Source organism: Roseateles sp. P4_D2, from assembly GCF_056401875.1.
Genome location: NZ_JBFUIM010000014.1, coordinates 110,597 through 331,860, shown reverse-complemented (window position 1 = coordinate 331,860; position 221,264 = coordinate 110,597). Strand labels below are relative to the sequence as shown.

The 221,264-nt window shown below is 67.6% G+C and carries 205 protein-coding genes, 1 tRNA gene, 3 pseudogenes and 1 riboswitch (2 of these 210 running past the window's edge); of the genes and pseudogenes, 107 read left to right on the top strand and 102 right to left on the bottom strand.

Annotated elements, in window-relative coordinates:
• From AC1DW0_RS24165 to AC1DW0_RS24105, 13 genes are all read left to right on the top strand, one after another.
• On the top strand, positions 1-252 hold the 3' end of the coding sequence (locus AC1DW0_RS24165) for an SDR family NAD(P)-dependent oxidoreductase (RefSeq protein ID WP_477948480.1). It extends 480 nt beyond the left edge of the window; 252 of the gene's 732 nt are visible here — the last part of the coding sequence; its start codon lies beyond the left edge, outside the window; the stop codon is at positions 250-252.
• Positions 252-734, top strand: coding sequence for a MarR family winged helix-turn-helix transcriptional regulator (locus AC1DW0_RS24160; protein ID WP_457322693.1), 483 nt, complete (start codon positions 252-254; stop codon positions 732-734). Before AC1DW0_RS24165 ends, AC1DW0_RS24160 begins: the two co-directional genes overlap by 1 nt.
• Complete coding sequence (locus AC1DW0_RS24155; protein ID WP_477948478.1) at positions 731-1,570, top strand: enoyl-CoA hydratase family protein; 840 nt, start codon at positions 731-733, stop codon at positions 1,568-1,570. Before AC1DW0_RS24160 ends, AC1DW0_RS24155 begins: the two co-directional genes overlap by 4 nt.
• Position 1,571: 1 nt before the next feature.
• Positions 1,572-2,711 carry an acyl-CoA dehydrogenase family protein gene (locus AC1DW0_RS24150; RefSeq protein ID WP_477948476.1) on the top strand — a complete coding sequence of 380 codons (1,140 nt, stop codon included), beginning with the start codon at positions 1,572-1,574 and terminating at the stop codon, positions 2,709-2,711.
• Positions 2,712-2,718: 7 nt separating this feature from the next.
• Positions 2,719-4,317, top strand: coding sequence for an AMP-binding protein (locus tag AC1DW0_RS24145; RefSeq protein WP_477948474.1), 1,599 nt, complete (start codon positions 2,719-2,721; stop codon positions 4,315-4,317).
• 23 nt (positions 4,318-4,340) lie between these two features.
• Positions 4,341-5,507 carry an ABC transporter substrate-binding protein gene (locus tag AC1DW0_RS24140; RefSeq protein ID WP_477948472.1) on the top strand — a complete coding sequence of 389 codons (1,167 nt, stop codon included), beginning with the start codon at positions 4,341-4,343 and terminating at the stop codon, positions 5,505-5,507.
• 631 nt (positions 5,508-6,138) lie between these two features.
• Positions 6,139-7,059: a branched-chain amino acid ABC transporter permease gene (locus AC1DW0_RS24135; protein WP_477948470.1), complete on the top strand. Its 921-nt coding sequence runs from the start codon at positions 6,139-6,141 to the stop codon at positions 7,057-7,059.
• A complete protein-coding gene (locus AC1DW0_RS24130) occupies positions 7,052-8,002 on the top strand; it encodes a branched-chain amino acid ABC transporter permease (RefSeq protein ID WP_477948468.1) in 951 nt (316 codons plus the stop codon). Before AC1DW0_RS24135 ends, AC1DW0_RS24130 begins: the two co-directional genes overlap by 8 nt.
• Complete coding sequence (locus tag AC1DW0_RS24125; RefSeq protein ID WP_056193533.1) at positions 7,962-8,747, top strand: ABC transporter ATP-binding protein; 786 nt, start codon at positions 7,962-7,964, stop codon at positions 8,745-8,747. The genes AC1DW0_RS24130 and AC1DW0_RS24125 overlap by 41 nt, the downstream gene beginning before the upstream one ends.
• Complete coding sequence (locus tag AC1DW0_RS24120; protein ID WP_477948466.1) at positions 8,744-9,454, top strand: ABC transporter ATP-binding protein; 711 nt, start codon at positions 8,744-8,746, stop codon at positions 9,452-9,454. Before AC1DW0_RS24125 ends, AC1DW0_RS24120 begins: the two co-directional genes overlap by 4 nt.
• Positions 9,455-9,559: 105 nt before the next feature.
• Entirely contained in the window at positions 9,560-9,994 is a 435-nt protein-coding gene (locus AC1DW0_RS24115; protein ID WP_477948464.1) for an acyl-CoA thioesterase, read from the top strand.
• A complete protein-coding gene (locus tag AC1DW0_RS24110; RefSeq protein ID WP_477948462.1) occupies positions 9,991-10,416 on the top strand; it encodes a RidA family protein in 426 nt (141 codons plus the stop codon). The genes AC1DW0_RS24115 and AC1DW0_RS24110 overlap by 4 nt, the downstream gene beginning before the upstream one ends.
• A gap of 57 nt (positions 10,417-10,473) precedes the next feature.
• On the top strand, positions 10,474-11,661 hold the full coding sequence (locus AC1DW0_RS24105) for a DUF4172 domain-containing protein (protein ID WP_477948460.1): 1,188 nt from the start codon (positions 10,474-10,476) through the stop codon (positions 11,659-11,661).
• Positions 11,662-12,286: 625 nt separating this feature from the next.
• Here the strand turns inward: AC1DW0_RS24105 and AC1DW0_RS24100 are convergent.
• Genes AC1DW0_RS24100 through AC1DW0_RS24080 form a run of 5 tightly spaced genes read right to left on the bottom strand, consistent with a single transcriptional unit; the run spans position 12,287 to position 17,477 of the window.
• Positions 12,287-13,093, bottom strand: coding sequence for a DeoR/GlpR family DNA-binding transcription regulator (locus AC1DW0_RS24100; RefSeq protein WP_477948458.1), 807 nt, complete (start codon positions 13,091-13,093; stop codon positions 12,287-12,289).
• A 44-nt stretch (positions 13,094-13,137) separates the two neighbouring features.
• Positions 13,138-14,103 carry an N-acetylglucosamine kinase gene (locus AC1DW0_RS24095; protein ID WP_477948456.1) on the bottom strand — a complete coding sequence of 322 codons (966 nt, stop codon included), beginning with the start codon at positions 14,101-14,103 and terminating at the stop codon, positions 13,138-13,140.
• On the bottom strand, positions 14,100-15,278 hold the full coding sequence (locus AC1DW0_RS24090) for an SIS domain-containing protein (protein ID WP_477948454.1): 1,179 nt from the start codon (positions 15,276-15,278) through the stop codon (positions 14,100-14,102). Before AC1DW0_RS24090 ends, AC1DW0_RS24095 begins: the two co-directional genes overlap by 4 nt.
• A gap of 4 nt (positions 15,279-15,282) precedes the next feature.
• Complete coding sequence (locus AC1DW0_RS24085) at positions 15,283-16,566, bottom strand: D-tagatose-bisphosphate aldolase, class II, non-catalytic subunit (protein ID WP_477948452.1); 1,284 nt, start codon at positions 16,564-16,566, stop codon at positions 15,283-15,285.
• Positions 16,563-17,477 (bottom strand): EamA family transporter, encoded by a 915-nt coding sequence (locus AC1DW0_RS24080; protein WP_477948450.1) that lies wholly within the window; start codon positions 17,475-17,477, stop codon positions 16,563-16,565. The genes AC1DW0_RS24085 and AC1DW0_RS24080 overlap by 4 nt, the downstream gene beginning before the upstream one ends.
• 385 nt (positions 17,478-17,862) lie before the next feature.
• On the opposite strand from AC1DW0_RS24080, the gene AC1DW0_RS24075 reads away from it, so the two are divergent.
• The 7 genes from AC1DW0_RS24075 to AC1DW0_RS24045 all read left to right on the top strand — a co-directional run bounded on the left by AC1DW0_RS24075 (position 17,863) and on the right by AC1DW0_RS24045 (position 30,196).
• Positions 17,863-20,694, top strand: a complete 2,832-nt coding sequence (locus tag AC1DW0_RS24075) for a TonB-dependent receptor (RefSeq protein ID WP_477948448.1) — start codon at positions 17,863-17,865, stop codon at positions 20,692-20,694.
• Positions 20,694-21,788 carry an amidohydrolase family protein gene (locus AC1DW0_RS24070; protein WP_477948446.1) on the top strand — a complete coding sequence of 365 codons (1,095 nt, stop codon included), beginning with the start codon at positions 20,694-20,696 and terminating at the stop codon, positions 21,786-21,788. Before AC1DW0_RS24075 ends, AC1DW0_RS24070 begins: the two co-directional genes overlap by 1 nt.
• Positions 21,785-24,469 (top strand): alpha-galactosidase, encoded by a 2,685-nt coding sequence (locus AC1DW0_RS24065; protein ID WP_477948444.1) that lies wholly within the window; start codon positions 21,785-21,787, stop codon positions 24,467-24,469. Before AC1DW0_RS24070 ends, AC1DW0_RS24065 begins: the two co-directional genes overlap by 4 nt.
• Positions 24,466-26,370 (top strand): NPCBM/NEW2 domain-containing protein, encoded by a 1,905-nt coding sequence (locus AC1DW0_RS24060; protein WP_477948442.1) that lies wholly within the window; start codon positions 24,466-24,468, stop codon positions 26,368-26,370. The genes AC1DW0_RS24065 and AC1DW0_RS24060 overlap by 4 nt, the downstream gene beginning before the upstream one ends.
• 123 nt (positions 26,371-26,493) lie before the next feature.
• Positions 26,494-28,425 (top strand): DUF4832 domain-containing protein, encoded by a 1,932-nt coding sequence (locus tag AC1DW0_RS24055; RefSeq protein WP_477948440.1) that lies wholly within the window; start codon positions 26,494-26,496, stop codon positions 28,423-28,425.
• 23 nt (positions 28,426-28,448) lie between these two features.
• Positions 28,449-29,321, top strand: a complete 873-nt coding sequence (locus AC1DW0_RS24050; RefSeq protein ID WP_477948438.1) for a spherulation-specific family 4 protein — start codon at positions 28,449-28,451, stop codon at positions 29,319-29,321.
• A 14-nt stretch (positions 29,322-29,335) separates the two neighbouring features.
• Positions 29,336-30,196, top strand: a complete 861-nt coding sequence (locus tag AC1DW0_RS24045; protein WP_477948436.1) for a spherulation-specific family 4 protein — start codon at positions 29,336-29,338, stop codon at positions 30,194-30,196.
• 40 nt (positions 30,197-30,236) lie between these two features.
• Here the strand turns inward: AC1DW0_RS24045 and fusA are convergent, their stop codons facing one another.
• Both fusA and AC1DW0_RS24035 read right to left on the bottom strand, forming a co-directional pair.
• Positions 30,237-32,252, bottom strand: coding sequence for an elongation factor G (gene fusA / locus AC1DW0_RS24040; RefSeq protein WP_477948434.1), 2,016 nt, complete (start codon positions 32,250-32,252; stop codon positions 30,237-30,239).
• An 854-nt stretch (positions 32,253-33,106) separates the two neighbouring features.
• Positions 33,107-34,003, bottom strand: coding sequence for an AraC family transcriptional regulator (locus AC1DW0_RS24035; RefSeq protein ID WP_457323251.1), 897 nt, complete (start codon positions 34,001-34,003; stop codon positions 33,107-33,109).
• A gap of 143 nt (positions 34,004-34,146) precedes the next feature.
• Between AC1DW0_RS24035 and AC1DW0_RS24030 the strand changes: the two genes are divergently transcribed.
• Positions 34,147-34,572: an ester cyclase gene (locus tag AC1DW0_RS24030; RefSeq protein ID WP_477948433.1), complete on the top strand. Its 426-nt coding sequence runs from the start codon at positions 34,147-34,149 to the stop codon at positions 34,570-34,572.
• Positions 34,573-34,895: 323 nt separating this feature from the next.
• On the opposite strand, the gene AC1DW0_RS24025 is transcribed toward AC1DW0_RS24030, so the two are convergent.
• On the bottom strand, positions 34,896-35,345 hold the full coding sequence (locus AC1DW0_RS24025) for a hypothetical protein (protein WP_477948431.1): 450 nt from the start codon (positions 35,343-35,345) through the stop codon (positions 34,896-34,898).
• A gap of 80 nt (positions 35,346-35,425) precedes the next feature.
• Here AC1DW0_RS24025 and AC1DW0_RS24020 point away from each other — a divergent pair, with 80 nt between their 5' ends.
• Positions 35,426-36,421, top strand: a complete 996-nt coding sequence (locus tag AC1DW0_RS24020; protein WP_477856109.1) for a hypothetical protein — start codon at positions 35,426-35,428, stop codon at positions 36,419-36,421.
• Positions 36,422-36,909: 488 nt separating this feature from the next.
• On the opposite strand, the gene AC1DW0_RS24015 is transcribed toward AC1DW0_RS24020, so the two are convergent.
• The 9 genes from AC1DW0_RS24015 to AC1DW0_RS23975 all read right to left on the bottom strand — a co-directional run bounded on the left by AC1DW0_RS24015 (position 36,910) and on the right by AC1DW0_RS23975 (position 51,636).
• The gene (locus tag AC1DW0_RS24015) at positions 36,910-38,454 is read right to left on the bottom strand and encodes a tryptophan halogenase family protein (RefSeq protein WP_477948429.1); all 1,545 of its coding nucleotides are present in this window, start codon (positions 38,452-38,454) and stop codon (positions 36,910-36,912) included.
• Positions 38,451-39,458, bottom strand: a complete 1,008-nt coding sequence (locus tag AC1DW0_RS24010) for a cupin-like domain-containing protein (protein ID WP_477948427.1) — start codon at positions 39,456-39,458, stop codon at positions 38,451-38,453. Before AC1DW0_RS24010 ends, AC1DW0_RS24015 begins: the two co-directional genes overlap by 4 nt.
• 2 nt (positions 39,459-39,460) lie before the next feature.
• Positions 39,461-40,180, bottom strand: a complete 720-nt coding sequence (locus AC1DW0_RS24005; RefSeq protein ID WP_477948425.1) for a SapC family protein — start codon at positions 40,178-40,180, stop codon at positions 39,461-39,463.
• Positions 40,177-41,709: a tryptophan halogenase family protein gene (locus AC1DW0_RS24000; RefSeq protein ID WP_477948423.1), complete on the bottom strand. Its 1,533-nt coding sequence runs from the start codon at positions 41,707-41,709 to the stop codon at positions 40,177-40,179. Before AC1DW0_RS24000 ends, AC1DW0_RS24005 begins: the two co-directional genes overlap by 4 nt.
• A gap of 171 nt (positions 41,710-41,880) precedes the next feature.
• Positions 41,881-44,907 carry a TonB-dependent receptor gene (locus tag AC1DW0_RS23995; protein WP_477948421.1) on the bottom strand — a complete coding sequence of 1,009 codons (3,027 nt, stop codon included), beginning with the start codon at positions 44,905-44,907 and terminating at the stop codon, positions 41,881-41,883.
• A 561-nt stretch (positions 44,908-45,468) separates the two neighbouring features.
• Positions 45,469-46,515: a LacI family DNA-binding transcriptional regulator gene (locus AC1DW0_RS23990; RefSeq protein WP_457321304.1), complete on the bottom strand. Its 1,047-nt coding sequence runs from the start codon at positions 46,513-46,515 to the stop codon at positions 45,469-45,471.
• A 90-nt stretch (positions 46,516-46,605) separates the two neighbouring features.
• Positions 46,606-48,021, bottom strand: coding sequence for a carbohydrate-binding protein (locus AC1DW0_RS23985; protein WP_477948419.1), 1,416 nt, complete (start codon positions 48,019-48,021; stop codon positions 46,606-46,608).
• A gap of 196 nt (positions 48,022-48,217) precedes the next feature.
• On the bottom strand, positions 48,218-49,792 hold the full coding sequence (locus AC1DW0_RS23980) for a chitinase (protein WP_477948417.1): 1,575 nt from the start codon (positions 49,790-49,792) through the stop codon (positions 48,218-48,220).
• A gap of 77 nt (positions 49,793-49,869) precedes the next feature.
• Entirely contained in the window at positions 49,870-51,636 is a 1,767-nt protein-coding gene (locus tag AC1DW0_RS23975; RefSeq protein WP_457321299.1) for a glycosyl hydrolase family 18 protein, read from the bottom strand.
• 314 nt (positions 51,637-51,950) lie between these two features.
• Between AC1DW0_RS23975 and AC1DW0_RS23970 the strand changes: the two genes are divergently transcribed.
• The 9 genes from AC1DW0_RS23970 (at position 51,951) to AC1DW0_RS23930 (ending at position 61,500) form a co-directional block, all read left to right on the top strand.
• On the top strand, positions 51,951-53,219 hold the full coding sequence (locus AC1DW0_RS23970) for an ABC transporter substrate-binding protein (protein ID WP_477948415.1): 1,269 nt from the start codon (positions 51,951-51,953) through the stop codon (positions 53,217-53,219).
• Positions 53,220-53,918: 699 nt separating this feature from the next.
• A complete protein-coding gene (locus AC1DW0_RS23965) occupies positions 53,919-54,809 on the top strand; it encodes a carbohydrate ABC transporter permease (RefSeq protein WP_477948414.1) in 891 nt (296 codons plus the stop codon).
• A complete protein-coding gene (locus AC1DW0_RS23960) occupies positions 54,806-55,624 on the top strand; it encodes a carbohydrate ABC transporter permease (protein WP_457321293.1) in 819 nt (272 codons plus the stop codon). Before AC1DW0_RS23965 ends, AC1DW0_RS23960 begins: the two co-directional genes overlap by 4 nt.
• Positions 55,625-55,633: 9 nt before the next feature.
• The gene (locus tag AC1DW0_RS23955) at positions 55,634-56,977 is read left to right on the top strand and encodes a GH1 family beta-glucosidase (RefSeq protein ID WP_477948411.1); all 1,344 of its coding nucleotides are present in this window, start codon (positions 55,634-55,636) and stop codon (positions 56,975-56,977) included.
• 121 nt (positions 56,978-57,098) lie between these two features.
• Complete coding sequence (locus AC1DW0_RS23950) at positions 57,099-58,004, top strand: glycoside hydrolase family 16 protein (RefSeq protein WP_457351787.1); 906 nt, start codon at positions 57,099-57,101, stop codon at positions 58,002-58,004.
• A 2-nt stretch (positions 58,005-58,006) separates the two neighbouring features.
• Positions 58,007-58,561 carry a hypothetical protein gene (locus AC1DW0_RS23945; protein ID WP_477948408.1) on the top strand — a complete coding sequence of 185 codons (555 nt, stop codon included), beginning with the start codon at positions 58,007-58,009 and terminating at the stop codon, positions 58,559-58,561.
• A 143-nt stretch (positions 58,562-58,704) separates the two neighbouring features.
• Entirely contained in the window at positions 58,705-59,463 is a 759-nt protein-coding gene (locus tag AC1DW0_RS23940) for a substrate-binding periplasmic protein (protein ID WP_457351784.1), read from the top strand.
• 61 nt (positions 59,464-59,524) lie between these two features.
• Complete coding sequence (locus tag AC1DW0_RS23935) at positions 59,525-61,048, top strand: hypothetical protein (RefSeq protein WP_477948406.1); 1,524 nt, start codon at positions 59,525-59,527, stop codon at positions 61,046-61,048.
• A gap of 119 nt (positions 61,049-61,167) precedes the next feature.
• Positions 61,168-61,500, top strand: coding sequence for a hypothetical protein (locus AC1DW0_RS23930; protein WP_457324472.1), 333 nt, complete (start codon positions 61,168-61,170; stop codon positions 61,498-61,500).
• A gap of 48 nt (positions 61,501-61,548) precedes the next feature.
• Here AC1DW0_RS23930 and AC1DW0_RS23925 read toward each other — a convergent pair whose 3' ends face one another.
• A complete protein-coding gene (locus AC1DW0_RS23925) occupies positions 61,549-62,616 on the bottom strand; it encodes an ABC transporter ATP-binding protein (protein WP_457324473.1) in 1,068 nt (355 codons plus the stop codon).
• Entirely contained in the window at positions 62,613-63,857 is a 1,245-nt protein-coding gene (locus tag AC1DW0_RS23920) for an ABC transporter substrate-binding protein (protein WP_477948403.1), read from the bottom strand. Before AC1DW0_RS23920 ends, AC1DW0_RS23925 begins: the two co-directional genes overlap by 4 nt.
• 78 nt (positions 63,858-63,935) lie before the next feature.
• Between AC1DW0_RS23920 and AC1DW0_RS23915 the strand changes: the two genes are divergently transcribed.
• Both AC1DW0_RS23915 and AC1DW0_RS23910 read left to right on the top strand, forming a co-directional pair.
• Positions 63,936-64,595, top strand: coding sequence for a response regulator transcription factor (locus tag AC1DW0_RS23915; RefSeq protein ID WP_056193638.1), 660 nt, complete (start codon positions 63,936-63,938; stop codon positions 64,593-64,595).
• Positions 64,592-65,974, top strand: coding sequence for a sensor histidine kinase (locus AC1DW0_RS23910; protein ID WP_457390383.1), 1,383 nt, complete (start codon positions 64,592-64,594; stop codon positions 65,972-65,974). Before AC1DW0_RS23915 ends, AC1DW0_RS23910 begins: the two co-directional genes overlap by 4 nt.
• Here the strand turns inward: AC1DW0_RS23910 and pdxR are convergent.
• The gene (gene pdxR / locus AC1DW0_RS23905) at positions 65,971-67,395 is read right to left on the bottom strand and encodes a MocR-like pyridoxine biosynthesis transcription factor PdxR (protein WP_477948400.1); all 1,425 of its coding nucleotides are present in this window, start codon (positions 67,393-67,395) and stop codon (positions 65,971-65,973) included. The genes AC1DW0_RS23910 and pdxR overlap by 4 nt on opposite strands.
• A 96-nt stretch (positions 67,396-67,491) precedes the next feature.
• Here pdxR and AC1DW0_RS23900 point away from each other — a divergent pair, with 96 nt between their 5' ends.
• A complete protein-coding gene (locus tag AC1DW0_RS23900) occupies positions 67,492-67,935 on the top strand; it encodes a carboxymuconolactone decarboxylase family protein (protein ID WP_056193646.1) in 444 nt (147 codons plus the stop codon).
• A 9-nt stretch (positions 67,936-67,944) separates the two neighbouring features.
• On the opposite strand, the gene AC1DW0_RS23895 is transcribed toward AC1DW0_RS23900, so the two are convergent.
• Complete coding sequence (locus AC1DW0_RS23895) at positions 67,945-68,859, bottom strand: LysR family transcriptional regulator (protein ID WP_477948398.1); 915 nt, start codon at positions 68,857-68,859, stop codon at positions 67,945-67,947.
• Positions 68,860-68,977: 118 nt separating this feature from the next.
• On the opposite strand from AC1DW0_RS23895, the gene AC1DW0_RS23890 reads away from it, so the two are divergent.
• The 5 genes from AC1DW0_RS23890 (at position 68,978) to AC1DW0_RS23870 (ending at position 75,519) form a co-directional block, all read left to right on the top strand.
• Complete coding sequence (locus AC1DW0_RS23890; RefSeq protein WP_457323358.1) at positions 68,978-69,712, top strand: SDR family oxidoreductase; 735 nt, start codon at positions 68,978-68,980, stop codon at positions 69,710-69,712.
• 62 nt (positions 69,713-69,774) lie between these two features.
• The gene (locus tag AC1DW0_RS23885) at positions 69,775-71,772 is read left to right on the top strand and encodes a molybdopterin-containing oxidoreductase family protein (RefSeq protein ID WP_477948395.1); all 1,998 of its coding nucleotides are present in this window, start codon (positions 69,775-69,777) and stop codon (positions 71,770-71,772) included.
• A gap of 132 nt (positions 71,773-71,904) precedes the next feature.
• Positions 71,905-73,893 (top strand): M30 family zinc metallopeptidase, encoded by a 1,989-nt coding sequence (locus AC1DW0_RS23880; RefSeq protein WP_477948393.1) that lies wholly within the window; start codon positions 71,905-71,907, stop codon positions 73,891-73,893.
• Positions 73,894-73,955: 62 nt separating this feature from the next.
• Complete coding sequence (locus AC1DW0_RS23875; protein WP_477948391.1) at positions 73,956-75,020, top strand: aminopeptidase; 1,065 nt, start codon at positions 73,956-73,958, stop codon at positions 75,018-75,020.
• Positions 74,986-75,519, top strand: a complete 534-nt coding sequence (locus tag AC1DW0_RS23870; protein WP_457323362.1) for a GNAT family N-acetyltransferase — start codon at positions 74,986-74,988, stop codon at positions 75,517-75,519. Before AC1DW0_RS23875 ends, AC1DW0_RS23870 begins: the two co-directional genes overlap by 35 nt.
• A gap of 119 nt (positions 75,520-75,638) precedes the next feature.
• Here the strand turns inward: AC1DW0_RS23870 and AC1DW0_RS23865 are convergent, their stop codons facing one another.
• A complete protein-coding gene (locus AC1DW0_RS23865; protein WP_477948389.1) occupies positions 75,639-76,415 on the bottom strand; it encodes a tetratricopeptide repeat protein in 777 nt (258 codons plus the stop codon).
• Positions 76,416-76,547: 132 nt separating this feature from the next.
• Here AC1DW0_RS23865 and AC1DW0_RS23860 point away from each other — a divergent pair, with 132 nt between their 5' ends.
• Entirely contained in the window at positions 76,548-76,877 is a 330-nt protein-coding gene (locus tag AC1DW0_RS23860; protein ID WP_477948388.1) for a polyhydroxyalkanoic acid system family protein, read from the top strand.
• Positions 76,878-76,906: 29 nt separating this feature from the next.
• On the opposite strand, the gene AC1DW0_RS23855 is transcribed toward AC1DW0_RS23860, so the two are convergent.
• Positions 76,907-77,158 carry an acyl-CoA-binding protein gene (locus AC1DW0_RS23855; protein ID WP_477948386.1) on the bottom strand — a complete coding sequence of 84 codons (252 nt, stop codon included), beginning with the start codon at positions 77,156-77,158 and terminating at the stop codon, positions 76,907-76,909.
• A 118-nt stretch (positions 77,159-77,276) separates the two neighbouring features.
• On the opposite strand from AC1DW0_RS23855, the gene AC1DW0_RS23850 reads away from it, so the two are divergent.
• Positions 77,277-78,695: a wax ester/triacylglycerol synthase family O-acyltransferase gene (locus AC1DW0_RS23850; protein ID WP_477948384.1), complete on the top strand. Its 1,419-nt coding sequence runs from the start codon at positions 77,277-77,279 to the stop codon at positions 78,693-78,695.
• A 171-nt stretch (positions 78,696-78,866) separates the two neighbouring features.
• Here the strand turns inward: AC1DW0_RS23850 and AC1DW0_RS23845 are convergent, their stop codons facing one another.
• From AC1DW0_RS23845 to AC1DW0_RS23825, 5 genes are all read right to left on the bottom strand, one after another.
• Entirely contained in the window at positions 78,867-79,226 is a 360-nt protein-coding gene (locus tag AC1DW0_RS23845) for a hypothetical protein (protein ID WP_457325885.1), read from the bottom strand.
• Positions 79,227-79,335: 109 nt separating this feature from the next.
• A complete protein-coding gene (locus tag AC1DW0_RS23840) occupies positions 79,336-79,677 on the bottom strand; it encodes a hypothetical protein (RefSeq protein ID WP_056193679.1) in 342 nt (113 codons plus the stop codon).
• 128 nt (positions 79,678-79,805) lie between these two features.
• A complete protein-coding gene (locus AC1DW0_RS23835; RefSeq protein WP_056193682.1) occupies positions 79,806-80,147 on the bottom strand; it encodes a hypothetical protein in 342 nt (113 codons plus the stop codon).
• Between the two features lie 127 nt (positions 80,148-80,274).
• Positions 80,275-81,048, bottom strand: coding sequence for a tetratricopeptide repeat protein (locus AC1DW0_RS23830; RefSeq protein WP_056193980.1), 774 nt, complete (start codon positions 81,046-81,048; stop codon positions 80,275-80,277).
• 14 nt (positions 81,049-81,062) lie between these two features.
• Positions 81,063-81,728 (bottom strand): TetR/AcrR family transcriptional regulator, encoded by a 666-nt coding sequence (locus AC1DW0_RS23825; RefSeq protein WP_056193685.1) that lies wholly within the window; start codon positions 81,726-81,728, stop codon positions 81,063-81,065.
• 143 nt (positions 81,729-81,871) lie between these two features.
• On the opposite strand from AC1DW0_RS23825, the gene AC1DW0_RS23820 reads away from it, so the two are divergent.
• From AC1DW0_RS23820 to hisD, 5 genes are read left to right on the top strand one after another with little or no spacing between them, the layout of a single operon-like run.
• Positions 81,872-82,792 carry an ABC transporter ATP-binding protein gene (locus AC1DW0_RS23820; protein ID WP_056193688.1) on the top strand — a complete coding sequence of 307 codons (921 nt, stop codon included), beginning with the start codon at positions 81,872-81,874 and terminating at the stop codon, positions 82,790-82,792.
• The gene (locus tag AC1DW0_RS23815; RefSeq protein ID WP_477948381.1) at positions 82,789-83,544 is read left to right on the top strand and encodes an ABC transporter permease; all 756 of its coding nucleotides are present in this window, start codon (positions 82,789-82,791) and stop codon (positions 83,542-83,544) included. The genes AC1DW0_RS23820 and AC1DW0_RS23815 overlap by 4 nt, the downstream gene beginning before the upstream one ends.
• A 39-nt stretch (positions 83,545-83,583) precedes the next feature.
• The gene (locus tag AC1DW0_RS23810) at positions 83,584-83,826 is read left to right on the top strand and encodes a BolA family protein (RefSeq protein ID WP_056193694.1); all 243 of its coding nucleotides are present in this window, start codon (positions 83,584-83,586) and stop codon (positions 83,824-83,826) included.
• Positions 83,823-84,479, top strand: coding sequence for an ATP phosphoribosyltransferase (gene hisG / locus AC1DW0_RS23805; protein ID WP_457390369.1), 657 nt, complete (start codon positions 83,823-83,825; stop codon positions 84,477-84,479). The genes AC1DW0_RS23810 and hisG overlap by 4 nt, the downstream gene beginning before the upstream one ends.
• On the top strand, positions 84,476-85,783 hold the full coding sequence (gene hisD / locus AC1DW0_RS23800) for a histidinol dehydrogenase (protein WP_056193701.1): 1,308 nt from the start codon (positions 84,476-84,478) through the stop codon (positions 85,781-85,783). Before hisG ends, hisD begins: the two co-directional genes overlap by 4 nt.
• Before the next feature lie 14 nt (positions 85,784-85,797).
• On the opposite strand, the gene AC1DW0_RS23795 is transcribed toward hisD, so the two are convergent.
• A complete protein-coding gene (locus AC1DW0_RS23795) occupies positions 85,798-87,111 on the bottom strand; it encodes a GNAT family N-acetyltransferase (RefSeq protein WP_477948379.1) in 1,314 nt (437 codons plus the stop codon).
• A 109-nt stretch (positions 87,112-87,220) separates the two neighbouring features.
• On the opposite strand from AC1DW0_RS23795, the gene AC1DW0_RS23790 reads away from it, so the two are divergent.
• From AC1DW0_RS23790 to hisA, 7 genes are read left to right on the top strand one after another with little or no spacing between them, the layout of a single operon-like run.
• The gene (locus AC1DW0_RS23790) at positions 87,221-87,439 is read left to right on the top strand and encodes a hypothetical protein (protein WP_056193705.1); all 219 of its coding nucleotides are present in this window, start codon (positions 87,221-87,223) and stop codon (positions 87,437-87,439) included.
• The gene (locus AC1DW0_RS23785) at positions 87,439-87,867 is read left to right on the top strand and encodes a PIN domain-containing protein (protein ID WP_457351738.1); all 429 of its coding nucleotides are present in this window, start codon (positions 87,439-87,441) and stop codon (positions 87,865-87,867) included. Before AC1DW0_RS23790 ends, AC1DW0_RS23785 begins: the two co-directional genes overlap by 1 nt.
• On the top strand, positions 87,864-88,940 hold the full coding sequence (gene hisC / locus AC1DW0_RS23780) for a histidinol-phosphate transaminase (RefSeq protein WP_477948376.1): 1,077 nt from the start codon (positions 87,864-87,866) through the stop codon (positions 88,938-88,940). Before AC1DW0_RS23785 ends, hisC begins: the two co-directional genes overlap by 4 nt.
• On the top strand, positions 88,928-89,542 hold the full coding sequence (gene hisB, locus AC1DW0_RS23775; RefSeq protein ID WP_056193714.1) for an imidazoleglycerol-phosphate dehydratase HisB: 615 nt from the start codon (positions 88,928-88,930) through the stop codon (positions 89,540-89,542). The genes hisC and hisB overlap by 13 nt, the downstream gene beginning before the upstream one ends.
• Before the next feature lie 8 nt (positions 89,543-89,550).
• Entirely contained in the window at positions 89,551-90,141 is a 591-nt protein-coding gene (locus AC1DW0_RS23770; protein WP_477948374.1) for a hypothetical protein, read from the top strand.
• Positions 90,138-90,785 (top strand): imidazole glycerol phosphate synthase subunit HisH, encoded by a 648-nt coding sequence (hisH, locus tag AC1DW0_RS23765; RefSeq protein WP_056193720.1) that lies wholly within the window; start codon positions 90,138-90,140, stop codon positions 90,783-90,785. The genes AC1DW0_RS23770 and hisH overlap by 4 nt, the downstream gene beginning before the upstream one ends.
• Before the next feature lie 60 nt (positions 90,786-90,845).
• The gene (hisA, locus tag AC1DW0_RS23760) at positions 90,846-91,595 is read left to right on the top strand and encodes a 1-(5-phosphoribosyl)-5-[(5-phosphoribosylamino)methylideneamino]imidazole-4-carboxamide isomerase (protein WP_056193723.1); all 750 of its coding nucleotides are present in this window, start codon (positions 90,846-90,848) and stop codon (positions 91,593-91,595) included.
• 7 nt (positions 91,596-91,602) lie between these two features.
• On the opposite strand, the gene AC1DW0_RS23755 is transcribed toward hisA, so the two are convergent.
• Positions 91,603-92,208 carry a CHRD domain-containing protein gene (locus AC1DW0_RS23755; protein WP_477948371.1) on the bottom strand — a complete coding sequence of 202 codons (606 nt, stop codon included), beginning with the start codon at positions 92,206-92,208 and terminating at the stop codon, positions 91,603-91,605.
• A 120-nt stretch (positions 92,209-92,328) separates the two neighbouring features.
• On the opposite strand from AC1DW0_RS23755, the gene hisF reads away from it, so the two are divergent.
• The 8 genes from hisF (at position 92,329) to AC1DW0_RS23715 (ending at position 102,430) form a co-directional block, all read left to right on the top strand.
• A complete protein-coding gene (hisF, locus tag AC1DW0_RS23750) occupies positions 92,329-93,090 on the top strand; it encodes an imidazole glycerol phosphate synthase subunit HisF (RefSeq protein ID WP_477948369.1) in 762 nt (253 codons plus the stop codon).
• 114 nt (positions 93,091-93,204) lie between these two features.
• Positions 93,205-95,718 (top strand): DUF4062 domain-containing protein, encoded by a 2,514-nt coding sequence (locus AC1DW0_RS23745; protein ID WP_477948367.1) that lies wholly within the window; start codon positions 93,205-93,207, stop codon positions 95,716-95,718.
• A complete protein-coding gene (locus tag AC1DW0_RS23740; RefSeq protein ID WP_477948365.1) occupies positions 95,715-96,752 on the top strand; it encodes an AAA family ATPase in 1,038 nt (345 codons plus the stop codon). The genes AC1DW0_RS23745 and AC1DW0_RS23740 overlap by 4 nt, the downstream gene beginning before the upstream one ends.
• Positions 96,753-96,897: 145 nt before the next feature.
• On the top strand, positions 96,898-99,783 hold the full coding sequence (locus AC1DW0_RS23735) for an SUMF1/EgtB/PvdO family nonheme iron enzyme (protein WP_477948363.1): 2,886 nt from the start codon (positions 96,898-96,900) through the stop codon (positions 99,781-99,783).
• Positions 99,784-100,072: 289 nt separating this feature from the next.
• Positions 100,073-100,978 carry a formylglycine-generating enzyme family protein gene (locus AC1DW0_RS23730; protein ID WP_477948361.1) on the top strand — a complete coding sequence of 302 codons (906 nt, stop codon included), beginning with the start codon at positions 100,073-100,075 and terminating at the stop codon, positions 100,976-100,978.
• Positions 100,971-101,519: a 16S rRNA (guanine(966)-N(2))-methyltransferase RsmD gene (rsmD, locus tag AC1DW0_RS23725; RefSeq protein WP_477948359.1), complete on the top strand. Its 549-nt coding sequence runs from the start codon at positions 100,971-100,973 to the stop codon at positions 101,517-101,519. The genes AC1DW0_RS23730 and rsmD overlap by 8 nt, the downstream gene beginning before the upstream one ends.
• The gene (gene coaD / locus AC1DW0_RS23720) at positions 101,516-102,019 is read left to right on the top strand and encodes a pantetheine-phosphate adenylyltransferase (protein WP_477856007.1); all 504 of its coding nucleotides are present in this window, start codon (positions 101,516-101,518) and stop codon (positions 102,017-102,019) included. The genes rsmD and coaD overlap by 4 nt, the downstream gene beginning before the upstream one ends.
• A gap of 123 nt (positions 102,020-102,142) precedes the next feature.
• Positions 102,143-102,430, top strand: a complete 288-nt coding sequence (locus AC1DW0_RS23715; protein ID WP_056193738.1) for a YfhL family 4Fe-4S dicluster ferredoxin — start codon at positions 102,143-102,145, stop codon at positions 102,428-102,430.
• Here the strand turns inward: AC1DW0_RS23715 and AC1DW0_RS23710 are convergent.
• The 14 genes from AC1DW0_RS23710 to pth all read right to left on the bottom strand — a co-directional run bounded on the left by AC1DW0_RS23710 (position 102,390) and on the right by pth (position 115,366).
• Positions 102,390-103,397, bottom strand: coding sequence for a S1/P1 nuclease (locus AC1DW0_RS23710; RefSeq protein WP_477948357.1), 1,008 nt, complete (start codon positions 103,395-103,397; stop codon positions 102,390-102,392). The two genes, AC1DW0_RS23715 and AC1DW0_RS23710, sit on opposite strands and share 41 nt — an antisense overlap.
• Positions 103,398-103,408: 11 nt before the next feature.
• Positions 103,409-104,851: a cobyric acid synthase gene (locus AC1DW0_RS23705; RefSeq protein WP_477856009.1), complete on the bottom strand. Its 1,443-nt coding sequence runs from the start codon at positions 104,849-104,851 to the stop codon at positions 103,409-103,411.
• Between the two features lie 73 nt (positions 104,852-104,924).
• Entirely contained in the window at positions 104,925-105,899 is a 975-nt protein-coding gene (locus tag AC1DW0_RS23700) for a pyridoxal phosphate-dependent aminotransferase (RefSeq protein ID WP_477948355.1), read from the bottom strand.
• Positions 105,896-106,807 carry an adenosylcobinamide-phosphate synthase CbiB gene (cbiB, locus tag AC1DW0_RS23695; protein WP_477948353.1) on the bottom strand — a complete coding sequence of 304 codons (912 nt, stop codon included), beginning with the start codon at positions 106,805-106,807 and terminating at the stop codon, positions 105,896-105,898. Before cbiB ends, AC1DW0_RS23700 begins: the two co-directional genes overlap by 4 nt.
• Positions 106,804-107,142: a DUF1636 family protein gene (locus AC1DW0_RS23690; RefSeq protein WP_477948351.1), complete on the bottom strand. Its 339-nt coding sequence runs from the start codon at positions 107,140-107,142 to the stop codon at positions 106,804-106,806. The genes cbiB and AC1DW0_RS23690 overlap by 4 nt, the downstream gene beginning before the upstream one ends.
• Positions 107,139-107,708 (bottom strand): cob(I)yrinic acid a,c-diamide adenosyltransferase, encoded by a 570-nt coding sequence (cobO, locus tag AC1DW0_RS23685; protein WP_056193756.1) that lies wholly within the window; start codon positions 107,706-107,708, stop codon positions 107,139-107,141. Before cobO ends, AC1DW0_RS23690 begins: the two co-directional genes overlap by 4 nt.
• A 3-nt stretch (positions 107,709-107,711) precedes the next feature.
• Positions 107,712-109,001, bottom strand: a complete 1,290-nt coding sequence (locus tag AC1DW0_RS23680; protein ID WP_477948348.1) for a cobyrinate a,c-diamide synthase — start codon at positions 108,999-109,001, stop codon at positions 107,712-107,714.
• A complete protein-coding gene (locus tag AC1DW0_RS23675; protein ID WP_056193763.1) occupies positions 108,998-109,756 on the bottom strand; it encodes an ABC transporter ATP-binding protein in 759 nt (252 codons plus the stop codon). The genes AC1DW0_RS23680 and AC1DW0_RS23675 overlap by 4 nt, the downstream gene beginning before the upstream one ends.
• Positions 109,753-110,733, bottom strand: a complete 981-nt coding sequence (locus AC1DW0_RS23670; protein WP_477948346.1) for a FecCD family ABC transporter permease — start codon at positions 110,731-110,733, stop codon at positions 109,753-109,755. Before AC1DW0_RS23670 ends, AC1DW0_RS23675 begins: the two co-directional genes overlap by 4 nt.
• Positions 110,733-111,587, bottom strand: coding sequence for an ABC transporter substrate-binding protein (locus AC1DW0_RS23665; RefSeq protein WP_056193767.1), 855 nt, complete (start codon positions 111,585-111,587; stop codon positions 110,733-110,735). Before AC1DW0_RS23665 ends, AC1DW0_RS23670 begins: the two co-directional genes overlap by 1 nt.
• The gene (gene cobU / locus AC1DW0_RS23660; protein WP_477948343.1) at positions 111,580-112,128 is read right to left on the bottom strand and encodes a bifunctional adenosylcobinamide kinase/adenosylcobinamide-phosphate guanylyltransferase; all 549 of its coding nucleotides are present in this window, start codon (positions 112,126-112,128) and stop codon (positions 111,580-111,582) included. Before cobU ends, AC1DW0_RS23665 begins: the two co-directional genes overlap by 8 nt.
• A gap of 10 nt (positions 112,129-112,138) precedes the next feature.
• On the bottom strand, positions 112,139-114,016 hold the full coding sequence (locus tag AC1DW0_RS23655; protein WP_477948341.1) for a TonB-dependent receptor domain-containing protein: 1,878 nt from the start codon (positions 114,014-114,016) through the stop codon (positions 112,139-112,141).
• 77 nt (positions 114,017-114,093) lie between these two features.
• Positions 114,094-114,331, bottom strand: a riboswitch (cobalamin riboswitch).
• Complete coding sequence (locus AC1DW0_RS23650) at positions 114,327-114,737, bottom strand: hypothetical protein (protein WP_457390352.1); 411 nt, start codon at positions 114,735-114,737, stop codon at positions 114,327-114,329. Its footprint overlaps the riboswitch before it by 5 nt.
• Positions 114,734-115,366 (bottom strand): aminoacyl-tRNA hydrolase, encoded by a 633-nt coding sequence (gene pth, locus AC1DW0_RS23645; RefSeq protein WP_056193984.1) that lies wholly within the window; start codon positions 115,364-115,366, stop codon positions 114,734-114,736. The genes AC1DW0_RS23650 and pth overlap by 4 nt, the downstream gene beginning before the upstream one ends.
• Before the next feature lie 82 nt (positions 115,367-115,448).
• Between pth and AC1DW0_RS23640 the strand changes: the two genes are divergently transcribed.
• The 4 genes from AC1DW0_RS23640 (at position 115,449) to AC1DW0_RS23625 (ending at position 124,690) form a co-directional block, all read left to right on the top strand.
• Positions 115,449-116,909, top strand: a complete 1,461-nt coding sequence (locus AC1DW0_RS23640; RefSeq protein WP_477948338.1) for an MdtA/MuxA family multidrug efflux RND transporter periplasmic adaptor subunit — start codon at positions 115,449-115,451, stop codon at positions 116,907-116,909.
• A gap of 162 nt (positions 116,910-117,071) precedes the next feature.
• Entirely contained in the window at positions 117,072-120,191 is a 3,120-nt protein-coding gene (locus tag AC1DW0_RS23635; protein WP_457443727.1) for an MdtB/MuxB family multidrug efflux RND transporter permease subunit, read from the top strand.
• Positions 120,188-123,295 carry a multidrug efflux RND transporter permease subunit gene (locus AC1DW0_RS23630; protein WP_477948336.1) on the top strand — a complete coding sequence of 1,036 codons (3,108 nt, stop codon included), beginning with the start codon at positions 120,188-120,190 and terminating at the stop codon, positions 123,293-123,295. The genes AC1DW0_RS23635 and AC1DW0_RS23630 overlap by 4 nt, the downstream gene beginning before the upstream one ends.
• Before the next feature lie 3 nt (positions 123,296-123,298).
• Positions 123,299-124,690 carry an efflux transporter outer membrane subunit gene (locus tag AC1DW0_RS23625; protein WP_477948334.1) on the top strand — a complete coding sequence of 464 codons (1,392 nt, stop codon included), beginning with the start codon at positions 123,299-123,301 and terminating at the stop codon, positions 124,688-124,690.
• A 51-nt stretch (positions 124,691-124,741) separates the two neighbouring features.
• On the opposite strand, the gene AC1DW0_RS23620 is transcribed toward AC1DW0_RS23625, so the two are convergent.
• The 6 genes from AC1DW0_RS23620 to AC1DW0_RS23595 form a co-directional block, all read right to left on the bottom strand.
• Positions 124,742-125,362 carry a 50S ribosomal protein L25/general stress protein Ctc gene (locus AC1DW0_RS23620; protein WP_056193788.1) on the bottom strand — a complete coding sequence of 207 codons (621 nt, stop codon included), beginning with the start codon at positions 125,360-125,362 and terminating at the stop codon, positions 124,742-124,744.
• Between the two features lie 81 nt (positions 125,363-125,443).
• A complete protein-coding gene (locus tag AC1DW0_RS23615; RefSeq protein ID WP_056193791.1) occupies positions 125,444-126,406 on the bottom strand; it encodes a ribose-phosphate pyrophosphokinase in 963 nt (320 codons plus the stop codon).
• Between the two features lie 64 nt (positions 126,407-126,470).
• Positions 126,471-126,547: transfer RNA gene (locus AC1DW0_RS23610), tRNA-Gln, on the bottom strand.
• Positions 126,548-126,588: 41 nt separating this feature from the next.
• On the bottom strand, positions 126,589-127,482 hold the full coding sequence (gene ispE, locus AC1DW0_RS23605; protein ID WP_477948332.1) for a 4-(cytidine 5'-diphospho)-2-C-methyl-D-erythritol kinase: 894 nt from the start codon (positions 127,480-127,482) through the stop codon (positions 126,589-126,591).
• A complete protein-coding gene (locus AC1DW0_RS23600) occupies positions 127,479-127,991 on the bottom strand; it encodes an outer membrane lipoprotein LolB (RefSeq protein WP_477948330.1) in 513 nt (170 codons plus the stop codon). Before AC1DW0_RS23600 ends, ispE begins: the two co-directional genes overlap by 4 nt.
• A complete protein-coding gene (locus AC1DW0_RS23595) occupies positions 127,988-129,733 on the bottom strand; it encodes a tetratricopeptide repeat protein (RefSeq protein ID WP_477948328.1) in 1,746 nt (581 codons plus the stop codon). The genes AC1DW0_RS23600 and AC1DW0_RS23595 overlap by 4 nt, the downstream gene beginning before the upstream one ends.
• A 42-nt stretch (positions 129,734-129,775) precedes the next feature.
• On the opposite strand from AC1DW0_RS23595, the gene mutM reads away from it, so the two are divergent.
• The 4 genes and pseudogenes from mutM to AC1DW0_RS23575 all read left to right on the top strand — a co-directional run.
• Positions 129,776-130,675, top strand: coding sequence for a bifunctional DNA-formamidopyrimidine glycosylase/DNA-(apurinic or apyrimidinic site) lyase (gene mutM, locus AC1DW0_RS23590; protein WP_477948326.1), 900 nt, complete (start codon positions 129,776-129,778; stop codon positions 130,673-130,675).
• Complete coding sequence (gene mutY, locus AC1DW0_RS23585; RefSeq protein ID WP_477948324.1) at positions 130,672-131,694, top strand: A/G-specific adenine glycosylase; 1,023 nt, start codon at positions 130,672-130,674, stop codon at positions 131,692-131,694. Before mutM ends, mutY begins: the two co-directional genes overlap by 4 nt.
• 3 nt (positions 131,695-131,697) lie before the next feature.
• Complete coding sequence (locus AC1DW0_RS23580) at positions 131,698-132,000, top strand: hypothetical protein (protein ID WP_477948322.1); 303 nt, start codon at positions 131,698-131,700, stop codon at positions 131,998-132,000.
• A gap of 105 nt (positions 132,001-132,105) precedes the next feature.
• Positions 132,106-133,470, top strand: a pseudogene (locus AC1DW0_RS23575) (methyl-accepting chemotaxis protein); the annotation flags it as partial.
• A gap of 350 nt (positions 133,471-133,820) precedes the next feature.
• Here AC1DW0_RS23575 and AC1DW0_RS23570 read toward each other — a convergent pair.
• From AC1DW0_RS23570 to AC1DW0_RS23545, 6 genes are all read right to left on the bottom strand, one after another.
• Positions 133,821-134,948 carry an FAD-dependent oxidoreductase gene (locus tag AC1DW0_RS23570; protein ID WP_477948320.1) on the bottom strand — a complete coding sequence of 376 codons (1,128 nt, stop codon included), beginning with the start codon at positions 134,946-134,948 and terminating at the stop codon, positions 133,821-133,823.
• 2 nt (positions 134,949-134,950) lie between these two features.
• Complete coding sequence (locus AC1DW0_RS23565; RefSeq protein ID WP_477948318.1) at positions 134,951-136,672, bottom strand: M56 family metallopeptidase; 1,722 nt, start codon at positions 136,670-136,672, stop codon at positions 134,951-134,953.
• Positions 136,669-137,058 (bottom strand): BlaI/MecI/CopY family transcriptional regulator, encoded by a 390-nt coding sequence (locus AC1DW0_RS23560; RefSeq protein ID WP_457351673.1) that lies wholly within the window; start codon positions 137,056-137,058, stop codon positions 136,669-136,671. Before AC1DW0_RS23560 ends, AC1DW0_RS23565 begins: the two co-directional genes overlap by 4 nt.
• Before the next feature lie 77 nt (positions 137,059-137,135).
• A complete protein-coding gene (rapZ, locus tag AC1DW0_RS23555) occupies positions 137,136-138,050 on the bottom strand; it encodes an RNase adapter RapZ (protein WP_457351671.1) in 915 nt (304 codons plus the stop codon).
• Positions 138,047-139,741, bottom strand: coding sequence for a DNA repair protein RecN (recN, locus tag AC1DW0_RS23550; protein WP_477948316.1), 1,695 nt, complete (start codon positions 139,739-139,741; stop codon positions 138,047-138,049). The genes rapZ and recN overlap by 4 nt, the downstream gene beginning before the upstream one ends.
• Positions 139,742-139,897: 156 nt before the next feature.
• Complete coding sequence (locus AC1DW0_RS23545) at positions 139,898-140,764, bottom strand: NAD kinase (RefSeq protein ID WP_457390852.1); 867 nt, start codon at positions 140,762-140,764, stop codon at positions 139,898-139,900.
• A gap of 67 nt (positions 140,765-140,831) precedes the next feature.
• Here AC1DW0_RS23545 and hrcA point away from each other — a divergent pair, with 67 nt between their 5' ends.
• The 7 genes from hrcA (at position 140,832) to AC1DW0_RS23510 (ending at position 149,822) form a co-directional block, all read left to right on the top strand.
• A complete protein-coding gene (hrcA, locus tag AC1DW0_RS23540; protein ID WP_457390850.1) occupies positions 140,832-141,839 on the top strand; it encodes a heat-inducible transcriptional repressor HrcA in 1,008 nt (335 codons plus the stop codon).
• 453 nt (positions 141,840-142,292) lie between these two features.
• The gene (locus AC1DW0_RS23535) at positions 142,293-143,444 is read left to right on the top strand and encodes a PDDEXK nuclease domain-containing protein (RefSeq protein WP_457390848.1); all 1,152 of its coding nucleotides are present in this window, start codon (positions 142,293-142,295) and stop codon (positions 143,442-143,444) included.
• A 134-nt stretch (positions 143,445-143,578) separates the two neighbouring features.
• Positions 143,579-143,764: a hypothetical protein gene (locus AC1DW0_RS23530; protein ID WP_457390847.1), complete on the top strand. Its 186-nt coding sequence runs from the start codon at positions 143,579-143,581 to the stop codon at positions 143,762-143,764.
• A complete protein-coding gene (locus AC1DW0_RS23525; RefSeq protein WP_457390846.1) occupies positions 143,754-144,197 on the top strand; it encodes a DUF6978 family protein in 444 nt (147 codons plus the stop codon). The genes AC1DW0_RS23530 and AC1DW0_RS23525 overlap by 11 nt, the downstream gene beginning before the upstream one ends.
• On the top strand, positions 144,194-144,955 hold the full coding sequence (locus tag AC1DW0_RS23520; protein ID WP_457390845.1) for a DUF1829 domain-containing protein: 762 nt from the start codon (positions 144,194-144,196) through the stop codon (positions 144,953-144,955). The genes AC1DW0_RS23525 and AC1DW0_RS23520 overlap by 4 nt, the downstream gene beginning before the upstream one ends.
• Positions 144,956-144,961: 6 nt before the next feature.
• Positions 144,962-147,502 (top strand): TOTE conflict system archaeo-eukaryotic primase domain-containing protein, encoded by a 2,541-nt coding sequence (locus tag AC1DW0_RS23515; protein ID WP_457390843.1) that lies wholly within the window; start codon positions 144,962-144,964, stop codon positions 147,500-147,502.
• A gap of 766 nt (positions 147,503-148,268) precedes the next feature.
• Positions 148,269-149,822: a Fic family protein gene (locus AC1DW0_RS23510; protein ID WP_457390841.1), complete on the top strand. Its 1,554-nt coding sequence runs from the start codon at positions 148,269-148,271 to the stop codon at positions 149,820-149,822.
• 232 nt (positions 149,823-150,054) lie between these two features.
• Here the strand turns inward: AC1DW0_RS23510 and AC1DW0_RS23505 are convergent, their stop codons facing one another.
• The 6 genes and pseudogenes from AC1DW0_RS23505 to AC1DW0_RS23480 all read right to left on the bottom strand — a co-directional run bounded on the left by AC1DW0_RS23505 (position 150,055) and on the right by AC1DW0_RS23480 (position 152,505).
• Positions 150,055-150,657, bottom strand: coding sequence for a hypothetical protein (locus tag AC1DW0_RS23505; RefSeq protein ID WP_457390839.1), 603 nt, complete (start codon positions 150,655-150,657; stop codon positions 150,055-150,057).
• Positions 150,647-150,835, bottom strand: coding sequence for a hypothetical protein (locus AC1DW0_RS23500; protein ID WP_457390837.1), 189 nt, complete (start codon positions 150,833-150,835; stop codon positions 150,647-150,649). Before AC1DW0_RS23500 ends, AC1DW0_RS23505 begins: the two co-directional genes overlap by 11 nt.
• Positions 150,832-151,050, bottom strand: coding sequence for a hypothetical protein (locus tag AC1DW0_RS23495; RefSeq protein ID WP_457390836.1), 219 nt, complete (start codon positions 151,048-151,050; stop codon positions 150,832-150,834). The genes AC1DW0_RS23500 and AC1DW0_RS23495 overlap by 4 nt, the downstream gene beginning before the upstream one ends.
• 113 nt (positions 151,051-151,163) lie before the next feature.
• Positions 151,164-151,304: pseudogene (locus AC1DW0_RS23490) on the bottom strand (preprotein translocase); the annotation flags it as partial.
• Between the two features lie 103 nt (positions 151,305-151,407).
• Positions 151,408-151,839, bottom strand: coding sequence for an ExbD/TolR family protein (locus AC1DW0_RS23485; RefSeq protein WP_457390834.1), 432 nt, complete (start codon positions 151,837-151,839; stop codon positions 151,408-151,410).
• A 117-nt stretch (positions 151,840-151,956) separates the two neighbouring features.
• Positions 151,957-152,505, bottom strand: a complete 549-nt coding sequence (locus AC1DW0_RS23480) for a DUF1439 domain-containing protein (RefSeq protein WP_477948311.1) — start codon at positions 152,503-152,505, stop codon at positions 151,957-151,959.
• Between the two features lie 120 nt (positions 152,506-152,625).
• On the opposite strand from AC1DW0_RS23480, the gene AC1DW0_RS23475 reads away from it, so the two are divergent.
• From AC1DW0_RS23475 to AC1DW0_RS23445, 7 genes are all read left to right on the top strand, one after another.
• The gene (locus AC1DW0_RS23475) at positions 152,626-153,822 is read left to right on the top strand and encodes a PepSY-associated TM helix domain-containing protein (RefSeq protein WP_477948309.1); all 1,197 of its coding nucleotides are present in this window, start codon (positions 152,626-152,628) and stop codon (positions 153,820-153,822) included.
• Complete coding sequence (locus tag AC1DW0_RS23470) at positions 153,819-155,903, top strand: TonB-dependent siderophore receptor (protein ID WP_477948308.1); 2,085 nt, start codon at positions 153,819-153,821, stop codon at positions 155,901-155,903. Before AC1DW0_RS23475 ends, AC1DW0_RS23470 begins: the two co-directional genes overlap by 4 nt.
• A 91-nt stretch (positions 155,904-155,994) precedes the next feature.
• Complete coding sequence (locus tag AC1DW0_RS23465) at positions 155,995-157,104, top strand: sigma-54 interaction domain-containing protein (protein ID WP_082532471.1); 1,110 nt, start codon at positions 155,995-155,997, stop codon at positions 157,102-157,104.
• An 82-nt stretch (positions 157,105-157,186) separates the two neighbouring features.
• A complete protein-coding gene (locus AC1DW0_RS23460) occupies positions 157,187-157,969 on the top strand; it encodes a MotA/TolQ/ExbB proton channel family protein (protein ID WP_477948305.1) in 783 nt (260 codons plus the stop codon).
• A gap of 10 nt (positions 157,970-157,979) precedes the next feature.
• The gene (locus AC1DW0_RS23455; RefSeq protein ID WP_056193856.1) at positions 157,980-158,402 is read left to right on the top strand and encodes an ExbD/TolR family protein; all 423 of its coding nucleotides are present in this window, start codon (positions 157,980-157,982) and stop codon (positions 158,400-158,402) included.
• On the top strand, positions 158,399-158,854 hold the full coding sequence (locus AC1DW0_RS23450) for an ExbD/TolR family protein (protein ID WP_477948303.1): 456 nt from the start codon (positions 158,399-158,401) through the stop codon (positions 158,852-158,854). The genes AC1DW0_RS23455 and AC1DW0_RS23450 overlap by 4 nt, the downstream gene beginning before the upstream one ends.
• A 9-nt stretch (positions 158,855-158,863) precedes the next feature.
• Positions 158,864-159,628, top strand: a complete 765-nt coding sequence (locus AC1DW0_RS23445) for an energy transducer TonB (protein WP_477948301.1) — start codon at positions 158,864-158,866, stop codon at positions 159,626-159,628.
• 66 nt (positions 159,629-159,694) lie between these two features.
• Here AC1DW0_RS23445 and AC1DW0_RS23440 read toward each other — a convergent pair whose 3' ends face one another.
• Complete coding sequence (locus AC1DW0_RS23440) at positions 159,695-160,006, bottom strand: hypothetical protein (protein WP_457390822.1); 312 nt, start codon at positions 160,004-160,006, stop codon at positions 159,695-159,697.
• A 216-nt stretch (positions 160,007-160,222) separates the two neighbouring features.
• Positions 160,223-160,408 (bottom strand): DUF3606 domain-containing protein, encoded by a 186-nt coding sequence (locus AC1DW0_RS23435; protein ID WP_457390820.1) that lies wholly within the window; start codon positions 160,406-160,408, stop codon positions 160,223-160,225.
• 210 nt (positions 160,409-160,618) lie between these two features.
• On the opposite strand from AC1DW0_RS23435, the gene AC1DW0_RS23430 reads away from it, so the two are divergent.
• Positions 160,619-160,834, top strand: a complete 216-nt coding sequence (locus AC1DW0_RS23430) for a hypothetical protein (RefSeq protein WP_157281209.1) — start codon at positions 160,619-160,621, stop codon at positions 160,832-160,834.
• Between the two features lie 9 nt (positions 160,835-160,843).
• Here AC1DW0_RS23430 and AC1DW0_RS23425 read toward each other — a convergent pair whose 3' ends face one another.
• Positions 160,844-161,101, bottom strand: a complete 258-nt coding sequence (locus AC1DW0_RS23425) for a hypothetical protein (protein WP_457390818.1) — start codon at positions 161,099-161,101, stop codon at positions 160,844-160,846.
• Positions 161,098-161,280, bottom strand: a complete 183-nt coding sequence (locus tag AC1DW0_RS23420; RefSeq protein WP_056193870.1) for a hypothetical protein — start codon at positions 161,278-161,280, stop codon at positions 161,098-161,100. Before AC1DW0_RS23420 ends, AC1DW0_RS23425 begins: the two co-directional genes overlap by 4 nt.
• A gap of 186 nt (positions 161,281-161,466) precedes the next feature.
• Here AC1DW0_RS23420 and AC1DW0_RS23415 point away from each other — a divergent pair, with 186 nt between their 5' ends.
• On the top strand, positions 161,467-163,668 hold the full coding sequence (locus AC1DW0_RS23415) for a putative bifunctional diguanylate cyclase/phosphodiesterase (RefSeq protein ID WP_477948503.1): 2,202 nt from the start codon (positions 161,467-161,469) through the stop codon (positions 163,666-163,668).
• 21 nt (positions 163,669-163,689) lie between these two features.
• Here the strand turns inward: AC1DW0_RS23415 and AC1DW0_RS23410 are convergent, their stop codons facing one another.
• The 3 genes from AC1DW0_RS23410 to AC1DW0_RS23400 are packed head-to-tail and all read right to left on the bottom strand — an operon-like array spanning position 163,690 to position 166,473.
• Complete coding sequence (locus AC1DW0_RS23410; protein ID WP_477948298.1) at positions 163,690-164,520, bottom strand: arginase family protein; 831 nt, start codon at positions 164,518-164,520, stop codon at positions 163,690-163,692.
• Positions 164,511-165,749 (bottom strand): hypothetical protein, encoded by a 1,239-nt coding sequence (locus tag AC1DW0_RS23405; RefSeq protein ID WP_477948296.1) that lies wholly within the window; start codon positions 165,747-165,749, stop codon positions 164,511-164,513. Before AC1DW0_RS23405 ends, AC1DW0_RS23410 begins: the two co-directional genes overlap by 10 nt.
• 31 nt (positions 165,750-165,780) lie before the next feature.
• On the bottom strand, positions 165,781-166,473 hold the full coding sequence (locus tag AC1DW0_RS23400; RefSeq protein ID WP_477948294.1) for a methyltransferase: 693 nt from the start codon (positions 166,471-166,473) through the stop codon (positions 165,781-165,783).
• A 197-nt stretch (positions 166,474-166,670) separates the two neighbouring features.
• Here AC1DW0_RS23400 and AC1DW0_RS23395 point away from each other — a divergent pair, with 197 nt between their 5' ends.
• From AC1DW0_RS23395 to AC1DW0_RS23380, 4 genes are read left to right on the top strand one after another with little or no spacing between them, the layout of a single operon-like run.
• The gene (locus tag AC1DW0_RS23395) at positions 166,671-167,711 is read left to right on the top strand and encodes an ABC transporter substrate-binding protein (protein ID WP_477948292.1); all 1,041 of its coding nucleotides are present in this window, start codon (positions 166,671-166,673) and stop codon (positions 167,709-167,711) included.
• Entirely contained in the window at positions 167,708-169,180 is a 1,473-nt protein-coding gene (locus AC1DW0_RS23390; protein WP_477948290.1) for a sensor histidine kinase, read from the top strand. The genes AC1DW0_RS23395 and AC1DW0_RS23390 overlap by 4 nt, the downstream gene beginning before the upstream one ends.
• A complete protein-coding gene (locus AC1DW0_RS23385) occupies positions 169,146-169,601 on the top strand; it encodes a response regulator (RefSeq protein ID WP_056193887.1) in 456 nt (151 codons plus the stop codon). The genes AC1DW0_RS23390 and AC1DW0_RS23385 overlap by 35 nt, the downstream gene beginning before the upstream one ends.
• Positions 169,598-171,178 carry a hybrid sensor histidine kinase/response regulator gene (locus AC1DW0_RS23380; protein WP_056193889.1) on the top strand — a complete coding sequence of 527 codons (1,581 nt, stop codon included), beginning with the start codon at positions 169,598-169,600 and terminating at the stop codon, positions 171,176-171,178. The genes AC1DW0_RS23385 and AC1DW0_RS23380 overlap by 4 nt, the downstream gene beginning before the upstream one ends.
• 141 nt (positions 171,179-171,319) lie before the next feature.
• Here the strand turns inward: AC1DW0_RS23380 and AC1DW0_RS23375 are convergent, their stop codons facing one another.
• Positions 171,320-172,093, bottom strand: coding sequence for a hypothetical protein (locus AC1DW0_RS23375; RefSeq protein ID WP_477948288.1), 774 nt, complete (start codon positions 172,091-172,093; stop codon positions 171,320-171,322).
• 63 nt (positions 172,094-172,156) lie between these two features.
• Between AC1DW0_RS23375 and AC1DW0_RS23370 the strand changes: the two genes are divergently transcribed.
• Positions 172,157-172,930: a hypothetical protein gene (locus AC1DW0_RS23370; RefSeq protein ID WP_477948287.1), complete on the top strand. Its 774-nt coding sequence runs from the start codon at positions 172,157-172,159 to the stop codon at positions 172,928-172,930.
• On the opposite strand, the gene AC1DW0_RS23365 is transcribed toward AC1DW0_RS23370, so the two are convergent.
• The 13 genes from AC1DW0_RS23365 to AC1DW0_RS23305 all read right to left on the bottom strand — a co-directional run bounded on the left by AC1DW0_RS23365 (position 172,894) and on the right by AC1DW0_RS23305 (position 183,891).
• Positions 172,894-173,901 (bottom strand): glycoside hydrolase family 88 protein, encoded by a 1,008-nt coding sequence (locus tag AC1DW0_RS23365; RefSeq protein WP_477948285.1) that lies wholly within the window; start codon positions 173,899-173,901, stop codon positions 172,894-172,896. The genes AC1DW0_RS23370 and AC1DW0_RS23365 overlap by 37 nt on opposite strands.
• Positions 173,902-173,924: 23 nt before the next feature.
• Positions 173,925-175,250 (bottom strand): chromate efflux transporter, encoded by a 1,326-nt coding sequence (gene chrA, locus AC1DW0_RS23360; RefSeq protein ID WP_477948501.1) that lies wholly within the window; start codon positions 175,248-175,250, stop codon positions 173,925-173,927.
• A gap of 46 nt (positions 175,251-175,296) precedes the next feature.
• A complete protein-coding gene (locus tag AC1DW0_RS23355; protein WP_457323778.1) occupies positions 175,297-175,926 on the bottom strand; it encodes a tetratricopeptide repeat protein in 630 nt (209 codons plus the stop codon).
• Positions 175,923-176,288 (bottom strand): cytochrome c-type biogenesis protein, encoded by a 366-nt coding sequence (locus AC1DW0_RS23350; RefSeq protein WP_457323779.1) that lies wholly within the window; start codon positions 176,286-176,288, stop codon positions 175,923-175,925. The genes AC1DW0_RS23355 and AC1DW0_RS23350 overlap by 4 nt, the downstream gene beginning before the upstream one ends.
• Positions 176,281-176,805, bottom strand: a complete 525-nt coding sequence (locus AC1DW0_RS23345) for a DsbE family thiol:disulfide interchange protein (RefSeq protein ID WP_457323780.1) — start codon at positions 176,803-176,805, stop codon at positions 176,281-176,283. The genes AC1DW0_RS23350 and AC1DW0_RS23345 overlap by 8 nt, the downstream gene beginning before the upstream one ends.
• Positions 176,802-178,727 carry a heme lyase CcmF/NrfE family subunit gene (locus tag AC1DW0_RS23340; protein WP_457323781.1) on the bottom strand — a complete coding sequence of 642 codons (1,926 nt, stop codon included), beginning with the start codon at positions 178,725-178,727 and terminating at the stop codon, positions 176,802-176,804. Before AC1DW0_RS23340 ends, AC1DW0_RS23345 begins: the two co-directional genes overlap by 4 nt.
• Positions 178,724-179,146 (bottom strand): cytochrome c maturation protein CcmE, encoded by a 423-nt coding sequence (ccmE, locus tag AC1DW0_RS23335; protein WP_457323782.1) that lies wholly within the window; start codon positions 179,144-179,146, stop codon positions 178,724-178,726. The genes AC1DW0_RS23340 and ccmE overlap by 4 nt, the downstream gene beginning before the upstream one ends.
• A gap of 91 nt (positions 179,147-179,237) precedes the next feature.
• Positions 179,238-179,990, bottom strand: coding sequence for a heme ABC transporter permease CcmC (gene ccmC / locus AC1DW0_RS23330; protein WP_477948282.1), 753 nt, complete (start codon positions 179,988-179,990; stop codon positions 179,238-179,240).
• Positions 179,991-180,653 (bottom strand): heme exporter protein CcmB, encoded by a 663-nt coding sequence (gene ccmB, locus AC1DW0_RS23325; protein ID WP_477948281.1) that lies wholly within the window; start codon positions 180,651-180,653, stop codon positions 179,991-179,993.
• On the bottom strand, positions 180,653-181,273 hold the full coding sequence (gene ccmA / locus AC1DW0_RS23320; protein WP_457323785.1) for a heme ABC exporter ATP-binding protein CcmA: 621 nt from the start codon (positions 181,271-181,273) through the stop codon (positions 180,653-180,655). The genes ccmB and ccmA overlap by 1 nt, the downstream gene beginning before the upstream one ends.
• Positions 181,274-181,383: 110 nt before the next feature.
• On the bottom strand, positions 181,384-182,088 hold the full coding sequence (locus AC1DW0_RS23315) for a hypothetical protein (RefSeq protein WP_477948279.1): 705 nt from the start codon (positions 182,086-182,088) through the stop codon (positions 181,384-181,386).
• A 140-nt stretch (positions 182,089-182,228) separates the two neighbouring features.
• Positions 182,229-183,380, bottom strand: coding sequence for a serine hydrolase domain-containing protein (locus AC1DW0_RS23310; protein ID WP_477857246.1), 1,152 nt, complete (start codon positions 183,378-183,380; stop codon positions 182,229-182,231).
• 31 nt (positions 183,381-183,411) lie between these two features.
• Positions 183,412-183,891 (bottom strand): VOC family protein, encoded by a 480-nt coding sequence (locus tag AC1DW0_RS23305; protein ID WP_457323344.1) that lies wholly within the window; start codon positions 183,889-183,891, stop codon positions 183,412-183,414.
• An 84-nt stretch (positions 183,892-183,975) separates the two neighbouring features.
• Here AC1DW0_RS23305 and AC1DW0_RS23300 point away from each other — a divergent pair, with 84 nt between their 5' ends.
• A complete protein-coding gene (locus AC1DW0_RS23300; RefSeq protein WP_477948277.1) occupies positions 183,976-185,019 on the top strand; it encodes a DUF3500 domain-containing protein in 1,044 nt (347 codons plus the stop codon).
• Here the strand turns inward: AC1DW0_RS23300 and AC1DW0_RS23295 are convergent.
• From AC1DW0_RS23295 to AC1DW0_RS23280, 4 genes are all read right to left on the bottom strand, one after another.
• Positions 185,006-186,007 (bottom strand): NADP-dependent oxidoreductase, encoded by a 1,002-nt coding sequence (locus AC1DW0_RS23295; RefSeq protein ID WP_457323346.1) that lies wholly within the window; start codon positions 186,005-186,007, stop codon positions 185,006-185,008. The genes AC1DW0_RS23300 and AC1DW0_RS23295 overlap by 14 nt on opposite strands.
• Complete coding sequence (locus AC1DW0_RS23290) at positions 186,004-186,840, bottom strand: oxidoreductase (protein WP_477857135.1); 837 nt, start codon at positions 186,838-186,840, stop codon at positions 186,004-186,006. The genes AC1DW0_RS23295 and AC1DW0_RS23290 overlap by 4 nt, the downstream gene beginning before the upstream one ends.
• A 141-nt stretch (positions 186,841-186,981) precedes the next feature.
• Positions 186,982-187,587 (bottom strand): TetR/AcrR family transcriptional regulator, encoded by a 606-nt coding sequence (locus AC1DW0_RS23285; RefSeq protein WP_477948274.1) that lies wholly within the window; start codon positions 187,585-187,587, stop codon positions 186,982-186,984.
• Positions 187,588-187,631: 44 nt separating this feature from the next.
• Positions 187,632-188,711, bottom strand: coding sequence for a DUF6081 family protein (locus tag AC1DW0_RS23280; RefSeq protein WP_477948272.1), 1,080 nt, complete (start codon positions 188,709-188,711; stop codon positions 187,632-187,634).
• Between the two features lie 437 nt (positions 188,712-189,148).
• Here AC1DW0_RS23280 and AC1DW0_RS23275 point away from each other — a divergent pair, with 437 nt between their 5' ends.
• The 6 genes and pseudogenes from AC1DW0_RS23275 to AC1DW0_RS23250 all read left to right on the top strand — a co-directional run.
• Entirely contained in the window at positions 189,149-189,622 is a 474-nt protein-coding gene (locus AC1DW0_RS23275; RefSeq protein ID WP_056193954.1) for a rhodanese-like domain-containing protein, read from the top strand.
• Positions 189,622-190,545, top strand: coding sequence for a serine O-acetyltransferase EpsC (gene epsC, locus AC1DW0_RS23270; RefSeq protein WP_457390786.1), 924 nt, complete (start codon positions 189,622-189,624; stop codon positions 190,543-190,545). Before AC1DW0_RS23275 ends, epsC begins: the two co-directional genes overlap by 1 nt.
• Positions 190,546-190,586: 41 nt before the next feature.
• Positions 190,587-191,510, top strand: a complete 924-nt coding sequence (locus AC1DW0_RS23265) for a family 2A encapsulin nanocompartment shell protein (protein WP_056193959.1) — start codon at positions 190,587-190,589, stop codon at positions 191,508-191,510.
• Positions 191,485-193,284 carry a family 2A encapsulin nanocompartment cargo protein cysteine desulfurase gene (locus tag AC1DW0_RS23260; protein WP_457390784.1) on the top strand — a complete coding sequence of 600 codons (1,800 nt, stop codon included), beginning with the start codon at positions 191,485-191,487 and terminating at the stop codon, positions 193,282-193,284. The genes AC1DW0_RS23265 and AC1DW0_RS23260 overlap by 26 nt, the downstream gene beginning before the upstream one ends.
• Positions 193,285-194,157, top strand: a complete 873-nt coding sequence (locus AC1DW0_RS23255; RefSeq protein ID WP_477948269.1) for a TauD/TfdA dioxygenase family protein — start codon at positions 193,285-193,287, stop codon at positions 194,155-194,157. It abuts the gene before it with no gap.
• A gap of 4 nt (positions 194,158-194,161) precedes the next feature.
• Positions 194,162-194,377, top strand: a pseudogene (locus AC1DW0_RS23250) (ABC transporter permease); the annotation flags it as partial.
• A 5-nt stretch (positions 194,378-194,382) separates the two neighbouring features.
• Here the strand turns inward: AC1DW0_RS23250 and AC1DW0_RS23245 are convergent.
• Positions 194,383-195,165 carry a PEP-CTERM sorting domain-containing protein gene (locus tag AC1DW0_RS23245; protein WP_457325798.1) on the bottom strand — a complete coding sequence of 261 codons (783 nt, stop codon included), beginning with the start codon at positions 195,163-195,165 and terminating at the stop codon, positions 194,383-194,385.
• Positions 195,166-195,332: 167 nt separating this feature from the next.
• Between AC1DW0_RS23245 and AC1DW0_RS23240 the strand changes: the two genes are divergently transcribed.
• On the top strand, positions 195,333-195,596 hold the full coding sequence (locus tag AC1DW0_RS23240; protein ID WP_477948267.1) for a hypothetical protein: 264 nt from the start codon (positions 195,333-195,335) through the stop codon (positions 195,594-195,596).
• Between the two features lie 84 nt (positions 195,597-195,680).
• Here the strand turns inward: AC1DW0_RS23240 and AC1DW0_RS23235 are convergent, their stop codons facing one another.
• On the bottom strand, positions 195,681-198,269 hold the full coding sequence (locus tag AC1DW0_RS23235) for a cellulase family glycosylhydrolase (RefSeq protein WP_477948265.1): 2,589 nt from the start codon (positions 198,267-198,269) through the stop codon (positions 195,681-195,683).
• Positions 198,270-198,464: 195 nt separating this feature from the next.
• Here AC1DW0_RS23235 and AC1DW0_RS23230 point away from each other — a divergent pair, with 195 nt between their 5' ends.
• Positions 198,465-198,950: an AAC(3)-I family aminoglycoside N-acetyltransferase gene (locus tag AC1DW0_RS23230; protein ID WP_477948499.1), complete on the top strand. Its 486-nt coding sequence runs from the start codon at positions 198,465-198,467 to the stop codon at positions 198,948-198,950.
• 14 nt (positions 198,951-198,964) lie between these two features.
• On the opposite strand, the gene AC1DW0_RS23225 is transcribed toward AC1DW0_RS23230, so the two are convergent.
• A complete protein-coding gene (locus AC1DW0_RS23225) occupies positions 198,965-199,219 on the bottom strand; it encodes a hypothetical protein (RefSeq protein WP_056193108.1) in 255 nt (84 codons plus the stop codon).
• Positions 199,220-199,437: 218 nt separating this feature from the next.
• Between AC1DW0_RS23225 and AC1DW0_RS23220 the strand changes: the two genes are divergently transcribed.
• Positions 199,438-199,866 (top strand): VOC family protein, encoded by a 429-nt coding sequence (locus AC1DW0_RS23220; protein ID WP_457351586.1) that lies wholly within the window; start codon positions 199,438-199,440, stop codon positions 199,864-199,866.
• On the opposite strand, the gene AC1DW0_RS23215 is transcribed toward AC1DW0_RS23220, so the two are convergent.
• Positions 199,863-200,201: a thioredoxin family protein gene (locus AC1DW0_RS23215; RefSeq protein ID WP_056193102.1), complete on the bottom strand. Its 339-nt coding sequence runs from the start codon at positions 200,199-200,201 to the stop codon at positions 199,863-199,865. The two genes, AC1DW0_RS23220 and AC1DW0_RS23215, sit on opposite strands and share 4 nt — an antisense overlap.
• Positions 200,202-200,251: 50 nt before the next feature.
• Positions 200,252-205,066 carry an NAD-glutamate dehydrogenase gene (locus AC1DW0_RS23210; RefSeq protein WP_477948263.1) on the bottom strand — a complete coding sequence of 1,605 codons (4,815 nt, stop codon included), beginning with the start codon at positions 205,064-205,066 and terminating at the stop codon, positions 200,252-200,254.
• Between the two features lie 170 nt (positions 205,067-205,236).
• On the opposite strand from AC1DW0_RS23210, the gene AC1DW0_RS23205 reads away from it, so the two are divergent.
• Both AC1DW0_RS23205 and AC1DW0_RS23200 read left to right on the top strand, forming a co-directional pair.
• Positions 205,237-205,875, top strand: a complete 639-nt coding sequence (locus AC1DW0_RS23205) for a zinc metalloprotease (protein ID WP_056193099.1) — start codon at positions 205,237-205,239, stop codon at positions 205,873-205,875.
• A 76-nt stretch (positions 205,876-205,951) separates the two neighbouring features.
• Positions 205,952-206,308 carry a DUF2200 domain-containing protein gene (locus AC1DW0_RS23200; protein WP_477948261.1) on the top strand — a complete coding sequence of 119 codons (357 nt, stop codon included), beginning with the start codon at positions 205,952-205,954 and terminating at the stop codon, positions 206,306-206,308.
• Between the two features lie 362 nt (positions 206,309-206,670).
• Here AC1DW0_RS23200 and AC1DW0_RS23195 read toward each other — a convergent pair whose 3' ends face one another.
• Complete coding sequence (locus tag AC1DW0_RS23195; RefSeq protein WP_457390770.1) at positions 206,671-207,351, bottom strand: hypothetical protein; 681 nt, start codon at positions 207,349-207,351, stop codon at positions 206,671-206,673.
• Positions 207,352-207,512: 161 nt separating this feature from the next.
• On the opposite strand from AC1DW0_RS23195, the gene AC1DW0_RS23190 reads away from it, so the two are divergent.
• Positions 207,513-208,313: a substrate-binding periplasmic protein gene (locus AC1DW0_RS23190; protein ID WP_477948259.1), complete on the top strand. Its 801-nt coding sequence runs from the start codon at positions 207,513-207,515 to the stop codon at positions 208,311-208,313.
• Between the two features lie 53 nt (positions 208,314-208,366).
• Here the strand turns inward: AC1DW0_RS23190 and AC1DW0_RS23185 are convergent, their stop codons facing one another.
• The 8 genes from AC1DW0_RS23185 to AC1DW0_RS23150 all read right to left on the bottom strand — a co-directional run bounded on the left by AC1DW0_RS23185 (position 208,367) and on the right by AC1DW0_RS23150 (position 218,056).
• A complete protein-coding gene (locus AC1DW0_RS23185) occupies positions 208,367-209,044 on the bottom strand; it encodes a lectin (RefSeq protein WP_477948257.1) in 678 nt (225 codons plus the stop codon).
• Positions 209,044-209,499, bottom strand: a complete 456-nt coding sequence (locus AC1DW0_RS23180) for a c-type cytochrome (protein WP_457351572.1) — start codon at positions 209,497-209,499, stop codon at positions 209,044-209,046. Before AC1DW0_RS23180 ends, AC1DW0_RS23185 begins: the two co-directional genes overlap by 1 nt.
• A gap of 27 nt (positions 209,500-209,526) precedes the next feature.
• Positions 209,527-210,096: a peroxiredoxin gene (locus AC1DW0_RS23175; RefSeq protein WP_477948255.1), complete on the bottom strand. Its 570-nt coding sequence runs from the start codon at positions 210,094-210,096 to the stop codon at positions 209,527-209,529.
• Positions 210,093-210,479 carry a hypothetical protein gene (locus AC1DW0_RS23170; RefSeq protein WP_477948253.1) on the bottom strand — a complete coding sequence of 129 codons (387 nt, stop codon included), beginning with the start codon at positions 210,477-210,479 and terminating at the stop codon, positions 210,093-210,095. Before AC1DW0_RS23170 ends, AC1DW0_RS23175 begins: the two co-directional genes overlap by 4 nt.
• Positions 210,476-210,859: a hypothetical protein gene (locus tag AC1DW0_RS23165; RefSeq protein WP_477948251.1), complete on the bottom strand. Its 384-nt coding sequence runs from the start codon at positions 210,857-210,859 to the stop codon at positions 210,476-210,478. The genes AC1DW0_RS23170 and AC1DW0_RS23165 overlap by 4 nt, the downstream gene beginning before the upstream one ends.
• Positions 210,860-211,383: 524 nt before the next feature.
• Positions 211,384-212,820, bottom strand: coding sequence for a DUF1501 domain-containing protein (locus tag AC1DW0_RS23160; RefSeq protein WP_056193078.1), 1,437 nt, complete (start codon positions 212,818-212,820; stop codon positions 211,384-211,386).
• 12 nt (positions 212,821-212,832) lie between these two features.
• Entirely contained in the window at positions 212,833-215,304 is a 2,472-nt protein-coding gene (locus tag AC1DW0_RS23155; RefSeq protein ID WP_477948249.1) for a DUF1549 and DUF1553 domain-containing protein, read from the bottom strand.
• A 151-nt stretch (positions 215,305-215,455) separates the two neighbouring features.
• Positions 215,456-218,056, bottom strand: coding sequence for a TonB-dependent receptor (locus tag AC1DW0_RS23150; protein WP_477948247.1), 2,601 nt, complete (start codon positions 218,054-218,056; stop codon positions 215,456-215,458).
• A gap of 335 nt (positions 218,057-218,391) precedes the next feature.
• Between AC1DW0_RS23150 and AC1DW0_RS23145 the strand changes: the two genes are divergently transcribed.
• Positions 218,392-218,883 carry a rhodanese-like domain-containing protein gene (locus AC1DW0_RS23145; RefSeq protein WP_056193147.1) on the top strand — a complete coding sequence of 164 codons (492 nt, stop codon included), beginning with the start codon at positions 218,392-218,394 and terminating at the stop codon, positions 218,881-218,883.
• The gene (locus tag AC1DW0_RS23140) at positions 218,858-219,532 is read left to right on the top strand and encodes a cytochrome b/b6 domain-containing protein (protein ID WP_477948245.1); all 675 of its coding nucleotides are present in this window, start codon (positions 218,858-218,860) and stop codon (positions 219,530-219,532) included. Before AC1DW0_RS23145 ends, AC1DW0_RS23140 begins: the two co-directional genes overlap by 26 nt.
• Here the strand turns inward: AC1DW0_RS23140 and AC1DW0_RS23135 are convergent.
• Positions 219,529-220,077, bottom strand: a complete 549-nt coding sequence (locus AC1DW0_RS23135; RefSeq protein ID WP_457322631.1) for a Rossmann-fold NAD(P)-binding domain-containing protein — start codon at positions 220,075-220,077, stop codon at positions 219,529-219,531. The genes AC1DW0_RS23140 and AC1DW0_RS23135 overlap by 4 nt on opposite strands.
• 188 nt (positions 220,078-220,265) lie before the next feature.
• On the opposite strand from AC1DW0_RS23135, the gene AC1DW0_RS23130 reads away from it, so the two are divergent.
• Both AC1DW0_RS23130 and ggt read left to right on the top strand, forming a co-directional pair.
• On the top strand, positions 220,266-221,009 hold the full coding sequence (locus AC1DW0_RS23130) for a Crp/Fnr family transcriptional regulator (protein WP_056193065.1): 744 nt from the start codon (positions 220,266-220,268) through the stop codon (positions 221,007-221,009).
• A 129-nt stretch (positions 221,010-221,138) separates the two neighbouring features.
• On the top strand, positions 221,139-221,264 hold the 5' end (the start) of the coding sequence (ggt, locus tag AC1DW0_RS23125; RefSeq protein WP_477948497.1) for a gamma-glutamyltransferase. Its footprint extends 1,566 nt past the window's final position; the window shows 126 of its 1,692 coding nt (coding positions 1-126); its start codon is at positions 221,139-221,141; its stop codon lies off the right edge, out of view.

Here is a 221,264-nt window from a genome sequence, read left to right as displayed (position 1 = left end):
GCGGCCAAGGGCGTGACGGTCAACGCGGTGTGCCCGGGCTACACCGAGACCGACATCGTCGCGAATGCCGTCGACACCATCGTCGCCAAGACCGGCCGCACGGCCGAGCAAGCGCGCACAGAGCTGGCCAAGGTGAACCCGCAGGGCCGCCTGATCCAGCCCGAGGAAGTGGCGGACACCGTGGCATGGATCGTCGGCAACGGCGCCATCAACGGCCAGGCCATTGCCGTCTGCGGCGGGGAGACGATGTGATGTCGGCCACCGAGTCCGATCTCGAAACGCGTCTTTCGGAAGACGACCACCAGGCCCTCAGGCTGTGGCTGCGCCTGCTGTCCTGCACGACCCGCGTAGAGGACCAGATTCGCCAGCGCCTTCGCGCCGATTTCGGCACCACGCTGCCGCGCTTCGACCTGCTCGCCCAGCTCGAGCGCCACCCCGACGGCCTGACGATGCGCGAGCTTTCAAAGCGCCTGATGGTGACCGGCGGCAACGTGACCGGCATCACCGACCAGCTCGAAGCCGAAGGTCTGGTGCTGCGCGAGACCCGCGCCGACGACCGCCGCAGCTTCATCGTCAAGCTCACGCCGCAGGGCCGCCGCCAGTTCAAGCGCATGGCCGCCACGCACGAGGGCTGGATCGTCGAGCTGTTTGCCGGCTGGACGCCTGCGCAGAAGACCCAGGTCCACGAGCTGCTCGCGCAACTGAAAACCCATTTGGCCAAGGATGCCGCATGACCCCCTATCTGACTTCCGGCAACAGCCAGAGCCTCGCCGGCTACAGCCCCGAGCACTTCGTCTGGCAGCAGCAGGGCGCCGTCGGCGTCATCACGCTGAACCGGCCGGAGCGCAAGAACCCGCTGACCTTCGAGTCCTACGCCGAGCTGCGCGATCTGTTCCGCCGGCTCAGCTATGTCGACGACGTGAAAGCCATCGTCATCCAGGGCGCCGGTGGCAACTTCTGCTCCGGCGGCGACGTGCACGAGATCATCGGCCCGTTGACCGGCATGAGCATGCCCGACCTGCTGGCCTTCACGCGCATGACGGGCGATCTGGTGAAGGCCATGCGCGCCTGCCCGCAACCCATCGTCACGGCCATTGACGGCGTCTGCGCCGGTGCCGGCGCCATCATGGCGATGGCGTCCGACCTGCGCGTCGGCACCGCACGCAGCAAGACGGCCTTCCTGTTCACCCGTGTGGGCCTGGCCGGCTGCGACATGGGTGCCTGCGCCATGCTGCCGCGCATCGTCGGCCAGGGGCGGGCGTCGGATTTGCTCTACAGCGGACGCAGCCTGGGTGGCGAAGAGGCGCTGTCCTGGGGTTTCCTGAACCGCTTGATCGCGCCCGAGCAACTGTTGAATGAAGCGACGACCTGGGCTGGCGAGATTGCCGCCGGCCCGAGCTTCGGCCACGCCATGACCAAGCGCATGCTGCATCAAGAGTGGTCCATGGGCGTGGACGAAGCCATCGAGTCCGAGGCGCAGGCCCAGGCCATCTGCATGATGACCCAGGACTTCCACCGCGCATTTGAAGCGTTTGTTGCGAAGCAGAAGCCCGTGTTCCAGGGAGACTGAGATGGACCATCTCGACTGGCCCTTCTTCGACGCCAAGCACCGCGAGCTGGCGGCCGCGCTGGATGCGTGGTGCGGCGAGCATCTGCAGCATGTCGACCATGACGGCGACATCGACGCGCAATGCCGCACCCTGGTCGCCCAGCTCGGCCAGGCGGGTTGGCTGAATCATGCCGTGGCTGGCGAAGGCCAGGCCATCGACACCCGCGCCATCTGTCTGATCCGCGAGACGCTGGCCAAGCATGACGGCCTGGCCGACTTCGCCTTCGCGATGCAAGGCCTGGGCTCGGGCGCCATCTCGCTGCAGGGCACGCCGGCTCAACGTGAAAGGTATCTGCCGCGGGTTGCTCGTGGGGAGGCGTTGTCGGCATTCGCGCTGTCCGAGCCCGAAGCTGGGTCCGACGTCGCCGCCATGCAATGCAGCGCCACCGAGGACGGTGACAGCTATGTGCTGAACGGCGAGAAGACCTGGATCTCCAACGGCGGCATCGCCGACTTTTACGTGCTGTTCGCGCGCACCGGCGAAGCGCCCGGTTCGCGTGGCCTCTCGGCCTTCATCGTCGATGCCGACCTGCCGGGATTCGACATTGCCGAGCGCATCGACGTCATCGCGCCTCACCCGCTCGCGCGGCTGCGCTTTACGAATTGCCGTGTGGCCAAGAGCCAGATGCTCGGCGTGCCGGGCGAGGGCTTCAAGCTGGCCATGCGCACGCTGGACGTCTTCCGCACCTCCGTCGCCGCCGCTGCGCTGGGCTTTGCCCGCCGCGCGCTGCAGGAAGGTTTGAAGCAGGCCAAGGAACGCCCAATGTTTGGTGCCCGCCTGGCCGACCTGCCGCTGACCCAGGCCAAGCTCGCCGACATGGCCTGCACCGTGGACTCGTCCGCGCTGATGGTCTACCGCGCCGCCTGGCAGCGCGACCAGGGCAAGACCATCACCAAGGAAGCCGCGATGGCCAAGCTGATGGCCACCGAGGGCGCGCAGCAGGTCATCGACGCTGCGGTGCAGCTCTTCGGCGGCCGCGGCGTGCGCCGGGGCGAGATCGTCGAATCCCTTTACCGGGAAATCCGTGCGCTGCGCATCTACGAGGGCGCCAGCGAAGTGCAGCAACTGATCATCGGTCGCGAACTGCTCAAGCAAGCCTGAGGACGTCATGCACCCATCGGCCCATCTGGATACCTTCGCAAGAGACCACCTCCCGCCGCAGGACCAGTGGCCGGAGCTGGTGTTCGAACTGCCCGAGCTGCAGTTCGGCCCCAGGCTGAATGCGGCGACCGAGCTGCTGGACCGCTGGGTCGAGCAAGGGCAAGGCGACCGGCCCTGCGTACAAGGCGCTGGCGTCCGCTGGACCTATGCCGAGCTGCAGGCCGAGGCCAACCGCATCGCCAACGTGCTGGTCAACGAACTCGGCGTCGTGCCCGGCAACCGCGTGCTGCTGCGCGGTGCCAACACGCCGCAGCTTGCAGCCTGCTGGTTCGCGGTCATCAAGGCCGGCGCGATTGCCGTTGCGACGATGCCGCTGCTGCGTGCGATCGAACTCGGCAAGGTCATTGCCAAGGCCGAGGTCACGCATGCGTTATGCGATGCGGCACTGGCAGATGAGCTGGCGGCAGCGCAGTTGCAGAACCCGCTGCTGCGCGGCATCTGCCATTACCGCAGCTGCGAGCCAGGCGGCCTGGAAGCGCGCGCCGCGCGCCAGCCGGCCTGGTTCACGAATGTCGACACCGCCAGCGACGACTGCGCGCTGATCGCATTCACATCTGGCACGACGGGCCAGCCCAAGGGCACGATGCACTTCCATCGCGACGTCATCGCGATCTGTCGGTGCTGGCCGGTGCATTGCCTGCGCGCCCAGGCCAACGACGTCTTCATCGGCAGCCCGCCGCTGGCCTTCACCTTTGGCCTGGGCGGCCTGCTGCTGTTCCCGATGAGCGTGGGGGCATCTGCGGTGCTGCTGGAGAAGCCCGCGCCCGAGCTGCTGCTCGCGGCGATTGCCGAGCACCGCGCCACAGTCTGCTTCACTGCGCCGACTTCCTACCGCGCGATGGCGCCGGTGGTGGCGCAGCACGACCTCTCGTCCCTGCGCAAATGCGTCAGCGCGGGCGAGGCCTTGCCCGCCGCGACGCGCGCGCTGTGGAAGCAGGCAACGGGCATCGAGCTGCTCGACGGCATCGGCGCGACGGAGCTGCTGCACATCTTCATCTCCCATACCGAAGAGACGGCCAAGCCCGGCGCCACCGGCAAGCCCGTGCCCGGCTACCAGGCCTGCATCCTCGACGATGGTGGCCAGCCCCTGCCGGCGGGCAAGGTCGGCCATCTCGCCGTCAAGGGCCCGACGGGCTGCCGCTATCTCGCCGACGAGCGCCAGCATCAGTATGTGCAGGACGGCTGGAACCTCACCGGTGATTCCTACCTGATCGACGACGAGGGCTACTACGTCTACCAGGCGCGCACTGACGACATGATCATCTCGGGCGGCTACAACATCGCCGGCCCCGAGGTCGAGGCCGCGCTGCTGAGCCACCCCGCCGTGGCCGAATGCGGCGTCATCGGCGTGCCGGACGAAGAGCGTGGCCAGTTGGTGAAGGCCTTTGTCGTGCTGCGCGCGGGCCATGCCGGTGACGTGAAAGCGCTGCAGGAGCATGTGAAGGCCACCATCGCGCCCTACAAATACCCGCGCGCCATCGAGTTCCGCACCAGCCTGCCGCGCACCGAGACGGGCAAACTGCAGCGCTTCAAGCTCAAAGCCTGACCCCTTCCATGGAGACCCTGCGCATGAAGAAGACTTTTGCCGCCATCACCCTCGGCCTTGCCTTGCTCCCCACGGCCCAGGCCGCCGACAAGCTCAAGGTCGGCTTCCTGAGCACATTGTCCGGCCCCGGTGCTGGCCTGGGCGTAGACATCCGCGATGGCTTCGCGCTCGGCCTCAAGCACAGCGGCGGCAAGTTCGGCGGCCTGCCCGTGGAGATGATCACAGCCGATGACCAGCAGAACCCAGAGGTCGCCAAGCAGGGCGCCGAGCGCCTGATCAAGCGCGACAAGGTCGACCTGATGACCGGCATCGTCTTCTCCAACGTGATGCTGGCCGTCGGCCCGTCGGTGTTCGACGCCAAGATCCCCTACATCAGCGCCAACGCCGGTCCGTCGCAGTACGCCGGTGAGCAGTGCAACCCCTACTTCTTCAACGTCGCCTGGCAGAACGACAACCTGCACGAGGCCGTGGGCAAGACGGTGACGGAGAAGGGCTTCAAGAAGCTCGTGCTGCTGGCGCCCAATTACCCGGCCGGCAAGGACGCGATGACGGGCTTCAAGCGCTACTACAAGGGCGCCGTCGTCGAGGAGATCTACACCAAGCTCGGCCAGTTGGACTACGCAGCAGAACTGGCGCAGGCGCGCGCCGCCAAGCCGGATGCGATGTACATCTTCCTGCCCGGCGGCATGGGCATCAACTTCATCAAGCAGTTCGTCGGTGCGGGCCTGTCCAAGGACGTGACGTTGTTCGGGCCTGGGTTCTCGGCCGACGAGGACGTCATCAAGGCGGTGGGTGAGCCGATGCTGGGCATGTTCAACAGCTCGCATTGGGCGCATGACATGGACAACGTGGCGAACAAGAAGTTCGTTGCCGATTTCCTGAAGGACTACGGAAGGCTGCCGTCGCTGTATGCGAGCCAGGGGTATGACGCGGCGTTGTTGATGAATGCGGCGGTGAGGGATGTGAAGGGAAAGGTGGAGGACAAGCCTGCTTTGTTGAAGGCGATCAAGGCGGCGAAGTTCGAGTCGGTGCGTGGGGCGTTCAAGTTCAATCGGAATCAGTACCCGATTCAGGATTACTACTTGCGGGTGATCACGAAGGATGGGCAGGGAAGGGTGACGAACCGGACGTTGGGGAAGATCTTCACGCAGCATGAGGATGCGTATGCGGCCTCTTGCAAGATGAGCTGAGGGCTGTTTTGTCGCAGCATGGGTTGACGTACAGGCCCAGCCGGGATTTCGTCCCGGCGGCCGACCTACTTTTTGCGCCGCCAAAAAGTAGGCAAAAAGCTCTCCCCTGCAAAACCGCCCGGCGGAGCCGGGTCTCCTGCGATGCTCGAAGCCCGGGGCCGCGCCCAACTCACTTCGCTACGCTCCGTTCAAACAAAGGGGCGCGAAGTCAGTCGTCGAAGCTCGCTGCGCTCGCGCCCCGGGCTTCTGCGCTTCTCGGCGGTTTAGAAGGGGAGGCTCCCGAAACAACCGGGCAGCCGACAGCCAAGCCCGAAGGCCGTTCGCAACGAGGCATTTCTATTTCCCCCTCTGAGCCCGCCGAGAAGCGCAGGGCCTTGAGGCCGCGAGCGAAGCTCGCTTCAAGCTCTGACTCCGCGCAACTGTTTGAGCAGAGCGTAGCGGCGCGAGTTTTGCGCGGGGGCCTCAAGGACCGAGCATCGCAGGGCACCCCGCTGCGAAGCAAAGGGGCGGGCGGTTCGGGGGCGCTTTCTTTGCCTACTTTCTTGTGCGCACAAGAAAGTAGGTCGCCCGCGGGGGCGAACTCCCCGCTGGGCAGTGGCGCAAAGCCCCAGCTTGGGAAAGCACCCAACTGATGGACTGGATCCTCATCACCGAGCAACTCCTCAACGGCCTCCAATTCGGCCTGATGCTCTTCCTGCTCGCCGCAGGATTGACCCTCGTGTTCGGCATCATGGACATGATCAATCTGGCCCATGGCTCGCTCTACATGGTCGGCGCCTACCTGACCGCGGCGGTCGCAGGCGCAACCGGCTCCTTCCTGCTGGCCGTTCTCGCCGCACTCGTAGGCACCGCCATCCTCGGCATGGCCCTCGAAGTCACACTTCTGCGACGCCTCTACGCCCGCGACCACCTCAGCCAAGTCCTCGCCACCTTCGCGCTGATCCTCATGCTCAACGAGGCGGTGCGCATCCTCTGGGGCGACCAGCCGCTGATGCTGAACACGCCCGCTGCGTTGTCAGGTCCTGTCGAACTGCTGCCCGGCCTGTTCTACCCGGCCTACCGCCTGCTCATCATCGGTGTCGGCCTCGCTGTCGCTCTGCTGATGTGGCTGCTCGTCACCCGCACCCGCGCCGGCATGTGGGTGCGCGCCGGTGCGTCCAACCGCCAGATGGCCACCGCCATGGGCATCGACATCCGCAAGCTGTTCACCGCCGTGTTCGGCCTCGGCGCGGCGCTGTGTGCGCTGGCCGGTGCGCTGCTCGGCCCGCTGCTCGCCGTGCAGGTTGGCATGGGCGAGAGCATCCTCATCCTGGCCTTTGTCGTCATCGTCGTCGGCGGTATCGGCTCGGTACGCGGCGCGCTCGTCGGCTCGCTGCTGGTCGGCCTCGTCGACACCGCCAGCCGCACGCTGCTGCCGGCCGCGCTGCGCCAGCTCGCCTCGCCCGAGGTCGCGTCCAACCTCGGCCCGGCGCTGGCATCCATCCTCATCTATGTGCTGATGGCTGCCATCCTGTTCTGGAAGCCTCGCGGCCTCTTCCCATCCCATGGCTGAAGCTCGCGCACTCCACCACCGTGGCCTTGGCCGTTGGATCTGGCTGCTGTTGGCCCTGCTCGCAGCACTGCCGCCGCTGCTGCAGGCCATGGGACTGGAGTTCTACACGGTCGTCGCGACGCGCATCCTCATCTTCGCCATCGCCGCGTCCAGCCTCAACCTCATCCTCGGCTTTGGTGGCCTGGTGAGCTTCGGCCACGCGGCCTACATCGGCCTGGGCGCCTACACGGTCGGCGTGCTGATGGATGCGGGCATTACCTCAGCCTGGGTCGCATGGCCGGCCGCGATGGTGGTCAGTGCGATCGCGGCGGCGGTGATTGGCGCCATCAGCCTGCGCACCCGCGGCGTCTACTTCATCATGATCACGCTGGCCTTTGCGCAGATGTTCTATTACCTCGCCGTGTCGCTGAAGGCCTATGGCGGCGACGACGGCCTGCCGCTGGCGCAGCGCTCGGCCTTTGGCTTCGGCCTGGACCTGAAGGACGACGCCAACTTCTATTGGGTGGCGCTCGCACTCTTCGCCATCGTCATGGCCGGCCTGCAGCGCGTCGTGAACTCGCCCTTCGGCTGGCTGCTGCAAGGCGCGCGCGAGAACGAGGTGCGTGTGGCCGCCGCGGGTGGGCGGGTGTTCGCACTGCGCTGGCAGGCCTTCGTGCTCGCGGGCGCCATCGCGGGCCTGGCCGGCGCCATGCTGGCTAATCTCAACGGCTTGGTGTCGCCGCATCTGATGCACTGGTCGCAGTCCGGCCAGCTGATGGTCATGGTCATCATCGGTGGTGCGGGCGCGCTGTGGGGCGGGCCACTGGGCGCGCTGGCGCTGCTGCTGCTGGAAGAGCTGCTGTCGGGCTACACGCTGCATTGGCAGCTCGGCCTGGGCGCGTTGCTGCTGCTCGTCGTGCTGTATGCGCCGCGTGGCCTTGCAGGGGTTTGGCGCCGTGCTTGAAGTCAAACAACTCGTGAAGCGCTTCGGCGCGCTGGCGGCGACCGATGGCGCGAGCTTCGAGGTGCGGGCGGGCGAACTGCATGCACTGATCGGCCCCAACGGTGCCGGCAAGACGACGCTGATCCACCAGATCTCCGGCGCCCTCGCGCCCGACGCGGGCCAGATCGTCTTCGATGGTCGGGACGTCACGCGGCAAGGCATGGCCCGTCGCGTACAAGCCGGCCTGGTGCGCAGCTTCCAGATCACCAGTCTGTTTAAGCCCTGCTCGGTGCGCGACAACCTCGTGCTCGCCGTGCTGGCGCGGCGCGAGGGCGCGCCGTCGTGGTGGCGCACCGCGCGCGCCGACGCGGCCGCGCATGCAGAAGCCGACGCGCTGCTGGCACGGGTGGGGCTGACGGCTCAGGCCGGCCGCACCGCCGGCGAGCTTGCGCATGGCGAGCAACGCCAGCTTGAAGTCGGCCTTGCGCTGGCTGCCAAGCCGCGCCTGCTGCTGCTGGACGAGCCGCTGGCTGGCATGGGTCCGGACGAGTCCACCCGTATGGTCGAGCTGCTGCAGGCACTCAAGCGCGAAGGCCTGACGCTGCTGCTGGTCGAACACGACATGGACGCCGTCTTCCGCCTCGCTGACCGCATCTCGACGCTGGTGGCCGGGCGCGTCATCGCCAGCGGCACGCCGGCCGAGATTCGCGAGCATGCCGAGGTGAAGCGCGCCTACCTTGGCGACGAGCTGGAGGCGGCCGTATGACGGCCTTGCTCGAGATCAAGGACCTGCAAGCCGGCTACGGTGCCAGCCAGGTGCTGTTTGGCCTGGACCTGACCATGCAAGCCGGCGAGGTGGCCACGCTGCTGGGCCGCAATGGCATGGGCAAGAGCACGCTGCTGCGCTGCCTGTGCGGCTGGATGGCGCCCAGCGCCGGCCGCATCCGCTTCTGCGGCCAGGACGTCACCGGCTGGCCGGCCGACCGCATCGCGCGGCTGGGGCTGGCGCTGGTGCCGGAGGGGCGGCAGGTGTTTCCCAACCTCAGCGTGCACGAGCATCTGCGCGCCTTCGCGGCCAACCGCAGCGACGCGTCCGAGCCGTGGACGGTCGAGCGCGTCTACGGCCTCTTCCCGCGCCTGGCCGAGCGCGCCGGCCACATGGGCCAGCAGCTGTCGGGTGGCGAGCAGCAGATGCTGGCCATCGGCCGCGCCCTGGTCACCAACCCGCGCCTGCTGGTGCTGGACGAGGCGACCGAAGGCCTGGCCCCACTCGTGCGCGAGGAGATCTGGCGCTGCCTGGACCTTCTGCGCGCTGCCGGCCAGACCATCCTCGTCGTCGACAAATACGTGCAGCGGCTGATCCGCCTGGCCGACCACCACACCGTCGTCGAGCGCGGGCGCGTCGCCTGGGCCGGCCCATCGGCGGCGCTGGCGGCTGACCCGGCGCTGTGGCAGAAGTACGTGGGAGTCTGAAGTGAAATCAAAACAAAGCCACAGAGACACAGAGACACAGAGGCAGCAGGATGAAGGCCTCTCTGCGTCTCTGTGCCTCTGTGGCTGTGCTCCAGGACTGCCGAGATGAACATCGCTTTTCAACGCGAACAACTCGTGCGCTTCGGCCACTGCGACCCGGCCGGCATCGTCTTCTACCCGCGCTATTTCGAGATGCTCAACGAGCTGATCGAGGACTGGTTCGCGCACGCACTGGGCCTGCCATTCGACGTGCTGATCGGCCAGCGCCAAGTCGGCATGCCCACGGCCCAGCTCGACACGCGCTTCCTGCGCGTCAGCCGCCATGGCGACCGCCTCGTGCAAACCATCCATATCGAGCGCCTGGGCGGCGGCTCGATGACGCTGCGCATCGCCTTCGACGGCGCCGACGGCACGCGCGTCGAGTTCACGCAGGTGCTGGTCTGTACTTCGCTCGCCACCCACAAGCCCCAAGCCTTTCCGGCCGATCTGCGTGCTGCGCTGGAGCGCTCGCTCGCCGCACAACAGGAGACAAACACATGAGCAACACCAAGCAGATCCTGCAGCCCGCCGGCTGGACCCAGCCGCGCGGCTATGCGAATGGCGTCGCGGCCAGCGGCCGCCAGGTCTTTGTCGCCGGCCAGATCGGCTGGAACGAGCGCTGCGAGTTCGACAGCGACGACTTCATCGCCCAGGTGCGCCAGACCCTGCTCAACATCCGTGCCGTGCTGGCCGAAGCCGGTGCGGCGCCCGAGCACATCGTGCGCATGACCTGGTACCTCATCGACAAACGCGAGTACATCGCCCGCGGCCGCGAAGTGGGCCAGGCCTACCGCGACGTGCTGGGCCGCGACTACGGCATCGCCATGAGCGCCGTGCAGGTGTCGGCGCTGATGGAGGACAGGGCCAAGGTGGAGATCGAGGTGACGGCGATGGTGCCGGAGGCTGCGGGCCGGGGCGCTTGAGCCGCAATTCTGGTAATTCGGCTCACAATTTGAGCCGATAGTGCTAAATTGCGGCTCATGACCGCGAGAGCACGCCCCTGGAACTGGCTTCGCGCCGACTGGCCGGACTTCGTTTACGACAATGCGGTCGTCAGCGCCGACCTGGCCCAGGCCTACCGTTTGCATGGCGTCATGGAAGGCAAGGCTGCAGCCATCGGCTTCACCGGTACCAGCGACGTCGCGCTCGACTCGATGGCCGACGAGGTGCTGACCACGGCGGCCATTGAAGGGGAGCGGCTGTCGCTGGACGCCGTCAGGTCGTCGATCATGCGCCGCATGGGCTTGAAGGCGCCGGGGCCCATCGACCGTGCCGTGGACGGCCTGGTCGCCGTCGTTCACGACGCGACCACCGCATCCGGCACGCCGCTCGATGAAGACCGGCTCTGCCGGTGGCAATCGGCGCTGTTCCCGGGCGGCACTTCAGGTGTTCAACGCATCGCCGTGGGCCGCTATCGGGATCACGAAGACCCGATGCAGATCATCAGCGGCCTGCCCGGCCGCGAGGTCGTCCACTACGAGGCGCCGCCATCGGCCGATGTGCCGCGGCACATGACGCGCTTCATCAACTGGTTCAACGACACCGCGCCCGGCGGCGCTTCCTCGGCGGCACGCCTGGACGGCCTTGCGCGTGCCGCTATCGCCCACCTTTGGTTTGAAAGCATCCACCCGTTCGAGGACGGCAACGGCCGCATCGGCCGCGCCCTCGTCGACATGGTCGTGGCCCAGCACCTCAGCACGCCGGTCAGGCTGTTCAGCCTGTCGCGGCAACTGCTGGAGCGCCGCTCCGATTACTACGACCAACTGAATCTCTGCCAGCGTGGCGGCATGGACGTGACGGGCTGGGTGCAATGGTTTGCGCAGCAGTGTGCTGCTGCCTACTCGGCGGCCAGCGCCACGATGGACGCCGCCCTCGTGAAGCGCCGGTTTGCGGAGCACCACGGCATCGCCGGGCTGCCTGAACGCCAGCGCAAGGTGCTGCAGCGGCTGCTCGACGACGGTGACGGTGGTTTCGTGGGCGGGCTCAACGCCGAGAAGTACATGAAGATGACCGGCGCATCCAAGGCGACGGCGACACGGGATCTGGCGGAGATGGTCAAGCGCGGGCAACTGTGGACCACGGGCGCCGGCAAAGCCCTGCGCTACCACGTCAACGTGCCCGGATGGACGCACGGCGTCGCGTCGGGCGAGGGCCCAGGCGCGTTGTAGGGGTCGAGTGCGGGCAGTTCTTGCGAGTGGCACTTCGGCATCGAATGCATCGCCTGCCTGCCTGCCAGCCAGCGGCGCGTGATCGCGGCTGCGTTGCGGCTTTGGTGTCTTCTTGACTACCTAGCGGCAAGGCTTGAAGAGCAGGGTTATTCAAGATCGGGGACCGGTGGCCATGCTGACCGATTGGCTTTGACCCAGTTTTTGAGCTTGCGACGCGCTGAGTCCCCCGCGGTTTCAACTTTGAGCAAGTCGCAAATGGCTTTCCAAGTTGCGAGGCCTCGCTTTGACTTCAGTTCCGGAACTGACGCGGCCCACTCTGTCGCGCTAGGCGAGGTAACTTTCTTGGACGATGTAGTTGAGTCGGCCATTGCCTCGGCAAGCAGTTGGTCCAGCCCAGGGTCACTAACTTTCTTCGTCAATGAAGCGGTAGGACCTACAAGTACGCGCCGGAGTGCCGCGTTGAAGGAAAGGTTCTCGAATGGTTTTGGCTTAGCCAGCCGCTCGACAAGAGCCGCCAGATCATCGTCTACGTGGAACTGAGGCATACCGATCTCCTGCGTGAGGGGGCTCAGTATTCACTAGTGATTTACTAGTGTCAAAGAAATTCACTAGTGACATTGCTGCCCTAAGCCAACACCACCTCAATCCCCCGCCCCCGCAACTGATCCACGATGGCCTGATCCGCGCCGCTGTCGGTGATCAATACGTCCAGCTGCTCGACCGGCGCGATGACGGAGAGGTTGCGTTTCATCAGCTTGGACGCGTCCGCCACCGCCACGACTTGGCGGCTGATCTTCATCATCTGGGCGTTGAGCTGGGCTTCGAGCAGGTGCGGCGTCATCAGGCCGATGTCGGGGTCGAGGCTGTCGACGCCGAGGAACAAACGGTCAGCGTACAGGCCCTGCAGCGCGGCCACGGCCTGGGGGCCTGACAGCGAGAAGGAGTTGGGCCGCAACTGGCCGCCCGGCATGATGAGGTTGACGTGCGGCACCGTGGCCAGCAGGGCCGCGATGTTCAGCGCGTTGGTGATGACATTCAGCGACGTGAGGCGCAAGCCGCGGATCTGCTTGGCGATCTCTTCGGTCGTGGAGCCGGAGTCGAGCAGGATGGTCTCGCCGTCGCGGATCATCTTGGCCGCTTCGGTGGCGATGCGCACCTTCTGCTCGTGGCGCAGCTTCTGCTTCACGCCGATGGGCACTTCCTCGGTGTCGCGCTGGGCCAGTGCGCCGCCATGTGTGCGCAGCACGGCACCGGTGGAGGCCAGTGAGTTGAGATCGCTGCGTATGGTGACGACGGAGGTGCCGAAGCGCTCGGCCAGTTCGTCCACCGTGACGCGACCCTGGCTCTGCACCAGCTCGCGGATCAGCCGGCGCCGCTCGTCGATGAGCAGCGGGCTTTCGGTTTTCGCGGGCAGTGAGAGGGAGGTGGGCATGCAGTGGCGAAAGGCGGGGCGGGCTTTCGAATGATATCGACGGCTCAGCCGTCGAGCCGCGCCAGCGCCTCAGGAGTCAAAGGCCGGCCGGCCAGCCGAGCCGCGTACAGGGCCGCGCCCAGTTCCGGCCCGAAGCGCGGCGTCTTCAGCACCGATCCCGGCAGGCGGCGTGAGAGTGCTGCCTGCAGCGGCCCCAGCACCAACTCTCCAGCAGCGAACACGCCGCCGGAATAGGACACGGGCACGGCTTGGATGCCGCAAATCCCGGCAATGCCGAGGTTGCGGGCGACGCCGGCGGCCAAGGCCGCCAGTTCGTCGCCGGCGCGCACGAGCAGTTGGCGGGCCTGTACGTCGCCCGCGTTGGCGGCGGCCGTGGCCAGGCGGGCGACCTGGGCCAGCTCGCTGCGCGCGGCGCTGCCGTTGATCTCGCCGCAGAGATCGAGATCGTGCTTCAGTTCGAAGTGCTCGCGCACCAGGCCGAGCAGAGGGCCGGGCTCGGCGCGGCAGTCGGCCATGCGCGAGAACAGGGCCAGCGTCTCGCGGGCCAGCCAGTGGGCCGAGCCCTCGTCGCCGAAGACCTCGCCCCAGCCGCCGCAGCGCGCGCCGCGGCCCATCCATTCGCCATAGGCGATGGAGCCGGTGCCGGCGACGAGGCTGATGCCGTCCGCGCCCGCGAGGGACCCGGCCCAGCTGCAGATCATGTCGTTGCCGATGCGGCTGTGCGGCACCACGCCGGCCAGCAGCGCGTCGAAGGTGGCGAGCAGCTCGCTGTCCTCGCCATGCGCGGGCAGGCCGGCGAAGGTGTAGCTGACGTCGCTGGCCGGCACGCCGGCCTGGCGCAGCGCGGCTTGCACGCCGTCGCGCAGCAGGGCACGCAGCGCGTCGAAGCCGATCTCGATGTAGTAGCTCGTCGTCGACTCGTGGCGCGCGAGCAGGCGGCCGATCTCGTCCACGAGGACGAAGGCGGTCTTGGTGCCGCCGCCGTCGATGCCGAGGAAAAGGCCGCTCATGGGTGCTGTTGCTGATTCACGGGATGGATGGTGACACCGCTGACGACGCGGGTCACGGTGCCCGAGGCGCTGGGGTTGTCGGGCGTGATGCCGAGCTGCAGCGAGGCGAGCAGGGCCAGGCATTGCGCGAACACCAGTGCCACGGGTGCCAGCGCCAGGTCGGGGGCGGACGCAGGCAGGGCGAGGTGGACGTCGTCGGCATGCGGAGTTTCGGCACCGTTCAGCGCAGACGTACGCAGGGCCAGCACGCGAGCCGGGCCCTGCTGGCGCAGCTCGCGCAGCAGGTCGAGGTCGTACTGGCGCGTGTAGGGGTCGTTGGACAGGATGATGACGACCAGCGTCTTGTCGTTGAGGATGGTCTTGGGCCCGTGGCGAAAGCCCAGTGTCGAGTCAGCCATGGCGACGAGCTTGCCGTCGGTCAGCTCCAGCATCTTCAGCGCGGCCTCGCGGGCCAGGCCCAGCAGCGTGTTGCTGCCGAGGAAGACGATGCGCTCGAAGGACTGTTCGGCCAGTGCATAGAGGCGGTCGATCTCGCCCTCGGCCAAGGTCTGCGCGGCGCGGGCCAGGTCGGCCACCGGTGCGAGCGGCAAGTCGAAAGCCCAGGCCGCGGCCAACAGCATGCCGCTGAAGCTGGACGTCATCGCGAAAGCGCGGTCGTTGGTCTCGTCAGGCAGCAGCAGCACTCGCGCATGGGACTGGCCAGCCATGCGTTGGTTCAGCGTGCCGTCCGCCGCGCAGGTGATGACGAGGTGGTGGCAGGTCTTGATGAAGCGGTCGGCCAGCTCCACGGCGGCCAGGCTTTCGGGGCTGTTGCCGGAGCGGGCGAAGGACACCAGCAGCGTCGGCACCTCGGGCTGCAGGCATTGTTCGGGGCTGGAGACGATGTCGGTCGTTGCCACGGCTTCGACGCGGATGCCGGGGCGCTGGCCGAGGTGACGCAACAGGGCGGGCGCGATGCATTGGCCGATGAAGGACGAGCTGCCGGCGCCGGTCAGCACGATGCGCAGCTGGGGCAGGGCGAGCAGCGGCGCCAGGAAGGCGTCGAGGGCGGGGCGCTCGGCTTGCAGTTGGGCGTAAACGGTCTGCCAGATGGCGGGCTGATGAGCGATCTCACGGGCCGTGTGCGCGGCGCCGCGGTGGTCGAGGTCGGTGGGGTCGAGGTGAAGCAATGTCATGGGATCAGGCAGCGCAGGCGTGCAGATAGGGGCGCAGGGCTTGGACGGTGCCGTCGCGCAGCAGGGAATCGGTGCCGGTGGTGATGCGGCCGTCGCGCACCGCCTCGTACTGGCGCGGCAGGTACTGGCTCAGCAGCGTCAGCGGCGGCGGCGCGGCGTCCAGGCGGGCCAGCATGGTCCGGCAGGCCTCGCGCACGGCGGGGTGGGCCCAGTAGTAGCGGATGCGGTCGCTCAGGGAGTAAGACAGGTCGACATTCAGGCGGGCCGGGTCCTGGTAGTAGCCGCGCCAATGCTCAGGCTCGGCGCGCATGACGCCCAGCACGGTGTCGACCAGGCCTTCGCCCTTGCCCATCCATTCGCGCTCCACAGCGGCCAGCGCCCATAGCGTCTCGCGCAGCGCAAAGGTCACGCCGGGGCCGACCTTGAGGATGGCGAAGTGGTCGCGGGCCAGTTGGGCCAGGTGCTCAGGGGTCTGGTAGTCGGTCGAATGGGCTTCGAAAACCATGCTGGGCTGGCTCGCGATGAAGGCGCTCAAGGCCTGCGCCTTCTCGGGCCGGTAGTCGATGACCTTGTGGTGGTCGAACTCCACGCCGGGCTGCACGACCATGGCGACGACACGCTCCCAGGCCAGGTCCAGCCCCGCGCGGGCGAAGGCGTCGCGGTGCAGTTCCAGCGTGGAGGCGGCGGCCTCGGGCGACGTCACCGCCAGCTCGCCCAGGTCTTCATGCGCGCCGCCGGGCACGGGCACTTCGGTGCCGATGACGTAGACCGGCGGGTCGCCACGGTCGGGCGCGTCGCGCCACGCCTGCTCGGCTGCGCGGCACAGGCGCACGGCACGGGCGGCGATCTCGGGCTCGGGCAGCGGCACCGGGTCGCCGGCGCAGGACATCGAGCAATCCAGGTGAATCTTGCGAAAGCCCGCACTCACATATTGCGCCACCATGATCTCGGCCTTGGCCATGGCTGCAACGGCCGGCAGTTTGCGCCAGGCGTTGGGGCCAAGGTGGTCACCGCCCAGCAGCAGCAGCTCGGGCGCCAACCCTTCAGCCTCGGCCAGGCCCTGCACATAGCGGCGGAAGTCCAGCGGCGTCATGCCGGTGTAGCCGCCGTCCTGGTTGACCTGGTTGGACGTGGCCTCGATGAGGGCAGGCCGGCCGTGCGCAGCACATTCGCGCAGCGTGGCGGCGATGACGACGGGGTGCGCGGAACAGACCGAGGGAATGCCAATGGCGACATCACCGTTGGCTGCCTGCTTGTGGCGGCGCACGAGGTCGAGCATGAGCTTCATGCGGCGTCTCCTTGAACGGGTTGGGAAGAGGAAGAAGAGGAGGGCGTTTCGGGTTGCAGCGCCAGCAGCAGCGCAGCCAGCAGGGCCAGGGCGACGCCGGCGAGCTTGCTGCCGCCCGGGGTGGTGCCGCTGAGGGCCATCGAGAGCACGGCGGTCAGCAGCGGCGCGCCGGCGTTGACCAGCGGCGACACGACCATGGCCTTGCCGTAGCGGAAGGCGTAGACCAGCGTCAGCGCGCCGACGGCGTTCAGCACCTGGATGACGGCGGCGAGGCCCGGGCCCTGCCAGCCCCAGTTGATGGGCTGGGAGAAGTCGGTCATCCACAGCGACACCGGCACGCAGGCCAGGGCGCCGACGGCCATGTAGAAGAAGATGCTTTCAGCACTGGTGCCCGCGTTGGCCAGCTTGATGAAGTAGGCCTGCAGGCCCCAGGCGACGAGCACGGCCAGGGCCAAAACAAACCACAGGCCCATCGGCTGACCCGTCTGGCCAAGTTGCAGGTCGAACAAAGGCAGGGAGCACAGCGCCAGCACGATGCCGGCCACGCCCAGCTTGCCGGTGCGCTCGCCCAGCAGGCCAAAGGACAGCGCGATGGTGATCGCCGGCGACAGCGACACGATCGGGAAGATCAGGTAGGCCGGGCCCGACTGCACCGCGCGGAACAGCAGCATCTGGCCACCGGCACCCAGCAGCCCGACGGCCAGGCCGAGCACGACGGAACGGCGGTCACGGTCGATGCGCCAGCCCGTGCGGGCCAGCACGATGACCGCCGGCGGGATCATGGTCAGTGCCCATACGGCATAGATCAAGGTGTCCGGGAAACCATGCTCGGCCGGCAGTCCGGTGAAGGCGCCCCAGACGCCCCAGAGCAGGGTCGAGATCAGTGCGTACGTGAGCCAGTTGCTCTGCATCGGAAGTCTTTCGTGGATCTGGAAGTCCCGTTTGGAACTTTCGAGCGAAAGCATAAACGAACGAAAACGAAAACACAACGACGAAAACGCCTTCGTATGCCAAATTCCGGAGGCGAGGGGCGAATCCCTATATAGCTCGCACCTTTCCCTCTATGTCAGCGAGGTGGAAGCCTTTCGTGGCATGATTCATCGAAAGCATTCGGCATCGGTGAAAACTCTATACGAAATCAAACGAAAGAATTCGTAGACTTGCGTCAAGCCGGTTCGAGGGGCATCCGAGGAGCCGGCACACCGCACCGGGGGAGAGCTGCCCCGGCATCCAAAGCAGATGACATCGCGCTGCCCTGACGGCAGCTTCGACACACAAGATCAAAGGAACTGTTCGATGAGTCCTCGCCTGCAACCCCGTTGTTTCGCGCTGCACCCGCTGACGTTGGCCGGCCTGGTGGCCTTCACCGCCTTCGGTGCTGTCGCCCCGGCCTGGGCCCAGGAGGCCGCCAAGGCCGAGACCGACAACACGCTGGACCGCGTGGAAGTGACCGGCACCCGCGCCAGCCTGCAGAAGTCCCTTGCGCTCAAGCGCAACGCCGCCGGCGTGCAAGACAGCATCAGCGCGACCGAGCTGGGCCGCTTCCCCGACAACAACGTGGCCGACTCGCTGAGCCACATCACCGGCGTGTCCATTTCGCGCACCGCGGGCGGTGAAGGCCAGAAAGTCAGCATCCGCGGCCTGGGCCCCGAGTACACGATCACGACTTTCAACAGCCGCCTGCTAGGCACCGACAGCGCCGGCCGCTACTTCGCCTACGACGTGCTGCCGGCCGACGTCATCAGCGGCGCCGACGTCGTCAAGTCCGCGCAGGCTTCCCTCGTCGAAGGTGCCATTGGCGGCCTGGTGAACCTGCGCTCGGCCAGCCCCTTCGACCAGAAGGGCCAGCGCGGCCTGCTGCGCGTGGAGGCCGACCGCAACCAGATGAGCAGCCTGAACGGCACCAAGCTGTCGGGCACCTACAGCAACACCTTCGGCGACCAGGTGGGCGTGTTGCTCGGTGTGGTGTATGCGAAGCGCGATGTGCGCACCGACACGGCCGGCAATGATGGCGGCTGGTCGCGCAACCCGGCGCCGAACAAGCCGGAGCTTTTCTGGCCCTGGGGCAACACCTGGGGTGGCGCCATCGACCCTAACGGCAACGGGCAGCTGGACCCCGACGAGGAAGGCCTGATCGGTCCGGGCCAGTTCCGCTTCGGCACCATCATGGAGAAGAAGGAGCGCATGGCGCTCTCCGGCAAGGTCGAGTGGCGGCCCAGCAGCGACGTGAAGGTCGTCGTCGACGGCTTCAAGACGCGGCTGGACTCGCCGCAGGTCGGCTACCAGCTGTCCTTCTATCCGCTGTACGCGCCGGGCCGCTGGTCCAACATGAAGATCAGCAACGGCGTGGTCACCGACTTCACGCTGGCCAACCCCGACCCGGAGATGGCGCTCAACCCCGAGCTGCTGAACAAGACCGAGTACCGCGTGGTGGACACCGCGATGTACGGTGCCAACGCGGAATGGAAGATCTCGCCCACGCTGAAAGCGACGGGTGACATCTACAAGTCCACCTCCAAGCGCCACTCCGGCGGCAACGACAGCTATGTCGTGCTGCGCATGAACCAGCCCAATGTCACGCGCATCCAGCTGACGGGGGCGGCTGTGCCCGATGTGAAGACCACTTTCACCGACGGCCGCGACCTGCAGACCGGCCTGGCGCAAGGCCTGTTCAAGGCCAGTGACTTCAACACCCACTACTTCAGCCTGGCCGGCGACAACATCGATGACAAGATCGATGGCGCCACCGGAAATCTCGAGTGGAAGCTGGACCGCTTCTACATCGACCAGCTGAAGTTCGGCCTCAGCCAGACCAACCGCAAGAAGTCGCGCGACCTCATCAACAACGCCTTCAACGCGGGCGACGGCCACTACTCGGGCGCCAACGCCATCAACGTCGGCGCGCTGGGCGGCAATGTCATCAACCAGACGTTGAGCCCGTCCGGCTTCATGGACGGCGTCAGCGGCAACTTTCCGCGCAGCTTCCTGGGCTTCGACATCAACACCTACCTGCAGGCGCTGCAGGCCTACGACGGCAAGCCCCGCCCGGGCGGCGGCACCTACGACTTCAGCAAGGCAGCACCGGCCTGGAACCCGCTGGAGAGCTACCGCGTGACGGAGAAGACGACGACGGCCTTCATGCAGGCAGACCTGTCGGGCGACGGCTGGAACGCGGACGTCGGCGTGCGCTTCGTGAAGACCAAGACCACCTCCCAGGCCTGGGACGCCAAGATTGTCGACATCATCGAGAACGGCGCGTTCAACTACACGGCCGTCTACGCGCCACCTTCCGTTCTGCAGCAGGAGTCCAGCTACAACTTCGCGCTGCCGTCGGTCAACTTCACCTGGCTGATCACCAACGATCTGCAACTGCGCCTGGGCGCGGCCAAGACCATGGCCCGTCCGTCGGTGGACAAGCTGGCGCCAACGAGCACGACGCAGAGCATCTCCTGGGGCGACTTCACGCAGGTGTTCGGCGGCAACGCCAACCTCAAGCCCTACAGCGCCCGCCAGGCCGATGTGTCGCTGGAGTGGTACTACGCCAAGGACTCGGCCCTGAACTTCGCCGTCTACCAGAAGAACATCAAGAACCAGATCACCAGCGAGTACCTGACGGGCCAGAACATCGGCGCGCCGGGCGGCCGGCTGTTCAATGTCAGCCGCCCCATCAATGGCGACAAGGCCACCGCGCGCGGCTTCGAGATCGGCCTGCAGCACCTGTTCGATAACGGCTTCGGCGTGCGGGCGCAGTACACGCGCAACAAGTCGCGCAGCTGGGTGGGCGGCGAGGAGCGCGCGCTCGAGGGCATCGCGCCGGCCACGTCGTCGCTCGGCCTGCTGTACGAGAAGGGCCCGTGGAGCATGAGCGCCACGGCCGACCACACCGACGCCTTCGTCACCGCCACCAACGTGCTGGGCGCCGGCTTCAACGAGCGCGCCAAGGCCGTGACCTGGGCGACGGCCCAGGTCGCCTACGAGGTCAACAAGTGGCTGCGCCTGAGCATCGAAGGCAACAACCTGACCGACGCGACGCAGGAGTACACGCTGGGCAACGAGGGCGTGAAGCTGCCTCAGGGCTATTACCGTTATGGCCGCTCGTTCACCTTGGGTGCAAGCCTGAAGTTCTGATGAGAGTTCTCCTCCGTGTTGCCGCCCTGCTTGCCGGGGCGGCCTTTTTCCCCGCGATAGCGAAGGACGCACCGAGCTACACCATGGCCGACTACGGCCGGGTTGCGAAGGTCGACGTGCACATGCATCTGCACAACCCCGCGCCGGCCTTCATGGCGGCGGCGAAGCGCCAGAACTTCAAGGTGCTGACGATCAACGTCGACTATCCCGACTTCCCGCCGCTGGACGACCAGCAGCGCGTGGCGATCGAGCTGCAGAAGCAGTTCCCCCAGGACGTGGCCTGGGCGGCCAGCTTCTCGGTGGACGGCTCGGATCAGCCAGCCTGGCTGCCCGCCACGCGCCAGCGCATCGCGGCGGCCATGAAGGCCGGCGCCGTCGGTGTGAAGGTGTGGAAGAACATCGGCATGGGCCTGCGGGGTGTCGAGGGCAAGCTGGTGATGATCGACGACGCCCGCTTCGCGTCGCTGTTCGACGACTTCGCCAAACAAGGCATCCCGCTGCTCGGCCACCAGGGCGAGCCCCACAACTGCTGGCTGCCGCTGGACAAGATGACGGTCAACAATGACCGCGAATACTTCAAGGCCCACCCGCAATACCACATGGCCCTGCATCCCGAGATGCCCAGCTGGGAAGCGCAGATGGCCGCGCGCGACCGCATGGTGGCGGCGCACCCGGGCCTGAACTTCATCGGCGTTCACCTCGCCTCGCTGGAGCGCAGCGTGGATGAGCTGGCCGCCTTCCTGGACCGCTTCCCCAACGCCAAGGTCGACGTTGCCGCGCGCATCGGTCAGCTGCAATACCAGAGCCAGAAGGACCGCGAGCGCGTGCGCCGCTTCTTCATCAAATACCAGGGCCGCGTCATGTACGGCAGCGACATGTCGCAGGCGCCCGACCAGGACGGCACCGCGCTGGCCAAGGAAGCCGAAGGCGTGTGGCGCATGCACTGGCGCTACTTCAACACGGCGGATAGCTTCAAGGTGGCTGACCTCGATAAGCCGGTGAAGGGGCTGGCGCTGCCGCGTGAGGTCGTCGACAAGCTTTACCACCTGAACGCCGAGCGGACATTCCCCGGCGCCTGGGGCGGCAAGCGATGACGGCACGCCGGGCCTTCCTGCAATGGCTGGGCGCCGCGCCGCTGGCCACACAGTTGCCGCTCGCTCAGGCTGAGGGCAAGGGTCATGTGCGCGTGCAGGACGCTGCGCTGTCGCTGCAGTTCGACGATCAGATGCGCTGTCGCATGGTCAGCTTGCTGGGCAAGCAGCCCGCCGTGCTGACCGGCTTCGACGCGAGTGAGCATCTCGTCGTGAAGGGCAGGGCGCTGAGCCGCTTCGCGCTGCAGAAGGCTGAGCCGGCCAAGTCCACCACGCCCTTCGGCGCCGGCCAGACGCTACGCCTCGTCGGCCGCTCGGTGGAGGGCATCGAGAAGCGCGTCACCGTGACGCTTCTAGACGAGCATCCCGGCGTCGCGCTGCTGGACGTCGACTACACGAACACCGGCGACAAGCCCGTTGCCGTCGACGCCTGGGTCAACGCGGCTCACCGCTTGGCCGCCGCGCCGCGCCATGCGGGTGGGTACTGGACCTACTCCGGCGCCAGCCATGCCGACCGGCGCGACTGGGTGCAGCCTGTCAAGCGCGGCTTCGAGCAGCGCAACTTCATGGGCATGAATGCGTCGGACTACGGCGGTGGCACGCCGGTCGTCGATGTCTGGCGGCGGGATGTCGGCCTGGCCGTCGGCCATCTGGCCCTTCACCCGCAGCTCGTCGCGCTGCCCGTGAAGGCCAGCGGCGACCAGGTCGACATTTCTCTGCGCGGCGACGCACCGCAGACGTTGGCGCCCGGCGCCACGCTCACCACGCCGCCCAGCTTCATCGCCGTGCACCGCGGCGACTTCTTCGTGCCGCTGGACCGCTACCGCCGTCTCATGGCCGCGCAAGGCCTGGTGGCCCCCGAGCCGCCATCGAGCGCCTACGAGCCGCAGTGGTGTGCCTGGGGCTATGAGCGCGACTTCTCGCTCGACTATGTGCGCGCCACCCTGCCCAAGGTGCAGGAGCTGGGCTTCAAGTGGGCGGTGCTGGACGACGGCTGGCAGGTGAAGACCGGCGACTGGACACCCGACCTCGCCAAGTTCCCCAAGGGCGAGGCCGACATGAAGGCACTCGTCGCCGACATCCATGCCCGCGGCATGAAGGCGCGCCTGTGGATTGCGCCGCTGGCCGTGGCGCCCGGCAGCGACGAGCTGCACGACCACACCGACCTGCTGCTGCTGGACAAGGACGGCGCGGTGCAGAACGTGACGTGGTGGAACAGCTTCTACCTCTGCCCGGCCTACGAGAAGACGCAGGCCCGCCTGGCCGCCACGGTGAAGAAGATCATCGGCGACTGGGGTTTCGATGGCCTCAAGGTCGACGGTCAACACCTCAACGGCGTGGCGCCTTGCTTCAACCCCGCGCACAGGCATGGGCGGCCGGAAGACGCGGTCGAGAAGCTCGCCGACTTCTACAAGGTCATGCACGCGTCGGCCCACGCGGCCAACCCGGAAGCGGTGGTGGAGGTCTGCCCCTGCGGCACCGGCTATGCCTTCCACAACATGCCCTTCATGGACCAGGCGCCGGCGTCCGACCCGCTGTCGAGTTGGCAAGTGCGCCACAAGGGCAAGACGCTGAAGGCGCTGATGGGCCCCTGGGCCGCCTACGCGGGCGACCACGTGGAGCTGAGCAGCGGCGGGCAGGACTTCGCGTCCAGCGTGGGCATCGGCGCCGTCGTGGCCAGTAAGTTCACGTGGCCGGTGGACCCCAAGCCCAAGGACTCCTTCCTGCTGACGCCCGAGCGCGAGCAGCACTGGCGCCAGTGGGTCGATCTCTACAACCGCCAGCGCCTGGCCGAAGGCCGCTATCGCGGCGAGCTGTATGACCTGGGCTTCGACAAGCCCGAGACGCATGTTGTGGAGCAGGGCGGGGCGCTGCACTATGCGTTCTATGCGGAGCGCTGGGACGGCCCGGTGACCCTGCGCGGCCTGAGTACTGGCCGCTGGACGCTGCGCGACGCGGTGACAGGCAAAGAGCTGGGCAAAGTCGCCGCCGACAGACCCACGCTGCCCGTGAGCTTCACGCACAGCCTGCTGATCGAAGCGCGGCCTGAAGTGCCCGACACGCTGCCCGTCGCCTTTGCCGGCATGGTCACGCAAATCGGCGCCGACGGCTTCCCGCTCGCCTCGCAATGGGCCGATGCGCCGGCCACCTTCTTCCGCCACGACTGGCAGGGCAAGGCGCTCGCCGGCCCGCAGTCCACCCGCGTGCAAATGCTGCGGGCGCCAAGCCAGCTCTATCTGCGCTTCATCTGCAAGTTCGAGGCGCTGAGCACCTTCGACCGCCCGGGTTCGGCGACGGACATCTGGCCGCTGTGGGAGCGTGACGTCGTCGAAGTCTTCCTGCAGGCGCCGGACCGCGCAGGGCTGAAGAGCTATCGCGAGGTCGAGGTGTCACCCAACGGCCTGCTGTTGGAGATCGCCGTCGAGGCCTCGGGCAAGAAGCGCATCGTCGGCGAGAGCCGCGCCAAGGCGCACATCGACGCCAAGCACAAGGTGTGGACGGCCGAGCTGGGCGTGCCAATGCAGAGTGCAGGCGGTGCCGAGGACGGCTGGCGGCTCAATCTGTTCCGCGTCGAAGGCCAGGGTAGGGGTCGTGTCTACTCCAGCTGGAGCCCGACGCACACGCCCGAGCCCGACTTCCACCTTCCCGCCGCCTTCGGCCGCCTGATGACCCGCACCGTATGAAGCATCGCCTCGCCCCGATCACCCTCGCCCTGACCCTGCTCCTTGCCACCGCCCATGCGCAGCAGCAACCCCTGGCCTCCACCGGCCGCTGGGCCCATCAGGGCGTCGGCAGCGCGCCGACGCCACCGATGGGCTGGTCGAGCTGGAATGCCTTCCACATGGACCTCACGGAGCAGAGGGTGCTTGACTCGGCCCAGGTCATCGTCGACACCGGGCTGGCCGCGGCGGGTTACAGCAACATCAACATCGACGACGGCTGGTGGCGGCAGCGCCGCGCGAGCGACGGCCGCATGCAGGTGCGCACGAATCTGTTCCCGAGCGCGGGCACCGGCGGCGCGGCCGGCACGTCGCTGCGCCCCTTCACTGACAAGATCCACGCGATGGGGCTGAAGGCCGGCCTGTACTCCGACATCGGCCGCAACGCCTGCTCGCAGGCCTACAACACCGACAGCCCCAACCTGCCCGAAGGCAGCCAGGCCGAGCGGGAGGTGGGGCTGATGGACAACGTAGAGCGCGACATCGCGCTCTACTTCGGCGACTGGAACTTCGACTTCATCAAGGTGGACGGCTGCGGCCTGTCGTCGTACGGCAAGGACCGCCCCCCGGTCACTTCGGGCCGCTTCCGCGAGTTCGGGCCGACGGTCATCGAGGGCAATGCCAACCAGTCCGACATGGACGGCGCCCGCGCCCTCTACGGCCGCGTCACGCAGGCGTTGCGCAGCGTGCGGCCGCATGGCGACTATGTGCTGTCGGTCTGCCTCTGGGGCGCCGCCAACGTCCGCAGCTGGGGCGCCGAGGTGGGCACGATGTGGCGCACGAGCCGCGACATCGCGCCCAGCTTCTCGCAGATGGTGCACAACTTCGACACCGTGGCAACGCGCGAGTTCTACGCCGGCCCGGGCCGCTGGAATGACCCCGACATGCTGGAGATCGGCAACGGCGACTTCGACGGCAATCACCTGCTCGAAGCCCGTACCCACATGGGCTTGTGGGCCATCGCTGCCGCGCCGCTGATGATCGGCACCGACCTGTCGAAAGCCTCGCCCGCCCTCATCGACGTGCTGAAGGCACCCGAGGTCGTCGCCATCAACCAGGACCCAGCCGGCCATCAGGGCGTGCTCGCCTATGCCGACAGTGACCGGCAGATCCTCGTCAAGAGCTTGGCCGATGGACGCAAGGCCGTGCTGCTGTTCAACCGCACGGGTGCAGCCGCCAAGTTCACGCTGACCGCCGAACACCTGAAGATGGACGCGACAGCACCCGTCGCGCTGCGCGACGCCTGGGCTCGCGCCGAAGCGGGCACGTTCACGGACAAGCGCGAGTTCGAGCTGAAGCCGCGCGAGGCGCTGCTGTTCACCGCGACAGGCAAGCACCAGCTGCCGCGCGGCTATTACGTGTCGGAGCGACCTGGCAACGTCTACGTGGCGCGCGACGGCATCCGAGCGCTGGAGCAGGATCCCATCGGCTACCGTGCGCTGGCGTCCTGGTCCACCACCGACAACGGCGGCACCCGCCCGGCCTACGCCGGCTGGGGCGCGCCGCGTGCCGACTCGACGCCTTATGACCAGGGTTTGAGCGTGCAGCGGCAGGCCTTCCGCCACGGCATTGGCGCGCTGGCCGACTCGCGGCTGCAAGTTCAGGTGCCCATCGGCTCGCAGCGCTTTGTCGCGCGCGTCGGCGTGGACGACTCGACACGCGGCAAGACCGCCGCGGTCAGCTTCGAAGTCTGGGGTGATGGCCGCCGCCTCGCGGCGACTGCGCCCATCAAGTTCAACCAACCGGCGCGCGAACTCCGCGCCGACCTGCGCGGCGTGAAGCTGATCGAGCTGATCGCGCGCCAGCATGGGGCCGACACCGCAGGCCCCCTCGTCGTGACCTGGGGCGACGCTCGCATCGAGTAGCCGCCCAGCACGCCTTCTCTCCATCGCTATTTGGCACCGGTCGCGCCGGTGCCCTGGCCGCGCTCGCGCTGACGTGGCCCGGCCCCTCCCGTTCAGCGCTCAGTCGTTCATGAGGAGAACCCGATGCACTCCATGCGTCCCTGCCCCTTGCCCCGCGCTCGTGCGGGGCTGAAGCTCGCCTTCCCGCTCGCCCTGATCGCCGCCTGGCCTGTTGCCGCGACCGCAGCGCCCCTGGTGTCCAACCCCCTGGGCGCCTGCCTGGAAACCAAGGTCGACACCTGGGACATCCGCCTGGCAACCTGCAATGGCAGCGCGGCTCAGGATTTCAGCCTCACGCCGGTCAGCACCGGCAGCAGCATCTACACCCTCAAGAACGCGCAGGCCAATCTGTGCGTCTCCGCCACCGGCACCAGCTCCGGGTCCTTCGTGGAGCTGAACACCTGCCAGCCCACACAGACGGGCCAGCGCTTCTCGCTGGTGGCGTTGGCGGGTGGCTCGACGTCGCAGCTCAAGCTCGCGGCCAACAACCTCTGCCTGACCGCACCAACCCAGGTGGCCCAGGTTGGCTTCTCGGTCGCGACCTGCAAGAGTGGCGATGCGAACCAGGCCTGGCGCCTGAACGCCCCGGCGCCTGCACCGACACCAGCCCCCACGCCGGCGCCCACCCCAGCGCCGACGCCGGCACCTACTCCCGCCCCAACGCCCGCTCCCACGCCAGCACCGACGCCTGCGCCCGCACCGGTCGAAACCAGCTTCACCGCCAGTACCGCCGAGATCGCCAACCCCGAGCGGGGCATGTACACCTGGGCCGCCGACAACCTGCTGCTGTGGACGCAGGCCGACGCCGACTCGCAGTTCCAGGCCGGCTATCGGGTCGTCTATGCCGCAGTGCGCCTGGACGCCTATGCCAACACCACGCTGCCCGCCAGCCTGCTCACGCAGCTCTCGGACCGCTTCGCGATCGCGCGCCGCGCCGGCCTGAAGCTGGTGCCACGCTTCCTCTACAACTACCCGGCCAACGAGACCGAGTACCTGAACGTCAAGGATGCGCCGCTGGCGCGCGTGCTCGGCCACATCGACCAGCTCAAACCGGTGCTGACCGCCAATGCGGACGTCATCGCCTACCTGCAGGCCGGCTTCATTGGCGCCTGGGGCGAATGGCATACCTCGTCCAACAACCTCACCGCGGTCAGCCCGCGCACGCAGATCCGCGATGCGCTGCTGAACGCCCTGCCGACCGACCGCTTCCTGCAGCTGCGCTATCCGCCGTATCTGATGCAGTGGGCCTCGCAGGTGCCGAGCTGGCGCGACGGGTCGGCGGCCTCGCGCATCGGCGTGCACAACGACTGCTTCCTGGCCTCGGCCACCGATGTCGGCACCTACAGCGAGGACGCTGCAACGCGCCAGAACGAGCGTAACTACACCGCCTCGCTGTCACGCGTGGCCCCCTTCGGTGCGGAAACCTGCAACCCTGCCGACGAGGAAGGCGCGGTGCCGCGCAGCAGCTGCACCGACATCCTGAACGAGGGCAAGCAGTTCGGCCTGACCTATCTGAACAACGACTACTACCGCGACCTCTTCCACACCAAGTGGGAGGCGCAGGGCTGCATGGCCGAGGTCAAGCGCAGCATGGGCTACCGCTTCGAGCTCTCGACCCTGCGCCACAGTGAGGCGGTGACGGCCGGGCAATCGGGTGACCTGCTGCTGACCGTGCGCAACAGCGGCTGGGCGCGCGCGTTCAACCCCCGCGCGGTGCAGTTGCTGCTCAAGCACCGGACCACGGGCGCCGTCGTGCGCATCGCGCTGCCGGCCGTCGACCCGCGCGGCTGGCTGCCCAACAGCACGAGCACCGTGTCGGCGGGCTTCACGGTTCCCGCGGGCACGCCGACGGGTGCCTACGACGTGCTGCTTGCCCTGCCCGACGGCGCGTCGTCGCTGAGTACCGACGTGCGCTACAGCGTGCGCCCGGCCAATGCCGACAACACCGCCAAGGCCCAGGCCTGGGATGCGGCGCTCGGCGCGTTCCGCGCCGGCACGACGCTGACCGTCCGTTGAAAAACCTTCTCCAGGAGAGACGAATGTCCGACTTTCGATTCAAGCTCGCGGCCGCTGGCCTGCTGACCCTCGGCGCCACCCTCGCCGCGGCCGCTCCCACCGGCTTTGGCATGGTGGCCTACTGGGGCGAAACCGCCAGCACCTATGGCGGCCAGATTCCGAGCGGTGCCTATGTCGTCATCAACCCCAACAGCGGCGCCACCGGACTCTCAGCCAGCCAGATCACCAACTGGAAGGCCGTCATCGCCGGCATCCGCGCCCAGGGTGGCAAGGTGCTGGGCTATGTCGCGACCGGCTACGACTACAACACCGCCGACGAACTGGCCCGCTACAACGCGATCAACGCCAACCTGACCGCCTACAAGACGACGCTGGGGGGCGTGGACGGCTTCTTCTTCGACGAGGCCGCCTTCGACGACGCAGCGCTGACCGACGCGCAGAAGTGCAGCGGCACCGGCCCCAAGTTCAGCGCCGTGCGCGCCAAGATGGCGGCCACCGGCACCAGCGGCACAGTGGTGTGGAACGCCGGCTGGCCGGGCGCCAGCAGTTGCTTCGTCAGCGCGGCCAGCTATGGCGAGCACATCGTCATCTACGAGGCCAAGTACAGCGACTACGTGGCCGCGGCGAGCTGGCTCAACGGCGGCGTGCAGAGCCTGGCGGCATCGCTGGGCGTGAAGACCTGGCTGCTGGTGCACTCCGCCACCCAGGCCGAGATGCGCTTGACGCTCAAGGGCAGCGCGGCCAACTACGTCTACGCGACCAGCATGACCTACAACCCCAGCCTTCCCTGGGGCGGCCCGATCTGGAACTACACGCCGACCTACTGGGGCAACGAGGCGCTGAGCGGCTCGGAGCGCTGGTGCCTGAAGAGCCTGAAGACTGGCGGCAGCTGCTGAACGGAGACCCTGACATGAAGCATTTGAAAACCCTCATCGCTGCATTAGCCCTTGCAAGCGCGGCGCCCTTCGCGTCGGCCATCGAGATCATCGTGCCGGCCTACTTCTATCCGTCATGGATGCCATCGCAGAACGAGTGGCACCAGCTCAGCTGGGCTGCGCAGCAGGGTGCGCAGGTCACGGCCATCATGAACCCGGGCAACGGGCCGGGCCTGGCCTCCAACAGCGACTACGTGGCCTCGGTCAACGAGTTCCGCGCCGCGGGTGGCAAGGTGATTGGCTACGTCTTCACCTGCTACGGCGTCAACCACTGCACCTCGGAAGTGCCGCCGACGCGCTCGACGCACGAGGTGCTGGCGGATGCGCAGAAGTATGCGAACTGGTATGGCGTGGACGGTGTCTTCCTCGACGAGATGGCGACGCAGCCGGGCGCGCTGCCCTTCTATCAGACCGTCAGCAACAGTCTGCGCGCGGTGCATCCGGGCTGGGAGATCGTCGGCAACCCGGGCGTGACGCCAACTGCGGGCTACACGGCGCTGGCGAACACGCTGATGAGCTTTGAAGGCTCGTACAGCGACTTCATCAACGGCTCCTTCCTGAGCGGCTTGACGAATGCGGCGTCGACCGGCGCCATCGTGCATAGCGTGGCGACGGTGGCCCAGATGCAGCAGGTGATGGGCCTGGCCAGGCAGTATGGGCTGGGGGCCATCTACGTCACCGATGGAACGATGGCGAGCGGCAATCCGTATCTGCATCTGCCGAGCTATTGGTCGGCGGAGGTGGCGGCCGCGGCGGTGCCGGAGCCGGCGCAGGCCGGGATGCTGATGGCCGGGCTGGCCTTGATGGCAGGCATCGTGCGTCGGCGCCGTCGCTGAAGAAAAAAGGCGAGGCGCCTTTCAACGCCTCGCCCTCTGCTTAGGCGGCCAAGGCCGCGACGCTCTTCGGCGCCTCGGCGTAGTGGCCCAACTGCATCGTGAACTGCGCGCGACCTGAGCTGATCGCGCGCAGATGCCCGATGTAGCCGAACATCTGCTCCAGCGGCACCTCGGCGCTGAGCACGACGGCGTTGCCACGTGCATCCTGGCCATGCACATGGCCACGCCGGCGCAGCAGGTCGCCGATGACGTCGCCCAGGTAGTCGGCCGGCGTGATGACCTCGACGGCCATTACCGGCTCCAGCACCACGGGCGAGGCCTTCATCACCGCCTCGCGCAGCGCCGCCGCCGCCGCCAGCTCGAAGGCCAGCGCCGACGAGTCGCGCACGTGGTGGCTGCCGTCGACCAGCGTCGCCTCGAAGTCCACCAGCGGGTAGCCCGCGAACGGGCCAGACTGTGCGGCGCGGCGGATGCCAGCCTCCACCGCCGGGATGAACTCGCGCGGGATCGCGCCGCCCACCACCGTGTTCTCGAAGCGAATGCCTGTACCGCGCGGCAACGGCGCCACGCGCAGCGTCAACTCGGCGAACTGGCCGGGGCCGCCGCTTTGCTTGCGGTGCAGATGGCGCACCTCGGCCGTGCCCGCGATGGTCTCGCGATAGGCGACCTGGGGTCGGCCGACCTGCACCTCGACGCCAAAGCGCGCACGCAGCTTCTCGATGGACACCTCGAGCTGAAGCTCACCCATGCCGGACAACAGCGTCTGGCCCGAATCCGGGTCCTGGCGCAGTCGCAGTGACGGGTCTTCGCGGACAAGCATGCCCAGGCCCTTCGAGAGGGCCGCAGCATCGGCCTGCTTGCGTGGCTCGATGGCGACGTCGATGACCGCCTCGGGCACAACGATGCTTTCCAGCACCGCGGCGTCCTTGCGCTCAGCCAGCGTGTGGCCGGTCAGCACCTCCTTCAGACCGACGACGCCCGCGATATCGCCCGCGACGAGTTCGTCGCGCTCGACGCGCCGGTCCGCATGGATCTCGTACAGGCGCGACACGCGCTCGGCCTTGCCGGTGCTGGCGTTGAACACGGAGTCGCCACGCTTGAGCCGGCCGCTGTAGACGCGCACGAACACCATCGCACCGTGGTCGTCGGCGGTCAGCTTGAAGGCGAGGGCAGACAGCGGGCCTTCGGCCGCCGCAGCGGCTGGCCCTTCGCCAGGGCTGGGCAGGTAGGCCACGACGGCATCCAGCAGCGGCTCGACACCACGGTTGCGGAAGGCCGAGCCGGCCAGCACGGGCACGAAGGCGCCCGCGATGGTGCCGCGGCGCAGGGCCGCACGCAGCGCGTCCAAGGGCAGCTCGTCGCCACGCAGCCAGGCGTCGAGCAGCGCGTCGTCCTGTTCGGCCGCAGCTTCCAGCAGGCGTGCACGCGCGGCCTCAGCGGCAGGCAGCAGCTCGAGCGGGAGGGCTTCGATACGCGGCGGTGCCGAGGCGTCGTCACGGTCCCAGACCAGGGCCTGCATCGTCAGCAGGTCCACCACGCCACGGAAGTCGCCTTCCGCGCCGATGGGCAGTTGCAGCGGAAGCGCGCGCACGCCCAGGCGTTCCTGCAGGGACGCGACGACGCGCTGGAAGTCCGCGCCGATGCGGTCCAGCTTGTTGATGAAGGCCAGGCGCGGCACGCGGTACTCGTCCGCGAGGCGCCAGTTGGTCTCGGTCTGCGGTTCGACGCCGGCCACGCCGTCGAAGACGACGACGGCGCCGTCCAGCACGCGCAGGGAGCGGCGCACCTCGATGTTGAAGTCGATGTGTCCGGGCGTGTCGATCAGGTTGATCTGCGTGCCCTGCCAGTGCACGGTGGTAGCCGCGCTGTGGATGGTGATGCCGCGTGCGCGTTCCTGGGGGTCGAAGTCCATCGTCGTGTTGCCGTCGTTGACGTCGCCGATGCGATGGTTTTCGCCCGTGTAGAACAGGATGCGTTCGGTGGTCGTGGTCTTGCCAGCGTCGACGTGGGCGATGACGCCGATGTTGCGCAGGTTGCGGAAGTTATTCGAGTTCATGGTGATTCCAGATGCGGTGACTGTTGCCAGCCCCCGGTGGAACCACCTGGCAGGGCTAGCGCAAAGGCAGGACGCCGAAGCGCACGAGCGACGAGCAGGACTCAGCCGCGCTCCGGCGCTCGGGAATCGTGGCGATCAGCTTGTCGAAGGTGCGGGTGCGCATGGTTGAACTCAGATCAGAAAAACAAAACCCCGGAGGGACGAACCTGCCGGGGTTTGGATTGACCGGAAGGCTTGGCGCCTTCCGAACACGGTCGAAGGGGCGCTCAGGTGTTGAGGCGGGCTTGGATCGTGTGGTTGAACTTCATGATGGGTGGATTGTGTTGCAGCCCGCGAGGCCTTGGTGCTTGTGGGGAGATGTGGCGGCGCCGCGGTGGACTTCTTCGCAGCTCAGCTGCAGCGGCACGGCTGCCGCAGGCTGTGTTCACGTCCATGTGCTCCGAGGGATGAACAGGCGTGGCGCTGGATGGGACCGCTCGTCCATACGCGGCGGCCTAAGGAGGCGGGGCGGCTTTCGCAGCATGCGGTGTTGGACGTCGGCGCCCTGCACGGATAGAAGCTCGCTCGAGTACAAGCTCGAGCCCCGACTGTTCCTGACCTCAGATCAATCTTGCCGGCCACCCCATCGGATGCCGAAATCAGATCCCGCTGTGATGCGAAAGATTGACAGTGAAGTCCGCATATAAGCAGGCATTAGGATTACGCAGCTCGGGCTCGAACGCCAAGAGCCCAGCAGACCGTGCTCGAGATCGAATGCAACGTCCGATCTGCGTCGATGGGTGCCGGCGCGACGTGTCGATCTGTACTTATGGCATGCATGCGCGAGCATGAGAGACCGGGATGGCCGAGTGCGGCTACAACGAGACATCGAACTGACGGCGGAATTCGCCTGGCGTGCAGCCTTCGATGCTGCGAAAGAACTTGATGAAGTTGGTCGCCTCGTCGAAGCCAAGCCGCTGCGCGATGGCGGAAATCGGCATCTTCGTGTGCACGAGCAGGCGCTTGGCTTCCAGCGCAAGGCGCGAGGCGATCAAGGCCTTCGCGCCGACGCCAGCCACCGCACTGCAGATGCGAGTGAGCGTCTTCTCGGAACATCCCATGGCATTTGCGTAGCGCGAAACGTGACGCCATTGATGCACGTTCTCGTCCAGAAGCCGTTTGAATAGACGGAAGCGCTCCGGCGCGTCGGACGCCGTTCCGGCGGATCGCTGTTGCTCGGCATGAAAGATGTGCAGCCGCGTCACCAGCGTTGTCAGTTCACTCTGGAGCAGCCAGTTCAGCAGCGGTTGCCGGGCGTCGAGCGCGCACTCCTCCTCCAGGCGCGCGAGCGTGGCGGCCAAAAACCGACCCGTCGACCGGTCGAGGCTCAGATTGCCAGGAAGCCCATCGACCAGTTCAGGCATCTGAAGGCGCTCCTCGCCTTGCGAAGCCTGCAAAAGCTCGGGTCGGAACAGCAGGAGGTTTGCATCCCAACGGCTTCCCGGCCCGAAGCGGTGAACCTGCCCGGGCCGAATGGTCAGCAGCGAACCGCCGCCACACTCGATGTGGCTGAAGTCCACCACGGCGCGGCATATTCCACGTCTGACGTGCACGAACATGTGAAAGTCGTAGCGGTGGTAGCGCTGCAGGTGGGCTCGGGACACCCTCCGTCTCAGGTCCGACATCGAGAAGACCTCGAGATCCAGCGCCCTCTCGGCCGAGGGCTGATATCGGACCTGCTCGACATCGATGGGTTTAGTTCCGCGCGGCATCGATCCATTGTCCGATATTCACCATTTCGGCAACCGACTTTGATCGTGTCGAACACGCCGGCAACTCGAACAATACGAGACCGCGGGCACGGGGCGGCCACCATGCTCCGGCTCCCATCCTGATAGACAGTCCGAGGCGACCGATGCAAACCACAAACCGACAGTTCATGGCTCGCTTCGTGGAGTTCATCAACACCGCGGATCCGCGGCTCGCCACAGAATTGGTTTCCCCTGACGCCGTGTTTCAGGTTCCGGGGCGCGCCGAACCCGTGCACGGGCCACAAGGCTACCTGGAGATCATCGGGATGATGCGCGGCGGATTCCCCGATATCCAGTGGACTCTTGAGGAAACCGTCGTCGAAGGTAACGTGATCGCGGCGCGATTCACGATGCGCGGGACGCAGCGCGGAGCCTTCTTCGGCGTGCCTCCCACCGGCAAGACGATTGCCGTGCAAGCGCTGAACATCTACCGGCTTTCGACCGGGAAGATCGTCTCCGAAGTGGGGCAGCCGGACCTGCTCGGACTGATGCAGCAGATCGGCGGGTTGCCGGTTCCTGAGGGCCTGTGAGTGCCGTTTGCATCGACCTCCGGTACAGGCAGTAGTGCGCCGCCGTCGCTCTACAAGTTCGATCGCACGAACTGGCCGCTGCTCATCTCTTCCGAGGATGGCCGGCATCCTGGTGGCATCTGCGGCGTCTCGGTCTATGGCTCAGGCGCGACTACGAAGGTCGCCTTCCGTGTGTCCGGCACGTGAGGAGGCGTGGGCTGGGTGCAGATGGTGATGCGCTCGGCCACAGCCGGCGCCACGTGTCAGGAAGTTGGCAGATCGATTACAACTTCACCGACCATCTACGGCCGCGTGTTCATGTCGGGCCGAGGGCGTGACTACAACTACTGAGTCTTGCCGCGACAACATTGCGAAAAGACATATTTCATCCAAGAGGAAACGAATGCCGTTGGCACTGAACACCGTGTCCCATGCCCGTCGCGTTGCGATCGCCTTCCTGAGTGCGGGGGTCGCAGCTTGCGGCGGCGGAGGCGGCTCGCCGACAACCGCACCTGCACCCGCACCCGCACCCGCACCTGCACCTGCACCTGCACCTGCACCTGCACCTGCACCTGCACCTGCACCTGCACCTGCACCTGCACCTGCACCTGCACCTGCTCCTGCTCCTGCTCCTGCTCCTGCTCCTGCTCCTGCACCTGCACCTGCACCTGCACCTGCACCTGCTCCTGCTCCTGCTCCTGCACCTGCACCTGCACCTGCACCTGCACCTGCACCTGCTCCTGCACCTGCACCTGCACCTGCACCTGCACCTGCACCTGCACCTGCACCTGCACCTGCACCTTCGATCACTACAGCCCTCGGCAAGCCCGGCCGGCTCCTCGTGGGCCTCGGCGCGGCCAGTCCTATCGCGGACATGAAGGCCCAGCAGATCGCTCCGGACATCATCGATACCTATCTCGTGGCGGTCACGGGTTTCAACTCTGGCGGCGGCGGTAACGCATGGCCTCAATGGCAATACAACTATCCGGACGGTGGCGTCATAACGGTCTTCTCCGCCGACGTCGCGGCCATGGGCGCCGTGCCGATGTTCACCCTGTTCCAGATGCCTTCCCTGCGGGGTGGCGACGTCACCGTCATCAACGACGCGCCGTTCATGGCCGCCTACTGGGCGCAAGTCAAGTTGATGTACCAGAAGATCGCCGAGACCGGCCGCCCCACCCTGGTCAACCTCGAGCCTGACTTCTGGGGCTTCGCAGAGGGCAGTGCACCTGGCGGCGACCCGGCGAAGTTGCCGGCGCGCGTGAGCACGGTGCCGGAATGCGCCAGTCAACCGAATACGGCCGTTGGCGTCGTCGGTTGCCTGTTGACGCTCGGGCGGACGTATGCGCCCAAGGCGAGGATGGGCTTCCCCCCGTCGATGTGGTACGGGAACCCAGACGCCACCGGCAGCTTCATGGCAAAACTCGGTGCAGACAAGGCCGACTTCATCGTGGCGCAGACGAGCGATCGCGACGCAGGTTGCTTTGAAGTCCCGACACCCGTGGACGAGTGCGCGGGTCGCGGCACCGGCCCGTTCTACTTGGATGAGAACAACGTCACCACGCCGAATTTCAACCAAAGCCTCGACCAGTGGAAGACGCTACGAAGCCACCTGGGCAACCTGCCGATCCTGTTCTGGCAGACCCCCATGGGCGTGCCCTCGACGACCCCCGGCGGAACGCCGAAGCACTATCGGGACAACCACGTCCAGTACATGCTGACGCATCCAACGCAGTACACGGGCAACGGTGTATTCGCGCTCGTCTTCAGTCCCGGGGGCGCCACGTCGGCGGACATCACGAACGACGGCGGCCAGTTTGCGCGCCTGTTCAAGGCCTACTTGGCGAACCCGGCTCCATTTCCCCCCTGAGCTCAACGGGAGAACAAGGAACTGCGATTCTGAGCCGGTCGTTACGCCACCCGCTTCGTGATGATGCGTACGGGGGCCGGCACGAGCCGTGGTTCGCTCAAGCTTGCCGAGCCGCGGCCAACAGCAGAAGCAATGTTCCGCCGCTGTGGTGGCCGTGCAGCATGGAGCGGCAAATGGAGGCCTTCTCAATCTCAAGATTGGGACGGCGGCGGAGTGGCTCCATTTTGAAACGGCGCCGATATGGCCCGTCGCCCGTTCCTATGCGTGGCGCCCCAACACTGGATGGCTGCGGCGGGTCGGCCACCACTTGGACGGCGTCTAGCATTGTCTTCACCTTGGACAATTCCTCGCCTTGCCTCGACTTCGGGTGGCGCCACGATGGTATGCGAGCGGCGTCGCGTCGGCCCCGTAGACCTCCTGTTGGCGGTCGTCACCGAAGGTCAGCAACTGGCCGAAAGTCGTCAGCCCCGCCAAGCTAGCTGCACCCCTCAAGCCCGCAGCGGCGTGGCCGCCAACTGCGCCGTCGTCGCGTTGCGATAGGGCGCGCAGAGCTGCTCGACGTAGGCCTGGTGCTGCGGCAGCCCGGCCACGGTGCGCGAGACCTTGAGGTGGATGTCGCCGAGGAAGGTGGCCAGCTCCTGCTTGCCCATCAGGTCAGCCACCGGGTGGTAGCGCTCGGGCGTGATGCCCTGGCCTATCATGACCTGGACCCAGGAGTTCTCGGCGAACAGCTCGTCGCTGGGGCGGAAGACGCGGCCGGTCTCGCGGAAGAGGTCGATGCGGTGGCGCAGCGTGACGGGCAGGTCCATCTCGCGCACATGCTTCCAGAGCTTGGAATCGGTGCGCTCGTTGACGGTGTAGTGCAGCACGATGAAGTCGCGGATGTGCTCAAGCTCGCGCTTGGACTGCAGGTTGAACTCGTCGACGTCGGACTGCTGGATGCCGCCCTGCGGGAAGGTCTGCATCAGGCGGATGGCGGCGCGCTGGATGAGGTGGATGCTGGTGGACTCCAGCGGTTCGACAAAGCCGCTCGCGAGACCTACGGCGATGCAGTTGCGATGCCAAACCTTGTCGCGCTGGCCGGGCAGGAACTTGAGCACGCGCGGCTGGATCAGCAGCTCGCCCTCGACGTTCTTCTTCAGCACCTCGGGCGCGTCGGCGTCGCTGAGCTCCTTGCTGCTGTAGACCAGGCCGTTGCCGACGCGGTTCTGCAGCGGGATGCGCCATTGCCAGCCGAAGGGGTGGCAGATGGAGCGGGTGTAGGGCCAGGCCTCGCGCACGGAGGCGGTCTGCACAGCCACGGCGCGGTCGCAGGGCAGCCAGTAGGACCAGTCCTCGTAGCCCACGCCCAGGGCTTCGCCGATCAGCATGGAGCGAAAGCCCGTGCAGTCGATGAAGAGGTCACCGTCGATGCGGGTGCCGTCCTGCATCTGCAGGGCAGTGATGTCGCCATCTTTGCCCTGCGGGCCGTCCATCAGCACGGCGCCGATCTTGCCCTCGATGCGCTGCACGCCGTAGCCCTCGCTCATGGCGCGCAGGTATTTGGCGTAGCGGCCGGCGTCCATGTGGTACGCGTAGTTCAGCCCATTGCGCGGCAGGTGGGCGAAGCGGTTGGCGTAGGCGGCGACCGTTTCGGGGTTGTAGTCGGTGTAGGTCTTGGACAGGCCTTCGGCCCGGCCCTTGAGCCAGAAGTGCTGGAAGCCGGCGCTCCAGTGGTCGTTGCCTGTCGAGCCGAAGGAGTGGAAGTAGTCTTGGCCGATGTCCTTCCAGCCCTCGAAGGCGATGCCGAGCTTGAAGGTGGCGTTGGTGGCCGCCATGAACTCGGCCTCGTTGATGCCGAGCAGGTTGTGATACGTGTGCAGCGCGGGAATGGTGGCCTCGCCGACGCCGACGGTGCCGATCTCCTCGGACTCGACCAGCTTGATGTCGAGCCGCTTGCCAAGCAGCTTGCCCATCAGGGCGGCCATCATCCAGCCGGCGGTGCCGCCGCCGGCGATGACGACGCGGTTGAATTCCTTCATGGTGGTGTTCATCGTTTCAACTGGGTCAGGAGTTGCGCGCGGGCCTGGCGCGAAAGGGTGTCGTCGATGGGGCCGAGCAGGCCGCGGGCGGCCTTGGGGATGTGCGCCCAGGTGCTGTCGTCGGCACCGAAGACGAAATGCTGGAAGTGGTGCTGCCAGACGCGACGCTCCTTCTCGGGCAGGTCGCGCAGCGTCATCAGCGCCAGGTGCAGGGTGCTCAGCGGCGAGTCGACGTAGTCCGGCGTCTGGCGCCACCAGGCGTTGATGAGCAGGTTGACCGGCGCCAGCCCTTCGATGTGGTGGAACCACATGCTGGGGATGAAGATGGCGTCGCCGGGTTCGAGCTCGGCCACCTCGCCGGCGTCGAGCGCACGGGCGAAGCGCGGGAAGCGCTCGAGGTCGGGCTTCTCGAAGTCGACCAGGCTGACGGGCTGACCGGCAGGTGTCGGGTCGAGCGGGCCCATGTAGAGGTTGGCTATCTGCTCGGGCGGGAAGACCGTGAAGCGGCGCCGGCCGGCGGCGACAACGGCGAGGTTGTCCGGCAGGTCGTAGTGGGCGGCGATGCGGGTGCGGTTGCCCAGCCACAGGCTGACCAGCGCGTCGCGGTTGCCCAGGCCCAGCACGTTGGCATCGAGGAAGCTCGGCAGCACGGCCTCCACGGTCGTCGAGCCGACATAGAGGGCGGGTGGCTCGGGCGTTGCAGCCAGGCCGAGCAGGCCGGTCAGCACCTGGTCCAGCGTCGCGGCGTAGCGGCTGAAGTTGAAGCTGGTCAGCGTCTCGTCGGCATAGAAGACGCGACCACGGGCCTCGGGCGCCAGCTGGAAAAGGCCGATGCGCACGCCGTTGTAGAAGCCCATCAGATAGCGGGCCAGGGCCTCGTCGGACTGACGTGCGGCCTGAACGACGGGCCAGTGCGCGAAGCCACCACGCACGACATAGGGCCGGTCGCCGGTCAGCAGTTCGGCGGGCAGGTTGTTCGGGTCGAAAGGCCCCGTCCAGGCCGGTACTGCTTGCATGATCAGAGCTTGCTTTGCCGCTCGACGAGGCCTTGCAGTTGCTGCAGCGAGGCGATCTGCATGTACATGGGCAGCAGATGGCCCTCGCGGGCCAGGGCTTCCAGCGCGGCGCCCGGCAAGGCGGCGAGGCGCTCCTCGTGGATGGTGAAGAGGCCCGACAGCCGGCCCGGCTCGCCGCTCGTCGATTCGATGTCGATGACGAAGGGCTCCAGCAACTGGTGGCGGGTCAGCGCCTCGATGAAGACGGGCAGGTGCTGGGCCTGGGCGTGCAGGTGCTCCATCAGCTGCACGACATGGTCGAGGTACTCGCTGAAGCCGCCGTGCGGCATGAAGATGGCGGTGCCGACCTCGCCATCCTCGGGCCGCACGATGCGCGGGCTGTCCATGTCGATGTGCAACTGCAGGCTGTCGTCTGGAGCGCGGCCGATCATGAAGGGATCGCGCTGCAGGGCCATGGGTACGACGGGGGCATCCCAGCCCGTGTCGGTCAGGAAGAGGTTCTGGCCTTCCTCCAGGCCGAACAGGGCGACGGGCTGGAAACCGGTCCCGGCTGCGGCGCCTTCAACCAGCTGGAAGACGATGGGGAAATGAGCCTGCAACTGGCGGAACTCGGCGGGCAGGGCCAAGGCCGACTGGCGCGCATCGCCCAGGGCGGCGGAGCGCTCGGCGTGGACGCGCAGATGGCGGTGGGTGACGTTGTCGAGCAGGGTGGGGCGGGTCATGTCTCGGTCTTGTGAATATGGTCGAGCAGGCTGCGGTGGCCGGGCAGGCCGGGCACGAAGCGGCGGGCCTGGCGGGCGGCTTCGCCGAAGCAGGCCTGGGCTGCCTGGAGTTTGGCGGCGGGCAGGCTTTCAGCGTCAGGGCGGAAACCCATGCCGTAGAGCACGTACTGGTAACTGGCCGAGGGGAAGACCTCGTCGATGCGGCCGAAGTCATGCCGCGCTGGTGCACGCATCTGCCACTGCGGCAGCAGCTCGCGCAGGCGCTCGGGCCAGGTGGCCGGGTCGCGATGGGCGCGCCAGTAGTCGCTGTCGTCGCGTTGGCTGAGCGCGTAATGCAGCTTCAGAAAGTCGATGACGCGGGCCCAGCGGTAGCTGAAGTCGTCGTTGAAGCGGCGCGCGACGGCTTCCATGGAAGCGCGCGTCATCGGCAGCTCGTCGCACAGCCGCTGGGCGGACAACTCGACCAGGGCCAGGGCCGAGGCCTCCAGCGGCTCGATGAAGCCCGAGGACAAGCCGATGGCGACGCAGTTGCGCACCCAGAACTGTTCGCGGTAGCCCGGGTCGAAGCGGATGGAGCGTGGCGTGGGCCGCTCGGCCGGCGCACCGGTGGCGTCGAGATAGGCGGTCAGCGCCGCATGGGCCTCGTCGTCGCTGGCATGGTCCCGCGAGTAGACGCAGCCGACGCCGCGGCGCGAGGGCAGGCCGATGTCCCAGATCCAGCCCTTGGCCCAGGCGGTGGCGACAGTGACCGAGGCCAGCGGCGCGTCGGGTGTGGCGTAGGGCACCTGCACGGGCAGCGCGGCGTCGTTGAAGAGCACCTCGCGCTCGCTCTTCAACGGCACGCCGAAGTGCTGGCCAATGAGGCGCGACGCAAGGCCCGAGCAGTCGATGTAGAGGTCGGCCTTGAGCTCGCCGTGCTCGCGAGTTTGCAAGGCGGCGATGTCGCCGTTCTCGAGTGAGATGACGGCCTCAACATGGTCGATGACATGGTGCACGCCCAGCTTGGCAATCGCATGCTCGCGCAGCATCTGGCCGAACAAGCCGGCATCGAAGTGATAGGCGTAGTTGGCGACGGCCGCGAACTCGGGCGTCTGCACCTGCTTGGGCGCGCGGCCGGCCTCGCAGACCTGCACCGAGGGGCTGACGACGTCGGCAAAGGGGCGCTGGCCTTGGGTGGCCAGCCAGGCCTGCACGAGGTCCGCGTCGCCGTAGCCGACGGGCAGCATGAAGGGGTGGTAGTAGCGGTCGCCATCAGCACCCGCGGCACCACGAGCCCAGCCGTCGAAGCGTGAGCCCTGCTTGAACGAGACCTGGCAGCGGCGGATGAACTCGGGCTCGGACAGGCCGATGCGGCGCAGCGTGTCGCGCATCGACGGCCAGGTGCCTTCGCCGACGCCGATGGTCGGCACATCGCTGGATTCGATCAGCGTGATGCGCAGGTCGGCATGCTCGGCTGCCAACAGGCCGGCTACGAGCCAGCCGGCCGAGCCGCCGCCCAGCACCACCACCTCACGCAGCCTGTCGTTCAAGATCTGGTCCCCAGAAGTAAAAAGGGCCGCTCGCGCGGCCTCGCCAAGCGGCGAACAAGGACGGTGCCCCAGAGCGCGAGCACCGCCGAACCAGACTTTGCCTCACAAGAAAGGAAGGGAGAGTCCCGACTTTCCTTGAGGACCGACCGCAGCCGGCCCTGAGGCTCTCTCTTAGAACTTGTACCGTGCGCCGATCATGATGCGACGGCCCAATTGGGTGACAGCACCCATCTGGTTCTCGTTGCGCATGTGCGTGCGGGTGTACTCGTCGGTCAGGTTGATGGCTTCGAACTGGAAGCGCAGTTGCGGCGTGAAGTTGTAGCCCAGGCTCACATCCAGCTGGCCGAAAGGCTCCACGTACAGCGGCTGGGCACCTTCCACGCCGCCGAAGTTCGCCGCCAGGAACTTGCCGCGCCAGTTGTAGGCCAAGCGAGCCGAGTAGGTCTCGTTCTCGAAGAAGCCCACCAGGTTGCCGGAATCCCCCAGGCCGACCAGCACGTCGGTCTGCGCGCCTCGCTTGTTGTTGTCGTAGCTGAGGTTGGAGCGCACCTTGGTGAAGTTGGCCGACACGCCGAAGCCGCTGTTGCCGAAGATGTGCTGGGCGTTCAGCTCGATGCCGTTGAGCTTGCTGGTGCGGGTGTTGTTGATGTAGGTACCCAGGTTGAACATCAGCAGGGGGTCGTTGGGTTGGGCGGTGATGGTGCCCAGCGACGTGCCGGGTGCGCCGGGGCTGACGCCCGGGGCCGTCGGGAAGTTCGCGAAGATGTACTTGCGAATGCACTCGGAATCGGCGCCGCAGCCGCCAGCCGTTGAGGCCTGGTTGTACATCGCGCTGCCGACCGGCGTGTGCAGGCCGAACAGATTGGTTCTGGTGATGACGGCCTCGTTGTAGTCCTTGAGGGACTTGCGGAAGTAGCTCGCCGCGACGTAGCTGCTCTTGGCGTAGTAGTGCTCGGCCGAGAAGTCGATGTTGCTCGACTTCAGCGGCTTCAGGTCGGGGTTGCCTACCGAGCCCGAGCCGCCATCAACACGGGCCAAGGGGTCCAGCCGCTGCCCGCCCTGGATGGCATTCCAGCCCGGGCGGCCGATGGTCTGGCCGTAGCTGACGCGCAGCTTGGTGTCGGCGGTCACGTCGGCGCTCAAGTCGATGGACGGCAGGAAATAGCCGTACTTGCCTTCGCGCGACGCGGAGCGGGTGCCGCTGAAGCTGATGGGGATTTCGTTGTTGGCAACCCAGGCCACCGACACCGGGATCTTCTCCGAAGACGGTGATTTCACCTTGGTGCGCTCATAACGGGCGCCGATGGCGGCCTCCATGGGCACGCCCCACTCCCAGGCCAGGTTGTACTGGCCGAAGGCAGCTTGCGATTTTTCCGTCGTGCGGTAGTCATCCTGCCAGTCGAACGAAGCCTTGAGCAGGGCGTCCGAGCCCAGGGACTTGATGGCCGCGGCGCGCAGGTCTTCGAAGTTGAAATAGAAGAACTGGTTGAACAGGCGCGAGTCGTTGGAGCCCGGAATGCGGCTGAAGTACTTGCTGATCGAGTCGGCGTGCCAGATGTCGTCCGGCATGGCGGCGGGGCCACCCGCAGCGCCGCCGCCCCAGGTGTCGCGCTGCACGTTGGCGAAGGCCGAGCGGTTCTTCACTTCGGTCAGCGACAGGCCGAAGTCCAGGCTGCTGTCTTCGTTGATCTTCCAGTTGCCCTTGGTCTGCAGCTGGCTGACCTGGTTCTTCTGGTAGCTGTTGCCAAAGACCGAGCCCTGCAGTTCCTGCTTGGTCGGGTCCAGCGTCGCGCCCGCGATGCCCAGCACCGGGAACTTGTTGCTGAAGTCGACAAAGGTGTCGCCGCGGTTCAGCGAGGCGGTGGCCAGCGTCACGCTGGTGCCGAGCGGATCGTTGGCACCCGAGGTGGCGGTGGAGCGGTGGGCGTCGAGGTCAAAGCTCAGCGCGTCGGTGGCCTTCCACTTCAGGTTCAGGCCGAGCTGCTGGTTCTTGTTCTTGGTGCTGATCCGTGAGGCGCCCATGGCCAGGTCGGAGTTGGTCATGTGCTCGCCGTAGATGACGGGCGAGGAGGGAGAGCCGGTCTGGAATTCGCCGAACTGACCCCCGTAGTTGAACCACGCCGAGATGTCGTTGCGGCGCTGGCGGAACTTCTGCTCCGACATGACGAAGTCCAGCGTGCCGACGAGATCCTTGACAGGCTTGAACTGCAGCACGAGCTGGCCGTTCAGGCGCTCGCGGTGCACACCGGTGAACGAGTAGTTCAGGTTCTGCGGCACGCTGTAGATGGAGCCCACGGCCGGACGGTTCTTGATCTCGGTCGACGTCTTGGGCAGGCCACCCCAGACGGCGTTCGGCCCGCTCCAGTCGTTGTCCTGGATGCCGTCAAAGGTCTTCCAGCCGCTGCTGACGTTGGCCTGGGAATAGCCGGAATCTCGCACCTGGTAGGTGCCCATCAGCGCGATGCCGAACGTGCCGTCGTTGGACTGCGTGCTGTAGATGCCGCTCAGTTCGGGCGTGGCGTTCTTACCCTGCTCTTCGCCAGGCAGGCGGCGGGCAGACTGGTCGCTCACCAGCTTCACGCCAACGCTGGCGACGGTTTCCTTGATGTCGAAGGGGCGCTGGGTGCGGACATTGATGGTCGCGCCCATGCCGCCGGTCGGGCTGCTGGCGCGGCTGGTCTTGTAGACCTCCAGCGCTGCAACGCCATCGGAGGCGAGGTTGGAGAAGTCGAAGGAGCGCGAGCTGGGCGCACTGCCGTCCAGGCTGGCGCCAGGCATCTGGCGGCCGTTGAGCAGCACCAGGTTGAAGTCGGGGCCCATGCCGCGCACCGTGATGCGCGTGCCTTCGCCGTTGGCGCGGTCAATGGACACGCCGCTGATGCGGCTCAGCGATTCAGCGAGGTTGGTGTCGGGGAATTTGCCGATGTCTTCGGCAACGATGCCATCAACGAGACCGGACGACGAGCGCTTGAGGTTGACCGAGGTTTCCAGCGACTTGCGGATGCCGGTGACGATGACCGTTTCCAGCTGCGTGGTGCTGGCCAGCGCCTGGGGCACCGAAGTGGATGCCGTGGGGCCGGCGTTGGGATTGGCCGGGCCCTGGCCGGGGCCGCCTTGGGCCAGCGCGGCGCCGGTGAACAGCAGGCCGCTTGCGGCAGCGAGGTTTGTGAGGCGAAGGGCAGGGCGTAGCTGTCTCATTCACTTGTCTCCAGTAGTTGTGATCTTGTCGAGTGGTGCTCGATGACGAGCTGAAAGCGCTTTCAAGAATACGCGAATGGCAGCGCTTTCAACCTAGGCAACACCCTCGGTCTGCTGCTTCGCGGCAACGCAGGACGGGAGGTTGGCGGGGCTATCCCGCGCTGGCCCGATGTGACCGCTCCCATGGGAGGCGGTGTGCAAATTGGGCGGGCGCTAAGGGTAGTTCTGGGTTGAAACGCAGCGAGCTGATGAAAGCAATGAAAGCGCTTTCAAATAATGATGCGTCTCGCCTCGAGGATCGGCCACATGGTTTACCCGAGCTGAACAACAGTCAGCCCCTCGCCCGGTCGCGCCACGCTGAACGCGGGCGCGCCCAAGCGGGGACCGCGCTGCGACTGAGCCGCAGCGCTTCGGCAGGCACATTACGTCCACTGGACGTGATGTGTCCGGCCTCAGCCCCCGAGGGGACGGCGATGCTTGCCGGATTGACCGGCAAGCACATCGCCTCACGCGGACCGGCTCGGGAGCGGCCCAGCGCTCGGCCCGCAAATGCCGATGCAGCTACCTTTGCATCCGGCGCGTGCTCTCACGCACGACGAGCTCGGGAGCGGGCAGTTGGGCCCTGGGTTTGCCACCACGCAGCATTTCGAGCATGGCGGTCGCGGCTTCCACGCCGATCTCGTAGACCGACTGGCGCACGGTGGTCAGCGGCGGCATGGCGTAGCGCGCCATGATGAGGTCGTCGAAACCAACGAGCGACACGTCGTCGGGCACGCGCAGGTTGCGCCGATGCAGGCCCAGGCAGGCGCCGATGGCCATCTGGTCGTTGGAGGCGAACAGGGCCGTGAAATGAGCATCGCGTTCCAGCAGCCGCGTCACCGACAGCATGCCGCCGGCTTCGGTGTAGTCGCTCTGCACGATGAGATCCTGGTCGACCGCGATGCCGGCCGCGGCCAGCGCATCAAAGTAGCCGTTCTGGCGCTCTACGGCATCGTCGTGCATGAGGTCGCCAGCGATGAAGGCGATCTTGCGATGCCCCTGGTCGATCAGATGCTGGGTGGCCAGGCGCGCACCCTGGCGGTTGTCGAAGCTGAAGCTGAACAGCTGGGGCCCGGACAGCTGGCGGCCAACGACGATGACGGGCAGGCTGTCGGAGACCTTGGTCAGCTCGGCGTCCGAAATGCGGCCGGCCAGCACGATGACGCCGTCGACACGGCGCGACAGCAGGGTCTCGATGGCCTTGCGCTCGTCGTCCTCATGCCAGTTGCCGGACACGAACAGCGGCACATAGCCGGCGCGTTCCAGCTCACGCTCGATGCCCAGCAGCGCTTCACCGTAGAACGGGCTGGAGATGATCTGCGTGACGACGCCGACCGAGAGCGTGCGACCGCCCGCGAGGCCCCGTGCCACCGGGTTGGGCCGAAAGCCCAGCTCCCGGATGGCGGCCTGCACGGCGTCCTTCTTGAGCTGGCTGACTGCGGCCGTGCCGTTCAGGATGCGCGACACCGTGCTCGGCGACACGCCAGCCAGTTCCGCCACCTGCTCCAGCGTGACGACGCCGTCGGGGCGGCTTGAAGGCGCTTTCTTGGCGGGAGTCTTGTCGTTCATCGGCAATGGCGAAGGGAAGCCATGAGTGTAGGTGCCATGAAAAGGGCCGCTGCTGCGGCCCTTTGGCGGTGCCTTGGTGCGAAACGCGGATCAGAGTTTGGTGAACTTGATCCAGTTCAGGTTCCACCCACCCTGGGCTGCGAACACGCCGACGTTGTAGGTGCCGGCATTGATGTTCACGGTGTGCGAGATGGTCGTCCAGTTTTGCCAGCCGCCGGTATTGGGCACGCCCAGCTGGCCGAGCTGGATGCTGCCCGCGTTGAGGTCTAGCGACAGCGTGCCGCCGGCAGCGCTCGCCACGCGGTAATCGACGCGGTAGCTGCCGCTGGTGGGGAAGGTCACGCTGTTGTAGGCCATCCAGTCGTTGGTATCGATCCAGCCGACGTTCTGGCCGCCCTCCGAGCAGGCTTCAAGCTGGACGCCGGCCTGTGCGCTGAAGGCCTCGGCTTCGATCTGGCGCAACCAGGCCGGGGCGGCCTTGGAGACGATGACGGAGGTGGCCCGGTCGTTGAAGCCTTGGTCCACCAGGCAGCCGGTGTCGCCGGCCCGGGTCACGCTGGCACCGGTGAAGTTGTCGCCGTCGAACAGCTGCACCTGGTAGCCGGCATTCACGCGCAGCGACGACAGGTCGTTGTCCCGCACGCCACGCGCCTGCAGCTGGGCCAGCGTGTAGCTGCCTTCAGGCAGGGCGGCGGCGTAGCCGGCGTAGTTGCAGTCCTGGTAGACCGTCGCCACGCCGCCGGCTGCCGGCGCGTAGACGCGCACATAGTCCACGTACATCTTGGCGGGCAGGGCCGCGGTGTTGACGTTGAAGCCCGGCCAGTTGCCGCCGACGGCGAAGTTCAGCAGCAGGAAGAAGTCCTTCTGGAATTCATCGGTACCGTTGACGCCGTTGGCGATGTTGGCCTCGTGGTACTTGGTGCCATCCACATACCAGCGGATGGCATTGGCGTCCCATTCCACGGCGTAGACATGCCAGTCGGTCACGGTGGTGGCGATGTTGCCGCCGTATTGGGCGTACTGGCCGTTGTTGTCCTGCCAGTGGATGGTGCCGTAGACCTTCTGCTCGTCGTTGACGTGCTCCATCACGTCGATCTCGCCGGAGGCCGGCCAGCCGACCTGCGGCAGGTTGGCCCCCAGCATCCAGAACGCCGGCCAGGCGCCCAGGAAGGCGGGCAGCTTCATGCGCGCCTCGATGCGACCGAACTTGAAGGTCTTGAGCCCCTGCGTCTTCATGCGCGCCGAGGTGTAGGCCATGCCGCCGAAGTCCTCGCGCTTGGCGATGATGACCAGGGCGTTGTTCTCGATGGTGGCGTTTTCGCGCCGGTAGTACTGCAGTTCGTTGTTGCCCCAGCCGCCGGCGCCGGTCTCGAAGACCCAGTTCGGGCCGATGCTGCCGTTGAACTCGTCGCTCCAGACGAGTTGCCACTGGGCGTGGGCAAGGCCGGCAGCGGCCATCAGTAGGCCGGCCAGAACAGGCCGGACGAGGGATCGAAGCAGATTCATGAATGTCTCCAACAAGTGGTTGTGGTGCCCGTCGCCTGTGTCAGCGACTTGAAAGCGCTTTCAAGATTACGCGGACGAGCGCCCTGGCGGCAACACGGGCGTGTGCCAGAACTCAGGGACGGGTGGACCCGGGGGCGTGGCCGACCAAAAGGCGAGGTGGAGCCCGCAGCGACCGCCGCGGGCTCCGGTCAATGGATCAGGGCAGCGCGTTCAACGCATTGCGCACGCCGTTGGAGAAGGACTGCCCATCCGTCTTGTCCCAGTTGATAGACCAGGTCATGACGCCCTTCAGGGTCGGGTAGGCCACCGGCGGCTTGATGGCGCCGCATTGCGTCAGCTTGGTCAGGCAGTTCAGCGCCGCCGTGATGGTGGCGAGGCTGGCCTGGCCGCTGTTGGCCGACGACGGGCCCGACGGCAGGCCGAAGGCGACCTGGTCCGGCCGGATGCCGCGGAACACATACGGCCCGCTGCCGTTGTTGGTCGTGAAGCCCTCGATCAGCATGCGGCTGGCGGCCACCAGCATGTCGGTGCTGCCCTCGGCGAGTCCCTGCGTCGCATAGGGCGTGTAGACGGCGCCGTTGTTGTAGTACTGGACATGCAGCACCGAGAGTTCGTCGCGCAGGCCGTCGATGATGGGCAGGTAGGCGCCCCAGATGCCGCTGTTGGCGACATAGCCGCCCTGCACATACGGGTGCTCCGGTGCCATCGACAGATAGAAGCTGCTGCCGATGCGGGCCTTCAGCTGCTTTACGGCGGTGACGAGGTTGGTGATCACCGGCGCGCCCGACGTGACGCCGGCGCCGCTCTCCAAGTCGATGTCGATGCCATCGAAGCCGTATTTGCGCAGGATGGCCTCGACGCTGTTGACGAAGTTCGTCACCTGGGTCGCGTTGTTCAGCGTCACCGTGCCGTTCTGGCCGCCGAAGGACAGGACAACCCTCTTGCCCTTGGCGCGGGCCGCGGCGACGTCGGCGATGAAGCGCGCTTCACCACCCGAACCCGAGTCGAGGTTGAAAGTGATGCTGCCGTTGCCGCCGTCATCGGCAAAGGCCACGACGATGACGTCATAGGCCGCCGGCACATCGCTGATCGGGAAGGTCGGCCCCGACGGGTTGGTGAAGTTGTGCCAGTAGCCGATGAGCTGGTGCTTGCCGGGTGGCGGTGCGGGCGTGGGCGAAGGTGCCGGTGTGGGCGCTGGGGTCGGCGCAGGCGTGGGAGCCGGTGTTGGCGCGGGAGTAGGCGCCGGGGCCGGTGCGGGTGTTGGCGCAGGTGAGGGCGCCGGTGTGCCGCTGACGATGGTCCAGGGCTGGCCGCTGCCGGCCGGGCCGTTGTGCGTGGATGGGTTGTCGCCCTGGGTCCACCAGTTGGCCTTGTAGTTCACGCCCTGATAGGACACGACGGCGCCGGCCGAATAGGCGGTGCTGGCGCTCCAGGTGCCGGCCGGTGCGGGAGCGGGGGCGGGCGTGGGAGCCGGTGTCGGCGCGGGTGTTGGCGCCGGCGTGGGTGCCGGTGAGGGCGCTGGGCCTGAGGCCGGGCCGATGTCCGTCCACAGCGAGGCATTGGTCGGGTTCCAGCCGGTGGATGCGTAGTCGGTCTGGTTGACGTTGGCCTTGTAGATGCGGCCGTTGTAGGCCACGACCGTGCCGGCCGTGTAATAGGTGTCGGCCTGCCAGGCCGGGTAGGTCTGGGCAAAGGCGGGGTTGCTCAGCAGCAGGGCACCAGCGAGCAGCCAGGGCGTAGCCGCGCGCGGCAAAGGTGGGCGCGAGATCATGGAAAGTCTCCGAAGGGGATGGAAAAGGCCGCCGCCCGGCAGACCGGTGCGGCGGCGATTCAGCTCAGCGGAGCTGCTTACTTCCAGGGCGCGTTCTGCAGCGCCGGGTCGTCGACGAGATTGAGCAGGCCGGCGGCCTTCTTGCCGATGGAACCCGGCGAGGCCAGGGCCGCGCTGCCGCAGCTGCCGCTCGCCGTCTTGAGGGCCTGCCACAGCATGGCGCCGTCACGTGGGTTCTTGTTGGCCAGCGTGCTGGTCGTCACCGCGTTGAGATAGCGCTCCACCGAGTAGGCCTGGTTGATGTTGGCGCCATAGCTGTTCTGCAGGATGACCGAGCCGGTGCACTGCGCGTCGGCGTTGTTGACCACCAGCTGCGCGCCGGACCAGCCTTCGGGTGCCGTCTCGAAGCCGATGGACACGATGGTGCTGGCCGGGAAGAGCTGGCGGTACTGCTTCCAGGCCGTCACACCGTCGAAGTGCTCGAAGCGCGCGTCGTAGGTCATGATGTTGACGATGTTGAACGCCGTCTTCAGCGCCGGATAGGCGTTGACGAGCAGGCGCTCGCCGCCGGCCTTGCCGCCCCAGTAGCTGGTGCCCACGCCGTTGCACTGCGCGTCGCTGCCTGTGGAGGCGGTGCAGTCCGAGCCGGACGACCAGGCGGCCACCGTCAGGATGCGGCCGCCGCCGGCCAGGTCCACCGCCTTGCGCATAGCCTTCACCGCACCGGCGTAGGCGTCGGTGGTGATGCCGTCGACCTCGTAGTCCACGTCCAGGCCGTCGAAGCCGACGTCCTTCATCAGGTTGGACAGGGCCGTGATGGTCGGGCCGCTGCCCGCATGGCCTTCAGCCGACAAGGTGCCCCAGCTGTTGTACGTCGCGCCGCCCACGGCCAGGATGACCTTGATGTTGCGGGCGTGCAGGACATCGATGGCGGCCTTGATGTCCGAGGGCCGGCCGTTGAAGTTGATGCCGGTACCCGACCAGTTGTTGGCCGCCATGCCGCCCCACGAGAAGTTGGGCTGGGCAAAGGCCGCCACCACGTGGGTGTAGTTGGCCGGGATGCGCGCGAAGTTGCTGGCAACAAAGACCTGGTTCATGGTCATGCCAGTGGCATCGAACCAGTTGTCGCTCCAGCTCGGGTAGTAGACGGTGTAGGCGCGGCCGTTCTGGTTGGCGGACTTGGCGTTCGGATCGCTCAGGCCGGGCGCCGGGGCAGGCGAGGGGGCCGGGCTGGGCGAGGGGCTCGGGGACGGCGAAGGCGAGGGACTCGGCGACGGGCTCGGGCTAGGCGCTGGGCCGGTCGTGCAGGCGCCTTGCGACGTCCAGGGTTGGCCGCTGCCGACCGGGCCGTTGTTGGTGGCCGGGTCATTGCCCTGGGTCCACCAGTTGGCCTTGTAGTTGGTCGTGCCCTTGCTGGCGATGGCGCCGCCGCTGTAGGCCGTGCTGCTGGACCAAACCGGCGCGCAGGTGCCGGTGGGTGCCGGCGCGGGGCTGGGGGCGGGCGACGGGGCCGGCGTGGGAGCGGGTGTCGGTGCAGGTGTCGGGGCGGGCGTGGGCGCAGGCGACGGCGCTGGGCCGGAGGCGGGGCCGAGGTCCGTCCACAGCGAGGTATTGGTCGGGTTCCAGCCGGTGGATGAGTAGTCGGTCTGATTGACCAAGGCACGGTAGTTGTGGCCCTGGTAGGTCACGACGGTGCCGGCCGTGTAGTAGACGTCGGGCGCCCAGGCGGGATAGGTCTGGGCCAGGGCGCTGGTGGCGCTGGCGCCGAGTGCGAAGGCGGTGGCGGTGATGGCGGCAAGGCGACGCAGTTGCTGCATCGGAATGCCGGTAGAGGGCTGCTTCATGAGAGACGTTCCTGTTGTGCCAAGGTCTCGTTGAAAAGGAGAGTCCCAACGGGGCTCTCCGGCGGCTGGCCTGCCTCTCCGTGCAGGCTCTTTGGAGCTGGTTCTAACTGGTATGCATCCAGTTTGCGACTGCTACCACCTCTTGAATACCACTTTGCCACCGGTGATTTCGGCGTCACCGGTGGAAACCCGGGGTTCGGGTGACAAAACGTTGCTGTCTCGGGTTGGGAGCCTTCGTCTGAAGTTGCCCTAGGGTTTGTGCTGCTGGGGCGTTGCACCCGCTCGAAGCACAATCTTGAAAGCGCTTTCAAACCATGTCCGGCTCCCATTCCTTCCCCCGTCGCCAGCTGCTCGCGGCCGCCCTTGGCGGCGCTGCCGGCCTGAGCCACGCCAAGGAGCAGTCGCCACTGACCGTGGCCGCATTCCCACTGGTCGACGTCATCGCCAAGGATGTGCTCAAGGGCTGGAACCAGCGTCACCCCGAGATCCGCACCGAGGTCATCAGCCGCCAGTACGACGACCACCACACGGCGATGACGACAGCGCTATCGACCTCCGGCCACTTGCCCGACGTCATCGCGCTGGAGACGAGCTACCTCGGTCGCTTCTCGCTGGGCACGGGGCTGGAGGATTTGTCGGCGCCGGCCTTTGGCGCCGAGCGCTTCAAGGACCGCTTCGTGTCCTTCGCCATCGAGACGGCGCGCAACCGCGAGGGCGCCATCGTCGCGCTGCCGACCGACATCGGCCCGGGCTCGCTGTTCTACCGCACCGACCTGCTGGCCCAGGCCGGGCTGAAGGAAACCGACCTGACGCAGTCCTGGGAGGCTTATGTCGACGCCGGCATGCAGCTCAAGGCCAAGACCGGCGCCTACCTGATCGGCGACGTGCGCCTGCTCAAGGACATCATCGTGCGCGGCGGCACGCCGCCGGGCGAGGGCCAGTTCTTCGACAATCACGGCCGGGCGCAGATCACGTCGCCGCGCTTCGTGCGAGCCTTCGAGCTGGCGCAGAAGGTGCGCCGCCAGAAGCTGGACGCGCGCGTCGAGGTCTGGTTCAACGACTGGGCCGAGATGCTCAAGCGCGGCCGCCTGGCCACCGAGCTGTCGGGCGGCTGGATGGCCGGCCAGATGGCCAACTGGGTGGCACCGCAGACGGCCGGCAAATGGCGCATCGCGCAACTGCCCGAGAACACCTACTGCTCCTACGGCGGCACCTACTACGCCATCCCGCGCCGCTCGGCGCCCGAGCGCAAGCAGCTCGCCTGGCAACTGATCCAGGAGCTGACGCTGGACCGCCAGCGCCAGCTCGAGGCCTTCAAGTCGCAAGACGCCTTCCCGGCCCTGCTGGATGCGCAGCAGGACGCCTTTTTCGACCAGCCGGTACCCTTCCTGGGCGGCCAGCACGCACGCCTGCTGTGGCGCGACGCCGCGCGGCGCATCCCCGTCGTCAAGATGCACAAGCAGCACAAGTTCGCCGACGAGGTCATCAACGCCGAGCTCGACAACGTGCTCGAGTACGGCAAGCCCATCCACCAGGCATTGGAGGATGCTCAGGCGCTGTTGGTGCACAGGGCGAATCGGTGATGGTTGCTCGTTCGAACCGGGGTGTTTTGGCCAAGCCCAGCCGGGATTTCGTCCCGGCGGCCGACCTACTTTTTGCGCCGCCAAAAAGTAGGCAAAAAGCTCTCCCCTGCGAAACCGCCCCTGTCGGGGTCCCCTGCGATGCTCGAAGCCCGGGGCCGCGCCCAACTCACTTCGCTACGCTCCGTTCAAACAAAGGGGCGCGAAGTCAGAAGTTGATGCGAGCTGCGCTCGCGCCTCGGGCTCCTGCGCTTCTCGGCGGTTTAGAAGGGGAGGCCCCGAACAGCCACAACAGCCAAACCCGAAATCGGGCTGCCACTGGGCTGTTCAATCACACCCCCTTTGAGGCCGCCGAGGAGCGCAGGACTTCAAGCCCGTTCGCGCAGCGAACCTCAAGAACTGACTCGCGACGCTTGTTTGAGCAGAGCGTAGCGGCGCGAGTTCGGCGCGCGGGCTTGAAGTCCGACGCACTGAGGCAGGACCGAGCACAGCACCTGCGTGCTGTGCGACGCCTGACGAAGGACTTGCCGCTTGCAAGCGGCAAGGCACGCAGGGCAGCCCGCTGCGAAGCTAAGGGCCGGGCGGTTCGGGGGCGACTCTTTGCCTTCTTTCTGGTCGCTCAGAAAGAAGGTCGCCCGCCGGGGCGACGTCCCGGCATGGCCATCGGCATCAACCTCCGACAGCTCGCGGAGCGCTGACCTCATGCGCATCCCTGCCTCCTGGACGCCCTACCTCCTGGTCAGCCCCTTCCTGATCCTGTTCGCCGTGTTCGGCCTGTTCCCGCTGCTGTTCTCGGCCTGGCTGGCCTTCCAGTCCTGGGAGCCGACCAGCGGCATCGACTCGATGAAGTTTGTCGGCCTCGACAACTTCGTCTTCGCGCTGACCGACGGCTGGTTCTGGAAGGCACTGCGCAACACGCTGTGGCTGGCCTTTGCGTCCGGTGCGCCCCAGCACATCGTCGCGCTGCCGCTGGCCGTCTTCCTGCACCAGGCCTTCGGGCGCTGGCGTGGCCTGTTCTCGGGTGCCTACTTTCTGCCCTACATCACATCCACGGTCGCCATCGCGATGCTGTTCGGTTCGCTGTTCTCGAACGACTACGGGCTGATCAACCAGGCCCTGCACGCGATGTTCGGCATGGAGAACATCAACTGGATGCGCTCCCCCGAGGCCATCAAGCCAGCCATCGCCCTCGTCGTGTTCTGGCGCTACGTCGGCTTCAACCTGGTGCTGTATCTCGCCGCGCTGCAGACCATCCCGAACGACCTCTACCAGGCCGCCAAGCTCGACGGCGCCAACGCCTGGCAGCAGTTCTGGCGCATCACCCTGCCCAGCCTCAAGCCCATGATCCTGTTCGGCGTCACCCTGTCCCTGATCGGCGGGCTGCAGCTGTTCGAGGAGCCCTTCATCCTGACCAATGGCAAGGGCGGTGCCGACCAGCAGGCCATGACGGTGGCCATGTACCTCTACCGCGAGGCCTTCGACTTCAGCGACTTCGGCGGCGCCAGTGCGCTGGCCTGGATCATGTTCGGCGTCATCGCGCTGCTGACCTGGCTGACCAACAAGGCCTTTGCGGACAGGCGGGTGCAGGCATGAAGAGGGTTCCGAAGTACGCGGCCTACGCGGTTGTCGGCGCTGGTGCGCTGATCATGCTGGCGCCGTTCTATTTCATGTTCGTGTTCGCGACCCAGTCGCGCACCGACATCTTCAACGTACCGCCGCCGCTGTTCTTCAGCACCGAGCTGCTCAACAACATCGCCGTGTTGACGACGCGCCTGCCGTTCTGGAAGAACGTCGGCTGGAGCCTCTACGTCGGCCTGATGTCCACGGCGCTGACGCTGCTGTTCTGCTCCATGGCCGGCTATGCCTTCGCGATGCTGGAGTTCCGCTTCAAGAAGGCGTTGTTCGCCCTCGTCATGGGGACCATGATGGTGCCCGCCTTCATGAACATGATTCCGACCTTCATGGTCATGGACACGCTGGGCTGGATAGACACCCACCGGGCCCTGTACCTGCCGGGTGCGGCCAGCGCCTTCGGCATCTTCCTGATGCGCCAGTTCGCGGCCAGCACGGTGCCGCACGAGCTGATCAACGCCGCGCGCATCGACGGCTGCAGCGAGGTGGGCATCTACTGGCGCATCGCGCTGCCGCTGATGAAGCCGGCGCTGGGCACGCTCGGCCTCATCACCTTCATCAGTTCATGGAACAACTTCATGAACCCGCTGATCGTCATGCGCACGGCCGAGAACTACACGCTGCCGCTGGCCCTGCGCAGCCTTTTCAGCACCACGAGCACCGAATGGGGCGCCCTGATGGCCGGCTCGGCCATCGCGACGCTGCCCCTGCTCGTCCTTTTCGTCATCTCGTCGCGCCAGCTCATCGCCGGCCTCACGGCGGGCGCCGTCAAATAAGAACAGTCCATGACTCCTCTGCACCGCCCTCTGCACCAGCAATTTCCGCCCAACTTTGTGTGGGGCGTCGCCACCAGCAGCTTCCAGATCGAAGGCGCCGCCCACGCGGACGGCAAGGGCGAGTCCATCTGGGACCGCTTCTGCAGGCAGCCCGGCGCTATTGCCGACGGCAGCAATGGCGAAGTGGCATGCGACCACTTCAACCGCCTCGACGAAGACCTCGACCTGATCGCGTCGCTGGGCGTCAACTGCTACCGCTTCTCCATCGCCTGGCCGCGCGTGCAGGCCAAGGGCTACGGCGACTTCAACCCCAAGGGCCTGGACTTCTACGAGCGTTTGGTGGATGGCCTTAAACGACGCGGCATCCAGGCCTTCGCGACGCTGAACCACTGGGACCTGCCGCAGGGCCTGCAGGACCGCGGCGGCTGGAACGACCGCGATACGGTGCACCGCTTCGTCGACTACGCCCGCCATGTGCAGGCCCGCATCGGCGACCGCGTCGACGGCATCACCACGCACAACGAGCCCTGGGTCGTCGCCGTGCTGGGCAATGAGCAGGGCAACTTCGCGCCCGGCATCAAGAGCCGCAGAACAGCCATCCAGGTCTGCCACCACCTGCTGCTCAGCCACGGCCTGGCCCTGCAGGCGCTGCGGGCCGACGGCGCCAGGAGCCAGCTCGGCATCGTGCTCAACCTGTCGTCCACCGTGCCGGCCACCGCCATGCCCGAGGACGTCGCCGCCGCGGCCATGGCCGACGCCCGCAGCCGCCGCTGGTATGCCGACCCGCTGTTCAAGGGCAGCTATCCCGAGGAGGTGATGGCCGAGCTGGGTGGAGACGCGCCTGTCGTGCATGCCGGCGACATGGCCGCGATCGCCCAGCCGATGGACTACCTCGGCGTCAACTACTACACCCGTACCGTCGTGTCGGCGAGCGGCGCGGACTGGAAGCCCGAGGAGCGCGGCCTGCCGGTGTCGGACATGGGCTGGGAGATCTATGCCGACGGCCTGACCGACCTGCTCGTGCTGCTGCACCGCGACTACCCCGGCCTGCCGCCCGTCTACGTGACCGAGAACGGCGGTGCCTTCAAGGACGAGACCCTGGTGGGCGGCCGCGTGCAGGACGACGACCGCATTGCCTACCTGCGCGATCACATCGCGGCGGTAGCCAGCGCCATGCGGCAGGGGGTGCCCATGGCCGGCTACATGGTCTGGAGCCTGATGGACAACTTCGAATGGGCCAGCGGTTACCTGAAGCGCTTCGGTATCGTGCACGTCGACTACGAGACGCAAGCCCGCACGCCCAAGGCCAGCGCCGAGTGGTACCGCGACTTCCTGCGCGATTGGCGGGGATAGGCCCACCCCCTACCGGCTGCGCCGGCCCCTCAAGGGGGCGTCGCCAGCGGCCTGGCAAAGCCAGTTCCGCGGCGCCCCTTGGGAAGGCACGACGCCTGACACGACAACTACGGAGACAAACATGAAACACATCACTCCCGCTCCCAGCCCCTGGCGCCATGTGCTGCCGGCCATCGCCTTCGTGCTGACAGCCTGCGGCGGTGGTGGCGGTTCGGCCACTGCTGCGCCGGCCCCCGCGCCCACCCCCGCGCCGGCCCCAGCGCCATCCAACAGCTGGACCCTGGTCTGGAGCGACGAGTTCGACGCTGCCGCCGGCACCGTGCCCAAGGCCGCCAACTGGAACTACGACATCGGCAACGCCGAGAACAGCGGCTGGGGCAACCACGAGTTTCAGTACTACACGTCCAACGCCCGCAACGCGCAGATGGACGGCAGCGGCATGCTCGTCATCACGGCCGAGAAGGCCAGCAACGCCGGCCCCTGCTGGAACGCCAAGCCTTGTGACTACACGTCGGCGCGCATCCACACCAATGGCAAGGTCGGCTTCACCTACGGCAAGGTCGAGGCGCGCATGAAGCTGCCGTCCGGCCAAGGCATCTGGCCGGCCTTCTGGGCGCTGGGCACCGACCTCGCGACGGCCGGCTGGCCGAAGTCCGGCGAGATCGACATCATGGAATTCATCGGCAAGACGCCAAACACCACCTACGGCACTCTGCATGGCCCCGGCTACTCGGGCGCCCAGGGCATTGGCAAGCCCTACGACTTCGGCAAGCCGGTCGCGGATGACTTCCACACCTACACGATCATCAAGCGGCCCAACGAGATCGTCTGGCAGGTCGACGGCGTCGACTATCACCGCCTCACGCCCGCGCTGCTGCCCGCTGGCGGCACCTGGGTGTTCGAGAAGCCCTTCTTCGTCATCCTCAACCTTGCCGTCGGCGGCGACTGGCCTGGCGCGCCGGACGCCACGACGCCGCTGCCGGCACAAATGAAGGTGGACTGGGTCAGGATCTACAAGGAGAACTGACCATGCGTCGTCTGCTTTGCGTCCTGACCCTGACCGGCGGCCTGCTCTGCGCTACGGCTGTCGCCCATGCCGTCGAAGTGAAAACCTCCTTCGGCAGCTTCAACGCTCCCGAGGGCGTGTCAGTGGTCAATCGCGAGGAGAAGCCCGACAAGGCCGGCAAGCCCACGGGGCTGGCGGTCTATTCGCGCACCGACGATCCCAAGGCCGTCTTCATCGTCTTGTGGAACTATGCCGAGCCCGATCCGGCCAAGCCCTACGACCCGCTGGATGGCGCGGTCAAGATCGGCAACCCCTTCGACAAGAAGTTGACCCGCGATGCCGCCAAGCCGGTGCTGGTGGGCGGCGTGGAAGGCGGACGCTACGAGGGCAAGCTGCCCAACGACCTGCGGGCCGTCAGCTATGTGGCCGTGAAGGGGGGCTATCGCCTCATCGTGCTGTTGAAGGCGCCGCCGGAGAGCCCCTACAAGGAGCTGTCCGACGCCTTCGCTCGGGGCGTCGAAGGGTTTGCCTGGGCGGTGCCCCTGCCCGAGCAGGCGGCCTCGGCACCGTCGCAGTGAAGCGGCCGCCTGGGCGCTGACGAACTGTTTCTTGCGCCAGGGCGCTGCAAAGATGCGTAGCATGGCGGCGGCTTTTCGATCGTGCCGGTCGTCCGCCGCATTGCGCAGGCGGCCACGGCGAAACAGCCGCCCCAGGAGGAACCGTGGTCGCCATCCGCCTGCCGCTGCGCATGCTTTGCACCGTCCTGGCTGCGATGGCGTTGGATGCCGGCGCCGCGGGCGCGCTGCCCTCCACGCTGCGGCTGGCCAGGCTGGATGGCGTACCCGATCAGCGCATAGGCAGCGAAATCCTCAAAGTCGCCTATGCGCGGCTGGGCATCGACCTGCAGTTCGTCGCCGTGCCGGCCCTGCGCTCGCTGCTCGAGTCCAGCGAGGGGCGTCTTGATGGCGAGGTCCAGCGCATCCTGAACGTCGAGGCGCAGTACCCGACGTTGCTGGCGGTCCGGCCCTCGATCAACTACATCGAGCCGGCCGCCTTCGTGAAGAAACTCGATTTCAAGATCCAGGGCTGGCCCTCCATTGCGGCCTACCAGGTCGGCATCGTGCGCGGCGTGGGCTCCTCCGAGGCGGGAACCCAGGGCATGGCCCGCGTGACGGCAGTCCCTTCGATGGAAGCCCTCATGCGCATGGTCGCCGCGGAGCGCATCGATGTGGCCGTCAACGACCGCCTGAGCGGCATGCTCATCCTTCAACAGCTGGGGCTGCAAGGCGAAGTGCACCCGCTCGATCCGCCGCTGCAGCACATCCCGCTCTACCACTTCCTGCATGTGCGGCATGCGGAGTTGCTGCCGCGGGTCGAGGAAACCCTGCGCGGCATGGCGGCCAGCGGCGAGCTGGAGCAGATTCGCTCACGCGCCGTGAAAAGGATCGTCGAGGAGTACGAAAGACGCGCCTTGCCCTGACGCCGCGCTCGCACCGTCGTCCGCGGCGACACTGCGACCGGTCCAGACGCCGATCCACCGCATGCCCTGCACGCCGTTCCACCTCCGCCCCATCCCGAAGCTCTGCCTAACCCTGTGCCTGTGCGCAGGAGGCGCCGCTGCCCAACTGCCCGAGTCCACCGGGCTGCGCCGCAACGAGGCCCTGCTGATCCTCGAATACCAGACCGTCAAGGTGCCGGGCGACCAGTCCATCGACCTGCTGGGCTTTCACGCCTACCGCAAGCTGCTCGACGGCGTCTATGTGGGTGGCGGCTTCTATGCGCCGCTTGTCAGGGGTGCCTATGGCGGCTTCGTGGCCGCGGACCTGGGCCTGCACTTCAGGCGCCCGTTGGCCGGGCCGGTATTCGCGATGGCGGGCCTGTCGGCAGGCGGCGGCGGCGGCGGGCGCAGCGTCGAGCACAGCAAGCTGCTGTCCGGCAGCGGCGGCTTTGCCAAGGGCTATGCGGGCCTCGGCTATGACTTCGGCGAGTTCACGCTGGGCGCCACGGTCTCGCGCCTGAAGTTCCGCCAGGCCATCATCGACGGCACCCAGGCCAGCCTGCTGCTGGAGGTGCCCTTCAGCTACCTCACAGGGCCGTTCTCCGGCCACGGCCAGCCCTTGCCGGCCGTGGACGACCACCGTGCTGGCGCGGAGATGGGCGAGAACATGTTGACGCTGTCCCTGGACAACTACCGGCAGCAGGATCCCCAGGGGTCGAACAGGAACACGGTGCGGCTGGCCGACCTGCAGTACGCGCACTTCTTCCGCGCCGACAGCTACTGGTTTGCCGCCCTGGGCATGGGCTACAGCGGCCTGCCGCTGTACAACCAGTTGCTGGGCGGGGTGGGCCAGCGCTGGCGCGTCGCACCCGACATCACGCTGTACGGGCAGCTGGGCCTGGGCTCGGGCGGTTATTCGTCGGATGTGATTGACACCAGTTCGGGCTTGCTGGTCTATCCCAAGGTGGCGGCGGAGTATTCGCTGACCCGCGACCTCGGTGTGGCGCTCTCCGTCGGCACCATGAGGGCGCCCAAGGGCAGCTCGCGCAACCAGACCTGGGGCCTGAGCCTGACGCACCACTTGCGTTCCGGCCGCAGCGCCGAGGCACCCGGCCCGGCCCGTTGGCAGGGCCTGCGCCTGTCGGTGCTGCACCAGACGGACCTGCACCTGAGCTACCGGGACACCGACCGCCCCTCAGTGCAGATGCTGGGCCTGCAGCTCGACGTCCCCGTCGGCCAGCGCTGGTATCTGCCCCTGCAGGCCTCGGCGGCCTACAACGCCTATCTGGGCTACCCAGGCTATGCCGAGATCCTCGGCGGCGTGGGCGTGCAGACCCTGGCGGGGCCCGATGAGCGCCTGCAGGCCTTCGGCCAGCTGATGGCCGGTGCCAATGTGCACGGCAAGTCCGCCAAGGCCAGCGCGGGTGTGCGCTGGCTGCTGGATGAGCGGCTGGCCCTGAACTTCAGCGTCGGCCGCATCGAGGCGCGTAGCGCTGGCGGTGGCCGGTTCAAGGCCGACAACCTGGCGCTGGGGCTGGACTACCGCTTCTCCATTCCGACGCGTTGAGTGGCCGCTGGCCTCGCGCGCCGATGTGCTTGCCAGGAGCTCGCTAAGCAAATCTGAGGATGTCTTGTAGATCGGGTGAAATTAGCGTCGAGCACTTCAATGAATCGCGAGGTGCTGCAATGGACGCTGGAACTCTTCTCGCCGGCTGCGGTCTATCCGCTGTGCTCGGAGCTTTCGGTCAAGGCATGCGCGCTGTTGGCGGGCTCAAGAAGCAATTTGACGAGGCCCACGAAAAGGGCAAGAAGCTGGCCGACGTCTTCGAGGGTGTCGTCTTCGCGTTCTCGCTGTTTGTCGGTGTCGTTGCAGGTGTTGCTGCCTATCTGGGCATGATCTACGGCAGCAAGGATGGCGTCGACTGGGACAAGGGGACGTCAGTCCTCGGGATCATCGCGGCCGGTTATGCCGGCGCTGATTTCATCGAAAGCTTCGCTAAGAAATACCTTCCGAAGTAGCTGCTCCAGCGGTCTCGAGCGTTTGCCGCGCTCGCGTCATTTCGTCTCTCAGCGCGCGGTCTCGATGCGCTCTCCGGCCGCATCGAACCACATCGTCCTGCCCGCATCGAAGCCGAAGCGCACCTTGGCGCCTTCCTGCACTTCAGGCTGACCCGGCAGCACGGCGGACACGGTGATGCCGGCGCAGCTCAGCCACACAACATGCTGGTTGCCCAACGGCTCGACAAGCTGGACCTCGGCCTCGAAGGACTCGCCGGCGCCGACGCGAACGTTCTCCGGCCGGATAGCCAGCGTCAGCACTTCGCCTTGCGGGCGCGCCGCGAGCACGGCGGGCAGCGGCACGCTGAAGGCGGGTGAGGCGAACACGCCGCCTTCGCCCACCTGACCCTCGATGCGGTTGATGGCCGGCGAGCCGACGAAGCCCGCCACTCGCAGGTTGTTCGGCCTCTCGTAGACCTCGGCCGGTGTGCCGATCTGCTGGATGACGCCCTGGTGCATGACGACGATGCGTGTGGCCAGCGTCATCGCCTCGACCTGGTCGTGGGTCACATAGATCATGGTGTTGCCCAGGCGGCTGTGCAGCAGCTTGAGCTCGCGGCGCAGGTCGGTGCGCAGCTTGGCATCGAGGTTGGACAGGGGCTCGTCCAGCAGCAGCACCTTGGCCTCGCGCACCACCGCGCGGCCGATGGCGACGCGCTGGCGCTGGCCGCCGGACAGCTGGCCGGGCCGGCGCTCCAGCAGCGGTGTCAGCTGCAGCATGTCGGCCGCGGCGGCGACGCGCTTTTCCAGCTCGGCCTTGGGCGTCTTGGCCATCTTCAGCGGGAAGGCGAGGTTCTCCTTCACGGTCATCGTCGGGTACAGCGCATAGCTCTGGAACACCATGCCGACGCCGCGCTGGCTGGGCTCGGCGCGGGTCATGTCCTGCTCGCCGATCTGGATGCTGCCGCCGCTGACCTGGTTCAGCCCCGCGATGGTGTGCAGCAGCGTCGACTTGCCGCAGCCCGAGGGCCCCAGCAGCACGAGGAACTCGCCGCTGTTGACGTCAAGGTCCAGCCCCTTGATGACTTCATGGTTGCCGAAGCGGATGCTGAGGTCCTGGATGTGAACGCGGGTCAAGGTTGTCTCCTGTTGTCGTCTGTGTTCTGCAAGACCCTGGCGAGGGTCTGTTGCACCGTCTGCACGGGGATGTTGCGGTTCCAATAGTCGCTGACCGCGCGTTCGAGCGCCGTCAGCTGCGCCGGCGCAAGCAGCAATTCCGTGTTGCCGACCAGCCGGCCGGCATCGCGCAGCGCCGCGGCGCCGGCCTGGGCGCAGACGTCCAGCGTGCGGGTGTCGAGGTCGGTGCGCACCGGTACCGAGCCCTTGCGGGCGCTGAAGGCGAGTTGGGTGGCGGGCGCAGTGGCGACGCGGGCCAGCAGGGCCTGGGCTGGCCGGGCGCTGCCGTCCCTGTCCTTGGGAAAGACCAGCACGTCGCCGCTGACGATGTAGGTCGAGCGCGGGCTTAAGCCCGGCGTGCAGCCATAGTCGCGGCCCGGTTGCTGGCCGGCCTGGGCGAATTCGCCCTTGGCCCAGTCGCCCATGAACTGCAGCCCCGCGCGGCCGCTGACGAGCAGGGCCGTCGTGTCAGCCCAGCTGCGCCCGGGCGAGGCCGGGTCCACATAACGGCGCAGTTTCTTGTAGCTCAGCAGCACCTGGCGCAGCGCCTCGCCCTGCACGGCCGCGGCATCGCGGTCACGCAGCACGGCCAGATACAGGTCGCGTCCGCCCTGGTTGGCCAGCAGCGCGATGAAGAGGTTGAGGTCCTGCCAGGACTGCCCGCCGTGGGCCAGCGGGATCAGCCCGGCGGCTTGCAGCTTGTCCAGCGTGGCGAAGAGCTCGTCCATGCTGCGCGGCTCGGCCTTCACGCCGGCTTTGGCCAGCGCCGCCTTGGAGCTCCACAGCCACACCGGCATGTGGATGCTGACGGGGGCGGCGTAGACATGACCGTCCACCTTCACGGCGTCCATCAGCACGGCAGGCAGCACCTCGGCCCAGCGGCCCTGGGCGGCCACGTCGTCGATGGCTTGCAACCGGCCTTCGCGCGCCAGCCGCACGAGGGCGAGGGACGGGTTGAACTGCGCCGCCATCGGCGGGTTGCCGGCGGCGACGCGCTCCTGCACGACCGCGCGCGCCTGCTCCGACGCCGTCACCGCCAGTTCGCGCCACTGGCCGCCGGCCGCGCGGTAGGCCTCGACCAAGGCCTGCTTGGCGGCCGTCTCGCCGGGCGAGATCCACCAATGGACGACGTCCGTCGGCGTCCCGGCCTGGGCCACGGCGGCAAACAGGGACGTGACAAGAAGGACGCAGGCGCGGAGCATCACGGCATCATTACCGAGAGTTAATAAACTTAATATCGTATTAACCACTAGCGCCGACGCCATTAAAGTCTGCCAACCATGAACCTGCTGCTCGCCGAAGACGACGCCCTGCTGGCTGACGCGTTGCAGCAGCAGTTGCTTAACGCCTCGTTCAAGGTCGAGTGGGCCGAGAACGGCGCCGTGGCCGAGTACCTGTTGCGCAAGCAGGACTTCGACATCGCCATCCTCGACCTCGGCCTGCCCATGGTGGACGGCCTGACCGTGCTCAAGCGCGTTCGCGAGGCCGGCCGCACCCTGCCCATCCTCGTGCTGACGGCGCTGGACGCGCTGGAGCACCGCGTCGCCGGCCTGCAGGCCGGTGCCGACGACTACCTGACCAAGCCCTTCGACTTCCCCGAGCTGGAGGCGCGCCTGCACGCGCTGCTGCGCCGTGGCCGCCCGGCCTCGCAGACCCAGCAGCTGCGCCGCCTGAGCCTGGACCGCGCCGCGCGCCGCGCCAGCGTCGGCGGCGAGCCGCTGGAGCTGAGCCCGCGCGAATGGTCGCTGCTGGACCTGCTGCTGACCGAGCGCGACCGCGTCGTCACCAAGGCGCAGATCGTCGAGGCCTGGGGCGCCGATGAAGGCGGCTCCATCGAGGTCTACATCCACCGCCTGCGCAAGAAGCTCGAAGGCTCGGGCCTGGCCGTGCGCACGGTGCGTGGCCTGGGTTATCTGCTCGAAGCCACCGCGTCATCGTGAACTCACCGGCCGGCCGCTCGCTGCACCGGCAACTGCTGTTGTGGCTGCTGCTGCCGCAGATCGTGCTGTGGCTGGTGGCGGCTTTCGGCGCCTATCGCCTGGCCAGCAGGCATGCCGACGAGCTGGTCGACAGCAGCCTCTTGCAGGCCGCCCGGGCGCTGGCGCGCCAGATCCGGCCCACGGCCAGTGGCCTCTTTGTCGACCTGCCGCGCTCGGCCCAGGACATCCTCGCTGCCGACCCCGACGACCGCGTCATGTACATGGTCAGTTCGCCGCCGGGCCAGCTGCTGTTGGGCGACGCACGCCTGCCGCCGCCACCAGGCTCGCCAGCGCTGAACGAGCCGGTGTTCTTCGACGCCACCGTGCCTGAGCGCATGCGCGTCGTGTCGCTGGACCTGCATCTGGGCGCGGCCGGCACCGCGGATTCGACGCTGCGCGTGCAGATCGCCCGCTCCAGCGCGCCGCGCGAGCTGCTGGCGCAGCGCATGCTGCTGGACACGGCCCTGCCGCTGTCCCTGCTGATCGCACTGATGAGCATGGTGGTCTGGGCCGGCATCCGCAAGGGCCTGAAGCCGCTGGCCGAGCTGCAGCAGCAGGTGGAAGGCCGGCGCGCCGACGCGCTCGACCCCGTGCAGCTGCGCGCCGCGCCGCCCGAGGTCAGCGCACTGGCCGGCGCCGTCAACGAACTGCTCGGCCAGGTGCAGCAGAGCCTGGCCACGCAGCGCCGCTTCATCAGCGATGCCGCCCACCAACTGCGCACGCCGCTGGCGGGGCTGAAGAGCCAGACCGAGTTGGCGCTGGAGGCCAACACCGATCCGGCCCTGCGCCAGCGACTGGAGCGCGTGCACGAGAGCGCCGTGCGTGGCGCGCGGCTGGTGTCACAGCTGCTGGTGCTGGCCCGCGCCGAGCCCGAGGCCGTGGCGACCCAGGGCTGGGCGGCGGTGGACTGCGACCGCCTGGTACACGAGGTCACGGCCGAATGGGTGCCGCGTGCTCTGGCCGCCGGCTGCGACCTGGGTGTGGACATCGTCAACGCGGGCCTGAGCGTGCAGGGCGTTGAGCTGCTGCTGCGCGAGGCCCTGGTCAACCTGATTGACAACGCGGTGCGCTATGCCGGCCGTGGCGCGGCCATCACCGTCAAGCTGCGCCGCGCGGGTGACGACGTGTGGCTGGACGTCGAGGACAACGGCCCCGGCCTCACGCCCGAGCTGCGCGGGCGCGCCTTCGAGCGTTTCGTGCGCGGCTCGGCCCATGGCGAGGGCTGCGGCCTGGGACTGGCCATAGCCCGTGAGATTGCAGAGCGCCACGGCGGCAGCGCCGAGTTGCTGCCGGCGGCACCCACGGGCTGCATCGCGCGTCTGACACTGCCGGCCGCCTAGGTCAGCAGCTCGGCGACGCGGCTCAGTGCCTCGGCTATGCCATCGGGCGTGACGCGCCCAAAGCCCATCAGCAAGCCGTCCCGCCCGGCCGCAAACGCCTGCAGCGGATACAGCCCCACGTCCACGCGCCGGGCCAGCGCCGCGAGCTGCGGTGCGTCGATGGCAACGCCCGGCTTGAACAGCGCCGCCTGGTGGAAGCCAGCCTCCGCGGGCAGCAGCGTCAGCCATGGCGCCAGCGGCCCGGCAAAGCCCGCCATCAGCCGCTCGCGCCGCTGTGCATACTCGGCCACGCAGCGGCGCAGATGCTTGCGGTAGTTGCCTTCGGCCATGAAGCGGGCCAGCACGTTCTGCAGCAGGCTGGGGCCGTGCACGTCGGCCAGGTGCTTGGCGTGCAGCAGCGCGTCGCGCAAGGCCGGCGGCGCGATGACATAGCCCAGCCGCAGCGACGGCGCCAGCGTCTTGGAGAAGCTGCCGACAAAGGCCACGCGGCCGTCCGTGTCCAGCCCCTGCAGGCTGTCGCGCGGCTGGCCCTCGAAGCGGAACTCGCTGTCGTAGTCGTCCTCGATGACGACGGCGCCGGTGCGCGCGGCCCAGGCCAGCAGCGCACGCCTTCGTTCCATGCCCATCGCCACGCCGAGCGGGAACTGGTGGGCCGGCGTCGTGTAGATGAGCTTGGCGTCGGGCGGCAGCGCGTCGGTCACCAGCCCCTGTTCGTCCACCGGCACGGGGGCGATGCGCGCGCCCTGCGCCTGCAGCAGCCCGGTGATGGGCGGGTAGCCGGGCGACTCGATGGCCGCCACATCGCCGGGCCCGACCAGCACGCGGATGAGCAGGTCGAAGGCCTGTTGCGCGCCCTGGGTGACGATGACGTCCGCCGCCGAGCAGCGCACGCCGCGGGCATAGGCCAGGTGTTCGGCAATCGCCTCGCGCAGCGCGGCCAGCCCGGCCGGCGGGGCATGCGCGCCGCCCTGGCCGAGCTGGCGCTGGGCCGCGTGCAGGTGGCGGCGCCAGTCCTCGTGCGGGAAGAGGGCGGGCTCGGGCGAGCCACCGATGAAATCCCAGCGCGCCAGCGGGTTGTCGGCAAAGCGCAGCAGCGGCACCGGCAGGGCCTGGAAGGCGGCGATGCGTTCGGCGCTGGCGAGGCGCGCGGTGGTTGCCACGGGCCGTTCGGCCTCGGCCGCCGGTAGCGCGCGCACAAAGCTGCCGCGCCCGCGCCGCGCCTCGATGAGCTGCTCCAGCGTCAGCCGCTCATAGGCCTCGGCCACGGTCTGACGCGCCAGGCCCAGTTGCTCGGCCAGCAGCCGTGTGGGTGGCAGCTGGGCACCGGTGGCCAGCCGGCCGCTGCGGATCAGGCCGCGCAGCTGGCGCAGCAACTGCTCGCCCAGCGGCTGGTCGCGGTCGATGACGATGTGGAGATCCATCCGGTGGCCTGCTCGATTTGGTCGGGATTGGACTGCTTGGCGCGGCGCCCGGGATTCAACATTCGTTCACCCCAACCCCACCCGCTGGAGCATCTCATGACCACCCCCCGCATTGACTTCTACACCGCCTCCCCCGCCGCCCTCAAGGCCATGCTGACGCTGGAAGGCAGCATTGCCAAGCTGGGCCTGGAGCCCAGCCTCATCGAGCTGGTGAAGATGCGCACCTCGCAGATCAACGGTTGCGCCTTCTGCCTGGACATGCACAGCCGCGACGCCCGCGAGGCCGGCGAGAGCGAGCGCCGCCTGCACGTGCTGCCGGCCTGGCGCGAGACGACGCTGTTCACGCCGCGCGAGCGCGCCGCCCTGGCCTGGACCGAGGCGATCACGCTGATCACCCAGGGCCACGCCAGCGACGCCGACTACGCCGCCGCCACGGCCGAGTTCAACGAGGCCGAGATGGTCAACCTGACACTGGCGATCACGACCATCAATGCCTGGAACCGCTTCGCCATCGGCTTCCGCAAGGCATTGCCCGCCTGAGCGGCCTGATCAGGCGTAGCCGTCCACGCCATTGACGAGCCGCGCGCACAGCCGCGGCTCGCCGAGCTTTTCCAACCACCAGGCTAGCGCCCGGCCGTCCCCGGCGCGCCAGCCCAGGTAAAGCGTGTTGGGCTCGCGCGGCACGCTGGCCTGCTTGGCCACCAGCTCGCCACGCTTGAGCAGCGAGGCCACGCGCACCTCCGGCAGCCAGCCCACGCCCAGCCCGGCGCGCTGGGCCGCAATCTTGGCCGTCATGCTCGGCACGGCCAGCGTGGCCTGGCCGGCGCCGTGGCCATAGGCTCGGCCATCGCCACGGCGTGAGCTGTCGGCCACGACGACGGCGCGGTGGGCCTGCATCTGCTCGGCCGTCAGCGGCCCCTTGACCTTGGCAAGCGGGTGGCGGGGTGACACCGCGTAGACCCAGCTCAGCACGCCCAGCTCACGCCACTGCACACCGGCCTGCGTGGGCGGCTCGTTCGTCGCGCCGATGACGAGGTCGGCTCGGCCCTCGGCCAGCGCCTCCCAGGTGCCCCCCAGCACCTCGTGCGTGATGCGCAGGCTCACGCCCGAAGCCAGCGCATCAAAGTCCTGGATGGCCGGCATCAGGCTCTCGAAGGCGATCAGCTCGTCGGTGACGATCAACAGCCGGTCCTCCCAACCCTTGGCCACCTGCGTGACGCGCCGCGTCAGGCGCTGCATGTCGTCGCGCAGCCGCGTGGCCTCGCGCACCAGCAGGGCGCCGGCGGGCGTGAGCTGCAGCCGGTAGCGGCGACGGTCGAAGAGCAGGGCGTCGAAGCGGCCTTCGATCTGGCGCAGCGTGTACGACACGGTCGACGGGGCCTTGCCCAGGCTGGCCGCGGCGCGCGTCAGGCTGCCGCTGGCCCCGATGGCCTCCATCAACTGGATCTCGTCGTCGCTGAGCATGATGTTCGAAAGCCTTGCACGAGTCGGCCAACACGGCCGTGCGTCAAAAGGGACGCTGAATCCGAGTATCGAGTCCACGGCAAACAAGCCGCTAACCGCAGACCCAAAGGAAACCATCATGTCTTCACGCTTCACCAACAAGACCGTCCTCGTCACCGGCGGCACCTCCGGCATCGGCCTGGCCGCCGCCCGCGCCTTCAAGGCCGAAGGCGCCCACGTCATCGTCACCGCCCGCCCGGGCAAGCAGCACGAGACCGAAGGCTTCGAGCTGGTGGCGCTGGATGCGTCTGACGTGCTCGGCGCCCGCGCGCTGGGTGCCCACCTCGCCGCCGCCGGCCGTCAGCTGGATGCCGTGTTCGTCAACGCCGGCATCGCCGAGTTCGCATCCCTGGCCGATGCCAGCGAAGACCTGTGGGACCGCACGTTCAACACCAATGCCAAGGGCGCCTTCTTCCTGATCCAGGCGCTGCGCCCGGTGCTGGCCCGCGGCGCGTCCATCGTGCTGAACGGCTCCATCAATGCCCATATCGGCATGCCCAACTCGGCCATCTACGCCGCCAGCAAGGCCGCGCTGATCTCGATGGCCAAGACGCTGTCGGCCGAGTTGCTGCCGCAGGGCGCGCGCGTCAACGTCATCAGCCCGGGCCCGGTGACCACGCCGCTGTACGGCAAGCTGGGCTTCGACGCCGACACGCTGACGCAGGTCGCCGCGCAGATCCAGAGCCAGGTGCCACTGGGCCGCTTCGGCACACCGCAGGAGATTGCGTCCACGGTGCTGCACCTGGCCGCGCCTGAGTCGGCCTTCATCGTCGGCAGCGAGATCGTTGTCGATGGGGGTATGAGCCAACTTTGAGCAGGGGGCGGTGCGGATTGCGACAATCGCGGCTCAGCCTGATTTGCGATTGCCTGATCGACATGCACACCCGTACCGTCTTCGGCGCCTGCCCCCACGACTGCCCCGACACCTGCGCGATGCAGATCACCGTCGAAAACGAACGCGTGATCAAGGTGCAGGGCCGCGCCGACCACCCCAACACGCACGGCGCGCTGTGTACCAAGGTGTCGCGCTACCCCGAGCGCACCTACCACCCCGAGCGCCTGCTGCACCCGCTGAAGAGGGTCAGCAAGAAGACCGAAGCGCCGCGCTTCGTGCAGGTGAGCTGGGCCGAAGCCATCGCCGACATCGCCGCCCGGCTCCAGGCGGTGAAGGACCCGCAGTGCATCCAGCCCTACAGCTACGCCGGCACCATGGGCCTGATCCAGGGCGAGGCCATGGCCGGCCGGCTGTGGAACGCGCTCGGCGCTGCGCGGCTGGACCGCACCATCTGCGCTTCCGCCGGCGGCGCCGGCCTGGCAGCCACCTATGGCCACAAGCTGGGCATGCACACGCGCCACTTCGCTGGCGCCAAGCTCATCATCATCTGGGGCAGCAACTCCATTGCGTCCAACCTGCATTTCTGGACCTATGCGAACCAGACCAAGCGCGAGGGCGCCAAGCTGATCTGCATCGATCCGCGCAAGACCGAGACGGCGGACAAATGCCACCAGCACATCGCCGTGCTGCCCGGCACCGACGGTGCGCTGGCCCTGGGCCTGATGCATGAGCTGATCCAAAACGGCTGGCTGGACCAGGACTACATCGACAACCACGTCGACGGCTGGGACGAACTGCGCGGCAAGGCCTTGGACTGGCCGCCCGAGCGCGTCGCCGAGGTCTGCGGCGTCACGCCCGACGAAGTGCGCGGCCTGGCCCGCGACTACGCGACCACGACACCCGCCGCCATCCGCATGAACTACGGCCTGCAGCGCGTTCGCGGTGGCGGCAATGCGGTGCGGCTGATCGCGCTGCTGCCCTGCCTGACCGGCGCCTGGCGCCACCCCAGCGGTGGCGTGCTGCTGTCGGCCTCGGGCTGGAACGCGCCGTACAAGAACCCGGATCTGGAACGCCCGGGCCTGCTCGCCGGGCGCACACCGCGCATGGTCAACATGAGCACCATCGGCGACGCGCTGCTGCAGGCCGATCCGCCCATCGAGGCGCTGATCGTCTACAACAGCAATCCCGTTGCCGTCGCGCCGGAGTCGCCCAAGGTGGTGAAGGGCTTTCAGCGCGAGGACCTGTTCACCGTCGTGCTCGAGCACTTCATGACCGACACGGCCGACCTGGCCGACTATGTGCTGCCGGCCACGACCCAGCTCGAGCACCTGGACGTGCACACCTCGTATGGCCACACCGATGTGCTGATGAACCAGCCGGCTGTTGCGCCGCTGGGCGAAGCCAAGACCAACACGCAGATCTTCCGCGAGTTGGCCGCGGCGATGGGCCTGACGGATCCCTGCTTCAAGGACAGCGATGAGGACCTGGCCGCGCAGGCCTTCACGTCAGACATCGACATGGGCCTGCTGCGCGAGCAGGGCTGGCAGCCCCTGCCCATTCCCGAGGCGCCATTTGCCGAGGGCGGCTTCCGCACCCCCAACGGTCGCGCGCAGGCCGCCGGCGCCGACTACGTGCCCAACTACGAAAGCGCGCAAAGCTCGCCCGAACTGGCCGCGCGCTACCCACTGGCCATGATTTCGCCGCCGGCGCGCAACTTCCTGAACAGCAGCTTTGTCAACGTGAAGAGCCTGCGAGACATCGAGAGCGAGCCCATCATCGAGATGCACCTCGGCGATGCCGTCGAGCGCGGCCTTGTCGATGGCGCCCTGGTGGCCGCATTCAACGACCGCGGTCGCTATGTGGCCAAGCTCAAGGTCAGCACGCGCGCGCGGCCCGGCGTCGTCAACGGCCTGGGCGTGTGGTGGCGCAAGCTCGGCGTGCAGGGCAGCAATGTCAACGAGGTCACCCACCAGCGCCTGACGGATATGGGCAATGCCCCGGCTTTCTACGACTGCCTGGTGCAGGTTGAAGCTGCCTGAACTTTCCTGACGTGATTTTTGACGTCTGAACCGGGCGGCTAACGGCGCGATGCGCCGGGACGCGTTGGCACAATCCGTGCCCGGCGCCACGCACGAGGATGCGGTGCCGAGAACACAAGGACAGGGAGAACGATGGAGGGCCTCTTCAAGGCTGGGCTGCGCCATGTGGCGGCTGCCTGTGGACTGATGCTGCTTGCCGCCTGCGGCGGCGGTGGAGGCGGTGGCGGTGTGTCGACGCCGACGCCGCCAACGGCGCCCGCCGTGCCAGACCCGGTCGTGCGCCTCAGCGCCTCGGCCACCCAGCTCTACGCCGGCGAGTACGTGCAGTTCACCGCTGGTGATACGCAGAATGGTGTCAACTGGCGCTGGGAGTTCAGCGACGGCGCAGCGGCCGAAGGCCTCACCGTGGAGCGCCGTTTCGCCCAGGCGGGCAGCTTCACCGCCACGGCCGTAGCGCAGAACAGTGCCGGCGTGACGGCGCGCGCCAGCACCACCGTCCAGGTCGAAGCACAGCCTTCGCCGGTGGCACGTGCTGCCGGCTCACTCTTGCCAGGCTGCAGCGGCCTGCACTGTGCGGTGGCTGCGGATGGGGGCTATGCCGGCAGCGGCGTTGGTGTCTGGCGTTTGCGCAACGCCGGCGCCACGTCCCAACTGGTCGACGTGGACATCGCCAACGTGCAGCCTGGGCAGTCCGTGACGCTGGTATTCAGCAACGGCCAGGCCAGCGATGCCACCGAGCTACCGAAGAGCGGCAGCGCTGCAGTGGTCAGCCTGGGCGCGGCACCGAACGCCCGAATTCAGGCTGCCAGTGCATCAGCTGCCGACGAATCCCATCACGACGCCCTGCACGCGCGCATGCTCGGCCTGCAGCAGCAACAGTCGCTGGAGGATCTGCAGGATCAGCAACTGCCTGCTCGGCCCCTGCCGGAGAGCGCCATCGAGCCGCGCCGCCGCGCCCTCGCCGCCGCCGAGGTCGGCAGCACACGCATCTGGAACGATCTCTATGACGATCCCGCCAAGCCCGTGCCGTTCACGGCCAGCGTGCTGAGCACCTGCAGCACCGGAACCGGCCGTCGTCTCGTCTTCTGGGTCGACCAGGCGCTGACCACGGCCCGCACCGTCGAAGCGGCCCAGATCGAGCCCCTGAAGCGCAGCTTCTGCGGCGACCAGGGCGGCTTTGCGCGTGTCATCGCCATGCTCGGCGACGTCTGGGGCGGCAGCGAGGTGACCAACCGGCCGTGGCTGATCCAGGAAAGTGCGGCGCAGCTGCAGGACGTGAACATCGTCGTCACCGACCACATGGGCGCCGACGCCTCCGCGGCCGGCTACTTCTATGGGCTGAACAACTCCTACCGCTGGCGCAACAGCCGCTACGCGAATTCCAACGAAGCGCTGGCCTTCTTCGTGAACGGCACGGGCCTGGCAAGCAACCCGACCTTCTACGCGTCCACGCTGGTGCACGAGCTCACGCACATGGTGACCTATCACCAGGGCACGATCCAGCGCGGCCTGCTGCACGACGCCTGGTTGGAAGAGACGGCTGCCATGGCCACCGAAGACCTGCTGGCCGAGACCATCACGCCGGGCGCCAACAAGATCGTCATCTTCCGGCTGCCCAGCTACCTCCGTTCTGGTGGCAGTGTGGCCATGATCGACTGGCTGGAGGACGCCGACAGCGCCAACTATGGAGCCGGCGGCAGCCTGGCCGCCTTCTTGAACCGCCGCTACGGCAGCGGCTGGTGGCGCCAGTTGGTGACTGATTGCAGCGCGACGGCCAGCAGCTACAGCTGCCTGGACACGCTGCTGCGGCGCGCCGGCAGCGAGGGCCTGGCCGACGAGTGGGAGCGACTGGGCAGCAGCGTGTTCGGCGGCATGCCGCAGCGCCATGCGCCCTGGGGCTATGGTTTCCCGCAGGTTCAGTGGGAAGGGCTGTGGCTGATGGGCACCGACACCGCGCAGCAGGCCACCAGCCGCAAGGCTGCGCCCATCAGCGGACTGACGCGCTTCGGCCGCACCGGGCACACCTACCTGGACGATCAGGTGCCGGCCGGCGCAACGCGCTACCAGCGCCGCGGCGTGCGCGTGCCCGCGGGCACCGTGCTCACGGTGGTGCTGCGCTGACAGTTACCTGCGTGGCGAAGCGGGTGGTGACAATCGCGGCTCCGCCTGCACCGCGATCTCGCTTGATCTCTCCACGCGCCTTGCTCGTTGCCGTCGCCGCGCTCTCCCTGAGCGGCTGCGGCGCCGTGGGCCATTGGGGCCAGGCCGCCGGCGGCCATCTGGGCATCGTTCGTGCGGCCAGGCCGGTCAGCGACTGGCTGGCCGACCCGGCCACCCCACCCGAGCTGGCCGAGCGCCTGAAGCTGACGCAGCAGATGCGCGACTTCGCCACCGCGCGCCTGGCCCTGCCCGACAACAACAGCTACCGCCGCTATGCCGACCTCAAGCGGCCAGCCGTCGTCTGGAACATCGTCGCCGCGCCCGAGTTCGGCTTCCAGCTCAAGACCTGGTGCTACCCCATCATGGGCTGCGCCGGCTACCAGGGCTGGTTCGACCGCGATGCCGCGCAGCGCCACGCGGACGAGCTGAAGGCCGAGGGCTGGGAGGTGCAGGTGCAGCCCATTCCCGCCTATTCGACGCTGGGCTGGAGCCGCTGGTTCGGGGGCGACCCGCTGCTCAATACCTTCATCCGCTACCCCGAGGGCGAACTGGCGGCCATGGTCTTTCACGAGCTGACCCACCAGCGCGTCTACACCAGCGATGACACCGGCTTCAACGAGGCCTATGCGACAGCAGTCGAGATGCTCGGTGCCCGCGAATGGCTGGCGGCCAAGCCCGAGGCCCTGGCTGCCTTCGAGGCCGGGCGGGCGCGGCGGGCGCGCTTCCTGGCGCTGGCGCGCGAAGGGCGGGAGAAGCTCAAAGCGGTTTACGCCGGCCCGGCCGAGGCGCGTGCCGAAGCCAAAGCCGCCGTCATGGCCGAGCTGCGCGAACGTGCCCCCAAGGAGGCGCCAGGCTACGAAGCCTGGTTCCAGCGTGCCAACAACGCCAGCTTCGCGATCCTGTCTGCCTATGACGAACTGGTGCCGGCCTTCACGCGCCTGTTCGAGCGCGAGGGTCGTGACTGGGTGAAGTTTCACGCGGCCGTCGAACGGCTGAAGCCGCTCGCGCGCGAGGAGCGTCGAGCTACATTGAAGAGCCTTGAGGGAGGCACTTATGACACTGATCCTGCGACGCGTCCGGCCCAGTGATGCCGCTGCGGTTGCCGAGCATCTGGCCGAGCCGGACATCTTTCCTGGCCTGCTGCAGCTGCCCTACGCCAATGCAGAACTGTGGCAACAGCGCCTGAGCACGCCACCCGCCGCTGGCTCGCCCGAGCTGTTCCTGTTGGCCGAACGCGACGGCAAGCTGCTCGGCAGCGCCGGCCTGCACCCGGTCGGCGCCCAAGTGCGCCGCCGCCACGCAATGGCGCTGGGCATCTCGGTGTCGGCCGCGGCGCAGGGGCAGGGCATTGGCGGTGCCTTGATGACTGCGCTGCTGGACTACGCCGACAACTGGGCGCAGGTTCTGCGCGTGGAGCTGACGGTCTACCAGGACAACGAGCGCGCAATCCGGCTGTACGAGCGCCATGGTTTCGAGCACGAAGGGCGGCTCAGGGCCTATGCGCTGCGTGATGGCGTCTACGTGGATGCATTGACGATGGCGAGGCTGCATCCGAGGCAGCCGTTGGTGCGAGCAACTGCCGCTTGATCGCTAAATAGGTGGTGTGTGCCAACGCACCGGACTGGCGACGGACAGTTCGTCGCAGGTGTGGCCCCAACGCGAAGACGTCAATCAAGTGGTGTTGAGCGGCTGGCTGCGGCGCATGTTCATGCGATGGAGGTGGGGCCGGAATCATGCGCCAGCGGGTGGCTGTTGCGCCAGCCGAACAGGCCGAACAGGCCGGCCAGGACCGCGGCGAGGCCGGCGATGATGGCCGTGGCGCTGGCGACGTGCAGCAGCCGGCGGCGCTGCCTGGCGCTCAGCATGGCTTTGCGTGCCGGAGTCTGCGCGAGCTCGTGAATCAGCATGATCTCGTGCTGGCGCTCCTCGATGGCGCGCGCAAGTTCGCCGCCGTGCTCCATGCGACGCGCGAGTTCGCGCACCGCCTCCAGCTCGCGCTCGCGGATGCGCAGGCCTGGCGCCTTCAGCGGGCTGCCCATGGCGCGGGCGCGCATATAGAGGGCCTTGGCGGCCAGGCGGTCGGGCTGGCAGCCCCAGCCTGACTCCAGGCAGGCGGCCAGATTGAACGTGGCATCGGCGTGGCCTTGGGATGCAGCGACGGTGTAAAGCGCCACGCCGCGCGGTGCATCGGGGTCGCCACCCCAGCCGGCGACGAGGATGCGGCCTAGATGGAATTTGGCAGTCAGGCTGCCCTCGCTGGAGGCGCGCTCCAGGCGCTCACGGGCCTGCACCGGGTCCCGCGGCAGGCCCAGGCCCTCAAGCTGGCAGAGCGCGAACATGGCCAGTCCCTCGGCGTCGCCCGCGTCGGCGGCGACGCGGAACCAGTAGACAGCCTGTTCATGGTCGGGCTCGGGCGCACGGAAATGCGTCAGCCCCTCCATGAGCGGGTCGAGGCAGAGCGGGTCGGGGTCGACAAGGCGCATGGATCCTCCCTGGGCTTCGGCTGGCTTTGCGCCAGGCTTTTCTGCGCCTAAGTATGGAGGCAAATGCGCCCACGGCAGTGGCACCGCCCTTCTCGCTTAGAGTGGGGTGCACGAGACAACGGAGAGCCGCTGATGGCCGAGATCCGCATTCACCGAGACCACGACCTGGGCCTGAAGAAGGCCCGCGAGATTGCCTGGAAATGGGCCGAGCAGGTCGAAGAGAAGTTCGACATGGAATGCACGGTGCATGAGGGTGACGACGGCGACACCGTGGAGTTCACGCGCTCCGGCGTCAAGGGCGAGCTGAGCGTGGCGGCCGACCACTTCGACCTGGTGGCCCAGCTTGGCTTCCTGCTCGGGGCCTTCAAGAAGACGATCGAGGGCGAGATCGAGAAGGAACTCGATGCGCTGCTGGCGGCCGGGGCCAAGAAAAAGGCGCCGGCCAAAAAGAAACCGGCCTGAAGCCGGTTCTTGGGTGCGCCGAGGAGGCGTTACTTCAGAGATTCGATGAGGTCGACGTACTGCTGCATGGCATCGTCGGTCGACGTGCCCTTCAGCTCGTTCCAGGCATCCCATTTGGCGCGACCGACCATGTCGGTGAAGCCGGGGCGCTTGCCGTCGACGTCGCCGGCGCTGCCCTGCTTGTAGAGCGCATAGAGCTTCAGCAGCGTCATGTTGTCCGGCCGCTCGGCCAGGTTCTTGGAGTCGGCGACAGCGGCTTCGAATTGGTCTTTCAGGCTCACGGGGGTTCTCCAGGCTGATTGGGGCGTCGATTCTCATGACAATCGACCGACGGGCCGCCGAGTTTAGGCCCGGCCAATAACGAATCCGAGGAGACGCATGGGCCCCAGCAGCGAACGCATGTCCAAGGTGGATACCGCCTGGCTGCGCATGGACACCGAGGCCAACCTGATGATGATCGTCGGGGTCTGGTCCATCCGCCCCGGCATCACGCTGGCCGCGCTGCGCGAACGCGTGGCCGAACGGCTGCTGCAGTACCCACGCTTCCGGCAGAAGGTCGTCGAGGACGCCTTGCTGGGCGCCCAGTGGGTGGCCGACAAGGATTTCGATATCGCCCGCCACGTCGTCGCCGAGGTGCCGCTGCCCCTGCGCGGCCAGAGCCGTGACGAGGTGTTGCGCGAGCGTGTCGCCGAGCTGTGCTCCGAAGCGCTGGACCCGGCCCACCCGCTGTGGCAGTTCCAGCTCATCGAGGACATGGGCGACGGCACGAGCGCGCTGATCGCCCGCATCCACCACTGCATTGCCGACGGCATCGCGCTGATCGCCGTCATGCTGTCCATCACCGATGGCGGCAAGGCGCCGCCCAAGCGCGCGGCAAAAGATGTTGAGGAGCCCGGCGAGGCGGACTGGCTGCTCGACGCCTTCCTGCGCCCGATCAGCAACCTGACCGTCAAGGCCATCGGCATGACGGGCAAGGGTGTGGCCAAGGGCGTGGACCTGGCCATGCGTGGTGACACGCCGATGGATTCGTCGCTGGAGATGGCCCGCATGGGCTACCAGGCCGTGTCCGACGTGGCCGCCTTCGCGCTGATGCCCGACGATTCGCCGACCCGCCTCAAGGGCAAGCCCGGTTCGAAGAAAACCGTGGCCTGGGACGACAGCCTGGCGCTGGACGAGGTCAAGGCGGTGGGCAAGGCCTTGGGCGCTTCCATCAACGACGTGCTGCTGGCCTGCGCGGCCGGCGCCATCGGCCGCTACCTGGCGGACAAGGGCGACGACCCGGCGGGCAAGGAGATCCGCGCCATGGTGCCGGTCAATCTGCGCCCGCTGGAGCAGGCCTGGCAACTCGGCAACCGCTTCGGCCTGGTGCCGCTGGTGCTGCCCATCGGCATCGCCAACCCCATCGAGCGGCTGTTCGCGGTGCGCGCGCGCATGAGCGAGCTCAAGGGCAGCTTCCAGCCGGTGATGGCCTTCGGCCTGCTGTCTGTCGCCGGCCTGCTGATCAAGCCCGTGCAGCACGCGATGCTCAACCTCTTCGCCAAGAAGGCGACGGCGGTGATGACCAATGTGCCGGGCCCGGCCGAGGCGCTCAAGTTCTGCGGCTCGACGGTGGAGAAGGTGATGTTCTGGGTGCCGCAGTCGGGCGACATCGGCATGGGCGTCAGCATCCTGACCTACGCCGGCCGCGTGCAGTTCGGCCTCATCACCGACACCGGCCTGTGCCCCGACCCCGAGGCCATCATCGCCAACTTCGCACCGGAGTTCGAGAAGCTGCTGATGCTGGCGCTGATGATGCCGTGGGGGCAGGATGCAGCCTGAGACTGCTCTCATTTGGTCATCGCATGGTCGTCGGGCCGAGCGCCGGGCCGCTCCCAAGCCGGCCCGTTCGGCGATGTGCTTGCGGCTCAATGCCGCAAGCATCGCCGTCCCCTCGGGGGACCGATCAGGCTTGCCTGCGTTCAGCCGGGCAAGACTGAGCGAGGGGCCTGCTCACTTCGACTTGGGCACCGCCGCCGTCGTGACGGCGTTGGCCTTCTTGGGCTTGGCCTTGCCGGCAGCGGTGGGATAGGCCATCGTCACCGTGGCCGGGTCGGCCTTTTCCAGATAGGACGCGAACTGCGCTTCGTCGCAGGGCTTGGCGTCGTTGTAGTACCGGTGGTCGCCCTTGGGGCGTTCGCCGGTGAAGGTCGGCGCCACCGCGCCGGCGGCGTAGTAGGTGGCGACGTGGCTGGCATAGGCCTGGGCGCAACCATCGTGCAACACGGCCTGGGCGTGGCTGGCCGGTGTGTCGGCCGCGAAGGCCGGCAGCGCGGTGACCAGAGACGCAATGGTGACTGCGAGGGTTCTCATGGCGGACCTCCTTGCTGCTCAAGGTGAGCCCAAGGCTACGCCTAAGTGCAAGCAAATGCACGCCGCACTGCACCAATCAAAAGGCGCCCGAAGGCGCCTTTGCATCGACTCAGCCCTTGGGCGCGGAAGGCGCCGTGGCCGGCTTCTTGGCCTTGGGGCGGCCGGCGGCGGAAGGGTAGGCGCGCATGACGAGGGCAGGGTCGGCCTTGTCGAGATAGGCCGCCAGCTGCTCCTCGGTGCAGGGCTTGGCGTCACCGTAGTACTGGGAGTCGCCGGGGTATTTGTCGCCGCGGTACTCAGGCGCATTGCCGGCTGGGTGATGGGCGCTGAAACTGGCGTAGCTTTGCGCGCAGCCGGTGCGCAATTCGGAACGGGCCTTGTGCACGTCAGCGTCATCTGCGAGGGCAACGGTGCCGGCCAGGCAGGTCAGGGTGGCGATGAGGATCTTCACGGCGTGGCTCCTTGGAAAGTCCAGTGACTTTCAACATTAGGTCGACCGCGCCGGAAAAACAAAAGGCGCCCCGCAGGGCGCCTCGTTGGCTGACGATTCGAAACGATCAGCGGCGAATCACAGGCGTTTCACAGACGGAAAGGCTCGGCCTTCTTCTTGGCGGCGGTCGGGCGGCCGGCGGCCGTCGGGTAGGCGGCCATCACCTTGGCCGGGTCGGCCTTGTCCAGGTAGGCGGCGTACTGCTGCTCGGTGCAGGCCAGCAGCTTGCCCGGCTTGGCTTCGCCCTTGTACTTGCCATTGGCGTAGACAAACTGGTACTCATTGGACGGGACCGGCGTTGCCACGCTGCTGGTGTCGGTGTAGCTCTTGGCGCACTCGGCGCGCAGTTCGGCCTGCTCGGGCGTGGCGTTGTTGCCGGCTTGGGCGGCAAAGACGGTGACGGCAGCGAAAGCGGGGATCAGGAACTTCATGGCGCGGTCTCGTGTGGGGGGTGGCTGGTGGGGACGAAGCTTACGCCGCGACGCGCTGACTTGCACCCCCGGAGGCACGGGAGATCGGGTCGTGAACTCCGTCACGATCTGCGATCGGTACCGTGAATTACTCCTCAAGTTCCTCTTTGGCCAGCTCGATGTCGAGCAGTTCCATCGCGTCCATCGCGTCGCAGGCAGCCGCGTCGGCGTACAGCTTTTCGGCTTCCTTCATGCGCTTGTCGCCCTCCAGCATGACGAGGCCGTTGGCACGTTCGATCATGGCGATGGCACTGGCCGGGTTGAGCTTGAGGGCCTGCTCGAACATCTTCAGGCCGGTGGCCGTGTCAGCACCTTGGGTGCGGCCCAGCAGCTTGCCGACCTTGTCGATGACTTCGGCGTGGAAGGCACCCAGCGCGATGTGGGCGTCAGCGTGCTTGGGCGCGAGTTCGATGGTGGTTTCCAGCGCGTTCTTGACCTTGCTGCCCAGGCCTTGCGCCAGCGCCTTGGCGACGCTGATGCCCTGGCCGTAGCGGCCGATCGCGTAAGCCTGCCAGTACCAGGCGTTCGGGTTCTTGGGCTCCTCGCCCTGCTGCGCCTCGGCGCGCTCCGCGATCTCCAGGAACATCTCCAGCTTCACCTTCTCCTTCTTCTCGAGGTAGTTGGCGTAGATGCCCTGGGCCTTGTTGGCGACCGTGATGCCGGCGCCACCGGCGGCGAGGCCCGCGTCGTAGGCGGCCTGGAAGTCACCGGCATGGAAATGAATCCAGGCCTGCAGCACCGCGGCGTCCTTGGGGAGGGGCTCGGCGTCACCGGCATGCAGCCGCGCCCAGTGCTTCTTAAGCGTGGCCGGCGTGTAGACGAAGGCGCTGTTGTCGTAGGGGAAGGCAGTCCACTTGGCCATCGCTTTTGTCTCCATCAGGGTTGTGATGATTGGTATTGGCCGGCGAGCTTGAAGAGGTGTTCCTTGGACGCAGGCTCAAGGTAGGGTAGCAGCAGGGAGAGCGCGTGGAAGGCGCCACGCATCAGCGCTGCGCCGGCGCGATCGGGCTCCAGCGCATGGCGCGGGTCGCGCACGTATTCGTAGCTCAGCCAGTAGCTCACCACCACGACCATCGCGTTGGCCGTCGGCGCCGCCTCGCGCAGGTCCATCTTCAGCGCGCCGCCCAGGTGCAGCCCCGACAGTACGTGGCGCATCGCCTGCTCCTTGGCGGCAAGCAGGGTCTGGAAATGGGTTTCGAGGCGGCGGTTCTTGAACAGCAGGTCGTTCAGGTCGCGGTACAGGAAGCGGTGCTTCCAGATCAGCTCGAACAGCATGTGGAAGAACAGCCAGGCGTCCTCCACATTGCGCACGTTGTCGGCCGCGGCGAGCAGCTCGTTCAGCTCGGCCTCGTAGCGGCCGAAGAGCGCGTTGACGAGTTCGTCCTTGGCCGGGTAGTGGTAGTAGAGGTTGCCCGGGCTGATCTTCAGTTCCGCCGAGATCAGCGTCGTCGAGACATTGGGCTCGCCAAAGCTGTTGAACAGCTCCAGCGTGACCTCCAGGATGCGCTCGGCGGTGCGGCGGGGGCGTTTGGGGGTGGGCATGTCAGGAGCGCGCGGCCGCCCGGAGCGGATGACGCACCCCCTCGGGGCACAGTGAATGCAATGAGCATGGGGGCGCACAGTTCATCGGGTCATTCTGGCAGTGATCGGCACCGAAATAGGGCTGACTTTTAGAATCGCGCCCCATGCCGAATTCAGCCTCCCCGCCCGCCATCTCCTTCGAGAACGTCAAGAAAACATACCGGGGAGGGCAGGTGAAGGCGTTGGACGGCGTCAGTTTCGACATCCACTGCGGTGAGTTCTTCGGCCTGCTGGGCCCCAACGGTGCCGGCAAGACGACGCTGATCAGCGTGCTGGCCGGCCTGGCCAAGGCCACCGAAGGCCGCGTGCGCGTGATGGGCCATGACGTGGTGGACGACTACGCCGCCGCCCGCAAGGCGCTGGGCGTGGTGCCGCAGGAACTGGTGTTCGACCCCTTCTTCAGCGTGCGCGAGTCGCTGCGCATCCAGAGCGGCTATTTCGGCGTGCACGGCAACGACGACTGGATCGATGAATTGCTGCACAACCTGGGCCTGACGGACAAGGCCAACGCCAATATGCGCCAGCTGTCGGGCGGCATGAAGCGCCGCGTGCTGGTCGCCCAGGCGCTGGTGCACCGCCCACCCGTCATCGTGCTGGACGAGCCCACGGCCGGCGTGGACGTGGAACTGCGCCAGACGCTGTGGCAGTTCATTGCCCGCCTCAACAAGGAAGGCCACACGGTGCTGCTGACCACGCATTACCTCGAAGAAGCCGAAGCCCTGTGCCAACGCATTGGCATGCTGAAGGCCGGCCGCATCGTGGCACTGGACCGCACCTCGCAGCTGTTGGCGGGTACGGCGTCCACGATGCTGCGTTTCAAGACCGATGCCGCGCTGCCACCTGACATCGCGGCGCGTGCGCGGGTAACGGGGCGCATCGTGCAGGTGACGGCGCATGACGCCCATGAGGTCGAGACGACGCTGGCCGAGCTGCGCGGACAGGGAGTTCCCATCGAAGACCTGGAGATCGGTCGCGCCGATCTCGAAGACGTGTTTCTTGAAATCATGCAGGGAGAGCACGCATGAATGGCGCCTCCACCCTCTTCAAGAAGGAAGTGCTGCGCTTCTGGAAGGTCGCGTTCCAGACGGTCTGCGCCCCGGTGCTGACGGCGGTGATGTACCTGCTCGTTTTCGGCCACACGCTGGAAGACCATGTGAAGGTCTACGACAGCGTCGGCTACACGCAGTTCCTGATCCCCGGTCTCGTGATGATGAGCGTGCTGCAGAACGCCTTCGCCAACAGCTCGTCCAGCCTCATCCAGAGCAAGATCACCGGCAACCTCATCTTCCTGCTGCTGACGCCGCTGTCGCCGTCGGCCTGGTTCGTCGCCTATGTCGGCGCGGCCGTCGTGCGCGGGCTGGCAGTGGGGGCGGGCGTGCTGCTGGTCACCGCCGGGTTTGCGCCGCCGGGCCTGGACAACCTGCTGTGGGTGCTGCTGTTCACGGTGCTGGGCGCCGGCCTGATGGGCACGCTAGGCCTGATTGCGGGCTTGTGGGCCGAGAAGTTCGACCAGCTGGCCGCCTTTCAGAACTTCATCATCATGCCGATGACGTTTCTGTCGGGCGTCTTCTACTCAGTGCACTCGCTGCCCGGTTTCTGGCAGGGCATCAGCCACCTGAATCCCTTCTTCTACATGATCGACGGCTTCCGCCGCGGCTTCTTCGGGGTCAGCGACGTGTCGCCTTGGCTCAGCCTGGGCGTTGTCGGGGTCAGCTTCGCGGTCACGGCAGGCCTCGCTTTATCGCTGCTGAAGAGCGGCTACAAGATCAGAAGCTAAGCCGTCTCTAGAATCTCGGGTTTCCACCGAGGACCCGTGATGGCCGACCCGACCCCGCAAGAAGTGCGCGATTTCATTGCCGCAGGCCTGCCCTGCGCGCATCTCGAAGTCGAGGGCGATGGCCGCCACTTCTTCGCGACCATCGTGTCGGACGAGTTCAACGGCCTGTCCCGCATCAAGCGCCACCAGCGTGTCTATGCAGCCCTGGGCGAGCGCATGCGCGAGCAGATCCATGCGCTGTCGATGAAGACGCTGAGCCCCGAAGAGTGGAGCGCCCAATGAGCGGCCTGACTCTGGCTCTCTCCAAGGGCCGCATCTTCGAAGAGACGCTGCCGCTGCTGCGCGCTGCCGGCATCGAGGTGCTGGAAGACCCCGAGACCTCGCGCAAGCTGATCCTGCCGACCAACCGCGACGGCGTTCGCGTCGTGCTGGTGCGCGCCAGCGACGTGCCGACCTATGTGCAATATGGCGGCGCCGACCTCGGCGTGGCCGGCCGCGATGTGCTGCACGAGCAGGCCCTGGCCCAGGGCGGCTCGCACGGCCTCTACCAGCCGCTGGACCTGAAGATCGCCCGCTGCCGCATGAGCGTGGCCACGCGCGCCGACTTCGACTATGCCGCCGCCGTCAAGCAGGGCTCGCGCATCCGTGTGGCCACCAAGTACACCGAGATCGCCCGCCAGCATTTCGCCGACAAGGGCGTGCACGTCGACCTCATCAAGCTCTACGGCTCCATGGAGCTGGCGCCGCTGACCGGCCTGGCCGAGGCCATCGTCGACCTGGTCTCCACCGGCGGCACGCTGAGAGCGAACAAGCTGGTCGAGGTGGAGCAGATCATGGACATCTCGTCCCGCCTCGTCGTCAACCAGGCCGCGCTCAAGCTCAAGCGCGACGCGCTGCGCCCGCTGATCGACGCCTTTGCCTCGGCCATTGCATGAAACTCGTTCGCCAACTCTCCACCGCCGCGCCCGACTTCGATACCGAGTTCGAACGCCTGCGCTACTGGTCGGCGGCGGACGATGCCGCCATCGAAGGCCGCGTCGCCGAGATCCTGGCCGATGTGCGCGAGCGTGGTGACGCTGCCGTGCTGGATTACACCGCGCGCTTCGACCGCGTGACGGCCGACAACGTCGCCGCGCTGGAGATCACGCAAGCCGAATTGCAGGCCGCGCTGGCCTCGATCACGCCGGCCCAGGCCACCGCCCTGCAGGCTGCAGCCAAGCGGGTGCGGGCCTACCACGAGCGCCAGCTGGAAGCCTGCGGCCGCAGCTGGAGCTACCGCGACGAGGACGGCAACCTGCTCGGCCAGAAGGTCACGCCGCTGGACCGCGTGGGCATCTATGTGCCGGGCGGCAAGGCGGCTTATCCCAGCAGCGTGCTGATGAACGCCATCCCCGCACAGGTCGCGGGCGTCGGCGAGATCATCATGGTCGTGCCCACGCCGGACGGCGTGCGCAACCCGCTGGTGCTGGCCGCCGCAGCGGTGGCGGGCGTGCATCGCGTATTCACCATTGGCGGCGCACAAGCCGTGGCGGCGCTGGCATACGGCACGGCCACCATCCCGCGTGTCGACAAGATCACCGGCCCGGGCAATGCGTATGTGGCTTCGGCCAAAAAGCATGTGTTTGGCCAGGTCGGCATCGACATGATTGCCGGCCCCAGCGAGATCCTCGTCATTGCCGACGGCACGACACCGCCCGACTGGGTGGCGATGGACCTGTTCAGCCAGGCCGAGCACGACGAACTGGCGCAGAGCATCCTGCTCAGCCCGGACGCCGCCTTCCTGGATGCGGTGAGCGCCAGCATGGAACGCCTGGTCGAGGAGATGCCGCGCGAAGCCGTCATCCGCGCGTCGCTGGCCGGCCGCGGCGCGTTGATCCTGACGCGCTCGATGGAAGAGGCCTGCGAGATCAGCAACCGCATCGCGCCCGAGCATCTGGAGATCAGCGCCACCGAGCCGCAACGCTGGGAGCCGCTGCTGCGCCACGCCGGCGCGATCTTCATGGGCGCCTACACGAGCGAGTCGCTCGGTGACTACTGCGCCGGCCCCAACCATGTGCTGCCCACGGCCGGCACAGCGCGCTTCTCGTCCCCGCTGGGCGTCTACGACTTCCAGAAGCGCAGCAGCCTCATCGAAGTCAGCGCCGAGGGCGCGCAGACACTCGGCCGCATCGCCAGCGAACTGGCCCACGGCGAAGGCCTGCAGGCCCATGCACGCGCTGCGGAACTTCGACTGAAGTAACCCTCAACTGAAAGCTAGGCCGCGTCGACAGGGGCCGCCTTGAACGGGCTGCGCTCCGGCGGCTCATCGTGCTCGGCCGTCTTAGTCAGCGCGGTGGTGATCCAGTTCAGCGCCGACACGCGGTGGCGCACTGCGCAGCTCAGCGGCTCAGGTCTGCAGCCCATCTTGGCCTTGGGCTCCAGCGCCGTGCGGCCCAGGCTCAGCCGCGTCGAACCGAAGGCGATCGCGTCCTGCACAGTGGACTGCAGCAGCGTCAGGTAGATCGGCGCCTCGGCATTGGCCGCGCGGTCGTAGCCGATGTAGTAGCCCAACGTCGTGTCGCCGTCGTGCACGCTGGTGACGAAGCCCAGCCAGCGCCCGTCGGCATGCTCGGCCACACGGCAGCGGAAGCGCGGGCCCAGGGCGGCGGCCATGGCGGGCAGATAGCCTGGCGTCAGCGTTGCCAGCCGCAGGCCCTGGGCCTGGTGGACCTGGCCATAGAGAGCATGCAGCTCGTCGGCCCGCGCCAGCAGCTCCTCGGCGCTGGCCTCGCGCAGCGTCAGGCCGGCCGCGGCGCAGTCCTTCAGCAGCTTCTTGGCCGCGCTGCGATAGCCCGAGGTCATGCTGGCCAGGTAGTCGTCCCAGCTGCGCCATTCGGGGCGCAGCGTCAGCACCATGTCGGGTTCGGTGTCGACGCTGCGATAGCCCAGCAGGCGCAGTGACGGTGAGACGTGCTGGGCGGCCATGCCGAGGTCCTTGATCAGCGCCAGGTCGGACTGGCCGTCGAGCTTGTCGGCGCGGCGCAGCCGGTAGATGGCTTCGCAGACGCCATGCCAGAGCTGGCCCTCATCGGCATGCGGCGCCAGGGCCATGGCGCGCGCGCCCCAGACGAGCAGGTTGCCGCAGACCAGCAGATGCTCCTTGAGCCCGGCCATGGGTGCATCGACCAGCTTCTTGCTGCCGGGCTTGCGCAGCTGGGCGCCGCCGACGGCCACGCGCTGCAGCAATAGCGCCGCGACTGGCGCACCATCGGCATAGGCCATGGCGTAGCGCGGCTCGATGTTGTCCGGCGCATGCTGCTCCAGCACGCGCAGGTAGTCGCGCGACAGGAAGAGGGTCTGCGCCGCGAGCGCGTCCCAATGTGCCGGGTTCAGGAAGTCGACGCGGTCGGCCAGCACCAGTTGCAGGCCCGAGGCTGTGCGCCGCGCGACGCGCCTGGCCTTGATGTCCTGCAGGGCCTGGACGGGGTTGACCACCTGGGGCTTGAGCTTGCCGAGGGCGCGGCCGGTGCGCTTGAGCTTGGCCACGGTGGCCTGCAGGGGCTTCTCGGCGAGGGGCGATATGGGCATTGATGGTGGAGTGACAACGGGATGCAAAGGCTAACTCAATCGATTCAAGCGGGAGGTATTTGGACACGAACTTCGTGCAACACGAACTTCGTGTGATACGCTTGATGCCATGAAGAACGTCACCGTGTCCATGGATGACGCCGTGGCCGAATGGGCCCGGTTGGAAGCCGCGCGGCGCAACACCAGCGTGTCTCGCCTGCTGGGGGAACTGCTGGGCGAGAAGATGCGCCACGACGACGCCTACGAGCGGGCGTTGCAGGACTGGTTGCACCGCGAGCGGTCCTGGGCCTCCGACGGGCAGCCCTATCCCGGCAGGCAGGTGCTTTGATGGCGGATCCCGTCTTCGTCGACACCTCCGTGCTGCTGTTCAGCGAGGACGGCGCCCGCCCCGCTGAGCGCGAGCAGGTGCTGGCCTGGCTGCGCGAGCTGTGGGCCACCCGCACCGGCCGGGTGTCGGTGCAGGTGCTGAACGACTTCTACCTGCTGGCCACGCGCCAGGTCACGCCGCCCATGCCGCAAGGCGATGCGCGTGCCGAGGTGCGCCGCTACCAGCACTGGCGTCCGTGGGCGACGGACCAGGCGACTGTCGAATCCGCCTGGTCGCTGGAAAGCCGCTTCGGCCTGCCATTCGCCGACGCCCTTGTCGTCGCCAGCGCCAAGGCGCAGGGCTGCACTCGACTGCTCAGCCTGGCCCTGCCGCACGAAGCCGTCTTCGACAGCGTGCAGGTGTTCAACCCCATCGTGACCGCCCCATGAGCCTCGACCAAGCCCTTGCCCAGATCCGGCCCGACGTGCGCGCGGCACAGGCTTACGTCGTCCAGCCGAGCACCGGCTTCGTCAAGCTGGACATCATGGAGAACCCCTACCGCCTGCCGACCGAACTGCAGTTGGCGTTGGGCGAGCGCCTCGGCGCCGTTGCCATCAACCGCTACCCGGCCGAGCGCACCGCCGACCTGGCCGCGGCGCTGAAGGTCCATGCCGGCCTGCCCGAGGCCTTCGGCATCACGCTGGGCAATGGCTCGGACGAACTCATCAGCCTGCTGACGCTGGCCGTGTCCAAGCCTGGTGCGGTCATCCTGTCGCCGCTGCCCAGCTTCGTCATGTACGAGATGTCGGCGCGGCACCAGCACCTGCGTTTTGTCGGCGTGCCGCTGCAGGCTGGAGACTTCGAGTTGGACGAGGCCGCCATGCTGGCCGCGATTGCGGAGCATCAGCCGGCACTCATCTACCTCTCCTACCCCAACAACCCGACCGGCAACCTCTGGGACGCCGCCGCCATCGAGCGCATCGTCGCCGCGGCGCCTGGCCTGGTCGTCATGGACGAGGCTTACCAACCCTTTGCATCCTCCGACAGCCTGGCGCTGATGGCCCGCCACCCGCACGTGCTGGTGATGCGCACCATGAGCAAGTTCGGCCTGGCCGGCGTGCGGATCGGCTATCTCTGTGGTTCGGCCGAGCTGGTCGAGCAGATCGAGAAACTACGCCCGCCCTTCAACGTCAGCGTGCTGAACGCCGAGGCCGCGCTGTTCGCGCTGGAGCATGCCGAGGTCTACGCCGCCCAGGCCGCCGAGCTGCGCCAGCAGCGTGAGCGCCTCTTCAGCGCCTTGCAGGCCATGCCCGGTGTCACACCCTGGCCAAGCCAGGGCAATATGATCCTGGCCAGGGTTCAGGACGCCGCCGCCACCTTCGCGGCGCTGAGGGCCCGGGGCGTGCTGATCAAGAACGTCTCGGCCATGCACCCGCTGCTAGCGAACTGTGTGCGCATCACGGTCGGAACGCCCGACGAAAACACCCTGCTGCTCCAAGCGATTCAAGCATGTCTGAACTGAACGCCTCCACAACCGCGCGCATCGCCGAAGTCACTCGCAACACCCGCGAGACGCGCATCACGGTGCGCGTCAACCTGGACGGCACGGGCCAGTCCAAGCTGCAGACCGGCATCGGCTTCTTCGACCACATGCTGGACCAGATCGCCCGCCACGGCCTGATGGACCTGGACATCCATTGCGAGGGTGACCTGCACATCGACGGCCACCACACCGTCGAGGACGTCGGCATCACGCTGGGCCTGGCCGTCGCCAAGGCCGTGGGCGACAAGGCTGGCCTGACGCGCTACGGCCACAGCTATGTGCCGCTGGACGAGGCCCTGTCGCGGGTCGTCATCGACCTCTCCGGCCGCCCGGGCCTGCACATGGACTGCAAGTTCACGGCCGGCAGCGTCGGCGCCTTCGACACCCAGCTGACCTTCGAGTTCTTCCAGGGCTTCGTCAACCACGCGCTGGCCACGGTCCACATCGACAACCTGAAGGGCCACAACGCCCACCACCAGGCCGAAACCATGTTCAAGGCTTTTGGCCGCGCGTTGCGCATGGCGACGACGCCGGACCCGCGCTCCGCAGGTGTGATCCCATCGACCAAGGGCTCGCTGTGAGCCGCGCCTTGCTCCGCAGCCTCGCGGCACTGGCGTTGAGCGGCCTGTTTGCCGTGGGGGCCATGGCGCAGGAAGGGCAGCCTTGCCCGCGGCCGGGTACCCAGGAGGACATGCCCCAGACGCTGGGCCCGGGCTTTGAGCGCATGATGACCCATGGCTTCGAAGCCACCATGCCCGGCGGCGGCTGCAGCATCCGCTACAAGCATCCGAGCGGCATGTGGGCCGACGTCTACATCTACCAGGCCCAATTGGGTCGCGTCGAGGACGTTGCGCGAGATCCCCGGTTGCTGGAGGAGTTCAAGTCCGCGATGAGCGGCATCGTCAAAGGCTGGCAGCAGCGTTACCCCGACACCAAGGTGCGCGACGTCGTCGCGCAATATGAGAACCACGGCCAGAGCCGAACCGAGGTCTTGGTGGGCTGGGCCACGATCGACCGCCCCGAGAAGGAAGTGTTGCGCAGCTATGTGCAGCTGTGGAGTGGCAGCGGCTCCATCTGGAAGCTTCGCACCACTTTCCCTGCCGCCGACAAAGCCGTGTCCGACCCCGCAGTGACGGCACTGGGCGATGCGCTCGTAGACCTGTCCCGGGGGAAGCCATGACCCGCACCGTTGCCGTCGTCGACTACGGCATGGGCAACCTCCGCTCGGTGTCTCAAGCTGTCATCCATGCCGCCGAGGGCCAGGGTTTCGAGGTGGCCATCACTTGCGACCCCGAAGTAGTGCGCGCCGCCGAGCGTGTTGTGCTGCCCGGCCAGGGTGCCATGCGCGACTGCATGCGCGAGCTGGCCGACTCGGGTGTCAAGGAAGCCGTGCTTGAAGCCGCCGCCACCAAGCCGCTGCTGGGCGTGTGCGTTGGCATGCAGATGCTGCTGGATCACAGCGAGGAGCAGGACACGCCCGGCCTGGGGCTGATCCCGGGCCGCGTGCAGCGCTTCCGCCTGGAAGGCCGGCTGCAGGAAGACGGCAGCCGCTTCAAGGTGCCGCAGATGGGCTGGAACCGCGTGCACCAACCGCGGGCGCATGCTGTTTGGGATGGCATCCCGGACGAGAGCTGGTTCTACTTCGTGCACAGTTTCTACGCGACGACTGCGTTGCCGGAACACAGCGCCGGCGAGACCGACTACGGTGCTCGCTTTACCTGCGCGGTGGCCCGGGATAATATTTTTGCGACCCAATTCCACCCCGAGAAAAGTGCCGCGCTGGGCCTCGCCCTCTACCGCAATTTCCTGCACTGGAAGCCCTGAACGGGTCTGCACTTTCTTGCCTCCCGCCTTCCTTTCCCTCCAGCCCCTCAGCCCCCGGCCATGCTGCTGATCCCTGCCATCGACCTGAAAGACGGTCGCTGTGTCCGCCTCAAGCAAGGCGACATGAACGACTCCACCACCTTCGGCGAAGACCCCGCCGCGATGGCGCGCCGCTGGCTCGATGCCGGCGCGCGGCGCCTGCACCTGGTGGACCTGAACGGCGCCTTCGCGGGCAAGCCGGTCAACGAGCCAGCCATCAAGGCCATCATCAAGGAGATCGGCGACGAGATCCCCATCCAGCTCGGCGGCGGCATCCGTGACCTCGACACCATCGAGCGCTACCTGGACGATGGCCTGAGCTACGTCATCATCGGCACCGCCGCGGTCAAGAACCCCGGCTTCCTGAGGGACGCCTGCACTGCCTTCGGCGGCCACATCATCGTGGGCCTGGACGCCAAGGACGGCAAGGTTGCCACCGACGGCTGGAGCAAGCTGACCGGCCACGAGGTCATCGACCTGGCGCAGAAGTTCCAGGATTACGGCGTCGAAGGCGTCATCTACACCGACATCGGCCGCGATGGCATGCTGACCGGCATCAACATCGAGGCCACCGTCAAGCTGGCCCAGGCGCTCACCATCCCGGTGATCGCCTCGGGTGGCCTTTCGGACATCGCCGACATCGAGCGCCTGTGCGCCGTCATGGGCGACGGCGTCGAGGGCGTCATCTGCGGCCGCTCCATCTACACCGGCGCGCTGGACTTCACGGCCGCCCAGGTGCGGGCGGACGAGCTGATCGCAGCGGCCGGCTGAGGGCCTCTCAGCGCCTGCGCCGGCGGGCCAGCAGGGTCAGCGCGCCCAGGCCGCCCAGCATCAGCGCGTAAGTCTCGGGCTCAGGTACCGGTGCAGCCACGAGGAAGGTCCTGATCTCGCCGCCGGTCGACAGCGTGGAGTGGATGTTCAGATAGGCCTTGCCGTCGGCCAGGCCGGTCGCGAAGGCGGCAAAGGCGCTCGACACATTGCCGCCATTGGCTGTGACGAAGGCAGGGTTCCAGCTCGATGTCTGCGTCATGTCGAAGGTCATCGAATAGGTGCCCGACATGACGCCCGCGCCCGAGGGAAAGGCCGGGAAGCTCGGTACCGGCGTCGCGACGCCCGCCGAGCCCCCCCCGGCCGCCGCCGTGCAGCAGTGGATATGGCTGGCCGTGACACTGCCGGTCAGATTGCTGAAGGTCACGTTCACCTTCATCGAGAAGGTGTCGTCATCGAAGATCACACTGACCGTGCCCGTGCCGAGCGATCCGGCCGCCGCGGCAGGTTCACCGAGGTTGCTCAGCGTGCCGATATAGGTCACCGGGTGAGCCGAGGCAGCGGCGGCGCCCAGGGCGAGGGTTGCGGCGAGCAGGGCGGGGGAGGTCAGTCTCATCGTCATCTCCTGTTGTGGTGGTGGAACTTGCGAAGCTACGGATTGAGCGCCAGTTCGGTTCCGCCGCGAAGCCCCTAACCATCGAGGGAATAATTCAGCCCTCGCTTCCGTATCCCCGTCATGCTTGCCAAACGCATCATTCCCTGCCTCGACGTCACCGCCGGCCGCGTGGTCAAGGGCGTCAACTTCGTCGGCCTGCGTGATGCGGGCGATCCGGTGGATATCGCCGCGCGCTACAACGAGCAGGGCGCCGACGAGCTGACCTTCCTCGACATCACCGCCACCAGCGACGGCCGCGACCTCATCCTGCACATCATTGAGGCCGTCGCCTCGAAGGTGTTCATTCCCCTGACCGTGGGCGGCGGCGTGCGCGCGGTGGCAGATGTGCGGCGGCTGCTGAACGCCGGCGCCGACAAGGTGTCATTCAACTCCGCGGCAGTCGCCGACCCCGAGCTGATCCGTGCGGCCAGCGACAAATACGGCGCCCAGTGCATCGTCGTCGCCATCGACGCCAAGCGCCGGCCCGATGGCTCGGGCTGGGACGTCTACACCCACGGCGGCCGCAAGAACGTCGGCCTTGATGCGGTGGCCTGGGCCAAGCAGATGGCCGAGTTCGGCGCCGGCGAGATCCTGCTGACCAGCATGGACCGCGACGGCACCAAGAGCGGCTTCGACCTCGAACTGACCCGCGCCGTGTCCGACGCCGTGCCTGTGCCCGTCATCGCCTCCGGCGGCGTTGGCTCGCTGGACGACCTGGCCGATGGCATCACCAAGGGCGGCGCCGACGCCGTGCTGGCCGCCAGCATCTTCCACTTCGGCCAGCACACGGTGGGCGAGGCGAAGGCGCTGATGGCGGCACGCGGGATTGCAGTGCGGCAGTGACGGCGGTCAGAGCTGGGAGGCTCCGCTCCGGTCAAGCCCTTATTGGGGGCGGCATGCTTGTCGGCTAGGGTCCAGCCAAAGCATCCGGATCAGCGGCGGGGAGGCGTTGCGGCGATGAACAAACCCAGCACAAAGGGAGTGCGCCACCCTGGCGTGATGATTTCCAGCACCTACGTTGATATCAAAGAACTGCGTGAGGTCTTGGTCAAGGCGGCCCTCTCCGTTGGCTTCTATCCCGAGGTCATGGAACACGATGGCGCGCTACCCATCAGCGTCGTCAAGTCATCTTTGGACAGGGTCGCCCGTGCCGAGGCCTACGTCCTGCTGATCGGTCACCGCTACGGCCAGCAGCCCTTGCGCGATGCTTCGCCGCCTGATCTGCGGTCGATCACCGAAATGGAGTTCGACAGAGCCTGCGAGTTCAACCGGCCGACGCTGCTTTTCATCCTGGGCGACGACTACCCGATACCCGCGCGATTTGTTGAAACGGATCCCGAGGCCAGAACGCGCCTGCAGGAATTCCGTCAACGCGCCAAGGCCATGAATGGCGTGGACGGGGAGCAGCGTGTGTATGCGTTGGTCAACTCGCCCGCCGATTTGGATCGTGTGGCTGAGCGCAGCATGCGTGCTCTGGCCGAGTTCTTGATCAAGCGTGACGTCGCGCTGGAGCTCACTGAGGCAGCAGGCGCCACGGCTGCCCCGCTCAAGGCTCGAACACGCAGCAAGGCATTGCCCAAGACGTCAAGCGGCGCCAAAGCAGCACAGGCGCAAGCAGTTGGTGGCAAGAGGGTGCCCAGCGACAGGACCAGGCCCCCCGCTTCAAGCCGGTCCGATCTGCAGCAGGTGATCGGTACCGTGGCGCAAGTTAGCCGCCTCCCCGCCAGCAACAAGCTCCTGCTGTTGACCGCCAACAGGCACGAAACCCAGGCCCTGAAAAAAGTCTTTGCGCCGGGCGCCGAGCCAACAGAGGTCCTCGGCGGCGAGCAGATCTACAGCTACTACGGCCTTCACGGCCAGCATCATGTCCTTGGCGTCGTGGCTGCCAGCCTGGGGGCACATGACGCCCATATCGCGCTCAATCTGGCAGCGGCTGACCTTGATTGCAAACACGTCATCGCAGTGGGCATTGCCTTCGGTGCCTACAACGACCGACAGACACTGGGTCAAGTCTTGATTGCCAACGAAATCCTGGGCTACGACCAGGCCAGAGTGAACCCGGATGGCACGGAGCGGTTCAGAGACCTGTCGCACCGCACCTCCAGATACTGGCTTCAACGTGCGCAGACCCGACAGCATCAGCCGCCTAGCGGCGTGCCTGCCGAGCATTGGCCGTCTGCTGAAGAGGGCACCTTGCTTTCGGGTGGCAAGCTCATCGACAACAAACCGCTGCGAGATCAACTGGTGTCCTCGTTCCGGAATCGCATCGTTGGTGGGGAGATGGAGGGCGTCGGCGTTGCGGCAGCGGCCACTGCCGACCCTCAAAAGCGCGAGTGGATCGTCATCAAGGCCATCTGCGACTTTGCCGATGGCAACAAGAGCGCGGCCACGAAGGAGGGTGACCAGCAGTTCGCGGCTTGGAATGCGGCCATCTTCGTCAAGAGCCTCATCGACCTCGACGGACTGAGCACCATCAACTGGGCGGGCCGGCCGCCGCCTCCGGCCGCACCCTTCGCAGCCCCTACCTCGCCCCAGGTAGCGGCGCCTCCGCCAGCAGCCTTGAGCCTGCCGACGGAGGGCGCGCCCGTGGGCCGAACGACATCGGCCATGCGCGACTATCTCGATTGGAAGATTCAACAGGCATCGCCCGAATCCTCTGAGCATCTCCACGCGCTGCTCCAATCCTTCAAGCCGGTGTTGACCAGTGCTGATGACGCGCTTGCGAGTCTGGAGAGCCAACCGGATTCAGCCCACGGCTTCTTGGCCCAGCTCCAAGGCGCAGTTCGAAGCACCTTCCCTGATTCCAAAGCCGGCCGGGCATTGCCTGACGCGAAGGTGGTCGACGTTGTCTGGGCCCTCAGCTACTTGGCCCTTGAGCGGCTGGTTCGTGAAAAGCTCGGCGCGACGCACCGGGCACCTGCGGGCGCAATTCCGCTCCCGGCAGATGCCCAGGACAAGTCCCTCCACCTTTTGGTCGGTGCCATGCTTTCGACCGCTGGCGTGTGCATCAGTGATGGCCCAGGCGGCGCAGAGGCGGAGAACGTGGTGACCGACTTCCAGCCGCCTGAACTGCGGCATCTTTCTGCCCAGCAGGCCATTGCCGTCGAGGCGCATGCCAAAGCCAGGCTGGCTTTGCTCGATGAACCGATGGAGCGCACACGCGGCTCCTATCGGGGCGGTGGGCCAGATCGGCACGAGATTGCCGCACAGCTCGGCGCCTATGCCAAGGAACGCGGGGGTGTTCGCATGGTTGCGGCCTTGGACCTCGCGCGCATGGCCGAAGGACAGCGCTTTGAGGACCTCGCGGCTGAACTTCAAGGCTTTGGCCTCGACACATTCGCGACCCACTCCCTGCTGGGAGATGGCTTGAAGGACGTCAGCGACATTGCAGGTCAAATCAGCCGCGCCCTGGGCAACATGAAAGCCGTGCTCGCCAAGGCCGCTCCCGTTGCCCAATCAAAGCCCAAATGAATACCACCGTCACCCGCCGTTCGCCACCCACTGGGGAGGTCATGGCCGCGCTGAGCGCCCTCGGCGCCGGCCGCATCACCGCCTTGCCTGCTGAGGATGGCCTGCCGGAATCCGTCCACCACTGGTCCCAACCCGAGATTGACGCCCTCCTGCTCGCCTGGGCAGCCAACCGGCCCTTGCTCGTGCGCGGCGAGCCGGGCATTGGCAAGACCCAACTGGCGCGGGCGGCTGCCGTGGCGATTGGGGCGAAGCTGCACGCGCTCACGGTCAATGCCCGCACCGAGCCTGAGGACCTGCTTTATCGCTTCGACGCCGTCAAGCGCCTGGCCGACGCACAGGCGCAGCGCGAGTTGGACGAAGCCGCCTACTGGGAACCCGGCCCGCTGTGGCGTGCCTTCAACTGGCCCGAGGCCATCAAGTACGGCAGCCTGCGAGGCAACACCAAGCGGCCTACGAACCACGTCATCCTGCTTGACGAGATCGACAAGGCCGACAGCGACCTTCCTAACAGCCTGCTCGAACTCCTCGGCCAACGCCACCAGGCCATCCCGTCGCTGGGCATCCAGCTCGGCGGCCCCGAGGCAGCCCAGCCGCTGATCCTCATCACCAGCAACGAAGAGCGCGAACTGCCTGCGGCATTTCTGCGCCGCTGCATGGTGCTCAACCTGGAGGCGCCGCAGGAGGCCGGCTACGTCGGCTGGCTCGTCGAGCGCGGTCGGGCGCATTTCTCTGGCCAGGCCAAGTCGCGCAATCTCGCTGAGAAAGTGCTCACGGCCGCCGCCGAGCAACTCGCCGAAGACCGCAGGAACGCCCAGATGCACGGCCTGCACCGCCCCGGCGCGGCCGAGTATCTCGACCTGCTTCATGCCCTCGTGCGCCTGGCCCCGGGCAACGCCAGGCAGCAACTCGCTCTCCTGACGCGCCTCTCGGCCTACGCCTTCGTCAAACACGCGGCGGTAGACGGCCAAGCCGCGCCTGGCCAGGGCCGTGCCGCCTTGGCCCAAGCCGGCGAGGGCGACCGCAGCGCGGCATGAGCGCCGCGTCGGGCCGCCCCAAGCAAGCTCGCTCCCGCTTGGCGGGAGTGAGCCCGGACATGGGATGCCCAGTGGGCATCCCGTGCCTGGCGAACGCCTGGCCGCTCCGTCGGCCGGGCAAGGCCGCAGGCCGAAGGGTGCGCCAGTGACTCTGCCCACGGTTTCGCGCGCTGACCTGCTCTTGGCCCTGGCCACCTTGGCCGATGGCCCGCAGGCCGAGGGCCGCCTGGCGGCGCATCTCGGCTTTGAACTTCGGCAGGACGCGTTTGAACTGCGCCTGCCCGGCCGCAAGCGCCGCCCCAAGACTGCGGCCAAGCCGCTGCCCCCGCCCAAGCCGCCAGAGGCAGCGAGCCAGCCGCATGAGCGCAACGTGCAGATCGCCGTCACCCACGCCGAATTGCACCCCGCACCTACCGCCGCTGACCTCCCGCCCGCCGCCCACCTTGGGTCCGATGCGGGCCGGCCCGACCGGCAAGACCCCCCGCCCACCGCCCCCCTGCTCGTGCGCCCCGCGCGCCTTGTGCCCGCGCTGCGCCTTTCGCTGCAACGCCCGAGCGACGCCGGGCTTGACCTACCCGCACTGCTGCGCTGCCTGACCAGCGCGCGTCTCGTGCGCCGCCTGCCCCGCCACCAACAGGGCCGCCTGGGCGACGACATCTGGGTGGTCATCGACGCTGGCGAGGCCATGGAGCCCTATTTCACCGACCTGGGCTGGTTGCGGCGCCAAGCCCAACGCCTTTACGGCCCTGGCCGCGTGCGGGCCTGGGTGGTGCGCGACGGCCCTGGCCAGCTGCTGCATGCCCACGGCCAGCCGCAGCCCCCCGGGCGCCCCTTGCCCCTGCCGCTGCCCGGTCAGCGCGTGCTGCTGCTCAGCCACCTGGGCCTGCTCAGCACCGCACCCGAGGCCCGCGAGGCTTGGCTGGCCTGGCTGCAGCAGGCCCGTGCCCAGGGCGCCCATGCCGTCGCCTGGCTTCCCTGCACCCCCGTGTGGGTCGATTCACCACTGGCCCGTGCTGCCTCGCTGCACTGCCTGATCCCCGAAGGCAGCCTGCGCCGGCAGGCCGGCCGCCCGGGCACCGCTGCGCTCACCCCTGCCAAGGCCCAACCCCTGCGCGACGAACTGCTCACCCACGCCGCGCTCTGCCTGCACCTCTCGCCCGAGCGCCTGCGCGACCTGCGCTTGGCCACGCCGGCATTGCGCGCTGAGCCCGCGCTTGAGGCGCTGTGCTGGACGGCCCAGCCCCTCGTCGGCGGCAGTCATTTCAGCCGTGCCCTCACGCCTGCTGGCATCCATCAGCTGCGCCCCGGCTGGGCCCAGCTCAGCCCCGAAGCGCAGCAGCGCGCCTGGCAGGTCATGCGCCACCACCAGGCCTGGCGCGGCGCCTTTCTCGCGGCGGCCGAGGTGCTCCTCATCGCCGCCCACGCGCGGCCTGAGGTGCTGGGCGCGGACTTTCAAGCCGCCCTCGCCGCGGCGGAACAACTCTACGAAGACCTCTGGGCCCACGCCCGAGCCGGCGCGGCCGGCCGCGAGGAAGCCGCCTTTGCCGCCGACCTGCTGGCCCGCCAGGCCGCCGATCAACACTGGCTGCAACGCCAGCCCGCCCACCTGGCGCGCCTGTTCAGCCTCACCGGCTGGCAGACCGCCCCGGCCGGCCTGTCAGCCGCCGCGCTGGCCCAGGCCCAGGCCCAGGCCGAGCTCGCTCGCGAAGCGCCCCAGGCCCGCGTGCTCGAACTGCGCAGCGACGGCCTGTGGCTGTGCTCTCCCGCCACCGATGCCGCCCCGCCGGGACGCTGGCCCCTGTGGCGCCTGCAACCGGCCACGCGCTACTTCCTCGGCCAGCCCGGCAGCAGCAGCCGTCGCCTCGGTGCCCAATCGCTGAGCGGCCCCATCGCCACCCCCGACCAACTGCCTCTGCAGATCAGTACCGAACGCGAGACGCTCATCATCGAGACCTTGCCGCGCCCGCGCTGGGCGCAGGAGTGGGGGCGCGACGAGATCGGCCTCTATGCCACGGTGCCACCGCTGGGCAATTTGCGTGAATGGTGCGTGCGTGGCGCCGAGGGCGAACCTGTCAATCGAAACTGCCCGCCGCTCCGGGCCACGTCGCTCGGCTGGTTCGGTGAGGGTCGCGAACTGGAGCAGCAAGCCGGCCTCCGGCTGGGCGTCGAACCCAAGTTCGGCGCCTTCGCCGACCTTAGCGTCGACGGCGCCACCCAACGCCTGCGCTGGCTCCCCCCCGGCGAGTTCTGGATGGGCTCCACAGACGCCGAGCGCGCGCGCATCAGCGACGAGAGCCATCGAAGGTGGTCGCAGCGCGAATCCCCCCGCCACCGCGTTGCGCTCACCCAGGGCTTCTGGCTGGCCGACACCGCCTGCACCCAGGCCCTGTGGCAGGCGCTGATGGGCAACAACCCCAGCGACTTCAAGGGCGACCCCAGGCTGCCTGTGGCAAACGTCAGCTTTGAGGACGTGCAGCAATTCCTCGCGCGGCTGCAAGCCCTGCTGCCCCCCGGACTCACGGCCGGCCTGCCCAGCGAGGCCGAATGGGAGTACGCCTGCCGCGCGGGCACCGAAACGGCTTTCAGCTTTGGCGACTACGTCAACCATGAGCAGCTCAATGTGGATGAACTGGGGGGCTTCGTCCAGCTCGGTAGCAGGAGCGTGAATCGCGGCAAGACGGTGCCCGTGGCCGCGCTGCCGCCGAATGGCTGGGGCCTCTACGAAATGCATGGCAACGTGTGGGAGTGGTGCGCGGACGACCAGCGGAGCTACCCGCCTGACGCAGCGCTGGTGGTGGACCCGCAGAGACCCCTAGACGGCGCCCGTTTCGCCGTGCGCGGCGGCTCGTGGGTCGGCGACGCCGGGCGCGCGCGTTCGGCCTACCGCGGCGTCCTCGACCGCGCTGACCGCCTTGACGTCCTGGGCTTTCGTTTCGCCCTGAGGTCCGAGAGCACCAGTCCAGTGGCAGCGGCGGAGCCGCTGCCGAGCCCCGGGCCACGCACAAAAGCGGCGTCTCAGCGCAAGCCATGAGCCTGTTTTTTTCCAATCCGGCCCTGGACCCCGCTGCCGCGCATTGCAGCTGGAGCGTCAGTTCGTGGTCGACGGACCAAGCTCGTTGTGGGCTGTTTGCGTGACCCGTGGCGCTCGGGCTGGCGCGACTACAGTTGCGGCCCGTGATGCGCTTCAACAAACGCCCAGTTCGCCGTGCGCGGAGGCTCGTGGATCAACGACGCCAGGCACACGCGCTCGGGCTGGCAGGTGGGGTGGAAGCCCCTCGAATGCTCCCCGGGTCGCCGCCTTTCTCCTGCCACTGCTGCCGATGACTGACTTCCCCCCATCCTGGGCCCTGGCCTTTGGCGACGACCGCTTTGGCCTGTGGGCCGAGTTCGCGCTCGGCGGCGTGCGCCAGCGCATGCGCTGGATAGCGCCGGGCCGGTTCTGGATGGGGTCGCCGGAAGATGAGCCGAAGCGCCATTCGGATGAAGGCCCGCGCCACGAGGTGGCAATCAGCCAGGGCTTCTGGCTGGCCGACACCACCTGCACCCAGGCCCTGTGGCTGGCCTTGATGGGCGGGCCCAATCCGAGCGAGTTCGCGACCGACCCCGAGAACCCGGTGGAGCAGGTGTCCTGGGACGATGTGCAGGCCTTTCTGGCCCGCCTGGTCGAACTGCTTGCCGCCCCAGCGGCCCTGCCCACCGAGGCCGAGTGGGAGTACGCCTGCCGCGCCGGCAAACAGGAGCCGTTCTTCTGGGGCGGCACGGTGACGACCGCGCAGGTCAATTTCAACGGCAACTACCCTTACAACGGCGGCGCCAAGGGCGAGTCTCGAGAGCGGACCGTGCCGGTCAAGGCCTTGCCCGCGAACGCCTGGGGCCTGTATCAGATGCACGGCAACGTGTGGGAGTGGTGTGCTGACGGCATACGTGACTACGCGGCGGCTCGCGCGCTGGAAGTGGACCCGCAAGGGCCTCTAGACGGCGCCCAGTTCGCCGTGCGCGGCGGCTCGTGGATCTACGACGCCTGGCGCGCGCGTTCGGCCTGCCGCTTCGCCTACGCCCGCGCCTACCGCTTCGACTTCCTGGGCTTTCGTTTCGCCCTGAGGTCCAGGAACACCAGTGCCAGCGCAGCGGCGGAGCCGCTGCCCAGCCCCGGGCCGGAGGCACGGGGCCAGGCCCGGCGGGACGCCGGGCCCGCGCCAGAAAAGGGAGCTGCCGATCATGGGTGAGATCAGGATCATCGGCGGCCAGTGGAAGCGCTCCAAGCTGCCCGTGCCCGACCTGCCGGGCCTGCGGCCGACGTCCGACCGCATCCGCGAGACGCTATTCAACTGGCTGGGCCAGACGCTCGACGGCTGGCGGGTGCTTGATGCGTTTGCCGGCAGCGGGGCCCTGGGTTTCGAGGCAGCGTCACGCGGGGCGGATGCGGTGGTGATGCTCGAGCGCGAGGCGGCCTTGGTAGACGGGTTGCGGGCCAGCCAGAAGCGTCTGCAGGCCACGGCCCTCATCATCCACCGGGCCAATGCGCTGAACTGGATGCTGGCTTGCCCGGACCGCTTCGACCTCATTTTTCTTGACCCGCCGTTCGCCGACAACCTCTTCGACCGCGCGCTGGCTGCTGCCATGCCGCTGTTGGCCGAAGGCGGGCTGATCTACGTCGAATCCCCGGGCGAGATCGCTCCCCCGGCCGGATTCACGACCTGGCGCCAGGGCCGAGCCGGCGCCGTGCACTACCAATTGCTGCGTCGCGAGGACAATCCAGCCGCATGACGACCCGCACCACCATCACGGCCATCTACCCGGGCACCTTCGACCCGATCACGCTGGGCCACGAGGACCTGATGCGCCGTTCTGCCGCGATGTTCGAGCGCCTGGTGCTGGCGGTGGCGGTCGGCCATCACAAGAAGACCATGTTTTCCTTGGACGAGCGGCTGGCGATGGCCCAGGAAGTGGCGGCACCGCTGGGCAATGTCGAGGTCATCGCCTTCGACGGTCTGCTGCGCGACTTCGTGCGCACCCACGCCGGCCGTGTCGTCGTGCGTGGCCTGCGCACCGGTGGCGACTTCGAATACGAGTTCCAGATGGCCGGCATGAACCGCAAGCTCATGCCCGAGGTCGAGACCATCTTCCTGACGCCCGGCGAACACCACCAGTACACGTCCAGCACCTTCGTGCGCGAGATTGCGACGCTGGGCGGCGAGGTGGCGGAGTTTGTGTCGCCCGGGGTACTGGCGCGGCTGAACGAGCGCTGCAAGAAGCGAGGGAGTTGAGATGGCTTTGATGATCACCGAAACGCGTGGCGGGAATCGGCAAGGCATGCCTTGCCCCGCCGCGCGCGGCGAGCGCATGCAGGCGCTTGCCGTATTCGTCCGCCAGCCCGATGGAGGCATCCCATGGCGCTGATGATCACGGACGAATGCATCAACTGCGACGTCTGCGAGCCCGCCTGCCCGAACAACGCGATCTCGATGGGTGAGGAGTTCTACAAGATCGAGCCGAGCAAGTGCACCGAGTGCGTCGGCCACTTCGACGAGCCGCAGTGCGTGATGCTCTGCCCAGTCGCGTGCATCCCGATCAACCCGGCCCATATCGAGAGCCGGGAGACCTTGATGCAGAAGTATCAACGCCTCACCGCCGCGGCTACCGCGGGAACGCTGCCTGCAGCACCCGGGCCAGCCTAGCTCCTGCGCGCGTCAGCTGCTGGCGCTTGATGGCGTCTGCCCTGGCGCCGTAGCCGCCGGGCAGTTCGACGCCCCACTGTGAGCCCTGCCTGGCCGAGAACTTCAACCCGTCGAAGACGCGTCCGGCTTGCTCCAGTGACTGCGTGGCCCAGTGGGGCGGCCAGTCGACCGCAGTGCCTGGGTCGGCACGAACCTGGCGCGCCTCGGCCAGCCAGTCGGCATCGACATGCTGGGGCCTGAATTCCTCAGGCACGTTGTCCCAGTACGAATGGAAATTCTTCGACCCCGGCGTTGCGGCAGGATCGAGCAGCAAGCTGTTGCCACCGATGGTGAAGCTGGCGCGATCGAAGCCCTGCTTGTCGGGGTCGACACGCTGCCCCTGGGCGTCGAGATAGACGCTGCCGACGTGCAGAGGCTGGTGGATGTCGCCCACCAGATGCACCAGTACCAGCAAGGCCTCGCGTTGGTTCTTGAAGTTGGGCTGACCGGGCGAGGGCTTGCCCTGCAGCACCAGGATGGCCGCACGCAGCGCGCCGACGACGTCATCCGGGCGCGTGCCGGTCACCTTCGGTAGGTAGCGGCCGCGCTGCACGGCGATGTCGGCGTAGTGGGTCTGCTTGTGGCAGCTGTCCTCGTCGAGGCCCAACTGGCACTGCCGGTCGTTGCGGCGCACGTAGTCGGCCATCTCGGCGATGCGTGCGGGCGTCTCCAGCGCGGCGCACGCGGGGTACTTGCCCGGCGCGGGATAGGTATAGCCCTGGCTGGGCGCGATGCCCTTCACGCAGTCGGCCCAGATCGAGGCCAGCGAAAGCGGCATGTCGCCCAGCAGCCCGGCGACGCGGGCTTCAGCCGGGGTACCTTTGATGAGGCCGGCAGCGATGGTCGCGACGGTCTGGTGGCCGTCAGAACCCCAGGCGTGGGCGGCCAGGGGCAGGGCGAGCAGGGCGGTGGCAAGGAGGCGGCGCATGCGGAAATTCGTCAGCCGATCAAGCCCGCAATCTTGCCCGGTTGAAAGTGCAGGTCGATGAAGTCTGCCAGCCCATCAAAGACGGCATCCAGCGACCGGCCAGCCTGGCCGAACAGGGCCTTGAGCACGGCCGGCTGCTCGAACAGGCCGTGGGCGTAGACGCCCAGCACCTGGCCGGCCTGCCAGCCCACAGCCTCGCCGGCGGCATTGCGCAGCGCCACGCGCGGCGGCGGCAGGCCGGCGTGAGGCTGGGTGCGGCCGTGGCGGATCTCGTAGCCACTGGCCTGCACACCGGCCAGGGCCTGCCAGCCGCCGTCCAGCGACGTGGAGAAGCTGAACTCCGCGCTGCGCAGCAGCTTCTCGGGCTCGAAGACGGTCACCAGCGGCAGCAGGCCCAGGCCCGGCGCATTGCCGTCCAGGCCATGCGGGTCGATCAGCGCCTCGCCCAGCATCTGCAGGCCGCCGCAGATGCCGAGCACGCGGCCGCGGTGGCTGTTGATGGCGGCGTCGAGCTTTTGCGCGCGCAGCCAGGCGAGGTCGGCGGCGGTGGACTTGGAGCCGGGCAGGATGATCCAGTCCACGCCGGCCAGATCCTTGGGCTCGCGCGCCCAGCTCAGGCGCACGCCGGGCAGTTGGCGCAGCGGCTGGAATTCGTCGAGGTTGGAGATGCGCGGGTAGGCGATGACGGCGATGCGCAGGCCGCTGCCGGTCGTCGTCTCATCGAAGACGCCGTCCTCCTCGGGCAGGCCGTGGCCGCGCCACATCGGCAGCGTGGCGATGGTGGGCACGCCGGTCAGGTGCTCGAGCTGCTCGGGCCCGGGCGACAGCAGGCCGGCGTCGCCGCGGAAGCGGTTCAGCACGAAGCCACGCACCTGGGCGCGCACGTCATCGGGCATCAACTGGTGGGTGCCGTACAGGTGGGCGAAGGCGCCGCCGCGGTCGATGTCGGTGACGATCAGGCAGGCGGCGTTGGCGTCGCGCGCGGTGCCGAGGTTGACGTAGTCGCTGGGCGCCAGGTTGATCTCCGCCGGCGAGCCCGCGCCTTCGATGACGACGACATCGTTCTCCCGCATCAGCTCGTGCAGGGCCGCGCGGGCGCGGGGCTTCAGCAGCGCGCTGCGTTCGCGCCAGGGTATGGTGGCCATGGCCGGGTCCACTTCGCCAAGCACGACGACCTGGCTCTGCGTATCCGCCTCGGGTTTGAGCAGCACCGGATTCATGCGCACCTCGGGCACGCGGTTGGCGGCCAGGGCCTGGAAGTACTGCGCTGAGCCGATCTCGCCCATCAGGCCGTTCAAGCCGGGCACGACGCGCGCGTTGTTGCTCATGTTCTGCGCCTTGAAGGGCGCGACCTTGAGCCCCTGGCGGGCATACCAGCGGCACAGGGCCGTGGCCAGCCAGCTCTTGCCCGCGCCGCTCGTCGTGCCGAGCACCATCACTGCTTTACTGATCATTGATGCACCCTTCGGCCTACGGCCTGTCCCGCCGAGCGGGAGCGAGTTTGCTTGGGACGGCCCGGCGCTGCACTCATGAGTCTTCGCTTTCGATTTCAAGCAGGGCCTGCTGCAGCGCCTGCTGCGAGGCGGGAGGTTGGGCCGACACGCGCACCCAACCGGGCAGGCCGAAACTGTTTGCGTCGCGCACGCGGATGCTGCGTTCGCGCAGCCGGGTCGCGATGTCAGATCGCGGTGGGCGAGCCAGCCAGAAGTGGGTGCAACTGGGTCGCTGCAGCCAGTCCAGGCCAGCCAGCATCTTGCGCTGCTGTGCCGTCCATTCACGCAGCTGATTGCGGGCCTTGGCCAGCCACGCTTGCGTGTCGTCGCTGTGCCAGTGCATCAGCATGGCCACGCCCTCGGCCGACAGCACCCAGCTCGGCGCCAGCGACAACGCACGGGACCAGACCGGGTCGGCGGCTGGCGCGATGAGATAGCCCGCGCGTACGCCGGTCAGGCCCAGGGCCTTGTTGGGGCAGATGAGCTGCCAGGCTCCGGGCGGCAGGGCAGGGCTGTCGCCGTGAAGGCGCAGCGGCTCGTAGGCGCGGTCGATCACGACAAGAGCGTCGAGCCGGGGCCATGACGCCACCGTGGCACCCGTCGGGTTGCAGGGCTCGCAGATCCAGACCAGGGCCGGTGCCGTCGGTCGGATGTCGGCGGGCGCGGCATAGGGCTTCACCGGCAGGCCCAACGCCTGGGCGGCGAGGGCGTAGTCGCCAAAGCCGGGTTGCGGCACCCAGACCTCGCGGCGACCCGTCAACATCGCCGCCAGCGTCAGCCGGCGAATGCCCTCTGCGCCACCGGCCGTGGGCAGGACCAGGTCCGCGTCACCGAGATGGCGGCGCAGCGTGCGGTAGTTCGGGTCGGGGTAGGCCTGACGGTCGGCGGCTTGCACGGCGTTCATCAGCGTCGGCGGCGGGCCCAGCGGGCTGGCATTGGTCGAGAAGTCGTGTGCTGCTGGCGGACCCTCATCCGGTCCCCCATGCTCGGGCAGCATAGGCGCGTTCATGCCCTCAACGCCCAGGCGAGCGCGGCAAGCAGCACGGCACCGGCAAAGACGGCCTGCTGGGCGACGGCGCGGGCAGCGTGCACATCGCCGGCCTGCACGGGGCTCCCTTCGGCATTCAATGCATAGACGCCGGGCTTGGACAGCCGCCGGCCCAGCCGCAGTGCCATCGCCGCCATGGGCCAGCCGCTGTTGGGCGACGGCGTGCGCCGGGCCTCGCGTGGCAGCCGGGCGAAGGAGGGCGGCATCAGTACCAGCGCCGTCAGCCGGGCCGGCAGCCATGACAGCAGGTCGTCGGCCCGCGCCGCCCATTTGCCGCACCATTCGCGCGCGTCGCGGTAGCCCCACATCGCGTCCGCCGTGTTCGCAAAGCGGTAGATGGCCGCGCCCGGCAGGCCGGCGATGGCAAACCAGAACAGCGGCGCGATGACCGAGTCATTGAGGTTCTCGGCCAGTGTCTCGATGGCCGCTTCGCGCACCTCGGTCTCGGTCAAGGCCGACGTGTCGCGACTGACCAGGCGCGACAGCCGCGCGCGTCCAGCTTCCAGCGATTCATTCAATGCAGCTTCCACGGCCAGCACCTCCTCGGCCAGCATGCGCCAAGCCAGCAGTGGCTTGAGCAGCAGGCCGACAGCCAAGGCAGCGCCAACGAGGCGCAGCGGTGAATGCCAAGGCTGCAGCAGGAGCAGCACCCAGCCCTCCAGCCACAGCGCGATGAAAGCGACGATCGCGGCGCCGACGAGCCAGGCCAGCGCGCCGGCGATGAAGCCGACGGCTGGCGGTAGCTTCGTCAGCTTGAACAGGCCAAGATAGCGCCCCATGCCGACGACAGGATGGGCCCAGCTCGGCGGCTCGCCCAGGCGATCCACCAGCAGGGCCACCATCATGGCCAGCGGCAGCAGCAGGTTCATACGCCCAGCGGTGGCAGGCGGGCCACCAGGCCGCCCTTGAGTCGATCAGGCCGGCGGTCCCAGGCCAGCAGGCCGTCACCCGGCTCCGAATGTTGGGCGGCCACCGACAGCAGCGCGTCGACGCTGGCGGCGTCGGGCGCGAGCTGCCCGAACAGATAGCTGTGCTTGCCAGGGCCTTGCAGGGCCGCCGTGCAGCTCTGCTTGCAGGCAGCCATGCAGGCTTGTCCCCGAACGGGCAGTGGCCAGTCGCGCGCCAGCGCCTCGTTCTCGACGGCTTCCAGCAGAGCCTGGCCCTGGCCATCGGCGCAGGTGGTGCAGATGATGAGGGCGCTCAATCCTCGATCCCCCGCTGCGCCGGCACGCCCGCCTTGTAGTGGTGCTTGATCATCGCCATCTCGGTGACCGTGTCGGCCAGCTCGATCAGTTCGGCCGGCGCGCCACGCCCCGTCAGCACGACGTGCACATGCGGCGGGCGCTCGCGCAGGCAGGCCAGCACCGTCTCCAGCGCCAGCCAGCCGTAGCGCAGCGGGTACATGATCTCGTCCAGCACGACGAGGAAATGGTCGCCCGCACGGATGACCGATTCGGCGCGGCCCCAGCCCTCGCGGGCGAGTTCGGCGGAGTGCTCCAGGTCCTTGCTCTTCCAAGAGAAGCCGTCGCCCAGGCCTTCGATCGGCACGCCCAGTTGCTCGAACACGCGGTGCTCGCCGAAGCGGGCGCTGGGTACCTTCATGAACTGGTAGATGCGCACCGGTTTGCCGCGGCCATGCGCGCGCAGTGCGAGGCCAAAGGCGGCGGTGCTCTTGCCCTTGCCGTCGCCGGTGTGGACGATCACCAGGCCACGGCGCTCGCCGCTGGGGATGACGCGTTCGCGGTCGACGGGAGGTTGTTCGATTTCCATGGGTCAGCCCCTGAAGAAAGCCGCTATGGCCTCCGGGTTGGACGGGAAGTAGTGGTGCACATAGCTCGCCCGCAGCGAGCCCTGCTGGTAGAGGGCCTCGGCGGTGTTGCCGCCGTTGGGGTTGCTGGCGGTGGCGATCGGCGCCAGCGGCGTCTCCAGCGTCGAGTAGTGATAGCTGTGGCCGCGCAACGGGCCTTCGGGCCAGGCGATGGCCTGCAGGCCCAGAGCCGCGAGGCGGTGCTGCACATGGGCGCGGCCGGGCATGACGCCGACCATGCGGTGAGTATCACCGGCCGCGTCGGTCAGTGAGTCCAGCAGGGCCAGCATGCCGCCGCATTCGGCGAGCAGCGGTTTACCTGCGGCGACATGGCCGGCCAGGGCTGCGGCCAGCGTGGGGTGGGCACCCAGCGCCTCGACATGCAACTCGGGGTAGCCGCCGGGCAGCCACAGCGCATCGCAAACCGGCAGGGCCTCATGGCGGATGGGCGAGAAGAAGGCCAGCTCGGCACCCAGGGCGCGGAGCAGGTCGACATTGGCTGCGTAGATGAAGCCGAAGGCGGCGTCGCGGGCGATGGCAATGCGGCGGCCCTGGAGCAGCGGTGGCAGCGGCGGCTCAGTGTTCGCCTCAAAGGCCTGGGGCTTGAAGGCCAAGCCAGGCCGCAGCCCGGCTTCCCAGGCATCGGCCCAGGCATCGAGCTGTGTATCCAGCCTCGGCTGCTCAAGCGCCTGCACGAGGCCGAGATGGCGCTCAGGCAGGATGAGCTTGGGCTCGCGCGGCAGCGCGGCAATCAGCGGCAGGTCGTCCGGCAGGCCTTCGCTGAGCATGCGCCCATGCGCCGCGCTGCCGATGCGGTTGGCGATGACGCCGCAGTGGTGCAGTTCGGGCCTGAAGCGCTGCAGTCCCGTCGCCAGCGCCGCGAAGGTCTGGGCCATGGCCGAAGCGTCGATGACGCAGACGACGGGCAGCCCGAAGGCGACGGCCAGGTCGGCGCTGCTCGGGTTGCCGTCGAACAGGCCCATGACGCCTTCGACGAGGATGAGGTCAGCCTCGCGCGCGGCCTCGGCCAGCAGGGCCTGGCAGTGGGCGAAGCCGCCCATGAAGAGGTCGAGCTGGTAGACCGGGCGGCCGCTGGCGCGCTCGAGGATGCTGGGGTCAAGGAAGTCCGGCCCGGTCTTGAAGACGCGCACGCGCTTGCCGCGCCGTGCATGGCTGCGCGCAATCGCCGCAGTGACGCAGGTCTTGCCCGATCCCGAGGACGGGGCGCTGATGAAGAGGGCGGCGCAAGAGGTCATAAAGGCAGGGCGACCCAGCGGCCCTCGATCTGTGCGATGTGCAGGCGGGGACCGAAGACGCGTTTCAGCGCCGCATGCGTGGCTGCATCGGCCGGTGCGCCGGTGTGCACGATGCGGCCATCGGCCATCAGCACGAGATGGTCGGCCTGCAGCGCGAGATGCAGCTCGTGCAGAACGCTGACGACGCTGTGGCCGGCGGCGACGCGCTCACGCACCAGGGCCATCCATTCGGCCTGGTGGGGCGGGTCGAGGTGGGCCAGGGGTTCGTCCATCAAGGTCAGCGGCGCCTGCACCGCGAGGGCCCGGGCCAGCAGCACACGCTGGCGCTCGCCGCCCGACAGAGACCCCAGCCGGCGCTCGCGCCAGGCCCAGCTCTGCGTGGATTCCATCGCGGTCTGCACGGCGACATGGTCTGCCGCGGTGGGCGGCGCCAGCCACGGCCGGTGCGGCAGGCGGCCGAGCTGCACGACGTCCTGGGCCGTCAGGTCGTCGGCGCCGGTCTCCTGCTGGCCCATCCAGGCCAGTTGGCGGGCGCGCTCGCGGGACGGCCAGTCATTGAGCGGCTTGCCGCCGAGCAGCACATTGCCTTCACAACGCTGCAGGCCGGCGATGGCGCGCAGCAGCGTCGACTTGCCGGCGCCGTTGGGGCCGACGATGGCCGTCCAACGGCCCTGGGGCAAGGCAAGATCGATGTCGCTGATCAGGTCGCGGCCGTCGATGCGGACGCGGGCGATGCGGGCGTGCAGGGCATTCATCGCTTGGGCGCTTCGCGTCTATGCATCAGCACAAGAAGATAGACGCCGCCCAGCAGCGCGGTGACGAGACCGACAGGCAGCTCCTGCGGTCGCATCAACCCGCGTGCGATCACATCGGCCACCAGCAGCAGGGCGCCGCCGGCCGCGGCCGACATCAGGATCAGCCGGCCGTGAAGCATGGGGCAGAGGCTGCGCACGAGGTGGGGTGCGACCAGGCCGACGAAGGCGACGATGCCGGTCTGCGCGACGGCAGCACCCGTGGCCAGCGCAAAGGCCAGGATAAGCAGCAGCCGCATCAGGCCCATGCGCACGCCCAGCGACGCGGCGGTGGCCTCCCCCAGCGTCAGCGCATCCAGGGCCGGGCTGGCCAGCAGGCCGATGACGAGGGCCGCGATGCCACTGGCGGTCATCACCGTGACGCTGCTCCAGCCCAGCAGGCCGGTGTTGCCGAGCAGGAAGGCCTGCATGGCGCGCAGGATGTCAGGCGCCCACAGCGTGGCCAGGCCCGTGAGCGCATTCAGCACGACGCCGACGACGACGCCGGCCAGCAAGAGGCGCAGCGTCTGCTCGACGCCGCGCGCCAGGATCAGCGTCAGGCCCACGCCAACCAGCGTGCCGACGAAGGCGATGCCGGTCAGTCCCACATGGGCCAGCAGCGACGAGGTCTGGGGCGAGATGCCGGTCAGCGCCAGCGCGATGGCCACCGCCAGGCCGGCGCCCGAGGCGCTGCCCAGCAGATAGGGATCGGCCAGCGGGTTGCGGAACAGGCCTTGCGACATCGCACCGGCCATGCCGAGCAGGGCGCCGGCCCACCAGGCGCCCAACGAGCGCGGCAGGCGGATCTCCCACAGGATGATGCCCATGCTGTCGTCGCCGAGGTCAGCCCAGCCGGTGCTGCCGACCAGCACGCCCCCCAGCACGCCGCCGGCACCAACGAGCAGCAGCAGCGTCAGCAGCAGCCCGGGGCGGATGTTCATCACGAGGCGCCCTTCTCGCGCAGGCAGCGGGCCATGATCTGCGCCGCCTCGGCCATGCGCGGCCCCGGGCGGGTGAGGATGTCGCCCTCCTCGGGCTTGAAGATGCAGATGCGGCCGCGCTTGACGGCGTCGATGCGGTCCCAGCCGGGGCGCTGGGTCAGGCCTTCGGAGCCGCGCTGGCCGATCATGATCAAGGCCGGGTTGGCCTTGACGACGAACTCGGGGTTGATCTTGGGGAAGGGGCCGAGCGACGCCGGGATGATGTTGCCGGCGCCGAGCTTGGTCAACGTCTCGCCCATGAAGGAGGACTCGCCGGCGGCCCAGATGCCGGGGGCGACCTCGAAGTAGACGCGCACGCCCCGCGCCGACGCTGGCACGCTGCTGGCCGCCGCGGCGACGCCGGCCTCGATATGGCGCCAGACGCGCTGGGCGTCAGGCACGCCGAGCACCTGGCCGATGATGTTCAGCACGCGCTGAACGTCCTTGTAGCTGCGCGGCTCCAGAACGACGACCTTGAGGCCCAAGGCGCGCAGCCGCTCGGCCACGCGCGAGGACACGGCCACCAGCACGACATCGGGCTTGAGCGACGCGATCAGCTCGACATTGGTGTCTTCCATGCCGCCGACCTTGGGCAGGGCGTTCACTGAGGCGGGGAAGTTGGAATAGCGGTCGACGCCGACCAGCCGGGCGCAGGCACCGAGTTCGCAGACGGTCTCGGTCAGCGAGGGCAGCAGGCTGACGATGCGCTGCGGCGGCGTGCTGATCTGCGTCACCTGGCCGAGGTCGTCCTTGATGTCGATGGCAGCAACCGGCAGCGCAATGGCCAACAGCAGCAGGGCAAGCAATCTACGCATGGTTCGAATCCTCGACGGGTCGTGTCCAGGCCTGGCCCGCGACCATCAGTGTCAATCGGCCGCACAGGCGCGCGACGTCCTGGTTCAGGCGGCCAAGCTCGTCGATGTAGTCGCGCACCTCTCGACCCAGCGGCGACACGCCCCAGCCGACCTCGTTGGAGACGAAGACGACGGGCGACTTCAAGCGTGGCAGCAGATCCAGCAGCGCGGTGCGCTCGGCCTGCCAGCCGGCCGCATCGGGCGCGCCGCTCATCGGCATCAGCCAGTTCACCAGCCACAGCGTCAGGCAATCGACAACGACCAGGGTGTTGGCGTCGTCGACCTGTTGAAGGGCCGCGCTCAAGGCCAGCGGGGCTTCGACAGTCTCGAAACCTGCCGGCCGTGAGGCACGGTGATGGGTGATGCGCTCACGCATCTCGTCGTCAGCCGCCAGCGCGGTGGCGATGACCACCACGCGGCCGGGCCAGCCCAGAGCCAGCTTCTCGGCCCGGCGCGACTTGCCGCTGCGCTGGCCGCCGACGATGAGTTCGTATGTGCTCATCAGCGCGAGCTTAGAGGGTGGGGCTCCAGCGCAGGCTGATCAGCGCCGTGCGCGGCGCCGACGCATAGCCATAGGCCGTCGACGTCTCGCGGTCGAAGGCGTTGTCCAGGTTCAGCTGCAGCTTGAGATCCTTGCGGATCTTGTACTGCGCGTTGAAGTTGACCAGGCCATAGCCGCCCAGCTTGCGCGTGTTGGCGGCGTTGTCCCAGCGCGCGCCGGAGGCCTGCACGCTGCTGCCCAGCACCCAGTCGCCCAGCTCGGTGTCGGCACCGAGCGTGGCCAGGCGCTTGGCGCGGCGGGCCAGCAGCCGGCCGGTGCTGGCGTCAATGGGCGTCTGGAAGTCCATCGTCGCGCGCAGGCTGACCGGGCCGGCCTTGGTGTTGCCGGCCAGGGTCACGCCGCGCAGGCGGGCACTCGCCACATTCTTGTAGCAGCCGTACTGGTAGTTGCAGGTGCCAGCCTCGCCAAAGATGATCAGGTTGCTGACGCGGTTGCGGTAGGCCGTGGCGCTCAGCTCCGTGTCGCCGCTGCCGTACTTCAGGCCCAGCTCGACATTGCGGCCGCGCTCGGCCTCCAGCGGCTTGGCGCCGGGCTTGCTGAGGTCGGGGCCGTAGACCGTGCCTTGCTGGTAGAGGGTTGGCGCGCGGAAGGCGTTGCCGATGGAGCCGACGACGCGCAGGCCGCTGACGATCTCGTAGCCGGCCAGCAAAGTGCCAGTGTCGGCGCTGCCGAACTGGCTGTCGTCGTCATGGCGGGCATGGGCCTGCAGGCTGAAGGCACCGGCGTTGAGCAGATAGCCCGCGCCGATGGCATTGCGGTGGCGCTTGCCGACGCCGGCGGTGAGGAGGCCGCTGTTCTCGAGTTGGTCCTCGATGCGCTCGCCCAGGAAGTTGATCTGCTGGCCCAGGCCGAGCTGGTAGGAGCCGGTCAGCGCCAGGTTCTTGACCTTGGTGATGGTCAGATAGGGCGAGGGGTCGGTCTGGTAACGGTCGCGCGATTCGCCATAGCTCAGCTGCGTCTGCACGGCCGGCGCCCATTGTGCCGTCCAGGCCAGGCGGGTGGCATCGGTGTCCTGCACCGTGTGGTCGTCCACCAGCGGCTTGGACCTGTCGGCGTCGTACTGGCCGTTGATGTGGTTCCTGATGACGATGAGTTCGGCGCGATGGCCTTCGGCCAGCTGGGCGCCGATGCGCGTGGTGCCCTGGTATTTGTGCCAGCCGTCGCGGTCAGGGACATAGCTGAAGGCGCTGTCGGTGGTGGTGGAGTTGAAGCCGTCGCTCTCCTCGATGGCGCCGGTGAAGGCGAAGTCGATGATGCCTTGGCTGCCGAACAGGCCGCCGTCGGCCTTCATCGTGCCCTGGGTGCCCAGGCCCACGCCGAAATCGGCGCTGATCTTGCCGCCGCCATTCCCTCCTGCTTTACGGGTGAAGATCTGCACGACGCCGCCGACGGCATCCGAGCCATAGATGGCGCTGGCCGGGCCCTTCAGCACTTCCACGCGCTCGACCTGCGAAACCGGGATGCCCTGCCAGCTGGCGCCGCCGGTGGACTGCGAGTCCATGCGCACGCCGTCGACGAGAACCAGGGTGTGGCGCGTATCGGCGCCGCGCAGGAAGAGGCTGGTCGTGGACGCCGCACCGCCGTTGCGGACCATCTCGGCACAGCCGTTGTTGCGCAGCAGGTCGGCCACGCTGGCGGCGGCCTGGCGCTCGATGTCGGCGCGGGTGATGACGGTCAGGTCGGCCAGCACCTCCGACAGGCGCTGCGGCGTGCGCGCTGCGGTGGTGACGACGGTGTCGAGCTTGTTCTGGGCGTGGGCGGACGAAGCCAGGGCCAGCACGGCCAGGGCGAGCAGCGACCGACGGGCCGCGAGGAGGGAATGAGACATGAGAGGAGACGCGAACGAACACCCAGCCGTGCTGACCCCCGCAGCAAGGCTGAAAAACGGCCGCCGCGCAAGTGCGCGAGGCGGCCCCGTCGTTGGCCGGTATCCGGGCTGATGGACTTGAGTCCTGCTCGACGCCTTCCCGGTGCACGCACCAGTGGCTATGTGGTCGAACAGTGAGGCGCCTAGGCCTCGTCCACTTACCGTTGCGGGGACAGCTCAGGTTAGATCTGCGGCGTGACCGCTCGTCCTCCTGATTCCCGTTGAACTGCAGCCGCCGTGAAGGCGGGCGCGAGCACCAACGGCGCGGATTCTATCGATGGCCGCTGGCGGCGGTGGAGGGCTTGTGCGGTTTGGCCGTCTTCGGCGGCTTCAGATGGGTGACTTGTGGGGCGCTGGCAGCCTGGGCGGGCGGTGGCGGCGCCTGCAAGCCGACTGCCTGAGCGCGCAGGTGGCGGGCTTCAGCCTCGCTGGCGCGGCGAGACTGGGCCAGGACCGCAGCCTGCCGGGAGTCCGCGAAGTGGCGGTCGCGCGCCGCCTTGCTGTCGGCGGCGCTGGGCTGGTCGTAGTCGACGCTGCTGGCCGCGCTGCCACCGGGGCAGGGCGAGTCGCGCAGGTCGCGACCGTCGAGGCCGCAGCGGTAGACCTGGGCGCGGCGCGTCTGGGTCTGCGCCAGAACAGGCAGTGCGAGTGCGAGGGCCAGAATCAGCAGCAGAGGCTTCATGAGGCCGGAGTGTCTACTGGCGGCTGGGGTTTGGGCGGCTTGGGCCGCGGCGGTTTGGCGTGAATTTTGGCCAGCGCCTTGTCCATGTCGCCGCGCAACATCAGCTCGACGGCGCCGTAGCTCTTCTCGATGCAGTCCTCCACCGCCTGGCGCTCGGCCAGCGGCGGCTTGCGCAGCACATAGCCGGCCACCTCATCCTTGTGGCCCGGGTGGCCGATGCCCAGCCGCAGCCGCCAGAAGTCCCCGCTGCCAAGCTGAGCCCGCATGTCCTTCAGGCCGTTGTGGCCGCCGTCGCCGCCGCCCTTCTTGAACTTCATCTCGCCGGGCGACAGGTCCAGCTCGTCGTGGATGGCCAGGATCTCTTCCGGCGCGATCTTGAAGAAGCGCGCCAGCGCCGCGACCGACTTGCCGGACAGGTTCATATAGGTCATGGGCTCCAGCAGCCAGATGGGACCGCTGGCGCCCGGCGCCTGGTTCACGCGGGCCACTAGGCCGTGATAGGCCTTGTCGGGCGCCAGGCTCACCTTGAGCCCGCGGGCCAGGCCGTCAATCCACCAGAAACCGGCGTTGTGGCGCGTGTCTTCGTACTCGGCACCTGGATTGCCCAGGCCCACCATCAGCTTGATCATGACCATGATCGTAGCTTTGAGACCCAGCAATGCTGCAGCTACATTCGGCCGGGAAACTTGGCTGCAACCAGGAGTGGACCGAATGCAGAACAAGGAATCCAAGGGCAGCAAAACCTGGATCTGGGTCGCGGTAGTCGTCATCGTCATCGCGGGCGCGGCGTGGTGGTGGAAGGGCCGGGGCAGCGAAGGCGGCGCTGACGGGCCGGCAGGTGCGGCGTCCGCTGCATCCGGTGCCGGCGGGTCGGGCCGGCCCGCGGGCGGGCGCTTCGGCCGCAGCGGGCCGCAGCCGGTCACGGTGGCCGCCGTGCAAAAGCGCGACATGGCCGTCGTCGTCGACGCCATTGGCAGCATCGCCTCGGCCAACACTGCTGTGGTGCACGCCAAGGTCAGCGGCGAGCTGAAGGCCATCTATTTCCACGAGGGCCAGCCTGTGAAAGCTGGCCAGGTGCTGGCGTTGATCGACCCCAAGCCCTACGAGATCGCCCGCGACCAGGCCCTGGCCACGCTGGCCCGCGATCAGGCCCAGCTGGAAAACGCCCGCGCCGACCTTGCCCGCTACAGGGACCTCGTCGCCAAGGAGGCCGCGCCGCGCCAGCAGCTCGACACCCAGCAGGCCCTCGTGCGCCAGTTGGAAGCCACCCTGCTGTCGGACCAGGCGGCGGTGGACAACGCCAAGCTGCAGCTGTCCTACACCCGCGTCACCGCGCCCATCGCCGGCCAGGTGGGCCTGAAGCAGGCCGACCTCGGCAACAACATCACGCCCGGCGACGCCAACGGCCTGCTGACCATCGCCCAGATCCAGCCGGCCGCAGTCGTCTTCGCCGTGCCGGACGCGCGCCTGCCTCGCATCCGCCAGCAGCTGGGCGACAAGCAGGCCTTGCCTGTGCAGGCCTGGGACCGCGAGCGCCGCACCAAGCTGGCCGAAGGCCGCGTTGCCAGCACCGACAACGCCATCGACGCCACCACCGGCACCATCAAGGTCAAGGCCCTGTTCGACAACAAGGACGGCGGTCTCTTCCCCAACCAGTTCGTCAATGTGCGCCTGCAGCTGGACACGCTGAAGGGCGTCCTCGTCGTGCCGACGGCGGCCGTGCAGCGTGGCTCGCAGGGCATCTATATCTACGTCGTGACCGACGGCCAGGTGGCGCTGCGCAAGGTGCAGACCCTGGCCACCGACGGCGATTTCACCGCCGTGCAGGGCGATCTGAAGGAGGGCGACCAGGTTGTCACCGACGGCGCCGACCGCCTGCGTGATGGCGGCAAGGCCGAGGTCATCAAGGTGCCGGCCGCTGGGGCTTCCGGCCCGGGTGGCCGCGGTCGTGGGCGTGGTGCTGGCGCCGGTGCGGCCAGCGCAGCAAGCGCAGCAAGCGGCGCGGGTGGCAATGCAACTGCGGCCAGCACCAGCGCCAGTGCCGCTGACGGCGAGCGCCCGCGCTGGGCAGACCGCGTGCCGCCCGAGATGGTCGAGAAGCTCAAGGCCATGAGCCCGGAGGACCGCCGCACCTGGATCCAGCAGCACCGCGCCTCGGCTCCTTCCCAGTGAGGAAGCTGTGAACGCACCCCGCACGCCCGCTCATCCCGCCGCAACGCCGCCACTCGGCGTTGCAAATGCTCGCCGTAGCCCCTGCTACGGCTGTGCTTTGCGCCTTGATTGGCGACGCCGCGACGGCCTGCTCGGCCGCGCGGAGTCCATTCACAGCTTCCGATGAACCCGTCACGCCTTTTCATCGCGCGGCCGGTCGCGACCTCGCTGCTGATGCTGGCCATCGTGCTGGCCGGCGCGCTGGCCTACCGGCTGCTGCCGGTGTCGGCCCTGCCCGAGGTCGACTACCCGACCATCCAGGTCACGACGCTCTACCCCGGCGCCAGCCCGGACGTGATGACGTCCTCGGTCACCGCCCCGCTGGAGCGCCAGTTCGGCCAGATGCCGGGCCTGGCGCAGATGTCGTCCACCAGCTCGGGCGGGGCCTCGGTCATCACGCTGCGCTTCGAGCTCAGCCTGGCCCTGGACGTGGCCGAGCAGGAGGTGCAGGCGGCCATCAATGCCGGCAGCAACCTGCTGCCCAGCGACCTGCCGATGCCGCCGGTCTACAGCAAGGTCAACCCGGCCGATGCGCCGGTGCTGACCATCGCCATCAGTTCCGCGACCCTGCCCATCACGCGCGTGCACGATCTCGTCGAGAGCCGCCTGGCGCAGAAGATCTCGCAAGTGCCGGGCGTGGGCCTGGTGGGCATCGCGGGCGGGCGGCGGCCGGCCGTGCGCATCCAGGCCAATCCGGGCGCGCTGGCCTCGCTCGGCCTGTCCATCGACGATGTGCGCACGGCCATCTCGGGCGCCAACGTCAACCAGTCCAAGGGAAGCTTCGACGGCCCGCTGCGCGCCTCGACGCTGGACGCCAACGATCAGCTGCGCAGCGCGTCTGAATACGCCAACCTCGTCATCGCCTACAAGAACGGCAATGCGGTGCGGCTCAAGGATGTGGCCCAGCTGGTGGACGACGCCGAGAACCTGCGCCTGGCCGCCTGGGCCGGCCAGGCCAGCAAGTCCAGCGTGTCGGCCGTCATCCTGAACGTGCAGCGCCAGCCCGGCGCCAACGTCATCGAGACCGTGGACCGCGTGCGCGCCGTGCTGCCCCAGCTGCAGGCCAGCCTGCCGGCGTCGCTCGACGTGCAACTGCTCAGCGACCGCACGACCACCATCCGCGCCTCGGTGACCGATGTGCAGCATGAGCTGCTTTTCGCCATCGTGCTGGTCATCGGCGTCATCTTCGTCTTCCTGCGCAGCCTGCCGGCCACCATCATCCCGGCCGTCGCCGTGCCGGTGTCCCTGGTGGGCACCTTCGGCGTCATGTACATGGCGGGGTTCTCGATCAACAACCTGACGCTGATGGCGTTGGTGATCTCCACGGGCTTCGTGGTGGACGACGCCATCGTCATGATTGAGAACATTGCGCGGCATATGGAGGAGGGCGGTGAAGCCGTCAGCCCATACGACGCAGCCCTGACTGGCTCCAAGCAGATCGGCTTCACCATCATCTCGCTGACGGTCTCGCTGATCGCCGTGCTGATCCCGCTGCTCTTCATGGGCGACGTGGTCGGCCGCCTCTTCCACGAGTTCGCCATCACGCTGGCCGTGTCCATCCTGATCTCGGCCTTCGTGTCGCTGACGTTGACGCCCATGATGTGCGCGCGCCTGCTCAAGCACGAGCACGACGAAGACCACGGCTGGCTGTGGCGCCGCGTGGGCAAGGCCTTCGACGACATCATTGCCGGCTATGGCCGCATGTTGAACTGGGTGCTGGACCGCTCGGCGGCGACGCTGGTCGTCTTCATCGCCACGCTGGGCCTGACCGGCGTGCTCTATCTGCTCGTGCCCAAGGGCTTCTTCCCGGTGCAGGACACCGGCCAGCTGCAGGGCATCACCGAGGCGGCGCAGTCCACCTCCTTTGGCGCCATGGCCGAGCACCAGCAGCGCCTGGCCGAACGCGTGCTGAAGGACCCGGCGGTGGAGAGCGTGTCGTCCTTCATCGGCGTGGACGGTGGCAACACGACGCTGAACCAGGGCCGGCTGCAGATTTCGCTCAAGGCCAAGGAGGGCCGCGGCGCCAGCGCCGCCGAGGTGGCGCGACGCATTGCGGACGCGGCCGCCGAGGAGCCCGGCATTGCGCTGTATCTGCAGCCCGTGCAGGACCTGACCATCGAGGACCGCATCGCCAAGACGCAGTACCAGTTCACGCTGTCTTCGCCGGACTCCGCCGAGTTGAGCCGTTCGACGACGGCCGTGCTGGAGCGGCTGCGTGGCCTGAAGCAGATCGTCGATGTGGCCAGCGACCAGCAGGAAAAGGGCCTCCAAGCCTATGTCGACATCGACCGCGACGCGGCCGGCCGGCTGGGCGTCAGCGTCGCGGCCATCGACAGTGCGCTGTACAGCGCCTTCGGCCAGCGGTTGATCTCGACCATCTTCACGCAGAGCAACCAGTACCGCGTCGTGCTGGAAGTGGCGCCCGAATACCGCCAGGGCCTGGACGGCCTGAAGCGCCTCTATGTGCCCGGCGCGGGTGGCGTGCAAGTGCCGCTCAGCTCGGTGGCGCGCTTCAGCGAGAAGCTGGCGCCGCTGGCCGTCAACCATGTGGCGCAGTTCCCGTCGTCGACCCTGTCTTTCAACCTCGCGCCTGGCGCCTCGCTCGGCGAAGCGGTCAAGGCGGTCCGCGCCGAGGTCGATGCGTTGCAGCTGCCGCTCAGCGTCGAGACGCGATTCGAGGGTGCGGCCCTGGCCTTCCAGGCGTCCCTCACGAGCACGCTGCTGCTCATCCTCGCGGCTATCGTGACGATGTACATCGTGCTGGGCGTGCTCTACGAGAGCACCATCCACCCGCTGACCATCCTGTCGACGCTGCCCTCCGCCGGCCTGGGTGCGCTGCTGGCCCTGCTGGCCTTCCGCCTCGACCTGGACATCATCGCCATCATCGGCATCGTGCTCTTGATCGGCATCGTCAAGAAGAACGCGATCATGATGATCGACTTCGCCTTGGAGGCCGAACGCGATCATGGCAAGACGCCGCGCGACGCCATCTTCGAGGCCTGCCTGCTGCGTTTCCGGCCCATCCTGATGACGACGATGGCGGCCCTGCTGGGCGCGCTGCCGCTGATGCTCGGCACCGGCGTGGGCAGCGAGCTGCGCCACCCGCTGGGCGTCGTCATGGTCGGCGGCCTCATCGTCAGCCAGCTGCTGACGCTGTTCACGACGCCGGTCATCTATCTGGGCTTCGCATCGGTGGCCGCGCGCCTCAAGCGCCGCGGCCAGGCGAAGGAGGCCGTGGCGTGAACCTGTCGCGCGTCTTCATCGAGCGCCCCATCGGCACGGCGCTGATCACTTGCGGCCTGGCGCTGGCGGGGGCCATCGCCTACCTGCTGCTGCCCATCGCGCCGCTGCCGCAGGTCGAGTTCCCGACCATCTCGGTCAGCGCTTCCCTGCCCGGCGCCAGCCCCGACACGATGGCCGCGACCGTGGCCACGCCGCTGGAGCGGACGCTCGGCAGCATCGCCGGCGTTACCGAGATCACCTCGTCCTCGTCGCTCGGCAGCAGCCGCGTCACGCTGCAGTTCGACCTGAGCCGCGACATCGACAGCGCCGCCCGCGACGTGCAGGCCGGAATCAATGCCTCGCGCGCCCTGCTGCCCACGGGCATGCCGAGCAACCCGAGCTACCGCAAGGTCAACCCGGCCGACGCGCCCATCATGATCGTCGCGCTGACGTCCGACACGCTGACGCGCGGGCAGATGTACGACGCCGCCTCCACCGTGCTGGCGCAGCGCTTGTCGCAGGTCGACGGCGTCGGCCAGGTCAGCGTCGGCGGCGGTGCGCTGCCGGCGGTGCGCATCGAGCTGGACCCGAACAAGCTGTCGGCCCAGGGCATCTCGCTGGACCAAGTGAGGGCGGCCGTCGTCGCCACCAATGCCAACCGGCCCAAGGGTCAGCTGGAGAGCGGCGACCGCACCTGGCAGATCATCGCCAACGACCAGGCCCGGCTCGCCAGCGACTACGCACCCCTGGTGCTGAGCTACAAGAACGGCGCCGCCGTGCAGCTGCGTGATGTGGCCTCCATCGAGGACAGCGTGCAGGACCTGCGCAACGACGGCCTGGCCAACGGCCGCTCGGCCGTGCTGCTGATCCTGAACAAGGCGCCCAGCGCCAACATCATCAAGACCGTCGACACCGTGCGGGCCCTGCTGCCGCAGCTGCGCGCCTCGATCTCGCCGGCCATCAATGTCGACGTGGTCATGGACCGCACGTCCACCATCCGCGGCAGCATCAAGGAGGTGCAACGCACGCTGGCCATCTCCTTCGGCCTGGTCATCGTCGTCGTCTTCATCTTCCTGCGCCGCTTCCGTGCGGCGCTGCTGCCGGCGGTGGCCGTGCCGGTATCGCTGGCCGGCACTTGCGGCTTCATGTATCTGCTGGGCTACAGCATCGACAACCTGTCGCTGATGGCGATGACGGTGGCGACCGGTTTCGTCGTCGACGACGCCATCGTCGTGCTGGAGAACATCTCGCGCCACATCGAGCGCGGCGTGCCGCCGCGCGAGGCGGCGCTGAAAGGCGCGCGCGAGATCGGCTTCACCGTCGTTTCCATCTCGCTGAGCCTGATTGCCGTCTTCATCCCCATCCTGGCCATGGGTGGCATCGTCGGGCGGCTGTTCCGCGAGTTCGCCGTCGTGCTGTCGGTGGCCATCCTGGTGTCCATGGTCGTGTCGCTGACCACCACGCCGATGATGGCCGCGACCTTGCTCAAGCCCCATGCCGAGGCGAAGAAGGCCGGCCGCGTCGGCCAATTTCTCGGACGCCTGCAACGCGCATTGATGCGCGGCTACCGCCGCAGCCTGCGCTGGACGCTGCGCCACCAGCCCGTCGCGCTGCTGGTGCTGGCCGGCGTCGTCGCGCTGAACGTGCATCTCTACATGACCATCCCCAAGGGCTTCTTCCCGCAGCAGGACACCGGGTTGATGACTGGCGGCGTACAGGCCGACCAGGCCTCCTCCTTCCAGTCCATGCAGCTCAAGCTGCGCACCTTCCATGACATCGTGCGCGCCGACCCGGCCGTGGCCAACGTCACCGGTTTCACCGGTGGTGGCCAGCGCAACAGCGCCAACATGTTCATCAGCCTGAAGCCCCAGGCCGAGCGTGAGGAGAGCATCGACGCCGTCATCAACCGGCTGCGCGGCAAGCTGGCCAAGGTGCCCGGCGCCAATCTCTTCATGGCGCCCGTGCAGGACATCCGCATCGGCGGCCGCCAGGCCAACGCCTCGCTGCAGTACACGCTGCAGTCGGACAGCCTGGAAGACCTGCGCACCTGGGAGCCGCGCATCCGCCGCGCGCTGACCGAGGTGCCGGAGATCACCGACGTCAATACCGACCAGCAGGACAAGGGCACGCAGACGTCCCTCGTCGTCGACCGTGACGCGCTGGCACGGCTCGGCATCACGATGGGCGGCTTCGACAGCACGTTGAACAACGCCTTCGGCCAGCGCCAGGTCGGCGTCATCTACAACCCGCTGAACCAGTACCGCGTCGTCATGGAGCTGGCGCCCGTCTGGCTGCAAAGTCCGCAGACCCTGGACCGGCTGATGCTGACCAGCAGCGCCGGCCAGCAGGTGCCGCTGTCGGCGGTGGCGCGCGTCGAGACGACCAACACGCCGCTGTCCGTCAACCACCAGAGCGGCACGCCGGCCAGCACCATCAGCTTCAACCTGGCCGAGGGCGTGTCGATGTCGGATGCGGTCGTCGCCATCAATGACGCCGTGGCGGGCAGCGGCGCGCCGGTGTCGGTGCGCGGCAGCTTCCAGGGCACGGCCCAGGCCTTCCAGGCGTCCCTCAAGTCCCAGCCCCTGCTCATCCTCGCGGCCATCGTGACCATCTACCTGGTGCTGGGCATGCTCTACGAGAGCCTCATCCACCCGATCACCATCCTGTCGACGCTGCCCTCGGCGGGCGTCGGCGCATTGCTCGCGCTGATGGCCTTCAAGACCGACTTCACCATCATTGCGTTGATCGGCGTCATCCTGCTGATCGGCATCGTCAAGAAGAACGCCATCATGATGCTGGACTTCGCCATCTCGGCCCAGCATGCGGCCGAGGAGCGCGGCAGCCGGCTGTCGCCAGGTGCTGCCATCTACCGCGCGGCGCTGCTGCGGCTGCGGCCCATCCTGATGACGACGGTGGCCGCTGTCTTCGGCGCCGTGCCGCTGGCCCTGGGCCATGGCGAAGGCGCTGAGCTGCGCGTGCCGCTGGGCATCTCCATCGTCGGCGGCCTGCTGCTGAGCCAGCTGCTGACCCTCTACACCACGCCCGTCGTGTTCTGCTGCATGGACAGGCTGAGCCGCAAGAAGCGCGCGCCTGCTCGTGCAGCTGTCATCCAGACCGCGACCTAAGCCATGCTGAAGACTGCCCTTGCTCCCTTGACCATCGCCCTGCTGCTTGCCGGCTGCGCCGTGACCTCGCAGCACCCGCCTGCTGAAGCCCCGCCGCCCGAGCACTTCACGGGCTCGACCGAATGGCGGCGCGTGGCGCCCGAGGTCGCCGTGCCCGAGGCCTGGTGGACGATGTTCAAAGATCCGGTGCTGGACAGCCTGCAAGCCGACCTCGTCGTCGGCAACCAGAACCTTGCCGCGGCCCTGGCCCAGGTTGCATCGGCCCGCGCGGTGCTTGCAGCCAGCCGCTCGGCCATTTTCCCCACGTTGTCCGTTGGCGCGGGCAGCACCCGATCCGCCACGGCCGAGAACGGCAACGGCCAGCGCACCGTGTCGACCAACAACTCGCTGACGGCCAACGCGGCCTGGGAGATCGATCTCTGGGGGCGCCTCGCCGAAGGCGTCAAGGCCGCCGGCGCGAACTACCAGGCCAGCCAAGCCGATCTGGCCGCGCTGCGCCTGTCGGCGCAGGCGACGCTGACGCAAAGCTATTTCGCGTTGCGCACCGCCGAGGCGCAGCAGGCGCTGCTGGAGCGCACCGTGACCGCCAACCAGCGCGCGCTGGAGTTGACCGAGGCCCGCTATGCCGGCGGCGTCGTCGCGCAGACCGATGTGCTGCAGGCGCGCACCCAGCTGCGTAGCGTGCAGTCGCAGCTCAGCGACATGCGCACCGAGCGCGCGCAACTTGAGCACGCCATCGCCACCCAGGTCGGCAAGCTGCCGGGGCAGTTCCAGCTGCTGCCCAGCTCTCGCCTGCCCGAGCTGCCGCCGGTACCCGACCTGGTGCCGTCGACGATGCTGGCCCAGCGCCCCGACATCGCCGCCGCGCGCGCCCGCCAGACGGCGGCGTATGCGCAGATCGGCATCGCCGATGCGGCCTTTTTCCCGTCCATCGACCTGTCGGCCAGCGCAGGCTACCGCGGCTCGTCCTGGTCCAACCTGATCTCGGCGCCCAATCTGCTGTGGAGCATCGGTGCGGCCGTGGCGCAGCCGATCTTTGACGGTGGTCAGCGCAAGCTGGCGTCGGCCCAGGCGCGCGCCTCGGCCGATGCTGCCACCGCCAACTACCGGCAGGCGGTGCTGACAGCCTTCCAGGAGGTCGAGGACAACCTCGTGCAGTTCGCCGAATCCGGCGCCGCGCTGGCCCTGCAGCGTGACGCTTTCGAGGCCGCCCAGCGAAACCTCGACATCGTGCTGGCCCAGTACCGCGCCGGCACGGTCAGCTTCCTGAACGTCAGTGCTGCGCAGAGTTCGCTGCTCTCGGCCGAAGCCAACCTGCTGTCTGCGCGCAACCGCCAGTTGGTGGCGGCCAATCTGCTGCTGAAGAACCTGGGCGGCCGGCTGCCGGCGCAATGAAAAAGGGCTCCTTGCGGAGCCCCTCGTCTTTGGCTTGAAGCCTCGAAGAAATTACTTCTTCTTCTTCTTCTTGCCGTCGTCGACCACCGGAGCGGCGGCAACGATGACTTCTTCAGCAACCGGCGCGATCGGCGTCGCGATGACGGGGTTCGGCTTGCCGTGCGTCACGACCTTGATGCCTTCCGGCAGCTTGATGTCGTTGACGTGCAGCGAGTGACCCTGGGTCAAGCCAGACAGGTCCACCTCGATGAACTCGGGCAGTTGCTTGGCCAGGCAGGTGATCAGCAGTTCGGTCACAACGTGGTTGACCGTGCAGTGGTCGGTCTTGACGGCCGGCGACGTGTCTTCACCGATGAAGTGCAGCGGCACCTTCTTCGTGATCTTGGTCGTGGCGTCCACGCGTTGGAAGTCGCAGTGCAGGACTTGCGGCTTGTACGGGTGCATCTGGAAATCGCGCAGCAGCACTTGCGTGGTGGCGCCAGCCAGTTCCATGTCCAGCAGCGAGCTGTGGAAGGCTTCCTTCTTGAGGGCGTGGAACAGCGCGTTGTGATCGAGTTCGATCATGACGGGCTCACCAGCGCCAAAAACGATACCGGGCACTTTGCCGGCCACGCGCAGGCGGCGGCTCGCTCCGGTCCCCTGCAATTTGCGCTCAAAAGCGACGAACTTCATGGTTTTCTCCAAAAAGAGAAACGGCACCCGCGACCAGGCGCCGTTGGGAATGCGGCCTTGCGACCGCGGCGAAATCCCCGATCAGAAGTTGTTGTTCTGCTCGGAGAAGAGACTGGTGACCGACTCGCCGTCGGAAATACGGCGGATGGTCTCGGCGAACAGGAAGGCCACCGACAGTTGGCGGATCTTCTTGCAGGCCTTGGCCGCGTCGGTCAGCGGAATGGTGTTGGTGATGACGACTTCGTCCAGCTGCGAGCTGGCGATGCGCTCGATGGCCGGGCCCGACAGGATGGGGTGGGTGCAATAGGCGAACACGCTCTTGGCGCCACGCGCCTTCAGCACATCGGCCGCCTTCACGAGGGTGCCGGCGGTGTCGATCATGTCGTCCATGATCACGCAGTTGCGGCCGTCGATCTCGCCGATGACGTGCATCACTTCGGACACGTTGGCGGTTGGGCGGCGCTTGTCGATGATGGCCAGGTCGCAGCCGAGCTGTTTGGCCAGGGCGCGGGCACGCACCACGCCGCCGACGTCCGGCGACACGACGACGAGGTCGCTGTAGTTGCGGCTCTTCAGGTCCGACAGCAGGACGGGCGACGCGTAGATGTTGTCGACCGGGATGTCAAAGAAGCCCTGGATCTGGTCGGCGTGCAGGTCCATGGTCAGCACGCGCTCGACGCCGACGGTTTCCAGCAGGTTGGCGACGACCTTGGCCGAGATCGGCACGCGGGTGGAGCGCGGGCGGCGGTCCTGGCGGGCGTAGCCGTAGTAGGGGATGACGGCGGTGATGCGGCGGGCACTGGAGCGCTTGAGCGCGTCCGCCATGATCAGCAGCTCCATCAGGTTCTCGTTCGTCGGCGCGCAGGTGGGCTGGATGACGAAGACGTCGCGGGCGCGCACGTTCTGCTGGATCTCAACGGCGACTTCACCGTCCGAGAAACGCCCGACGACGGCCTTGCCCAGCTCGAGACCGAGATGGGTGGCCATTTCCTGAGAGAGGACCGGGTTCGCGTTGCCGGTGAAGAGAACCGTGTTGAGCAGCACTGGGCTTCCTTGAGTCAGTGGCCCGCTGAATGCGCAGCCGGTTCAGCGAAGTACGGAAAACATTTGGCAGGGGAGGAAGGACTCGAACCCTCGCATGTCGGAATCAAAATCCGATGCCTTGACCAACTTGGCGACTCCCCTACACAGGACCCGGCCGAGCGGCCGAACCCTATAAACCTTTGTCAGCCGGCCCAGCCCGCGAGCGGGTGTTGAGCCAGGCTGTGGCAGATTCGACCGGTCCACTCCGCAGGTCTGGCCCGCAGTAATGTCGCCAGGGACTGGTCGTCATTGCCATCTTTTCCATTCCCGGCGAGTACTGAAAACACTGCAGCGCCTGAGCCCGTCATTCGGGCGTTGCCGAATTGCTTCGACATGCACGCTACCGCGTCTTGCACTTCACTGCTGATACTTTCGGCGGCGGGCTGGAGGTCGTTGTGACCAAAGCCATTCACCAAGTTTTCTGCAGTTCCAGCCAGGGCGGGAAAGCCCGCGACTATAGCCAGGTTTTCAGACCTTGCCAAGAGTTGGCTTGAAAAGATGTCCTTGGTTGCCAGCCCGGCCGGGCCCTTGAGCACGGCGAAGCGCTGCTCGGGCAAGGTCAGTGGATGCAGGATTTCGCCGATGCCTTCGACGAAGGCCGGGCCGCCGCCGAGGAAGAAGGGCAGGTCGGCGCCGAGCTTGAGCCCCAGGGCCAGCAAGCGGTCGAGCGGCAGACGCAGGTCCCAGAGCCGGTTCAGCGCCAGCAGCGTGGTTGCCGCATCCGACGAGCCACCGCCCATGCCGGCACCGGCGGGCAGCCGCTTTTCCAGGTGGATGTCGGCGCCGAGCGTGCAGCCAGTCTCGGTTTGCAGCAGGCGAGCGGCACGCAGGCAGAGATCATCGGCGGGCAGGGCGCCTGCGAGCACATCATGGCGATGCAGCCGTCCGTCTGCGCGAATCTCCACGTGCAGCGTGTCCGCCCAATCGAGCAGCACAAAGACTGACTGCAGCAGGTGGTAGCCATCAGGCCGCTTGCCGACCACATGCAGAAAGAGGTTGAGCTTGGCGGGCGCGGCCAGGTCGTACAGCGCCTTCATTCGCCGCTGTCCAGCCGGGCGCGCAGCGTGACGGTGGGTTCGGCCAGGCGCGTGGCGACGAGGGCGGGCAGCTTGGGTTCGATGCGCCAGCCCAGTTGCTCGAAGCCGCTCGTCGTCTTGCGGTGTGGCGCGGCGGGCCAGGGTCGGGCTTGCAGCCAGTCGAACAGCGCAGCAACCGGCACCGGCTCGCTGAGCAGCTCGCGGGTCAATGCGTCGAGGTCGTCGAAGCGGCGCTCGTCGCCGGGCGTCTGCAGCGTGACGCGGCCGGGCTGCCAGTTCGCGCGGGCTACCAGGGCGCCGAGCGGCGATGTCAGCTCCAGCCGCCCAGCCTGCGGGCCGCCGAACAGTTCGAAGCTGGCCGCACCGCCGGTGCCACGGTTGTGCGCATCGCCGGCCACCGTCACGCTGATGCGGCCGCTGAGCCGGGACTCCTGGCCAGCGGGCGGCGCCTGAGGCAACTGCGCGCAGCCGGCAATGGCGAGCGCGAGGAGCAGGGCGGCCAGCCTCATCGCGGCTTGACCTTCAGCCGGTCCAGTGCCTCGCGCAGGGCCTCGTTGCCAGGTTCGCGCTGGGCGGCCTCTGCAAAGACGCGGCGGGCTTCATCCTGGGCGCCGCTGGCCCACAGCACCTCGCCGAGGTGGGCGGCGATCTCGGCGTCGGGGCGGGCGGTATGGGCCTGGCGCAGCAGCTTGGCGGCCTCGGGCAGGTTGCCCAGGCGGAATTCGACCCAGCCCAGGCTGTCGACGATAAAGGGCTCGCCCGGCGCCAGCTTCAGCGCCTGTTCGATGAGCTCCTTGGCCTCGGGCAGGCGCAGATTGCGTTCGGCTAGCGAATAGCCCAGGGCGTTGTAGGCGTGGTGATAGTCGGGTTTGATCTCGATGACCCGGCGCAAGAGGCTCTCCATTTCATCGAAGCGGCCCGCCTTCTCGGTCATCATGGCCTGTTCGTAGACGAGATCGGCGTCGGCGGGAAAGCGGGTCGTGGCAGTCTTGAGGACGGCCAGTGAGGCCGTGTAGTCGCGCTGCTCGCGCATCAGCTGGGCTTCGGCAAGCAGCGCGGCGCGGGCTTCGGCATCGCTGGCATCGCTCGCCGGTTGCAGCAGCTTGCGGGCCTCAGGCAGCTTCCCTTGTCGAGCCAGCAGGCTGGCGCGGCGGTAGCGCAGTTCCAGTCCGTTGCCGTCCACCTTTTGCAGTGCCGCCTCGGCGGCCTTGAGGTCGCCGCGTTGCTCGGCTGCCTGGGAAAGCATCAGCCAGGCCTGCTGGCGGCCCTCGGCGCGGGCCTTGATCTCGGCATCGGTGCCCGAGGCCGGCGTGTCCAGCCGCTTCAGGGCTTCGCGCAGGGCGGCCTCAGCGGCGGCGGCATGCTTGAGCTCCAGCTCGGTGGCGCCCAGGGCCAGCCAGGGGGCGGGGTTGTCGGGTGTCGCCTCGGTCAGCAGGCGGAACTCGCGCGCGGCATCGGCCGGGCGCTGGGCCAGGATCAAGGCGCGGGCATAGGCCTGGCGCAGCGCATGCTGCTCGGGCGTCTGCTGCAGCCTGGCGGTGATCAGCCCTTCGGCCTGAGGCTCCGTGGGCATCAGGTCGACGGCCAGTTGCATCGCGTCGTCGTTGTCGGGCACGAGCTGGTTGAGTTCGCGGGTCAGCCCAAGTGCTCGCGCGTTCTCGCCGGCATTGATGGACAGGCGGGCCTCGGTGTAGAGCGCGGCGGGCTTGAGCGGGCCGGCCTGGGCCTGCAGCACCGGGCGCAGGGCCATGAGCACGGCCTTGGGGTCAGGCGAGCGCTGGAACAGGCGGGGCAGCGCGAGGATGAGCCCGGGGCGCTGCGGAGCGGGCGCAACGCGCAGCAAACTCGCCAGCGGCGTGGGTACTTCGGCGGGCTTGTTCATGACGGCCAGCAGCTGCACGCAGTTCTGCAGCGCCTCGGCCGAGGTTGGCACGGTCTCGGCCCAGGCGCGTGCGGCCATCAGGGCCTGGTCACCCGCACGAGCCTGCACGGCGATGTTGACGACGCGCTTGAACAGCTCCTCGTCGCCGGTGCGGCGCGCGGCGTCCAACAGCACCTGGAAGGCGACACCGGCCTGGCCGCTCTGCAGCTCGAGTTCGCCGATCAGCAGCTGATAGAACAGCGGCGCGTCCATAGCCGAGTTCGTCGGTGCCTCGGCGGGAGTGGCCGGCGCGACGGCATCCTGGGCGTGGGCTTGCAGGGCGGCGAACAGGGCGGCCGCGGCGATCACGCGGCGAGTGGGCAGGGGCATTCGAACTCCGACTGAACAGGGCCTGATTATGATTTCCGTCTCATGCCCGAGTTACCCGAAGTCGAAGTCACGCGCCGCAGCTTTGCCGGTGCCATCCAGGGGGCCCGGGTGACCGGCCTTCGCCTGGGAAAACCCTTGCGCTGGCCACTCGGCGTCGACCCCGAAACACTGCTCGGCAGCCGCGTCGGCAGCACGCAAAGAAGGGGTAAATATTTGTGGCTGCCGCTGGAAAAAGGCGATGCCGGGCCGCCCCAAATCGCCTTGCTCCCCTCGGGGGGCGGGCTGGGCGCCGCTCAGCCCTTGGGGCCGACAAGTGCCGGGGGCTTGTTGATGCACCTGGGAATGTCCGGTTCGCTGGCCTTTCTCGACACGACACCCGCGCCCGGCGCGCATGATCATTTCGACCTGCACACCGACCATGGCCTGCTGCGCCTGACCGACCCGCGCCGCTTCGGCGCCGTCGTCTGGGGCGCGTCGCTGGACGCAGAACCGGTGGCGACGCTGCTCGGCAGCCTGGGCCTGGAGCCCTTCGACGAGCGATTCGACGGCCTGCACCTGCATGCGGCACTCAGCGGCCGGCGCGTGTCCATCAAGCAGGCGCTGCTGGCAGGCGACATCGTCGTCGGCGCGGGCAATATCTACGCCTGTGAGGCGCTGTTCATGGCCGGCATCGACCCGCGTCTGCCCGCCGGCAAGCTGAGCCGCCCGCGCGCCGACAAGCTCGCCGCGGCCGTGCGCACGGTGCTCGGCCAGGCGCTGGAAGCTGGTGGCACGACGCTGCGCGACTTTCGCGACGCCCATGGCGTGGCCGGCAGCTTCCAGATGCAGGCGCAGGTCTATGGCCGCGAAGGCGACGCCTGTCGGCGTTGCGGCACCGCCATCAGGCGCATCGTGCAAGGCGCACGTTCCACCTTCTTCTGCCCCCAATGCCAGAAACGATGAGGCCAGAAGCGCTGGGCGCCGACTTCGGCAAGACCGTCGTCGCCTGGCAGCGCCGCCATGGCCGCAACACGCTGCCGTGGCAGAACACGCGCGACCCCTACCGCGTCTGGCTGTCGGAAGTCATGCTGCAGCAGACCCAGGTCGCGACGGTGCTGGGCTACTACGAACGCTTCCTGGCGCGCTGGCCCAAGGTCACCGACCTGGCCGCGGCGTCGCTGGACGAAGTGCTCGCGCAATGGGCCGGCCTGGGCTACTACAGCCGGGCGCGCAATCTCCACGCCTGCGCCAAGGCCGTGGCTGAGCTGCATGGGGGCGAGTTCCCAGGCACAGCTGCAGCCCTGCAGACGCTGCCCGGCATCGGTCGCTCCACTGCCGCAGCCATCGCGGCCTTCTGCTTTGGCGAGCGCGTCGCCATCCTGGACGGCAATGTCAAGCGCGTGCTGTCGCGCGTGCTGGCATTCAGCGGCGATCTCTCCAGCAGCGCCGCCGAGAAGAAGCTGTGGGACCGTGCCACCGAGCTGCTGCCCGAGCGCGACGTTGACCGCTACACCCAGGGCCTGATGGACCTCGGCGCGACGATCTGCAGCACGCGCTCGCCCGACTGCCTGCTCTGCCCCGTGCAGCCCATGTGCCGCGGGCAGCAGGAGGGCGATCCGACGCGCTTCCCGGTCAAGACCAGGAAGCTCAAGCGCGGCCGTCGCGAGAACTGGTGGCTGTGGGTCGAGAGCGTCGAGGGCCGGGTCTTGCTGCAGCAGCGACCTGACACCGGCGTCTGGGCGGGCTTGTGGACGCTGCCGATGTTTGATGACGAGGCCAGCGCCCGAGCGGCCCTGCCGGGCGGCGAGCTGGAGACGCTGCCGCGGCTGCAGCACGCGCTGACGCACTTCGATTGGGTGCTGCACACGCTGCGGGCCGAGGCAGTTGAGGGTATGACTCCTGGCGGCACTTGGGTGGCGCGGGAGAAACTGGTGGATTACGCGCTGCCTGCGCCGCTGAAGAAGTTGATCGAGGGAGACTGAGCCATGAAACCACACATCAAGAGCGGCATCGAGTACGCAGTCATCACCCTGCTCGTCGCCGGCCTGTGCCTGTGGCAGATCATCAGCAGCACGCAGGACGGCGAGCCGTCGGCGTCCAGGCTCGTCCTGCTGGGTCTGGGTCTCGTCGTGGCGGGCACCATGCATTGCGTTTTCATGATGCAGCTGGTGCGCCGTACGGGCCGCGCCTTCATGCCTTGGTTCATTGCCATCGTCGTTTTCATGCCCATCGGCACCGCCGTGCTGCTCGCCTTGCTGCTGGGCGAGGCCGAGCCGTCTGAAAGTTGACAAAACAGGGGTTGCACACGCATTGCCTGCCCACGGCGAAAGGGGCACAGTCCCTCGAACAACGACAAGGGGACAGCCGTGGATGGACTGAAGAATCTGCGCGTCGGAACGCGCCTGGGATTGGCGTTCTTCGTGTTGCTGGCGCTGATGCTGGCGATGGCCTTTGTCGGCACGTTGCTGGCGAAGTCGATCAACTACTACGCCGAGTACTACCCCGAGAACATCCTGCCGTCGCTGCGCATCATTCACCAGATCGACGGTGCGATCTCCGACGCGCGGAGGTACGAGCAGCAGCACATCCTGACGGACGACGACAAGCAGAAGAAGGAACTCTCTGGCCAGATCGTCAAGGCGCGTGACGACGTCCGCCAGCGGTTGAAGGACTATGAGCTGCTGGCCGCCGACGACGAGGATCGTGGGCTGCTGAAGACGGTGCGCGAGGGCGCCGAGGCCTATTTCGCGGGCCAGGAAAAAGTCCTCAAGGCTTCAGAGGAGAGTGCCGCCGACCCGACCCAGGGCACGGCAGCCCGGGAGATGAATGGGGCCGCCCGCACCGTCTTCCTGCCGCTGCGCCAGAACGTCGGCAAATGGTGGGACTACAACGAGAAGCTGGCCGGCGTGACGACCGCTTCCGCCGAGAGTGCCTACCGCCGCGTGCTGTGGATCTTCGGCATCGCATCGCTCGTGGCCCTGGTCATCGGCGTGTTGGCGGCCCTGTCCATCACCCGTTCCATCACCGGCCCCGTGCAGCGCGCTTCCGACGCGGTCAGGGCCGTGGCGGCCGGCGACTTGACACAGCGCCTGCAGAGCAGTTCGCGCGATGAACTCGGCCAGTTGCTGACCATGCTGGACGAGATGACGCAGAACCTGGCGCGCATGGTGTCGGGCGTGCGCCTGGGCTGCGACCAGCTCAGCGTCGCCGCGGCCGAGATCGCCCAGGGCAATGCCGACCTGTCGGCGCGCACCGAGAGCCAGGCCTCCAGCCTCGAGCAGACGGCCGCCTCCGTCGAGCAGATGGCCGCGCAGATCAAGGCCAATGCCGACAACGCCCGCCAGGCTGACCAGCTTGCCAACCATGCTTCCGAAGTGGCCGGCGCCGGCGGCACCGCTGTCGGTGAGGTCGTCACGACGATGGACGCGATCTCCACCTCCAGCCGCAAGATCTCCGACATCATCGGCACCATCGACGGCATCGCCTTCCAGACCAATATCCTCGCGCTGAACGCGGCGGTCGAGGCAGCGCGGGCGGGCGAGCAGGGCCGCGGCTTCGCCGTCGTTGCCGGCGAGGTGCGCCTGCTGGCCCAGCGCAGCGCCGAGGCGGCCAAGGAGATCAAAAGCCTCATTGGTGACAGCGTCAGCAAGGTCGAGAGCGGCAGCGCCCAGGTGCTGGCCGCGCGCGAAACCATCGGCCAGATGGTCAACGAGGTGCGCAAGGTGACCGACCTCGTCGGCGAGATCACCGTCTCCAGCCGAGAGCAGAGCGAAGGCGTGGGCCAGATCAACGCGGCCGTCAGCCAGCTCGACCAGGCCACGCAGCAGAACGCGGCCCTGGTGGAGCAGACGGCGGCCGCGGCCGAGAGCATGCGCATGCAGACGGCCAAGCTGGCCGAGGCGGTGGCGGCCTTCCGCGTGGATGCGGGCGCTGCGGCGCCAGGGCCACGCGGCACGCCCAAGCCGGCAGCGCGACCCGCCACGGCGCCCCGCGCTGCGACTCCCAAACCTGCACCGCGCCCCGCGGTTCAAGCCAGGCCCGCACCAGTCACAGCGGCGCCCAAGCCAGCCCCCGCGCCCAGCCAGGCCGAGGGCGATTGGGAGACTTTCTAGAACAGGCCGGCGAGCCGCTGCACCGCGGCCTCGCTCTGGGCCCGGTCGGGGCGCTGGTCTTCATTGCCGAAGTCGTGCTCACCCATGGCCGCGACCAGCAGGCCGTCGCGGCGCGGCAGCACGACAAGGTTCTGGCCGCGATAGATCAGCGCGTAGTCCACCTCGGGCTGTGGAATGAGTCGAGCCGTCTGGCCGCGCACCGGCGTCATGCTGGAGTCGCCCAGCAGCTTGCGCGCACCGTCGCCCGTGCAGTTGACGATGACGCGCTCGGGCAGGCGGGCAAAGTCGCGCGGCTGCCGGAACTCGCGCTGCACCAGTTCGCCGCCGTCGCGGGCAAAGTCGTCCAGCAGCAGGCGCTGGTAGGCCGGGATGTTGAAGATGAGTTGCGTGAAGCGGCGTGCGTGCGGTTTGCGAAAAGGATGCTCCGCGGCCGAAAGAGCCTTGCCCTGCGGACGCAGGTCGGCGATGCGCGACGACAGCTCCGGATAGTCGGGCTCGCCGATGTGGCCGGGCAGGGCCTGGTCGAAATCCTCGTCGGCGACGACATAGCCGTCATGCCATTCGACGGGGCCGGAGGGCAGGCCGAGATAGCTCTGGTGCACCTTGAACGAGGCACGCGCCATGGCTTCCCAATCGGCCGTCCAGGCCTCGCTGGCGTGTTCGCTGGTGACGATGCGCGAGTCCGGCGTCCACAGCCCGGTGGCGGCCGAGGAGTGCACGCGGGGTGGTCGGTCCTTGGCGTAGAGCCTGACCTTGTAGCCGGCCTGCTGGGCGGTGCGCGCCGTCGTCAGGCCGATGGCGCCGCAGCCGATGACGGCGATGCGCTCACCCGGGCGACCGCCGCGCGACTGGATCAGCGCCAGTGCGCGCTGGGCCGAACCCCAGGACAGTGACCAACCGCTGCCGCCGTGGCCGTAGTGGTGGACGACGGTCTTGCCGAAGCGTCTCTCGACCTCGATGCGCGGCCCCTGGGCGCGAAAAGGGCGGATGCCGACGGCGATGTCGACGATGCGGTCCACGCTGGCGCGCATCACAGCCGGCGCCGCTGGGGCTGCGAAGTCCAGCGCAAAGGCGGGCCAGGACAGGGCGGCGCTGCTGGCCGCAAGCAAATGACGGCGTTGCACGATCAGAAGGCTTGGCGAGCCAGCGACTTGCGGATCAGTGCCGCGTCGCGCAGGCGATTGGCCGAGCCGTCGGCGTCCAGCAGCACCACGGTCACCGGGCGCTTGCCGTTCAGGATGCGCATGGCCAGGCAGCGGCCAGCTTCCTCGGTATAGCCGGTCTTGGAGACGCGGATGTTCCAGCCCTTGGCGCCGACCAGCCGGTTGGTGTTGCGCACGTCGCGCTGGCGGCCGTCGACCGGCACCTTGGCCTTCTTGACGCTGGTGATGCGCTCGATCTCGCCGTAGCGCGCCGCCGCTGCCGTGATGGCCGCCATCTCGGTGGCGGTCGAGGTATTGGCCGGCGACAGGCCGGTCGGGTCGGTGATGGCTGTGCGCTTCAGGCCGAGCGCGCGGATCTTGGCCTGCATGGCCTTCTCGAAGCCGGCCTCCCCGCCGGGAAAGGTACGCGCCAGCGCTGCGGCTGCGCGGTTCTCGGACTCCATCAGTGCCAGTTCCAGCGCGGCCTGCCGGCTCATCTGCGTGCCGACGCGAACCCGCGAGCGGCTGTGCTTGAGCGTGTCGACGTCGTCGCTGGTGATGCGCAGCTTCTCGTTCGGGTCCAGCTTGGCGTCGAGCACGACCATGGCCGTCAGCAGCTTGGTCAGCGAGGCGATCGGCACGACGGTGTCGGCGTCGCGAGCCATCAGCACCTTGCCGGTGGCGTCGTCGATGACGACGACGTGCTTGGCATTGACGGGCAGGCGCAGCTGTTGAACCGGCGGCGCCTCGGCCTCGATGGCCACGGGGCTGGGCGGCGGCTCGACCGGCTCGCGGCCCTTGGCCTGCACGACGAAGCTGGTCGCGGCGATCAGCAGCGCCGGCAGGGCCAGCTTCCAGCCAGTCGCCTGGGGGCGCGGCGCGAGCAGGCGCTCGATGCGGGCAAGCAGGTCGCCGCCACGAGCGGCGAGCGCGGGAGAGGGGGTCATATCGGAGCAATCCATTTCAGAAAGGGCGTGCAGGGCCAGGGCCAGGCGGCGTGAATCACCGAGCAGCTCGGCCGAGATCTCGTCGGCCACCAGCTCGCGCTCATGACGCATGCGAGCCGACAGCCACCAGACGACGGGGTGAAAGAAGAGCAGGGCCTCGACGGCGCTCTGCAACAGGTTGGCCGCGTAGTCCCAGCGCCGCACATGGGCCAGCTCGTGCGCCAGCAGGGCTTCGATCAGATCTACCGGGAGGCGGGAGAGCAGGGCGGCAGGCAGCAGCACGCAGGGCCTGAACATGCCCAGTGCGATGGGGCCGGCCAGGTCGGGCAGCAGGCGCAGCGGGACGGGTCGCTTGAGGCCCAGGCGTCGAGCGAGAGCGTCCAGCCGCGCCTGCCATTCGGCCGGTGCCGGCATACTGCGCCGCCGCGCACGGCCGACCCAGGCCAGGCCCAGGGCCAACCTCGCCAGCATCAGCGCCGTGCCCAGGGCCCAGGCGCTGACCAGGGCCGGCATCTGCTCAGCAAGCGGCGGCAGCTCGCCGATGAATTCGGCGTCGGCGGGTGCGAGGTCCAGGCACTGGGCCAGCGGCAGGCCCAGGCAAAGCCCCAGGCCGGCCGCGCAGACGGCATAGCGCCAGCGTGCCGCCGCGCCACGCATCAGCGCCAGCAGCAGGGCCACGGCGGCGCCGACGACGACGCCCTGCCAGACGAAGTTCACGAGGGCCCAGCCCCAGGCAATCATGGCGATGTCCAGGCTCATCTGGCTTCATCTCCCTTTCCAGCCAGCAACTGGCGGATCTCCGCGCGCTCCTTGGCGCTGACGTGGTTCTTCAGGGCCGCCAGCACCAGCGCCTTGCCAGAGCCGGCAAAGGCCTTGCTGATGAAGTCCTTCATCAGGGACTGCTGCAGCTTGTCCTGGGCGTGCACGGGGGCGTAGAGCTGCGGGCGCTGGCTCTCGTCGCGGGTCAGCAGGCCCTTGCCGTGCATCACCTGCAGCTGGCGCAGCACGGTGGCATAGGTGGCGTCGGGCCGCTCGGGCAGCAGGGCCTCGTGCACGGCCTTGGCATCGGCGGGGCCTAGGCGCCAGAGCACGCGCAGCAGGTCCAGCTCGGCCGCCGTTGGCTTGGAGGAAGGGGTTCGACTCATGGGTTCAGAATAAACGTTCTAGAACGCGATGTCTAGAACATTTGTTCTGAACTTCCCACCGGGCCGAGCGAGGGGCTCTACCTTGCGTCCAGCTCGCGGTGGCGCTTCAGCACATGGCCGTGGTGGCTGAACTGGCGCGCCAGCATCTCGACGAGATACACGGAGCGGTGCTGGCCACCGGTACAGCCAATGGCCACGGTCAGGTAGCTGCGCTGGTCGGCCGCGAAATTGGGCAGCCAACGTGACAGGAAGCCGGCGATCTGGCCCATCATCAGGCCGACCTCGGGCTGGGCTGCGAGATAAGCCGCCACCGGCGCATCGCGGCCGTTGAGCGGGCGCAGCTCGCGGTCGTAATAGGGGTTGGGCAGCACGCGCACGTCGAAGACGAAGTCCGCGTCGCTGGGCACGCCATGCTTGAAGGCGAAGCTCTCGAAAACCAGGGTGAGCTTGGCGCCGACGTGCGGGCCGACCAGATCACCCAGCCAGGCACGCAACTGCGCCGGGCGCAGCTGGCTGGTATCGATGACGGTGGACTCGGCCTTGAGCCCGCCGAGCAGTTCGCGCTCCAGCTTGATGGCGTCCAGCAACAGGCGATGGCTGTCATCGGCCGCGCCTTCCAGCGCACCGAAGCCGGTGTCGCGGTCCTCGCGCAGCGGGTGAGGCCGGCGTGTCTCGGAGAAGCGCCGCATCAGCGCCTCGTTGTTGGCGTCCAGGAAGATGGAGCGCACCGGCACGCCGGTGGCTCGCAGGTCCTTGAGCAGCGGCAGCATCAGCGGCAGCGAACTCGCCGAGCGCACGTCCACCGCGATGGCGACACGGCGTTCACCGCGTTGCTGCTCCAGGCGCAGGAAGTCCAGCAGCAGCTCCGCGGGCAGGTTGTCCACGCAGAAATAGCCGGCGTCTTCCAGCGCGTGCATGGCCACCGACTTGCCACCGCCGGACATGCCGGTCAGCAGCACGACGTCGCCGTGCAGATCCGTGTCCATGCTCATGACCGGGCCTTGCGCGGCTTGGTCGCCGTGGACGCGTCCAGCATCTCCTGCGCATGCGCCAGGCTGGTGGACGACAGGCGCTCGCCGCCCAGCATGCGGGCGATCTCGGCCACGCGGGCTTCGCCGGCCACGGGGCTGACGGAGCTGACGGTGCTCGTGCCTTGCAAGGCCTTGGCGACGACGAGATGCCGGTCTGCGCACGCGGCCACCTGGGGCAGGTGGGTGACGGCCAGCACCTGGCGCTGGCCGGTTGCCGAGTGGCCGAGCTGCTTCATCAGCCGGCCCACGGTCTCGGCGACGGCGCCACCGATGCCGACGTCGATCTCGTCAAAGATCAGCGTGCCGGGCGCGTTGTCGGTTGCAGCCTGGCTGGCCGTCACCGCAATGGCCAGCGCGATGCGCGACAGCTCGCCGCCCGAGGCCACCTTGGCGAGCGGCCGCGGCGTGCTGCCGGCATGGCCGGCGACCAGGAATTCGGCGGATTCGACGCCAAAGCTCTGCGGGCCGTCGGTAGGGTTCAAGGCGATGTCGAACTGGCCGCCCGCCATGCCGAGCTGCTGCATCGCCGCCGTGACGGCGGACGCAAGCTGGGGTGCCGCCTTCTTGCGGGCGCGGCTGGCGGCCTGGGCCTCGGCGTCGAAGGCCTGGCGCGCGGCGGCGAGGGCCGCCTCGAGGAGCGTGGGGTCGCTGGCGGCGTCAAGCTGGGCCAGCTCGGCGCGCCATTGCGCGAGCAGGGCCGGCAGCTCGTGAGGCTGGCGGCGGTAGCGGCGCGCCAGCGTCATCCAGGCCGACACGCGCTCGTCCAGCTCCGCCAGGCGGTTGGGGTCGAGATCGGCCTTGTGCAGATAGGCCGACAGCGTGTGGCTGGCGTCCTGCAGCTGGGCCTGCACGTCGCGCAGGGCCTGCACGGCGGGCAGCAGGCGGGCGTCGTGGTCGAGCACGCGTTCGAGCTGGTCCAGCGCGCCGCCGGCGAGGGACTGGGCGCTGGGCTCGGCCTCGTCCAGCGCATCCAGCGCCGACTTGGCCGCGTCGATGAGGGACTGGCCGTGCGACAGGCGCCCGTGCTCGGCGTTCAGCTCCTCCCACTCGTCCTCGGCCGGCGCCAGGCCGTCCAGCTCGCCGATCTGCCAGGCCAGCCGCTCGCGCTCGCGCAGTGCGTCGGCCTGCTGGCCCTGGGCCTTTTGCAGCGCCTCGGCGGCTTGCTTCCATGCGGCGTGGGCGCGGCCCAGCGGCACAGTGTCCAGCCCCGCGAAGCCATCCAACAGCTCGCGCACGGCGGCGGGGCGGGTCAGGCCCTGCCAGGCATGCTGGCCGTGGATGTCGAGCAGATGGTCGGCCAGTTCGCGCAGCTGCGTCAGCGTGGCGGCGCCGCCGTTGATCCAGGCGCGGCTTTTTCCCGCGGCGTCGATGACGCGGCGCAGCAGCAGCGTGTCGTCGGTGTCGAAGCCGGCTTCGTCCAGCCAGGCGCGCAGATGCGCCGGCGTGTCGAACTCGGCGGTGATCTCGGCCTTGGCCGCACCCTCGCGCACCACGCCGGCGTCACCGCGGCCGCCCAGCGCCAACTGCAGCGCGTCGATGAGGATGGACTTGCCCGCGCCGGTTTCGCCGGTCAGCACGGCGAAGCCGGGCTCGAAGTCGAGCTCCAGCGCAGGGACGATGACGAAATCCTTTAAAGACAGGTGGCGCAGCATCTCAGTGGTCGCGGTGTTTCGGGCCGAGCGCCGGGCCGCTCCCTAGCCGGCCCGCCATGGCGGTGTGCTTGCCGGCCGATCCGGCAAGCATCGCCGTCCCCTCGGGGGACCGGCTGAGCTGCCCGCGTCCAGCGGGGCGAGATCGGACGAGGGGCTTCATACATACCAACGCAGTTTGCGTCGCAGAGTCGCGTAATAGCTCCAGCCCTTGGGGTGGAGGAAGCGGACTTGGTGCTGGCTGCGCCGCACGGTGATGGTGTCGCCGTGCAGCAGGCTGGCGAGGCTTTGCATGTCGAAATTCACCGACGCATCGCGGCCGGCGACGATCTCCAGGCGCACCTCGCCCAGGTCAGGCAGCACGATGGGCCGGTTGGACAGCGTGTGGGGCGCGATCGGCACGATCAGCCAGCCGGCGATGCTGGGGTGCAGGATGGGCCCGCCGGCCGACAGCGCATAGGCCGTGGAACCGGTAGGCGAGGCGACGATGAGGCCGTCGGCGCGCATGTTGGCGACGAACTGCTCGCCCACCTCGATCTTCAGCTCCACCATGCCGGAGCTGCCGCCGCGGCTCACGACCACGTCATTGAGTGCCAGGCCGGAGAAGATGGACTCGCCGTCGCGCCAGACCGCGCCTTCCAGCATCGCCCGGGGTTCGACTTCATAGTCGCCCGCCAGCACCGGCGCCAATGACTCGCGCCAGCGTTCGATGGGAATGTCCGTGATGAAGCCCAGCCGCCCCTGGTTGATGCCCACCAGCGGAATGCCGTGGCGAGCCATGTCCCGCGCGAAGCCGAGCATCGTGCCGTCACCGCCGATGACCACAGCCAGGTCGCATTGCCGGCCCAGCTCGTCGTTGGACAGCGCGTCGTAGTCCGACAGGCCGGTGTTGAGCGCGGTGTCCGCTTCCAGCGAGACATCCAGGCCCTGGCTGCACAAAAATTGGGCAATCTCCTCCAGCACCGGCCCGATGCCAGGCGCTTGATGCTTGCCCACGATGGCGACATGTCTGAAGCGCTCGGCCATGCGGCAAATTACACCACAGGGGGTTTGCACATCCCGGGCAGAACAGCGCTGTCCATAGAATGCGGGCATGCTCGACGAGCGATCTAAATCCCTGCTGAAAACCCTGGTCGAACGCTATATCGCGGACGGGCAGCCGGTCGGCTCGCGCACGCTGTCCAAAGCCTCGGGCCTGGAACTCAGCCCGGCGACCATCCGCAATGTGATGGCCGACCTCGAAGAACTCGGCCTCATCGCCAGCCCCCACACCAGCGCCGGCCGCATCCCCACGGCGCGTGGCTACCGCCTCTTCGTCGACACCATGCTGACGGCCCAGCCCGGCCTCATTGGCGTGGATGCCGCCCGGCTGCAGCCCGACCAGCCCCAGCGCGTCATCGCCAGCGCGGCGCTGATGCTGTCCAACTTGTCGAGCTTCGTGGGCGTGGTCACTTCGCCGAAGAAGGCCAGCGTCTTCCACCACATCGAGTTTCTGCGCCTGGGCGAGCGCCGCGTGCTCGTCATCCTCGTTGCACCCGATGGCGACGTGCAGAACCGCGTCATCTTCACCGCACAGGACCTCAGCCAGTCCGAGCTCGCCGAAGCCAGCAACCGCCTGAATGCCAGCTACGCCGGCCTCACGCTCGAAGCCGTGCGCGAACGCCTGCGCCATGAGGTGGATGAGCTGCGCGGCGAGATCGCCGGGCTGATGAGCGCGGCCGTGCAGGTCGGCACCGAAGCCATGGTGCAGGAGCAGGAGCAGGTCGTCGTCTCCGGCGAGCGCAACCTGCTGGCCGTGCAGGACTTCAGCCACGACATGGGCAGCCTGCGCCGCCTCTTCGACCTCTTCGAGCAGAAGACGCAACTGATGCGCCTGTTGGACACGTCGAGCCGCGCCGAGGGCGTGCGCATCTACATCGGCGGCGAAAGCCAGGTCGTGCCCTACGAGGAACTGTCCATCGTCAGCGCGCCCTACGAGGTCGACGGCCAGGTCGTCGGCACGCTCGGCGTCATCGGCCCGACGCGCATGGCCTACGACCGCATGATCCAGATCGTCGACATCACGTCGCGGATGGTGGGGCAGGCGCTCAGCCAACGCTGACTAGAATCTGCGCCTTCTCTCCGGGGCATTTGCTCAGTCAGCGGCGGCCGGGAGCGAAATAGAAGTTGTTGTATCAGTGGGCCGTTAGCTCAGTTGGTCAGAGCAGAGGACTCATAGCGAAAGTTGTGCACCGGGTGGCGAAAGCGCCTGCGTGAATGGCGTCAAATTCGGCGAACCCTGACGGCCGCAAGGCACAAGGCAACGCCGAGCCAAGCCCCGCGAGGGGAAGGTGTAGAGACTAGACGGCGCCCGCCTACAGGCCTTCACGGTCCATGGCGAAGGCATAGTCCAGGGAGTCCAGAAATGGGCACAAACCGGAATCCTTTGGTCGCAGGTTCAAGCCCTGCACGGCCTACCACTAGACAATAGCCTGGGAGGGCGCATGAGCAGCGGCTGGGACCTGACTCATGAGGTTCCGATCGAGTTTGACGCGCTGGTGAACGAGGTGCATGCATGAGCGGACTCCTTCCCGGCAGCGACGATGCGGGGCCCAGCTACAACGGCATCCACGGCGACATCGTCGCTCTTCTGGAGGCCGCCCGTCATGCCGCCGCACGCAGCGTCAATGCGCTGATGACGGCCAGCTACTGGGAGATCGGCCGACGCATCGTCGAATTCGAGCAGGGTGGGCGGGGCCGAGCTGCTTACGGCGACGCATTGATCAAGCGCTTGTCTGAAGACCTGACTGCCCGCTTTGGGCGCGGCTTCAGCCGCCAGAACCTCTGGCAAATGCGCGCTTTCTACCTTGCCTGGCCTGCCGAGCAGATTTTGCAGACACTGTCTGCGAAATCCTCTAGCCTGCAGATTCTCCAGACAGTGTCTGGAGAATCGATGGGCCTACCTGCACTGGCCCAAGCCTTCCCGCTGCCCTGGTCGGCCTATGTGCGCCTGCTGTCCGTCAAGTCCGAAGCCGCGCGCGCCTTCTACGAAACCGAGGCCCTGCGTTGTGGCTGGAGCGTGCGTCAGCTCGACCGTCAGGTCAACAGCCAGTTCTATGAGCGCATCGCCCTGTCGCACAACAAGGCGGCCATGCTGCGCAAGGCTGAAGCTGCCGAGGCCGGCGATGTCATCACTCCTGAGCAGGCGCTCAAGGACCCCTTCGTCCTGGAATTCCTCAACCTCAAGGACGAGTACTCGGAATCAGACCTAGAAGACGCGCTTATCCAGCACCTGGCCGACTTCCTGCTTGAGCTGGGCGACGACTTCGCCTTCGTGGGCCGGCAGCGGCGCCTCCGGCTGGACGACGCCTGGTTCCGTGTCGATCTGCTGTTCTTCCACCGCCGGCTGCACTGTCTGCTTGTCATCGACCTGAAGATCGGTAGATTCAGCCATGCCGACGCGGGCCAGATGCACATGTACCTGAACTACGCCCGCGAACACTGGATGAAGCCCGGCGAGAACCCGCCCGTGGGCCTGGTGCTGTGCGCCAGCAAGGGGAGCAACGAGGCGCACTATGCCCTGGAGGGCCTGCCCAACAAGGTGATGGCCGCCGAGTACCAGACCGTACTGCCGGACGCCAGGCTGCTGGAAGCGGAGCTGGACAAGACGCGGCGGGAACTGGAGGGGCGGGGTGTCAGCCGGGGTGATGTGGAGGCCGGCGAATGAGGGCTTGGACCATGACAACACAGGGTGGCGTTGCGCCCATCATCCGCAGAGCGGTAGACATCCGGCCTGACCGCTCCTATCCCTAATTGGGCATTCGCTCCTTCGGCAACCGCACACTGAGACTGGAGAAGCTTATGACTCTCGAAGTGCCATTGCCGTCCTTGCCTGTTCAGCAAGCATTCAATCAGCTCCATGCCCAGGTCACCACCACCCTGAAGGCCAAGCGCACTGCCATTCGCCAGGAGAACGCGATATTGCTGCCCGATACGCTTGAGCGACTGTTTAACACATCGACACAGGGCGCGAGCCATGGCCAATGACGCCCTCGCGCAGTCAGATGCGGAAGCGCTGCTGAAGATGGAGAAGGTGCCAGCACTGCAGGGCGCCTTCCAATTTCCCGACCTTGGTGGTCGCATCGAAGTGCCCTTGATCTCGCGTGATGAGCGAGAGCAATTCTCCTTGGATATCAACCGCAAGCGCATAGCTCTCACCACGGGCTATCAGGCGCGTGGAAGGCAGGTCGTCGTGCTGGCCCGGCTCGACTTTGCCGCACCGCATCGCAACCCGGATGGCACTGAGGTGGGCGTGCCTCACCTGCACGTTTACCGAGAAGGCTATGGCGACAAGTGGGCCGTGGAGGTTCCGGTCGGAATGCTCAGCCAGCCCGACGATGCGTGGCAGGTTCTCCAGGACTTCATGACCTACTGCGGAGTCGTCGAGCGGCCCAATATCGTGCGAGGGCTGTTCTCATGAAAGCAACGGACGACCTGATCCGTAGCTACTACGACTGGCTGAAGGCCAAGACGGCCTGGCGAGAAGTCAATGGCTGGGTGGAGATCACCACGCCGTACCTGGATCGTCACAACGACTACATCCAAATCTACCTTCGTCAGCAGGGGCAAGAGTGGATGCTGACCGATGACGGCTACACACTCGCCGACCTGGCGCAGTCAGGCTGCGAAATTGACACCCCGCGCCGCAAGGCACTGCTGGCTGCCACGCTGAACGGCTTCGGTGTGCAGCAAAACGCTGATGCGCTTGAAATCAAGGCCACGGAGGACAACTTCCCACTTCGCAAACATAGCCTGGTGCAGGCGATCCTGGCCGTGAACGACCTGTTCTACGTGGCCCGCGCCAACGTCGAGAGCTTCTTCTTTGAAGACGTGGCCTTGTGGCTGGACGACGCCGATGTGCGCTACACGCCTCGGGCGAACTTCGTCGGCCACAGCCGATACAACCACCAATTCGACTTCGTCGTGCCCAAGTCCAGGCGCGCACCTGAACGAATCCTGCGTGTCATCAACAACCCCAACAAGGACAACGCCCAAAGTGCGGCCTTTGCGTGGGTCGATACCAAGGATGTCCGTCCGGCGGATTCCCTGGCCTTCGCAGTTCTGAATGATCGAGACCATAAGGTGAGCGAGGCCGTCCAGGACGCCCTGCGCAGTTACGACATCACGCCGATAGCTTGGAGCAAGCGAGAAGAGTTCAGGGAGCGCTTGGCAGCGTAAGGCTCGATGAGCAAGCCAGCTGGAAAGTCTTCGCTGTCATGGGCCGATGCCAAGGTCGAGCTGACTGAGCCCGCGGACCTCCATGCGCTGCAAGCCGAGAACGTGCGGCTCGTAGCGCTGCTGGAGTCGCACGGCATTGCGTGGCACGCGTCGCCCACAGCCGCGCCGCAACCGATGCTGACTGCTCCGGTGCCTGCGCCTGCGCCAGAAACCCCGAAGGCTATTCTGTCCACGGCTGAGAAGGTGGCGCTGTTCAGGCGCCTCTTCAGGGGCCGCACCGACGTCTATCCAGTCCGCTGGGAGGGCAAGACCTCGGGCAAGTCGGGCTACGCACCGGCTTGCGCCAATGAGTGGCGGGCCGGGGTCTGTGAGAAGCCCCGCATCAAGTGCGGCGACTGTGGGTACCGGCTGCCGGTGCCGCTGTCGGACGCTGTGATCTACGACCACCTGGCAGGCAAGCAGACCGTGGGCGTCTACCCGCTGCTGGAGGACGATACCTGCTACTTTCTGGCCGTCGATTTCGACGAGGCAGATTGGCAGCACGACGCCCAGGCGTTCATGCTGTCATGCGACGAGTTGGGCGTGCCGGCCGCGCTGGAGATTTCACGTTCGGGGCAGGGCGCGCATGCATGGGTTTTTTTCGCCGGCCGTGTGTCGGCGCGCGATGCCCGGCGCCTCGGTACAGCCATCATCAGCCACACCTGTGCGCGCACCCGGCAGCTCAGGCTAGCGTCTTACGACCGCTTGTTTCCCAACCAGGACTCGATGCCCAAAGGCGGCTTTGGCAACCTGATCGCGCTGCCTCTGCAGAAGCACCCACGCGAGCGCGGCTGCAGCGTCTTCGTGGATGCCGCGCTGCGGCCGCACACCGACCAGTGGGCGTTTCTCGCTGGGATCCAGCCTATGGCGCCGCACGACATCGAGCCGACTGTTCTGCGCGCCACCGGTGGCGTTCATCCGCTGGACGTGACCTTCATCGACGACGAGGACCTGGCAACGCCCTGGAAGCGCCAGGCCACCAAGACAGGCAAGCTGGCCGGCACCATGCCTCGGGCCTTGACCGTGACGCTGGCCAACCTGGTCTACTTCGAGAAGAGCGCGTTGCCCCAGGCCTTGGCCAACCGCCTGATTCGCTTGGCGGCCTTCCAGAACCCCGAGTTCTACAAGGCGCAGGCCATGCGCATGTCGGTGTGGGACAAGCCGCGCGTCATCGGCAACGCCGAGAACTACCCGCAGCACATCGCCTTGCCGAGGGGCTGCCTGGACGCAGCACGCGCTTTGCTGAAGGACAACGGCATCCATTGCGACCTGCGGGACGAGCGATTCCCAGGCGAGCCTATCCAAGCCGACTTCGTCGGCACCTTGCGACCCGACCAGGAACTGGCCGTGGCCACCATGCTGCAGCACGATGCCGGCGTGCTGTGCGCGCCCACCGCCTTCGGCAAGACGGTGACGGCAGCGGCCATCGTCGCCAGGCGCGGCGTCAACACATTGGTGCTGGTTCATCGCACCGAGTTGCTGAAGCAGTGGCAGGAACGCTTGCAGGCCTTCCTGCGCGTCGGGAAAGGCGTGATCGGCGCCATTGGCGGCGGCAAGGCCAAGCCCACCGGCCATATCGACATCGCCGTGATGCAGTCGCTGTCCCGCCAGGGCGAGGTCAATGCACTGGTCGAGAACTATGGGCAGATCGTGGTGGACGAGTGCCACCATGTCGGCGCCACCTCGTTCGACGCCATCCTCAAGCAGACGAAAGCCAGGTTCGTTCTGGGTCTGACTGCCACGCCGATCCGCCGCGATGGCCAGCAGCCCGTCATCTTCATGCAGTGCGGGCCGATCCGGCATACGGCTGCAAGGCCTGCCAGTGCGCCTCACGACTTGGAGGTGGTGCCGCGATCACGCTTTGCGCGCATCGACTTGGCCGCGACAGCAGGCATCCAAGACGTGTTCCGCCACTTGGCCAATGACCTGGCCCGCACGCAGGCCATCGCCGCAGAAGCCGCAACGGCGTTTGAGCAAGGCCGCAAGGTGCTCGTGCTGACCGAGCGCACCGAACATCTCGACGCAATCCTCGTGGCCCTGAACGCGCAGGTGCCGCCGCCGTTCGTGTTGCATGGGCGAATGTCGAAGAAGCAGCGCGCCACCCTCGTTGCCGCGTTGGATGCGCTGCCACCTGACGCGCCGCGCATCCTGCTGGCCACAGGGAAACTTGTCGGCGAAGGCTTCGACCATCCGCCGCTGGACACCTTGGTGCTGGCGATGCCGGTTTCCTGGAAAGGCACGTTGCAGCAGTACGCAGGGCGCCTGCACCGCGAGCACGCCAGCAAGTCAGACGTGCGGATCATCGACTTCGTCGATACCGGCCATCCAGCGCTGCTGCGGATGTGGGACAAGCGGCAGCGGGGCTATCGCGCGATGGGGTACCGCATGGGCGTCGAGAGCGGCGGTGATCAGGGCGACTTCATCGATGCCCGAGCCCCAAGTACCGAGAGCTTCGGTACACCTGCGGTACATCCATCAGCTCTTGGCGCTTTCGCTCAAATCCGCTAAGTTACTGTCACCAAAGTACTTTCAGCTCTTCCAGGCTACGCAGGGCTTCGGTACACTTCCTTAGGTACGCACTGTGCCGCGCAAACTCATAATCCTTTGGTCATTGGTTCAAGTCCAATACGGCCTACCAACAAAATCAATAGGTTAGCTTCAACATCTGGCCTGCTGTAGGTAGGTGGTGTCAACGAAGTGTCAACGCCTGGCTGTTGAGGGTGCAGCAGGGCGGCTGTCCCTCAATCTCGCCGATCGGACGTCGGTCGGATTTCCGCTGCAGGCTGGTCGAGGCATTCGATAGTGAATGGTCGAACGACGGCGACTCCAACAAGCAGTCAGTGGGCCCATGCGGAAATGTGTGGCTGGTAGTCACCCGGAATCGGCGTCTAGCAACAGGCTGACGTCGCGGCACCAACGAGCACCAGGGTGGGTGGCCATCAATGACCGCTGCCGATCCCCACCATCGGCCCACATGCAGCCATGCTCGCGTCACGCCAGCGGCTGATCAGTGCGGCTTGGACGCGAACTTGCGACACCAAGCGGACATCCTTTACGCCAATCCCCTTCCGAATACGGCTTGTATTTGCAACTCTATTCGCAATCGACCTGGTTTGTTTCTACGCTTTAAAATCAAAGGCTTACATAAACTTCTACGGCCTAGACGGGAATTGCCTTAGCAGCTTTAACGTGTAATAATTCAACGCATAAAACGTGTAATGCCACAGCGGCTTTTACGCTAGTTGCCACAGCACCTCGGACGTGCCGCACCCACATGGCCAGTCCTAACGTCAAACTCGCGACATCGCTTCAGAAGCTCCACGACCTTCAAAAGCAAGGCCGCGTTGTCGTTCGCACCGCTGATCTGTCGCGGACACACCTTGAGCGCTTGGTCGAGAGTGGGCGTCTTCGTCCGATCATCCGCGGCTGGTACATGCCCTCCCGGCCCGAGGAAGACCTTGGCGACACAACAACCTGGTTCGCCTCAATGCGGCACTTCGTTCGCGGCTACTGCGACGAACGCTTCGGCAGCGATTGGCACATCAACGCCGAACTCAGCCTGAAACTGCACACAGGCTCGAGCACGCTTCCGCGTCAGATCCAGGTGAACGCGCTCAAGGGCACCAATAACGCACTAACCTTGCCAGCAGGGACGTCCGTGTTTGACCTGCGCGTCAAGGAGATGCCTCCAGCAGACCAACTCGGCGAGGCCCAGGGCCTGCGCGCTTTGTCGCTGGAGGCTGCCCTTGTGCGAGCTACGCCGAATGTCTGGCAGGCTGATGCGCTCACCATGCAACTCGCGCTCGGCATGCTGAAGGACACCTCCGCCCTCAATCGAATCCTTCTCGACGGCAACCACACGACCATCGCCGGGCGCATCGCCGGCGCTCTCCGCGCCGTTGACCGCGCGGAGCTGGCTGACGGAGTGCTCAAGACAATGAGGTCAGCCGGCCATAGCATCGTCGAGCAAAACCCATTCGACGTGCCGGTCCAGTCTGCTCGAACACTTCCGGAGTCACCGTACTGCGCGCGAATCAAGGCCATGTGGGAGCTGATGCGGGAGCAGGTCATGAAGGCCTGGACAACCCCCGTGCGCACGCAAGGCACGCCGCAGGAATACCTGGACGAAGCTGAGGTGCGATACCTGGCCGACGCCTATCACTCGCTGTCCATCGAAGGCTACCAAGTCACTCCGGAGATGATCGACCGTGTGCGCAAGGGCACCTGGGGCTCGGGCGATACGGAACGCGATCGCCAAGAACGTAACGCGATGGCTGCCAAAGGCTACTTCGAAGCGCACAAGGCTGTGCGCGCGAGCCTGCTGCGGGTGCTGGAAGGCCAGAACCCGGGAGCACGCCTACGAGGTGACCTTCAAGACTGGTACTTGGCACTCTGGTCCCCATCCGTCCAGGTCGGGCTGGTAAAGCCTTCAGAACTCGCGGGTTGGCGCGGCTCGCAGGTGTTCATCAAGAACGCCAGACACACGCCGCTTCCACCTGAGGCTGTTCGCGATGCGATGCCGCTGCTATTCGACCTGCTCGAAGCCGAAACCGAGCCCTGCGTGCGAGCAGTGCTCGGGCACTTCGTCTTCGTGTTCATCCATCCTTACATGGACGGCAATGGACGGCTGGCTCGGTTCATCATGAACCTCATGCTGGCCACCGGCGGATGGCCGTGGACAGTCGTCACTTTGGATATCCGCGACGAATACATGCGAGCGCTTGATGCCGCGTCGTCGGACCAGGACATCAAGCCATTTACCAGGCTGCTGAGCAGCTTGGTGCAAGCCCAGTTGATCGAAGGGCCGAAGCGGCCTGCCTCCAGCTAGCCTGTCTTCGACCATAGCTCCGCCTGCTTACTGCATGCTGTGTCGTGCTCCAGGCTATTCAGGCTCAGCGGCACCAGCCAAAGTGTCAGCAGCATGATGTGGCTAGCGCTGGATCAAACACGCCAGCCGACCTGTCGCTGTCGGCCACCCCGCAGTAGACACCGGGGTCTGGGTATGTCCGCTTTTCTGTCACCAATTCGCTTGCCACTGCAGCCTCCCGCATTTGCAAGTGTCAACGCTTCTTCTTCAACGCTGACTCCCAATCCGAATAGTGGTGCTCCATGCCGTTCGATGCAGCTGTTAGAGCCGCTTCCGGCATGCCAACAAGTTGGATTGCGACATTCGCCCTTTCAGTTTTGATGCGACCAAGCACCAGATCTTCGGCCGCAGAGGCTAGCTTGATGAGGTCCTCCGCGTGCTTCGGGCCGCAGAGCACTGCTGACCGGTGATAGGAGCTCCTAACCAGCCTGACGGCTTCACCGTTTTGGAATTCGACGTGCGCTTCTATCCGCCCCTCATCTAACGGCGCAACGCAGTGGGACACGTATTTGTCCCGAAGTTCCTTGTACGTTTCGTGCAACTCGGCAAGCCCAAATTCCGCAGCGTCAGCATGCGACAGCGCGGTGCGCTTTTGACTGCCGAAACACTTGAAATAGCTAACGACGGCCCCTTTGACGACGCCGTCGACGTGCTGAGCAATGAAGTTGGAGTCCTTGCTCATTCGCAGGGCCAGCTGGCAGAGGTCAATCACTTGACCCAACTCGTATGCCACCGAGTGCAGATCAGTAAGCAAGTCGGCAATCTCCGCCGGCAAATACACAGCTTCAATCGCCATAACGGCACACCCATCGAGACAGTTTATATGCCCTGTCGCTCGGCACGCCAAACGGCGGACAACTGTAGAGGTAGCGCATCGGCTTCCCCGACTCATCGACCATCACCGCCATGTCGAAGTCGGAACCGCGCACCACGCTCAGCGCAGCCTCATTAACGTGTGTGTCGTCGTAGTTCATTTGAAATCCTCCGGCGCGCATTCGGCGACGCTGGCCGGCACGTTGCCTGGCTGATCCAGCTCGCGCCGAGACTTGCCCATAGTGGGCGGGAACTTGGCCTTGGCTCGGGCTTCTTGCTCATCGACGGGCTCGCGGACGGGGTCGCACCACCACACCTGCGGCACAGGCTTTGGGCTCTTGGCGCTGAAGCCATGGTCCTCATAGCCGAGCACCATGATCTGACCGTCCCGAATCTTGACTCGGGCTCGGTCGAGCTGCCGCCCTGTGGACCCGCCCTGCCGTACATACGGACGAGGGCGCGCCGAAAGCTTAAGAGCAGGACTGTTGCTCAGGCCACCGAGCGCAGCGACATGGCGGCCTTGGTGGCATCGAACGCCACTCCTGCCTGTTCCAACATCCACGCTTCGATGCGTTCGTGATGCGTGCGCAGCAGGTCCAGCGGTCGAACGGTGTAGTGCTTCTCTGTGGACCATTCCCGCGATCGCCTGTCGGAAGACGACCTCGCGGTTTGGCGAGGTCGGCGCCCTGCTGTATCGCGAAGGCCAGCAGCGGCGCAGTCAGTAAACCGGCGCCTAGCTACTGAACTGCTCGTTCCCCGCCACGCCCAGCTTCTTGACGCTGTGCCGCTGCGCGGAGGCCATCACGGCAGCGAAGGCGCTGTAGTCCACCAACTTGTTCGGCTTGATGTGCACCTCGGGCTGCGCGGCCTCGGCAAGGGCGCCGACTTCCTGCATCTTGGCGTCGACGGCGGCGCGGTTGGCCAGGGGCTGGTCGTCCCAGTAGACCGTGCCGTCGAAGTCGATGGCGACCGTGTGGATGACCGGCTTGGGTTGTGACTTGCCGCCCAGCCCGATGTCCAGGCTGATCGAATGCAGCTGGGTCGGGATGGTCAGGATGAGCATCACCAACAGCACCAGCATCACGTCGATCAACGGCGTCGTGTTGACGTCCATCAAGGTCTCGGCTTCGCCGCTGCCTGCCATCGCTGCAACGTTCATTCCCATGTCGGTCTCCCTCGGGTTGCTGCCATGCGCTCACCGTGACTGGCAAGCGCTGGCACCGATGATGCCCAGCGGACGCCATGAAGACAACGGGAGCCTGCCGCCCTGTTGCTACCGACCCTACTGCACGAAGCTGACCCTCAGCTTCCCATTCACCACCTTCACATCCCTCACCGCCATCTTCGCCAGCGCACCCTTCGCCGTGCTCGCATCGATGGTGTAGACGGGACGAGCCTGCAGCTGTGCGTTGATCATCCCCGGCCCTTGCAGCTTCACGATCGCGGCGTACTCCTCGGGCAAGCCGGCGAACTCCAGCGTCGTGATCTGCACGTCGTCCAGGAAGAGCTGGCCCTCGGCCGGCACATAGCGCGGCCGGCCGGAGAAGCCGACGCGGCCGATGCGCTCGCGGGTGCCCAGCACGACCTTGGCGTCGGCGGTGAGGCCGATGCGGTCCTCGCCCTCGGTCAGCACGACGACGGGGTTGGACAGGTCCAGGCAGGCGATGAGGAGCTTGCAGTGATGCGTCGGGAAGCGCGGCGCGATGCGGGCCTGCAGCTCGGCCTGCTCGATGTCGAGGTGGCCGTCGGAGATGCGGCTCAAGACGGCACAGGTGGCCAGCGGCAGGACGGCGAGCAGGGTGACGGTGAGAGCAAGAAGGCGGCGGTTCATGGCGTCAAAGGCTTCAAGGCGCCGCCGAGTTTGCCCTCGTCTACCCAGAGGGGGCGTAAGTCAGTGTTCGTTCAAATACGAATGCAAATGATTCGCATTTGAGTGCTAGCATGGCTGCTTATGCGTGCGTTACTGGTTCTCCTGCACCGCTGGTTCGGCCTGGCGGCGGCGGTTTTTCTGTTCATCGCCGGGCTGACCGGGTCGGTCATCGCCTTCGACCACGAGCTGGACGCCGCGCTCAACCCACAGTTCTTCGAAGCCAGCAGCGCGGGGCCGGCCCGCCCGGCGTTGGAGCTTGCCGATGCGCTCGAGGCCGCCGACCCGCGACTGCGGGTGCGCTACCTCCCGTTGCAGGCGGAGGCCGGCCACTCGCTGCTGGCCATGGTCGAGCCGCGCGATGCGGACAAGCCGTTGGGCTTCAACCAGCTCGCCGTCGACCCCGCCACCGGCGCCGTGCAGGCCCGCCGGCAGTGGGGCGCCTTGTCGCTGTCGCGCGAGAACCTGCTGCCCTTCCTGTACGCGCTGCACTACGGCCTGCACCTGCCGGAGTCCGGCGGCATCGCCTGGGGCATCTGGCTGATGGGCCTGATCGGCCTGGTCTGGGTGTTGGACTGCTTTGTCGCGATCTACTTGTCCTTCCCCAGCCGGCGCCAGTGGCGCAAGTCCTTTGCCTTCCGCTGGGCCAAGGGGGGCCACGCGCTGACCTTCGACCTGCATCGCAGCGGCGGCGTGTGGCTGTGGCTGCTGGTGCTGGTTGTGGCGCTGACCTCGGTGGCGATGAATCTGCGCCAGCAGGTCGTGGTGCCGCTGGTGTCGGCGGTCTCGCGCATCACGCCCAGTGCCTTCGAGACCCGCCAGCCGAGCGCCAAGCCCATCGCGCCGACGCTGACGCGCGCCCAGGCCCTGGCGGCCGCCCAGGTCCAGGCGCGCGAGCGCGGCCTGAATGCGCCGGCGGGCGGCATCTTCTACGCCGCGGAATATGGCGTCTACGGCGTCGGCTTCTTCCAGCCCGGCAATGACCACGGCGACGGCGGCCTGGGCAACCCCTGGATCTACATCGACGGCCGCGACGGCCGCCCGGCCGGCGCGCTGATCCCGGGCGAGGGCACGGCGGGCGACCTCTATCTGCAGGCCCAGTTCCCGATCCACTCCGGTCGCATCCTCGGCCTGCCCGGCCGCATCCTCGTTTCGGCATTGGGGCTGGCCATCGCCGTGCTTTCCGTCACCGGCGTGTTGATCTGGCTGCGCAAGGCCCGCGCCCGCCGACACGCGCCCCAAGCGCCTTCCGCTCCCGCCCTGCGTCCTTCAGAAGCATGAAATCAAAGACCGTCCTGATCCTCTCCCCGCTGACCCTGGCCGCGAGCGCCGCCCTGGCGCAGCAGACCCCGGTGGAGGCCGCCGGCGCGACCCTGCCCACCGTGCGCGTGCAGGCCAAGGCCGCGGACGACGAGAAGAGCAGCAGCGGCGCCACGCGGCTGGAGATGACACTGCGCGAGACGCCGCAGTCCGTCACCGTCATCGGCCAGCAGCAGATCCGCGATTTCGGCCTCACCGACGTCAACAAGCTGCTGGACCTGACCCCGGGCGTGCTGGTCGAACGCGTCGAAACCGACCGCACCTATTTCAGCGCGCGCGGCTTCGACATCCAGAACTTCCAGGTCGACGGCCTCGGCCTGCCTTTCGCCAACGGCGCGCAATGGGGCGCGCTGGACACCGCCGCCTTCGAGCGCGTGGAGGTGTTGCGCGGCGCCACCGGCCTGCTCGCCGGCACGGGCAACCCGTCGGCCACGGTCAACTTCATCCGCAAGCGCGCCGCCAGCAAGGCCTTCGCCGCCAGCGCCGCGCTGACGCTGGGCTCGTGGAACCAGCATCGCGTCGAAGCCGATGTGAGTGGCAGCCTGAATGGCGACGGTTCGCTGCGCGGCCGCTTCGTGCTCGCCGACGAAGACAAGGACAGCTGGCTTGACCGTTACAGCCAGCACCGCAGCCTGGGCTACGGCGTGCTGGAGCTGGACATCGGTCGCAACACCCTGCTGACTGTCGGCCTCAACGCCCAGCGCAGCAAGGCCGACAGCCCGATGTGGGGCGCGTTGCCGATGGTGGACAGCACCGGCAAGCGCATCGACTACTCGCGCAACACCAGCTCGGCGGCCGACTGGGCCTGGTGGACCAACCGCGACACCGAAGCCTTTGCCGAACTGAGCCACGACCTCGGCGGCGGCTGGCAGGCGCGCGCCACCGCCTCGCGGCGCAGCCGCAGCACGCCCAGCGAGCTCTTCTACGTCTATGGCACGCCCAACCCCGGCGGCGTGCCGGACAGTGGGCTGTACGCCTACCCCTCGGCCTTCGACGGCAAATACGTGGACAGCGTCGCCGACGTCTACGTCTCCGGCCCGTTCAGCCTGTTCGGCCGCGAGCACCAGCTGATGCTCGGCCTCAACGGCGGCCGCCAGACGCTCAGCGAGCTCTCGCTCTACGCCGGCAATATCGGCGCGGCCGTGCCCGGCCTGCAGGGTTGGAACGGTGCCTTCCCCAAGCCGGCCTTCGGCGCGTCGACCGACGGCTCCGACGTGTCGCGCCGCCGCGAGAGCGCTTACGCCGCCGCCCAGTTCAGCGTCAGCGACGCGCTCAAACTGGTGACAGGCTTCAACGCCACCCGCGTGCGCAACAGCGGCATGAGCTACGGCGTCGAGCAGGCCTACAGCCACAGCGCCGTCAAACCCTATCTCGGCGCCGTGCTGGACCTGAGCGCCAGCACCAGCGCCTACGCGAGCTACGCCGAGGTCTTCAACCCGCAGCTCGAAGCCGACATCAACCGCAAGCCGCTGGGCCCGCTGGAGGGCAGCAACCTCGAGGCCGGCATCAAGACCGAATGGCTCGATGGCCAGCTCAACGCCAGCGCCGCCGTCTTCCGCACCCGCCAGCAGAACGTGCCGGTGCAGGCTGGCACCCGCCCCGACTTCAGCGCCTATTACGAGGGCATCACCGCCACCAGCACCGGCTATGAGCTGGAGCTGTCCGGCAAGCTGACGCCCGACTGGCGCATTGCCGGCGGCTGGACGCAGCTGCGCCTGAAGGGCAGCAGCGGTGAAGACGTCAACCGCTACATCCCGCGCCGCGTGCTGCGCCTGAGCTCCACCTACCAGCTGCTGCCCCAGCTCAAGCTCGGCGCCGCCGTGCGCTGGCAGAGCGAGATCAGCGACCCGGCGCAGGTCGTCAGGCAAAAGGCCTACGCCGTCGTCGACCTGAACGCCGGCTGGGAGTTCAACAGGCAGTGGAGCGCCGGCCTCGCCGTCAACAACGTGGCCGACACGACCTACCTCGGCAGCCTGAAATGGGACCAGGCCTACTACGCCGCACCGCGCAGCGTCAGCGCCACCTTGAGCTGGAAGTACTGACGATGTAGGGGGTGGTCGCCGCGCTGAGCGCATATCCATCTGCGCAAAGCGGCGTTCCCTCTTTGGCGGGCGGTGCCTAGAGTGCCGGGCAATGACACGCCTGCTCACCTTCCCCGACTCCCAGCACCAGGTGCTGTCGATCCGCGCCAAGGCGCTGGTCTTCGACGACCCGGCCTCGCGTGCGCTGCTGGCCCAGGCCGAGCGCGTGGCGGCGAGCGACGCCACCGTGCTGATCATTGGCGAGACCGGCACCGGCAAGGAGCTGATCGCCCGCCACATCCACAACAGCAGCGGCCGCCGCGGCCCCTTCCTGGCCGTCAACTGCGGCGCCTTCACCGAGCAGCTGGTCGAAGCCGAGCTCTTTGGCCATGAAGCCGGTGCCTACACGGGCGCCACCAGCGCGCGCGCGGGCTGGTTCGAGGCCGCCGCCGACGGCACGCTGTTCCTCGACGAGGTGGGCGACCTGCCGCCGTCCGTGCAGGTCAAGCTGCTGCGCGTGCTGCAGGAACGCCAGGTCGTGCGCATCGGCTCGCGCAAGCCCATCGACGTGCGCGTGCGCCTCGTGGCCGCCACCAATGTGCGGCTGGAGCAGGCCGTGGCGGCCGGCCACTTCCGCGCCGACCTCTACTACCGACTCAGCGTCGCCACGCTGCAACTCGCACCGCTGGCCCAGCGGCCGGGCGACATCCTTGCACTGGCCGAGCATTTCATCGAGGTCTACAGCCGCCGCCTCGGGCTCACGCAGGTGCGCCTCAGCGCGGATGCGCGCGACGCACTGCTCGGCTACGCCTGGCCCGGCAATATCCGCGAGCTGGAAAACGTCATCCATTACGCGCTGATCATCTGCCGCGACGGCAGCATCGCCCGCGAGGATCTGCAGTTGCATGCGGTGGCGCGGCCCGGGCCGGCGGTCGTTGCGCCGCCGGCGGAAGCGGTGGCCGAGGAGGTGCTGGAGCGCGTTTTCGATCGGCTCTTCGACGAGGCGCCCCAGGCGCTGCACGCGCGCGTCGAGTCCGCATTGGTCCGCGCCGCCTACCGCCACTGCCACCACAACCAGGTGCATACCGCGGCGTTGCTGGGCATCACGCGCAATGTGCTGCGCACGCATTTGAAGCGCCTGGGCCTGTTGGCGCCCGCGCGTAACGCCGCGCCGCAGCTTGCCCATGAGGCCATGCCCGCGCGTCTTCACGCCGCTGCATGAGCTAACGCGAAAAGCTTAGTTCGCGCTTCGCAGGGCGCTGCGCACACTGCCCCGGTCCCTCTGCTTTACTCCACACACGCCGATGAACGCCTCCATCTTTGCCCGTCGCGCCCTCGCCCCGCTCGCCCTGCTCCTCATCGCCAGCGCCGCCCAGGCCCAGGGCGACAACCCCTATGGCGTCGGCGCCGTCTGGGAGAAGAGCGACGCGGTCACCAAGGTCGTGCTCTTCACCCTCGTCGCGATGAGCGCGGGCAGCTGGTACGTCATCATCACCAAGCTGCTGCAGCAGGCCCGCCTGGGCGTGCAGTCGCGTGCCGCGCAGCGGGATTTCTGGAGCGCCGGCACCGTCAAGGCGGGCGCCGAGAAGCTGTCTCCGAAGAGCCCCTTCCGCTACATCGCCGAAGCCAGCCTCGAGGCCACGCAGCGCCACCACGGCCTGCGCGCCAAGGTCGACTTCGCTGACTGGGTGGACCTCTCCCTGCACCGCGCCACCGAGCGCGTGCAGCGCCAGCTCTCCACGGGCCTGAGCCTGCTGGCCACCGTCGGCTCCACCTCGCCCTTCGTCGGCCTGCTGGGCACGGTCTGGGGCATCTATCACGCGCTCACCGCCATCGGCGTGGCCGGCCAGGCCTCCATCGACAAGGTGGCCGGCCCGGTGGGTGAGGCGTTGATCATGACGGCCATCGGCTTGTTCGTCGCCGTGCCTGCCGTGCTGGGCTACAACGCGCTGCTGCGCCGCAACGCACTGGTGCTGGACGACGTGCGCGACTTCTCCGGCGAGCTGCACTCGGTGCTGCTGGGTTCGGCACACGAAGAGCCCGCCTCTGCGGAGCAGCCGGCGGGCCTGAGCCCCGCCCTGGCCTGAGCACTGCGCCATGGCCATCCAGATTGCGCAGGGTGCCGACGAGGCGGTCTCGTCCATCAACACGACGCCGCTCGTCGACGTCATGCTGGTGCTGCTCATCATCTTCCTCATCACCATCCCGGTCGTGAACTTCTCGGTGCCGGTGGAGCTGCCCAAGCAGCGCAACGAGGTGCGCGAGAGCGAGCCCAAGGACGTGGTCATCACCGTCTCACGCGATGGCAAGCTCTACTGGTTCGATGCACCCGTGGCCAGCAAGGACGCGCTGTTCGAGCGGCTCAAGGGCATCGCCCAGCAGCAGCCCCAGCCCGAGGTGCATGTGCGCGGTGACGCCGGCAGCGACTACGCCCCCGTGGGCCGCGTGCTGCTGGCCGCCCAGCGCGCCGGCATCGCCAAGGTGGGCTTCATCACCGAGCCGCCAGCGAGGGCGCTATGAGTGCGGGACCTCTGCGCAAGGCGGCCCGCGCGCGCCGCCAGGTCACGTCGGCCCTGCCGGTGCCGGACATCAACACCACGCCGCTGATCGACGTCATGCTGGTGCTGCTGGTGATGCTCATCATCACCATCCCGGTGCAACTGCACAGCGTCAAGCTCAACCTGCCGATCGCACCGCCCAGCGCGCCGCCGCCCACGCCACCCGAGGTCGTGCGGCTGGACATCACGCCGGATGCCGTGCTGTGGAACGGCGAGGCCATCGCCGACCAGATCTCGCTGCGCGAGCGCCTGGACGCCGCCGGCAAGCAGGCCACGCAGCCCGAGGTTCATGTGCGCCCGCAGCCCGGTGCCAAGTACGACAACTTCGCCGCCGTCATGACGGCGGCCCACCAGGCCGGGCTGACCAAGCTCGGCGTGACCGGCAGCGAGCAGTTCCTGGACGACTCGCAGTAGGAGAGATTCATGAGTGCAGTTCTTTCACCGGGCATCTCCGGCGGCCTGACGCTGGACGACACCCGCCCCGCGCCGCGCCGTCTCGTTGCGCCTGCGCCTCTTGCTACGGCAGCGCCGCTGCGTTCACAGCTCAAGCCGCCTGCCGGCGCCAACCGCGGCACCGGCATTGCCCTGGTCGTCGGCCTGCACATCGTGCTGGGCTGGGGGCTGACGACCGGCCTGGCGTCCAAGGCCGTCGACGCGATCAAGAAGCCCATCGAAATGGCCCTGCTGCCCGAGGTGCTACCACCACCCCCACCGCCGCCGCCGCCGCCCAAGGTCGTCAAGATCGAGCCGGTGCAGAAGGTCGCTCCACCGCCGGCCTATGTGCCGCCGCCCGAGGTCGTGCCCGTCGTCGCGCCACCGCCCGCGCCCATCCAGGTCGTGCAGGCGCAGCCGCCGAAGGAAACTGTTGTCGTGGCGGCAGCACCCGCGCCTGTGCCCGCACCACCGCCGCCCGCTGCGCCCGCCGTCATCAAGCGCGAGATCAGCCTGGCCTGCCCAGGCTACGAGGCCGTGCTGGCCTCCGCGCTGGAAGAGGCCATCGACCGCGTCGGTCTCAAGGGCACGGTGCAGACACTGATCAAGATCCGCGGCAACCAAGTCGTCGACGTGCTGCCGCAATCAGGCCCCAAGGAGTACCACAAGTACGTTCAGGCCGCCGTCAAGCGCATGCGCTGCACGGCCGGTGGTGCCGATGAGGTGCAGGTGTCCCTGCCCGTCATATTTTCCTGACACGACGGGCATGCAAGGTAACGCGGCGGCGCGCCAATGGGGCGCCAGCAGCCGGCTGAAAGAGGTTCAGTGGCGGTCTGCGCGCGCCGGCAGGGCGGCCATGCTGCCGCTATCCCCGGATGGAGTGGCGACAGCGTTTGCGTCGCTGGGCTCGAGGTCCCCAGCGCGCCGGTCACGCAGCACGGAGCGAGCTTCGTAGAGGCAGTCGGCGCGCGACTGGATGGTGTTGCCGGACAGGCAATTGGCGCGTTCCTGTTGGTAGATTTCCGTGGCGCTCTGCGTTTGTGCGGTGATGGGCAACACGATCGCGACCACGGCCGCTGCGGCAACAGCCGTGCGGACCGGCGTCTGCCATGAAGTGAATCGGCGGATGCTCATGACGTACTCCTGGTGGATCAGGCACTGATCGGGCTTCGCCAGCCCGGCAGTGCCGGTACCGTTGCTGGCTGGGAAGCGGGGCAATCCAAGTGCCGGCTGCGTCTGGCGCCGGCCAGATCTGGTGCTTTCCGGTTACTCGCAATGACTTGTTGACGCCTTTTGCCGCGGAGCCGCCTGACGACGTTGTTGACGTTCCAGGTCGCGACCCGCACGGCGTTACCGCTTGCTGGCTTTCAAGTGAGCCTCGACGGCTGCGGCGTCGTTGCCGACTGCCTTCACGGCCGCCTTGAGCGCGTCCGGCGTCACGCCGAACTTCGTGGCCCAGTCGCGCACCTCGTAGTCCTCGCTGAGGCTGATGCGGCTGCGATCCTGGCCGCCGGTCTTGGTCTTGTCGTCTGACATGGAAGTCTCCTGGAATGCCCATGAAACCGCCATCGTGGTGCCGTTGGAGCGAGGCGCATGAAGGACAAGTCCCCGCCGTGCTGCAAGCGTCGGCCTACGCCATGCAGAGTCCGCAGATTAGGGATGCGGCGGCGGGATGAGCCGGCGTCCTACAACCCAGCTTGGATGGGACGCCCAGGATGGCATTCGCTGCGACTGCCGGAGCGTGCCATGACCCAGAGTTTTGATCGGTCCCGGCTGGCCGAAATTGCCGAAGCGCCGCCGATGCCTCGGGTGGCTTTCCCAGGCCGGGAGGAGATCGCCGTCATGCGGCGAAGCCTGCGGCGGATACGGGAACTGTTGAAACGCAAAGGCCGTGAGTCGCGAGCGTCCCGCCGCGAGCGGGAGCCGGCCGCAGCGGCGCGCCGCCTGGTCTCGGTGGGCTGAAGCTTCGCGTTACCAGCGTTCGGCGGGAAACGTCGGCGCTTTCGGTGTGGTGCGGTCCTTGGCCAAACGTTCCAGGGTGCCGGGCTCCAGGCGGTCCCATCGAACCGCGTCTTCACCGCGCCGCGGCTCGGCCGTTTGAGCCGGGTTGCCCGGTATCGAGGCCGGCGCAACCGGCTGGGTTCGCGCGGGTGCACCCGCGACGGCGCTCGTTGCGACCGCGCAGCCTGCGAGCAGGCCAAGGGCAGAACCTGGGAGATCGAACTTCATTGCGGGCTCCTTCGCTGGGTGCGGGACAGGACACCAAAGCCGGGGAATGCGCGCGCCCAGAACGCCAGCTCGAAGATACCGCCGAGGGCCAGCAGGGCGGTGGCGCCGCTATCCAGCCCAATGCCATAGCAGGCCAGGGCGGCCAGCAAGAGGGCGGCGGTCACGAGGCGGTGTTTCATGGCATCCCGATGCAACGCTTGAGATGGCCATGCTAACGCGACGCCGCCTGCATGGCCGTCATCCAGCGTGAGTTGGCTGCCCACGACCAAGCGGGTAGAGTCAGCGGCGATTGCGGGAATCCAAGGGGCTTGCATGTTCCGTGGGCTCCCACTGATATCTGGCGCCAGGGAGGCGAACAGTTAGCCATGCAATATCTGCCCTCCAGCTATGCCCCGTGGGTGGTCGCTGCGTCGTTGCTGATCGCCAGCTTTGCGTCCTATGTTGCGCTTGATCTGGCCAAGCGGGTCCGCACCCGTGACCGCGGCGTCGCCGTGAATTGGTGGGTCGGCGGCTCGCTGGCGATGGGCACCGGCATCTGGTGCATGCACTTCGTGGGCATGCTTGCCTTCTCTCTGCCGATTCCGCTCGGCTATACCGTGGTGCTGACGGTGGCATCGTGGGTCGCCGGGGTCGCCGTGTCGGCCATCGCCCTGTTTGTCGCGAGCCAAGGCGAGCTCACCTGGCGCCGCCTGGCCGGTGGTGCCATCGCGATGGGGCTGGGCATCTGCGCGATGCACTACACCGGCATGGCGGCGCTCGACATGTCGCCCGGCATCGTCTGGAATTTGCTGTTGGTCGCGGCATCGGCGCTGATCGCGATCGCTGCGTCGGCGGCGGCGTTGTTGATCTTCTTCTGGCTGCGCAAGATGGGGGAAAGGCGCGGCATGGTCTTCCAGCCCCTGGCCGCGCTGGTGATGGGCATCGCCATTTGCGGCATGCACTACACGGGCATGGCGGCGGCGAGTTTTCCGGCCGGCACCGTCTGCCTGAGCGCTGACGCGTTGGCAGGCCCGCAGCTCGGGATGATGGTGTCGGTGTCATCCGTCGCGTTGCTGGCGATGACCTTGTTCACTTCGACCCTCGACGCCCGCATGCGCAGCTCGCTGAAGGTCGCGAACGTGAAGCTGGAAACGGCCAACGAGGAGCTGCGCCGGCGTGCCTTCCAGGATCCGCTCACCGGCCTGCCCAATCGCATGCTGTTCGAGGACCGCCTCACCCACGCGCTGCAGCGCCATGCGCGCAACGGCGAGCAGATCTCGGAGCGCAATGCCGGCAAGGTGGCCGTGCTGTTTGTCGACCTGGACGGCTTCAAGCCGGTCAACGACTCGCTCGGCCATGCCGCCGGCGATGCGGTGCTGAGGGAGGTTGCCGTGCGCCTGCGTTCAGCGGCCCGCGACGCCGACACGGTGGCGCGCATCGGTGGCGACGAGTTCGTTCTGCTGATGGAGGACGTCAGCAGCCTGGTGGACTGCGTCAGCCTCGCCCGCCGCCTGATCGAGGCACTGGCGGCACCTCTGGAGATCGGCGGCCGCCGGGTTGCCTTGTCTGGATCGGTTGGCATCGCCGCCTACCCTGATCACGGTGACGGCGACAAGCTGGTCATGCATGCGGACGCCGCGATGTACACCGCCAAACGCGCCGGGGGCAGCACCTATGCGCTGTACGAGGCGCATATGGACGAAGGTGCGCAGGAGCAGCTCAATCTGCTGAACGACCTTCGTCATGCCATCGAGCATGAGCAACTGCAGCTCTATTACCAACCCAAGATCGATGGCCAGCATGGCCAGATCCGCGGTGTCGAAGCCCTGCTGCGCTGGAATCATCCGGAGCGCGGCCTGCTGGCCCCGGGTCTGTTCATCCCTCTCGCAGAGCGCTTCGGCCTCATCAACGGCCTTGGCAGCTGGGTCATCGAAGAGGCCTGCCGGCAGATGCATGCCTGGGCCGAGATCGGGCTGCACATGCGCGTGGCGATCAACCTGTCGGTGCATCAACTGCGCGAGGAAGATCTGGCGGCGCGGATCGAAGCGGCCCTTTCCAGGAACTTGGTCGAACCCTCCCAACTGCTTTGCGAAATCACCGAATCCGTCGCGATGGAGGATCTCAAAAGCACGCAGCGCGCGTTCGAGGAGTTGGCCCGGATCGGCGTTTTTCTCTCCATCGACGATTTCGGGACCGGCTATTCCAGCCTGAGCTATCTGCGCCAGCTACCCGCCCGCCAGCTCAAGATCGATCGCAGCTTCGTTGCCGACGTCGAGACCAGCAGCGACGCCAAGGCCATCGTCAGCGCCGTCATCCAGTTGGCCCATGAGCTGGGGTTGCGCGTCGTCGCCGAAGGTGTGGAGACCAAGGGGCAACGTGACATCCTGCTGGCGCTGCACTGCGACGAACTGCAGGGCTATTTCCTGGCGCGGCCCATGGCGGCCGAGACGCTGCAGGCCTGGACCGAAGGGCAAAAGCCCGCCGGCACGGCTGATTTCTCACCCTCTGTATTGGGTGGTCATCTCATGATGGAGGCCAGGGCCCTGGGCGCGATGGGCTTGCAGGACAACACGGCGACGCCGTTCTGACGACAACCGGGCAGCGCGGCCTCAGGCGTCGAGCAGCGTGTTCAAGATCTCCAGGCAGGCCTGGGCGGTCCGGTTGTCGGCGTCCTGTTCCTCATGCCATGCAGAGACGGAGACGGCGACGATGTTGTACGCGCGCAGGGCGCCAAAGAAGTCGGCCATGTCCGCGGCACTGGGGCCGCGCTGGACGTGGTATTTGAGCGCAGGCATATGGGCCGGGTCGTCGATGATGTCGGTGTCCCAGTGCAGGTAGATGCGCTCCTGCGGTTGCAGGTGTGCCAGCACTTCGTCGAGCGGGCAGCGCAGGATCTGGGAGCCGAGCAGGGCTTCGCGCTCGCCGGGGTCGAGATCGCGGGCATCGGCGAGAACGATTTGCTGTTGTGGATAAGCCTGCACGCCGATGGTGGCCAGGCAGGCGCGTGCCGCCTGGCTGCGCGGGTCGAGATCGTGGTCGACCCGTCCGACGAACAGGGCCAGGGGCATGCCGCCGATGTACTGGGTCTGGCTGCTTGACCAGGTGTGGAAGTCGCCATGGGCATCCAGCCAGAGCACACGCTCGGGCGGCTGGCCGGCTTGCTGCAGCCCGGCCAACATGCCTAGGCTGGAAACACAGTCGCCGGCGAGGCTGACTGGCCGACGACCGCTACGGGCCAGCGCGGCGACGCGCGCAGCCAGCAGGGCGTAGAGGTGCCCCAAGCTGTCCAGCTTGGCGATGGGATCGTCGATCCGCGTCGCATGCTGCCGTGCCGGTGCCAGCACTTCCCAGGGATGGCGGTCGATGTCGAGCACGCGGCGCAGGCCGTCGCGGCGCTGGCCCATCAGGTAGGGCAGCAGAAGCCTTGCATTCACAGCCATCTGTCGGGCTCCATGGGATAGCCAAGCCTGTCCATCATCTCGCGCACCTCGGTCCGCTGAGCCAGGTCCAGCAGCAAGGCGCTTCTTTTGTGCCAGCGTTTGGAGCTCGGTGGTTCGGTGGCCATCTTGATGGGCAGCGCATCTGGCGGGGCCATGGCGGGCAGGCCCAGATGGTCGGTGATCAACCGCAGCGTTGCGATGGGGTTGTCGACGAAGTCTTCAAAAGACACGCGCAGGGTGCAGACGCCGCTTTGCAGGATGGCTTCGTGGATGGAGTACCACTGGTTCAGGCACACCTCTTCCAGCTTCGCCCGGGTGAACTGGCGCCAGTTGGGTGGCAGGTCGAACTTCCACCACTTGCGGCCGAAAGCCACGGTGTCGGAATAGCCGGGGATGGCGAGTTCGCAGCCGATCTTGCTGAGGTCGTGGGAGAAGAATCCCAGCGGGTAGAGCCAGCCGTCCATCAGGCCGTTGATGGACTGCGCGAAACCCCGGGTCAGATGCATGTAGCTCACCTCGGCGTTGGGGAACAACTGCTCGTACATGCCGATGCGGTAGGCGTCGGACGGCGCCTTGAACAGCAGCACCGATTCCCGCACATCGGCCGGGCCGAAGGGCCGCCGCTTGAGCGTGGGTACCACGAAGGGAGGCTCCTCGATTTTCAAGGGTTCGTCGAAGTGCCGGCCGTCGCCGCGGTTGGCCTTGCCGTCGTAGTAGCTGATCCGCCAAGGCTCGTCGCTGAACACGGTGGAGAGCACAAGTTCCTGGAGCTCGGTTTCGCTGCGACGCTCGCCGCCTTCGAACTGGCCCAAGGCCGCCTCCAGCGACTGTTCCAGGCGCCGCTCGGCAGCGGTGTCCAGGAAACGCGACGGGAACTGCAGCAGGAGCCGGTTCTTCCACTTCCTGAGCAGCAGCTCGGTATCGAGGAGGTCCGCCGAGGCAAAGGAAACCTCGTCCAGAATGTTGCTGCTCAATTCCTCGACATTGGCCACCCGCTCGATGCCATCGCTGTCGGAGTTCTGATTGAAGCCGTTGCCCGACAAGGCCAGCAACGGGTCCAGTTCCCCATCCAGTGAAGCGATGCTCGGATGCAGGGCCAGTGCCTCCTTGAAGAGGCTGGATCCGCCGCGCGAGCCGCACAGGATGACGGCCACCCTGCGGACCCTCGTTCTCAGGCCTGAGCGCGGGACGGCGCGGCGCGCCTTGATGGCCAGTAGCAGGCTGTCCATGGGGGGCGATGCGTCAGGTTCCTGGAATCGATCAAGCCCAGGTCATCTCGTAGACGAAGAACTGCTGGCGCCCGGTTTCGTCCGTGGCTTCGCTGGCCAGCTCCCTGGTCTGCAGGCCCGCTGTTTGCGCCAGGCGCTTCATGGCCTCGATTTCGCCGAAGTTGGACTGCACGAAATAGATGCGCCCTTTGGGCTTCAAATGCCGGCCCACGCCTTCGAAGAAGCGCGTGTTGGTCTTGAAATCGGTGTCCCACTGGGACATGGCCACCACATCGTGTGCCGGCTTGTTTCGAAACGGCAGATTGGCGGTGATGACATCGAACTGCTCGTCGCCCAGCGCCTCGAACAAATTGGACTGCAGCGCTGTCATGGTGCCGGCAAAGCCGTGCATCTGGGCGTTGTGGGTGGCGCTTTGGATGGCCGCCGGGTTGATGTCCACGCCCACCACCCGCCCGGCGCCCTGATAGCAGGCAAAGATGCCGATGACGCCCGAGCCGGTACCCACGTCCAGCACGGTTTCGCCTGGCGCGACCGTGAAATTCCTGACCAGCGGCAGGCTGTCGGCGAAGGGCCAGAAGGTGTCGGGGTAGACCAGGAACTCCTTGTCCAGATAGCGGACTTTGCGGCCTTCCGGCGGCACGGATTTGAAGAGTTGCTGCCGCTGTGCCTGCCACTGGTCTGTGTAGCTCGTCAGGTCCATCTGCCACCTCCAGGGCCAAAGCATTGCCAGATTTGCTTGAACTGGCAACGGAGAAATCTCCTATGCCGCAGTTTGGACAAGTTAGGTCATACGTCACGCAACAGGCCTTGCAAGACGCTAGCCGTGCCCGTACTCTTCGTTCAAACGAGCTTAGACAACACACTTAACCCGTTATCCATGTGGCCTACATGGCCTTGGCGTGGTGGGTGCGGGAGGACCAAATGAGCGCTCCGACCCCGGCGGGTCGCGGTCTGAACCGCCGTCTGAATCGCCGTCATCTGGCAGGCCTGGCCTCACTCGCCGTGCTTGCCACGGCGTTTGGCCTGAGCCGGCGCCGGTCCGGCCCGCCCTTGGCGCCCGAGCGGCTCTCGATTGCGCTTCCCCAGGCGCCGCATGCCGGTCTTATTCACATCGCCGCGGCACGGGGCTTCTTCGATGAACGCGGCTTGGCGGTGACGGTGCTGCCGCAAACCCATGGCAAAGCTGCGCTGGCCGAGCTCCTGCGAGGCGGCGCGGACCTCGCCGCCGCGGCCGACGTGCCCATCGTCATCGAGGTGCTCAAAGGTGCGCCGCTGAGCATGGCGGCGGCGGTGGCGAGCGCCTCCAACGAACTGGCCGTGCTGGCGCGTCGCGACCGCGAAATCAGCTCACCGGCCGGCCTGCAGGGGCGCCGGGTGGGCGTCACCCTCGGTACCAGCGGCGAATACTTCCTGTGGGCCTTCATGGTGCGCCATCGCCTGGCCCCGCAGTCGCTGATCCTCGTGGACCTGCCGCCAACCCGCCTGATCGCCGCGCTGCGCGACGGCAGCGTGGACGCCATCGCCGCCTGGCAGCCGGTCCGGCATGAAGCCGAACTGGCCCTGGGCAGCGCCATCATCTCGTTCAGTGCACCCGATGCCTATGCCCAGAACTACGTGCTTGTCGGCCGCAGCGAATTCATGTCCACCCGCGGCGAGGCTTTGCGCCGACTGCTGCTGGCCCTGCTGGATGCCGAGCGTTTCGTGCAGCTCGACCCCTTGCAGGCGAAGGCGCTGCTGGCAGCACGCCTGAAGCTCGACCCCGAGGCGCTCGAGCCGGCCTGGCAGGCGCTGGATCTGGAGGTCGATCAGCAGCAGGCCCAGTTGGTCACGCTTGAAGACGTGGCGGGCTGGGCGATGGCGCGCGGTTATGCGCCCACGCAGCCGATGCCGAACTTCCTGTCCCATCTGAGCCTCGACGCCTTGCTGGCCGCGAGCCCGGGGCGGGTGACGGTGGTGCGATGAAGATCAGCAGCAAGGCCCGGATCGCCGCAGCGCTGATGTTCGGCGCCATGGTGCTGATCGCCGCCAGCATCGGCTGGGCGAACACCCAGGTCAGTGCCGCTGTCAAGCAGCGCCGCCACAGCGCCGCGATCGCCAGCGCGCTCAACGACATCCGCATGGTCACCTTCGAATACCTGCTCAACCGTCGCGAACGCGCCCGATTGCAGGAACAGGCGGTCTGGCAGCGTCTTGAAGGCCTGCTTGCATTGCCGACCGGCCTTGACGATGCCGCAGCCAGGACACTGGCCGAGCTGCGCGCCAACGGCGAGGCCAGCCACCGCTTGTTCGGCGAAGTTGTGCCCACGCGAGCTGCCGGTGGCGTCGCCGACGAGGTCCAGCAGCGCTTCGAGGTCCAGATCTCCAGCCGGCTGCTGATCCTGCAGCAAAGAAGCCTCGTCGACGCGGCCAAGCTGATTGACGATGCGGGCGTTCGTATCGACGAGACGCAACAGCGAGTGGTCCTCGTGACGGCCGCGGGACTGGTGTTGATGGCGCTGATCACGGGGGCTGCCGTCTGGATGTTCCGGCGCGACGTGCTCCGCCCGATCGCGCGGCTTGAGCAGGCCACTCGCGAGGTGGCCGCCGGCAACTGGTCGTTCGAGCTCGATGTCGGCAGCGCCGATGAACTCGGCGAGATGGCGCGCCACTTTGACGCGATGACGCGCGCGCTGCGGGATTCCTTTGGCCAGCTCGAGCTCAGCAATCGGGAACTCGTCTCGCTGAACAACGAGCTCGAGTCATTCAGCTACTCGGTCTCGCACGACCTGCGCAGCCCCCTGCGCAGCATGGATGGCTTCTCGCTGGCTTTGATCGAGGACTATGGCGATCAGCTCGACGATGAGGCCCGTGACAGCCTGCAGCGCATCCGCGCCGCCAGCCAGCGCATGGGTCGCCTGATCGACGAGCTGCTGGGCCTGGCGCGGGTGACGCGAGCCGAGCTGCGCATTCAGGAGGTGGACATCAGCACCATGGTCCACGAGATGGCGGCCACACTGGCCCGGAGTCAACCCGAGCGCCAGGTGCGCTGGGAGATCGACGAGGGCATCAGGGTGCAGGCCGACCGGGAGCTGATCCACATCGCGCTGCAGAACCTGCTCGAAAACGCCTGGAAATTCACGGGCAAGACCGCCGACGCCGTCATTCGCGTGGGTATGCGCCATGAAGGCAGGGACCGGATCTGTTTTGTTGCCGACAACGGTGCAGGCTTCGACATGGCCTACGCCGATCGCCTGTTCGGCGCCTTCCAGCGCCTTCACCACGAAAGCGATTTCCCGGGCACCGGCGTCGGCCTGGCGATTGTTCAGCGTGTGCTGCGCCGCCATGGCTGGCCGTTATGGGCCCAGGCCAGCCTAGGCAGTGGCGCCACATTCTTCTTCCGTATCCTGGAGCAAACCGATGAGCGACGAGAGCAAGGTCATCCTGCTGGTTGAAGACAACCCGGACGATGTCGCGCTGACGCTGCGCGCATTCAAGCGCAGCCATCTGATGAATCCGCTGGTTGTCGCCCGTGACGGCGTGGAAGCGCTCGATTTCCTGTTTGCGCGTGGTGCCCATGCCCATCGTGCTGAGGCGGCGCTGCCAACACTGATCATCCTCGACTTGAAGCTGCCCCGACTGGATGGGCTGGGCGTGCTCAAGGCGATGCGCGCCGACCCCCGCACGGCGTTGCTTCCGGCAGTGATCCTGACCTCGTCGAAGGAGGAGCAGGACATCGTTTCGGGCTACAAGCTGGGCGCCAACAGCTATGTGCGCAAGCCCGTCGACTTCACCGAGTTTCTCGAGGCGGTCAAGGTGCTCGGTATCTACTGGCTCGCACTCAACCAATTGCCGCCGCGGCCGGCGTCGTCATGAATCAACGGCCGATCAGGGTTCTTGCCGTCGAGGACTCGGAAAACGACGCCCGCCTGGCGATGCGCCTGCTGCGCCGCGCAGGCTTCGCGCCTGATTTCCACCGGGTCCAGGATCTGGCGGCGCTGCAGTCAGCCCTTGTCCAGGGCCCGTGGGATGCGGTGATCTCCGACTTCAGCATGCCGGGCTTCAGCGGCCTGGAAGCGCTCACCACCTTCCGCGCGAGCGGTCTGGACATCCCCTTCATCTTTGTCTCCGGCACCATCGGCGAGGAAACGGCGGTGGTCGCGATGAAGGCCGGTGCCAACGACTATGTGATGAAGGACAACATGAGTCGGCTTGCGCCGGTGCTCGAGCGCGAGCTCGTCCAGGCCGCTCGCCGGGCCGCGCATCGAGAGGCGGAGGCCGAGTTGAGACGCTTCGAGGCGCAGCTCGGCGAGGCGCAAAAGATGGAATCCCTCGGGACGCTCGCAGGCGGCATCGCCCACGACTTCAACAACATCCTTGGCGCGATCCTCGGCAATGTCGAACTCGCGCGAGGTGAACTCGAGGCCGACCATCCCGCGCTGACGATGTTGGGCGAGATCCAGAAGGCCGGCCTGCGCGCACGCGACCTTGTTCGTCAGATCCTGACCTTCAGCCGCCGCCAGCCGCAGCAATTGCGCAACGTCGCGCTGCGGCCGATCGTCGATGAGACCTACGGCTTGCTGCGCGTGACGCTGCCAGCTGGCGCTGAACTCGAATTGAGCCTGAGCGATGAGCCTCTGCATGTCGATGGCGACGCCACTCAGCTGCAGCAGGTGCTGATGAATCTGAGCACGAATGCCTGGCATGCGTTGCGTGGTGAGGTCGGCAAGATCGTCATCGGCCTTGAGGCGGTGCATCTGGACGCAGCCACAGCCCGGGCATTGTCGGGGCTGGTTGCCGGTCCCTATGCCCATCTATGGGTGAGCGATACGGGCATGGGCATGGACGCCGCAACACGCGAGCGGATCTTCGAGCCCTTCTTCACGACCAAGCCGACGGGTCAGGGCACGGGCCTGGGCTTGTCGGTCGTCCATGGCATCGTCGTTGCGCACCAGGGCAGCATTGCCGTGGACAGCGCCCCCGGCCAGGGCTGCACCTTCCACCTCTACCTGCCTGCCGTCAATCCGCCGCTGCCGTCGATGAGCATCGAGCGCATGTCGGATGCGCCGTCCCTCGGGCATGGCGAACACGTGATCTACCTGGACGACGATGAGACCGTCGTGCTGGTCGTCGTGCGCCTGCTGGAGCGTGCCGGCTACCGCTGCAGCGGCTTCACCGAGGCAGCCGCTGCGCTTGCGGCCCTCGGCGACGCACCCGATGCAGTGGACTTGTTCGTGACCGACTACAACATGCCTGTCCGTTCAGGCCTCGACGTCGCACGCGAGATCGCCTCCCTCCGCCCTGGGTTGCCTGTGGTGATCAGCTCAGGCCTGATCACCGACGAATTGCGCGAACAAGCGACGGCCGCGGGCGTGCGCGCCGTGCTTGAAAAGGAAGACACCTTCCGCGACCTGACCGCATTGGTTGGGCGGCTCCTGGCCGCGGCCAGGTGAGCTTACCGGTGGTGCGTGCGCCGCTCCTTCGTTTCGCGTTGGACAACACATCCATTGGCCGGCGAGATCACCGTCTCTTGAAGGATTCCCGCGATAGATTTCGCGCAAAGCGCATAGATGTCCCGGTGATGACCAAGTTCTTCAGCGGCCTGAGGGCTCCGCCTTTTCCGCGGGTTGGATGTGTAGACCCGAAAGCGCAGGCAATGCCAGCAGGAGTTCGCGCTGCTCATTGCCAACGCCATACAGCAGGCGCAAGCGCTGCGGCGCCGGTGTGACGGGGAAGAACGCGCTGCGCCGCAGTTCGGCGCCAGGGGCGAGGTCGGCTGGCAACTGGAAGCCGCGCCGCTTGATCTCATACTCGATCACCAGGGATTCGGCGTTGACCTTGCTCTGGGTTCGATAGGCTGAAATGCCGCCCACCAGCAGGGCCAGAGGCAGGATCGGCGCCATCACGGTGTAGCCGGCCGCACTTGCCAGCACCAGCACACCGGCCACTGCCCCGCTGGAGCCAATCACCACGATGCGCCCGGCCGTTTTCATGGCGTCGACGTTGCGCGTCGTCTCGCTCTTGAGCTGATCGGGTGCGGTGGTGTGGTTGACGTTGTCGAGGACGTCGTTGGCGAGCGAGATCGAGCGCAGTTGGACCGGTGTACTGCTGTCGTTGCGCACGGCCAGCGCGTACTCATCCCAGTCGGCTTCGCGCACCCAGCTGGCCGCATCGTTGCGGACGATGACTTGCTGCACATCGAGCTTGATGCCGTCCGCCGTTTCGGCGCGCCAGCCAAGTGCCGTCGTGGCGTCGAGGGCAGGGGGGTGCAGCAGTCGTGATTGGCCGGCGCAGCCACCGAGCAGCGCAGCGACGGCGCAGGCGGCGACCCTGAGGAATCCTGCGACGAAGCTTGCGGGTGGCTGCATGTGCACCTTCGAACGGAATCCATCGGGCCGCATGCACTATAGGCGTGGGCGGCCGCCCTCGCGGTGGCGACGCTTGCGGTAGATTCGCTTCGCCCCCCAACGCCCATCGACATGAACCGCCTGCATTCCGAGTTGCATCGCTTGTACCTTTTGACCTCGCCGGATCTGGGCGGGCATTTGATCGATGGTGCGGGCCAGGTACGGGCAATGGTCATGGAGCTGACTGGCCCCGCCGACTGGGATGTGCTGTCCAAGGTCTGGCGCGGCGTGCAGGCCGATCTTGAGCTGCCCGCCCCCGCCATCGCCGTGTCGGGCAGCGACGGGCTGCAGCTGTGGTTCTCGCTGCAGGAGCCGATCAGCGCATTGCGTGCGGCGGCGTTTCTCGCCCATCTGCAGGCACGCTACCTGGCCGGCATCGCGCCGGCACGCCTGCGGTTGAGTCCATCGGCAGCCGGCCAGACCTTCGACGCAGCGCTCGTGCCGGCGCAGCAGGACGCCACGGAAAACTGGTCCGCCTTCGTCGCGCCCGACCTCGCCCCGGTGTTTGCCGACACACCCTGGCTGGACATCCCGCCGGGCATCGAAGGGCAGGCTGACCTGCTCGCGCGGCTGGAGAGCATCAAGCCGGACGCTCTGGCCGCCGCGATGCAACGGCTGCAGCCCGTGGTCTCTACCGGCTCATCGCCCGCAGCTCAACCGTCGAGCGCAGATGTGGAGCCCAAGCGCTTCCTGCAGCAGGTGCTGAACGACGAGACGGCCGCGCTGGCCTTGCGGGTCGAGGCGGCGAAGGCGTTGTTGCGCTATGCCGAGCAGCCAGGCTCCCGGCAGAACGACTGAACCGCCAGCAGCACCATCGCCGCCGCCCGCTCGTCGCGGCCATTCACGATGGGCCGCTGCAGATAGAAGTCCAGCGTCGGCCCGGCCGGCGTGCCGGCGCAGACATCGCGGAAGCCGCCGGTTGCATCGATGCGCGACTGCATGCCCGCCCAAGCGCGGGTGATGGCCGCATCCACGGCATCGGCTGGCAGCCAACCGTGGCGGCGCGCCAGGGCAAGTGCCGCCAGGCTCATCGCCGTCACGGTCAGCTCGGGCTGAGCGTCAGGGTGGTCCAGCACCTGCCGCCACAGGCCATCGGCGCCTTGCAGCGGCAGCAGCGCGCGCAAATGGCTTTGCAGGCGGGCGAGCAAGGGCGGTGCGGCGCTTGAGCCTTGCAGCGGGCCGGTGAGCGCCATAGCGAGGGCGAGTGACGCGAAGCCATCGCCGCGGCCCCATGCGACCGGCGAGCCCTCGGCATGGTTGAAGAGGCCATCCTGCCGTTGCAGTCGCTCCGACAGATCCAGCAGGGCGGCACCCAACGCGTCGGCCGCGCGGGCGCGCTCCGGCGCAGGCAGCAGCGGCGCGGTGCAGTCCAGCAGCAGCGTGGCCAGGAACATGTCGTCGGTCCATGGGCGCAGGCCGGTGAGCTTGGTGTCGGCCAGCACTGAGCGAAGGGCCTGCGCGGCCAACGCGCCGGCCGCCGTGTCGCCGTCGAGCGTCGCCGCTTCCGCCAGCGCGGCATAGCCGGCCAGGCGCGGCCAGTCGGTGGGCATGGCATAACCCGGCGCGTTGACGGCCTCGCGCAGGGCTGCCGTGGCGGTGCGCGCCGTCTCGTGCTGGCCAAGATGCCTCTGTGCCGAGACCAGCAGGGCGTTGACGTAATGGGGCGTTGGCGTGGCGACGTACTGTGAGGCGATGGACAGCGCCAGGCGCCGTGCGTCGCTCGCTGGCGGCTGGGCCGCCGGGCGCGCGTTGGTGGCGACGGCGCCCAAGGCAATGCAGGCCTGGCGCCGCCTCACAGCAGCGTGGTGGCCAGGCCGATCGCCGCGCACAGGCCCAGCAGCGGCATGACGCCCAGCTTGAAGCGAAACAGCGCAATGCCGGCGCCGACGGCGATGAGGGCCGAGACCGCGTCGAAGCGCCCGCCAAAGCCCTGGGGCCACAGCACGTGATACGCGAAGAACACGGCCAGGTTGAGGATGACGCCGACGACCGCCGCCGTGATGGCCGTCAGTGGCGCGGTGAACTGCAGCTTGCCGTGCGTGGACTCGATGACCGGGCCGCCGGCCAGGATGAAGACAAAGGACGGCAGGAAGGTGAAGAAGGTGACGACGCTCGCCGCCGCGGCGCCGGCCACGAAGAGCGAGTCCGGCCCGAAGAGCTGCTTCACCCAGCCGCCGACGAAGCCGACGAAGGCGACCACCATGATCAGCGGCCCCGGCGTTGTCTCGCCCAGGGCCAGGCCGTCGATCATCTGCGTGCCGGTCAGCCACTGGTGCTGCTCGACCGCGCCCTGGTAGACATAGGGCAGCACCGCATAGGCGCCGCCAAAGGTCAGCAGCGCGGCCTTGGTGAAGAACCAGCCCATCTGCGTCAGCGCGCCTTGAAAACCGTGGGCGGCGACCAGGCCGGCCATGGCGGCCAGCCACAGCCCGAGGCCGATAGCGAGCACGCGGGCCAGGCGGCTGCGGCTGAAGCGGGCATGGGGTGGCGTCGGCGTGTCGTCGTCGATCAGCGCCGGGCCGTAGCCCTGCTTGGCCGCCCCGTGGCCGCCGCCGAGGGCGAAAACTTGCGGCGCCAACCGGCCGCCGATGTGGCCGATGAGGGCAGCGGCCAGCACGATCAGCGGGAAGGGTGCGTCCAGCGCAAAGATGGCGACAAAGGCGGCGGCAGCGATGCCCCACAGCCAGCCGTTCTTCAGCGCCCGCGTGCCGATGCGGTGGGCCGCATGCACGACCAGGGCCGTCACCGCGGGCTTGAGGCCATAGAAGAGGCCGGCCACGACGGGCAGCTTGCCCCAGGCCATGTAGACCCAGGCCAGCGCGACGAGGATGAAGAGGGACGGCAGCACGAACAGCGCGCCGGCGACGATGCCGCCCCAGCTGCGATGCATCAGCCAGCCGATGTAGGTGGCGAGCTGCTGGGCCTCGGGGCCGGGCAGGACCATGCAGTAGTTCAGCGCATGCAGGAAGCGCTTCTCGCTGATCCAGCGGCGGCGCTCGACCAGCTCGGTGTGCATGATGGCGATCTGCCCGGCCGGCCCGCCGAAGCTGATGAAGCCGAGCTTGAGCCAGAAGCGGAAGGCTTCCCAGAAGCTGACGGGGCGGGGCGGCGAGTCGATGGCGGGGCTCCGGGCTGAAGACGGTCAGCCGCAATGTAGGGCCTGTTCAACGGGCCTGCGCCTTCGCGATGCTGTCGCGCAGCGAGGCGGCGATGTCGCTGTCGGCCGGCACCTCGGCCAGCACGCGGCGCCAGTAGCCCACAGCCGCCGCCGTGTCGCCGCGCTCATGGGCGGCGCTGCCGAGCAGGGCCAGCGTGGGCACATGGTGCGGGTCGAGCTTCAACGCGCGTTGCAGCAGCGCCTCGGGCTCACCAGCGAGGCCCCGGCCTTGCACCAAAGCGAGGGTGACGGCGTGCTGGCTCAAGGGCTGCGGGTCGGCGGGGCGCAGGCGTTCGAGTTGCGCGTAGGCGGGCAGGGCGTCCTGCGGGCGGCCCAACTGCTCGTAGGCGCGGGCCAGCAGGGCCCAGCCTTCGGCGTCGTCGGGCGTGCGCTGCAGACGGTCGGCCAGGCGCTGCACCATCTGCTGAACGGGGTTGGCGGGCAGCGCAGGCGGCGGGTTGATGGCGTCGGGTCGGCCGAGTTGGACGTAGAGCAGGCTGGCAGCGAGCGGCAGGGCCAGTCCCAGGACTGCAGCGGTGCGCCATGCGCGTGGGCTGTTGGGGCCCAGCAGGGCCGGCGCGAGAGGCAGCAGCGAGGCCAGCGTCAACACGACGGCGGCGAGGATGAATAGGCTCACCGCGGCTCCTCGCGCCGCCGGCCCTGGCGCAGATAGACACCGGCACCGATGGCCAGCAGTGCCAGCGGCCCGAACCAGAGCGGCGCCGTGCCGGCGTGCAGGGCGGGGCGGTAGAGCACCTGCTCGCCATAGCGCTGCACCAGCTCCTCACGCAGCTCGACTTCGCTGCGGCCGGCGGCCAGGCCTTCGCGCAGCTGGCGCTTCATGTCGACGGCCAGCGGCGCGCTGGACTCGGCCACGCTCTGGCTCTGGCAGACGACGCAACGCAGCTCCTGAGCCAGACGTTCGACGCGGGTATCGAGGTCTTCAGCCCGGGCATTGAAGGCCGCGGCCAGCAGCAGGGGCGCGACGAGGCTACGCACGCTTCAACCTCGCGATCAGGGGCAGCAGGCGCTTGTTCAGGTCCTCCGCCGTGACCGGCCCCGTGAGCCGCAGCCGCACGACGCCGCGACGGTCGATGACAAAGGTTTCGGGCACGCCGGTGATGCCCCAGGCCAGGCTGCCCTTGCCTTGCGGGTCCAGCCAGGTCAGCGCATACGGGTTGCCGTGGCGCTTCAGGAAGGCCAGGCCCAGCTCGGGCGTGTCGCGGTAGTCCAGGCCGACGACGCGCACGCCGCTCTGTTCGGCGAGCTGACCCAGCACCGGCAGCTCGGCGCGGCAGGGCGCGCACCAGGAGGCGAACACATTCAGCACCCAGACCTGGCCTTGCAAAGCCAGGCTTTCGCCGTCCAGGCGCTCGAGGTCGAGCACGGGAGCAGGTTTGCCGATCAAGGGCGAAGTGGGCTCCGCCAGGGCATCTCGGTTCAGGCCGCGTGCGAGCAGCGTAACGAGGGCTGCGCTGGCCAGCAGCGGAACGAGGGTGGCGAGCTTGGGTTTCATGGCGTCGAGAGCGCGGGGACGAAGTTGGGCTGCAACTCGGCGCGCGGGCTGCGTCCCCGAGCGAGTGCGCCCCAGAGGCCGCCGACGGCCATCAGCAGCGCGCCGATCCACACCCAGCTCATGAAGGGCTTGATCTGCAGGCGCAGCGCCCAGCGCCCGTCGACATCGGCATCGCCCAGGCTGACGTAGACGTCGCGCCACGGGCCGCGCGAGATGGCCGCCTCGGTCATCGCAGACTGCCGACGGGTATAGACGCGCTTCTCCGGCGACAGCGTGATGACCTCACCGCCGTGTTGCCACACCAGCTTGGCCCGGGCGGCGCGGTAGTTGGCGCCGTCCACGGCCTCCAGCCTTTCGAAGCGCAGCAGATGGCCTGCCACGCGCACCTGCTCGCCAGGCGCGAGTTGCAGGTCATGCGCCTGCTCCAGGCTGCGCACCAGCGTCACGGCCAGCACGAAGACGGCGATGCCGGCATGCGCCAGCCACAGCGGCAGGCTGTGCCGCCAGGCGGCGCGCTGGTGCCAGGCGAGTGACAGCGTGCCGCCGAGCGCCCACAGGCCGGTGGCGATGCCGGCAGCCAGCCACAGCGAGCCTTGCAGTGCGACGGCCAGCACCGCAGCGCTCGCGAGCGCGGTCAATGCCAGCGGCAGCAACGGCTTCACGGCACCCAGTGCCGCCACCCGCCAGCGCGCCAGCGGCCCGACGACGAGCAGGGCGACGAGGGGCAGCATGATGGGCGGGAAGACGGTATCGAAGTAGGGGGCGCCGACCGACAGCTTGGTGCCCGAGATAACTTCGGCCGCCAGCGGGTAGAGCGTGCCCAGCAGCACGGTGCCCGTGGCCGTGGCCAGCAGCAGGTTGTTCAGCAGCAGCAGCGATTCGCGCGAGCCGAAAGCGTAGCCCTCGGCCGCGGGCAGGCGGCCCACGCGCAGCGCGTACAGCGTCAGCGACCCGCCCACGGCCAGCGCCAGCAGCGCCAGGATGAAGAGGCCGCGCGACGGGTCGCTCGCGAACGCGTGGACCGAGCTGACCACGCCCGAGCGCACGAGGAAGGTGCCCAGCAACGACAGCGAAAAAGCCAGCAGCGCCAGCAGCAGGCTCCAGCGCAGGAAGCCCGGCCGCTTGTCGGCCACGGCCAGCGAGTGGATCAGCGCGGTGCCCAGCAGCCAGGGCATGAAGGCGGCGTTTTCGACCGCATCCCAGAACCAGAAGCCGCCCCAGCCCAGTTCGTAATAGGCCCAGAAGCTGCCGAGCAGGATGCCGCCCGTCAGCGCCGACCACGCGGCCAGCACCCAGGGCCGGGCCCAGCGCGTCCAGCGCGCGTCGGGCGCGTCGTCCAGCAGGGCCGCCACCGCGAAGGCGAAGCCGACCGCGAAGCCGACATAGCCCATGTAGAGCAGCGGCGGGTGGGCCGCCATGCCGGGGTCCTGCAGCAGCGGGTTCAGGTCGCGGCCCTCCAGCGGCGCGGGCAGCAGCCGAGCAAAGGGGTTGGACGTGAAGGCGATGAAGGCGAGGAAGCCAGCCGCCACGGCGCCAAGCACGCCCTGCACGCGCGCCGCGAAGGCGGGCGGTAGCTTGCGGCTGCGGGCGGCCACCAGCGCGCCCCAGGCCGCCAGCATCCACACCCACAGCAGCAGCGAGCCCTCGTGCCCGCCCCAGCTCGCCGTGATGCGATAGCCCAGCGGCAGCTCGTGGCTGGCGTTGGCGGCGACGTAGGCGACCGAGGTGTCGAGCTGGATGAAGCTGGCGACCAGCGTGGCGAAGGCGGTGCTGACGAGGCCGAAGCCGACGGTGGCCAGGGGCCGCGCAAGAGCCATCCAGCGCGTGCGGCCGGACTGTGCGCCCCACAGCGGCAGTAGCGCCTGCGCGAGTGCGACCGCCAACGCCAGCAGCAGTGCGAACTGGCCGAGTTCGGGCGTCATCTTGCGCTCGCTTGTTTGAGCGCCGCGGCAGCCTCGGGCGGCATGTAGCTCTCGTCATGCTTGGCCAGCACCTCGTCGGCGACGAAGCCCAGGCCGGCCAGCTTGCCCTGCGCGACCACGCCCTTGCCTTCGCGAAACAGGTCGGGCAGCGGGCCGCGGTAGCTCACGGCGACGTCGCGTGCACCGTCGGTGACCGTGAAGCTCATCAGGCCGTCGGCGCCGCGCTGCACTGAACCAGGCGCCACCATGCCGCCGAGCCGAAAGCGCGTGCCGGCCGACGCTTCACCGCGCACGATCTCGCTGGGCGTGACGAAGAAGACGAGGTTCTGGCGGAAGGCCTTCAGCACCAGGCCTCCGGCCATTGCGAGCAGGGCCAGCATGGCGAGCAGGCCGAGGAGGCGGATGTGGCGGGGTTTCATCGGCGGAGGGACCACAGCTCGACGGCGATGCCTAGGGCCACGGCCGTGAGTGAAGCCCAGACATAGAACGCGTGGGCGCCGAAGAGCTCGCTCATGTCAGGCTCCCAAGCGCACGTGGCCAGCGCGCCTCGGACTCGACCCGGGCCTGCAGCAGCCGCCTCGCCCGCGCCAGCACGACAGCGCCGGCATAGGCCCAGAACCCCAGCGTCGACAGCAGCAGCGCCGCCAGCATCTCCGGCGCGATCGCGCTGCCGCGCGCTGTGATGGAGGCGCCCTGGTGCAGGGTGTTCCACCAGCTGACCGAGAAATACAGCACTGGCAGGTTCAGCGCGCCAACCAGCGCCAGCAGCGCGCCGGCCTGGTCGCCACGACGCGGGTCGTCGGGCGTGTCGACCGCCGAGGTCAGCGCGATGAAGCCGACATAGAGCAGGGCCAGCAGCAGGGCCGAGGTGAGGCGTGCATCCCAGACCCACCAGGTGCCCCAGGTCGGCCGGCCCCAGAGCGAGCCGGTCAGCAGCGTCAGCACGGCGAACAGGGCGCCGGTGGGCGCCAGCGCGCGCATCAGCACGAAGGCCAGGCGCGTCTTCCAGGCCAGGCCCCACAGCGCCCAGAAGGCCATGGCGCCGTAGCAGACCATGGCGATCCAGGCCGCCGGCACGTGCAGGTAGAGGATGCGGTAGGCCTCGCCCTGCTGGGCGTCGGTGGGCGCGATGAAGAGGCCGAGCGTGAGGCCCGCGGCGATGCCCAGCGCAGCCAGCAGCCACAGCGCGGGCAGCAGCCGGCCGGTCAGCGGCAGGAAGTGGGCGGGGCTGGCATAGCGCCAGAGCGGGTGCGGGGTGGTCATTCAATCCAACATCAGTGAGAGAGCGGCCGAGGTGGCCCAGGGGGCGAGGGCCAGCAGCACGGCCAGCCAGGCGCCGAGCAGCAGCAGGGCGGTGTCTGCATTCGCACCGCCTTGGGCCGCCGCAGTGCCGAAGACGAGCACCGGCACCTCCAGCGGCAGCAGCAGCAGGGCCAGCAAGCCGGCGCCGGCGCGCGCATGCAGCACCAGCGCCGCGCCCAGGCCGCCGAGCAGCGCCAGCGCGGGTGTGCCGAGCAGCAGGCTCAGCGCGAGTGGCGTCGGGTTTTCGATGCCGAAGGCCAGCGCCAGAAGCGGCGTGACGAGCACCAGCGGCAGGCTGCCCAAGGCCCAGTGCACGGCCAGCTTCAGCGCCACGGCAAAAGGGCGTGGCAGCGGCGCCAGCCACCATTGCTCCAGGCTGCCGTCGGCGAGGTCCGGTGCGAACAGGCGCGGCAGGGCCAGCAGGCTGGCCAGCAGTGCGGCAATCCACAGCAGGCCCGGCGCCAGCTCGCGCAGCCTAGCCGGCTCGGGCCCGAGACCCAGGGGAAACATGGCGGCCACGCCGACGACGAAGCCCAGCGGCGTCAGCCATTCGGCCGGCTGGCGCCAGGTGCTGGACCACTCCCGCCGGGCGAGCGCCGCGGCGGCCTGCAGAGCGACGCCCATCAAGGCCTCCCGAGCTGCAGGCTGCGGACGCTGCGCTTGAGCGGCAGGGCCTGGTGGCTGGTGAACACGACGCTGCCGCCTTCATCCGCATGCCGATCCAGGCGTTGGGCGATGCGATCGGCCATCGCGGCGTCCAGCGCGGCGAGCGGCTCGTCCAGCACCCACAGCGGTGCAACCCGGGGAAGCCACAACTGCGCCAGGGCGACGCGGCGGCGCTGGCCCTCGGACAGCTGGGCCAGGCGCAGCCCGGCGGCGTCGTCCAGGCCGACCGGCGCGAGTGCCGCCAGGGCCTGTCCTTCAGTGCAAGGACGCCCGGCCAGCGCGGCGCTGCTGCGCAGCTGTTCGATGACCGACAGCACGTCCTTGAGCCCGGGCCGGTGGCCGATGTAGAGCAACTCGCGCTCCACATGCACCCGCCCCGCGCGCGGCGCGCTGAGGCCGCAGATCAGCCGCAGCAGGCTGGTCTTGCCGCTGCCGTTGGCGCCCTGCACCCACAGCAGCTGGCCGGGATGCAGGGCCAGGTCCATCTCTTCGAACAGCGGCCGCGCCCCACGCGACTGGCCCACGCGCTGCAGGATGAGCACGGGTGGCGCAGAAAGGGAAGCGAGGGCGAGAGACATGCCCGCCACTCTAGGCAGCGGGCCATGCGGCGCCAACGAAGCAAAACGACTGAGCTATTTCAGTTGGCGCTGCTTTTCGCGCTCAAGCCGTCAGGCTTCGGGGCGCGGGATCAGAGTCCGGCGCGCCGCAGCCACGCCTCGGCGTCGGTCGGGTGAATCTCGTCCGCAGACCGCAGGTTGCGCAGCACGCGGTAGCGGCTTTCGATGCCCACCAGCATCAGCACCCGTTTGCCGGCATGCGCGTGCACGGCGTCGCGCAGCCGATCGGCGTGGTGCTGATCCCACTGGGCCTGCACCTGGGCAGCCTCCTGGCCCACCAGGCCCTCCTCGATCTCCCGCAGCGCAGCCACCAGCCGGTCCGTCTTCTCGCTGTTCACGTCGGCAGCAGAGCTCCACCCGCTGGCCAGCGCGCGATACGTGGCCTGCTTCAGCTCGTCGAGCGCCTTGGCGCCGGCCGGGTTCCGCTCACCGAAGGCCTTGTAAGCCTGGCCCACCGAGCCCGTCAGCTGATTGAACAAGGCTTCGTCCGGTTCCGATCCCAGAGCCGGGATGCCGGTGGCATCGAGGTAGGGAAAGATGACGTCGAGGTACTCGACCTTGCCGGGCCAGACCTTGCGGGTGCGCAGTTCCTTGGGTGTGACGTCCAACACCAGCACATCGGGCTTCACGGCCTCGATGACCTGGCGGAGCACGGGCAGGCCGTAGGCTGGCACCAGCTTGTGCCGCGAGTACAGGGTGGAGACAACGAACACCTCGCCTTGGGTCGCGAGCGCTGCCCTGGTGGCAGCCGGCGCAGCCGCCAGCACGCCGAGCAAGACCCGTCTCGACCAGTCACGCCTCATGGGGTTCATGCAGATCCTGTGCCATTGAAGGCATGCAATCTAGGTCGGCGCGCGCATGAGGCATGGCCCATGCGACGAAACGGGCTGTGGCGCGATGGGCTTGGCTTATCCGCCTACAAACCCGCCGCCCGCGCCGCCAGCGTACCCAGCTCGCCATACAGCGGCAGCACATTGGTGCCTGCGGTTGGATGCACGCGGTTGGACAGCAGCACGAAAAAGCTGCGGCTCGTCGGGTCCAGCCAGAAGGCGCAGCCGGTGAAGCCGGTGTGGCCAAAACTGGTGGGCGGATAGAGGCTGCCGCGCGGGCGCGCATAGGGCGAGGCGATGTCCCAGCCCATGCCGCGCTGCTCTGCGAGGCCGGGCGGGGACTGCGGCGTCGTCAGCAGGGCCACGCTTTGCTCGGACAGCAGGCGTCGGCCGTCCTCGCCCACGCCGCCGGCCAGCAGCATGCGCGCGAAGCGGGCCAGGTCCGCCGTCGTCGTGAACAGGCCTGCATGGCCGGCCACGCCGCCCATCTTGCGGGCGGTCGGGTCGTGCACCTCGCCGCGCAGCACCTGGCCACCGGGCAACTTCTCGGTCGGTGCGACGCGTGAGGCGTCCATGCGGCGCAGCGGCAGATAGCCGCTGTCCATCATGCCCAGGGGCTGGAACAGGGCCTGCTCGGCCAGGCGTTCCAGCGCCACACCACTGGCGCGTTCGACGATCAGGCCGAGCAGGATGTAGTTGACGTCCGAGTAGCGGAACTGCGCGCCCGGCGCAGCGGCCAGGGGCAGGCCGCAGGCGATGCGCAGGGCGTCGTCCTTACCCGCCCAGTCGCCGGCGCCATTGCGGGGCAGGCCGGAGGGCAGGCCCGAGCTGTGCGTCAGCAGCAGGCGCAACGTGATGGCGGCCTTGTCGGCGCCACCGCAGCCCGGCAGATAGCGCTGCAGTGGCGCCTCGAGGTCAAGCTGGCCGCGCTCGCGCAGCAGCTGCACCAGCGTGGCGGTGACGACCGGCTTGGTCAGCGAGGCGGCGTCGAAGATGGTGGCCTCGTCCAGCGGCTCGGGCGCCGGCTCGACGGCACGCTGGCCGTAGGCGCGATGGTGGCTGCCGTGGCCGACGCGCTCGACCCACAGCGCGGCGCCTGGCAGCTGGCCCTGGGCGATGAAGCGCTCGACGGCCGCGTCGGCTTCGGCGAGCGGTTGGGGTGCGAGGCTGGGGTGGTGGGCGCAACTGACCAGCAGGGCGGCGGCCAGCAGCCCTGCGATGGTGAGGGCAGGTCTCATGGCCGGGATTCTCAGGGCCCGGCGGGCCCGCTCAACCGCGTCGTGCGGCCTCGATCTTGGCGATGTCGATCTTCTGCATCTCCATCATGGCCTCGAAGGCCCGCTTGGCAGCGGCGGTATCGGGGTCGCTGATGGCATCGATGAGCGCGCGCGGCGTGATCTGCCACGACAGCCCCCAGCGGTCCTTGCACCAGCCGCATTGGCTTTCCTGCCCACCATTGCCGACGATGGCTTTCCACAGGCGGTCGGTCTCGGCCTGGTTGTCGGTGGCGATCTGGAAGGAGAAGGCTTCGCTGTGCTTGAACATCGGGCCACCGTTCAAGCCGATGCACGGGATGCCGGCGACGGTGAACTCCACGGTCAGCACGTTGCCCTGCTTGCCGTCGGGGTAGTCGCCCGGCGCGCGGTGGACAGCGCCGACGCGGCTGTCGGGGAAGGTCTCGGCATAGAAACGCGCGGCGGCTTCGGCGTCACCGTCATACCAGAGGCAGATCGTGTTCTTGGCAGTCATGGGCATCTCCTGGTTGGGCGGCCAGCCTAGGCGGGGCCTGACGGAAAGTTGATCCCTAGGAACAGCCGCGTTATGTTGCGCGCCATGAAACTCCGTCGCGCTCTTTTGGCAGGTTCGATTCTTGCCACGCTGCTGGCCGTCATGTCCGCTTCACACGCCCAAGCGCCAGCGCCTACCCAGGCCGGCCTGCAGCTCGTGCAGGCCACACCGGCAGCACAGCGCGGTGAGCTGCTGCAGCCCTTCACCGAGGCCGCCCGCAGCGACTGGCACTACACGCCGCGCCGCCGTGACGGCATCGCCTTGAAGGCGATGTCTCCCGCGCAGCGCGAGGCGACGACGGCCCTGCTGCGCACCGCGCTGAACGAGAGCGGGCTGGACAAGGTGAGGGCGCTGATGGCGCTGGAGATCGCGTTGCGCCAGATCGAAGGCTCGGGAAGCTCTCGCGACCCCGAGAACTACGCCGTCGCGCTGTTCGGCGAGCCCGGCGCTGCCGGCTGGGGATGGCGCGTCGAGGGGCATCACCTGTCGCTGCACTTCAGCCTGAACGGCGACCGCTATGTGTCGACGCTGCCGCAATTCTTTGGCGCCAACCCGGCCGTCGTGCCTGCCGGGCCGCGGCAGGGCTTTCGCCTGCTGGGTAGCGAGGAAGACCTGGCCCGCCAATGGCTGGCCGGTCTGGCGCCGGCACAGCGTTCGCGCGCCATCTTCAGCACCCGCCCCTTTGGCGACATCGTCAGCGGCAATGCCGCGCGTGCCAGGCCGCTGGACGCCATGGGCCTGCCCTTCGCGGACATGGACGCCGGCCAGCAGGCCCAGGTGCTGAAGCTGATCACCGCCTTGGCCGACCACCTTCAACCCGATCTGGCCCAGGCTCGCCTGGGCCGCGTGCGCGCCGCGCCGCTCGACGGCATCCGCATGGGCTGGGCCGGATCAACGCAGGCCGGCCAGCCGTTTTACTTCCGCATCCAGGGCGCCAGCTTCCTCATCGAGTTCGACAACTCGGGTGGCAACCACATCCATTCGGTGTGGCGCGACTTCGACGGCGACTTCGGCCGCGACGTGCTGGGCGAGCACTACCGCAAGGCCGAGGGCAGTGCACATCGCCACCGGTCGTCTACTTCACCTTGACCACCACCTTGCCCTTGGCCCGGCCTGTCTCGACATAGGCCAGCGCGTCGTTCGTCGATTCGAACGCAAAGACGCGGTCCACGACCGGGCGTATCGCGCCGGCGTCGACCAGGCGAGTGATCTCGCGCAGCTGTTGCCCGCTGGCCCGCATGAAGAGGAACGAGTAGTTCAAGCCCAGGCGCGCTGCCGCCCGCCTGACGCCGGCGCTCAACAGGCGCACGACGAGGCGCACGAACCAGGGCGCGCCCAGGCCCTTTGCGAAGGCAGGATCGGGCGGGCCGGAGATCGAGATGAGGGTGCCGCCGGGTTTGAGTACGCGCAGGGACTTGTGCAATGCCGCGGTGTCCTGGCTGTGCAGCACGACGTCGTAGTCCTGCAGCACGCGCTCGAAGTCATCGTTGCGGTAGTCGATGACGACATCGGCGCCCAGGCGCTTCACGAGCTTGATGTTGGCGCTGCTGGTCGTGGTGGCGACGGTGGCCCCCACATGCTTGGCCAGCTGGATGGCGAAGCTGCCGACGCCACCGGAGCCGGCCTGGATGAAGACTTTCTGCCCCTTCTTCAGCTTGGCCCTCTCGATGAGGGCCTGCCAGGCGGTCAGGCCCACCAGCGGCAGCGACGCGGCCTCTTCCATGCTGAGCGCCTTGGGCTTGAGCGCCAGGGACGCCTCCTTGACGGCCACGTATTCGGCGAAGCTGCCGATGCGGAAGTCATCGGGCCGCGCATAGACCTCGTCGCCCGGCTTGAAACCTTGCACGCGCGGCCCGACTTCGGTGACGACGCCGGCCACGTCATGGCCCAGCACCAGGGGCAGGCGGTAGGGCAGGATGAGCTTGAACTCGCCGCTCCTGATCTTGGCGTCCAGCAGGTTCACGCCGGCGGCGTGGACCTGGACCAGCACCTCGTCATCGCGCAGCGTCGGAGCCGGCACCTCTGCCGACCGCAATGTGCGGTTCTTGCCGTAGCGGTCGAGGAGAAAGGCTTTCATGATGCGCTCGCCGACGATACCGCGTCGAGCTGCAGATCGCGCCGGATGCCGGCGTCCACCAGGCCGGCGGGCGCGAACCGGCGCAGCAGTCGCAGGCGGCTCGCGAGCCCGCCGGCCGTGTAGCGGAGTTGCGGCTGAGCTGCGCTGGCGGCTTTCAGTACGACCTCGGCGACGACGTCGGGCTGGTCCGCGGTCGTCATCACTTGCCTCACCCTCTCGCTCACCGCCACACGGGCCTCGCGGTATGCATCGAGCTTGGCATCGGGCTCCAGGAAGTTGGCGTCGAACGGCGTCTTGGTGTAGGCCGGTTCGACGACCGAGACCCGGATGCCGCGGGTGCGCAGCTCGTGGTCGAGCGACTCGGAATAGCCTTCGATCGCGTGCTTGGTTGCGGCGTAGAGCGCGCCGTAGGGCATGGGCAGGAAGCCCAGCACGGAGCCGATGTTGATGATGCGGCCGCTGCCCTGGCGCCGCATGTGCGGCAGGACGGCCCGCGTCATGCGGACGATGCCGAAGAAGTTGGTGTCGAAGATGGCCTGCGCCTGCTCGATGGAGCTTTCCTCCGCGCCGGCCGGCGCGACGCCAAAGCCGGCGTTGTTGATGAGCAGGTCGATGCGGCCGTGCAGCGCCATCACCTGGTCCACTGCGGCCTGGACCGAGTCGTCCAGCGTCACGTCCAGGGCCAGCATCTTGAACCCGCGCTGCCCCGCCTGCCGCCCCTGCCGGCTGGTGCCGTACACGGTGTAGCCCGCCTTCGCGAGCCGCTCGGCGGTGGCCTGGCCTATGCCTGAGGAGGCGCCCGTCACGAGGGCGATCTTGTTGTTCGTGTTCATGGTGTTCTTTCGTCCGCGTGTGGAGGTCAGGAGCTCGCCGGCGTACGCGGTGCGCGGCGGGTCAGGAAGGATTGAGGCTTTGTTCGCATGATGTTCGTCATATTAAAAGGCGAGCAAAAGGCCGACTGCGTCGGTGAGGGTTCAGGGATGGCTGGGGGCCAGGCGTTTCAGCGCCGCGTCGAGCATGCTGCTCGACAGTGCAGGTTCGTCAACGGCGCGTGCCAGCAGCAGGGCGCCGACCATGGTCGCCAGGGTCACCAATGCGTGTTCATGCGCTGCGGGTTGCCCCCAATCAGGCGACTGGCGCGCAATCAGGTCCACCATCGCCTTGATGTGGCGGGTGGTCACCCTGCGCACCTCGGGAGCCTGGCGGGACGTCTCCGAGCCCAGGGCCGCCAGTGGGCAGCCGAGTTCCACCTGTTCGACGTGGGCCTTGGAGAGGTAGGCGTGCAGCATGGTCTCCAGCGTCTTGTCGGGCGGCGTGTGGGCCACGACGTCAGCCACGGCGGCGGCTGCCTGGGCACAGGCCAGCCCGGCCGCTTCCGCCAGCATGGCCTCCCGGGACGGGAAGTGGGCGTAGAAGGCACCATGGGTCAGGCCCGCCTCCTTCATGATGTCGGCCACACCCGTGCCGTCATAGCCGCTGCGGCGGATGGCTCGCGCCGCGGCCGACACGATGCGCTCGTGCGAGGCCTCCTTGGCCGCGGCTCTGGCGTTGCTTGCTGTATTTCGCATGACGATCATCATACGTCATGCGATCCGGAGCTGTCGTGATTTTTCTGGCGCTTGCCTCAGGCCGGGACCGTTCGCCGGCCCCGCAGTGCCACGCCGACCCCCATCAAGCCGGCCACCAGCATCGCCCAGCTGCCCGGCTCGGGCACCGAGGTGACGGTGAAGTTGTCGAAGCTCGCGTCCATGCCCTGGCCGAACAGGCGTTCCGACACCGGGATGGAGACGGCCAGGTCCGGCCGGTCGGGGTGCTGGAAGGGGAAGGCGTCGAGCAGGCTGAAGAGGCCGTGGCCGATGGTCAGGTTGTGGATCTTGCCGGCCAGGGCCTCGCCCGGGCCATAGGACGGATAGACGCCGGACCAGTTGGCGCCCTGCTGGTCGAGCGGGATGCCGACGTTGTCGACCTGGGACACCAGTGCACCGTCGAGAAAGTAGCTGACGCTGCCGGCATCGCTGTAGCTGATGGAAGCCATGTGCGGCCCGGGGCCGATGTCGATCTGCTTGATGATCTGCGTGTACATCTTGTCGATGCCGACGTAGCCCGGATCGCCCGGCAACAGCGCCGGGTTGGTGACCGACGACGGCAGGCGCTCGATCAGTGTGAAGGCGGTCGAGCCGGAGATGAACCAGTCGAACAGCTGGCCGGTGGAGAAGTCGATCATGTTCATGACCGCACCAGCCTGCTGGCCCTCGAGGGCCGTGGCCGAATAGGGCAGGCCGCTCTGGATGTAGCTGCCGCTGATGACGCGGCCCGCCGCCTGGGTGTTATGGGCCGTGGCGCTGATGGTGGAGGAGAAGGTCAGCGAGCCGCCGGTGGGCACGGCGAAGGCCTGGCTGCTGGTGGCGATGTACTTGAGGTGGTCGTAGACGCTGAAGTCATAGCCCGTCTGGAAGACCGGGGCCTTGATGGCGAAGCTGCCGCCCGAGAAGTCGCGCGTGTCGCCGAGGGCCATTTCGCCCAGGCCATAGGGGTTGACCCATTTGGCGCCATAGCTGGCCAGGGAATAGCCGGGCGTGTCGAAGCTGTCGTAGACGACGGTACCCGCCGTAGCTGGCGTTGCGGCCAGCGCCAACCCCGCAGCCAACACCAAGGTCGTGCGCTGCATGGCCGCGCGGGTCCAGTGAGTCTGGCTTGAGTTCATGAGTGCCCCTTGAATGAAGCTGCGTTGCTTCGCGGCTGACGATCAGGCCATGGAGTGGCGATCGGTCCACAGGGTTTCCCAGGTCAAGGGCGGTTGCTCATCAAGATTGGGGATGCCAGGGCGATGATCCGATGGTGGATCGGGCGGCTGGGCGGCTGAAGACTTAACCGCAGCTCATACCTCATGACGGTTTGGTCATTCAATCAGTCGCCAAGTTGACTGCCACGCCCGCCGCTCTGGCGTTACGGTTGAGACTTCCTTGTTTGTCTCCTCCTCCCGCAAGGGTGGATTCAGCCCTTCGAACCGGTGCGCCGGTCGAAGGGCTTTTTCTTTGCCTGAGGGCCTTGCGTGCAAACCGCATAACTGTTCGCGTTTTGCTTCGTTTGCCGAAGAAGCCCTGAACCCTAGCCTTGCTCGGTTTTCGCATGAGAGCCGACATGAGCACCGTTGCTTTTGAAGAACCCGAAGTCCTGGCCCGCGCCCGCGAGGCTGCCCAGGCCGCTGTGCTGCCCTTCGCAGGCAGCGTCGCACCGCGCGATGCCTGGGCCCTGGTCCAGGCGGGCCGCGCCGTCCTCGTCGACGTGCGCAGCGCCGAGGAGCGCCATTTCGTCGGCCATGTGCCGGGCAGCCTGCACGTGGCCTGGGCCACCGGCACCTCGCTGAACCGCAACCCGCGTTTCGCCAAGGAGCTGGACGCCAAGGTGGGCGGCAAATCTGGCAACGAGCTGCCGGTGCTGCTGCTGTGCCGCAGCGGCAAGCGCTCGGCGCTGGCTGCCGAGGCGGCGACCAAGGCCGGGCTGGCCAATGTCTTCAATGTGCAGGAAGGCTTTGAAGGCGACAGCGACGATCACCAGCAGCGCGGCCATTTCAATGGCTGGCGTTTCCACAGCCTGCCCTGGGTGCAGGACTGATGGATACGGTCGACGAGCTGTCGAGCATCGTCTCGGCGCTGCGTGGCGCGCGCCGGCGCTGGCGCGAGGAGCACCGTCGCTGGGACGCCGGTGGCCGCGAGCTGCCGTCGCGCGAGCTGCTGGCGGTCGTCGTGCAGCAACTGGCCGGCGCGCTGTTCCCGATGCGCCTAGGGCCGCCCGACCTGCAGCCCGAGGGCGAGGACTACTACGTCGGCCACACGCTGGGCGCGGCGCTCTCCAGGCTGCGCCAGCAGGTGGCGCTGGAACTGGGCCACGACGCGCGGCTGCGCGGTACCGAGGTGCCGACCTTCAACGACGCCGCCGAGCGCGTGGCCCGCTTCGCCGCCCGCCTGCCCGTCGTGCGCGAACTGCTGGACAGCGACGTCATCGCCGCCTTCCAGGGCGATCCGGCAGCGCGCAGCGTCGACGAAGTGCTGCTTTGCTACCCGGGCCTGCATGCGCTGATCAGCCACCGCCTTGCGCACGAGTTGTACCGTCTCGGGCTGCCGCTGATTGCTCGCGTGATCGCCGAGCTCGCCCATGCGCAGACCGGCATCGACATCCACCCTGGCGCGCAGATCGGTGCGGGTTGTTTCATTGACCATGGCACCGGCGTCGTCATCGGCGAGACGGCCGTGCTGGGCCAGCGTGTGCGCATCTATCAGAACGTCACGCTGGGCGCCAAGAGCATCCCGACCGACGAGGCCGGCCATGCCCACAAGGGCCAGCCGCGCCACCCCATCGTCGAGGACGACGTCGTCATCTACGCCGGCGCCACCGTGCTCGGCCGCATCACCATCGGCCGCGGCTCGGTCATCGGCGGCAATGTCTGGCTGACGCGCAGCCTGCCGCCGCAAAGCCGCATTTCCCAGGCGGCCTCGCAAGCCGATCCGAACTCAGCCTTCCAGGCGCTGAGCGCCTGATTTCCTCACCCCCACCCACCGCCCCCAGGAGCCCTTTTCCCATGGCTGACACCCCTCAACTCGCGCTCAGCGACACCGCCGCGCGGCAGCTTGCGAACGCGACAAAAACCGTCCCGCAGCTCTCCACCATCACGCCGCGCTGGCTGACGCATCTGCTGCAGTGGATTCCGGTCGAGGCCGGCATCTACCGCCTCAACAAGGTGGCCGACCCCGAGGCCGTCAAGGTCGCCTGCGCCAAGCGCGACGAGGCCGAGCTGCCCGTCACCTTCGCCGACTACGACGCCGCGCCACGCGAGTACTTCCTGAACGCGGTCGCGACCGTGCTGGACGTGCACACCCGCGTGTCCGACCTCTACAGCAGCCCGCACGACCAGATCAAGGAGCAGCTGCGCATCGTCATCGAGACGATCAAGGAGCGCCAGGAGTCCGAGCTGATCAACAACCCCGACTACGGCCTGCTGGCCAATGTCGCGGACGAGCAGCGCCTGTCCACCCTCACCGGCGCGCCCACGCCGGACGACCTGGACGACCTGCTCGGCAAGGTCTGGAAGGAGCCCGCCTTCTTCCTGACCCACCCGCTGGGCATCGCCGCCTTCGGCCGCGAGTGCACGCGGCGCGGCGTGCCGCCGCCCACCATCAGCCTGTTCGGCAGCCAGTTCCTGACCTGGCGCGGCATCCCGCTGATTCCCAGCGACAAGGTGCCCGTCAACGACGGCAAGACCAGCATCATCCTGCTGCGCGTGGGCGACAAGCGCCAGGGCGTGGTGGGCTTGTATCAACCCGGCCTGCCGGGTGAGCAGGGGCCGGGCCTGTCGGTGCGCTTCATGGGCATCAACCGCAACGCGATCGCCTCCTACCTGATCAGCCTGTATTGCTCGCTGGCGGTGCACAGCGACGACGCGCTGGCCGTGCTCGAAGACGTGGAAGTGGGCAAATACCATGAGTACCCTGACACCTACCGCTGACGTGGTCGAGAGCCCATTCGACGTCGCGGCGCTGGGCCGGTTGGCCAACGAGTTGTTCGGCAGCTTGAATGCAGGGTCGCTGCCTTCAGCGCAGCCGGTGCAGTCCGCTGGTGGCCTCAATGTGCCCGCCAACCCGCTGCCGCCCGGCTTGCCGAGCGGCCCGCTGCCCCAGCCCACCACCACCCAGTTCGGCGGCTTCGGCGCAGCGGCGCCCGGCCTCAACCTCGCGCCCACCGGCCCGGATCACGTCGCCGCATTGCTGCGCCCGTCACCCGCCCGGGCACCCCACGCGCAAGCTGGCAATGGCGTGCCCGACGTGCTGCTGACCAGCGTGCCCGGCATTGACGGCCGCGCCGGCGGCCAGCTGCTGGGCGTACCTCAGCAGATCTCGCCGTCGCAACGCGAAGCCGTGCCCTCGGGCTACTACTTCGTCGAGCCTTCGAGCGTGTCTCAGCAGCCATCGCTCTACGTGCTGGACCTGCAGCCACGCCACCCCGGCGCCGCAGGTCATCACGCTGGCGAACTGCCGAACAAGCATGTGCTGCAAGGCCAGCGCCAGCCCTTCGACGTGAACGCCATCCGCCGGGATTTCCCCATCCTGTCGGAGCGCGTCAACGGCAAGCAACTGGTCTGGTTCGACAACGCCGCCACGACGCAGAAGCCCAAGGCCGTCATCGACCGGCTGAGCTACTTCTACGAGCACGAGAACAGCAACATCCACCGTGCTGCCCACACTCTGGCCGCGCGCGCGACGGATGCCTACGAAGGTGCCCGCAAGACGGTGGCCAGGTTCGTCAATGCGCGCTCGGCGGATGAGGTCATCTTCGTGCGCGGTGCCACCGAGGCCATCAACCTCGTGGCCAACACCTGGGGCGAGCAGCACATCGGTGCGGGCGACGAGATCGTCGTCTCCCATCTGGAGCACCACGCCAACATCGTGCCCTGGCAGCAGCTCGCCGCGCGCAAGGGCGCGCATCTGCGCGTGATCCCGGTGGACGACACCGGCCAGGTCATCCTGAGCGAGGCGCAGAAGCTCATTGGCAGCCCGCGCGCCAAGCTGCTCGCCGTGACGCAGGTCAGCAATGCCCTGGGCACGGTGGTGCCGGTGCAGGAGCTGGTCGGCATGGCGCAGCGCCAGGGCGTGACGACGCTGGTGGACGGCGCGCAGTCGGTCTCCCACCTCGCGGTGGACGTGCAGGCCATCGGTTGCGACTTCTTCATCTTCAGCGGCCACAAGATCTTCGGCCCCACCGGCATCGGTGCGGTCGTCGGCCGCAAGGAGGTGCTGGACGCGATTCCGCCCTGGCAGGGTGGCGGCAACATGATTGCCGACGTGACCTTCGAGCGCACGGTGTTCCAGCCGGCGCCGGCGCGCTTCGAGGCTGGCACCGGCAATATCGCCGACGCGGCCGGTCTGGGCGCCGCGCTGGACTACGTCTCGCGCATCGGTCTGCACCACATCGCCCGCTACGAGCATGACCTGCTGGCCTACGCGACCGAGGCCATCCGCCCCATCCCGGGCGTGCGCCTCATTGGCACCGCGGCCGACAAGGCCAGCGTGTTGAGTTTCGTGCTGGCGGGCCATGAGACGTCAGCGGTGGGCAAGGCGCTGGCGGAGGAGGGCATCGCGGTGCGCTCCGGCCACCACTGCGCCCAACCCATCCTGCGCCGGTTTGGCGTGGAAGCGACCGTTCGGCCATCATTCGCGTTCTACAACACCTGCGACGAGATCGACCATTTCGTGTCGGTGGTGCGCCGGTTGGCGAGGGCTTGAATGATGAGTACGGACACGCTCACCCGAGTCGAGATCCGCCCACTGCCCGACAGCTTTGCCGCCGAGGTGGTGGGCCTGGACCTGAGCCAGCCGCTGGCGGACGAAGACTTCCGCCGCATCCACCGCGCCCACCTCGACCACCATGTGCTGGTCTTCCGCGACCAGCGCATCACGCCCGAGCAGCAGATCGAATTCAGCCGCCGCTTTGGCGCGCTGGAGATCCATGTGCTGCACCAGTTCCACCTGAAGGGCCACCCGGAGATCCTCATCGTCTCCAACATCGTCGAGAACGGCCAGCCGGTTGGCCTCGGCGATGCAGGCTACTTCTGGCATTCGGACCTGTCGTACAAGGAGAAGCCCAGCCTGGGCTCCATGCTGCTGGCCCAGGAGTTGCCGGAGGAAGGCGGCGATACGCTGTTTGCCGACCAGCACGCGGCCTGGGTGGCGCTGCCGCCCGAGCTGAAGCAACGCGTGCGCCACCTGAAGGCTGAGCACTCCTACCTCGCCAAGTACGAGGAGCTGCGCGAACGCAGCCCGTGGCGGCCCAAGCTCAGCGACGAGCAGGTCGCACAGGTCAAGCCTGTCGTGCAGCCTGTCGTTCGCACCCATCCGGAGACGGGGCGCCTCGGCCTCTTCGTCAGCGAGCACTTCACGACCCGCATCGTCGATGTTTCCGAGGACGAGAGCCGCAATCTGCTGGCCGAGCTGTTTGCCTACGGCACGCGGCCCGAACTGCAGTACCGCCACCAATGGCTGCCCCACGACATGGTGTTCTGGGACAACCGCTCCGTCACCCACCTGGCCGCCGGCTGCCCACCGCAGATGCGTCGCCGCCTGCACCGCACCACCATCGAGGGCGACAAGCCGTTCTGATCATGCTTGGCGCACGCTGATCGCGGCCGAGTTCTTCTTCGGCGCATCATCGGGCAGCGGTGGCCTGGACTGGTACATCTTCCAGAGCCGCAACGAGCCGCTGACCGACCGCGTGTTCGCCGGCCTGGCCACCATCGTGCTGATCAGCTGGCTGATCGAGCGCTTCCTCTTCGACACCGTCGAGCGGTTGACGGTGAGGCGTTGGGGCGTGCAGCGCTGAGTTTGTCAGCCGGCGCGTCTGCGCATGCGGAGCCCGAGTGCGAGCAGTCCCACCGTGAGCAACGCCCATGCACCGGGCTCCGGGATGGGTGCGTTGCCGATGCCCGCGCTGAACTCGAATGCGTAGCCCGGGCCGACGCCGCCGGCGAAGGTGAACACGGGGTCGATATAGGCGGTGGCAATGGCCCAGGGCCCCGACGAAGCGCCGGCGAAGGCGTCGGCAACCAGCGTCACGCGGTAGATATGGCTGGGCTTGAGCAACAGCGCGACGTCGTGGTCGAAGCTCTGATTGAAGCTGCCCTGCAGCGCGCCAGTTTCGATGCCGTCGCTGAAGACCGGCTGTAGGCCGAGGCTCACGTCTTCCAGCAGCCATTGCGCCTTCATCGCAAAGCCGGCGAAGGGGTCGACATTGTTCGACGAGCCCAGCACCCGCCCGGCCACGGCGGCGTTCACGCCCACATCCGCATTCGGGTCCGCGCCCGGTGGGGCGACGACCTGCATCTGGTAGGTCAGTTGCGCGCTGGCCCGCCCGGTGAAGCCGGGGCCAACCCCGACCTCGGCGTACAACGATGGGCTGGGCAGGGGCGATGCGTCGAGCCGAACCTGGCCGCCCGGGCCGAGCAGCGGGAAGCTGCCGAAGCCGTCGACCTGAATGGCGGCTGGTGGTTCGAAGTTGAAGGACACCTTGCCGGCCACGGCGGCCGGCGCAAGGGTGTTGGCCTGAACGATGCCGGCCGCGGCCAGCAACAGGGCGCCCGACAGGGCCAGCGCGATTCGCGAGGTGGGCATGAGCGCCTCCAGGCTTGGCAATGACAAGTGGCGAAGCGTAGGCCTGTGGGGGTGTGGGCGGCAGCCTCAGGTTCTAGGGGGCTCATGCAGGCCGGCGTCTGCCTTGCGTCCTGGAACTTCACACTGACCTCATACCGACCTCACCGAAGGTCTGCACAGTTCAGGTCATGGCAGCCCTGCGCGAGGCAGCTCAACACCCGAGAGGAATCAAGAGGATGACGACCGGAAAAAACGACGCACACTGGGTCGAGGTCGTCGACGGAGAGGGTCTTTACCCTGTCAAGATGCTCGGCCCCTATGCCACTTCACGCTTGGCAGACAAGGCGCATCGCGGCGTCATGCGCTTGCTGAATGTCGGGCGATACACGGTCGCGGTCGTGTCGCAGCAGGATCTCGAAGGCCGCAAACAGAGCGATGAGATCACCTCATGAGCCTCTCGGCGAGCCATGGGGTCGCCGCCTCCACCGGCCCAATGCGCCGGTGAGGATCGGGAGATTGACTTCGTCTGGAGATCCCTACTGCGCGTTCACCTTCAGCCAGTTCAGATTCCACTCCTTGCCGATGGATTTCAGGCGCAGGGTGTGGTTGCCGGCCGCCATGGCGAAGGGGGTGCTGGTCTGGGTGGCCCAGGTCTGCCAGCCGCCGGTGTTGGGAACGGCCATGACATCGACAGCTTTGGCGCCATCAACCCAGACTTCAAAACCGGTGCTGCCATTGGCGCTCGCCAAGCGGTAGTCGATCGTGAAGTTGCCAGCGGCGGCCACGTTGATCTTGAATTCGATGTAGTCGTCGGGATCAAAGTAGCCGACGTCCTGGCCGCCGCCGGTGTCGGTGCAGGTCTCGGTCTGGACGCCGTTCATGCCCGTGAAGGCCTCAGCCTGCAGGGTCGCAGGTACCGGCACCGCGAGGACGGCGGTGCTTGCGGCGTCGCTGTAATAGCTTTCGTTGGCCGCGGTCAGTGCAGTCACCACGTAGTAATAGGTCGTGCCAGTGGCCGCGGTGGCGTCCGTGTAGGTGGCGGTGGTGACTTTTTCGGCGAGCTTGGCGAAAGCGCCGCCGGCGCCGATCGCGCGATACACGTTGTAGCCTGTGACCTTGGCATCGGTACTTGCGTTCCAACTGAGCGCGTTGCTGTTATTGCCTTCGGTCAGCTTCAGGCTGCTGGGGCGCGCCGGCAACTGGAACACTTCCGGCGCGGTGCTGCTCACCATCCACTGGGCCAGGCCTGAGTGCACGTCATACGCCTGAGTGGCGTAGCTCTTGAACAGGGCTTCAATTTCAGCCACGGTGGCGGTGGTGAAATCCACCTTGCCATTCATGTCGATGACGTCCTTGCCCTGCACCGGCTCCTTGTCGAGCAGGTACATCTCGGCCCAGGTGTTGGCACTGCCGTTGTCCTTGAATACGCCGTTCAATGCATAGGTCTGGCCGCCTTCGAGGATGATGGCCTGGTAGACGCCGCCATTGATTTCGCCGGTGATGCCGTCCGGGCGGGTCACGCGCAAGACGGCGCCTTCGCTGCCGGTCGGGCTCTTGCCCGCGGCCGATGCGTTGAAGTCCAGGTTCAACTTGCCGCTGATGGTCAGCTCGGTCCAGCCGGTGTTCGAGCCGAAGCCGCCGTTGGTGATGAGCTCGGCATTGGTGGCGGTGTTGGTGATGCTGATCTTGTCAAAGCTCACATCGGGATTGCTGCCTCCCGAAGCGCCGCTCTTGATGACGAAGTAATAGGTCTTGCGGCCGGTGCCGCCCACCTTGATGGTTGCTGCCTTCACCGCGCAGGCATTGCTGAAGCCGGAATCCCAGCCCGCGCAATCCCAGGTGCTGGCCTTGGCCACCAGGCCCACGCCGGTGTCGAAGTTGCTGTTGACGGCGTTGGTGACCATGCCCCAGGTGCCTTTGCCTGAGCCGCCCGCCGGGCTGACCAGTTTGTAGGCCCAGGAGGTGGACGCCCAGCCGTAGCTGGCATAGGTGTCGTAGGTGGCACGGCCGATCTGGCCGCCCAGGTCCAGGCCCGCACCCTGCCAGGGTTGAAACTCACCCACGAGCAGAGGGATCTTCAGGTCGCTGACCTGCTTGTTGTAGGCGCAGACACCGGCGGTGCCCGCCGACCCGCAGCGCAGCCAGTCGCGGTGGATCGCGTAGGGCGAATCGCCAGGCCTGTCACCAAACAGGCCAGGGTAGGGGTGGATCTCGAAGGCGACGTTGGTGAAGCCCTTGGCTGTCGGGTTGCCATAGCCGTCGATGCTGCCGTAGTGGCTGGGCAACAAGACGATGTGCTTGTCGTCGATGGCGCGGATGGTTTTGTACAGCTCCTCGACGCGCGCCACCATGGCTTCGGCGGTGGAGCCCCAGGGCTCGTTGAGGGGATCGTAGGCCGCAACCACAGGCTCGTCCTTGTACCTGGTCGCGATCTGCTGCCACAGCCACTTGGTGCGCTCCTGCGCTTCGGCATCGGTCCAGTATTTGTTCTGGCCGGCGCAACCCGTGTGATCGTTGGGCGTTTGGCCGCCGGGAGCGCCGTGCAGGTCAAGGATCACGTAGATGCCGCGCTTCCTGGCCTCGGCGATGCTCCAGTCCAGATACTTCCAGGCGTCCGCGCGCAGGGCCTTAGGCTTCTTCTCGTCTTCGATGGCGCTCCACAGGATGGGCAGGCGGACGATGTTGAAGCCGAACGCCTGCAGTTGGTCCCAGTCGCGCGTGGTGATCCAACTGTCGCGAAAGAGCTTGATCAGGCGCTCCTTCTCGTCATAGCCAAAGCGCTCGGTCAGCTTGGCTTCGAGGGTGCATTGGTCGGTCACGCCATTGCCGCCCTGGCCCATCATCCAGAATTCCTGCACCAGCCAGTTGCCGAGGTTGGTGCCCTTGAGCAAGACCTGCTTGCCGCTGGCGTTGACCCACTGGGTGCCGTCGGTTTTCAGCAGGGTGAGGCCTTCGCTGGTGACAGGAGGTGTACTGGGTGATGGAACGGTTGCGTTGCTGCCGGAGCCTCCACCGCCGCCACAACCGGCCAGCAGCGCCGCGCCCATCACGCCGCCGAGTAAAGCGTCACGCGCGGAACTGCCCAGGCGCGAGGCGGCGCCTCCCACGAACCATCGTTTTGCCACGTCTTGTCTCCGTTTATAGATTGGAACCGGTTCCAATCAAGTATCCAAGACGGGCTGAGATCCTGTCAACAATGCGTGGGGGAGCGTCCTTGGGGGCTGGACACTTTCAGTATTTTCCCGGGTTGATGAATGGAAGCGGTTCCATTATCTGCGTGGCGCAGAATGACACGGCCACATCTACAAATGTCCAGCACCATGGTCATCCGAGTTCTCTGCGCAGACGACTTGCCCTTGATGCGCCGCATGCTTGATCTCCTCGGGCGAGCTTTTGACGACGTGTCGACCTACTCAAGGTGGCAACCGGAAGACGGTTATCTCAGCCAACTGCTGAGCAGCCAGACCTTCATCGCGATCTGCGCGCTGGATGGAGACGATGTGGTGGGCGGACTGACAGGCTACGTGCTGCCCAAGTTCGAGCAGCAGCGCTCGGAGTTCTACATCTACGACCTGGCGGTGTCCGAGCACCATCGGCGGCAGGGCATCGCGACAGCCATGATCCGAGAGCTGCAGCGGCTCGCAGCGGCTCGAGGTTTCTACGCCATCTTTGTGCAGGCCGATCACGGCGATGACCCGGCGATTGCGCTTTACAGCAAGTTGGGCGTCCGGGAAGACGTCCTGCACTTCGACATCGAGCCTGCAGACCGAAAAAAAGAAACCCGCCAGCGGCGGGTGGGTGACTGACAGCAGCGCGGGTTTCAGACAAGCCAGACGGCCGTCTGGGCTGCGGCTACCGCCGTTTCGGCCGGCGCGCTGCGATGCCCTTCGACGACGACGCGCGGCAGCTTGGCGACCACCATCGCATCGGCACGCTTGCCGACCACAACCACGCGCTCCAGCTTCACGATCTCGGTCGCAGGCGTCGCGGTGTGGTTGGCCAGGCCCACGCCCATGGCGGCAGCGGCGGCCACAGAGGCGATGGCGATGACGAAGGTCTTGGCGGCGGTGTTCATGGTGGGCTCCGGTGGGGTTGGCTGTGTCAGTGATTGCAGTGTCTGCAGACGCGCCCCTCGCCGCGAGCGGCAGGCGATGAATCGCCGGCGCGCGCGGATGAACTGCGGATTTGTGGGACGGACGGGTCGGCTCGACCGGGCCTGAATCCTGTTGAAACACTCTTGGCGGGAGCTGGCTCCTAACATGGCTCTTCCACTCACCCGGCACTGGAACACCCATGGAAACCCAGGAACTGCACCGCGGCCGGCTGGTCGATCACATCCAACTCGTCGTGCGCGACCTTGCCGCCAGCCAGCGTTTCTACGAGGCGGTCTTCAAGGTGCTGGAGATTCCCATCGGTGGCACCGGCGACAGCTTCTTCTGGGCGGATGAACTCTTCGTTTCGACCGCCGACAGCAAAGCCGCGCAAGGCGACCTGACCGGGCGCGTGCACCTGGCTTTCCAGGCCAAGGGCAAAGCCGCCGTCGATGCCTTCCACAAGGCCGCGTTGGCGGCTGGCGGCAAGGACAACGGTGCGCCGGGCGAGCGGCCCTATCACCCGGGCTACTACGCCGCCTTCGTCATCGACCCCGACGGCAACAACATCGAGGCGGTCTTCCATGGCGTGGCCCAGCGCAGCGCGGACTCGGTCAAGTTGACTTTCTAGCCGTTCCGGCTGCCGCCAAGCCCTGCCAGCGCCTCGGCGATCTCGCGTGTGCCGCCGGGCCGCACGACACGCGCGACCTCCCGCCCGTCCTGCAGCATCACCAGCGTCGGCCACAGCTTGATGCGGAACGAGCGGCCCAGTGGCCGCCCGGGGCCGTCCTCGATCTTCAGGTGGCGCAGCGGTGCGCCGGCATGTGCTGTCAGCGCGTCGCCGATGGTTCGCTGCGCGGCCTGGCAGATGCCGCACCAGTTGGCGCCGAATTCGAGCACGGTGCTGCCAGCCATGGCGTCGACCTCGGCGCGGGGTGGTTCGTCACTGGAATAGGGAGGGCTCATCGGGATCTCCTGCAGCCATGTCGACCAGCCACGGCAAACGCGATGCCTAGCTAGGTCAAGCCACGCAACTCCCGCAACGCGACCGACAGCATCGCCGCGTCCGGAGCCGGCACCGCGCGCAGCTCACCCAGCAACTGCTCCGCGCGTTCGATGGTGCGGCCGTTGCTGGCCTGCCAGGCCTCGACCAGGGCGTCGGGCGAATCGTGGTTGCCGCCGCCGGCCAGCACCGCGCCGGTGATGGAGCGCTGCAGGCCCCACAGATCGTCGAGCATGGCGCCCTTGGCGAGCATCTGCCAGTGCTGGTCGCCGGGCAGGGCGGTGATCTTGTCGCGCAGCCACGGCATGCCCAGGCGGTTCGCAAGGTCGAAGTAGATGGCCGCCACCAGCTCCACCGGCCAACGGGCGCTGCCGGCGATCTCGGCGATGTCCAGCGTCGCGTACAGCGTGCCGAAGGTGACCACGCGCTCGGCCAGTTCACGCGGCACGCCGCCGGCGATGTAGCTGGCCGCCGCGGCGTCGACGCGCGCACGCTCGTCGGCATCCAGCAGCTGCGGCAGGCGCGCGGCGAGCTTGGTGACGTTGGACGTGAAGTGCTCGATGGTGGCGCCCATGTCGTCCACCAGCCGGTTGGAGCGCAGGAACCACTTGGTGCCGCGCTCGAGCTGGCGGCTGGTGTCGATCAGCATGCGCGACTGCAGCTCGTCGGCCACCTTGTTGTCCAGCGCCTCGATGCCCTGCCACAGGCTCACCATGCCGAAGATCTCGCGGCTCAGCAGGTAGGCGCGCACGATCTCGAAGGCGCGCGCGCCGGTGGTCTCCAGCAGGCGGTGCACGAAGGTGCTGCCGACCCGGTTGACCATGCTGTTGGTGACGTGCGTGGCGATGATCTCGCGCTTGAGCGGGTGGCGTTGCATATAGCCGCTGAACTTGTCCTGCAGCAGCGCCGGGAAGTAACGCACCAGCGCCGTCGACACCCAGGGGTCGTCGGGCAGCGTGGAGCCGAGCAGCTCGTCATAGAGCCAGATCTTGCTGTAGGCCAGCAGCACGGCGCGCTCGGGGTTGGTCAGGCCCTGGCCCTTGCCGCGCCGGTCGGCGATCTCCTCGTTGGACGGCAGGTATTCGATCGCGCGGTCCAGCCGGTCGGCCTTCTCCAGGTACTGCATGAAGCGCGCCTGCGCGTCCATCAGCTGCGGCGCCATGTGGCTGGTGACCGAGAGCACCTGGGTCTGGAAGACGTTGTCGCGCAGCACCAGCGCGGCGACGTCGCCGGTCATCTGCGGCAGCAGCGTGTTGCGCTGCTTGTCGGTCAGCTCGCCCTCGCTGACGGCCAGGCCGAGCAGGATCTTGATGTTGACTTCGTGGTCGGACGTGTCGACACCCGCCGAGTTGTCGATGGCATCGGTGTTGATGCGCCCGCCGGCGAGCGCGTACTCGATGCGCCCGCGCTGCGTGCAGCCCAGGTTGCCGCCCTCCGCAAACACCTTGCAGCGCAGCTCGCCGCCGTTGACGCGCAGTGCGTCGTTGGCGCGGTCGCCGACCTGGGCGTGGGTTTCGGTTGCGGCCTTCACATAGGTGCCGATGCCGCCGTTGTAGATGAGGTCGACCGGCGCCTTCAGGATGGCGTTGACCAGCTCGGTCGGCGTCATTGTGTCGGCGGTGATGCCCAGCGCCTGCTTCACCTCGGGCGTGATCGGAATGGACTTGGCGCTGCGCGCATGCACGCCGCCGCCGGCCGAGATCAGGCTGGCGTTGTAGTCGGCCCAGGATGAGCGCGGCAGCTTGAACATGCGCTCGCGCTCGACAAACGAGCTTTCCGCATCGGGGGTCGGGTCCAGGAAGATGTGACGGTGGTCGAAGGCCGCCAGCAGGCGGATGTGGCGCGACAGCAGCATGCCGTTGCCAAACACGTCACCCGACATGTCGCCCACGCCGGCCACCGTGAAGCCGGTGGTCTGCGTATCGACGCCCATCTCGCGGAAGTGCCGCTTGACGGACTCCCAGGCGCCGCGTGCCGTGATGCCCATGGCCTTGTGGTCGTAGCCGACCGAGCCACCGGAAGCGAAGGCGTCCCCGAGCCAGAAGCCGTACTCCTTGCTGATGCCGTTGGCGTAGTCCGAGAAGGTCGCGGTGCCCTTGTCGGCGGCGACGACCAGATAGGGGTCGTCCTGGTCATAGCGGCGCACCTGCGGCGGCGGCACGATCTTGTCGCCCACGCGGTTGTCGGTGATGTCCAGCAGGCCGCGCAGATAGTTCTGGTAGCAGGCCACGCCTTCCTTCATGAAGGCCTCGCGGTCGCTGGACGGCGGCGCCTTCTTCAGCACGAAGCCGCCCTTGGACCCCACTGGCACGATGACGGTGTTCTTCACCATCTGCGCCTTCACCAGGCCCAGCACCTCGGTGCGGAAATCCTCCGGCCGGTCCGACCAGCGCAGGCCGCCGCGCGCCACCCGGCCGCCGCGCAAATGCACGCCTTCGAAGCGGGGCGAGTAGACAAAGATCTCGAACATCGGCTTCGGAGCGGGCAGGCCCGGCACCTTGGACGAATCGAACTTGAACGACAGGAAGCTGCGCCGCTGGCCTGCCGCATCGCGGCGCCAGAAGTTCGTGCGCGTCGTGGCGAGCATCAGCGCCAGGTATTGGCGCAGCACGCGATCCTCCGACAGGTTCTCGACCTGTTCCAGCGCGGCCGTGATGGCCTTGACCTGCTCCGCGGCCTGGGCTTCGGCATTGGCGCCACCGGCCGGGTCGAAGCGCAATTCGAAAAGACGGGCTAGCTGGGCGGCGATCGGCGCGTGCGCGGCCAGCGTGGCCTCGATGAAGGACTGCGACAGTGCAAAGCCGATCTGCCGCATGTACTTGGCATAGGCGCGCAGCACGACGATCTGTTCGGCCGTCAGGCGTGCCGCCACGACGAGGCGGTTGAAATCGTCGTCCTCCACCTCGCCACGCAACACGGCGGCGAAGGCGTTCTCGAACACCTGGTGCAGCGCGGCCACTTCGACCTCGGCGTCGGCGCTGCCCATCAGCCCGAAGTCGTGGATCCAGATCGGTGTCGAGTCCAGCGGCGCGATGCGATAGGGATGCTCGTCGAGCACCTTCATGCCCATGTGCTCCAGCATCGGCAGGCTGTTCGACAACGTCAGCGGCTCGCCGCGGCGCAACAGCTTGAAGCGCAGATGGCCGGGCGGCGCCTCGAGCGGGCGGTACAGGTTCATGCCCAGCGGTTCGGCATCAGTGAGCCGGGTCATCAGCTCGACGTCGGGCACCGCGGCGCGGGCCTCGAACTCTTCCCGGTACGAGGCGGGGAAGGCGCTGCCGAACTGGCGCAGCAACTGGATGCCGCGGGCCTCGCCGGTCGCCTCAACCAGCGCCGTCTTCAGGTCGTCGTCCCAGCGCCGCGCGGCCGAGGCCAGGCGCGCTTCCAGCTCACGCACATCGAAGGCCGGGATCTGGCCCGGCTGGGTGCGTATCGTCATCTGGATGCGCGCCAGCACCGATTCCGACAGGTGCACGTTGAACTCCGAGCCGCTGCCGTTGAAGGCCTGCAGCAGGATGGCCTGCCACTTCTGGCGCAACTCGGTCGTGTAGTGCTCGCGCGGTGCATAGATCAGGCAGGACAGAAAGCGCTGGAACGGGTCGCGCCGCACGAACAGGCGAAAGCGCTGGCGCTCGCCCAGGTGCAGGATGCCCACCGCCGTCTGCAGCAGGTCGTCGTTGCTGGTCTGGAACAGCTCGTCACGCGGATAGGTCTCGAGGATGTTGATCAAGGCCTTGCCGGCGTGGCCGCCTGGCGTGAAGCCGGCGCGCGCGACCACGTCGGCCACCTTGCGCCGCAGCAGCGGGATGTCGGCCGGGTTGGCGCTGTAGGCGGTGGAGGTGAACAGTCCCAGGAAGCGGTCCTCACCGACGACTGCGCCGTCGGGGCCGAAGCGCTTGACGGCCACGTAGTCCAGGTAGCCCGGCCGGTGCACGGTGGAGCGCGCAGTCGACTTCGTCACCACCAGCAGCTCGGGCCGGCGCACCTGGGCACGCACCTCGGCCGGCAGGGCGGCAAAGGCGGCCACCGCATCCAGCGAGGCCACGTCGTGCAGGATGCCCAGGCTCGAATCGGGTATGACGGTCAGTACGTCCTGCCCGTCGACACTGGCCAGGCCGTGGCGGCGGTAGCCCAGGAAGGTGAAATGGTTGTCGCCCAGCCAGCGCAGGAAGTCCAGGCCCTCGGCCAACTCGTCGGCCGGCAGCGGCGGCGCCTGCTGCTCCAGCTCATCGACGATGTCCTGCATGCGCTGGCGCATGGCGCGCCAGCCGGCCACGGCAGAGCGCACATCGTCGAGCACGCGGCTCACGTCGGCCGCGAGGGCGTCCAGCCGGGCCGGCTCGGGAATGCGGTCGACCTCCACATGGATGAAGGATTCGCGCACACCGTCGGCCGCCATCCCCTGCAGCGTGCCGTCGCCGTCGCGGTTCACCGCCATCAGCGGATGGATGATCAGGTGCAGCGTCAACCCGTGGCGATTGACCTCCATCGTCACCGAGTCGACGAGGAAGGGCATGTCGTCGTTGACGATCTCGATGACGGTGTGGGTCGACTGCCAGCCGTGCTCGGCAATCGTCGGGTTGAACACCCGCACCCGCGCGCGGCCGACCTCGCGCTTGCGGGCAAAGCTCCAGTGCGACACCGCTGCGCCGTACAGGTCGGCCACCTGGCGTTCGGCCAGCTCCTGCGGGTCGACCTGGCCGAAGTAGCGCTGCACGAAATCCGCCAGCGTCTCGCGCTGGTCGGCGCTGGTCTTGGCGCGCACCAGCTTGACGACTTCGTCCATGCGCTCGGCCCGCGGGCCCGAGGGGGTTGTCTGCACCAGCATGCTTGTCTCCTGCCGCTTTGTTTGCATCAAGTCGCCGGGCATGGTCGCGCGCTAGCAGCGCCGTGCCAAGTGTTGACAAGCGGAGGTTACGCCTGCCTGGACACGCTTCCAGCGCATCTTGGGTCGTGGCACCATGCCAGCCACCCGTCACCCCCAGACCCAGGCATCGCATGCACCGTCGCGTCCTCCTGCTCTCGCTGCTCATCCCCTTGCTGGCGAACGCGCAGCCGGACCGCCTCGTGCCATCCAGCCCGGTGGACGCGGTGGCGCTGTACGTGATCCCCACCGACGGCATTCCCGAGCAGTTCGCGGCCGGCGTCGCCCGATCGCTGACCCAGGAAGCCGGTGTGTGGGTCAAGGCCTCGCTACTGATGCCCTCGGGCGTGGCCGACCCCATCCCCGGCACCCAACAGTACGCGGTCGAGGACTATCTGGCCTTTGGTACAACGCTCGCGAAACGGCTGCAGGACGCCGGCCCGCGGACCTATTTCATCGTGGTCACGGACCGGGACATCAACTCGCGCGAGCGCAACTTCCGGTTCCAGTACTCGGCCCACAGCCCCATGGCCCGCACTTCGGTGCTGTCCCTGGCCCGACTGGGAGCCAGCAAGGACGGCAAGCCCGCGTCGGCGGAGCTCATCGGTCTGCGCCTGCAGAAGATGCTGATGCGCATCGTCGGCGAGATGAAGCTGGGCTGGACGCGGACCACCGACCCAACCGACCTGATGTATGCGCCGATCATGTCCATCGACGACATCGACCGGATGAGCCTCACGCACACGATGAAGGTGCGGGGAGTCGCCAAGTGAAGCCGACCGCGGCCTGTAGAACGGTGCTTGTGTCAGCATCGCCCGTCGACCCCTTGAATCCGCAGGAGCAATGACGATGGCCGGCCACCGTATCTTCAGCATGCCCTTTGCCAGGGTGTACCCGCTGTACATCCGCAAGGCCGAGGCCAAGGGCCGGACCAAGGATGAGGTCGACCGCATCATCAATTGGCTCACCGGCTATGACGCCGCAGGCTTGCAGCAGCAACTTGACCAGTCCACGGACTTCGAGACCTTCTTTGCCCAGGCGCCGGCACTGAATCCCAGCGTGGCCCTCATCAAGGGCGTGGTGTGCGGCATCCGGGTGGAAGAGATCGAAGACCCGCTGATGCAGAAGCTGCGCTACCTGGACAAGCTCATCGACGAACTCGCCAAGGGCAAGGCGATGGAGAAGATCCTGAGGCAGCCGTCGTGACGGGTGCAATCCGGCAGGGCGCTCCCAGGTCCGTTGACGCGTTCTCACACAGCCTCGGCTGATAGCGGACCCGCCGCTTCAGTCAACGCTTCCAATAGAAGCGCCGTGTGACCCTCTGCACCCCCAGGCAAGAAATCATGAAGGCTATGCTTGGATCAAGCACCTGCGGCAACGCCCAGTAGGCATTGGCCTCATCGTTGGGGTAAGGGCAAGAAGAACGCTGGCCAGGATGCCGGCCAAGAACGGCGGCGCAAACGAGTGCGAACGAGTTATTCCCAACATTGCACGCACCAACCCGACCCGGTTCAGTACGAACAGCAAAGCACAGAGCGCCAATAAAGGCTGGAAGCGGGCATCTCGCGCTACTGGTCCGAAGGCCGTTCAAACGTGCTGCCCAATGCGCGGCGCTTGGCACGCAGCCTCCGGCTGCGAAGACCAACTGCTCCTGCGAAGCCCGCCATCAGCGCGAGCGCCAGGCCAGCCCACACCAACCAAGTCCGATGCCTAAGTTGTAGCTGGTATTCCTGCTCACGCTCCGCCAGTAGCTTCAAGTGGGACAACGTCGTTTTATACGCCGGCAAATCCCACTGGGTTTCTGGCACCCAAACGCCAGGCACCTCGCCAATTTGCTTCGAGATCGCAGCGACGGCTGGAATCACTTCACTCGCGTCCAGACGACGCGACCCGAGCACCGCCGTGGCATGAGGCTGCACGAGCGCATTAACCCACCACTCTCCGCGCTGTTCAAAGAAGAGCACGTAGGTCTGACCAACGTTGAAAGTGCCTATCCCACAGAGGCTGCCGCCGCCTGTTTCCACAATGTGGCCTGAATACTTGCCCTTAAGCACGTGCTCAACCGACACGGTTGCCAAAGACACTCCTGCTTCACGCTGCACCGCAATGACTTTCGCCTGAAGCACGACCGCAGCTTGGCTCAGCGCAGTCTCCACCGTGGGCGGGCGCCAACTTGGCAAAACGCTGCAGGCAGCCGCCTCCTGCGACAGACTTAGCAGCGAGAGCAACGTGACCAGGATCATGCGCATGGGGTTCTCGGCTCCTTGTGCTGCTGATTGTCCGCAGTCGCTAAGCCGCCCTCCACGGTTTCAATCACGGGCAAGGCCAAAGATGTCAGCGAATGCGGCTCCATGCGCTTCCTCCCCGCCGCCAATAGATACTTGGCCCAGCTTTGATGGGCAGTGAAGGCATGGGCAAGGTCAGGATGTGGGTGACGGCTGGTTGGTTGGCCACAGCCAGCGTGCAAGCACTGGCGCAGCCGGTCGCGTGCGGGCCGTACCGTGTCGCCTTGTACGAATATGGTTCGCTGGCCTTTCGGCGTGCGGGGCTGAGCACGGCGGGCATAGACGTCGACATCGTCGATGAAGTGGGCCGTCGGACCGGCTGCAAGTTCGAGACCTTTGTGGACTCCAGGGTCCGCACCTGGGCCGACCTGGCCCATGGCGGCCTCGACATGACGGTGTCGGCCATCGAGACGGATGAACGCAATGGTTTTGCGCGGTTTGTGATCTACATGAGCGGGCGCAACCGGCTGCTGGTTCGAGAAGGCCTGCCCTATCCGGCGCCCACGCTGAAGACGTTCGCCGAGCACGGCGAACTGCGCCTGGCGGTCGTCAAGGGATTCAGGCATGGCCCGCAGTGGGACCAGTGGATCGCCAAACTGCGCCAGCAGGGGCGGGTGGACGAGTACGCCGACGCCAACATGGCGGCCAGGCTCGTCGCGCTGGGGCGTGACGCGGCCTTTCTGTCCGAACCTGTCGTGTGGGGGCGAATTCTTGCGGACAGCAAGCTGGAGGGCCGGGTCACGGTCATCGATGCCTTCCCGGACGACAACTACGCTGCGGGCTTCGCGCTTTCCAAGGCCAGGGTCCGCGAAAGCGACGCCCGCAAGATCCAGGATGCCGTCGCGGCCATGCGGGCGGACGGCACCCTTTACAAGATCTTCAGCGCTTACCTGCCCCGTGCCGAGGCGCTGAGTTCCCTGCCCTGAACCGGTCGGTCCATTGAAGAAGGCGATGGCGGGCGCCACCGGCCTTTACATCTTCAGTTGGCCGCGAAGCAGTAGAGCAGGCCCGCGCCACCCGTCGCTACCAGCTTGGGCTGGCTGCAGCCGCGGCTGGCGTGGGCGGAGTTCCAGGAGGCATTGCCGCCGCCGGTGCGATCGAAATGGCCGAGCTGCACCGAGCCATCCTCGGCGCCCGACGAGTAGTTGCGGCAGGTCTTGTCGGCACCCTCGGGGAAGGCACGGCCTTCGGGCGTGGAGCCGGTGACGATGTCGTGCTCGTTGGGCGTGTCGCCAGCGGCTTTGGGACGCTCGCCCTTTTCGGTGAGTGCCGTGTTGCGGGTCAGGTTGCTGCCGAGTTGGGCCTGCTCCAGCGTGTCGCCGTGCAGGTGAGCCACGTCGCGGGCGATGACCTGGCCGCGCACATTGGTCCATGGGCCCTTGCCGATGCGGTCGCGGGCGTTGACAGCGCCGGCGCCTTGCGTGCTGAGGTAGGCGCGCCAGGTCTTGTAGGGGTTGCCCACGGACTCGGCGAGCTTCTGGCAATGGGCATCGGCGCCTTGGAGGCCGCCGTAGTTGGCACCGTTGCCGCCGCCGGTGCTGGTGACGAAGAAGGTGAAGGGTGGCGGCGGCGGCGCGCTGGCGGCCGCTACAGGCGGGGTCTGGGCCTGGACGCCGACAGCGGCGAGCAGGGCGGCGGAGCAAAGTAGAGCCTTCATCAGTTGCTGTTCCTGTAGTCGTCGTGGCAGGCCTTGCAGGTCTTCTGCAGGGCGGCGAGCTGGGCCTTGATGGCGGCCACGTCCCCGCCCTGGGCGACGCGGGCGAGTTCATTCGCTTCCTTGCCGAAGGCGGCCTGGGCGGCGGCGGCGCCGGCGGCGTCGCTGAAGAGCGTCGGCTTGACGCTGGTGTCATGCCAGCCCTTGCCGGTTTCGGTGGAAGCCGGGAACAGCGAGGGCAGGCCGCCGTTGGCAACCGCGGCAATCGTGTTGGCTGCGCGGATGACGTCGTCCTTGTTGTACGTGCCGTCGACGTTGGCCTTGACGCGGCCGGTGTTCCAGCCGATGACCTGGTAGGCCGACTGGCGCCACTTGATGAGCTGCTCGGGCTTGGGGGCCTGCTGGGCCTGGGCGGTGTTGGCGAGCAGTGCGGCTGTGATGATGAGGAGTCGTTTCATCGTTGTGGTGGGTGGTTGGGGAAGGGATCAGCGGCCGGCCAGGCGTTCGACCTCGGCAAGCGCGGCGGCCACGTTGGCCGCGGGCGCCAGGCCGCCGACGGTGGCGACGACGCGGCCCTCGCGACTCAGGACAAAGCTGGTGCGCTCGGCGCGAGCGTGGGTGATGTCCTGGCCCTTGGTCGTCTTGCGGCCGGGCGGTGTCGCGGTGGTGGCGATGTCGAAGGCGCGGGCGATGTGGCCGTCGGCATCCGAGGCGACGGCGAGCTTGCCGGCGCAGGTCTCGGGGTCGGCGGAGAACTCGCGCAGCCGGGCTATGCCGTCGCCGGATACGCCGATGACGGTGGCGCCGGCGGCCGTGAAGCGGGCCAGGTTCTCTGCGAATTCATGGGCCTGCAGATTGCAGCCGCCGGTGAAGGCCGCCGGGTAGAAGTAGACGACGACGGGGCCTTTAGCGAGGGCATCCTTGAGTTGCAGGTCGACGGTCTTGCCGGCCAGGGCTGCGGTGGCCTGGAAGTCGGGCGCTGCGTCACCGGGCTTCAACGCGGCGTGGGCGCTGGCGGCGAGCGCCAGCAGGGAAAGGGCGAGGGTCTTTTTCATGGCAGGGGCTTGTAGGGGTCGTGGCAGTCGTTGCAGGCGAGGGCGATGGCGCGCGCGGCGCCCTTGGCGCTGGCGACATCCCCAGAGGACAGCGCCGTGGTGATGGCGGCGGCCTGGCGCTCGCCTTCGCGCGAGAAGCCGACCGCATCGGCGGCCGGGTAGTCCTTCTCGAAGAAGGCCGTCATGTCGGCATAGAGCTTCTGCAGGGCCTGGGCATCGACCGCGGCCTCGTCGTGGCGGCCGGCGCCGAGGGCCTTTTGCACGCTGACCGACTTGTGGTCGATGGAGCGCATCCAGATGCCGAGGTCCAGCTTGGAAGCGGCGTGGCAGAGCGGCGCGACGAGCAGGGCGATGGAGATGAGGAAGGGAGCTTGCTTCTTCATTTCTTGGTCTTGTAGACCTCGTGGCAGGCCTTGCAGCTGCGCGTCAGGTCGCTGAGTGCGTCTTGCGCGGCGTCGTAGTTGCCGGCCTCGACGGCGGCGGCAATGGCCTGCGCGTGGCCCTGCGACTTGCGCGCGAAGTCGACGCCGCGGGCCGCATCGGGCTGAGCCGTGTAGTGGGCGCCGACCTGCTGGAAGAAGCGCGCGAGTTCACGCGCCTCGTCCAGGGCCTTGCGGTTCTGCAGGCTGACGTTGGAGTCGAGATCGCGCAGCGTGTCTTCGGCCGTACGCATCTCGTCGGCGGTGAGCTCGGCTTGGGCGGCGAGGACGGTGGTGGCGATCAGCAGGGGGATGAGGGCGGTTAGCGCCGGGTACGTTTTCATTTGTTGGATGTCTTTGCAGAGGTCCTTATGACTCGTGTGCAGTGCCGCGGGAATCCGCCCCGCGAGGGCGGGTAACTTTTCTCTGACGCGCCAGAGAAAAGTCACCAAAAGAGGAGCACTCAATGCAATCCGCACTCGAGCAGGATGGAGCGCTCGCGTTGCTCGGAACTGGACGGCGCCTTCACGCGACCCGCTGCGCTCTCGCTGCTGTCCTTGTCACCAATCGCCCGAGCGACGCTGTCTTCGGTTTTCTGGTGAGCCCGGCGTGCAGCCGCGCGTTAACGGGCGGGATGTGGCGATGTTTGGTGCTCGTCATAGGGACAGCAGCGAGAGCGCAGCGGATCGCGTCGGGGCGCGGTGCAGGTGGGCGTTTTCGCGCGCCGTTGATGGTGGCGTGGCGAACGAGTGCGGTTCAGGGCCTCTTCTTTGGTGACTTTCTTCTGGCCCCGCAGAAGAAAGTTACCCGGCCGCCGGGACGGACTCCCGGCAATGCACCGGTGAGCAGCAATACACGCCAAACCAGACTAAGCCAAGATCTCCTTGATCACATCCCCAAACACGGTGGTCGCCTTCTCCGCCCGCCCTTGATGCGCAAACACCAGCTTCTTGTGGTTCAGCCCCAGCTGATGCAGCAGCGTCGCCTGCAGGTCATACGTATCGATCACCCCGGTCTCCGCACGCAGCCCGATCTCATCCGTGCCGCCATACGTCCCCGGCTTGATACCACCCCCAGCGATCCACTGCGTGTAGCCCCACGGGTTGTGATCCCGCCCGTTGCCGCTCTGCCCATACGGCGTGCGCCCGAACTCCGACGCCCAGACCACCAGCGTCGTCTCCAGCAGCCCCCGCGCCTTCAGGTCCGCCAGCAGGGCGCCCACCGGTTGGTCCACCTGCTTGCACATCACCGCGTGGTTTTTCTCCAGGTTGTTGTGGGCGTCCCACGAGTCCACGCTGTTGTCCGGCGCGCCCGAGATGACGTGGATGAAGCGCACGCCGCGCTCCACCAGGCGGCGGGCGCGCAGCAGGGCCGTGCCGTACTCGTCGGTCTCCTTGGTGCCGATGCCGTAGGCCGTCTTCGTGGCCGCGGTTTCCTTGGCCAGGTCGACGGCTTCCGGCGCCGAGACCTGCATGCGGTAGGCCAGGTCATAGCTCTTGGCGCGGGCGATCAACTCGGTGTCGCCGGGGTAGCGCTCGGCGTGCTCGCCATTCAGGGCGCGCAGCAGGTCGAGCTGGGCGCGCTGCTCCTTTTCCGTGATGCCGTCGGGGCGGGCCAGGTGCAGGATGGGCGAGTCGCCCTTGCGGAAGGGCGTTCCCTGCAGGGCGGCGGGCAGGAAGCCGCTGCTCCAGATGACGGCGCCGCGGCCGCCGCCGGCCGAGCCCACGCCCGTGGGCAGCACGACGAAGGCCGGCAGGTCGGGGTTGGCCGAGCCCAGGCCGTACTGCACCCACGAGCCCAGGGCAGGGCGGCCAGGCACCAGGCCGGCGGTGTGCAGCTTCAGCGACGCGATGACGTGGGTGCTGCCCTCGGTCTTGCTGCCCTTCAGGAAGGCGATGTCGTCGGCCTGCTTGGCGATGTGGGGCAGCAGGTCCGACACCCAGGCACCGCTTTCGCCATGCTGCTTCCAGGTGCGCTTGCTGGCGTAAAGGTTGCCCACGCCGCCGTCGGTGGCCGTCTTCAGGTCCTTGCCGAAGCTGTCGGGCAGCGGTGTGCCGGCCAGCTTGATCAGTTCGGGCTTGTGGTCGAACAGGTCCAGCGTGCTGGGCGCGCCGGCCATGTGCAGCCAGATGACGGCCTTGGCCTTGGCCGGGTGGTGGGGCTGGCGCGGCAGCGTCGGGTCGAAGAGTTCGCTGGCGAAGGCGGATGAGATGCCGCCGAAGCTGCCAGCGCCGAAAGCGGCGAAGGTGGCGGCACCGGCGTGGCCGAGGAAGTGACGGCGGGAATGATCGTGAGAGTGGCTCATGGGCTGACCTCTTTAGAAGCGATAGGTGAATTCGTTGGTGTTGACCAGCGTGTGGACGAGGTCGACGAAGGCGGCGGCGCGGGCCTTGTTCTGGCCCTTGACGGAGGCGCTGGCCGTCGGCGTGGCGGCCACGGCCGTGCCACCGCCGTCATCCGCAGCGTCGTCGCCGCCATCGCCCTTCCTGCGCTTGGCGGCTTGCTGATCCAGATAGGACAGGAAGGCCGTGCGCTCGTAGCGGTCGGGCTCGCGCTTGTAGGCCGCCTTGTAGAAGCCGTCGATCTGTCTGGCGAGCTTGGGGTCGACGCCCCAGCCCTCGGGCAGATGCGGCTTCTTGACCTCGCCGGCCTGGGCCGTCTGCAGGGCTTCCTGAGCGTTCAGGAAGGCGACCAGCTTCGTCTTCTCCGCGGCCGTGGGCTTGCGCGAGAACAGGATCTCGTAGACGCGGTCGATCTGCGCGGACTCACCTGCAGGCGCCTCCTGGATGACACGGCCGGCCAGAGCCTGGCTCCAGCCCAGCACGAGGTCGCTGTTGACCAGGGCCAGGGCCTGTGGCGCCGTCGTCGTCACGTCGCGCTTGAAGTGAGGGGACTGTGGGTTGGCCCAGTCGAAGGTCTCCAGCAGCGGATAGGGCGAGTTGCGCAGCACGAAGACGTAGAGGCTGCGGCGGTTGTGGTCGCGCGGGTCCTCGGACGTCTGCCAGCGGTTGCGCTGGCCGCCGATGTCGAAGTTGGGCGGAATGGGCGGGTAGACCGACGGGCCGCCGCGCTTCTCCTCCAGCAGGCCGGACGCGGCCAGCAGCGAGTCGCGCAATTGCTCGGCCTCCAGGCGCTGGCGCGGGAAGGCCCACAGCAGCTTGTTGTCCGGGTCCTGCTTGACCTCACGAGCCTGGCTGGCCTGCCGGTAGGTGCTGGACAGCAGGATCTGCTTGTGCAGCGTCTTCACGCTCCAGCCGTTCTTGACGAAGTCGGCCGAAAGCTTGTCGAGCAGCTCGGGGTGGGTGGGCTTGGTGCCGGTCTTGCCGAAGTCGGCGCTGGTCTCGACGATGCCGCGGCCGAAGAACTGGGCCCATTGGCGGTTGACGAAGACGCGGGCGGTCAGGCCGTTGTCGGGGCTGACCAGCCAATTGGCCAGGGCCGTGCGGCGGCCCGACGACGTGGCCGTCGGCGCAATCTTCAGCGAGGCGTCGGTCAACAGGGCGGGCAGGCCGGGCTGCACCTCCTGCAGCGGTCGGTCGTAGATGCCCTTGAAGAGGACCTTGGTGGGCGGTGCGTCGTTGCCCAGCTCGACGATGGTGGAGACATTGCCCGGATCCTTGGGCTTGAGGGCGTCGAACTTCTTCAACTGCGCCGTCAGCACCTCGTACTTGGCGTAGGCCTCCTTGTCCTTGGTCTTGAGCTGGTTCTCGGCGTTGCGCGTGCGGCCCGACAGGGTCCACAGGTTGCGGTGGTAGATCCAGCGGTCGTAGGCATTGCGCTCCGATGCCGGCTTGTTGATGGACTCGCGCGTGGCCGGCACGAAGCCCGACAGGCGATCGGTCTCGAGCTTCTCGATGATGGGCTTGAGCAGCGCGTCGCGCTGTTCGCGGATGTCCTTGGTCGCGTCTTCCCACTTGGCCAGCTGGGCGTCGTAGTCGGCCTTGGCCTTGCCCGTCAGCGGCGAGACATCGTCCTTCCAGCTGGTGTTGGCGAAAAAGGCCTGGAACTCGTAGTACTCCTTCTGCGTGATCTTCTCGGTCTTGTGGTCGTGACATTGGGCGCAGCCCAGCGTCGTGCCCAGGAAGACGGCCGAGACCGTGTCGGTCAGGTCGTTGGCGACCTCCTGCTTCTTCAGGTTCAGGTCGCGGGCGTTGATCTCGTCGGGCAGGTTGCGCAGGAAGCCGGTGGCGATCAGGGCCTCGGTGCGCTCGGGCCAGAGTTCGTCGCCAGCGATCTGTTCCTTGACGAAGCGGTCGAAGGGCTTGTCGGCGTTGAAGGCGTTGACGACGTAGTCGCGGTAGCGCCAGACGTTGGGCCGCGTGCCGTCGGTGTTGTAGCCGTCGCTGTCGGCGTAGCGGCTCAGGTCCAGCCAGCGGCGCGCCTGGCGCTCGCCGTAGCGCGGCGAGGCCAGCAGGCGCTCGACGAGCTTTTCATGCGCCTTGGGCGACTTGTCGGCGACGAAGGCGTTGACCTCCTCGGGCGTGGGCAGGATGCCCCAGGCGTCGAGCGTCGCGCGGCGGATGTAGGCGTGACGGTCGGCCTCGGGCGAGGGGGCGATGCCTTGCGCCTCGAGCTTGGCCAGCACGAAGGCGTCCAGCGGCTGGCGCACCCAGGCCTTGGCCTTGGTAGCCGGCGTGGCGACTTGCGTGTTCAGCGGCGTGTAGGACCAGGGGCGCTCGCTGCCCTTGGTGAAGCCGCCGGGCGGCGCGTAGTCCTCGGCGGGGCTGAGGGTGGCAACGCCGGCCAGCAGGGCGGCGAGAGCAAGAGGGGCGATCCGGAACTTGGGCACGTAGGTCTCCCGGGGAAATGGCAAAGACGGAACTGAAGGGGTCAGCGCAATAAACGCGCCAGCGAAAACGGCGCGAATCGGGCCAAAAGAAGGGCAGATTTGCGGTGGCGCCAACAGCGCTGTTGAAACGCTGTTGACGGATCGACAGCGCTTACAACCTGGCCATGAACTGGATGCCCACGCTGCGCGGGATGGCCGGCGTGTAGCTGGTGCTGCTGATGGAGCGCACCGTGTCGTCGTTGAACAGGTTCTTGACGATCAGGCTGACGTTGAAGCTCTTGTTGCGCGTGCCGAAGCCGATGCCGGCGTCCACCGTCGTGCTCTTGGGCACGATGGAATAGGCCGAGAGGCTGACGTCCGAGTAGTAGGACGAAGAGAAGGCCACGTTGCCGGTGTAGTTGACCTCCTTGTCGCCCCAGACCGGCTGGCGGTAGTCCACGCCGATGTTGCCGGTGTACTTGGCCGCGCCCGCCAGCGGCCGGCCGCTGATGTCGGTATAGGGCGCGGAGCCGGGGTAGGCGTCCTCGATGCGCTGGGCGGCGTTCGGGAAGGACTTGTACTTGGCGTCGTTGTAAGCGGCCGAGAAGCGCACCGTCAGGTCGCGGATGCCGCCGTAGACGCCGTCGATCTCCAGGCCCTTGACCTCGACCTTGGGCGCGTTGCCGGTGGCGCTGGTGTAGTAGCGGGTGCCGTCGTTGGTCTGCGTCGTCGTGTAGACGTCCAGCACGCGCACGCTCTGCTGGTAGTTCTTGATGCGGGTCTGGAAGACGTCGGCGTTCAGGATCAGCGTCTTGTTGAACAGCGCCGACTTGAAACCCAGCTCGAAGCTGTCGGTCTTCTCGGGTTCGACGGGCGAGGACACGCCGTTGACGAACTGCGCGATGCCAGCCTTCTCGCCGTGTTGCAGCGAGGCATAGCCGGTCAGGTCGCGGTTGAACTTGTAGCTCGGGCTCAGCACCCAGGCCGGTTGCGTCTTCTTGAAGGGCTCGGCCTCGGTGGTGGGGAAGAGCACGCCGATGTTGGCCTGGCGGATTGCCTTGGCATCGGCGACCTGGCGGCGTTGCGCGGCGCTCAGGGCAGCGTAGGTCGGCACGTTGAAGTACTTGGCCGCCGTGGCGTTGGCCAGCGCGATCTGCTCGGCCGTGTTGCCGGCGGCGAGGTCGCCCGTCGCGTTGGTTGCGAAGCCGCCCAGGGCGACGCCGTTGACGCTGACCGGGTTCAGCTCGGGCGCGCTGCCGTCGCTGGTGATGCGGCTGGTGCCGGTGTTGCGGCGGTCCTCGCGCGTCAGGCGGGCGCCGGTGGTCAGCGTCAACGCCTCGCTGAGGTGCCAGTTGGCCTGGGCAAAGATGGCCGCGCTCTTGTTGCGGATGTCCTGCACGCCGGTCGGGCTGTTGTAGGAGGCCTTCACATTGGCCAGGCTGTTGCGCAGCAGGTCGCGGCCGGCGGCGTCGGCGTCCAGTCGGGCGTACTGCGCGTTGTTGGCGAACCAGGCGCCGGCGTCGTTGCCCCACCAGCGGCGGTAGTCAGCGGTGTTGTCCACCTTGATGAAGTACAGGCCCGCCTGGTAGTCGACGAAGCCACCGGGCGCGGACGTCAGGCGCAGCTCCTGCGTGGCCTGGCGGTAGTCGTTCCAGAAACCGCCGGCATTGCGATAAACGTCGAAAGGCGTCGCGTCGTCGTTCACCGCGTCGAAGTGATAGCTCTTGTAGGCGGTGATCGACGTCAGCGTGTGGCTGCCGAGCTGCCAGTTCAGGTCGGCTGTGGCGCCCGAGCTGCCGGTCACCAGCGGGCGCACCGAGTCGGTGGTCAGGAGGTTCTGGTAGTCGGCGAGGGAATAGCCGGTGTTGTCCTTGAACCAGCGGCGGCCCAGGCGCTGCTCGTTGGTCACCGTCGTGATGGGGGCGCCGTTGGAGTAGGTCGTCGGCGGGTTGATGACGGGGAAGCTGCGGCCGTTCGTCGTCTCGCCGGCGCGCGGCTGCAAGTCGAAGGCGAAGCGGGCCTTGAAGTCGGGCGAGGGCGTGACGAGGAACTGCACGCGGCCGGAGATGCGGTCGGTGTTGGTGTAGCTGACATCGCGGTTGTAGGCGTTCTTGATGTCGCCGGCGCCCTTGTTGGCGGAGAAGGTGCCGCGCCAGGCCAGCAGGCCGTCGACGATGGGGCCGCCGATGGCGGCGGTGGCGAACAGGCCGTCGCGCTGGCGAAAGCCCAGTGTGAAATCGGCCGTTGGCGTGAAGCTGGGGCGCTTGGTGGTGAAGATGATGTTGCCGACGCTGGCGTTCTTGCCCAGCAGCGTGCCCTGCGGGCCGCGCGTGACCTCGACGGTGTCGATGTCGACGAAGTCGAAGCTCGACGTCAGCGCGTTGTAGGCGTAGGAAACGCCGTCCACGATGATGCCCACGCTCGGGTCCTGGGCCTCGGTCTGGCCGATCTTGCCGATGCCGCGGATGGAAATGGAGCTGGTGCGCTGGTTGCCGAGGTTCCAGCTGACGTTGGCGGCGCGCTTGGTGATGTCGTCGATGCCGACCGAACCGAGGCGGTCCAGCTCGGCGCCCTGGATGACGGAGATGGACAGCGGCACGTCCTGCAGCTTCTCGATGCGGTTGCGGCTGCGCACGGTGACGGCCCCGAGGGCCTGGGTGTTGTCCTCGGCCGGCGCGGGCGCGGCGGCTTCCTGGGCGAGGGCACTGCCAGCAGCGAGGGCGGCGATCAGCGCGGTCAGTGGATGCGGGCGAAAGCGATGTTGGGTCGTCATGGAATGGAGTGATCGATAGGGCGGGGTCGGGCACTTCATTGCAGGGAGCGTGCCCAATACGCTGGGCGTCTAAGCAATTGCGCTTCGCGTTGGCAGGCGGCGTTTTGGCGGTTTTCATGGCCCCGTTGCGAGTCGTGCGTGTGATCGCGCAGTGGGTGCTGTTGCTTGTTGAACAGCAGGTCAGCAAATCGTGCGGCCTGGAACACAGCCACAGAGGCACAGAGGCACAGAGAAATTCATGCCTGTCCTCTGTGTCTCCGTGTCTCTGTGGCTTGTTTGCGTTCTGGCACGGAAGCTGCGCTGTGGGCGAGGTCTGCCACTCCTTTGACCTCATCATGAAAACACTGCACGCACTGGCCGTTGGCGCTCTGCTTAGCCTGACCGCCGTCGCTCACGCCCAGACGGCCGCTTCAGCGCCGGCCGCAGCCGCCGAATGGAAATACAAGACCCCGCGCCTGAAGGCGGCCGAGGTCGACGCCCTGCTGGCCCAGCCGGACAAGCTGCTGGTGCTGGACCTGCGCCGCCCCGACGAGCTGATCAAGTACGGCAGCTTCCCGGCCTTCCTCAACATCCAGAACAAGGATCTCGAAAAGCACCTGGCCTACTTGCCCAGGGACCGCGCCATCCTGACCGTCTCCAACCACGCCGTGCGCGCCGGCCGGGCGGGCGACCTGCTGGCCGAGAAGGGCTATCGGGTTGCGGGTGCGACCGGCAGCGAGGACTACGAGCAGGAAGGCGGCAAGGCCGTGGCCCATATCCAGCCCCCGGCGCCACGCGCACAGGCGGCTGCCGGAAGCACCGATGTCGCCGCAGCTCGCCAGCCCTGAAGGCACGGGCGAGGTCCCGGTCTGGGACCTGCCGCTGCGCGTCTTTCACTGGGCCCTGGTGGGCCTGGTGTCGGCGGCCATAGCGACGGGTCTCGCCGGTGGCGCCTGGATGAGCTGGCATGCCCGTGCCGGCCAGGCCATTGCGGCTCTGCTGGTGTTTCGCCTCGGCTGGGGGCTGTGGGGCACGCGCTATGCACGCTTCGCGCAGTTCTGGCCCGCGCCCACGCGCCTGTGGGCCTATCTGCGCGGGCGCTGGCAGGGCCTGGGCCACAACCCGCTGGGCGCGCTGTCCGTCTTTGCCGTGCTGGCGCTGCTGCTCACCCAGGTGCTCACCGGCCTGTTCGGCAATGACGAGATCGGCTTCGCCGGGCCTTGGTCGAGTTGGATCGAGGAAGACCTGAGCCTGAAGCTGACCGGCTGGCACAAGCTTGCGGCCAAGCTGCTCTATGCCTGGCTGGGCCTGCACCTGGCGGCCATTGCCATCCATGTCTTCATCTGCCGCCAGCCGCTGCTGCGAGCGATGTGGCGGGGCCATCAGCCCGGCGCTCCGGCGGCCGCGGCCGAGCGGTCACGGCTGGGCTGGGTGCTGCTAAGCCTTGGCCTGGCGGCGGCGGCCTGGAGCCTGCTGTGGGCGTCGGGGCGTTTCTAAGCCAGCGCACCGCTCAGCACCGCCTGCAGCAGAAGGTGGTGGTTGCGGGCCACCGCCTCGGCCGGCAGTGGGTGGGTGGGCGGGGCGAGCGGCATCGGCAGCGCCGCATCGCCACTGAGATCCTGCCAGGTCATCAGCGCCGCCAGCATCTGCAGCGGGTGGCCCGGCGAGGCGATGCCGTTGAAGACCGGCACGCCGGCGTCGCGGTCGAGCTGGCGCAGGTCGGCCTCGGCCACGCCCTGGCATTCGATGGCGTCATAGAGCTGGCCGAGCAGTCCGGCCATGTCGCGCGGGTCGCGGCGGTCGGCCAGGCCGGGGCTGGTCGCGCGAACGCGCGCCACCTGCGCGCCGAGCTCGGTGGCGGCGAGGAGAAAGGCCTCGGCTTCGAGGCTGGCGTGGTCGTCGCTGAGCAACGCCAGGTTCTTGCCGCGCAGTGGCGCACCCGGGCCGGTGCCGCGCTTGAACTGCCGAGCCCGGCCGATCAGCGTCAGCAGGTCGTCGCGCGTCAGCCCTTCCAGTGACCAGAGAGATTTGTGTTTGAGCATGGCATTGGGTGCATGTCCGGCAAGGCTAGGCGGTACAGCGCGGACCGGGCCTGACGCAGATCAAGTACGCACGGCTGTTTACCAACGGTTTACCGAGCGTTACCCAGTGATGTGCGCCATTGCTCGGCAGTTGTTGGCCGGTTTCTACGCTGCTGTCCATTGCCACACGCCGCCCAGGACACCCCGAAATGCTGACCGCCACGATGACTCCCGCCGCCGCCCATCCCACCTTGCGCGCGCCGGCCGCCGCGCCCCAACGCATTGCCGACACGCTGCAGGGTCTGCAGGCCCACGTGGACATCAGCCGCCGCGTCCTGCACGCCGGCGACCGCGTCTACCGCACGGGCGACGCGTTCGCCAGCCTGCATGTCATCAACTCGGGCTTCTTCAAGACCCTCAACCTCGCCGCGGATGGCCGCGAGCAGGTCGTTGGCCTGCACTTCAAGGGTGATTGGCTCGGCTTCGACGGCATTGCGACCGGCCGCTACGGTTGCGACGCCATCGCGCTGGACACCGGCGAGGTGTGGAGCGTGCGCTACGACGCGCTGCTCGCTGCCTGCGCCCGCCATGCACCGCTGCTCGGCCTGTTGCATTCGGCCATGAGCCGCGAGATCAGCCGCGACCGCGACTCCCTGCTGTCGTTGTGCACGCTGTCGGCCGATGCCCGCGTGGCCGACTTCCTTCGCTACTGGGCCGACGCCATGGCCCAGTGCGGCCTGCGCAGCGACCAGATCACCCTGCGCATGACGCGCGCCGAGATCGGCAACTACCTGGGCATGACGGTGGAGACGGTCAGCCGCGCGCTGACCAGGCTGGCTCGCGAGCAACTGATCGCCTTCACCGAACGTGGCCGCCGCGATATCTGCATCCCCGACGTGGCGGCGCTGGGTGCCTACGTGCAACGCGGCGTCGCCCGGACGCTGCTGCAGTGACTCAGCGCGCCGCGCGAACCAGGGGAGTGGCAAGCGCCCGGTGGCGCAGTAAGGTCGCCGTCATCGAAGACACCCGGACGGAGCTTCCGCATGACATTGGCGTTGAAACTGCAATCGCGTTCCCTGGTGATGGTGGCCGCACTGCTCACGGCGGGCGTGGCCCAGGCGGCCTCGCAGGCCCCGGTGGCAGCCGAGAACGGCATGGTGGTCACGGCCCAGCACCTGGCCACCCGCATCGGCGTGGACGTGCTGAAG

Excerpts from the sequence above, each read along its gene's own strand:
- AC1DW0_RS23820 (WP_056193688.1), top strand. The coding sequence starts at position 81,872 with ATGCCGAATTCAGCCTCCCCGCCCGCCATCTCCTTCGAGAACGTCAAG.
- AC1DW0_RS23500 (WP_457390837.1), bottom strand. The coding sequence starts at position 150,835 with ATGAACTACGACGACACACACGTTAATGAGGCTGCGCTGAGCGTGGTG.
- AC1DW0_RS23510 (WP_457390841.1), top strand. The coding sequence starts at position 148,269 with ATGGCCAGTCCTAACGTCAAACTCGCGACATCGCTTCAGAAGCTCCAC.
- AC1DW0_RS23245 (WP_457325798.1), bottom strand. The coding sequence starts at position 195,165 with ATGCCCACCTCGCGAATCGCGCTGGCCCTGTCGGGCGCCCTGTTGCTG.
- AC1DW0_RS23285 (WP_477948274.1), bottom strand. The coding sequence starts at position 187,587 with ATGATGATCGTCATGCGAAATACAGCAAGCAACGCCAGAGCCGCGGCC.
- AC1DW0_RS23380 (WP_056193889.1), top strand. The coding sequence starts at position 169,598 with ATGAATCAACGGCCGATCAGGGTTCTTGCCGTCGAGGACTCGGAAAAC.
- AC1DW0_RS23825 (WP_056193685.1), bottom strand. The coding sequence starts at position 81,728 with ATGCCCACCCCCAAACGCCCCCGCCGCACCGCCGAGCGCATCCTGGAG.
- AC1DW0_RS23635 (WP_457443727.1), top strand. The coding sequence starts at position 117,072 with ATGAACCCGTCACGCCTTTTCATCGCGCGGCCGGTCGCGACCTCGCTG.
- AC1DW0_RS23790 (WP_056193705.1), top strand. The coding sequence starts at position 87,221 with ATGAAGAACGTCACCGTGTCCATGGATGACGCCGTGGCCGAATGGGCC.
- AC1DW0_RS23665 (WP_056193767.1), bottom strand. The coding sequence starts at position 111,587 with ATGCGTAGATTGCTTGCCCTGCTGCTGTTGGCCATTGCGCTGCCGGTT.
- AC1DW0_RS23745 (WP_477948367.1), top strand. The coding sequence starts at position 93,205 with ATGAACAAACCCAGCACAAAGGGAGTGCGCCACCCTGGCGTGATGATT.
- AC1DW0_RS23990 (WP_457321304.1), bottom strand. The coding sequence starts at position 46,515 with ATGAACGACAAGACTCCCGCCAAGAAAGCGCCTTCAAGCCGCCCCGAC.
- AC1DW0_RS23560 (WP_457351673.1), bottom strand. The coding sequence starts at position 137,058 with ATGAGTCGAACCCCTTCCTCCAAGCCAACGGCGGCCGAGCTGGACCTG.
- AC1DW0_RS23795 (WP_477948379.1), bottom strand. The coding sequence starts at position 87,111 with ATGCCCATATCGCCCCTCGCCGAGAAGCCCCTGCAGGCCACCGTGGCC.
- AC1DW0_RS23715 (WP_056193738.1), top strand. The coding sequence starts at position 102,143 with ATGGCGCTGATGATCACGGACGAATGCATCAACTGCGACGTCTGCGAG.
- fusA (WP_477948434.1), bottom strand. The coding sequence starts at position 32,252 with ATGAACTCGAATAACTTCCGCAACCTGCGCAACATCGGCGTCATCGCC.
- rapZ (WP_457351671.1), bottom strand. The coding sequence starts at position 138,050 with ATGAGCATGGACACGGATCTGCACGGCGACGTCGTGCTGCTGACCGGC.
- AC1DW0_RS23915 (WP_056193638.1), top strand. The coding sequence starts at position 63,936 with ATGAACCTGCTGCTCGCCGAAGACGACGCCCTGCTGGCTGACGCGTTG.
- AC1DW0_RS23485 (WP_457390834.1), bottom strand. The coding sequence starts at position 151,839 with ATGGGAATGAACGTTGCAGCGATGGCAGGCAGCGGCGAAGCCGAGACC.
- mutY (WP_477948324.1), top strand. The coding sequence starts at position 130,672 with ATGAGGCCAGAAGCGCTGGGCGCCGACTTCGGCAAGACCGTCGTCGCC.
- AC1DW0_RS23460 (WP_477948305.1), top strand. The coding sequence starts at position 157,187 with ATGAACGCCTCCATCTTTGCCCGTCGCGCCCTCGCCCCGCTCGCCCTG.
- AC1DW0_RS23415 (WP_477948503.1), top strand. The coding sequence starts at position 161,467 with ATGCAATATCTGCCCTCCAGCTATGCCCCGTGGGTGGTCGCTGCGTCG.
- AC1DW0_RS23860 (WP_477948388.1), top strand. The coding sequence starts at position 76,548 with ATGGCCGAGATCCGCATTCACCGAGACCACGACCTGGGCCTGAAGAAG.
- AC1DW0_RS24075 (WP_477948448.1), top strand. The coding sequence starts at position 17,863 with ATGAGTCCTCGCCTGCAACCCCGTTGTTTCGCGCTGCACCCGCTGACG.
- AC1DW0_RS23140 (WP_477948245.1), top strand. The coding sequence starts at position 218,858 with ATGTCGCCGCAGCTCGCCAGCCCTGAAGGCACGGGCGAGGTCCCGGTC.
- AC1DW0_RS23455 (WP_056193856.1), top strand. The coding sequence starts at position 157,980 with ATGGCCATCCAGATTGCGCAGGGTGCCGACGAGGCGGTCTCGTCCATC.
- pth (WP_056193984.1), bottom strand. The coding sequence starts at position 115,366 with ATGATCAAGCTGATGGTGGGCCTGGGCAATCCAGGTGCCGAGTACGAA.
- AC1DW0_RS23400 (WP_477948294.1), bottom strand. The coding sequence starts at position 166,473 with ATGCTTTGGCCCTGGAGGTGGCAGATGGACCTGACGAGCTACACAGAC.
- AC1DW0_RS23390 (WP_477948290.1), top strand. The coding sequence starts at position 167,708 with ATGAAGATCAGCAGCAAGGCCCGGATCGCCGCAGCGCTGATGTTCGGC.
- AC1DW0_RS23465 (WP_082532471.1), top strand. The coding sequence starts at position 155,995 with ATGACACGCCTGCTCACCTTCCCCGACTCCCAGCACCAGGTGCTGTCG.
- AC1DW0_RS23420 (WP_056193870.1), bottom strand. The coding sequence starts at position 161,280 with ATGAAACACCGCCTCGTGACCGCCGCCCTCTTGCTGGCCGCCCTGGCC.
- AC1DW0_RS24090 (WP_477948454.1), bottom strand. The coding sequence starts at position 15,278 with ATGACATTGCTTCACCTCGACCCCACCGACCTCGACCACCGCGGCGCC.
- AC1DW0_RS23195 (WP_457390770.1), bottom strand. The coding sequence starts at position 207,351 with ATGCGCATGATCCTGGTCACGTTGCTCTCGCTGCTAAGTCTGTCGCAG.
- AC1DW0_RS23425 (WP_457390818.1), bottom strand. The coding sequence starts at position 161,101 with ATGAAGTTCGATCTCCCAGGTTCTGCCCTTGGCCTGCTCGCAGGCTGC.
- AC1DW0_RS23255 (WP_477948269.1), top strand. The coding sequence starts at position 193,285 with ATGATGAGTACGGACACGCTCACCCGAGTCGAGATCCGCCCACTGCCC.
- AC1DW0_RS23280 (WP_477948272.1), bottom strand. The coding sequence starts at position 188,711 with ATGAACTCAAGCCAGACTCACTGGACCCGCGCGGCCATGCAGCGCACG.
- AC1DW0_RS23675 (WP_056193763.1), bottom strand. The coding sequence starts at position 109,756 with ATGAATGCCCTGCACGCCCGCATCGCCCGCGTCCGCATCGACGGCCGC.
- AC1DW0_RS23265 (WP_056193959.1), top strand. The coding sequence starts at position 190,587 with ATGGCTGACACCCCTCAACTCGCGCTCAGCGACACCGCCGCGCGGCAG.
- AC1DW0_RS23565 (WP_477948318.1), bottom strand. The coding sequence starts at position 136,672 with ATGAGCCTGGACATCGCCATGATTGCCTGGGGCTGGGCCCTCGTGAAC.
- AC1DW0_RS23445 (WP_477948301.1), top strand. The coding sequence starts at position 158,864 with ATGAGTGCAGTTCTTTCACCGGGCATCTCCGGCGGCCTGACGCTGGAC.
- AC1DW0_RS23530 (WP_457390847.1), top strand. The coding sequence starts at position 143,579 with ATGACTCTCGAAGTGCCATTGCCGTCCTTGCCTGTTCAGCAAGCATTC.
- AC1DW0_RS24015 (WP_477948429.1), bottom strand. The coding sequence starts at position 38,454 with ATGAACACCACCATGAAGGAATTCAACCGCGTCGTCATCGCCGGCGGC.
- AC1DW0_RS23870 (WP_457323362.1), top strand. The coding sequence starts at position 74,986 with ATGACACTGATCCTGCGACGCGTCCGGCCCAGTGATGCCGCTGCGGTT.
- AC1DW0_RS23945 (WP_477948408.1), top strand. The coding sequence starts at position 58,007 with ATGCGTCGTCTGCTTTGCGTCCTGACCCTGACCGGCGGCCTGCTCTGC.
- AC1DW0_RS24150 (WP_477948476.1), top strand. The coding sequence starts at position 1,572 with ATGGACCATCTCGACTGGCCCTTCTTCGACGCCAAGCACCGCGAGCTG.
- AC1DW0_RS23845 (WP_457325885.1), bottom strand. The coding sequence starts at position 79,226 with ATGAGAACCCTCGCAGTCACCATTGCGTCTCTGGTCACCGCGCTGCCG.
- AC1DW0_RS23785 (WP_457351738.1), top strand. The coding sequence starts at position 87,439 with ATGGCGGATCCCGTCTTCGTCGACACCTCCGTGCTGCTGTTCAGCGAG.
- AC1DW0_RS23345 (WP_457323780.1), bottom strand. The coding sequence starts at position 176,805 with ATGAAACCCAAGCTCGCCACCCTCGTTCCGCTGCTGGCCAGCGCAGCC.
- AC1DW0_RS23205 (WP_056193099.1), top strand. The coding sequence starts at position 205,237 with ATGCACCGTCGCGTCCTCCTGCTCTCGCTGCTCATCCCCTTGCTGGCG.
- AC1DW0_RS23260 (WP_457390784.1), top strand. The coding sequence starts at position 191,485 with ATGAGTACCCTGACACCTACCGCTGACGTGGTCGAGAGCCCATTCGAC.
- AC1DW0_RS24160 (WP_457322693.1), top strand. The coding sequence starts at position 252 with ATGTCGGCCACCGAGTCCGATCTCGAAACGCGTCTTTCGGAAGACGAC.
- hisD (WP_056193701.1), top strand. The coding sequence starts at position 84,476 with ATGAAACTCGTTCGCCAACTCTCCACCGCCGCGCCCGACTTCGATACC.
- AC1DW0_RS23980 (WP_477948417.1), bottom strand. The coding sequence starts at position 49,792 with ATGATCTCGCGCCCACCTTTGCCGCGCGCGGCTACGCCCTGGCTGCTC.
- AC1DW0_RS23495 (WP_457390836.1), bottom strand. The coding sequence starts at position 151,050 with ATGGTGCTCGGCTATGAGGACCATGGCTTCAGCGCCAAGAGCCCAAAG.
- AC1DW0_RS24155 (WP_477948478.1), top strand. The coding sequence starts at position 731 with ATGACCCCCTATCTGACTTCCGGCAACAGCCAGAGCCTCGCCGGCTAC.
- AC1DW0_RS23935 (WP_477948406.1), top strand. The coding sequence starts at position 59,525 with ATGCCCTGCACGCCGTTCCACCTCCGCCCCATCCCGAAGCTCTGCCTA.
- AC1DW0_RS23865 (WP_477948389.1), bottom strand. The coding sequence starts at position 76,415 with ATGCGCCTTGTCGACCCCGACCCGCTCTGCCTCGACCCGCTCATGGAG.
- hisG (WP_457390369.1), top strand. The coding sequence starts at position 83,823 with ATGAGCGGCCTGACTCTGGCTCTCTCCAAGGGCCGCATCTTCGAAGAG.
- AC1DW0_RS23295 (WP_457323346.1), bottom strand. The coding sequence starts at position 186,007 with ATGAAAGCCTTTCTCCTCGACCGCTACGGCAAGAACCGCACATTGCGG.
- AC1DW0_RS23810 (WP_056193694.1), top strand. The coding sequence starts at position 83,584 with ATGGCCGACCCGACCCCGCAAGAAGTGCGCGATTTCATTGCCGCAGGC.
- AC1DW0_RS24080 (WP_477948450.1), bottom strand. The coding sequence starts at position 17,477 with ATGCAGAGCAACTGGCTCACGTACGCACTGATCTCGACCCTGCTCTGG.
- mutM (WP_477948326.1), top strand. The coding sequence starts at position 129,776 with ATGCCCGAGTTACCCGAAGTCGAAGTCACGCGCCGCAGCTTTGCCGGT.
- AC1DW0_RS24050 (WP_477948438.1), top strand. The coding sequence starts at position 28,449 with ATGTCCGACTTTCGATTCAAGCTCGCGGCCGCTGGCCTGCTGACCCTC.
- AC1DW0_RS23180 (WP_457351572.1), bottom strand. The coding sequence starts at position 209,499 with ATGAAACGACTCCTCATCATCACAGCCGCACTGCTCGCCAACACCGCC.
- AC1DW0_RS23145 (WP_056193147.1), top strand. The coding sequence starts at position 218,392 with ATGAAAACACTGCACGCACTGGCCGTTGGCGCTCTGCTTAGCCTGACC.
- AC1DW0_RS23920 (WP_477948403.1), bottom strand. The coding sequence starts at position 63,857 with ATGCTCCGCGCCTGCGTCCTTCTTGTCACGTCCCTGTTTGCCGCCGTG.
- AC1DW0_RS24065 (WP_477948444.1), top strand. The coding sequence starts at position 21,785 with ATGACGGCACGCCGGGCCTTCCTGCAATGGCTGGGCGCCGCGCCGCTG.
- AC1DW0_RS23655 (WP_477948341.1), bottom strand. The coding sequence starts at position 114,016 with ATGTCTCATTCCCTCCTCGCGGCCCGTCGGTCGCTGCTCGCCCTGGCC.
- AC1DW0_RS23970 (WP_477948415.1), top strand. The coding sequence starts at position 51,951 with ATGTCCGGCTCCCATTCCTTCCCCCGTCGCCAGCTGCTCGCGGCCGCC.
- AC1DW0_RS23755 (WP_477948371.1), bottom strand. The coding sequence starts at position 92,208 with ATGAGACTGACCTCCCCCGCCCTGCTCGCCGCAACCCTCGCCCTGGGC.
- AC1DW0_RS23340 (WP_457323781.1), bottom strand. The coding sequence starts at position 178,727 with ATGACGCCCGAACTCGGCCAGTTCGCACTGCTGCTGGCGTTGGCGGTC.
- AC1DW0_RS23435 (WP_457390820.1), bottom strand. The coding sequence starts at position 160,408 with ATGTCAGACGACAAGACCAAGACCGGCGGCCAGGATCGCAGCCGCATC.
- rsmD (WP_477948359.1), top strand. The coding sequence starts at position 100,971 with ATGGGTGAGATCAGGATCATCGGCGGCCAGTGGAAGCGCTCCAAGCTG.
- coaD (WP_477856007.1), top strand. The coding sequence starts at position 101,516 with ATGACGACCCGCACCACCATCACGGCCATCTACCCGGGCACCTTCGAC.
- AC1DW0_RS23175 (WP_477948255.1), bottom strand. The coding sequence starts at position 210,096 with ATGAAAAAGACCCTCGCCCTTTCCCTGCTGGCGCTCGCCGCCAGCGCC.
- hrcA (WP_457390850.1), top strand. The coding sequence starts at position 140,832 with ATGCTCGACGAGCGATCTAAATCCCTGCTGAAAACCCTGGTCGAACGC.
- AC1DW0_RS23130 (WP_056193065.1), top strand. The coding sequence starts at position 220,266 with ATGCTGACCGCCACGATGACTCCCGCCGCCGCCCATCCCACCTTGCGC.
- AC1DW0_RS24115 (WP_477948464.1), top strand. The coding sequence starts at position 9,560 with ATGAACATCGCTTTTCAACGCGAACAACTCGTGCGCTTCGGCCACTGC.
- AC1DW0_RS23600 (WP_477948330.1), bottom strand. The coding sequence starts at position 127,991 with ATGAGGCTGGCCGCCCTGCTCCTCGCGCTCGCCATTGCCGGCTGCGCG.
- AC1DW0_RS23165 (WP_477948251.1), bottom strand. The coding sequence starts at position 210,859 with ATGAAAACGTACCCGGCGCTAACCGCCCTCATCCCCCTGCTGATCGCC.
- AC1DW0_RS23440 (WP_457390822.1), bottom strand. The coding sequence starts at position 160,006 with ATGAGCATCCGCCGATTCACTTCATGGCAGACGCCGGTCCGCACGGCT.
- AC1DW0_RS23985 (WP_477948419.1), bottom strand. The coding sequence starts at position 48,021 with ATGAATCTGCTTCGATCCCTCGTCCGGCCTGTTCTGGCCGGCCTACTG.
- AC1DW0_RS23475 (WP_477948309.1), top strand. The coding sequence starts at position 152,626 with ATGCGTGCGTTACTGGTTCTCCTGCACCGCTGGTTCGGCCTGGCGGCG.
- AC1DW0_RS23210 (WP_477948263.1), bottom strand. The coding sequence starts at position 205,066 with ATGCTGGTGCAGACAACCCCCTCGGGCCCGCGGGCCGAGCGCATGGAC.
- AC1DW0_RS24085 (WP_477948452.1), bottom strand. The coding sequence starts at position 16,566 with ATGAAGCTCATGCTCGACCTCGTGCGCCGCCACAAGCAGGCAGCCAAC.
- cbiB (WP_477948353.1), bottom strand. The coding sequence starts at position 106,807 with ATGAACCTGCTGCTGCCGCTGGCCATGATGGTGGCCCTGCTGGTGGAT.
- AC1DW0_RS23470 (WP_477948308.1), top strand. The coding sequence starts at position 153,819 with ATGAAATCAAAGACCGTCCTGATCCTCTCCCCGCTGACCCTGGCCGCG.
- AC1DW0_RS23385 (WP_056193887.1), top strand. The coding sequence starts at position 169,146 with ATGAGCGACGAGAGCAAGGTCATCCTGCTGGTTGAAGACAACCCGGAC.
- AC1DW0_RS23275 (WP_056193954.1), top strand. The coding sequence starts at position 189,149 with ATGAGCACCGTTGCTTTTGAAGAACCCGAAGTCCTGGCCCGCGCCCGC.
- AC1DW0_RS23305 (WP_457323344.1), bottom strand. The coding sequence starts at position 183,891 with ATGACTGCCAAGAACACGATCTGCCTCTGGTATGACGGTGACGCCGAA.
- AC1DW0_RS23895 (WP_477948398.1), bottom strand. The coding sequence starts at position 68,859 with ATGCTCAGCGACGACGAGATCCAGTTGATGGAGGCCATCGGGGCCAGC.
- AC1DW0_RS24105 (WP_477948460.1), top strand. The coding sequence starts at position 10,474 with ATGACCGCGAGAGCACGCCCCTGGAACTGGCTTCGCGCCGACTGGCCG.
- AC1DW0_RS24140 (WP_477948472.1), top strand. The coding sequence starts at position 4,341 with ATGAAGAAGACTTTTGCCGCCATCACCCTCGGCCTTGCCTTGCTCCCC.
- AC1DW0_RS23525 (WP_457390846.1), top strand. The coding sequence starts at position 143,754 with ATGGCCAATGACGCCCTCGCGCAGTCAGATGCGGAAGCGCTGCTGAAG.
- AC1DW0_RS23930 (WP_457324472.1), top strand. The coding sequence starts at position 61,168 with ATGGACGCTGGAACTCTTCTCGCCGGCTGCGGTCTATCCGCTGTGCTC.
- AC1DW0_RS24045 (WP_477948436.1), top strand. The coding sequence starts at position 29,336 with ATGAAGCATTTGAAAACCCTCATCGCTGCATTAGCCCTTGCAAGCGCG.
- AC1DW0_RS23375 (WP_477948288.1), bottom strand. The coding sequence starts at position 172,093 with ATGCAGCCACCCGCAAGCTTCGTCGCAGGATTCCTCAGGGTCGCCGCC.
- AC1DW0_RS23705 (WP_477856009.1), bottom strand. The coding sequence starts at position 104,851 with ATGATCAGTAAAGCAGTGATGGTGCTCGGCACGACGAGCGGCGCGGGC.
- AC1DW0_RS23190 (WP_477948259.1), top strand. The coding sequence starts at position 207,513 with ATGGGCAAGGTCAGGATGTGGGTGACGGCTGGTTGGTTGGCCACAGCC.
- pdxR (WP_477948400.1), bottom strand. The coding sequence starts at position 67,395 with ATGGATCTCCACATCGTCATCGACCGCGACCAGCCGCTGGGCGAGCAG.
- AC1DW0_RS23450 (WP_477948303.1), top strand. The coding sequence starts at position 158,399 with ATGAGTGCGGGACCTCTGCGCAAGGCGGCCCGCGCGCGCCGCCAGGTC.
- AC1DW0_RS23535 (WP_457390848.1), top strand. The coding sequence starts at position 142,293 with ATGAGCGGACTCCTTCCCGGCAGCGACGATGCGGGGCCCAGCTACAAC.
- AC1DW0_RS23150 (WP_477948247.1), bottom strand. The coding sequence starts at position 218,056 with ATGACGACCCAACATCGCTTTCGCCCGCATCCACTGACCGCGCTGATC.
- ccmC (WP_477948282.1), bottom strand. The coding sequence starts at position 179,990 with ATGACCACCCCGCACCCGCTCTGGCGCTATGCCAGCCCCGCCCACTTC.
- AC1DW0_RS23310 (WP_477857246.1), bottom strand. The coding sequence starts at position 183,380 with ATGAGACCTGCCCTCACCATCGCAGGGCTGCTGGCCGCCGCCCTGCTG.
- recN (WP_477948316.1), bottom strand. The coding sequence starts at position 139,741 with ATGCTGCGCCACCTGTCTTTAAAGGATTTCGTCATCGTCCCTGCGCTG.
- AC1DW0_RS24120 (WP_477948466.1), top strand. The coding sequence starts at position 8,744 with ATGACGGCCTTGCTCGAGATCAAGGACCTGCAAGCCGGCTACGGTGCC.
- AC1DW0_RS23185 (WP_477948257.1), bottom strand. The coding sequence starts at position 209,044 with ATGAAGGCTCTACTTTGCTCCGCCGCCCTGCTCGCCGCTGTCGGCGTC.
- AC1DW0_RS24030 (WP_477948433.1), top strand. The coding sequence starts at position 34,147 with ATGCAAACCACAAACCGACAGTTCATGGCTCGCTTCGTGGAGTTCATC.
- AC1DW0_RS24145 (WP_477948474.1), top strand. The coding sequence starts at position 2,719 with ATGCACCCATCGGCCCATCTGGATACCTTCGCAAGAGACCACCTCCCG.
- AC1DW0_RS23835 (WP_056193682.1), bottom strand. The coding sequence starts at position 80,147 with ATGAAGTTCCTGATCCCCGCTTTCGCTGCCGTCACCGTCTTTGCCGCC.
- hisH (WP_056193720.1), top strand. The coding sequence starts at position 90,138 with ATGACCCGCACCGTTGCCGTCGTCGACTACGGCATGGGCAACCTCCGC.
- AC1DW0_RS23135 (WP_457322631.1), bottom strand. The coding sequence starts at position 220,077 with ATGCTCAAACACAAATCTCTCTGGTCACTGGAAGGGCTGACGCGCGAC.
- cobU (WP_477948343.1), bottom strand. The coding sequence starts at position 112,128 with ATGAGCACATACGAACTCATCGTCGGCGGCCAGCGCAGCGGCAAGTCG.
- AC1DW0_RS23300 (WP_477948277.1), top strand. The coding sequence starts at position 183,976 with ATGAAACTCCGTCGCGCTCTTTTGGCAGGTTCGATTCTTGCCACGCTG.
- AC1DW0_RS24010 (WP_477948427.1), bottom strand. The coding sequence starts at position 39,458 with ATGCAAGCAGTACCGGCCTGGACGGGGCCTTTCGACCCGAACAACCTG.
- AC1DW0_RS24005 (WP_477948425.1), bottom strand. The coding sequence starts at position 40,180 with ATGACCCGCCCCACCCTGCTCGACAACGTCACCCACCGCCATCTGCGC.
- AC1DW0_RS24130 (WP_477948468.1), top strand. The coding sequence starts at position 7,052 with ATGGCTGAAGCTCGCGCACTCCACCACCGTGGCCTTGGCCGTTGGATC.
- AC1DW0_RS23410 (WP_477948298.1), bottom strand. The coding sequence starts at position 164,520 with ATGGCTGTGAATGCAAGGCTTCTGCTGCCCTACCTGATGGGCCAGCGC.
- AC1DW0_RS24020 (WP_477856109.1), top strand. The coding sequence starts at position 35,426 with ATGAAGGCCCAGCAGATCGCTCCGGACATCATCGATACCTATCTCGTG.
- hisB (WP_056193714.1), top strand. The coding sequence starts at position 88,928 with ATGTCTGAACTGAACGCCTCCACAACCGCGCGCATCGCCGAAGTCACT.
- AC1DW0_RS23395 (WP_477948292.1), top strand. The coding sequence starts at position 166,671 with ATGAGCGCTCCGACCCCGGCGGGTCGCGGTCTGAACCGCCGTCTGAAT.
- AC1DW0_RS24100 (WP_477948458.1), bottom strand. The coding sequence starts at position 13,093 with ATGCCCACCTCCCTCTCACTGCCCGCGAAAACCGAAAGCCCGCTGCTC.
- AC1DW0_RS23240 (WP_477948267.1), top strand. The coding sequence starts at position 195,333 with ATGGCAGCCCTGCGCGAGGCAGCTCAACACCCGAGAGGAATCAAGAGG.
- AC1DW0_RS23900 (WP_056193646.1), top strand. The coding sequence starts at position 67,492 with ATGACCACCCCCCGCATTGACTTCTACACCGCCTCCCCCGCCGCCCTC.
- AC1DW0_RS23515 (WP_457390843.1), top strand. The coding sequence starts at position 144,962 with ATGAGCAAGCCAGCTGGAAAGTCTTCGCTGTCATGGGCCGATGCCAAG.
- ispE (WP_477948332.1), bottom strand. The coding sequence starts at position 127,482 with ATGAAGGCGCTGTACGACCTGGCCGCGCCCGCCAAGCTCAACCTCTTT.
- AC1DW0_RS23505 (WP_457390839.1), bottom strand. The coding sequence starts at position 150,657 with ATGGCGATTGAAGCTGTGTATTTGCCGGCGGAGATTGCCGACTTGCTT.
- AC1DW0_RS23430 (WP_157281209.1), top strand. The coding sequence starts at position 160,619 with ATGACCCAGAGTTTTGATCGGTCCCGGCTGGCCGAAATTGCCGAAGCG.
- AC1DW0_RS24110 (WP_477948462.1), top strand. The coding sequence starts at position 9,991 with ATGAGCAACACCAAGCAGATCCTGCAGCCCGCCGGCTGGACCCAGCCG.
- AC1DW0_RS23520 (WP_457390845.1), top strand. The coding sequence starts at position 144,194 with ATGAAAGCAACGGACGACCTGATCCGTAGCTACTACGACTGGCTGAAG.
- cobO (WP_056193756.1), bottom strand. The coding sequence starts at position 107,708 with ATGGAAATCGAACAACCTCCCGTCGACCGCGAACGCGTCATCCCCAGC.
- hisA (WP_056193723.1), top strand. The coding sequence starts at position 90,846 with ATGCTGCTGATCCCTGCCATCGACCTGAAAGACGGTCGCTGTGTCCGC.
- AC1DW0_RS23215 (WP_056193102.1), bottom strand. The coding sequence starts at position 200,201 with ATGAGCCCTCCCTATTCCAGTGACGAACCACCCCGCGCCGAGGTCGAC.
- AC1DW0_RS23170 (WP_477948253.1), bottom strand. The coding sequence starts at position 210,479 with ATGAAGAAGCAAGCTCCCTTCCTCATCTCCATCGCCCTGCTCGTCGCG.
- AC1DW0_RS24035 (WP_457323251.1), bottom strand. The coding sequence starts at position 34,003 with ATGCCGCGCGGAACTAAACCCATCGATGTCGAGCAGGTCCGATATCAG.
- AC1DW0_RS23890 (WP_457323358.1), top strand. The coding sequence starts at position 68,978 with ATGTCTTCACGCTTCACCAACAAGACCGTCCTCGTCACCGGCGGCACC.
- AC1DW0_RS23815 (WP_477948381.1), top strand. The coding sequence starts at position 82,789 with ATGAATGGCGCCTCCACCCTCTTCAAGAAGGAAGTGCTGCGCTTCTGG.
- AC1DW0_RS23580 (WP_477948322.1), top strand. The coding sequence starts at position 131,698 with ATGAAACCACACATCAAGAGCGGCATCGAGTACGCAGTCATCACCCTG.
- AC1DW0_RS23700 (WP_477948355.1), bottom strand. The coding sequence starts at position 105,899 with ATGAACGCGCCTATGCTGCCCGAGCATGGGGGACCGGATGAGGGTCCG.
- AC1DW0_RS23995 (WP_477948421.1), bottom strand. The coding sequence starts at position 44,907 with ATGAGACAGCTACGCCCTGCCCTTCGCCTCACAAACCTCGCTGCCGCA.
- epsC (WP_457390786.1), top strand. The coding sequence starts at position 189,622 with ATGGATACGGTCGACGAGCTGTCGAGCATCGTCTCGGCGCTGCGTGGC.
- ccmE (WP_457323782.1), bottom strand. The coding sequence starts at position 179,146 with ATGAAACCCCGCCACATCCGCCTCCTCGGCCTGCTCGCCATGCTGGCC.
- AC1DW0_RS23730 (WP_477948361.1), top strand. The coding sequence starts at position 100,073 with ATGACTGACTTCCCCCCATCCTGGGCCCTGGCCTTTGGCGACGACCGC.
- AC1DW0_RS23290 (WP_477857135.1), bottom strand. The coding sequence starts at position 186,840 with ATGAACACGAACAACAAGATCGCCCTCGTGACGGGCGCCTCCTCAGGC.
- AC1DW0_RS23620 (WP_056193788.1), bottom strand. The coding sequence starts at position 125,362 with ATGAAGTTCGTCGCTTTTGAGCGCAAATTGCAGGGGACCGGAGCGAGC.
- AC1DW0_RS23545 (WP_457390852.1), bottom strand. The coding sequence starts at position 140,764 with ATGGCCGAGCGCTTCAGACATGTCGCCATCGTGGGCAAGCATCAAGCG.
- AC1DW0_RS23225 (WP_056193108.1), bottom strand. The coding sequence starts at position 199,219 with ATGAACACCGCCGCCAAGACCTTCGTCATCGCCATCGCCTCTGTGGCC.
- AC1DW0_RS23230 (WP_477948499.1), top strand. The coding sequence starts at position 198,465 with ATGGTCATCCGAGTTCTCTGCGCAGACGACTTGCCCTTGATGCGCCGC.
- AC1DW0_RS23880 (WP_477948393.1), top strand. The coding sequence starts at position 71,905 with ATGGAGGGCCTCTTCAAGGCTGGGCTGCGCCATGTGGCGGCTGCCTGT.
- hisC (WP_477948376.1), top strand. The coding sequence starts at position 87,864 with ATGAGCCTCGACCAAGCCCTTGCCCAGATCCGGCCCGACGTGCGCGCG.
- AC1DW0_RS23885 (WP_477948395.1), top strand. The coding sequence starts at position 69,775 with ATGCACACCCGTACCGTCTTCGGCGCCTGCCCCCACGACTGCCCCGAC.
- AC1DW0_RS23220 (WP_457351586.1), top strand. The coding sequence starts at position 199,438 with ATGGAAACCCAGGAACTGCACCGCGGCCGGCTGGTCGATCACATCCAA.
- AC1DW0_RS24070 (WP_477948446.1), top strand. The coding sequence starts at position 20,694 with ATGAGAGTTCTCCTCCGTGTTGCCGCCCTGCTTGCCGGGGCGGCCTTT.
- AC1DW0_RS23710 (WP_477948357.1), bottom strand. The coding sequence starts at position 103,397 with ATGCGCCGCCTCCTTGCCACCGCCCTGCTCGCCCTGCCCCTGGCCGCC.
- AC1DW0_RS23405 (WP_477948296.1), bottom strand. The coding sequence starts at position 165,749 with ATGGACAGCCTGCTACTGGCCATCAAGGCGCGCCGCGCCGTCCCGCGC.
- ccmB (WP_477948281.1), bottom strand. The coding sequence starts at position 180,653 with ATGGGCGTCGCTCTGCAGGCCGCCGCGGCGCTCGCCCGGCGGGAGTGG.
- AC1DW0_RS23960 (WP_457321293.1), top strand. The coding sequence starts at position 54,806 with ATGAAGAGGGTTCCGAAGTACGCGGCCTACGCGGTTGTCGGCGCTGGT.
- AC1DW0_RS23740 (WP_477948365.1), top strand. The coding sequence starts at position 95,715 with ATGAATACCACCGTCACCCGCCGTTCGCCACCCACTGGGGAGGTCATG.
- AC1DW0_RS23830 (WP_056193980.1), bottom strand. The coding sequence starts at position 81,048 with ATGGCCAAGTGGACTGCCTTCCCCTACGACAACAGCGCCTTCGTCTAC.
- AC1DW0_RS23625 (WP_477948334.1), top strand. The coding sequence starts at position 123,299 with ATGCTGAAGACTGCCCTTGCTCCCTTGACCATCGCCCTGCTGCTTGCC.
- AC1DW0_RS23965 (WP_477948414.1), top strand. The coding sequence starts at position 53,919 with ATGCGCATCCCTGCCTCCTGGACGCCCTACCTCCTGGTCAGCCCCTTC.
- AC1DW0_RS23670 (WP_477948346.1), bottom strand. The coding sequence starts at position 110,733 with ATGAACATCCGCCCCGGGCTGCTGCTGACGCTGCTGCTGCTCGTTGGT.
- AC1DW0_RS23640 (WP_477948338.1), top strand. The coding sequence starts at position 115,449 with ATGCAGAACAAGGAATCCAAGGGCAGCAAAACCTGGATCTGGGTCGCG.
- AC1DW0_RS23680 (WP_477948348.1), bottom strand. The coding sequence starts at position 109,001 with ATGACCTCTTGCGCCGCCCTCTTCATCAGCGCCCCGTCCTCGGGATCG.
- AC1DW0_RS23480 (WP_477948311.1), bottom strand. The coding sequence starts at position 152,505 with ATGAACCGCCGCCTTCTTGCTCTCACCGTCACCCTGCTCGCCGTCCTG.
- AC1DW0_RS24095 (WP_477948456.1), bottom strand. The coding sequence starts at position 14,103 with ATGAGCGGCCTTTTCCTCGGCATCGACGGCGGCGGCACCAAGACCGCC.
- AC1DW0_RS23950 (WP_457351787.1), top strand. The coding sequence starts at position 57,099 with ATGAAACACATCACTCCCGCTCCCAGCCCCTGGCGCCATGTGCTGCCG.
- AC1DW0_RS24135 (WP_477948470.1), top strand. The coding sequence starts at position 6,139 with ATGGACTGGATCCTCATCACCGAGCAACTCCTCAACGGCCTCCAATTC.
- AC1DW0_RS23200 (WP_477948261.1), top strand. The coding sequence starts at position 205,952 with ATGGCCGGCCACCGTATCTTCAGCATGCCCTTTGCCAGGGTGTACCCG.
- AC1DW0_RS23975 (WP_457321299.1), bottom strand. The coding sequence starts at position 51,636 with ATGAAGCAGCCCTCTACCGGCATTCCGATGCAGCAACTGCGTCGCCTT.
- AC1DW0_RS24055 (WP_477948440.1), top strand. The coding sequence starts at position 26,494 with ATGCACTCCATGCGTCCCTGCCCCTTGCCCCGCGCTCGTGCGGGGCTG.
- AC1DW0_RS24060 (WP_477948442.1), top strand. The coding sequence starts at position 24,466 with ATGAAGCATCGCCTCGCCCCGATCACCCTCGCCCTGACCCTGCTCCTT.
- AC1DW0_RS23955 (WP_477948411.1), top strand. The coding sequence starts at position 55,634 with ATGACTCCTCTGCACCGCCCTCTGCACCAGCAATTTCCGCCCAACTTT.
- AC1DW0_RS23850 (WP_477948384.1), top strand. The coding sequence starts at position 77,277 with ATGTCCAAGGTGGATACCGCCTGGCTGCGCATGGACACCGAGGCCAAC.
- AC1DW0_RS23650 (WP_457390352.1), bottom strand. The coding sequence starts at position 114,737 with ATGAAGCCTCTGCTGCTGATTCTGGCCCTCGCACTCGCACTGCCTGTT.
- AC1DW0_RS24125 (WP_056193533.1), top strand. The coding sequence starts at position 7,962 with ATGCGCCGCGTGGCCTTGCAGGGGTTTGGCGCCGTGCTTGAAGTCAAA.
- hisF (WP_477948369.1), top strand. The coding sequence starts at position 92,329 with ATGCTTGCCAAACGCATCATTCCCTGCCTCGACGTCACCGCCGGCCGC.
- AC1DW0_RS23160 (WP_056193078.1), bottom strand. The coding sequence starts at position 212,820 with ATGAGCCACTCTCACGATCATTCCCGCCGTCACTTCCTCGGCCACGCC.
- ccmA (WP_457323785.1), bottom strand. The coding sequence starts at position 181,273 with ATGTCTCTCGCCCTCGCTTCCCTTTCTGCGCCACCCGTGCTCATCCTG.
- AC1DW0_RS23595 (WP_477948328.1), bottom strand. The coding sequence starts at position 129,733 with ATGCCCCTGCCCACTCGCCGCGTGATCGCCGCGGCCGCCCTGTTCGCC.